At 69.8% G+C, this 227,622-nt stretch carries 213 protein-coding genes and 7 pseudogenes (2 of these 220 only partly in view); 113 read left to right on the top strand and 107 right to left on the bottom strand.

The genetic code is table 11. The features are described 5' to 3' along the window. Positions 1-105, bottom strand: the start of a protein-coding gene (locus tag GA0070624_RS25760; RefSeq protein ID WP_091345476.1) for a DinB family protein. 486 nt of this gene lie to the left of the window's left edge; only the first 105 of its 591 coding nucleotides appear in the window; the start codon lies at positions 103-105; its stop codon lies beyond the left edge, outside the window. Positions 106-297: 192 nt separating this feature from the next. Continuing rightward, a complete protein-coding gene (locus GA0070624_RS25755; RefSeq protein ID WP_091345474.1) occupies positions 298-693 on the bottom strand; it encodes a VOC family protein in 396 nt (131 codons plus the stop codon). A gap of 213 nt (positions 694-906) precedes the next feature. Between GA0070624_RS25755 and GA0070624_RS36985 the strand changes: the two genes are divergently transcribed. From GA0070624_RS36985 to GA0070624_RS25740, 3 genes and pseudogenes are all read left to right on the top strand, one after another. After that, a complete protein-coding gene (locus GA0070624_RS36985; RefSeq protein WP_091345473.1) occupies positions 907-1,137 on the top strand; it encodes a hypothetical protein in 231 nt (76 codons plus the stop codon). After that, positions 1,089-1,313 (top strand): annotated as a pseudogene (locus GA0070624_RS36025) (IS607 family transposase); the annotation flags it as partial. The gene GA0070624_RS36985 and the pseudogene GA0070624_RS36025, both read left to right, overlap by 49 nt. Continuing rightward, positions 1,228-1,626 carry a hypothetical protein gene (locus GA0070624_RS25740; RefSeq protein WP_141715166.1) on the top strand — a complete coding sequence of 133 codons (399 nt, stop codon included), beginning with the start codon at positions 1,228-1,230 and terminating at the stop codon, positions 1,624-1,626. The pseudogene GA0070624_RS36025 and the gene GA0070624_RS25740, both read left to right, overlap by 86 nt. On the opposite strand, the gene GA0070624_RS25735 is transcribed toward GA0070624_RS25740, so the two are convergent. Continuing rightward, positions 1,615-2,709: an IS630 family transposase gene (locus tag GA0070624_RS25735; protein ID WP_176731874.1), complete on the bottom strand. Its 1,095-nt coding sequence runs from the start codon at positions 2,707-2,709 to the stop codon at positions 1,615-1,617. The genes GA0070624_RS25740 and GA0070624_RS25735 overlap by 12 nt on opposite strands. 76 nt (positions 2,710-2,785) lie before the next feature. Between GA0070624_RS25735 and GA0070624_RS25730 the strand changes: the two genes are divergently transcribed. The 3 genes from GA0070624_RS25730 to GA0070624_RS25720 all read left to right on the top strand — a co-directional run bounded on the left by GA0070624_RS25730 (position 2,786) and on the right by GA0070624_RS25720 (position 4,715). Next, a complete protein-coding gene (locus GA0070624_RS25730; protein WP_091345469.1) occupies positions 2,786-2,968 on the top strand; it encodes a hypothetical protein in 183 nt (60 codons plus the stop codon). Further along, the gene (gene tnpB, locus GA0070624_RS25725) at positions 2,965-4,410 is read left to right on the top strand and encodes an IS607 family element RNA-guided endonuclease TnpB (protein ID WP_091345468.1); all 1,446 of its coding nucleotides are present in this window, start codon (positions 2,965-2,967) and stop codon (positions 4,408-4,410) included. Before GA0070624_RS25730 ends, tnpB begins: the two co-directional genes overlap by 4 nt. Before the next feature lie 77 nt (positions 4,411-4,487). Further along, positions 4,488-4,715 carry a hypothetical protein gene (locus GA0070624_RS25720; protein ID WP_091345466.1) on the top strand — a complete coding sequence of 76 codons (228 nt, stop codon included), beginning with the start codon at positions 4,488-4,490 and terminating at the stop codon, positions 4,713-4,715. Between the two features lie 356 nt (positions 4,716-5,071). On the opposite strand, the gene GA0070624_RS25715 is transcribed toward GA0070624_RS25720, so the two are convergent. After that, positions 5,072-5,833 (bottom strand): hypothetical protein, encoded by a 762-nt coding sequence (locus tag GA0070624_RS25715; protein ID WP_091345465.1) that lies wholly within the window; start codon positions 5,831-5,833, stop codon positions 5,072-5,074. Between the two features lie 201 nt (positions 5,834-6,034). Continuing rightward, positions 6,035-6,834, bottom strand: a protein-coding gene (locus GA0070624_RS25710) for an IS5 family transposase (RefSeq protein ID WP_091349789.1) whose coding sequence is annotated in 2 segments (ribosomal slippage) — positions 6,035-6,501 and positions 6,501-6,834 — 801 coding nt in all. Because the reading frame shifts where the segments join, the coding sequence is not laid out codon by codon here. A 120-nt stretch (positions 6,835-6,954) separates the two neighbouring features. On the opposite strand from GA0070624_RS25710, the gene GA0070624_RS25705 reads away from it, so the two are divergent. Next, the gene (locus tag GA0070624_RS25705) at positions 6,955-7,284 is read left to right on the top strand and encodes a hypothetical protein (protein ID WP_091345462.1); all 330 of its coding nucleotides are present in this window, start codon (positions 6,955-6,957) and stop codon (positions 7,282-7,284) included. A 134-nt stretch (positions 7,285-7,418) separates the two neighbouring features. On the opposite strand, the gene GA0070624_RS25700 is transcribed toward GA0070624_RS25705, so the two are convergent. The 4 genes from GA0070624_RS25700 to GA0070624_RS25685 form a co-directional block, all read right to left on the bottom strand. Then, positions 7,419-8,216, bottom strand: a complete 798-nt coding sequence (locus tag GA0070624_RS25700; protein ID WP_091345460.1) for a methyltransferase domain-containing protein — start codon at positions 8,214-8,216, stop codon at positions 7,419-7,421. A gap of 275 nt (positions 8,217-8,491) precedes the next feature. Continuing rightward, complete coding sequence (locus GA0070624_RS25695) at positions 8,492-9,364, bottom strand: LLM class F420-dependent oxidoreductase (protein ID WP_091345458.1); 873 nt, start codon at positions 9,362-9,364, stop codon at positions 8,492-8,494. 284 nt (positions 9,365-9,648) lie between these two features. Next, positions 9,649-10,557: an LLM class flavin-dependent oxidoreductase gene (locus GA0070624_RS25690; RefSeq protein ID WP_091345456.1), complete on the bottom strand. Its 909-nt coding sequence runs from the start codon at positions 10,555-10,557 to the stop codon at positions 9,649-9,651. Further along, positions 10,554-10,829, bottom strand: coding sequence for a hypothetical protein (locus GA0070624_RS25685; RefSeq protein ID WP_091345453.1), 276 nt, complete (start codon positions 10,827-10,829; stop codon positions 10,554-10,556). The genes GA0070624_RS25690 and GA0070624_RS25685 overlap by 4 nt, the downstream gene beginning before the upstream one ends. Before the next feature lie 483 nt (positions 10,830-11,312). Here GA0070624_RS25685 and GA0070624_RS35370 point away from each other — a divergent pair, with 483 nt between their 5' ends. Next, entirely contained in the window at positions 11,313-11,870 is a 558-nt protein-coding gene (locus GA0070624_RS35370; RefSeq protein ID WP_218105301.1) for a MarR family winged helix-turn-helix transcriptional regulator, read from the top strand. 311 nt (positions 11,871-12,181) lie between these two features. On the opposite strand, the gene GA0070624_RS25670 is transcribed toward GA0070624_RS35370, so the two are convergent. After that, a complete protein-coding gene (locus tag GA0070624_RS25670; RefSeq protein ID WP_091345451.1) occupies positions 12,182-13,135 on the bottom strand; it encodes a LysR family transcriptional regulator in 954 nt (317 codons plus the stop codon). A gap of 73 nt (positions 13,136-13,208) precedes the next feature. On the opposite strand from GA0070624_RS25670, the gene GA0070624_RS25665 reads away from it, so the two are divergent. From GA0070624_RS25665 to GA0070624_RS25645, 4 genes are all read left to right on the top strand, one after another. Beyond that, complete coding sequence (locus tag GA0070624_RS25665) at positions 13,209-14,186, top strand: DMT family transporter (protein ID WP_091345449.1); 978 nt, start codon at positions 13,209-13,211, stop codon at positions 14,184-14,186. A 109-nt stretch (positions 14,187-14,295) separates the two neighbouring features. Beyond that, positions 14,296-14,517 carry a hypothetical protein gene (locus GA0070624_RS25660; RefSeq protein WP_091345447.1) on the top strand — a complete coding sequence of 74 codons (222 nt, stop codon included), beginning with the start codon at positions 14,296-14,298 and terminating at the stop codon, positions 14,515-14,517. A gap of 801 nt (positions 14,518-15,318) precedes the next feature. After that, entirely contained in the window at positions 15,319-16,764 is a 1,446-nt protein-coding gene (locus GA0070624_RS25650) for a PKD domain-containing protein (protein WP_176731873.1), read from the top strand. A gap of 88 nt (positions 16,765-16,852) precedes the next feature. Continuing rightward, entirely contained in the window at positions 16,853-17,950 is a 1,098-nt protein-coding gene (locus GA0070624_RS25645; protein WP_091345440.1) for a PD40 domain-containing protein, read from the top strand. A 5-nt stretch (positions 17,951-17,955) separates the two neighbouring features. Here GA0070624_RS25645 and GA0070624_RS25640 read toward each other — a convergent pair whose 3' ends face one another. After that, a complete protein-coding gene (locus tag GA0070624_RS25640) occupies positions 17,956-18,666 on the bottom strand; it encodes an SGNH/GDSL hydrolase family protein (protein ID WP_091345437.1) in 711 nt (236 codons plus the stop codon). A gap of 142 nt (positions 18,667-18,808) precedes the next feature. Between GA0070624_RS25640 and GA0070624_RS25635 the strand changes: the two genes are divergently transcribed. Next, complete coding sequence (locus GA0070624_RS25635; protein WP_218105300.1) at positions 18,809-21,550, top strand: glycosyl hydrolase family 95 catalytic domain-containing protein; 2,742 nt, start codon at positions 18,809-18,811, stop codon at positions 21,548-21,550. 67 nt (positions 21,551-21,617) lie between these two features. Further along, complete coding sequence (locus GA0070624_RS35015; RefSeq protein ID WP_176731872.1) at positions 21,618-21,830, top strand: hypothetical protein; 213 nt, start codon at positions 21,618-21,620, stop codon at positions 21,828-21,830. Positions 21,831-21,838: 8 nt separating this feature from the next. Here the strand turns inward: GA0070624_RS35015 and GA0070624_RS25630 are convergent, their stop codons facing one another. Continuing rightward, positions 21,839-22,993, bottom strand: coding sequence for an ROK family transcriptional regulator (locus GA0070624_RS25630; RefSeq protein WP_091345433.1), 1,155 nt, complete (start codon positions 22,991-22,993; stop codon positions 21,839-21,841). Positions 22,994-23,121: 128 nt separating this feature from the next. Between GA0070624_RS25630 and GA0070624_RS36660 the strand changes: the two genes are divergently transcribed. Beyond that, positions 23,122-23,517, top strand: a complete 396-nt coding sequence (locus GA0070624_RS36660; protein ID WP_342672755.1) for an acetylxylan esterase — start codon at positions 23,122-23,124, stop codon at positions 23,515-23,517. Continuing rightward, positions 23,462-23,767, top strand: a complete 306-nt coding sequence (locus tag GA0070624_RS36655) for an acetylxylan esterase (RefSeq protein ID WP_342672770.1) — start codon at positions 23,462-23,464, stop codon at positions 23,765-23,767. The genes GA0070624_RS36660 and GA0070624_RS36655 overlap by 56 nt, the downstream gene beginning before the upstream one ends. Positions 23,768-23,835: 68 nt before the next feature. On the opposite strand, the gene GA0070624_RS25620 is transcribed toward GA0070624_RS36655, so the two are convergent. Then, a complete protein-coding gene (locus tag GA0070624_RS25620) occupies positions 23,836-25,929 on the bottom strand; it encodes an alpha-galactosidase (protein WP_091345431.1) in 2,094 nt (697 codons plus the stop codon). Between the two features lie 355 nt (positions 25,930-26,284). Between GA0070624_RS25620 and GA0070624_RS25615 the strand changes: the two genes are divergently transcribed. The 11 genes from GA0070624_RS25615 (at position 26,285) to GA0070624_RS25570 (ending at position 38,218) form a co-directional block, all read left to right on the top strand. Continuing rightward, positions 26,285-27,295: an ABC transporter permease gene (locus GA0070624_RS25615; RefSeq protein ID WP_091349786.1), complete on the top strand. Its 1,011-nt coding sequence runs from the start codon at positions 26,285-26,287 to the stop codon at positions 27,293-27,295. Next, positions 27,292-28,230, top strand: coding sequence for a carbohydrate ABC transporter permease (locus tag GA0070624_RS25610; protein ID WP_231929570.1), 939 nt, complete (start codon positions 27,292-27,294; stop codon positions 28,228-28,230). Before GA0070624_RS25615 ends, GA0070624_RS25610 begins: the two co-directional genes overlap by 4 nt. Positions 28,231-28,261: 31 nt before the next feature. Beyond that, a complete protein-coding gene (locus GA0070624_RS25605; protein WP_091349784.1) occupies positions 28,262-29,923 on the top strand; it encodes a type 2 periplasmic-binding domain-containing protein in 1,662 nt (553 codons plus the stop codon). A gap of 186 nt (positions 29,924-30,109) precedes the next feature. Then, positions 30,110-30,358, top strand: a complete 249-nt coding sequence (locus GA0070624_RS35365; protein ID WP_218105443.1) for a hypothetical protein — start codon at positions 30,110-30,112, stop codon at positions 30,356-30,358. Then, the gene (locus tag GA0070624_RS36980) at positions 30,273-30,782 is read left to right on the top strand and encodes a hypothetical protein (protein WP_218105299.1); all 510 of its coding nucleotides are present in this window, start codon (positions 30,273-30,275) and stop codon (positions 30,780-30,782) included. The genes GA0070624_RS35365 and GA0070624_RS36980 overlap by 86 nt, the downstream gene beginning before the upstream one ends. Beyond that, positions 30,779-31,756: an aldo/keto reductase gene (locus GA0070624_RS25595; RefSeq protein WP_091345429.1), complete on the top strand. Its 978-nt coding sequence runs from the start codon at positions 30,779-30,781 to the stop codon at positions 31,754-31,756. Before GA0070624_RS36980 ends, GA0070624_RS25595 begins: the two co-directional genes overlap by 4 nt. Next, the gene (locus GA0070624_RS25590; protein ID WP_245718983.1) at positions 31,753-32,601 is read left to right on the top strand and encodes an amidohydrolase family protein; all 849 of its coding nucleotides are present in this window, start codon (positions 31,753-31,755) and stop codon (positions 32,599-32,601) included. Before GA0070624_RS25595 ends, GA0070624_RS25590 begins: the two co-directional genes overlap by 4 nt. Positions 32,602-32,606: 5 nt before the next feature. Then, positions 32,607-33,437, top strand: coding sequence for a fumarylacetoacetate hydrolase family protein (locus tag GA0070624_RS25585; protein ID WP_425413558.1), 831 nt, complete (start codon positions 32,607-32,609; stop codon positions 33,435-33,437). Beyond that, positions 33,437-34,795, top strand: a complete 1,359-nt coding sequence (locus GA0070624_RS25580) for an enolase C-terminal domain-like protein (RefSeq protein WP_091345423.1) — start codon at positions 33,437-33,439, stop codon at positions 34,793-34,795. The genes GA0070624_RS25585 and GA0070624_RS25580 overlap by 1 nt, the downstream gene beginning before the upstream one ends. Beyond that, positions 34,788-35,543 (top strand): SDR family NAD(P)-dependent oxidoreductase, encoded by a 756-nt coding sequence (locus GA0070624_RS25575; RefSeq protein ID WP_091345421.1) that lies wholly within the window; start codon positions 34,788-34,790, stop codon positions 35,541-35,543. Before GA0070624_RS25580 ends, GA0070624_RS25575 begins: the two co-directional genes overlap by 8 nt. Before the next feature lie 713 nt (positions 35,544-36,256). Further along, positions 36,257-38,218 carry a CBM35 domain-containing protein gene (locus GA0070624_RS25570; RefSeq protein ID WP_091345418.1) on the top strand — a complete coding sequence of 654 codons (1,962 nt, stop codon included), beginning with the start codon at positions 36,257-36,259 and terminating at the stop codon, positions 38,216-38,218. Between the two features lie 131 nt (positions 38,219-38,349). On the opposite strand, the gene GA0070624_RS25565 is transcribed toward GA0070624_RS25570, so the two are convergent. From GA0070624_RS25565 to GA0070624_RS25540, 6 genes are all read right to left on the bottom strand, one after another. Continuing rightward, positions 38,350-38,754 (bottom strand): arsenate reductase ArsC, encoded by a 405-nt coding sequence (locus GA0070624_RS25565; RefSeq protein ID WP_091345416.1) that lies wholly within the window; start codon positions 38,752-38,754, stop codon positions 38,350-38,352. Further along, positions 38,751-38,939: a hypothetical protein gene (locus GA0070624_RS25560; RefSeq protein WP_091345414.1), complete on the bottom strand. Its 189-nt coding sequence runs from the start codon at positions 38,937-38,939 to the stop codon at positions 38,751-38,753. Before GA0070624_RS25560 ends, GA0070624_RS25565 begins: the two co-directional genes overlap by 4 nt. Next, the gene (locus GA0070624_RS25555) at positions 38,936-39,682 is read right to left on the bottom strand and encodes an aquaporin (RefSeq protein WP_091349782.1); all 747 of its coding nucleotides are present in this window, start codon (positions 39,680-39,682) and stop codon (positions 38,936-38,938) included. Before GA0070624_RS25555 ends, GA0070624_RS25560 begins: the two co-directional genes overlap by 4 nt. 108 nt (positions 39,683-39,790) lie before the next feature. Next, complete coding sequence (locus GA0070624_RS25550; RefSeq protein WP_091345412.1) at positions 39,791-40,492, bottom strand: arsenate reductase/protein-tyrosine-phosphatase family protein; 702 nt, start codon at positions 40,490-40,492, stop codon at positions 39,791-39,793. Between the two features lie 99 nt (positions 40,493-40,591). Beyond that, the gene (locus GA0070624_RS25545) at positions 40,592-41,266 is read right to left on the bottom strand and encodes a permease prefix domain 1-containing protein (protein WP_091345410.1); all 675 of its coding nucleotides are present in this window, start codon (positions 41,264-41,266) and stop codon (positions 40,592-40,594) included. Next, positions 41,248-41,631, bottom strand: a complete 384-nt coding sequence (locus GA0070624_RS25540) for a PadR family transcriptional regulator (protein ID WP_425413522.1) — start codon at positions 41,629-41,631, stop codon at positions 41,248-41,250. Before GA0070624_RS25540 ends, GA0070624_RS25545 begins: the two co-directional genes overlap by 19 nt. Before the next feature lie 48 nt (positions 41,632-41,679). Here GA0070624_RS25540 and GA0070624_RS25535 point away from each other — a divergent pair, with 48 nt between their 5' ends. Next, positions 41,680-43,914 (top strand): PEP/pyruvate-binding domain-containing protein, encoded by a 2,235-nt coding sequence (locus tag GA0070624_RS25535; protein WP_091343909.1) that lies wholly within the window; start codon positions 41,680-41,682, stop codon positions 43,912-43,914. Between the two features lie 95 nt (positions 43,915-44,009). On the opposite strand, the gene GA0070624_RS25530 is transcribed toward GA0070624_RS25535, so the two are convergent. Continuing rightward, on the bottom strand, positions 44,010-44,360 hold the full coding sequence (locus GA0070624_RS25530; protein WP_091349248.1) for an ArsR/SmtB family transcription factor: 351 nt from the start codon (positions 44,358-44,360) through the stop codon (positions 44,010-44,012). Positions 44,361-44,422: 62 nt separating this feature from the next. Here GA0070624_RS25530 and GA0070624_RS25525 point away from each other — a divergent pair, with 62 nt between their 5' ends. Next, the gene (locus GA0070624_RS25525) at positions 44,423-45,541 is read left to right on the top strand and encodes a flavin-containing monooxygenase (RefSeq protein WP_091343912.1); all 1,119 of its coding nucleotides are present in this window, start codon (positions 44,423-44,425) and stop codon (positions 45,539-45,541) included. A gap of 47 nt (positions 45,542-45,588) precedes the next feature. Here the strand turns inward: GA0070624_RS25525 and GA0070624_RS25520 are convergent, their stop codons facing one another. Continuing rightward, complete coding sequence (locus tag GA0070624_RS25520) at positions 45,589-45,972, bottom strand: ArsR/SmtB family transcription factor (RefSeq protein WP_091345408.1); 384 nt, start codon at positions 45,970-45,972, stop codon at positions 45,589-45,591. Positions 45,973-46,061: 89 nt separating this feature from the next. On the opposite strand from GA0070624_RS25520, the gene GA0070624_RS35010 reads away from it, so the two are divergent. From GA0070624_RS35010 to GA0070624_RS25475, 8 genes are all read left to right on the top strand, one after another. Then, a complete protein-coding gene (locus GA0070624_RS35010; RefSeq protein WP_176731871.1) occupies positions 46,062-46,211 on the top strand; it encodes a hypothetical protein in 150 nt (49 codons plus the stop codon). A 14-nt stretch (positions 46,212-46,225) separates the two neighbouring features. Beyond that, positions 46,226-46,480: a hypothetical protein gene (locus tag GA0070624_RS25515; protein ID WP_091345403.1), complete on the top strand. Its 255-nt coding sequence runs from the start codon at positions 46,226-46,228 to the stop codon at positions 46,478-46,480. After that, a complete protein-coding gene (locus GA0070624_RS25510) occupies positions 46,477-47,721 on the top strand; it encodes a M28 family metallopeptidase (RefSeq protein WP_218105298.1) in 1,245 nt (414 codons plus the stop codon). Before GA0070624_RS25515 ends, GA0070624_RS25510 begins: the two co-directional genes overlap by 4 nt. A gap of 11 nt (positions 47,722-47,732) precedes the next feature. Next, complete coding sequence (locus tag GA0070624_RS25505) at positions 47,733-48,059, top strand: ArsR/SmtB family transcription factor (RefSeq protein WP_091349775.1); 327 nt, start codon at positions 47,733-47,735, stop codon at positions 48,057-48,059. Next, entirely contained in the window at positions 48,059-48,553 is a 495-nt protein-coding gene (locus GA0070624_RS25500; protein WP_091345400.1) for a GNAT family N-acetyltransferase, read from the top strand. Before GA0070624_RS25505 ends, GA0070624_RS25500 begins: the two co-directional genes overlap by 1 nt. Positions 48,554-48,629: 76 nt before the next feature. Continuing rightward, positions 48,630-50,045 (top strand): FAD-dependent oxidoreductase, encoded by a 1,416-nt coding sequence (locus GA0070624_RS25495; RefSeq protein WP_091345397.1) that lies wholly within the window; start codon positions 48,630-48,632, stop codon positions 50,043-50,045. Then, entirely contained in the window at positions 50,045-51,322 is a 1,278-nt protein-coding gene (locus GA0070624_RS25490; RefSeq protein ID WP_091345395.1) for an MFS transporter, read from the top strand. Before GA0070624_RS25495 ends, GA0070624_RS25490 begins: the two co-directional genes overlap by 1 nt. Before the next feature lie 1,036 nt (positions 51,323-52,358). Continuing rightward, on the top strand, positions 52,359-53,438 hold the full coding sequence (locus tag GA0070624_RS25475) for an FUSC family protein (RefSeq protein WP_245718982.1): 1,080 nt from the start codon (positions 52,359-52,361) through the stop codon (positions 53,436-53,438). 328 nt (positions 53,439-53,766) lie between these two features. Here the strand turns inward: GA0070624_RS25475 and GA0070624_RS25470 are convergent, their stop codons facing one another. Next, on the bottom strand, positions 53,767-54,432 hold the full coding sequence (locus GA0070624_RS25470) for a TMEM175 family protein (RefSeq protein WP_218105297.1): 666 nt from the start codon (positions 54,430-54,432) through the stop codon (positions 53,767-53,769). A gap of 163 nt (positions 54,433-54,595) precedes the next feature. Here GA0070624_RS25470 and GA0070624_RS25465 point away from each other — a divergent pair, with 163 nt between their 5' ends. Next, the gene (locus GA0070624_RS25465) at positions 54,596-54,856 is read left to right on the top strand and encodes a hypothetical protein (RefSeq protein WP_091345385.1); all 261 of its coding nucleotides are present in this window, start codon (positions 54,596-54,598) and stop codon (positions 54,854-54,856) included. Positions 54,857-55,326: 470 nt separating this feature from the next. Here the strand turns inward: GA0070624_RS25465 and GA0070624_RS25460 are convergent, their stop codons facing one another. Next, the gene (locus tag GA0070624_RS25460; RefSeq protein WP_245718981.1) at positions 55,327-55,899 is read right to left on the bottom strand and encodes a sugar O-acetyltransferase; all 573 of its coding nucleotides are present in this window, start codon (positions 55,897-55,899) and stop codon (positions 55,327-55,329) included. A gap of 436 nt (positions 55,900-56,335) precedes the next feature. On the opposite strand from GA0070624_RS25460, the gene GA0070624_RS25455 reads away from it, so the two are divergent. Continuing rightward, positions 56,336-56,728 carry a hypothetical protein gene (locus GA0070624_RS25455; protein WP_141715165.1) on the top strand — a complete coding sequence of 131 codons (393 nt, stop codon included), beginning with the start codon at positions 56,336-56,338 and terminating at the stop codon, positions 56,726-56,728. 434 nt (positions 56,729-57,162) lie between these two features. Here the strand turns inward: GA0070624_RS25455 and GA0070624_RS36975 are convergent. The 5 genes and pseudogenes from GA0070624_RS36975 to GA0070624_RS25440 form a co-directional block, all read right to left on the bottom strand. Then, a pseudogene (locus GA0070624_RS36975) lies at positions 57,163-57,546 on the bottom strand (cytochrome P450); the annotation flags it as partial. Further along, complete coding sequence (locus tag GA0070624_RS36970; protein WP_425413521.1) at positions 57,461-57,826, bottom strand: hypothetical protein; 366 nt, start codon at positions 57,824-57,826, stop codon at positions 57,461-57,463. The pseudogene GA0070624_RS36975 and the gene GA0070624_RS36970, both read right to left, overlap by 86 nt. Positions 57,827-58,234: 408 nt before the next feature. Further along, entirely contained in the window at positions 58,235-58,591 is a 357-nt protein-coding gene (locus tag GA0070624_RS25445; RefSeq protein ID WP_091345380.1) for a VOC family protein, read from the bottom strand. Positions 58,592-58,977: 386 nt separating this feature from the next. After that, entirely contained in the window at positions 58,978-59,148 is a 171-nt protein-coding gene (locus GA0070624_RS35005) for a hypothetical protein (RefSeq protein WP_176731870.1), read from the bottom strand. 239 nt (positions 59,149-59,387) lie between these two features. After that, positions 59,388-59,819 carry a hypothetical protein gene (locus GA0070624_RS25440; RefSeq protein WP_091345378.1) on the bottom strand — a complete coding sequence of 144 codons (432 nt, stop codon included), beginning with the start codon at positions 59,817-59,819 and terminating at the stop codon, positions 59,388-59,390. A 75-nt stretch (positions 59,820-59,894) separates the two neighbouring features. Between GA0070624_RS25440 and GA0070624_RS25435 the strand changes: the two genes are divergently transcribed. Next, positions 59,895-60,434, top strand: a complete 540-nt coding sequence (locus tag GA0070624_RS25435; protein ID WP_091345376.1) for a TetR/AcrR family transcriptional regulator — start codon at positions 59,895-59,897, stop codon at positions 60,432-60,434. Positions 60,435-61,140: 706 nt separating this feature from the next. On the opposite strand, the gene GA0070624_RS25430 is transcribed toward GA0070624_RS25435, so the two are convergent. The 26 genes and pseudogenes from GA0070624_RS25430 to GA0070624_RS34990 form a co-directional block, all read right to left on the bottom strand. Further along, positions 61,141-62,286 carry an RNA polymerase sigma factor gene (locus GA0070624_RS25430; protein WP_091345373.1) on the bottom strand — a complete coding sequence of 382 codons (1,146 nt, stop codon included), beginning with the start codon at positions 62,284-62,286 and terminating at the stop codon, positions 61,141-61,143. A gap of 8 nt (positions 62,287-62,294) precedes the next feature. Next, the gene (locus GA0070624_RS25425) at positions 62,295-62,702 is read right to left on the bottom strand and encodes a YciI family protein (protein ID WP_091345371.1); all 408 of its coding nucleotides are present in this window, start codon (positions 62,700-62,702) and stop codon (positions 62,295-62,297) included. Between the two features lie 709 nt (positions 62,703-63,411). Further along, positions 63,412-66,903, bottom strand: a complete 3,492-nt coding sequence (locus tag GA0070624_RS36015; protein ID WP_245718980.1) for a peptidoglycan-binding protein — start codon at positions 66,901-66,903, stop codon at positions 63,412-63,414. A 19-nt stretch (positions 66,904-66,922) separates the two neighbouring features. Then, entirely contained in the window at positions 66,923-68,440 is a 1,518-nt protein-coding gene (locus GA0070624_RS25415; protein WP_091345369.1) for an IPT/TIG domain-containing protein, read from the bottom strand. A gap of 8 nt (positions 68,441-68,448) precedes the next feature. Beyond that, on the bottom strand, positions 68,449-70,437 hold the full coding sequence (locus tag GA0070624_RS25410) for a hypothetical protein (protein ID WP_091345367.1): 1,989 nt from the start codon (positions 70,435-70,437) through the stop codon (positions 68,449-68,451). Position 70,438: 1 nt separating this feature from the next. Beyond that, positions 70,439-72,004 carry a baseplate J/gp47 family protein gene (locus GA0070624_RS25405; protein WP_141715164.1) on the bottom strand — a complete coding sequence of 522 codons (1,566 nt, stop codon included), beginning with the start codon at positions 72,002-72,004 and terminating at the stop codon, positions 70,439-70,441. A gap of 15 nt (positions 72,005-72,019) precedes the next feature. Further along, positions 72,020-72,379 carry a GPW/gp25 family protein gene (locus GA0070624_RS35000; protein ID WP_176731869.1) on the bottom strand — a complete coding sequence of 120 codons (360 nt, stop codon included), beginning with the start codon at positions 72,377-72,379 and terminating at the stop codon, positions 72,020-72,022. Between the two features lie 11 nt (positions 72,380-72,390). Next, a complete protein-coding gene (locus GA0070624_RS34995; protein ID WP_176731868.1) occupies positions 72,391-72,867 on the bottom strand; it encodes a hypothetical protein in 477 nt (158 codons plus the stop codon). Positions 72,868-72,870: 3 nt separating this feature from the next. After that, positions 72,871-73,596, bottom strand: a complete 726-nt coding sequence (locus GA0070624_RS25395) for a phage baseplate assembly protein V (RefSeq protein ID WP_141715163.1) — start codon at positions 73,594-73,596, stop codon at positions 72,871-72,873. Beyond that, entirely contained in the window at positions 73,593-74,723 is a 1,131-nt protein-coding gene (locus tag GA0070624_RS25390) for a phage late control D family protein (RefSeq protein WP_091345358.1), read from the bottom strand. The genes GA0070624_RS25395 and GA0070624_RS25390 overlap by 4 nt, the downstream gene beginning before the upstream one ends. A 1-nt stretch (position 74,724) precedes the next feature. Next, positions 74,725-75,306, bottom strand: coding sequence for a tail protein X (locus tag GA0070624_RS35355; protein WP_218105296.1), 582 nt, complete (start codon positions 75,304-75,306; stop codon positions 74,725-74,727). Between the two features lie 5 nt (positions 75,307-75,311). After that, positions 75,312-76,031, bottom strand: a complete 720-nt coding sequence (locus GA0070624_RS25380) for a hypothetical protein (RefSeq protein ID WP_091345354.1) — start codon at positions 76,029-76,031, stop codon at positions 75,312-75,314. A 165-nt stretch (positions 76,032-76,196) separates the two neighbouring features. Next, positions 76,197-76,649 (bottom strand): hypothetical protein, encoded by a 453-nt coding sequence (locus GA0070624_RS25375; protein ID WP_091345351.1) that lies wholly within the window; start codon positions 76,647-76,649, stop codon positions 76,197-76,199. 26 nt (positions 76,650-76,675) lie between these two features. Beyond that, on the bottom strand, positions 76,676-80,812 hold the full coding sequence (locus GA0070624_RS25370) for an eCIS core domain-containing protein (protein WP_091345349.1): 4,137 nt from the start codon (positions 80,810-80,812) through the stop codon (positions 76,676-76,678). Further along, a complete protein-coding gene (locus GA0070624_RS25365; RefSeq protein WP_091345346.1) occupies positions 80,812-81,957 on the bottom strand; it encodes a hypothetical protein in 1,146 nt (381 codons plus the stop codon). Before GA0070624_RS25365 ends, GA0070624_RS25370 begins: the two co-directional genes overlap by 1 nt. After that, positions 81,954-84,104, bottom strand: coding sequence for an ATP-binding protein (locus tag GA0070624_RS25360; protein WP_091345343.1), 2,151 nt, complete (start codon positions 84,102-84,104; stop codon positions 81,954-81,956). The genes GA0070624_RS25365 and GA0070624_RS25360 overlap by 4 nt, the downstream gene beginning before the upstream one ends. Next, a complete protein-coding gene (locus GA0070624_RS25355; protein ID WP_091345341.1) occupies positions 84,101-84,940 on the bottom strand; it encodes a Pvc16 family protein in 840 nt (279 codons plus the stop codon). The genes GA0070624_RS25360 and GA0070624_RS25355 overlap by 4 nt, the downstream gene beginning before the upstream one ends. Positions 84,941-86,245: 1,305 nt before the next feature. Beyond that, positions 86,246-87,109 (bottom strand): T4 family baseplate hub assembly chaperone, encoded by an 864-nt coding sequence (locus tag GA0070624_RS25350; RefSeq protein ID WP_091345338.1) that lies wholly within the window; start codon positions 87,107-87,109, stop codon positions 86,246-86,248. Further along, positions 87,110-87,607: a phage tail protein gene (locus GA0070624_RS25345; protein ID WP_091345337.1), complete on the bottom strand. Its 498-nt coding sequence runs from the start codon at positions 87,605-87,607 to the stop codon at positions 87,110-87,112. A gap of 54 nt (positions 87,608-87,661) precedes the next feature. Further along, positions 87,662-89,605 carry a phage tail sheath family protein gene (locus tag GA0070624_RS25340; protein WP_091345334.1) on the bottom strand — a complete coding sequence of 648 codons (1,944 nt, stop codon included), beginning with the start codon at positions 89,603-89,605 and terminating at the stop codon, positions 87,662-87,664. 8 nt (positions 89,606-89,613) lie between these two features. Further along, the gene (locus GA0070624_RS25335) at positions 89,614-89,883 is read right to left on the bottom strand and encodes a hypothetical protein (RefSeq protein ID WP_091345332.1); all 270 of its coding nucleotides are present in this window, start codon (positions 89,881-89,883) and stop codon (positions 89,614-89,616) included. Between the two features lie 54 nt (positions 89,884-89,937). Next, entirely contained in the window at positions 89,938-90,300 is a 363-nt protein-coding gene (locus GA0070624_RS25330) for a response regulator (protein ID WP_141715162.1), read from the bottom strand. A 183-nt stretch (positions 90,301-90,483) separates the two neighbouring features. Further along, positions 90,484-91,155 (bottom strand): LuxR C-terminal-related transcriptional regulator, encoded by a 672-nt coding sequence (locus GA0070624_RS25325; protein WP_091345326.1) that lies wholly within the window; start codon positions 91,153-91,155, stop codon positions 90,484-90,486. A gap of 76 nt (positions 91,156-91,231) precedes the next feature. Continuing rightward, the gene (locus GA0070624_RS25320; protein ID WP_141715161.1) at positions 91,232-94,285 is read right to left on the bottom strand and encodes a hypothetical protein; all 3,054 of its coding nucleotides are present in this window, start codon (positions 94,283-94,285) and stop codon (positions 91,232-91,234) included. 374 nt (positions 94,286-94,659) lie between these two features. Beyond that, positions 94,660-94,918, bottom strand: a pseudogene (locus GA0070624_RS36010) (C40 family peptidase); the annotation flags it as partial. 464 nt (positions 94,919-95,382) lie between these two features. Beyond that, positions 95,383-95,526, bottom strand: coding sequence for a hypothetical protein (locus GA0070624_RS34990; RefSeq protein WP_176731867.1), 144 nt, complete (start codon positions 95,524-95,526; stop codon positions 95,383-95,385). Between the two features lie 364 nt (positions 95,527-95,890). Here GA0070624_RS34990 and GA0070624_RS25310 point away from each other — a divergent pair, with 364 nt between their 5' ends. Then, complete coding sequence (locus tag GA0070624_RS25310) at positions 95,891-99,421, top strand: ThuA domain-containing protein (RefSeq protein ID WP_176731866.1); 3,531 nt, start codon at positions 95,891-95,893, stop codon at positions 99,419-99,421. An 84-nt stretch (positions 99,422-99,505) separates the two neighbouring features. Next, entirely contained in the window at positions 99,506-100,813 is a 1,308-nt protein-coding gene (locus GA0070624_RS25305) for a sugar phosphate isomerase/epimerase family protein (protein ID WP_091345321.1), read from the top strand. 191 nt (positions 100,814-101,004) lie between these two features. Here GA0070624_RS25305 and GA0070624_RS34985 read toward each other — a convergent pair whose 3' ends face one another. The 3 genes from GA0070624_RS34985 to GA0070624_RS25290 all read right to left on the bottom strand — a co-directional run bounded on the left by GA0070624_RS34985 (position 101,005) and on the right by GA0070624_RS25290 (position 105,720). Then, entirely contained in the window at positions 101,005-101,181 is a 177-nt protein-coding gene (locus GA0070624_RS34985) for a hypothetical protein (RefSeq protein WP_176731865.1), read from the bottom strand. A gap of 396 nt (positions 101,182-101,577) precedes the next feature. Continuing rightward, positions 101,578-104,658, bottom strand: coding sequence for a M14 family metallopeptidase (locus GA0070624_RS25295; RefSeq protein WP_176731864.1), 3,081 nt, complete (start codon positions 104,656-104,658; stop codon positions 101,578-101,580). A 306-nt stretch (positions 104,659-104,964) separates the two neighbouring features. Further along, positions 104,965-105,720: a PIG-L deacetylase family protein gene (locus GA0070624_RS25290; RefSeq protein ID WP_091349766.1), complete on the bottom strand. Its 756-nt coding sequence runs from the start codon at positions 105,718-105,720 to the stop codon at positions 104,965-104,967. Positions 105,721-105,805: 85 nt separating this feature from the next. On the opposite strand from GA0070624_RS25290, the gene GA0070624_RS25285 reads away from it, so the two are divergent. From GA0070624_RS25285 to GA0070624_RS25270, 4 genes are all read left to right on the top strand, one after another. Then, positions 105,806-106,399: an alpha/beta hydrolase gene (locus tag GA0070624_RS25285; RefSeq protein ID WP_176731863.1), complete on the top strand. Its 594-nt coding sequence runs from the start codon at positions 105,806-105,808 to the stop codon at positions 106,397-106,399. 106 nt (positions 106,400-106,505) lie between these two features. Next, positions 106,506-107,408, top strand: a complete 903-nt coding sequence (locus GA0070624_RS25280) for an IS5 family transposase (protein WP_091345318.1) — start codon at positions 106,506-106,508, stop codon at positions 107,406-107,408. Beyond that, positions 107,390-107,740: an alpha/beta hydrolase fold domain-containing protein gene (locus GA0070624_RS36500; protein ID WP_141715160.1), complete on the top strand. Its 351-nt coding sequence runs from the start codon at positions 107,390-107,392 to the stop codon at positions 107,738-107,740. Before GA0070624_RS25280 ends, GA0070624_RS36500 begins: the two co-directional genes overlap by 19 nt. A 365-nt stretch (positions 107,741-108,105) precedes the next feature. Further along, complete coding sequence (locus GA0070624_RS25270; RefSeq protein ID WP_091345316.1) at positions 108,106-109,374, top strand: outer membrane protein assembly factor BamB family protein; 1,269 nt, start codon at positions 108,106-108,108, stop codon at positions 109,372-109,374. A gap of 238 nt (positions 109,375-109,612) precedes the next feature. On the opposite strand, the gene GA0070624_RS25265 is transcribed toward GA0070624_RS25270, so the two are convergent. From GA0070624_RS25265 to GA0070624_RS25245, 5 genes are all read right to left on the bottom strand, one after another. Continuing rightward, positions 109,613-112,906: a WD40 repeat domain-containing protein gene (locus GA0070624_RS25265; protein WP_141715159.1), complete on the bottom strand. Its 3,294-nt coding sequence runs from the start codon at positions 112,904-112,906 to the stop codon at positions 109,613-109,615. Between the two features lie 115 nt (positions 112,907-113,021). Then, on the bottom strand, positions 113,022-113,711 hold the full coding sequence (locus GA0070624_RS25260) for a hypothetical protein (protein WP_091345314.1): 690 nt from the start codon (positions 113,709-113,711) through the stop codon (positions 113,022-113,024). Further along, positions 113,708-114,046, bottom strand: a complete 339-nt coding sequence (locus GA0070624_RS25255; protein ID WP_141715158.1) for a hypothetical protein — start codon at positions 114,044-114,046, stop codon at positions 113,708-113,710. Before GA0070624_RS25255 ends, GA0070624_RS25260 begins: the two co-directional genes overlap by 4 nt. Positions 114,047-114,083: 37 nt before the next feature. Continuing rightward, complete coding sequence (locus tag GA0070624_RS35350) at positions 114,084-114,566, bottom strand: hypothetical protein (RefSeq protein WP_218105295.1); 483 nt, start codon at positions 114,564-114,566, stop codon at positions 114,084-114,086. 234 nt (positions 114,567-114,800) lie between these two features. Beyond that, positions 114,801-115,256 carry a DUF5709 domain-containing protein gene (locus GA0070624_RS25245; RefSeq protein ID WP_091345310.1) on the bottom strand — a complete coding sequence of 152 codons (456 nt, stop codon included), beginning with the start codon at positions 115,254-115,256 and terminating at the stop codon, positions 114,801-114,803. A 286-nt stretch (positions 115,257-115,542) separates the two neighbouring features. Here GA0070624_RS25245 and GA0070624_RS25240 point away from each other — a divergent pair, with 286 nt between their 5' ends. Then, positions 115,543-115,839 carry a GNAT family N-acetyltransferase gene (locus tag GA0070624_RS25240; RefSeq protein ID WP_245718979.1) on the top strand — a complete coding sequence of 99 codons (297 nt, stop codon included), beginning with the start codon at positions 115,543-115,545 and terminating at the stop codon, positions 115,837-115,839. Then, the gene (locus GA0070624_RS25235; protein ID WP_091345308.1) at positions 115,836-116,282 is read left to right on the top strand and encodes a (4Fe-4S)-binding protein; all 447 of its coding nucleotides are present in this window, start codon (positions 115,836-115,838) and stop codon (positions 116,280-116,282) included. Before GA0070624_RS25240 ends, GA0070624_RS25235 begins: the two co-directional genes overlap by 4 nt. 14 nt (positions 116,283-116,296) lie before the next feature. Here GA0070624_RS25235 and GA0070624_RS35345 read toward each other — a convergent pair whose 3' ends face one another. From GA0070624_RS35345 to GA0070624_RS25220, 4 genes are all read right to left on the bottom strand, one after another. Beyond that, a complete protein-coding gene (locus GA0070624_RS35345; protein ID WP_218105294.1) occupies positions 116,297-116,764 on the bottom strand; it encodes a zinc ribbon domain-containing protein in 468 nt (155 codons plus the stop codon). 118 nt (positions 116,765-116,882) lie between these two features. Next, positions 116,883-117,713: a hypothetical protein gene (locus GA0070624_RS35340; protein WP_218105293.1), complete on the bottom strand. Its 831-nt coding sequence runs from the start codon at positions 117,711-117,713 to the stop codon at positions 116,883-116,885. Further along, positions 117,710-118,117, bottom strand: coding sequence for a recombinase family protein (locus GA0070624_RS25225; RefSeq protein ID WP_091345306.1), 408 nt, complete (start codon positions 118,115-118,117; stop codon positions 117,710-117,712). The genes GA0070624_RS35340 and GA0070624_RS25225 overlap by 4 nt, the downstream gene beginning before the upstream one ends. A 672-nt stretch (positions 118,118-118,789) precedes the next feature. Next, entirely contained in the window at positions 118,790-119,710 is a 921-nt protein-coding gene (locus tag GA0070624_RS25220) for a MarR family winged helix-turn-helix transcriptional regulator (protein WP_245718978.1), read from the bottom strand. Positions 119,711-119,979: 269 nt separating this feature from the next. Here GA0070624_RS25220 and GA0070624_RS25215 point away from each other — a divergent pair, with 269 nt between their 5' ends. After that, a complete protein-coding gene (locus GA0070624_RS25215; protein ID WP_091345304.1) occupies positions 119,980-122,091 on the top strand; it encodes an MMPL family transporter in 2,112 nt (703 codons plus the stop codon). A 21-nt stretch (positions 122,092-122,112) separates the two neighbouring features. On the opposite strand, the gene GA0070624_RS36495 is transcribed toward GA0070624_RS25215, so the two are convergent. Beyond that, positions 122,113-122,247: a hypothetical protein gene (locus tag GA0070624_RS36495; RefSeq protein WP_281181006.1), complete on the bottom strand. Its 135-nt coding sequence runs from the start codon at positions 122,245-122,247 to the stop codon at positions 122,113-122,115. Between the two features lie 108 nt (positions 122,248-122,355). On the opposite strand from GA0070624_RS36495, the gene GA0070624_RS25210 reads away from it, so the two are divergent. The 3 genes from GA0070624_RS25210 (at position 122,356) to GA0070624_RS25190 (ending at position 124,826) form a co-directional block, all read left to right on the top strand. Further along, a complete protein-coding gene (locus GA0070624_RS25210; protein WP_091345302.1) occupies positions 122,356-123,207 on the top strand; it encodes a class I SAM-dependent methyltransferase in 852 nt (283 codons plus the stop codon). 359 nt (positions 123,208-123,566) lie between these two features. Then, positions 123,567-123,869 (top strand): DUF4193 domain-containing protein, encoded by a 303-nt coding sequence (locus GA0070624_RS25200; protein ID WP_091345298.1) that lies wholly within the window; start codon positions 123,567-123,569, stop codon positions 123,867-123,869. A gap of 360 nt (positions 123,870-124,229) precedes the next feature. Further along, a complete protein-coding gene (locus tag GA0070624_RS25190) occupies positions 124,230-124,826 on the top strand; it encodes a DUF4240 domain-containing protein (protein WP_281181005.1) in 597 nt (198 codons plus the stop codon). A gap of 60 nt (positions 124,827-124,886) precedes the next feature. Here the strand turns inward: GA0070624_RS25190 and GA0070624_RS25185 are convergent, their stop codons facing one another. The 4 genes from GA0070624_RS25185 to GA0070624_RS25170 form a co-directional block, all read right to left on the bottom strand. Beyond that, positions 124,887-125,714: a carbohydrate ABC transporter permease gene (locus GA0070624_RS25185; RefSeq protein WP_091345294.1), complete on the bottom strand. Its 828-nt coding sequence runs from the start codon at positions 125,712-125,714 to the stop codon at positions 124,887-124,889. Beyond that, entirely contained in the window at positions 125,711-126,553 is an 843-nt protein-coding gene (locus GA0070624_RS25180; protein ID WP_245718977.1) for a carbohydrate ABC transporter permease, read from the bottom strand. The genes GA0070624_RS25185 and GA0070624_RS25180 overlap by 4 nt, the downstream gene beginning before the upstream one ends. A 79-nt stretch (positions 126,554-126,632) precedes the next feature. Further along, a complete protein-coding gene (locus tag GA0070624_RS25175) occupies positions 126,633-128,021 on the bottom strand; it encodes an extracellular solute-binding protein (protein WP_091345290.1) in 1,389 nt (462 codons plus the stop codon). A gap of 41 nt (positions 128,022-128,062) precedes the next feature. Next, entirely contained in the window at positions 128,063-129,133 is a 1,071-nt protein-coding gene (locus GA0070624_RS25170) for a PfkB family carbohydrate kinase (RefSeq protein ID WP_091345287.1), read from the bottom strand. A gap of 277 nt (positions 129,134-129,410) precedes the next feature. On the opposite strand from GA0070624_RS25170, the gene GA0070624_RS25165 reads away from it, so the two are divergent. The 10 genes from GA0070624_RS25165 to GA0070624_RS25120 all read left to right on the top strand — a co-directional run bounded on the left by GA0070624_RS25165 (position 129,411) and on the right by GA0070624_RS25120 (position 140,807). Continuing rightward, positions 129,411-130,163: a DeoR/GlpR family DNA-binding transcription regulator gene (locus GA0070624_RS25165; protein WP_091345284.1), complete on the top strand. Its 753-nt coding sequence runs from the start codon at positions 129,411-129,413 to the stop codon at positions 130,161-130,163. After that, positions 130,160-131,503: a 6-phospho-beta-glucosidase gene (locus tag GA0070624_RS25160; RefSeq protein WP_091345282.1), complete on the top strand. Its 1,344-nt coding sequence runs from the start codon at positions 130,160-130,162 to the stop codon at positions 131,501-131,503. The genes GA0070624_RS25165 and GA0070624_RS25160 overlap by 4 nt, the downstream gene beginning before the upstream one ends. 25 nt (positions 131,504-131,528) lie before the next feature. Continuing rightward, positions 131,529-132,434 (top strand): TIM barrel protein, encoded by a 906-nt coding sequence (locus GA0070624_RS25155; protein WP_091345280.1) that lies wholly within the window; start codon positions 131,529-131,531, stop codon positions 132,432-132,434. 16 nt (positions 132,435-132,450) lie between these two features. Further along, positions 132,451-133,488: a 5-dehydro-2-deoxygluconokinase gene (iolC, locus tag GA0070624_RS25150; protein WP_091345278.1), complete on the top strand. Its 1,038-nt coding sequence runs from the start codon at positions 132,451-132,453 to the stop codon at positions 133,486-133,488. Further along, the gene (locus tag GA0070624_RS25145) at positions 133,485-134,384 is read left to right on the top strand and encodes a Cgl0159 family (beta/alpha)8-fold protein (protein WP_176731861.1); all 900 of its coding nucleotides are present in this window, start codon (positions 133,485-133,487) and stop codon (positions 134,382-134,384) included. The genes iolC and GA0070624_RS25145 overlap by 4 nt, the downstream gene beginning before the upstream one ends. Continuing rightward, a complete protein-coding gene (gene iolB / locus GA0070624_RS25140; RefSeq protein WP_091345275.1) occupies positions 134,381-135,298 on the top strand; it encodes a 5-deoxy-glucuronate isomerase in 918 nt (305 codons plus the stop codon). The genes GA0070624_RS25145 and iolB overlap by 4 nt, the downstream gene beginning before the upstream one ends. Beyond that, positions 135,295-137,241, top strand: coding sequence for a 3D-(3,5/4)-trihydroxycyclohexane-1,2-dione acylhydrolase (decyclizing) (iolD, locus tag GA0070624_RS25135; RefSeq protein ID WP_091345273.1), 1,947 nt, complete (start codon positions 135,295-135,297; stop codon positions 137,239-137,241). The genes iolB and iolD overlap by 4 nt, the downstream gene beginning before the upstream one ends. Continuing rightward, complete coding sequence (locus GA0070624_RS25130; RefSeq protein WP_091345270.1) at positions 137,238-138,263, top strand: Gfo/Idh/MocA family protein; 1,026 nt, start codon at positions 137,238-137,240, stop codon at positions 138,261-138,263. Before iolD ends, GA0070624_RS25130 begins: the two co-directional genes overlap by 4 nt. Positions 138,264-138,330: 67 nt before the next feature. Then, on the top strand, positions 138,331-139,833 hold the full coding sequence (locus GA0070624_RS25125) for a CoA-acylating methylmalonate-semialdehyde dehydrogenase (RefSeq protein WP_091345268.1): 1,503 nt from the start codon (positions 138,331-138,333) through the stop codon (positions 139,831-139,833). A 293-nt stretch (positions 139,834-140,126) separates the two neighbouring features. Next, positions 140,127-140,807, top strand: a complete 681-nt coding sequence (locus GA0070624_RS25120) for a hypothetical protein (protein WP_091345266.1) — start codon at positions 140,127-140,129, stop codon at positions 140,805-140,807. Positions 140,808-140,866: 59 nt separating this feature from the next. Here the strand turns inward: GA0070624_RS25120 and GA0070624_RS25115 are convergent, their stop codons facing one another. Next, positions 140,867-143,131 (bottom strand): hypothetical protein, encoded by a 2,265-nt coding sequence (locus tag GA0070624_RS25115; protein ID WP_091345264.1) that lies wholly within the window; start codon positions 143,129-143,131, stop codon positions 140,867-140,869. Positions 143,132-143,197: 66 nt separating this feature from the next. Here GA0070624_RS25115 and GA0070624_RS36000 point away from each other — a divergent pair, with 66 nt between their 5' ends. Then, positions 143,198-143,734, top strand: a complete 537-nt coding sequence (locus GA0070624_RS36000) for a hypothetical protein (RefSeq protein WP_245718976.1) — start codon at positions 143,198-143,200, stop codon at positions 143,732-143,734. Between the two features lie 312 nt (positions 143,735-144,046). Here the strand turns inward: GA0070624_RS36000 and GA0070624_RS36965 are convergent. Beyond that, positions 144,047-144,210 (bottom strand): annotated as a pseudogene (locus GA0070624_RS36965) (IS701 family transposase); the annotation flags it as partial. Between the two features lie 165 nt (positions 144,211-144,375). On the opposite strand from GA0070624_RS36965, the gene GA0070624_RS25095 reads away from it, so the two are divergent. Together GA0070624_RS25095 and GA0070624_RS25090 are read left to right on the top strand one after the other, a co-directional pair. After that, positions 144,376-145,164, top strand: coding sequence for an AraC family transcriptional regulator (locus GA0070624_RS25095; RefSeq protein ID WP_091345262.1), 789 nt, complete (start codon positions 144,376-144,378; stop codon positions 145,162-145,164). A 96-nt stretch (positions 145,165-145,260) separates the two neighbouring features. Further along, a complete protein-coding gene (locus GA0070624_RS25090) occupies positions 145,261-146,652 on the top strand; it encodes a pyridoxal phosphate-dependent decarboxylase family protein (protein ID WP_218105292.1) in 1,392 nt (463 codons plus the stop codon). Positions 146,653-146,716: 64 nt separating this feature from the next. Here the strand turns inward: GA0070624_RS25090 and GA0070624_RS25085 are convergent. Then, a pseudogene (locus GA0070624_RS25085) lies at positions 146,717-147,556 on the bottom strand (IS5 family transposase). A 278-nt stretch (positions 147,557-147,834) separates the two neighbouring features. Between GA0070624_RS25085 and GA0070624_RS25080 the strand changes: the two are divergent. Together GA0070624_RS25080 and GA0070624_RS25075 are read left to right on the top strand one after the other, a co-directional pair. Continuing rightward, the gene (locus tag GA0070624_RS25080) at positions 147,835-151,098 is read left to right on the top strand and encodes a CBM96 family carbohydrate-binding protein (RefSeq protein WP_091345258.1); all 3,264 of its coding nucleotides are present in this window, start codon (positions 147,835-147,837) and stop codon (positions 151,096-151,098) included. Between the two features lie 104 nt (positions 151,099-151,202). Further along, positions 151,203-151,409: pseudogene (locus GA0070624_RS25075) on the top strand (transposase); the annotation flags it as partial. Positions 151,410-151,563: 154 nt separating this feature from the next. Here the strand turns inward: GA0070624_RS25075 and GA0070624_RS25070 are convergent. The 4 genes from GA0070624_RS25070 to GA0070624_RS25055 all read right to left on the bottom strand — a co-directional run bounded on the left by GA0070624_RS25070 (position 151,564) and on the right by GA0070624_RS25055 (position 155,192). Beyond that, entirely contained in the window at positions 151,564-152,748 is a 1,185-nt protein-coding gene (locus GA0070624_RS25070; protein ID WP_091345256.1) for an ABC transporter permease, read from the bottom strand. Continuing rightward, complete coding sequence (locus GA0070624_RS25065) at positions 152,745-153,431, bottom strand: ABC transporter ATP-binding protein (protein ID WP_091345254.1); 687 nt, start codon at positions 153,429-153,431, stop codon at positions 152,745-152,747. The genes GA0070624_RS25070 and GA0070624_RS25065 overlap by 4 nt, the downstream gene beginning before the upstream one ends. A gap of 85 nt (positions 153,432-153,516) precedes the next feature. Next, positions 153,517-154,620: a peptidoglycan-binding protein gene (locus GA0070624_RS25060; RefSeq protein WP_091345252.1), complete on the bottom strand. Its 1,104-nt coding sequence runs from the start codon at positions 154,618-154,620 to the stop codon at positions 153,517-153,519. Then, a complete protein-coding gene (locus GA0070624_RS25055) occupies positions 154,617-155,192 on the bottom strand; it encodes a hypothetical protein (RefSeq protein WP_091345250.1) in 576 nt (191 codons plus the stop codon). Before GA0070624_RS25055 ends, GA0070624_RS25060 begins: the two co-directional genes overlap by 4 nt. A 128-nt stretch (positions 155,193-155,320) precedes the next feature. Between GA0070624_RS25055 and GA0070624_RS25050 the strand changes: the two genes are divergently transcribed. From GA0070624_RS25050 to GA0070624_RS25005, 10 genes are all read left to right on the top strand, one after another. After that, positions 155,321-156,661 (top strand): sensor histidine kinase, encoded by a 1,341-nt coding sequence (locus tag GA0070624_RS25050; RefSeq protein WP_091345247.1) that lies wholly within the window; start codon positions 155,321-155,323, stop codon positions 156,659-156,661. Then, positions 156,658-157,323, top strand: a complete 666-nt coding sequence (locus GA0070624_RS25045) for a response regulator (protein ID WP_091345245.1) — start codon at positions 156,658-156,660, stop codon at positions 157,321-157,323. Before GA0070624_RS25050 ends, GA0070624_RS25045 begins: the two co-directional genes overlap by 4 nt. Positions 157,324-157,489: 166 nt before the next feature. After that, positions 157,490-158,362 carry an FAD binding domain-containing protein gene (locus GA0070624_RS25040; RefSeq protein ID WP_091345243.1) on the top strand — a complete coding sequence of 291 codons (873 nt, stop codon included), beginning with the start codon at positions 157,490-157,492 and terminating at the stop codon, positions 158,360-158,362. Between the two features lie 2 nt (positions 158,363-158,364). After that, positions 158,365-158,913, top strand: a complete 549-nt coding sequence (locus tag GA0070624_RS25035; RefSeq protein ID WP_091345241.1) for a (2Fe-2S)-binding protein — start codon at positions 158,365-158,367, stop codon at positions 158,911-158,913. Then, positions 158,910-161,300, top strand: coding sequence for an aerobic carbon-monoxide dehydrogenase large subunit (locus GA0070624_RS25030; RefSeq protein ID WP_091345239.1), 2,391 nt, complete (start codon positions 158,910-158,912; stop codon positions 161,298-161,300). The genes GA0070624_RS25035 and GA0070624_RS25030 overlap by 4 nt, the downstream gene beginning before the upstream one ends. An 11-nt stretch (positions 161,301-161,311) precedes the next feature. Continuing rightward, entirely contained in the window at positions 161,312-162,178 is an 867-nt protein-coding gene (locus tag GA0070624_RS25025; RefSeq protein WP_091349747.1) for an XdhC family protein, read from the top strand. A gap of 8 nt (positions 162,179-162,186) precedes the next feature. After that, on the top strand, positions 162,187-162,759 hold the full coding sequence (locus GA0070624_RS25020) for a nucleotidyltransferase family protein (protein ID WP_245718975.1): 573 nt from the start codon (positions 162,187-162,189) through the stop codon (positions 162,757-162,759). Continuing rightward, positions 162,756-163,625: an AAA family ATPase gene (locus tag GA0070624_RS25015; RefSeq protein WP_091345234.1), complete on the top strand. Its 870-nt coding sequence runs from the start codon at positions 162,756-162,758 to the stop codon at positions 163,623-163,625. The genes GA0070624_RS25020 and GA0070624_RS25015 overlap by 4 nt, the downstream gene beginning before the upstream one ends. Beyond that, positions 163,622-164,404: an SRPBCC family protein gene (locus GA0070624_RS25010; RefSeq protein WP_091345230.1), complete on the top strand. Its 783-nt coding sequence runs from the start codon at positions 163,622-163,624 to the stop codon at positions 164,402-164,404. The genes GA0070624_RS25015 and GA0070624_RS25010 overlap by 4 nt, the downstream gene beginning before the upstream one ends. After that, complete coding sequence (locus tag GA0070624_RS25005; RefSeq protein ID WP_091345228.1) at positions 164,401-165,636, top strand: vWA domain-containing protein; 1,236 nt, start codon at positions 164,401-164,403, stop codon at positions 165,634-165,636. The genes GA0070624_RS25010 and GA0070624_RS25005 overlap by 4 nt, the downstream gene beginning before the upstream one ends. On the opposite strand, the gene GA0070624_RS25000 is transcribed toward GA0070624_RS25005, so the two are convergent. Then, entirely contained in the window at positions 165,561-166,517 is a 957-nt protein-coding gene (locus tag GA0070624_RS25000; RefSeq protein ID WP_091345226.1) for a LysR family transcriptional regulator, read from the bottom strand. The two genes, GA0070624_RS25005 and GA0070624_RS25000, sit on opposite strands and share 76 nt — an antisense overlap. A 180-nt stretch (positions 166,518-166,697) precedes the next feature. Between GA0070624_RS25000 and GA0070624_RS24995 the strand changes: the two genes are divergently transcribed. Beyond that, complete coding sequence (locus tag GA0070624_RS24995; RefSeq protein WP_245718974.1) at positions 166,698-167,180, top strand: VOC family protein; 483 nt, start codon at positions 166,698-166,700, stop codon at positions 167,178-167,180. On the opposite strand, the gene GA0070624_RS24990 is transcribed toward GA0070624_RS24995, so the two are convergent. From GA0070624_RS24990 to GA0070624_RS24980, 3 genes are all read right to left on the bottom strand, one after another. Continuing rightward, on the bottom strand, positions 167,140-168,231 hold the full coding sequence (locus GA0070624_RS24990; protein WP_218105291.1) for a LacI family DNA-binding transcriptional regulator: 1,092 nt from the start codon (positions 168,229-168,231) through the stop codon (positions 167,140-167,142). The two genes, GA0070624_RS24995 and GA0070624_RS24990, sit on opposite strands and share 41 nt — an antisense overlap. 133 nt (positions 168,232-168,364) lie before the next feature. Then, on the bottom strand, positions 168,365-169,357 hold the full coding sequence (locus GA0070624_RS24985) for an ROK family protein (RefSeq protein ID WP_091345224.1): 993 nt from the start codon (positions 169,355-169,357) through the stop codon (positions 168,365-168,367). Then, on the bottom strand, positions 169,354-170,955 hold the full coding sequence (locus GA0070624_RS24980) for a class I mannose-6-phosphate isomerase (RefSeq protein WP_218105290.1): 1,602 nt from the start codon (positions 170,953-170,955) through the stop codon (positions 169,354-169,356). The genes GA0070624_RS24985 and GA0070624_RS24980 overlap by 4 nt, the downstream gene beginning before the upstream one ends. Before the next feature lie 236 nt (positions 170,956-171,191). Here GA0070624_RS24980 and GA0070624_RS24975 point away from each other — a divergent pair, with 236 nt between their 5' ends. The 6 genes from GA0070624_RS24975 (at position 171,192) to GA0070624_RS24950 (ending at position 178,081) form a co-directional block, all read left to right on the top strand. Further along, the gene (locus tag GA0070624_RS24975) at positions 171,192-172,541 is read left to right on the top strand and encodes an ABC transporter substrate-binding protein (RefSeq protein WP_091345220.1); all 1,350 of its coding nucleotides are present in this window, start codon (positions 171,192-171,194) and stop codon (positions 172,539-172,541) included. Between the two features lie 80 nt (positions 172,542-172,621). After that, the gene (locus tag GA0070624_RS24970; protein WP_245718973.1) at positions 172,622-173,419 is read left to right on the top strand and encodes a carbohydrate ABC transporter permease; all 798 of its coding nucleotides are present in this window, start codon (positions 172,622-172,624) and stop codon (positions 173,417-173,419) included. Beyond that, on the top strand, positions 173,416-174,306 hold the full coding sequence (locus GA0070624_RS24965; protein WP_091345214.1) for a carbohydrate ABC transporter permease: 891 nt from the start codon (positions 173,416-173,418) through the stop codon (positions 174,304-174,306). The genes GA0070624_RS24970 and GA0070624_RS24965 overlap by 4 nt, the downstream gene beginning before the upstream one ends. 40 nt (positions 174,307-174,346) lie before the next feature. After that, positions 174,347-175,444, top strand: coding sequence for an ABC transporter ATP-binding protein (locus GA0070624_RS24960; RefSeq protein WP_091345211.1), 1,098 nt, complete (start codon positions 174,347-174,349; stop codon positions 175,442-175,444). Further along, complete coding sequence (gene ggh, locus GA0070624_RS24955; RefSeq protein ID WP_218105288.1) at positions 175,441-176,817, top strand: glucosylglycerate hydrolase; 1,377 nt, start codon at positions 175,441-175,443, stop codon at positions 176,815-176,817. Before GA0070624_RS24960 ends, ggh begins: the two co-directional genes overlap by 4 nt. A 172-nt stretch (positions 176,818-176,989) precedes the next feature. Next, complete coding sequence (locus GA0070624_RS24950) at positions 176,990-178,081, top strand: MGH1-like glycoside hydrolase domain-containing protein (protein WP_218105287.1); 1,092 nt, start codon at positions 176,990-176,992, stop codon at positions 178,079-178,081. A gap of 85 nt (positions 178,082-178,166) precedes the next feature. On the opposite strand, the gene GA0070624_RS24945 is transcribed toward GA0070624_RS24950, so the two are convergent. Then, positions 178,167-178,562 carry a hypothetical protein gene (locus tag GA0070624_RS24945; protein ID WP_091345206.1) on the bottom strand — a complete coding sequence of 132 codons (396 nt, stop codon included), beginning with the start codon at positions 178,560-178,562 and terminating at the stop codon, positions 178,167-178,169. Then, positions 178,559-178,996, bottom strand: coding sequence for an SRPBCC domain-containing protein (locus GA0070624_RS24940; RefSeq protein ID WP_091345203.1), 438 nt, complete (start codon positions 178,994-178,996; stop codon positions 178,559-178,561). The genes GA0070624_RS24945 and GA0070624_RS24940 overlap by 4 nt, the downstream gene beginning before the upstream one ends. A gap of 341 nt (positions 178,997-179,337) precedes the next feature. On the opposite strand from GA0070624_RS24940, the gene GA0070624_RS24935 reads away from it, so the two are divergent. The 4 genes from GA0070624_RS24935 to GA0070624_RS34980 all read left to right on the top strand — a co-directional run bounded on the left by GA0070624_RS24935 (position 179,338) and on the right by GA0070624_RS34980 (position 182,079). Beyond that, positions 179,338-180,225: a hypothetical protein gene (locus tag GA0070624_RS24935; protein WP_141715155.1), complete on the top strand. Its 888-nt coding sequence runs from the start codon at positions 179,338-179,340 to the stop codon at positions 180,223-180,225. 95 nt (positions 180,226-180,320) lie between these two features. Continuing rightward, complete coding sequence (locus GA0070624_RS24930; protein ID WP_091345198.1) at positions 180,321-181,019, top strand: hypothetical protein; 699 nt, start codon at positions 180,321-180,323, stop codon at positions 181,017-181,019. A gap of 519 nt (positions 181,020-181,538) precedes the next feature. Then, on the top strand, positions 181,539-181,886 hold the full coding sequence (locus GA0070624_RS36960; protein WP_091345196.1) for a 2'-5' RNA ligase family protein: 348 nt from the start codon (positions 181,539-181,541) through the stop codon (positions 181,884-181,886). A 49-nt stretch (positions 181,887-181,935) separates the two neighbouring features. Beyond that, positions 181,936-182,079: a hypothetical protein gene (locus GA0070624_RS34980; protein ID WP_176731860.1), complete on the top strand. Its 144-nt coding sequence runs from the start codon at positions 181,936-181,938 to the stop codon at positions 182,077-182,079. Positions 182,080-182,198: 119 nt separating this feature from the next. Here the strand turns inward: GA0070624_RS34980 and GA0070624_RS24920 are convergent, their stop codons facing one another. Together GA0070624_RS24920 and GA0070624_RS24915 are read right to left on the bottom strand one after the other, a co-directional pair. Next, the gene (locus GA0070624_RS24920) at positions 182,199-182,492 is read right to left on the bottom strand and encodes a hypothetical protein (protein ID WP_091345194.1); all 294 of its coding nucleotides are present in this window, start codon (positions 182,490-182,492) and stop codon (positions 182,199-182,201) included. 138 nt (positions 182,493-182,630) lie between these two features. Beyond that, the gene (locus tag GA0070624_RS24915) at positions 182,631-183,038 is read right to left on the bottom strand and encodes an MmcQ/YjbR family DNA-binding protein (RefSeq protein WP_091345192.1); all 408 of its coding nucleotides are present in this window, start codon (positions 183,036-183,038) and stop codon (positions 182,631-182,633) included. Positions 183,039-183,222: 184 nt separating this feature from the next. Between GA0070624_RS24915 and GA0070624_RS24910 the strand changes: the two genes are divergently transcribed. The 5 genes from GA0070624_RS24910 (at position 183,223) to GA0070624_RS24885 (ending at position 186,957) form a co-directional block, all read left to right on the top strand. Then, on the top strand, positions 183,223-183,771 hold the full coding sequence (locus GA0070624_RS24910; RefSeq protein ID WP_176731859.1) for a CHRD domain-containing protein: 549 nt from the start codon (positions 183,223-183,225) through the stop codon (positions 183,769-183,771). Positions 183,772-183,965: 194 nt separating this feature from the next. Next, the gene (locus GA0070624_RS24905) at positions 183,966-184,175 is read left to right on the top strand and encodes a DUF1918 domain-containing protein (RefSeq protein WP_091345188.1); all 210 of its coding nucleotides are present in this window, start codon (positions 183,966-183,968) and stop codon (positions 184,173-184,175) included. A 211-nt stretch (positions 184,176-184,386) separates the two neighbouring features. After that, positions 184,387-185,163, top strand: a complete 777-nt coding sequence (locus GA0070624_RS24900; RefSeq protein WP_091345186.1) for an arsenate reductase/protein-tyrosine-phosphatase family protein — start codon at positions 184,387-184,389, stop codon at positions 185,161-185,163. Then, entirely contained in the window at positions 185,160-185,567 is a 408-nt protein-coding gene (locus GA0070624_RS24895; protein ID WP_091345184.1) for a VOC family protein, read from the top strand. The genes GA0070624_RS24900 and GA0070624_RS24895 overlap by 4 nt, the downstream gene beginning before the upstream one ends. A gap of 679 nt (positions 185,568-186,246) precedes the next feature. Continuing rightward, a complete protein-coding gene (locus tag GA0070624_RS24885) occupies positions 186,247-186,957 on the top strand; it encodes a GNAT family N-acetyltransferase (protein ID WP_091345182.1) in 711 nt (236 codons plus the stop codon). A 212-nt stretch (positions 186,958-187,169) separates the two neighbouring features. Here the strand turns inward: GA0070624_RS24885 and GA0070624_RS24880 are convergent, their stop codons facing one another. Both GA0070624_RS24880 and GA0070624_RS24875 read right to left on the bottom strand, forming a co-directional pair. Beyond that, the gene (locus GA0070624_RS24880) at positions 187,170-187,865 is read right to left on the bottom strand and encodes a response regulator (protein ID WP_091345180.1); all 696 of its coding nucleotides are present in this window, start codon (positions 187,863-187,865) and stop codon (positions 187,170-187,172) included. After that, on the bottom strand, positions 187,862-189,106 hold the full coding sequence (locus tag GA0070624_RS24875) for a sensor histidine kinase (protein ID WP_091345178.1): 1,245 nt from the start codon (positions 189,104-189,106) through the stop codon (positions 187,862-187,864). The genes GA0070624_RS24880 and GA0070624_RS24875 overlap by 4 nt, the downstream gene beginning before the upstream one ends. 274 nt (positions 189,107-189,380) lie before the next feature. On the opposite strand from GA0070624_RS24875, the gene GA0070624_RS24870 reads away from it, so the two are divergent. From GA0070624_RS24870 to GA0070624_RS24855, 4 genes are all read left to right on the top strand, one after another. After that, a complete protein-coding gene (locus GA0070624_RS24870; RefSeq protein WP_176731858.1) occupies positions 189,381-191,531 on the top strand; it encodes an MMPL family transporter in 2,151 nt (716 codons plus the stop codon). A gap of 81 nt (positions 191,532-191,612) precedes the next feature. Further along, a complete protein-coding gene (locus GA0070624_RS24865; RefSeq protein ID WP_091345175.1) occupies positions 191,613-192,095 on the top strand; it encodes a DUF6220 domain-containing protein in 483 nt (160 codons plus the stop codon). Beyond that, positions 192,092-194,164: a multicopper oxidase family protein gene (locus tag GA0070624_RS24860; RefSeq protein WP_091345173.1), complete on the top strand. Its 2,073-nt coding sequence runs from the start codon at positions 192,092-192,094 to the stop codon at positions 194,162-194,164. Before GA0070624_RS24865 ends, GA0070624_RS24860 begins: the two co-directional genes overlap by 4 nt. Then, the gene (locus GA0070624_RS24855) at positions 194,154-194,438 is read left to right on the top strand and encodes a hypothetical protein (protein ID WP_091345171.1); all 285 of its coding nucleotides are present in this window, start codon (positions 194,154-194,156) and stop codon (positions 194,436-194,438) included. The genes GA0070624_RS24860 and GA0070624_RS24855 overlap by 11 nt, the downstream gene beginning before the upstream one ends. Positions 194,439-194,649: 211 nt before the next feature. Here the strand turns inward: GA0070624_RS24855 and GA0070624_RS24850 are convergent, their stop codons facing one another. Next, positions 194,650-195,159, bottom strand: coding sequence for an RrF2 family transcriptional regulator (locus tag GA0070624_RS24850; RefSeq protein ID WP_091345169.1), 510 nt, complete (start codon positions 195,157-195,159; stop codon positions 194,650-194,652). Between the two features lie 127 nt (positions 195,160-195,286). On the opposite strand from GA0070624_RS24850, the gene GA0070624_RS24845 reads away from it, so the two are divergent. Further along, the gene (locus tag GA0070624_RS24845) at positions 195,287-196,027 is read left to right on the top strand and encodes an SDR family oxidoreductase (protein ID WP_091345167.1); all 741 of its coding nucleotides are present in this window, start codon (positions 195,287-195,289) and stop codon (positions 196,025-196,027) included. Between the two features lie 93 nt (positions 196,028-196,120). Then, positions 196,121-196,387 (top strand): hypothetical protein, encoded by a 267-nt coding sequence (locus GA0070624_RS24840; protein ID WP_091345166.1) that lies wholly within the window; start codon positions 196,121-196,123, stop codon positions 196,385-196,387. 127 nt (positions 196,388-196,514) lie between these two features. Here the strand turns inward: GA0070624_RS24840 and GA0070624_RS24835 are convergent, their stop codons facing one another. From GA0070624_RS24835 to GA0070624_RS24820, 4 genes are all read right to left on the bottom strand, one after another. Next, a complete protein-coding gene (locus GA0070624_RS24835; RefSeq protein WP_091345164.1) occupies positions 196,515-196,754 on the bottom strand; it encodes a hypothetical protein in 240 nt (79 codons plus the stop codon). A gap of 138 nt (positions 196,755-196,892) precedes the next feature. Continuing rightward, the gene (locus tag GA0070624_RS24830; RefSeq protein WP_091345163.1) at positions 196,893-197,648 is read right to left on the bottom strand and encodes an SDR family oxidoreductase; all 756 of its coding nucleotides are present in this window, start codon (positions 197,646-197,648) and stop codon (positions 196,893-196,895) included. A 156-nt stretch (positions 197,649-197,804) separates the two neighbouring features. After that, on the bottom strand, positions 197,805-198,419 hold the full coding sequence (locus GA0070624_RS24825) for a TMEM175 family protein (protein WP_091345161.1): 615 nt from the start codon (positions 198,417-198,419) through the stop codon (positions 197,805-197,807). Then, complete coding sequence (locus tag GA0070624_RS24820) at positions 198,416-199,027, bottom strand: alpha/beta hydrolase (RefSeq protein WP_091345159.1); 612 nt, start codon at positions 199,025-199,027, stop codon at positions 198,416-198,418. The genes GA0070624_RS24825 and GA0070624_RS24820 overlap by 4 nt, the downstream gene beginning before the upstream one ends. Positions 199,028-199,245: 218 nt before the next feature. Here GA0070624_RS24820 and GA0070624_RS24815 point away from each other — a divergent pair, with 218 nt between their 5' ends. The 10 genes from GA0070624_RS24815 to GA0070624_RS24765 all read left to right on the top strand — a co-directional run bounded on the left by GA0070624_RS24815 (position 199,246) and on the right by GA0070624_RS24765 (position 211,547). Beyond that, entirely contained in the window at positions 199,246-200,139 is an 894-nt protein-coding gene (locus tag GA0070624_RS24815) for an RNA polymerase sigma-70 factor (RefSeq protein WP_245718970.1), read from the top strand. A gap of 110 nt (positions 200,140-200,249) precedes the next feature. Then, positions 200,250-202,703, top strand: a complete 2,454-nt coding sequence (locus GA0070624_RS24805; RefSeq protein WP_245718969.1) for a helix-turn-helix domain-containing protein — start codon at positions 200,250-200,252, stop codon at positions 202,701-202,703. 293 nt (positions 202,704-202,996) lie between these two features. Further along, positions 202,997-203,953, top strand: coding sequence for an alpha/beta hydrolase (locus GA0070624_RS24800; RefSeq protein ID WP_091345156.1), 957 nt, complete (start codon positions 202,997-202,999; stop codon positions 203,951-203,953). Between the two features lie 144 nt (positions 203,954-204,097). Then, positions 204,098-204,841 (top strand): alpha/beta fold hydrolase, encoded by a 744-nt coding sequence (locus tag GA0070624_RS24795; RefSeq protein WP_218105286.1) that lies wholly within the window; start codon positions 204,098-204,100, stop codon positions 204,839-204,841. 158 nt (positions 204,842-204,999) lie between these two features. Continuing rightward, positions 205,000-205,332, top strand: coding sequence for a hypothetical protein (locus tag GA0070624_RS36955; RefSeq protein ID WP_425413557.1), 333 nt, complete (start codon positions 205,000-205,002; stop codon positions 205,330-205,332). A gap of 143 nt (positions 205,333-205,475) precedes the next feature. Continuing rightward, positions 205,476-205,715 carry a hypothetical protein gene (locus GA0070624_RS34975; protein ID WP_176731857.1) on the top strand — a complete coding sequence of 80 codons (240 nt, stop codon included), beginning with the start codon at positions 205,476-205,478 and terminating at the stop codon, positions 205,713-205,715. 224 nt (positions 205,716-205,939) lie between these two features. Further along, positions 205,940-206,821, top strand: coding sequence for an alpha/beta fold hydrolase (locus tag GA0070624_RS24785; RefSeq protein ID WP_245718968.1), 882 nt, complete (start codon positions 205,940-205,942; stop codon positions 206,819-206,821). Between the two features lie 271 nt (positions 206,822-207,092). Further along, positions 207,093-207,878 (top strand): PP2C family protein-serine/threonine phosphatase, encoded by a 786-nt coding sequence (locus tag GA0070624_RS24780; RefSeq protein WP_091345148.1) that lies wholly within the window; start codon positions 207,093-207,095, stop codon positions 207,876-207,878. A 242-nt stretch (positions 207,879-208,120) separates the two neighbouring features. Further along, positions 208,121-209,773 carry an AfsR/SARP family transcriptional regulator gene (locus tag GA0070624_RS24775; RefSeq protein WP_091345146.1) on the top strand — a complete coding sequence of 551 codons (1,653 nt, stop codon included), beginning with the start codon at positions 208,121-208,123 and terminating at the stop codon, positions 209,771-209,773. 952 nt (positions 209,774-210,725) lie between these two features. Beyond that, a complete protein-coding gene (locus tag GA0070624_RS24765; RefSeq protein ID WP_176731856.1) occupies positions 210,726-211,547 on the top strand; it encodes an alpha/beta fold hydrolase in 822 nt (273 codons plus the stop codon). A 571-nt stretch (positions 211,548-212,118) separates the two neighbouring features. Here GA0070624_RS24765 and GA0070624_RS24755 read toward each other — a convergent pair. Continuing rightward, positions 212,119-213,138 carry a mechanosensitive ion channel family protein gene (locus tag GA0070624_RS24755; protein ID WP_091345138.1) on the bottom strand — a complete coding sequence of 340 codons (1,020 nt, stop codon included), beginning with the start codon at positions 213,136-213,138 and terminating at the stop codon, positions 212,119-212,121. A gap of 515 nt (positions 213,139-213,653) precedes the next feature. Here GA0070624_RS24755 and GA0070624_RS24750 point away from each other — a divergent pair. Then, positions 213,654-214,412: a metallophosphoesterase gene (locus GA0070624_RS24750; protein WP_245718967.1), complete on the top strand. Its 759-nt coding sequence runs from the start codon at positions 213,654-213,656 to the stop codon at positions 214,410-214,412. A gap of 351 nt (positions 214,413-214,763) precedes the next feature. Here the strand turns inward: GA0070624_RS24750 and GA0070624_RS36950 are convergent. From GA0070624_RS36950 to GA0070624_RS24725, 6 genes and pseudogenes are all read right to left on the bottom strand, one after another. Then, positions 214,764-214,871 (bottom strand): annotated as a pseudogene (locus GA0070624_RS36950) (alanine racemase); the annotation flags it as partial. Between the two features lie 846 nt (positions 214,872-215,717). Beyond that, complete coding sequence (locus GA0070624_RS24745) at positions 215,718-217,205, bottom strand: purine-cytosine permease family protein (RefSeq protein WP_091345137.1); 1,488 nt, start codon at positions 217,203-217,205, stop codon at positions 215,718-215,720. Positions 217,206-217,427: 222 nt separating this feature from the next. Then, positions 217,428-217,700 carry a hypothetical protein gene (locus GA0070624_RS24740; RefSeq protein ID WP_091345135.1) on the bottom strand — a complete coding sequence of 91 codons (273 nt, stop codon included), beginning with the start codon at positions 217,698-217,700 and terminating at the stop codon, positions 217,428-217,430. A gap of 113 nt (positions 217,701-217,813) precedes the next feature. Further along, positions 217,814-218,161 carry a TfoX/Sxy family protein gene (locus GA0070624_RS24735; protein WP_091345133.1) on the bottom strand — a complete coding sequence of 116 codons (348 nt, stop codon included), beginning with the start codon at positions 218,159-218,161 and terminating at the stop codon, positions 217,814-217,816. A 12-nt stretch (positions 218,162-218,173) separates the two neighbouring features. Next, positions 218,174-219,145, bottom strand: coding sequence for a TIGR03086 family metal-binding protein (locus tag GA0070624_RS24730; protein ID WP_245718966.1), 972 nt, complete (start codon positions 219,143-219,145; stop codon positions 218,174-218,176). Then, positions 219,145-219,465 (bottom strand): ArsR/SmtB family transcription factor, encoded by a 321-nt coding sequence (locus tag GA0070624_RS24725; protein WP_091349725.1) that lies wholly within the window; start codon positions 219,463-219,465, stop codon positions 219,145-219,147. Before GA0070624_RS24725 ends, GA0070624_RS24730 begins: the two co-directional genes overlap by 1 nt. Before the next feature lie 425 nt (positions 219,466-219,890). Between GA0070624_RS24725 and GA0070624_RS24720 the strand changes: the two genes are divergently transcribed. Further along, positions 219,891-220,070 carry a hypothetical protein gene (locus tag GA0070624_RS24720; protein WP_091345129.1) on the top strand — a complete coding sequence of 60 codons (180 nt, stop codon included), beginning with the start codon at positions 219,891-219,893 and terminating at the stop codon, positions 220,068-220,070. Positions 220,071-220,168: 98 nt separating this feature from the next. On the opposite strand, the gene GA0070624_RS24715 is transcribed toward GA0070624_RS24720, so the two are convergent. From GA0070624_RS24715 to GA0070624_RS24695, 5 genes are all read right to left on the bottom strand, one after another. Continuing rightward, entirely contained in the window at positions 220,169-221,107 is a 939-nt protein-coding gene (locus GA0070624_RS24715; protein ID WP_091345128.1) for an SMP-30/gluconolactonase/LRE family protein, read from the bottom strand. A 120-nt stretch (positions 221,108-221,227) separates the two neighbouring features. Next, positions 221,228-221,854: a response regulator gene (locus GA0070624_RS24710; RefSeq protein ID WP_091345126.1), complete on the bottom strand. Its 627-nt coding sequence runs from the start codon at positions 221,852-221,854 to the stop codon at positions 221,228-221,230. Continuing rightward, complete coding sequence (locus GA0070624_RS24705; RefSeq protein ID WP_091345125.1) at positions 221,851-223,131, bottom strand: sensor histidine kinase; 1,281 nt, start codon at positions 223,129-223,131, stop codon at positions 221,851-221,853. The genes GA0070624_RS24710 and GA0070624_RS24705 overlap by 4 nt, the downstream gene beginning before the upstream one ends. A 4-nt stretch (positions 223,132-223,135) precedes the next feature. Then, on the bottom strand, positions 223,136-223,591 hold the full coding sequence (locus tag GA0070624_RS24700) for an ABA4-like family protein (RefSeq protein WP_091345124.1): 456 nt from the start codon (positions 223,589-223,591) through the stop codon (positions 223,136-223,138). After that, positions 223,588-224,517, bottom strand: a complete 930-nt coding sequence (locus GA0070624_RS24695) for a hypothetical protein (protein WP_091345122.1) — start codon at positions 224,515-224,517, stop codon at positions 223,588-223,590. The genes GA0070624_RS24700 and GA0070624_RS24695 overlap by 4 nt, the downstream gene beginning before the upstream one ends. A 334-nt stretch (positions 224,518-224,851) precedes the next feature. Between GA0070624_RS24695 and GA0070624_RS24690 the strand changes: the two genes are divergently transcribed. Next, complete coding sequence (locus tag GA0070624_RS24690) at positions 224,852-226,090, top strand: esterase-like activity of phytase family protein (RefSeq protein WP_176731855.1); 1,239 nt, start codon at positions 224,852-224,854, stop codon at positions 226,088-226,090. A 48-nt stretch (positions 226,091-226,138) separates the two neighbouring features. Here GA0070624_RS24690 and GA0070624_RS24685 read toward each other — a convergent pair whose 3' ends face one another. Then, positions 226,139-227,188: a zinc-dependent alcohol dehydrogenase family protein gene (locus GA0070624_RS24685; protein ID WP_091345119.1), complete on the bottom strand. Its 1,050-nt coding sequence runs from the start codon at positions 227,186-227,188 to the stop codon at positions 226,139-226,141. Between the two features lie 32 nt (positions 227,189-227,220). Between GA0070624_RS24685 and GA0070624_RS24680 the strand changes: the two genes are divergently transcribed. Beyond that, positions 227,221-227,457 carry a hypothetical protein gene (locus GA0070624_RS24680; RefSeq protein WP_245718965.1) on the top strand — a complete coding sequence of 79 codons (237 nt, stop codon included), beginning with the start codon at positions 227,221-227,223 and terminating at the stop codon, positions 227,455-227,457. Positions 227,458-227,531: 74 nt separating this feature from the next. Here GA0070624_RS24680 and GA0070624_RS24675 read toward each other — a convergent pair whose 3' ends face one another. Beyond that, a protein-coding gene (locus tag GA0070624_RS24675) for a hypothetical protein (protein ID WP_091349721.1) crosses the window boundary here: on the bottom strand, positions 227,532-227,622 show its 3' end. Its footprint extends 1,163 nt past the window's final position; only the last 91 of its 1,254 coding nucleotides appear in the window; its start codon lies beyond the right edge, outside the window — the gene reads right to left on this strand; its stop codon occupies positions 227,532-227,534.

Here is a 227,622-nt window from a genome sequence, read left to right as displayed (position 1 = left end):
TCTGGCCTCGCGTTCACTCAGCCCCTCGAGCTTCCAGATGAGGTCATCGCGAGTCGCCTGCAGGTAGTGGTGCAGCGCCGCCTTCGGGTCTCCCAGATCAGCCATGCCCGCCAGTCTTCCTTATGCGCCGGACCATCGTGCGAGCTGTCGCCTGCAAGATCAGTGCCCGGCTGGTGGGCCGGCATCCTCATCTGCCGCATCCGCGCGCTACGTACCGTCACGCCGAGCTGGCCCGGATGCCGTCCGGACGCCGATGAGCGGACGTAGCGACCGGCTGCATGGGCAAGCCCAACGCCGTCATGGCCGCGAGCCAGCGATCTCGGCGTCGCTCCGAAGAATGCAGAACTCGTTGCCTTCCGGGTCGGCAAGCACAACCCATCCCGTTCCGTCGGCCTCGCGGCGGTCAGCCACGACGGCCGCACCGAGCTCGGTCAGCCGCGCCAGCTCGGCGTCGCGCGTGCCGTCGACAGGACGCAAGTCGAGATGGATCCTGTTCTTGACCTGCTTTACTTCCGGCACCTCGATGAAGAGCAGGCGGTGCCGCCCGTCACGGGAGTAGATCATGCATTCCTCGTGGCCGGGCTCGTTCGGATCGTCCGGGTTCTCGCTGTAGTCGAGAACGGCTTGCCACCAACGAGACAAGGCGTAGGCGTCGGCACAATCCACGGTGGTGTGGGATACGTAGGAGGTCACCACTGGATCATCGCAAGGCGAACGTAGGCGGGGGAACTCTGTACGCGACGCGAGCGCATTCTCATAGCCGCGATCCGCGCGGGCGGTGTTCGGCGCCCGGGCCGACCAGCAGGCCGGGAAGAAACGAAGCTGATTGGTACGGAGGCGGCTGGCATGATCAGGCGACCCGGACGGCGACCGGCCCGGACGCCGCGGTTACCGAAGGTGATGCCAGTGGGACTCTTCAAGCGGCGACCGTTGACTCCCGTCGGGCGGCTCATGGCCGCCGCCGGGCTCCCCACAGCGGGTGGCGAGATCCTAGTGCAGGACGTCGTCATGGACGTGGTGCAGCGTAGGAGCAGGCGGGTAACGGCAACTCTTGCCGTCGTCGAGGAGTTGCTGGTTGAGGAGGGCGAAAGGACCGGCTGGCGCGCTTCGGCGTCGAGCACCTGCAAGCCGCTCTGACCGCTACCGGCCGGGAGCTGCTGATCCTCGACCCGGAGGAGTCCACGGACGACCTGGTGAAAGACATGACTGACGTGCTCACGTCGATGTGTGTACGTCTATACGGCCAGCGGGCGGCGAAGAACCGCGCCGCCCGCGCTGTTGCCGCCGCAACGGGAAAAGAAGGCCGTGGGTAAGAAGATCAGCCCGCAGAAGAAGGCCGACCGCGCCCTGTGCCCGGTGCAGGTGGCAAACATCATGCAGTTGAAGGTGCATGAGGTTGCGGCGGCAATGCGTGCCGCTGATGTGATCGAGCAGCTCACCCCGCAGCACGCCAGGGAGTGGATGAAGGTTCCAGCCGGTGCACCGCAGTGGTTCATCGGACTGCTGGCTGAGAGTGCGGCGCGGCAGGCGCAGCGGATCGCCCGCGAGGAACGCGAAGAGCTGGAGCGGCGCCACAAGTTGGTCATCGCCGAGGAGAAGGTCACCCGCCGGCTCCTAGTGTCCTGAGTCGTTAATTCGGCCACAGTAGGTGGCGACGCTGTTGAGGATGTCGTCGGCGGTCCTGGTCCAGACGAAGGGCTTCGGGTCGGCGTTCCATGCGTCGATCCAGGCGCGGACGTCGGCTTCGAGTTCGGCGAGGCTCCGGTGGCTGGATCGGCGCAGTTTCCGGTTGGTCAGTTCGGCGAACCACCGCTCGACGAGGTTCAGCCAGGACGCCGAGGTCGGGGTGAAATGCAGGTGGAAGCGGGGATGCGCGGCCAGCCATCGCTGCACGGCCGGGGTCTTGTGGGTGGCGTAGTTGTCCAGGATCAGGTGTAGGTCCAACTCGGCGGGGGTGTTCGCGTCGATGGTCTTGAGGAAGCGCAGGAACTCCTGGTGACGGTGCTTGCGGTGGACCTGCCCGATGACCGTGCCAGTGGCGACGTCGAACGCGGCGAACAGACTCGCCACACCATGACGAACGTAGTCGTGGGTCTGTCGGGCCGGGACCGTGGGCATCATCGGCAGCATCGGCCGGGTCCGCTCCAGGGCCTGCATCTGCGACTTCTCGTCCACGCACAGCACCATCGCCTTGACCGGCGGATCCAGGTACAGGCCGACCACGTCACGGACCTTCTCCACGAACAGCGGATCCGCGGACAGCTTCCAGGTGTCCACCAGATGCGGCTTGAGCCCGAACGCCCGCCAGATCCGCGACACCGCGGTCTGCGACAACCCGGTGGCGTTGGCCATCGACCGTGTCGACCAGTGACTGTCCTGATTGGCCGGCTGCTGCTCCAGCGTACGAACAATGACCTCCTCGACCTGGTCGTCGCTGATCCGGCGAGGCGCCCCAGGCCGCGGCTCGTCGACCAGGCCCTCCAACCGGCGCGCCAGGAACCGGCTACGCCACTTGCCCACCATGTCCCGCGACACACCAAGCCGCTGCGCGACATGGGTATTGACCAGCCCATCGGCGCACAACAGGACGATCTTCGACCGCAACGCCAACGCCTGTGACGACTTACCCCGCCGCGCCCACCGGGTCAGACACGCACGCTCATCATCAGTCAGCTCGACAAGACCACGAGGACGACCAGCCACCCCCACAGCCTACTATCTGCGGCCGAATTAACGACTCACGACACTAGCGGGAGCCAGGCACTTCCGGAGCCCGGAGGAAGAGTTGATCGCCTCCGACATGGCATTTCGCGCCAGTAAGGAGCTGGTGCGTGCCCACACCGATACCTGCGGAGAGATCGACCCGGAGCTGTTGAGCGACCTGGACATCGCCGCCCTGCGATGGGCCGGTGTTGATCCGTTCAACCACTCGACGTGGGCGGTGCATCGTGGAGACTGCGGGCGGTGAAGAAGTTCGAACCGCGCCCCGGCTGGGTGGTGCAGGCGTTCCGCTTCGCGCTCGACCCAAACGCCAGTCAGCAGCAGGCGCTGCGGTCGCACTGCGGTGCGGCGCGTGCAGCCTACAACTGGGCCGTGTCGTGGGTTTCGGCATCGTGGTGGCAGCGCGGGGCGGAGGAGTCCTACGGCGTTTCGGGGCAGCATCTGACGCCGTGGCGGCCGTGGTCGCTGCCCGCGCTGCGCAAGGAGTTCAACCAGGTCAAGAAGACCGACCCGCGTTTTTGCCGCTGGTGGCAGGAGAACTCCAAGGAGGCATACAACACCGGGCTGGCAGCCGCAGCTGCCGCGTTTGACAACTACGCCAAGTCCAAGCGTGGGCAGCGCAAAGGCCAGCGTATGGGCGTTCCTCGCCGCAAGTCGAAGCACCGGGCGCGCATGTCTTGCCGGTTCACCACCGGCACCATCCGTGTCGAGGCGGACCGACGGCACATCACCCTGCCCCGGCTCGGGACGATCCGCACGCACGAGTCCACCCGCAAGCTTGAGCGCCGCGTGGATAACGGCACCGCCCGCATCCTGTCCGCCACCGTGCGGCTGGAACGTGGCCGCTGGTTCGTGTCCTTCCAGGTGGAGATCGAACGCGCCCAGCGCACTCCGAGCCGGCCCGAAGTGGCCGCCGGCGTGGACCTCGGCGTGAAGTGCCTCGCCGTGATGGCCGACTCGGCAGGTGAAGTCCGGTACGTGTCCAACCCAGCCCACTACGACCAGGCCATCAAACAGCTCAAGCGCCTGTGTCGCCGTGTCTCCCGCCGGCAGGGGCTGGACCGCCGCACCAGGCAGACGCCGTCGAAGCGGTGGCTCAAGGCCGACCTTGAGCGCAACCGCGTCCACTACCGGGTGGCGAACCTGCGCGCCGACGCGCTGCACAAGCTCACCACCACCATCACCGCCGAATACGCCACCGTGGTGGTCGAAGACCTCAACGTCGCGGGAATGCTCAAGAACCGGCGCCTGGCCCGCAAGGTCGCCGACGCCGGGTTCGGCGAGATCCGGCGGCAGATCACCTACAAGACCGGCTGGACGGGCGGGCGGACCGTGGTCGCCGACCGCTGGTACCCGTCCTCGAAGACCTGTTCGGGCTGCGGGGCGGTGAAAGCCAAGCTGCCGTTGCACGTCCGGACCTACCACTGCGACGCCTGCGGCCTCGTCCTTGACCGGGACGAGAACGCAGCCCGCAACCTCGCCGCTCTCGCAGCGGCCACTGGTACCGGAGTGGCCGGAGACCAGGACGCACAAGCGTCGAAACCCCGTGGAGCCGACCAGAAGACCCGCAACACCCGCCCCAGCCGAAAGGCCAGGGCGGGGTGGGCAGGTGGCACAAACCTGCCGCACCAGCGGCAGCAGGAAACGGGAGACCGTCATCAGGTCACCGAAGCCCTCAGGCTCCGGTGACACCGGTACGGACCTTTCCAGCCGAAAGGCTGGAATTGCTGAGAGCCGCTGAGGCTCTTTGCAACGGCTGGGAGAGCGTGGACCGGTTCTGGTCCGCTGTCGTCGCCTGGTGCGACGAGAGCGGGGTGGAGCTGGAGTCGAGTGAGTCGCTCCGCGTCGTCGAGCATCCGGGACTGCGGTCGATCATGTGGCCGTCGTGCCGGAGCCTTGCTGACGGGCGACGGGTAGGTCTCAGCAATGTGGTGCTGTACGAGAAGGCGGTTGGCGTGGCGATGGCCGGCTTCGGTCACCACCCGACGGCATGACCGGACAGGCGGCGGCGAGACGAGCACCCCGCCCCGGCGGAACCCGAAGCATCATCACCCAGAGCAGCCAATGAGCCGCATCGCCTTTCCGCGTCACCTATTCACTGCGACCGCCCGTGTCGTAGGCCGTGCTACGTGATGCACCGGCTCCACTGCCGGGGACGGCGCCGCCTGAGGAAGATGCCGGGCTGAGGCCATCCTTCGTGGCCTACCCGTCCGGCACACGGGGTGCCGGCGGTCAAACGCCAACCGGCCGATCCTGTACCTGCCGGAAGGCCATACCCAGCGGCCCGGTCCTCCGAGACAAGACATACTGCGCCGGCAGTCGTTGCATACGATGAAGACCGACTCTTGAATTAGCCGAGCCGGTGCAGGATCTTCTCGCTGAGCTGCCAGCGGTCGGTGCCCTGCCGGAATCGGATGCCGCGTGCGTCCCGAACGGTCTGGGCGAGCCGGATCCGCTGTACCTCTTCCAGCCCGTCAATCATTTCGACGGCCAGCCGCAACGCGTGGTATTGCTCGAACGCGCTGCGTGAGTCGGCGATGGCGCTCAACATCGCGTCGAAGTCTCGCAGCGCGGGCTCCGCCTGCATCATGGCCAGTGCGGTGATTCGCTCCTCGTCGGTGCCCTCGCGTAGCCAGTGCCGGACTTGATCTGGCTCGAACGAGTGCGTGGTGGCGAGGCGGCGGGCTTGGGTTACAACCGCTTCCATTGCCCGAGTGCGGTCAGGTCCGGCGCGCATCGAGTTGCGTACGGAGCGGTAGTTGGCCGCGACTGGACCGGCCGCTGCGTCTAGCAGTGAATGGGCTTCGGTGCGTAGCTGTTGTGCCAGCGCGTCGTTTCCCAGTTGCTCGGACTCCTCGGCCAGGGCGAACTTCTCCGCTGCGGCGGCGCGCAGCTTGAGTTGGGCGCCACCGAACTCCAGGCTCTCGATGCGGTTGCCCAATAGCGCCAGGACCAGCAGCACACCCCCGAACGCGAGCATCACGGCACTGCCTGTGCCGTTCTCGGTGAGGAACACCGCCGTCGTCCCGGCGCCAAACGACCCCGCTCCGAGCAGGCCCAGCAACAGGCGCAGCACGGGCGTGAACGTCGAGGCGGCGTCGGGGCGTTCCACGAGTTGCTCCGAAAGCTAGGGCGGGGTGGCTGCGCCGAGGGGGCTGACGGCGTTCCCAGTGTGGCGGCCCTCCAGTGACCGGGCAACCCTGCCCTACGGGTGCACTTCTGTCGGCGGCTGTCGATACCTAGTTCAATGGAGGAATGGGTCTATCGGATTCCGAGGTCAACCTGGATCTGCTGGAGTATCTAAGGGCGCGTCTCATTTGGTGAGGCGGCGGTAGCAGATCAGGGTGCTGGCGATGGTGGCGAAGGCTTCGAAGTGATCGCCCTTGCGGTCATAGCGGCGAACGAGGCGCCGGTAGCGCATCAGCCAGGACATGCAGGCTTCAACGACCCAGCGGTGCCGGCCCAGACGCGTGGAGGACTCGATGCCCTTACGGGCGATGCGTACCTTGATCCCCCGTCGCCGGACCTCGCGGCGCAGCTCGCGGGCGTCGTACGCCTTGTCGGCGTGCAACTTGTCTGGCCGCCACCGGCGGCGCCCGTTGGGTGTGCGGATCGCCGGGACGCTGTCGAGCATGGGCAGCAGCAGTTGGCTGTCGTGGACGTTCGCGGCGGTGACCAGCACAGCCAGGGGCAGCCCCTTCCGGTCGCAGATGACGTGGAGTTTGCTGCCTGGTTTGCCGCGGTCGACCGGGTTTGGGCCAGTCAGATCGCCCCCTTTTCCGCCCGCACACTGATCGAGTCGACCACCGCCCTCGACCAGTCGATCCGCCGGTCGGCGCCGAGCCGGTCCAGGGTCGCCTCGTGCAGCCGGAGCCAGAACCCGGCCGCGGTCCACTCGGTGAACCTGCGGTGCGCGGTGGCCCTGGTGACACCGAACGACGCCTCAGGCAGCTTCCACCAGGAACAACCCGCCTGGGTCACGTACACGATCGCGGCCAGCACCGCCCGGTCATCCACCCGCCGGCGACCACCACCCTGCCGACGAACCGGCGCGGGCGGGATCAACGGCGCCGCTATCTCCCAGAGATCATCCGGCGCCCAAGTACGGATCATGGCCCCGTCCACGGGAGCAGATCATGCCCCAGGCCAACGACCATCCAAATGAGACGCGCCCTAAGAGCCCAAGCGCAGCCGGGTACGGGGCGACGTGAAGCGGACCTCGACGGCTGGGAGATGCACGCGCACCCAGACCTGATTGAGCGGCTGGGCGATATCGCCGGCTCACCGCACGTGGTCGTCCCGTTGTACGGGGTCGCTGTGATCGTGCACAACGGCGTGGTGGCCGTTGTGGCCTTAGGCACGGACACGCTGCTGTTCCGGTTACCGCAGGCACCAGAGGGCGTGGAGGTTGAGGACCACACCGAGCCGTTGTGTAGCAAGGGCTGGCATGCCGTCTCCCCGTGGCAGTCACAGCTGCCCTCGGCCGAGGGCCTCCGTCGATTGAGAAAGCTGCTTGGGAAGGCCAGGCACTACGCCGACGAACTCAATGCAGCCGGAACCTAGCCGAATGTCCTGTCATAGCCGCTGTCCGCGCGTTGGTAGCGTCTGACGCCGTGCGCTGTCATGTGTCGAGACGAGGATGTGGGGCGGGGACCCGTTGCAGTGCCGGTGGACGATCGTACGGATTTTCGAGCGATTCAAGCAGGTTTCCGGCCCCAGGCCGAGATCATGGGCGAGGTAGCGAGATCGAGAAGCCCCGCTGCGACGTTGTCGAGATGCCGGTCGACTTCTTCGTTGGTAGCCAGGCCGGCGGCGACCAGCCGGTCGCGGATCTGCGTCACGGTGGCCTGCTCCAGCAGGGTGCAGGCAGCGCCGGTCATCGGGAAGAAGGCGTCGGCTTCGACGTCGACGAGTCCCGCGCCGCGTAACAATCGAGGCAACGCCCGCCCGTAGGACAGGTCGACACCACGCTGAGCCATCAGCGTGCGGAAGTCGCGCTTGAGTTTGTTGGCCAGCCGCTGGGCCGGACCCGACTCGTCCGGGCAGACCAGCGGCTGCATCATCGGGTCGGCCTCCTCCACCAGCAACCAGCCGCCAGGCCGCAGAGCCGAGATCATGGCGGCCAGCGCCGCGGCACGCTGTGGAACATGCACCAGGACGAGGCGCGCGTGCACCAGGACGAATCCATCCCCTGGCGGCGGCTCGACGCCGACGTTGTGGCGGCGGACCTCGTAGCCGGCGCCGGCGGCAGCGGTCATCCACGAGACGTCTATGTCGGTGGCAAGCACGTGCCCGGCCGGACCGACGCGCGCGGCGAGCCAGGAGGGCACGCTGGGGCCTCCGGCGCCGACTTCCCAACACCGCCAGCCTCCCGCGATGCCGAGCGCGTCGATGTGCCGGAACGTGGAAGGGTTGAACAGCGCCGCCAGGGCGCCAAAGCGCGTCCCCGCTTCCGCCTGCTGATTGTCGAGCAGATAACCGCTGTCATTGGCCACGTCCGCATCATCCCTCTTCCCCAGGTCAGTGCCGGCGCGGTGTCCTGCTTCACACGGAGTGCTCAGCAGTATCTGGCAGCAGTCGACCGCACTCCATGTCGCCTGGCGGCATCACCGAGGTCGGCCGGGGGCAGCGCCCTGACCTGCGGTGATGTGGGCAAACGGGTCGGCGTGACCTCCCAGAGAAGACCGAAGAGGTCAAGCAGCCGGCACAATTTGGGCCGGCCCGCCCGGAGAAGGGTGTGCGGTTGCTGGGCCTCGCTTGAACGCCGAGATCAGGCTAATTCCGCCAGTCGTGCTACGACCTGCTCGTCGGCCAGTTGCTGCGCGAACTCCACCGGGTGTCGGTCGGGCATCGTCTGCACCTCGGTCACGCCGAGCGCCGCGTACTCTGCCACCTCGGCCACGAACGCGTCGACGTCAGCCAGGGGTGGACGCATGACGAGCACTGTCTTTTCGATGCTGCCGTAGTCCCGGCCTTCGGCGGCACAATGCTCCCGCAGCACGTCGAGCTTGTGCGCAACCTCGGGCGGGCTGTTGCCGAACAGGTTGCACGCGTCGGCGTAGCGGGCCACGAGCCGCAGGGTCTTCTTCTCGCCGCTGCCACCGATCATGATCGGTGGATGCGGTCGGCTGATCGGGGCCGGCATGCTCAGCGTCTCAGCCAGCTGGTAGTACCTGCCGTCGAACCGGCCGTTGTTGTCGCTCCACATCTGCAAGCAGATCTGCAATGTTTCCTCGAGCCGTTCGAAGCGCTCCCTGACTGGCACGATCGGTACGCCCAGGCCGCGCTGCTCGCGGTCGTACCACGACGCGCCGATGCCGAGCCGGGTCCGCCCGCCGGAGAGCACGTCGAGAGTGGTGACAATCTTGGCGAGGAGGCCGGGGTAGCGGTACATCACCCCGGTGACGAGGACACCCAGTGTCATCCGTTCAGTCTTCGCGGCCACATAGCCCAGAGTCGTGTAGGCCTCGAGCATCGGCTCATCTGCCGACGTCGTGAACTCCATCTGGAAGTAGTGGTCCATGACGGTGAACGCGGAGACACCGGCCTCCTCCGAGATCCGAGCGGTTTCCGCCAGGGTCGGAGCCATCTCCGACGGGTGGGCGGGCGTGGAGAAGTTCCAGTAGTGCAGACCTAGTCTCATCGCCCATCCTTCCATTCCGTGCGCGGGCAATTGACATTGTGGCGGGTGGCTAGCTCTTGCGCCGCCCATCCCGTCCATACGAAGGAGTACGGGGCGGCCAGACAGAGGGCGAGACCAGCAGGGGCGGCAGATGGTGCAGCCAACAGGCATCGGCAGCAGCGGCCGCACCTGCGCCGCCGGCTGGACGCGGTCGAGGCGGCAGGCCGGGACACCGACGGCTGACGCCAAGCCCCCGCCGCCCGCTGCCTCGGCCGCCAGCGGTGGCCCGCGCGCCGCCGACGGCGTCAGGCCGCGCGGCGGGCGCGTTCCTCGGCGACCAGTTGCCGGGTGACCGGGACGACCTCCGCGGCGAACAGCTCGATCGCCGCCGGGTCGTCGGCGGCGAGGATGAAGGCGCTCACCCCGTGCTCCAGGGTCAGCCCGGCGAGGTCCTCCGCCCACTGCTCGGGCGGGCCGTTGAGCAGCGACCGGCCGGTCGATGCGAACTGGCCGCCGATGTTGAGCAGCCGCCGGACCTGCGCGGGCTCCCGGCCGGCCGCCGCGGCGCCCTCGTCGATGAGCGCGTTCATCTGCGTCAGGTCGGCCGGCCCGCCCTGGAGGTACTGGAGGGTGGGCAGCCAACCGTCGGCCACCCGCCCGGTGAGCCGCAGCATCCTCGGCTTGTACGCGCCGATCCAGACGTTCACGTCGTGGGCCGGGGCGGGTCCCCGCTTGGCGCCGTGGACCCGGTAGTATTCGCCGTCGACGCGTACGCCGCCGGGCTTGCCGGCGGCCCAGATCTCGCGGACGACCCGGATCGCCTCCTCCAGCGCGTCGACCGCCTGGCCGGGGCTGAGCCGACGGCCGCCCATCGCCTCGATGGCGTCCCAGAACCCGCCCGCGCCGATGCCCAGCTCGAACCGGCCGCCGCTGAGCAGGTCGAGGCTGGCCGCGCTGCGGGCCAGCACGGCCGGCTGCCGCAGTGGCAGGTTGAGGACGTTGCCGCTGAGGTGGATCCGCTCGGTGCGCGCGGCCACATAGCTCAGCAGGGTCCAGGTGTCGTGGAACCGCGGCTGATACGGGTGGTCCTGGAAGGTGACCAGGTCGAGCCCGGCCCGTTCGGCCGTTACGGCCAGGTCGACGGCGTGCCGGACGGGCTGGGCGGTGGGCGTGACGAAGGCTCCGAACAGCAGGTCGTGCCCGTAGTCGGTCATGGCGTGGTCCTCGATGCGGTGTCGGGTGTGATGAGGAAGTTGTCGCGGAACAGACCGTCCGGGTCGTACCGCTTCTTCAGCGTGCGCGACCGGGCCAGGGTGCGGGGCGGGAACGCCTCGGCGAGGCGCTCCGGCCGTAGGTCGGTCTCGAAGCTGAGATAGGTGCCGTGCAGGTAGGGGGCCAAGAGGTCGTCCCACCGCGCGTCCAGCCGGCCGCGGTGCCGCCCGAACGCGGTGACGTGGAAGTTCACCGCCCGGTGGCGCCACGCCATGGCGTCCGGGTCGACGTCGGTGACCGCGCCGCCGACCGACCGGATGTGAAAGAAGTAGACGACGCCGCCGGCCAGCAGGGCGGGCGGCGGCCTCGGCGAACGCGGGCGTGAGGTGCTCGATCAGGCCAGTGCGGGAGATCGGTTCGCCCTGCGCCTGGTGCGGGCCGTCGCTGGCGTTCGCCATCACCGAGGCGTACGAGGTGAGCACCACCGACTGGTCGTAGCCCGGGGCGATGTCGGCGACCGGCTGGAGCTGGGCCACGATCGTGGCCGGGTCGTCCGAGTCGACCATCGCCATCACGTGGGCCACCGGCGGCTGACCCAGCCGGGGCGGGCCCATGATGATCGCGCTGGTGAGGTCGCGCGGCGCGGCCTCGACCGCGGCGGCCCACTTGACCATCAGGTCGGCCGGGTCGCTCGCGTCGAGGACGAACTGGGCCCAGCCGACCGGCCCGACCTCGTCGACCTCGAACTCGAACGCGGTTGGATTCGGGCATCTCCGAGTCCGACTTCGAGATGCTCGCCGCCCTCGCCGGCGCCCCGGACCACGCCATGCGGGCCCGGACGCTCCGGGCCGAGCTCCAGTGGGAGAAGAGCCGGCTCGCCCACCAGATCCGTCGGATGGAGCAGCGGGGCCTGGTCGTCCGGGAGGCGTGCCTGGAGGACGGCCGGGCACCCACGGTCCGGCTCACCGACGCAGGCCTGGCTGGCATCCGGTCTGCCGCGCCCGCCCACGCCGCCCGGCTCCGCGAGCTGTTCTTCGACGCGCTCACCGGCCCAGGTCGACGCCCTGCACGAGGCGAGCAGGGCGGTGCTGGCCCGGCTGCACCAAACCTGCCCGGCCGAGGCGCCATGACCACCGCCCCGGGAAGCGGTTGGAGCCGCGAACCACGGCCGGCCGCTGCGGACGGGAGCAGCCGCCGGGCACTTGGGCCCGTCTTCAAAGAGTCACAACCATTGCAGGAACGCGGCGACGGCGACCGTGGCCTGGCACGAGGTCGCTGTCTTGTCGTAGCGGATGGCGGTTGCGGCACTGCTTGAGGCGGTTGAAGCAGCGCCCCACGACGTTGCGGTGCTTGTAGAGCTGCTTTTCGAAAACCGGCGGCCGGCCGCCGCGACTGCCGCGTCGGCGGCGGTAGGCCTGCTGGTCAGCGCCGGCGGCGGTCGTGGCAACGGTCAGGAGACCGCAGCCTGCACCAGCTCGACGAGCTTCTTCTCTACCACTGGGCTCCACTTTTGGAGCGCGTACGACACCGGCCACAGGTTCCGTCGTCCAGGTTGGCCGCGACCTGGAAGCCCAGGGTCGGGTACCGGTACCCGGCGTGGTGGTCGCAGTAGGTACCGCCGGGGGGTCATGTCGGCGTGTCGAGCGCAGGGTTAGTCGTCGGGTTCTGCTCTAGATTGCGGGCCTGGTCTGCCACGACGGCCAGGAAGGCCGCGAGCGCGGGGGCTGCGGGGCCGTCTCGAAGGACAGCGACCAGTCGACGTCCGAGCTTCTCCTCGGCGATGTCACGGATCGCAAGGGCTGGGTCTGCTGCGGGCAGTGTCAGCGCCGGCAGTAGCGCGACGGCTCCGGTGGTGCGCACGAGTTCGAGCTGGACGTCCGCGTCGCTGGACCGGTGCCGTACGTCGGGTTCGTAGCCGCCGATGGACCGGCAGCTTCCCACGACCATGTCGTGATGGCCGGTGCCCGCGTCGGAGGCTACCCAGACCTCTTCCCGCAGCGTGGACAATGCGATGGGTCCGCCATGCTTGGCCAGCCGATGCCCGGGTGACAGGACCAGTTTCAGTGGCTCCTCGTGCAGGAGCGTGAACCGCAGCCCTGCCGGCCGGGGGCGTGGGTGACCGTCGTACTCGTCGCTGATCACCAGGTCGACCGCTCCGAGCCGCAGTCCTGGTAACGCCTGTTCGAGTTCGAGCTCGGAGACCTCGGTGCGTACGTGCGGGTGCTCGACCATCATGCGTGCCACTGCGGGAACCAGCAGGCGACGAGCCGCTGACTGCAGACCGCCGGCGCGCACGGTGCCCCGCACCTCACCGGCCAGTGCGGCCAGGTCCGCTGACGCCGCCTCGGCTGCTGTCAGCAGGACCCGGGCGTGCTGTGCGAGCAGACGCCCGGCGTCGGTGAGCCGCACACCACGGCCGGCCTTCTCGAGCAGGCGCGCGCCTACCTCCTTCTCCAGAACGCTCAACTGCTGGGACACCGAGGAAGGGCTGTAGCCGAGAGCCAAGGCCACCGCGCCCAGGGTCCCTCGTTCCTCGAGCTCGCGGAGCAGACGGAGCCGACGAAGATCCAGCGTTACCATGCAGAAATACTAACGAATCAGGTCCACATATCGTCACTAGACCTGGAGTGTGCGGGCGCCGATGCTCTAGGACATGGGTCCCGCACTGTGCCTTCTGTCAGCCGCGTGCTTCGGCGCCATGGCGATCTTCGGGAAGCTCGCGTACGCCGCGGGCGTCTCGCCTGAAGCGCTGCTCTTGGCGCGCTTCGGCTTTGCCGCCGGCCTGCTGGCGATGCTGCTGCTCCTGCGACCGGGTCTGCGGCGCGACCCTGCGAGCCCAGACCGAAGGACGGGTCCCGCTCGAGTGACCCTGGGTCTGCTGGTGACGGCCCTCGGCCTGGGCGCCGTCGGGTACGCCACCCAGGCGTCCCTGTATTTCGCGGCCTTGGAGGTGATGGACGCCTCGCTGCTGTCCCTGGTCTTCTACACATACCCGCTGCTGGTCACCCTCACGGCTGTCCTGCTGGGCCGGGACCGCCTGACACCCGGCCGCTGCGCCGCACTGGTGGCCGCCTCCTGCGGGACGCTGCTCGTCCTCCTCGGTACCGGCGGTGTGGACTTCCACCCGCTCGGGGCGACCCTGGCGTTCGGCGCCGCTGTCACTTACACGGTCTACATCCTCGTTGCTGACACCGTCGTGCACCGGCTGCCACCGGTGATGCTGTCCGCGCTGGTGATGGCAGGGGCCGCCTTCACCCTGGGCGCACGCGCCATCGTGAGGGGCGGGGTCGACCTCAGCTTCGGGCTGCGGGGATGGTTCTGGCTCGCGTGCATCGCGGTCGTCTCCACCGTCTTGGCGATGCTGACCTTCTTCGCCGGCCTGCGGCGGACGGGCCCTTCGACTGCAGCCATCCTGTCGACGTTCGAACCGGTCGTCACCACGGCGCTGGCGGCGCTCACGCTCGACGAGATCCTCACCTCCGTGCAGATAACGGGTGGCCTGCTCGTCCTGTCGTCCGTGGCCGCCCTGCAGGTGCAACGGACACACCCCGGACACCGCGGCGCAGTGCCACACCGGGTGCCGAACCGACCCGACCTCGACAACCCGAAACAGCCGGTCTCGATCAGCTAGAAAAAGCGCCAGCAGGCATGTCCAGGCGTTCACACGCCTCCCGACCTGACGGACTTGATCACAGCACGACCAGGTCTCGATCCGATCGCCGCGACGAAAGGGAGGACCCGTGAAAGCGATCGTAGTCGAGGAGTTCGGAGGCCCCGACGTCCTTCGGGAGGTCGAGGTCAAGCAACCCGAGCCGGAACCGCATCGGGCGCTGGTGAGAGTCACTGTCTCCGGGGTCAGCTTCCTCGACGTATACCAGCGAACCGGCGCCACCCCGCTGCGGACGCCCTTCCGCGCGGGCGTCGAGGGGTCGGGACTGTCGCGGCTGTGGGAGTTGGAGTAACGGACCTCGTTCCTGGGCAGCGTGTCGGATGGCGGTCTCGGGGTCGGGGCAGCTTCTCGGAGTCCACCGTGGACGCTGAAAGGGCTGTGCCCGTGCCGGACGACATCGATGACGAGACTGCCGCCGCCTGCCTCATGCAGGGCATCACCGCGCACCACCCACCACCGACACCTACCGGCTGTGGGACATCGACACAGTCATCCGCCGTACGGTCCTGGTGACCATTCTGGCACGGCGGTCGGGCGAAGCACCGGATCGGACGCGCTCCTCGCGGTGGTCGCGACGGCCGACGACGGTGACTTCCTCGAGGAGGACGTGTACGCGGACTGGAGTGTCCCACTGCCGGAGGAGGCTCGGGAGGCGTACCTCTCAGTGACTCGCGCACTCGCCGAACTCGCGGAGTCGGCCGGCGACCCGGTGTCCGCCGCGCATCACTGGCAACGCCTCCTTGAATGCGACCCGTGGAACACGCCGGGGCCCTGGGGCTGGCGCGTGGCCTGGCGAGTCAGGGCCGTCATGGCGAGGCACGCCGCCGCTACCGGACCTGCGTCGCCCGGATGCACGAACTCGGCCTGACGGCAGAGCCGTTTCCCCGCCCCTAATTCGCCTCAAAGGCGCGCCGGCATGGTTGCTGCAGCCGTGCCGGTCACGGCTGATCAATTCGAGGGAGGCGACCATGAGCAAAAGGTGAAGGACCTTAACCGCACCCAAACGCGGATCGACAAGCTCAAAACGCGGCTTCGATCAGGACGATCTACGCCTGCGAGTCGCCTAGCACGTCCTAATCAGAAGGAGAAGATCATGCGCAAGGCCACGCTGATCGCGCTGCGATTGATCGTCCTGGCTACGGCGTCGTCGGCCCTGACGTTGGAAGCCGGTGTGGCGCGGGCGGACCCGGCGCCCCCGCCGATCACCACGCCGCCCGCGGCCAGTGCCACGCGACCACCGGCGGAGGCGATCGTCGACGTGGTTGAACCCATTGAACCGTGCAGCGACTGGTCCTTGCAGAGCACATACGGAGATACATGGCCGACAGATTCCACGTGGTGGGAGTACACCTGCAGATTCCATGGCATTAGCGAACCCGAGGCGGATGTCCGGATCGATTACTACTACTGGGACAGCACGCAGGCGAAGAGTGTGTACTACGGCCAACGGTTCCTCACGTGGGATTGGTGGTACGGCTCCGGGTTTTGCCTGTACTGGTGGAACCAGGCCACAAACCAGTGGTACGGACCGTACGGGTGCGCCGAGAGCACCACGCCTCCCACGGCCAGCCTCACCGTCAGCTGCTCGTGGCTGAGCTGTAGCTTCGACGCCAGCGCCTCGAGTGACAGCGACGGGACCATCCAGGGTTACAGCTGGGACTTCGGCGACGGCGCCACCTTCGGCAGCGACACGAGCGCAGCCACCCACACGTACCCTGCGGCCGGCACTTACACCGTGCGACTGGAGGTGATCGACGACGCCGGGGCCTTCGATAATGTCGCCCAGGCCGTTACGGTCGCCGCTCCGCCGAATGCGCCTCCGACCGCCAGCTTCACCTTGGCCTGCTCCGGATTGAGCTGCAGCTTCGACGGCGCGTCGTCGGCCGACAGCGATGGCACGATCACCACGTACGGCTGGACCTTCGGTGACGGCAGCAGTGGCAACGGTGTGAACGCCCAGCACGTCTACACCCAGTCGGGCAGCTACCCGGTGACACTGACCGTGACCGACAACGCCGACGCCACCGGCGCCGACACGCAGACTGTTACGGTCGTCGCCCCGCCGAACGCGCCCCCCACGGCCAGTTCCACCGTCAGCTGCTCCGGGCTGAGCTGTAGCTTCGACGGCGCAGGATCGGCCGACAGCGACGGCGCGATCACCACGTACCGTTGGAACTTCGGCGACGGTACCAGTGGCAACGGTGTGAGTATCGAGCACGTCTACGCGCAATTGGGCAGCTACCCGGTGACGCTGACGGTGACCGACAACGCCGGCGCCACCACCACGACAGCCAAAGCCGTCACCCTCATCGGCCTTACGGCCCGGGGTTACAAGGTCAGGGGTGTCGAGAAGGTTGACCTGTCGTGGAACGAATCTGGCGCGAGCTTCGACGTCTACCGTAACGGCGCGAAGATCGCCACCGTGGCGGGCAGCGGCTACACCGACATCATCGGTAAGTCCGGCCCGGGCAGCTACACGTACCAGGTCTGCCAGGCGACCACCGCGATCTGCTCCAACCAGGTGACGGTCACGTCTTGACGTAGTCCGTCCTCAACGCCTACGTCGAGCGGATTCGCACAGCGTAGGTGTCCCATCTCATCCCGATATCTCCGGGAAGGAGCATCCCATGCAAAAGGTGGCCCTGGTCCCGCTCGCGGCGCTGATGCTGGCCGTCACTCCGGCCAGTGCGGGCGCCAGCACTGGACCGACGAACACGAACGGGCAAGTGGCCGGGGCGTGCGATCCCGCCAAATCGCCTTGCTTCCGCCTAGAGTCGACGATCGCCTTCACCAGCACTCGCGACAACCCAACCGCCAGCCAAGCTGCTGCCATTGAGATCTACCTGATGAGCCCCGACCCTGTCACCCCGAACGTCCGGCGCTTGACGTACAACACCGACGGCGATGCCTTTCCGGCGTTGTCGCCGGACGGAAAGGAGATCGTCTTCGACAGCAACCGGAACCGTGCCGAGGGAGAGCCTGTCAACACCTCGGACCTGTTCCTCATGAACACCGACGGCACCCAGCAGACGCTGCTGACGCGGGGCAGTTCCGCCACCTGGTCGCCGGACAGCAAGAACATGGCGTTCCACGCCTCGGCGTCCGGTACCGGGACGCCGATCAGAACCGACCCGGGCTCGGCAACGACAGACAGCGATATCTTCGTGGCCAATGTGGACGATCTTCTGACGGGTGTCGAGCAGCCGAGGAACATCACGAACAGCCCGGACAAGATCGACGATGACCCGGACTGGTCACCCGATGGGCACAGCATCGCCTTCACAAGCCACGATGTGACCGACGATCCCCGCGCTTCCAATACCGCGGAGATCTACGCCCTCAACGCCGATGGGACAGGCATGCCGGAGCGCCTGACGTACAACAACGAGGAGGAGCGAGGGCCTGCCTGGTCCCCGGACGGCACGCGGATCGTGTTCAGTTGCAGGGCCGGCGGCGGCACGGCCGACTTCGAGATCTGCGTGATTCACGCGGATGGCAGCGGCCTAGTACAGCTGACCGACAACTCCGTTCCCGACTTGACGGCTACCTGGTCGGCGGATGGACAGCAGATCGTGTTCCACAGGCTCGTGGTCGGCCAGGGACTCCAGCTGTTCGTAATGACCCCGGACGGCACGGGCCAGACACAACTGAGCTTCCCTCCAGGGATCAACTTGTTCGCGAACTGGGGCGAGCTCAGGGTCCGCGACCAGGACGCCTCACAGTAGCGGCATCAAGGCGTCCATCCGGCAAGGGGACGGGATGGACGCGGGCTGGCCGTGGACATCTCCCCGGGCATGCGAGTGCCCGGGCACTGTGGCCGCGGCGCGCCACCGCCATGTCGGAGCACCGCCGTCAGCTGGGGAGTCGCATGTTCCAGCCACAGCGTCGCAAGCACCTCGTGACCGCGCTGACTTGGGTGCACGCCGTCGGGCGCGAGGCCGGCTGCGTCGCCGACGGCGTTGAGGGCCATGTCCGCCGGCACGAGCGCCGCGCCATACTCCCGCGCGAGGCTCCGCACGATCGCGATTTTCGGCTCGAGGTCGTCGCGCCAGCCGATCTGCTCCGCCCGCACCGGGAGCAGAAAGGGCTCGACGAGCACGAGTCCGACGCGGTTGGCGGCGAGCGGCTCGAGCAGCGCGTGATAGTTCGCCTCGAAGTCCGCCGCCGGGGTCGGGTCGTCGCTGTCGTAGCGTCGCCAGGTGTCGTTGACGCCGACGAGTACGCTCACCAGCGCCGGTCGCGCCGCCAGCACGTCTCGGTCCCACCTCTCGCGGAGATCGCGGCTCCGATCGCCGCTGATCCCGCGGTTGAGCAAGTGCGCCCGGCCCCCCAGGGCCTCGGCGATCCGGAGGACGTATCCGTCTCCGAGCCCGGCTGGGTCTTCACGCCGCCCGCAGTCAGTGACGCTGTCGCCGGCGAAGAGGATGGTCGGCTCGTTCATGAGATCCCTCCAATGTCGATGAGCATCGCCTGCTGCGAATTGAGCGTCGGCATGGGAACGCCGGCCCGCGAGCACGGCGCCGGAGAGTTCGATCGGGTCCGTGGACGGCTACAGGACGATTACTTGACGCTGTAAATTAATCATGTTTACTCTGTCGCGGCAAGCGCAGGACGAGATCGGGCATCTCGCCGTCGAGCACTGCGCGACAGGTCGAACATGCGGGAGCAGGAAGACCAATGGCGCTCTTGGAATCAACGGCTCGCGGAACGCGGCAGTTCATCCCCGGTCTGTCGACCGAGACCGAGGAGGCGTACTCCCTGCCGCCGCTCACCCTCGCGCTGGTGGTGTTCAAGCAGTCGTCGCGCATCGTCAACTCCATCGGCTTCTCGGGGATCAAGTGATGGCCGAGACGCTCCGCCTCGCCTGGCGGCAACCCGCACGCGAGTGGGTGCAGGCCACGCCCCTCGGCAACGGCCGCATCGGCGCGATGGTCTTTGGCGGCGCTCAGACCCGCATCCAGGTCAACGACGCGACCATCTGGTCGGGCCACCCCGACGGGCCGGCCGACGCGCTTGCCGATCTCGTTGCGGGCGGATCCGGACCCGAACGCCTCGCCGGAATCCGATCGGCGATCGACACCTCAGACCTCCGACGCGCCGAAGCCCTCCTGATGAGTTTCGAGGGTCCGTACTCCCAGGAGTTCCTGCCGTTCGTCGACCTGGAGCTCGAGACGCGCGGCGCGGCCGTCGCGAAAGGCCGGGCCGCCCGCATCCTCGACCTCGACGAGGCGCACGTGACCGAATCGCTCGAGATCGACGGCACCGGCGCCACGCGCCGCACCTTCGTCTCCGCGCCCGCCGGTTGCCTGTTCGTCGAGTACCTCGCCGACCGGCCGGTGCTCGACGTCGACATACGCCTGTCGACGCGCCTGCGCGAGGCGGGACGCGACATCGCCGCGACAGGCATCACCCTCGACGTGGTCGCGCCGATCGACGGTGCCCCCCTGCACGAAAGGGCGGTGGAGCCAGCTCATCGCTACCTCTCCCGTGAAGCCGACGGCTTCGACCACTTCGGGGCCGCCGCGCTCGCGGTGCGAAGCGACGGAACCGAGGGTTCCGCTGGCGACACCCTGCGGATCCGCGGGGCGAGCCGACTGCTGATCGCTCTTTCGACGTCGAGCAGGGCCGGACTGTGGTGGGCCGACCCTGACGGCGCTGGCTGGCGGAGCTCGTCCCGCGAGGAGATCCGGGAGCGCGCGCGCTCGAACGCGACGGCCGCCCTGCGGCAGACGGCGCACGAGCGGTTCTCGGAGCATCTCGCCGACGTGCGGGACCATGCCTCGGGGGCGCGTTTCGCGATCGGCGGTCGGCGCGCCGGCACCTGGGACCTCGAGCGCGACATCCTCCACGGCGACGACGAGGGCCTCCGGGCGACCGTGCTCGCCGAGTACGGCCGCTACCTGCTCGCAGCGTCGTCGCGCTCAGGCAACCCCGCCGCGAACCTGCAGGGGATCTGGAACGACGAGCTCAGACCGCCGTGGTCGTCCAACTACACGATCAACATCAACACGCAGATGAACTACTGGGCGGCACCAGTGGTCGGACTCGACGACTCGACCGAGCCGCTGACCGCACTCGTGCGGCGAATCGCGAGCACCGGCTCCGACGTCGCGGCCCGCCTCTACGGTGCCCGCGGCTGGGTCGCCCACCACAACAGCGACCTCTGGGGCTGGAGCCTGCCGGTCGGCATGGGTCATGGCGCCCCGAGCTGGGCGATCTGGATGATGGGCGGCGTCTGGCTCACCCACAACCTCTGGGACCGCTACGAGTTCACCGGCGACCGCAAGCTGCTCGAGCACACCGTATGGCCGCTCATGCGCGGGGCAGCGCTGTTCTGCCTCGACTGGCTCGTCGACGACCCCGCGACCGGCCGGCTGCGCACCATCCCGTCGACCTCGCCCGAGAACCTGTTCGTCGGCCCCGATGGACGGCCCGAAGCGCTCAGCGTCTCGACGACGATGGACATCGCCCTCATCCGAGCGCTGTTCGAGCGTGCCCGCTCGGCCATCGCCGTGCTCGGCCTCGACGACCCGCTCGACGTCGACCTCGCCGCCGCCCTCGAACGGCTCCCCGAACTCGAGGCCGGCCCCGACGGCCGGCTGCGCGAATGGTCGACGGATGTCGCGGACGAGGACCCGCACCATCGGCACCTGTCTCCGCTCGTCGCGCTCTACCCGCTCGATCTCATCGACCCCGTCCGCACGCCCGAGCTCGCCGAGGCGGCGCGCCGGTTCCTCGACGCCCGCGGACCTGGGGCGATGGGCTGGTCGTGGGCGTGGAAGATCGCGCTCCGAGCCCGGCTAGGCGACGCCGCCGAAGCCCGAGCACTACTGCTCGAGGCGATCACCGCATTCGACCGCGACCACCGCCGGCTCGCCCCCGTCGACGGATCCGAGTGGGGCGGGCTCCTGCCGAACCTGTTCAGCACGCACCCGCCGTTCCAGATCGACGGCAATTACGGCTTCACGGCGGCGATCGCCGAGATGCTTGTGCAGAGCCACCACGGCCGTATCCGGCTGCTGCCCGCACTGCCCGCGGAATGGCCCGGCGGCCGGGTAGTGGGGTTGCGCGCTCGCGGCGGACTCGAGGTCGACCTGGCGTGGGCCGACAACGCCGTCGACAGCGCCGTGATCCGCGACGTCCGCGGCGCCCCGCACCGGATCGTCGTCGAGCACGGCGACCGGCTGCTCGAACTCGAGCTCCCGGCACACGGCGAGGTCACGCTACGGCCCTCCGATCACCCCGCGCCGACCTGGACAACGCATCTTCGCCGACAGCGTCAGGGTCATCGACGAACCCGCCGGACTTCGCCGCCGAGCGCATGAACTCCAGCTGCAGCGGCACGGTCAACTGGTGGACCTGGGACGAGCGCCAGGCCGCCTCGTAGCAGAAGTGCCTGCCCGGCTTGCAGAAGGCCAACCCGGCATCACCGTCAAGATCTCCCAGTACGCCGTGGACGACTTCACGAAGCTCACCGCCGGCTTCGTCCCGGGCGCGGCGCCCGACGCATTCCAGAACAGACTCCTGGGCGTGGTGATCCCACAGTCACACCTCCTGGTGGGGCGGGTGGTGCCGGCGGCGACACTCCGGCCGGGGTGGAATTGACGCCGGATTCAGGAAGCGACGAGCGCCTGGATGCTTACCGTGGCCGCTCCACGTGCCCACTCCTCGAAGGGCAGCGAGCGGATGGACAACGGGCACTGGGCGGCGGCGCCGAAGGCCTGGCGTTCGAAGCCCGCGCGGATGTGTGGCTCGAACAGGTCGTAGGCGGCCAGGCCTTCGCCGGACACGACGATCCGGGCCGGTCCGACCAGGTTCGCGACCGCGGCGATGCCGCAGCCGATCGCATTTCCGGCGCGGGCGAAGACGGCGCCGACGCGCTCATCGCCGCGGCGCGCCAGGGCCACCGCTTCGTCGAAGGTGAGGTCCGGCCGGCTGGAGCGTTCCCGGGCCTGTCCGACGATGGCATCGGTGCCGGCGATGGCCTCCACGCAGCCGCGGCCGCCGCAGTGGCAGGTGGGGCCGTTCGCGTCGATGCCGATGTGGCCGATCTCGCCGGCGACGCCGTGCGAGCCGGAGACGAGCCGGCCGCCTATGACCAGGCCACAGCCGATGCCGGTGCCCACGGTGACGAGGGCGAACGACTCCGCGCCCACGCCCTCGCCGAACCAGTGTTCGGCGGTGGTCAGCGCCTTCACGTCGTTCTCGACCGTGACGGTGAGCCCGGTGAGCTTTTCCGCGCGTTCGCGCAGCGGCACGTTGTGCCAGCGCAGAAATGGCGAGTACCGGACCAGGCCGGTGGTGGGGTCCACGTCGCCGGAGACGGCGAGTCCCAGTCGGCGGGTCCGCGCCCGGTAGCCGCCGGGGCTGTCGAGCAGCTCGTCGACGAGGTGGCCGAGCTCGGTGAGGACGGCCTCGACGTCGGGGTCGGTCAGCGGCCGGTGGATCGCGGTGCGTACCTGCGCGCACAGATCGCAGACGACGCCGATCAGCTCGTCAGCGGTGATCTTCACGCCGACGAAGAACTCGCGGTCGGCCCGGACTGCCAGCGGGCTGGCCGGCCGTCCGGCACCCGGTCCCGTACGCTCGGTCGCGGCCAGTTCGTGCAGGTAGCCCATCTCGATGAGTGGCCGTGCGGCCTTGGTGACGGCGGCGGAGGACAGCCCGAGCCGGCGAGCGAGCCTGACCCGACTGATTGGTCCTTCGGTCAGCACCGCGGTGAACACGGCGGTTACCGCGGGCGCGACCATGTCCGCCTGGTGATACATGGCCCCAAACCTAGGCCTAATATTTAACTTCGTCAAGTATTTCGGCCGTCGGAAATCCTAGTCTCGGCGGCACTCATCCGCCCGTCACCGCCCTGCCTCGTCGCCCGTCTGCACCGGAAAGGCACAGCGTGGCCCTGTTCGATCCACCCCTCGCCGAGCTGCTCACGCACCGCCCGGAGCGCGTCGAGCCGCATGACTTCGACGCGTTCTGGCGGGCGACGCTGTCCGACGCGGCGCGGCACGAGCTGAAACCGGAGTTCACCGCGTACGACGCGTTGCTGCCTGGGGTGCGGGTGCAGGACGCGCGGTTCAGCGGCTACGAGGGACAGCGGGTGGCTGCCTGGTTCCTCCCCCCTGCGATAGTGGCCGGGCCGCTGCCGTGCGTCGTGCAGTTCATCGGCTACGGCGGCGGCCGGGGCCGGCCCCACGAGTGGCTGCTGTGGCCGGCGGCCGGGTACTGCCACCGAGATCACCGACGCTCACCCGTATCAGGAGCTGGCCGACTTCTGCGCGACGAACCGTGACCGGATCGAGCAGGTGTTCCGCACGCTGGCCTACTTCGACGGCGTCAACTTCGCGGCGCGAGCCACCGCACCGGCGCTCTACTCGGTGGCGTTGATGGACGACGTCTGCCCACCGTCGGCCGTGTTCGCCGCGTACAACCACTACGCGGGCCCGAAGGAGCTTCAGGTCTGGCCGTACAACAGGCATGGGGGCGGCGCGAGGTTCCAGCCGCCGATCCAGTTGCGCTGGCTGCGCGACCTGATGGCGTGACGGGTGCAGGTTCAGCGGGTCACGGCCCGCCCCGAACCTGAACCGTGGATCTGGCCTCGACCTCTGACTCAGCCCAACGGCCGCAGGTGGACGAGCGCGCTGGCGTGGTCGCCTGACGGCAGGTTCAGGGGTAGGCCGGAACGGAGCAACATCGCACCCTGGTACGTCGCCCCCGTGTCGGTGTCCCGGTACACCGCCTCGGGCCGCACCGCGGCCAGCGGCAACGGGGCGGTTGCGTGGCCGTACGGGCGGGTCGGGCACCAGGCGAGTACCACGTGCTCGTCGCCATGGGCATACTGCACCGCGGTCAGCGTGCCGTCACCGCGCAGCCGGTACGCCGTACCGTGCTGAACGACCGGCCGGATGCGCTTGTACGCGGCGATCAGCTCGACGGCCTCCTTGAGCTCGTCCTCGGTCCATGCGGTGAGGTCGCCGCCGATGCCCAGAACGCCGGCCATGGCGACGTGGAACCGGAACCGCAGCGGGGTCTCCCGGGCGGTGGCTGGGTTCGGGCTGTCGGTGACCCAGGCGCCCATGACCTGGGCCGGGTAGAGCTGGCTGAAGCCGTGCTGGATGTTGATCCGGTCGGCCGGGTCCGTGTTGTCCGACGTCCACACCTGGTCGGTACGGGAGAGGATGCCCAGGTCGGCCCGCCCTCCACCGCCGGCGCACGCCTCGATGCGCAGGCCCGGGTGGTCGGCCCGCAGCCGGTCCATGATCCGGTAGACCGCGCGCGTGTGCTCGATCCACAGCCGGTCGGGATCGTCGTGCCCGGGCCACCCGGCCTCGGTGAACGCCCGGTTGGCGTCCCACTTCAGGAAGTCGATGTCGTGTTCGGCCACCAGCCGGTCGAGCCAGGCGTGGGTCCACCCGGCCGTGTCCGGCCGGGCGAGGTTGAGTACCAGCTGGTTGCGCAGCTCGGTGCGGTCACGGTTGGTCATGTGCAGCACCCAGTCTGGGTGCGCCCGGTAGAGGTCGCTGTCCGGGTTGACCATCTCCGGTTCCACCCACAGGCCGAAGCGCATGCCGAGCCGCCGCACCTCCGCTGCGAGCGGGCGCAGCCCGTTGGGAAATCGGACCCGGTTGGGCACCCAGTCGCCGAGGCCCACGTGGTCGCCGGTGCGGGCACCGAACCAGCCGTCGTCCATCACGAACAGCTCGATGCCGAGGCTCGCGGCGCGCTCCGCCAGGGCCATCTGGCCGGCCTCGTCCACGTCGAACCCGGTCGCCTCCCACGAGTTGTAGAGCACGGGTCGCGTCTCGTTCGGGTGGGACAGCACATGCCGGCACACGTACCCGTGCCAGGCACGGCTGGCGGCCCCGAAGCCGCCCGCCGTGTAGAGGCCGGCGAACACCGGGGTGTCCAGCGCCTCGCCGGGGTCCAGCGACCAGGTCAGGCCCTCATGGCCGAAGCCGCCCGTCCAGGTCGTGCGGCCGACCGGGTCCCGGTGCAAGGTGATTCGCCAGCTGCCGCTCCAGGCCAGCGCGGTGCTCCACACCTCGCCGTGCTCCTCGCCTGCGGTGCCGTCGTCGACGGCCAGCCAGGGATTGGCGTGGTGGCTGGTCAGCCCGCGCCGGCTGGTGAAGACCGTCTCGGCCACGGCGACGTCGGTGCGTCGGAGCTGGAACTCGCTGTTCCAGCCGCCGACGAGGTGACTCACCCGGTAGTCCGTCCGGTGCGGTGCCGCCCAGGCAGCGGAGTCGCAGCGCAGCACCGTGATCGGGGTGCGGTCGTCGTGGTTCTCGAGGGTCGTCCACCGCTCGATCACGTCGCTGTCGGCGGACACCCGGTAGTGCAGGGTGAGGGCCAGCGGGTAGTGCCGGTCGTGCAGTCGGATGCGCAGGTGGCCGCCGTCGACGTCGTGGCCGGCGTACCGCCACTGGACGCCGCGGGTGCCGTCGGCGAAGCGCACGAGCAGGCTGGGCGGTCCGAAGCGGGCGCCACCCTCCACCGCCAGCTCGTCCACCGCGGCCAACGCCTCGAAACTGCTCGCTGCCGGGGAAGTGCGCTCGGCAACCTTCACCGCCTCGGCCAGCGTCAGCATCGCTCCCCAGTGGACATGTCGCAGGCTGTCGTCCTCGGCGAGCCGGATGGCGTATGCGGTGGTCGGGCCGCACAACAGCCACAGGCGGTGATCGGGGTCGAACAGCACAGGGGGCATCAAGTCCTCGGCGGTGGTGGGCGACGGGCAGATGAGTGCCGCCGAGAGTAGGACTGACGTCGGCCTAAATCAATACTTGACGAAGTTAAATATTGAGCCTACGTTTCGGCCATGTTTCCCCGGACCGCCACCGGTCCAGCCGCAACCCCGACCCCCACCGGAGTCCGCGGTGAGTCTTCAGTCGCTTGTCGATCCTTGGCCCCACCCTCGTCAACCCGGCCGCCGGCCGGCCACATCGCAATCGGCATCACCCCCACCCATCAGTAGGAGGTGTGACTGTGAGGTCACCGTCACGCAGTCCCGGCCGGCCCGGCGGCAGGCACCTCGACGCCACCGACGACCTGTGGGTGGCCTGATGACGATCACCACGCCGCGCCCGAGTCCGCCTGATGGCGCGACCCGGCCGCGGGTCCGGTCCTCCCGGCGCGGGAACGCGCCCGCGCGCCGACGTAGCCGCTGGTCCGAGGCGAAGCGGTCCTGGCGCCTGCACTGGCAGCTGTACCTGCTGGTGATCGTGCCGGTGGCGTACTTCGTCATCTTCAAGTACATCCCGATCAGCTTCGCCGTCATCGCGTTCAAGGACTACAACGTCGTCGCGGGGCCCTGGGGCGGCGACTGGGTCGGGTTCAAGAACTTCGAGCTGTTCTTCAGCAACCCGGTCTTCGGCACGCTGCTGAAGAACACCTTCATCCTGGCGTTCTACCTGGTGCTGGCGAGCTTCCCGATCCCGATCATGCTGGCCATCGCGCTGAACGAGATCGGCAACGGCTGGTTCAAGCGCACGGTGCAGATGGTCACCTACGCGCCGTACTTTATCTCCACCGTCGTGGTGGTCTCGATGACGATCCTCGTCCTGTCGCCACGGCTCGGCATCGTGAATGACGGGCTCGGGCTGTTCGGGGCCGAGCCCATCAACTTCGTCGGCGACCCGAACTACTTCCGGCACATCTATGTCTGGTCCGACGTCTGGCAGACCACGGGCTACTCGGCCGTCATCTACATGGCCGCGCTCGCCGGCATCGATCCGGCGCTGCATGAGTCGGCCAAGATCGACGGCGCCAGCCGGCTGCAGCGGATCCGGCACATCGACCTGCCGGGAATCATGCCCACCGCGGTGATCGTCCTGATCCTCGGCGTGGGGAACATGATGGCGATCGGGTTCGAGAAGGCCTACCTACTGCAGAACGATCTGAACCTGGCGCAGTCGGAGATCATCCCGACCTACGTGTACAAGACCGGCCTGATCAACGCGGACTTCAGCATGGCGACCGCCATCGGCCTGTTCAACTCGGTGGTCAACCTCTGCCTGCTGCTGCTGGTCAACTTCGCCGCCAAGCGGATCACCGGGAACGGACTATGGCGATGAGCACGCTGACGACATCGAGGCTGTCCAGGCTGCGGCGCAAGCCGGCGGCCACGCAGAAGATCCGTGAGCCGTTCGGCGACCGCGTGTTCCTGGTCGTCGTCACGCTCATGCTTGCCGTGCTGCTGGCGCTGGTGCTGCTGCCGTTGATCTACATCGTCGCCAGCTCGTTCAGCAGCGCCCCCGCAGTCAGCGCAGGCCGGGTGACGTTCTGGCCGGTCGAGTTCTCGGTGCGCGCCTACCGGGTCGCCCTGAGCAACCCGCAGGTCCTGCAGGCGTACTACAACTCGCTGATCTACGCCGTCGCCGGCACCCTGATCAGCGTCACGCTGACCGTGGCCATCGCCTACCCGTTGTCGCGCAAGGCGTTCTTCGGGCGCAACGTGCTGATGACCGCCCTGATCTTCACCATGCTGTTCTCGGGCGGCCTGATCCCGACGTACATGGTGGTCCAGGACCTCGGCATGCTGAACACCCGCTGGGCGCTGCTGATCCCCAACGCGATCGGCGTCTGGCAGGTGATCATCGCGCGCACCTTCTTCGCCCACTCGATTCCGGACGAGCTCTATGAGGCGGCGACGCTGGACGGGGCGAGCGAGCTGCGGTTCCTCAGGTCGGTGGTGCTGCCGCTGTCGAAGCCGCTGCTGGCCGTCCTCGCACTGATGTACACGATCTACCAGTGGAACTCCTACTTCGACGCCCTGATCTACCTCAAGGATCCCGATCTGTATCCCCTGCAGATCGTGCTCCGGAACATGCTCCTCACCACGGTCAGACCCGGCGCCGGGGACCTGGCGCAGCAGCTCGAACAGCAACAGCTCGCCAACGTCCTGAAGTACGCCCTCATCGTCGTCTCGAGCCTGCCCGTACTGATCATCTACCCGTTCATCGCCCGCCACTTCACCAAGGGCGTGCTGGTCGGCGCCGTCAAGGGTTAGCAGTAACTCACGATTGGAAGGGATTATGAAGATGCGCTCCGTCAGGAGAAAAGGCATTGCACTCACCATCGCCATGGCACTGGCGGTGGCGGGATGTAGCTCCGGCAACAAGGACGACGCCCCCAAGGCCGAGATGGCCGGGGATAAGGTCGTCATCGATGTGTTCTCGCCGGCCGACGCGGACACGAACCTGGACACGAACCCGGTCACGAAGAACATGAGTGACAAGTTCAAGATCCAGTTCCGATGGCAGACCACCACCTACGACGCCGGCCCAGCCAAGGAGAAGCGCCAGGTCGCGCTCGCCAGCGGCGACTACCCGGACATGTTCTTCCTGATCCCGTGGGTCGACGGGTTCACCAAGGCCGAGGTCCAGAAGCTGGGCAAGCAGGGCGCCGCGGTGCCGCTGGAGGACCTGATCAAGGAGAACGCGCCGAACATCCAGAAGGCGCTGGACTCCAACCAGACGCTCAAGGCGATGTCGACCGCGCCCGACGGGCACATCTACGCGTTGCCGCAGTGGGCCGACTGCTTCCACTGCACGTACCCGGACAAGCTGTGGATCAACAGCACCTGGCTGAAGAAGCTGAACCTGCAGATGCCGAAGACGACCGAGGAGCTGCGCGCCGTCCTGCGAGCATTCAAGACGCGGGACCCGAACGGCAACGGCAAGGCCGACGAGATCCCGATGACCACCGACACCCAGGACGGTGCCCTGATCGCGTACCTGATGGGCGCGTTCGCCTACGATCCGGTCGGCGCGAACAACGGCGTCCGGTCGCTGCTGGAACTCAACGGGGACAAGGTGGAGACGCCGGTCAACAAGCCCAACTGGCGCGAGGGTCTGAAGTACATCAACTCCCTGTACAAGGAAGGCCTGATCGACCCGGCCTCGTTCACCCAGAACGCCGAGGCGCTACAGGCGACCGGCAACAACCCCGCGGCCGTCCAGATCGGCTCCTCGCCCTTGCTGCATCCCTACATTTTCGTCTCGCCGGGCTCCAAGGACGGCCGGGACAAGCAGTACGACGCCGCGCCGCCGCTGACCGGCCCCGATGGCAAGAGCTACACCGGATACAACTACCCGACCTCGACCGGGTACACCTTCATGCTGACCAACAAGTCGAGCAACGAGGCGCGGATCGCCGCGATCAAGATGCTCGACTACATCTACACCGACGAAGGCCAGCTCCAGACGTGGGGCGGACCCGAGGGGGTCGCCTGGAAGAAGCCCGGCCCCGGCGACGTCGCGCTCGACCCGAACACCACGCCGATGTACAAGCCGTTGCCTGACGCGAGCGTCCCGAAGAACGTCCGGTGGGCGGCGCTGGCGCAGTACAACAACACCCTTGCCTTCCGCAATGCGCAGGTCGTGCCGCAGGACATCTACTCCGACACGGGGTACGAGCGGCGGCTGTTCCAGGCGACGAAGCTGTACGAGGGCCACGAGGACAAGGCGCAGGTCTTCCCGGAGGCCTCGGTCTGGGGGGACCCGAGCGTCAGCGCCGAGCTGGCGACCCTGAAGACCAACCTCGACAGCTATGTCACCCAGGGTCAGCTGGCCTTCATCACGGGGTCGAAGAACATCGACACCGACTGGGACACCTGGGTCTCGGGTCTCGACGGCGTCGGCCTGAAGCGGTACCTGGAGCTCTACCAGCAGGCCTACGACAGGTACAAGAACGGCAAGTGATACTGCGCCCAGCCGGTCGGCGCCGGCCGCAGAGCAGGCTCAGGCCGCTGCGGTCGGCGACGGCCCGCTGGGTGAGAGCACTCCTCACCCCGGTGAGGATCCCTTGAGGGGACCCGTTATGAAGCTCACTGCGCTGCCCCGCATTCGCGTGGATCTCGCCGACGCGGAGCACCTGACGTGGCGGTGATGTCCACGATCGTGCAGGCCGAGGCGTACCTGGTCGATATCGCCGTCGAGACGATCCGTACCGATGCGGTGCAGGCGTTCGTCAAGCGGGAGACGGTTTTCGTCGAGGTCCGCACGGCCGACGGCCGGCAGGGTACCGGCTACTCGTACACCACCGGGACCGGTGGCCGTGCTCGCGCTCCTGCGCGACCACCTGGTGCCCCGTCTGATCGGCCTGGACGCGGCCCGGGTCGAGGCGGTTTGGCGTGATCTCTACGCCAGCACCCGCGCCACCGCCGTCGGCGCGATCACCTCATTGGCCCTGGACGCTGTCGACACCGCACTGTGGGACCTGCGCGCCAAGGCCGCCGGCCTGCCCTGTGGGTGTTGGCCGGCGGAGCCAGGGACGCATCCGGCTCTACGACACCGAGGGCGGCTGGCTGCAGTTCAGCACCGAGGAGCTGGTCGCCGGGGCGAAGGCGTCCCAGGCGGCCGGTTGGCCGGGCGTCAAGCTGAAGGTGGGCAAGCTGCGGGCGGTAACCCGGTCCGAGATCGCCGTCGCCGACGGCCACGCTCTCGCTCCAACCGGCCCAGGGCTCGGCATCGACTGGGACCGGGACGCGATCGAGGACAGGAGAGTCGCGTGACGACGCGATTCCCACGGGTGATCCACAGTTCAGAGGAGGGCGCGTGAAGGCGACGGAACGGGTCCGGCTGGGGCGTACCGAGGTGGAGGTGACCCGGCTCGGCTTCGGACTCGCGCCGATCGGCGGGCTGTTCACACCCGTCGGCGACGAGATTGCCCGGGCCACGGTCGAGGCGGCCTGGAACCTCGGGCTGCGCTACTTCGACACCGCCCCGCTCTACGGCTGCGGCCTTTCCGAGCGCCGGGCCGGTGCGGTGCTGTCGGGCAAGCCGCGCGAGGAGTTCACGCTGTCGACCAAGGTCGGTCGGTTGCTCGTGCCGGGCGGTGCGCCGGAGCAGGAGTTCTGGGCGGAGTCGAGCGATCTCAGTCCGGTCTTCGACTTCTCGTACGACGGGGTGCTGCGCTCGCACGCGGAGAGCCTCCAGCGGCTGGGCCTGGACCGAGTCGACATCGCGCACATCCACGACCCGGACCACCATTTCGACGAGGCGGTGAGCGGGGCCTACCCGGCGCTGGCCGAGTTGCGTGCGCGGGGCGACATCGGCGCGGTCAGCGCAGGCATGAATCAGGCGGAGTTGCTGGTCGACTTCGCTCGGGCCGGCGACTTCGACTGTTTCATGCTCGCCGGGCGCTACACGCTGCTGGATCAATCCGGATCGACCGAGCTGTTGCCGCTGTGCCTGGAGAAAGGCATGTCGGTTCTCGCGGCGGGGGTGTACAACTCGGGCGTGCTCGCCGACCCGAAGCTGGGTGCCCACTACGACTACGTCCCCGCAGAGCGGAGCCTGATCGATCGGGCGCTGGCGATCCGGACGGTGTGCGAGCGGCACGGGGTGCCACTGCGAGCGGCGGCGATCCAGTTCCCGCTCGGCCATCCGGCCATCGCCGGCGTCGTGGTCGGAGCCCGGGATCCGGAGCAGATCACCGACAACATGGAAATGTTCGAATGGGAGATCCCGGGCGCGATGTGGGCCGATCTGAAGAAGGACGGGCTGCTGCCGGAGGAGGTTCCCACCCCGTGATCGTCGATGCGCACCACCACTTGTGGACCGCCGATTACCCGTGGCTCGCCGCGCCGGGCCTGGGGGCGATCCGGCGCGACTACACGGTCGCCGACCTCACGCCCCGGCTGGCCGCGGCAGGCGTCACGGCTGGCGTGCTGGTCGAGGCGGGCCGCTGCGACGCCGCCGAAACCGCCGAGTTCCTCGCCCTGGCCGCCGCCACTCCGCACATCGCGGGTGTGGTCGCTTGGGCGTCCCTCACCGATCCGGACCTGCCCGCCACCTTGGCCGGCTACCGCGACCTGCCCGGCGCAGTGAAACTCGTCGGTATCCGCGACCAGGTGCAGGGCGTCGACGACCCGGCGTTCCTAGCCCGCGCGGACGTGCGGTCGGCGCTGGCCACCATCGGCGCAGCGGGGTTGACCTATGATCTGGTGGTCCAGGTCGGGCAGTTGGCCGCCAGCGCCGCGGCGGCGCGCGCCACCCCGGGCACAATCTTCGTGCTCGACCACCTCGGCAAGCCACGCGTCGGCGCGGGAGCCGAGGGGTTCGCCGAGTGGTGCGCGGCCGTGGCGGGACTGGCCGCCTGTGACAACGTCGTGGCGAAGCTGTCCGGTCTGCTGACCGAGACCGGCCCCGGGTGGACCGTCTCCACCATCCGGCCGTACGTCGACACCGCGCTGGACCTGTTCGGTCCCGAGCGGCTCATGGTCGGCTCCGACTGGCCGGTCTGCGAGCTCGTCGCCTCGTATCCCGCTGCCCTGGAGGCGATCGGCAGCTGCCTGAGCGAGCTGTCGGCGGGCGAGCGGGCCGCCGTCGCGGCCGGCACCGCGATCCGTACCTATCGTCTGGAGGTTGGCTCTTGAAGCTCATGCGGGTTGGACCGGTGGGGGAGGAGAAGCCCGTTCTGTACGCCGACGGCCGCCACTTCGATCTGTCGTCGGTGACCGCCGATCTCGACCCGGCGTTCTTCGCCTCCGACGGGCTGCGGCGGGTAGGCGATGCGACCGGCCTGCCCGAGATCGACATCGCGGGACAGCGGATCGGGGCACCGATCGCGCGTCCCGGCGTGATCCTCTGCGTCGGCCAGAACTACGCCGCCCACGCGGCCGAGTCCGGCGCGCAACCGCCCACCACGCCGATCATCTTCTACAAGGCCCCGAACACGGTGGTCGGCCCGTTCGACGACGTGCTGATCCCGCGCGGATCTGTGAAGACCGACTGGGAGGTCGAGTTGGGCGTGGTGATCGGCCAGCGTGCCCGCTATCTGTCCTCTCCGGAGGAGGCGATGGCCCACGTCGCCGGTTTCGTGCTGTCCAACGACGTGTCGGAGCGGGACTTCCAGCTCGCGCAGTCGGGCGGGCAGTGGTCGAAGGGGAAGTCGTGCGAGACCTTCCAGCCGCTCGGGCCGTGGCTGGTGACGCCCGACGAGATCATCGACCCGCAGGCGCTGCGGCTGCGCTCCTGGGTCAACGACGACATTCGGCAGGACTCCTCCACCAAAGACATGATCTTCGACGTGGCGTACCTGGTGTGGCACCTGTCCCAGTACTCCGTTTTGGATCCGGGGGACCTCATCAACACCGGCACGCCGCAGGGTGTGGCGCTCTCGGGCCGATTCCCGTACCTGGTGCCGGGTGACGTGATGGAGGTCGAAATCGACGGTTTGGGCCGGCAGCGTTCGCTCCTCTGGAGCGCCTGATGGCCGTGATCGTCGCCGTCGACACCTTCGACGTACGGTTTCCGACGTCGCGCGAGCTGGACGGCTCCGACGCGATGAACCCCGACCCGGACTACTCGGCCGCCTACGTCGTCCTGCGCACCGACGACGGGCCCGACGGGCACGGGTTCACCTTCACCATCGGCCGCGGCAACGACATCTGCCGCGTGGCGATCGAGGCGCTCGCCCCATTCGTAGTCGGCGTCGATCCCGACGCCATCGACCTCGGCGCATTCGCCCGCACACTCACCCACGACTCGCAACTACGCTGGCTCGGACCGGAGAAGGGGTTGGTACACCTCGCGGCCGCGGCGCTCATCAACGCGATGTGGGACCTGGTTGCCAAACGCGCCGGCAAACCTGTCTGGCGCTATCTCGCCGACCTCACCCCCGAGCAGATCGTCGACCTCGTCGACTGGCGCTACCTCACCGACGCGCTCACCCCTGAGGAGGCGTTGCGGATCCTGCGGGCCGCCGAGCCGGGCCGGGCCGGGCGGATCGCAACGTTGCTGGCCCGCGGCTACCCCGCCTACACCACCTCACCGGGCTGGCTCGGGTACGACGACGAGAAGCTGGCCCGGCTGGCGAAGCAGGCCGTGGCCGACGGGTTCACCCAGATCAAGCTCAAGGTCGGCGCTGATCTGTCCGACGACGTCCACCGCTTCCGGACCGCTCGCGAGGCGGTCGGCCCGGGTGTCCGGATCGCGGTCGACGCCAACCAGCGTTGGGACGTCGACGTGGCAGTCGAGTGGATGACGGCGCTGGCCCCGTACGACCCGTGGTGGATCGAGGAGCCCACCAGCCCCGACGATGTGCTTGCCCACGCCGCGATCCGCGCCGCCCTGGCCACCGCGGCGCCCGAGGGCCGGCCGATCCGGGTCGCGACCGGTGAACACGTGCAGAACCGGATCGTGTTCAAACAGCTGCTGCAGGCGGGCGCAGTCGACTTCGTGCAGATCGACGCGTGCCGGGTCGGTGGCGTCAACGAGAACGTCGCGATCCTGCTGCTGGCCGCGAAGTACGGCGTGCCGGTGTGCCCGCACGCCGGCGGCGTCGGCCTGTGCGAACTCGTCCAACACCTGTCGATGTTCGACTTCGTGGCCGTGTCGGGAACGACCGAGAACCGGGTCCTCGAGTTCGTCGACCACCTGCACGAGCACTTCCTCGCCCCGGCGATCGTCCGCAACGGCCACTACGTCGCGCCGGCCCAGCCCGGCTTTTCGGCGGAGATGCGCCAGGACAGCATCGCCACCTACTCCTACCCCGACGGCCCGGCATGGGCGTCCCTGACGCCAACCGCACCGGGCGGATGTGAAAGAGAGAGCACTCTTGATGTTTGACGGTCTGGTGGCAGTGGTGACCGGTGGCGTCTCGGGGATCGGGCGCGCCTGTGTGGAAGCCTTCCACGCTGCCGGCGCCCGGGTGGGGGTGCTCGACCTCGATCCGACGGGAGCACTCGAGGATCCGCGCGTCCACGGGGTACGGGCCGATGTGGCTGACCGCGCCTCGCTCACCGCGGCGATGGCGTCGGTCGCGCACACGTTCGGTGGGGTGGACATCCTGGTCAACAACGCAGGGATCTCCGCCGTCGGCGAGGTCGAGGAGAACGATGACGCGCAATGGGCACGCGTCCTGGACGTGAACGTGACCGGAGTCGCCCGGACCACCGCTGTCACGCTGCCGTACCTGCGCCGATCCCGGGCGGCCGCAATCGTCAACATCTCCTCGATCGCGGCCAGCGCCGGCCTGCCGAAGCGGGCGCTGTACTCGGCATCGAAGGGCGCGGTACACGCGCTGACTCTTTCCATGGCCGCCGACCTGGTCGGCGAGGGAATCCGGGTCAACTGCGTCGCACCCGGCACGGTGGACACGCCGTGGGTGACCCGGCTGCTGGCCAACGCTGCCGATCCGCAGGCCGAGAAGCGTCAGCTTGCCGCTCGCCAGCCCACCGGCCGCCTGGTCACCGCGCAGGAGGTGGCGGAGGCTGTGGTGTATCTGGCGTCGCCGATGGCTGGGGCGGTGACGGGCACGTCTCTCGCCGTCGACGGGGGCATGTCGGGCCTGCGCCTGCCGGCGCGCGCGACCTGACCGGCGAAGGCGGGTGGGGTGACTACCACGGTGCGGGTGGAGGTCGATGGACGCGGGGGCACAGATCGACCTAAGCCGCCACCGGCGGCAGAGCCCGTCCGGCCACACTCGACGAGCGGTTCGACCACGCGGCGCGACCGACGGCGCTGGGTCCGTTCCCGGTCGTGCAGTTCGGCCTCGATGTCTGGCGCGCCAACGGAAAACGACCGGTACCCGGGACGCGGCGCGGAGACGCCCGACATCGTCCTCCGGTCCTGCTTCGACGTATGCGTCGAACTCGACAGTGACGACCAACGCTGATTGCCGTGCGCTTGGTCAGTCGGGGTCGCTGGCCAGGCCGACGATCCGCAGCGGGACGGGCAGTGCCCCGGAGCGCAGTTGGGCGGCCCGAAGCCGGCGCCGAGCGTGGGCCTTGGGAAAATCAATGCTTGACGAAGTTAATTATTGATTTTAGGTTTCCTCTATGTATCCCGAGTCCGGCGCGGGTCCGCTCGCCGCGGCCCCCAGCGGCAACGGCGGTGTTCACGGCCAAGCGTTCGGCGCCACCGCCGATTGCCCGCTGTCCATCCGCCCGCTGCCCCGCGAGGAGTGGGCTGCCGTGAGGATTCGGTCGGCCGTCGTTCCCTGACCCACCGGCGTCAATCCGGCCCCCGGCCAGCCATATCGCAACAGGCACCACCCCCGGCTTCCCCCAACCAGGAGGTGTGACTGTGATGTCACCGTTACCTACCATCGCGCAGCGTGTTGAACCCCACGCCCGACGCGAGAGCCGAGTCCGCACCGGCGTGGCAATTGCCGCCACCCTCACCTTGGCCCTCGGTGCGGGCGCCATCCCCGCGCAGGCTGTCGCACCCGGCCCGAAGACGCAGGCTGCCGTACCCGGTCCGAAGCCGAGCCCCGCGCCGGGCGGCGCGACGTCCGGTGTCACCACGAAGGACCCGTCGCCCGCCGACCGTGCGGCCGCGCAGAAGGCGGCAGCCGCGGCGGCCGCGCAGGGCGTCGCGGACCGCCCCTACATGGGGTGGAGCAGCTGGAGCCTGCAGGCCACCAAGTACCCCGGGGTCAACCCCAACGGCAACGCGAGCTTTCTGAACGAGGCCAACGTCCTCCAGCAGGTCGACGCACTCGCCACCAAGCTCAAGCCCTACGGCTACGAGTACGTCAACATCGATGCCGGCTGGTCCACCAACTACGACTGGGCGCTCAACTTCGACGGGTACGCGCGTGAGATCGCCTCGCCCGAGCGGTTCCCGCACGGCATGAAGTACGTGGCCGACGCCATCCACGCCAAGGGCCTCAAGGCCGGCATCTACCTCACCGTCGGGCTGAACAAGCCCGTGTACGGCAACGGCGCGGTGCCGATCTGGAACGCTTCGGGCTGCACCACCGCCGACATCGTCTACCCGGACCTGCGTACGACGAATGGTTGGGACGGCGCGTACAAGATCGATTTCTCGAAGCCCTGCGCCCAGAAGTACATCGACTCGCAGGCACAGCTGATCGCCGACTGGGGCTACGACTTCCTCAAGTTCGACGGCGTCGGCCCAGGCTCCTTCCGCGGCGGCGAGAACTACAACAACATCCCCGACGTCGCCGCCTGGCAGGCGGCCATCGCCAAGACCGGACGCCCGATTGAGTTTCTCCTGTCCTGGTCGCTGGACCGCAACTACGCCGCCGACTGGAAGCGGTACTCGAACGGCTGGCGGATCGACACCGATGTGGAGTGCTACTGCGACACCCTGGTCACCTGGAACAACTCCGTCAAGATCCGGTGGGACGACGTACCCGGCTGGACGCCCTGGGCCGGCCCCGGCGGCTGGAACAACCTCGACTCGCTCAACGTCGGCAACGGCGAGATGGACGGCCTCACCGAGGACGAGCGGCAAAGCTACATGACGCTGTGGGCGATCTCGGCGGCCCCGCTCTACGCCGGTGACGACCTCACCAAGCTCGATGCCTACGGCCTCTCCCTGCTCACGAACCGCGAGGTGATCGCGGTCGACCAGCAGGGCATCCCGGCCCGCCCGGTGACGCCCACCGGCTCCGCGCAGGTCTGGGGCATGAAGAACGTCGACGGCACGTACACGATCGCGCTGTTCAACATGGGCAGCTTCCCGGCACAGGTGACCGCGAACTGGAGCAGCTTCGGCTTCGGCGGCAAGGCCGCCGTGCGCGACCTGTGGCAGCACAAGGAGCTCGGCGGCTACGACGGCAGCATCTCCGCGACCCTGCCGTCGCACGGCTCCCGCCTGTTCAAGGTCACGCCCAAGGACGGAGCCGTCAAGATGGCCAGCTACGAGGCGGAGGCCAGCACGAACACCCTCGTACGCGGCGCCTCGGTCGCCGGCTGCGCCAACTGCTCCGGCGGCGCGAAGGCTGGCAACCTCTACAACGGCGGCGCACTGCGCATCAATGGCGTCACCGTGCCGAAGACCGGCACCTACCAGGTGAACATCCGCTACACCACGAACGATCCGCGCTCGGCGACCATCTCGGCCAACGGCCAGAACGCGGTCACCCTGGCCTTCCCACCGAGTGGTGGTTGGGACATCCCGGCCACGCTGACCGTAGCCATGCAACTGCATGTCGGCGCCAACACGATCGAGATCGACAGCACGACCCCCGTCTACTCACCCGACATCGACAAGATCGAGGTGCCGCTGACCGTACGGTAGACACGGCTCGTCACGGGGGCTGGAGCGGCACCGCCGCTCCAGCCCCCGTGCCATGTTGGTCTGGCTGGACGTGGATGAGTCGGGCTCGCGCTGCCCGCCGCTGGTGACCGGGGGCGGCGCGCGGGGTGGGCTCAGGCGGGGCGCAGCTCGGCGAGCAGCTTCTCCACCCGGCTGCGGATCTCGTCGCGGATCGGGCGGACGGCCTCGATGCCCTTGCCGGCGGGGTCTTCGAGCTTCCAGTCCTCGTACCGCCTGCCCGGGAACGCGGGGCAGACGTCGCCGCAGCCCATCGTGATGATGACGTCGGAGGCCTCGGCAGTGGCGTAGTCGAGGATCTTCGGCTTGTTGGCCGTGATGTCGATCCCGATCTCGCACATGGCCTCGACGGCGACGGGGTTGATCTGGTCGGCGGGCTCGGAGCCGGCGGAGCGGACCTCGACGGTGTCGCCGGCGAGGTGGCGAAGCCAGCCGGCGGCCATTTGGGAGCGGCCGGCGTTGTGGACGCAGACGAACAGGACGCTGGGCTTGGACATCAGGTGCCTTCCTTGGAGTACAGGTCGTAGGGCCCGTTCACTGGCGCCTCGGGGCGCGGCACAGGCAGGGACCGGTGGGGGTCGCTGTTGCGGTCGAGCAGCCGGTAGCGGCCGGCGGGACGCGGCGGGTTGAGCAGGTTGCGGTAAGGCTTGTCCGCTTCACCGTGCTCAGGGCCGGGGACGGTCATGGGCGGCGGTCCAGGGCCGGGTCACGCTCGTCGGAGGGAACGACGACCTGGTCGGCGGCCTGCCCGGCGTCGGGGTAGAGCGCGGCGAGCAGGCCGACGCCGACGGCCAGTCCGACCACCTGGGCGACGACGAAGCCGGGGACGGAGGCGGGGGCGATGCCGGCGAAGGTGTCGGTGAAAGCCCGGCCGATGGTCACCGCGGGGTTGGCGAACGAGGTCGACGAGGTGAACCAGTACGCCGCGCCGATGTACGCGCCGACTGCGGCGGGGGCGACCGGGGCGCGGCCGGAGCGGGCGAGAGCGAAGATCAGCAGGATCAGGCCGGTGGTGGCGACGACCTCACCGAGCCAGAGATGCCCGGCGGCCCGGTCCTTGCTCGACCAGGTCACGGCGGATAGATCGAACATCAGGTTCGTCAGCATCGACCCGCCGATCGCGCCGGCGATCTGGGCGACGACGTAGCCGCTGAGGTCCCTGGCGGTGAGACCGGTGCCGGCGCGGCGGCCGAGGAACCAGTCGGCGGCCGAGACAACGGGGTTGAAGTGGGCGCCGGAGACCGGGCCGAAGATCAGAATCAGCGCGCCGAGCGCGAGCGCGGTGGCGATCGAGTTCTCCAGCAGCTGGAGCCCGACGTCGCCGGGGGAGAGCGTGGCGGCCATGATGCCGGAGCCCACGACGGCGGCGACCAGCAGGGCCGTGCCGATGAACTCGGCCAGCAGGCGCCGCCGGAGTGCGATGGTCATCAGTCTGTTCTCTCCCATGGTGTTGTGCTGTGGCTGCGGAGCCGCTCAGGTCGGTTTACCGGCTGACGGGACGTTCAGCTGGGTATTCGCGCACGTAAGGGGTTCATGTCACTCACGGCCGTCTCCCGAACTCATGGCGGGGGTGATGACGGGGGCGACGCGGTCGACGCGGGCGGCGAGGTCGGCGAACGCGGCCTCGAACGCCGCGTCGGTGTCGACGCGGACCGGATCGGGCACCGACCAGTGCAGCCGGGGCCGGACCGGCCCGGTGAGTTCCTCGTGGGCGTTGTCGCAAACAGCGATCAGCAGGTCGTCGTCGCGTACGATGTCCGCAACGTGCGCGGTGCCGGTCGAAATCAGGTCGAGGCCGTGCCGTTGGGCAACCGCGACGGCGCGAGGATGAACCTGCCGGGCGGGCTTCGTGCCGGCCGACGCCGCCGCAGTGTGCGTGCGGTTGGACCAGAGGGCGGCGGCGAGCTGCGAGCGGGCGGAGTTGCGGGTGCACACGAACACCACCCGGCCCACCCCGGCCAGCGGCGGCGGGGTCAGCGTGGCTAGGGCCTCGGGCCGCAGCCGCAGGTAGGTGCGGCGGCGGTCGCCCTCGGACCGGCCGCGAACGACCAGGCCGGCCTCGGTGAGGACCTTGACGTGATGGGCGACCAGGTTGGTCGGCATGCCCAGGTCGTGGGCGATCTCCCCGGGGGAGGCGTCGCCCAGGGTGAGCGCGTCCACGATCGCCAGGCGCGCCGGGTCGCCGAGCGCGGCGTGGATCCGGGCGCGCCCCGAAAGAGAAGCAAGCTCAGCGTTCATTGAGTCAACTATCGCTGAGCGATATGCCGTTCGTCAAATGGGAGTACGGACAGTGCCTGGGGGTGCTTGGCGGGCTCAGCCGGCGGGTGGGTTCGACGGTCAGGAGCGCGGCGAGGTGGGGATGGCTGTGGCGTGGCGCATCGTGACCAGGCTGCAGGCGATGCGAGTGAGGCTGGCGGCGATGGCGAAGACGGCGAGTGACTGCCCCGGATTGTCTGACCGGACGTAGGCCGCGATCACCGTGATGTCCCCGGCGAGCGCGAGGGCGGCGATGGCGATGGTGGCGGCGAGTGCGTTTCGGGGGCTGGCTTCGGGTAGCCAGCGCATGAGACGTCCGGTGGTGGCGATGGTTCCGGCGGCGGTGGCGATCGCGATGATGATCAGTGGGATGGCGGGGATCGCGGCCAGCAGGGCGATGAGGCCGGTGCGCCAGGGGTGGGGCTGTAGTAGCAGGAGCCACCAGATGCCCACGAGGGGTCCGGTGGCGATGTACCAGGCGATGGTGCGTCGGGCATAGGCGGTGGCTAGTTCCCCGGCGAAGGCGTCGGCGACCGCTTGTGGGGTGCCGAACTGGGTGATCGCGGCGGTGACCGCGTCGTCTTCGGGTAGGCCGGCGGTGGTGTGGTCGCTGATGGCGTTCTCGAGCCCGTCGCGCAGCTCGGCGAGGATCTGCTCACGGCGCCGGCGCGGTCCATGCAGCCGCGCGGCGAGGTCGCTCAGGTATGCCTCCAGGCGTGCCTCGCCGGCTCGGGCGGTCAGGCGGTCGCTGGCCATGCCCGCCTACCCAAGACGGCGGTGACGGCGGTGGAGAAGTGGTCCCAGACTGCCCGCTGCTCACCGAGCGCGGCGTGGCCGGCGGGGGTGAGGTGGTAGGCACGGCGGCGGCGGCCGCCGACGGTCTGCCAGTCGCTGGCGATCAGGCCTGCGCGTTCGAGGCGGTGCAGCGCCGGGTAGACGGTGCCGGTCGGCAGGTCCAGTGCCCCGTCGCTGCTGGCTCGCAGGGCTTCGATGACGGCGTAGCCGTGCTGTGGCCCGGGTTCCAGGACCGCGAGCAGCAACGCGTCGAGATGGCCCTTGAGTAGTTCCGGTCGCATCGGCAACACCTGTGGCTCCTTCTTGCCGGTTGTGTCCCAGCGCATCTACTGTAGCGTCACAATACTTTGCAATGCTACATATGGTGGTGGGTGATGGACTCCAACCTGACGGTCGTGGACCTGGCGCAGGCGAGCCCGGTCGACCGGGCGGTCATCGGTGGGAAGGCGGCCGTGCTGGCGGACCTGACCGCGGCCGGGTTCCCGGTGCCGCCCGGCATCGTGGTCACCGCCGCAGCCCTCGACGACCCGCAGTTGGATGGACGGCTTGCGGCCGGCGTCGAGGGCTTGGGCGGGAACCGGTTCGCGGTGCGTTCGTCGGGAGCGGCCGAGGATCTACCGGATGCCTCCTACGCCGGCCTGTACGAGACGTACCTGAACGTGCCGGCCGACGGGCTGGGTGAGGCGGTGCGGCGATGCTTCGCCGCGGCCGGCAGCGAGCGGGTCACCGCCTACCACCAGCGCCACGGCGGGGCGACGGCGGCGATGGCGGTGCTAGTGCAGGTGATGGTGGACCCAGTTGCGGCCGGGGTGGCCTTCACCGCGCATCCGGTCACCGGCGACCGCGATCAGACGATAGTGGCCGCCGTCGCGGGGTTGGGGGATCCGCTGGTGTCGGGTGAGACGACCGGCGAAGAGTGGACGGTCACCGCGAGCCGCACCGCGATGACCCGGTCCGGCCCCGGCGGTGGACGGGTCCTCGCCGACGGCCAGGCCGACGCGGTCGCGGAGCTGTCGTGCCGGATCGCCGACCGGTACGACGGCCGCCCGCAGGACGTGGAGTGGGCCATCGACCGGGCGGGCCAGCTGTGGCTGCTGCAGGCCCGGCCGATGACCGCGGTGCCGGAGCCGGTGTCGTGGACGGCGCCGGGGCCGGGGTTGTGGATGCGCAACTTCCGGCTCGGGGAATGGCTCCCCGAGGCGGTCACTCCGCTGTTTGCCAGCTGGCTGCTGCCGGTGCTCGAGGACGGGTATCTCGATGGGATGTACGGCAGCGTCGGGGTGCGAGTGCCGTTCCGGTACGCGCTGGTCAACGGCTGGTACTACAACGCCACGCCGATCCCGTCATCGAAACTGTTGGCCGGCGTGCTGTGGCAGGGCCGCACTCGGGCGGTCAAGATCCTGCTCAACGCGTTGATCCGGGTCAGCTATGACCCGGATGCCGCCGACCGCGTCGTGCTGTCCGAACTGGAGCGGACCTGGCGTGAACAACAACTGCCCGGCTATCGACGCGTTGTGGCCACCGCAGAGGCGCAGGTCGACACGGCATCACCGCGGCGACTGGCCGAGCTCGTCGACGCACTCGGGCAAGAAGCCGGGATCTACCTCTGGTATCTGGCGATCGTCGGCGGGTCGGCGTGGAAGATGGAAGCCTGCCTGACTCGCTTCGTCCGCCGGCATCTCATCGACGTGCTACCCGACGATGAGGGCGGCGCGCAGGTGCTGCTGCGCGGACTCCCCGGCGCCCAGCCGGTGCCCGGCGCGCACGCCGTACAGAGCATCGATTGGTATCACCCGGTCGCCGGAGAACTAGCCACCGGCCAACCACCCCGAGCCGGCGACCGCTACCGCTCACTAGCCGAACAGCGCGTGGTTGCCGAACAACGCTGCCGAGCGGCGCTGGCCGACCGCCCGCGGCTGCTGGCTGACTTCGACCGGCTGCTAAAGGTCAACCAGCGCTACGCCGTCATCCGCGAGGAGCAGGCGCGCGAGTTCACCCTCGCCTGGCCCGTCCTGCGGGCCTGCACCGCCCGCCTCGGGCGGCACCTGGCCGACCTGGGGGCGATCGAGCAGCCCGACGACATCCACTTCTGCAACCGCGACGAAATGACCACGGCGATCGCCGGCGACCCCGGACAGCTCAGCGCCAAGGCCGCAGAGCGGCGCGCGCTCTGGCAGCGCCAACGCCGCCTGACCGCGCCGTTGACCCTCGGCCGTCCCGCGCGACTGATCGGCGACGTCATCGAACGCGCGGTGCAACAGGCCCGTGGCACCACGGAGACCGCCGAGGGCGCCATCGTCGGGCATCCCGCCTCGGCCGGCCGAGCCACCGGCGAAGTCGCCATCGTGCACGGACCGGAGGACTTCGACGGCTTCGCCGATGGTCAAGTGCTCGTCGCGAAGGCCACCGCCCCGGCATGGACGCCGTTGTTCTCGCGCGCCGCCGCAGTGGTCACCGACGGCGGCACCCTAGCCGCACACGCCTCCCTGGTGGCCCGTGAGTACGGCATCCCCGCCGTCGTCGGCACCGGCGACGCCACCCAACGACTGCGCCCCGGGCAGCTCGTAACCGTCGACGGAACAGCCGGCACCATCACACTCCACACCTAACCTGTCATGCCTGCAGGTTCGTTATGCGGGTCGGGGGACTGCGCAGCTTCCGGGTGGACGGCGCTAAAACGCCGGGTCGCCGGTGGGCGAGCTGGTCAGCAGCAGGTCGCCAGGTAAGACTGCAGCTCGGCGAGGGCGGCGAGCGCACCGCCCCGATCGGCCCGGTAGTACACGGTCTTCCCGTCGCGACGGGAGGTGACCACCCGCCCGCGTCGCAGCAGCGTCAACTGCTGCGACGCCGTGGCCTGGCTGATGCCCGTCCGCTCGGCCACCTCGCCCACCGACAGCTCAGCGCCCTGCGCGAACAGCATCATGATCCGCTGCCTGGTGGGGCTGCCCAGGGCCTTGAGGAACTCCTGCGTCTGCGGCGCCAGGCCCACCGGGACTCCGCCCGCGCGCGCGGGCGGGGATGCCCCTATGGGCTGTCCGGCTGTGGCGTCGCTCATGGCCCTACCTTCCCCCACCATCATCATATTGTCATTCAACAAAACGACGATATGATCGTCCCATGACATCCGAGCCAGTGATCATCATCGGCGGTGGCCAGTCAGGCCTCGCCGCCGCCCGAGCCGCCCTGACCGCGGGCCTGCGGCCCGTCGTCCTGGAGGCGGGCAGCGAGCCCGTCGGCTCCTGGCCCGACTACTACGACAGCCTCACCCTCTTCTCGCCTGCGCGTTACAGCGCCCTGCCCGGCATGCCCTTCGACGGCGACCCGGACCGCTACCCCCGCCGCGACGAGGTCACGGCGTACCTGCGCCGGTACGCGCAGACCGTGGACGTCGACATCCGCACCCGCAGCCGCGTCACCGCCGTGCGCCCTCGCCGCGACGGGGGATACCTCGTCCACACCGACGCCGGCGACGAGCTGGGCGCGGTCGGCGTCGTCGCCGCCAGCGGATCCTTCGGCAACCCGTACCTGCCGACACTCCCCGGCCAGGACGACTATGCCGGGGATCTCCGGCACGTCGCCCACTACCGCCAGCCGGAGGCGTACGCGGGCAAGCGAGTGGTCGTCGTTGGCGCCGGCAACTCCGCCGTCCAGGTCGCCTACGAGATCGCGGCCCACGCACGGGTCACGCTCGCCACCCGGGAACCCGTGCGCTTCCTGCCCCAACGCCTCGGCGGGCGGGACCTCCACCACTGGCTGCGGGTCACCGGCGCGGACCGCCTGCCACGCCGGGTCCTTACCCGTCTTGTCCGACACGCCACCGTGCTCGACACCGGCGTCTACCGCGACGCCCTCGCCTCCGGGCTGCTCTCCCGGCGGGACATGTTCACCGCCTTCACCCCTGACGGCGTCAGCTGGGCCGACGGCACGCCCGAGCCGGTCGACGCGGTCATCTTCGCCACCGGCTACCGCCCGGACGTTGCCTACCTCAAGCCCCTCGGCGCCCTCGACCATGGCGCGCCCCGGCAGGTGGGCGGGATCTCCACCACCCACCCGGGGCTGGTCTATCTCGGGTTGGAGTTCCAGCGATCCTTCGCTTCGAACACCCTGCGCGGCGTCGGTCGCGACGCCGCGCACGTCATGACTGCCCTCGCCGCTCATGTGTCCAGACGGCCTCGCCAGCGCCGGCAGCGGAAGGCGGACGTCGCCTCGCACTTGGGATCCGGCGCTCAACGCTGATCGCGTTTCGCGATCGGCGCTGGTAGGCACGGGGTTTGCCCGGCGGCTTACGCCTGCGACGAGGGGGCGGGCTCGACCGACAGCAGGGCGGCGAGCTGGCGCAGGATTCCCGGGCGGGCGCGGTAGTAGACCCACGTGCCCCGCCGATCGGCATCCACCAGGCCCGCTTCGCGCAGCGTCTTGAGGTGGTGCGAGATCGTCGGCCCGGTCAGGTCGAACGCCGGCGTCAGGTCGCACACGCACGCCTCCCCGCCCTCGGCGGAGGCGATCATCGACATCAACTGCAGCCGTACCGGGTCGCCGAGCGCCTTGAACGCGGGCGCGAGCACCGCGGCCGTCTCGGCCGGGACCCGGCGCTGCGCCAGCGGTGGGCAGCACGGCGCGTCGGCGTTGAGATCGATGACGGCGAGGGGTGCCTCTTGCTTTGACATGCCTCTAGGTTGACATCCCTCTAATCAACGTGCAACTCTCTGATTCGACGGGCGTCAAGACAGACGTCCGGAGGAAAAGAGGTCTCACGATGTTCGGCTTCACCCGCCGCCCTCGCACACCGCTGCCGGGTGTCCGGTTCTGCGACTCCTGCGCCCAGGTGTCCACCGCCGCCCAGCGCGCTGAGCGCCGCCTCGACCGTGCCCGCACCACCGCTTACACGCTGACCAGCCCCCGCTGAGGAGAGGAGCCAAGATGAGCCAGAACACCGCCGGCGCCGGCGGCTTCTCCGGCGACCCCGTCGCCGCGCTGCAGGTCATCGGCTCCGGCGCCTGCTGCGGCAGCCCCGCCCAAGCTGTCGGCGGGATCCTCCCGCCCGCTGGCGAGAGCGCCAGCTCCGGCGCAGACACGTGCTGCGGCACGCGGCAGGCCGCGCAGGCGGCTGACTCGTGCTGCGGCACGCAGGCCAAGGCCGACGCCATCGCCACCGGGCAGGGCTGCTGCTCATGACCGCCCCCACCGACCTCGCTGACCTGCTCAACCAGGTCAGCGCCGACCGGATGACCGCCACCATCGCCACCCTCGCCTCCGATCCTATGGCGGGGCGGCGTGTCGGCTCGGCCGGCGGGGTGGCGGCCCGCGCCTGGCTCGTCGACCAGCTCACCGCCCTCGGCGCCGACGTCCGCACTGAGGAGTTCCCGGTCCGCGCCGTGCCGCAGGTGTATGAAGCGCCGACGGTCACCTGGGGCGACCGGAGCGGCACCGCCCCGCTGGTTTTCGGGCGGCAGGTCGCAATCCACCCTGCCTCCGCTGACACGTCCGACATCCGTCGCGGCGCCCTCGGTGTCGCCGGCAGCGATGACCCGGCGGGGCGGTGGCTGGTCGTGCCGGCCGAGATGAGCCTGTTCGACGCCTACCGCGACACCCACGGCGCCGCCGGGCTACTGGTCCGCCGCCCGGTCGACGCCGAGGGCTGGCAGTTCACCATGCTCGCCGGCCCGGATCCCGGGCCGCTGCCGGTGTTGACCCTGGACCCGGACACCCACCACGCCGTCCTGGTCGCCGCAGTTGCAGGCGGCGGCTGGCTGGACGGGGCGACGCCGCTGCGGCGTGACGACGTCACCGGCACCAACATCCACGCCCAGCTCGGGCAGCCTGCCCCTGGTGGCGTCGTCCTGCTGTTGACGGCGCACTACGACGGCGTCGGCGATCACCCCGGGCTCCGCCTGCCTGGCGCTTCGGACAATGCCACCGGCGTCGCCGTGGTCCTTGAAGCCGCCCGCATTCTCACCACCGCACTGCCCGCCGGGGTGGGACTGTCTGTCACCCTGCTCGACGGGGAGGAGGTGGGCGCGCTCGGCTCCGGCCACCACGCCACCCAACTCCGCGCCGAAGGGGCCGCGCCGCTGGTCATCAACGTCGACGGCGCCGGCCGCCTCGACGGGGCGGCGGCGGTGGAGGCCGGCGGGCCCGCCCACCGCCTGCTCGCGTTGCTCGACCAGGCCGGACGGCACACCGGCGTCCCCCTGACGGCGGCACCGGTGGCGTCGGACAACCGTCGCTACGGCGGTGCCGGTTTCGCCGCGGTTGGGATCGGTGCCGGGATGGGCGGTTACCACAGCCCCGCCGACACCCCTGACAAGGTCGACCCGGCCACCCTGGCCGCGCTCGCCCGCCTCGTAGTCGCGACCGCCCACCTCACCGGGGCGGCACCTGCTAGGCTTTCATCGCCAATCGGCGATAGACGATAGAGGGAGTGGTGGTGGACGACCTCCTCGACCGGGATACCGCGCAGACCTACGCCTCGTGGTTCCGGGCCCTCGCGGACCCGAGCCGGGTGCAGATCGTGGAGTACCTGGCCCGGCACGCCCGGCCGATGAGCGTGGGGGAGATCGTCGCCGCCGTCGGCCTGGCCCAGTCCACTGTCTCCCAACACCTGAAGATCCTCACCGAGGTGCGGTTCGTGCTCGTCGAGCCGGTCGGCACCGCCCGGCACTACCGCATCAACGACGCCTGCGTCGGCTGCTTCCCGTCCGCCGCCGACGTCGTCATGGGCCGCCCGGCCCCCAGCCCGATCGGAGCCTGCTGATGGCCGACATCACCGTCCGCCCGATGACCTCGGACGACGCCGATCGTGTCCTCGCCATCTACCAGGCCGGCCTGGACGGCGGCGACGCCAGCTTCGAGACCACCGCGACCTGGGCGGCATTCGACCAGGGCAAGCTGCCTGACCACCGCCTTGTGGCCGTCGACGCGGACGACATCGTGGTCGGGTGGGTGGCGGTGTCGCCGACGTCGAGCCGTGCGGTCTACGCCGGGGTGGTCGAGCACTCCGTCTACGTCGACACCGCCGCACAGGGCCGAGGGGTGGCCCGGCTGCTGCTGGACGCGCTGATAGCCTCCACCGAGGCCGCCGGCATCTGGACCATCCAATCCGGCGTCTTCCCGGAGAACACCGCCAGTCTCACCCTGCACCAGCGGGCCGGGTTCCGCGTCATCGGCACCCGCGAGCGGGTCGGCCGGCACTACGGGCGGTGGCGCGACGTCATCCTGCTCGAGCGACGCAGCTCCGTCATCACCTGAACCCCTTCAGCTCCGCCCGCCCCAGCACAACTGCGCCTTCTTGATTCGACAGTTTTCAACACAGAGGAGTTTTCCGATGAGCGTCATGAACGAGCTGCCCGTCGTGGTGATCGGCGCCGGCCCAGTGGGTCTCGCTGCCGCCGCCCACCTGCACGAGCGTGGCCTGCCCTTCCTCGTTCTGGAGGCCGGCGACACCGCTGGCGCGGCGGTGCGGCAGTGGGGGCACGTGCGGGTGTTCTCCCCGTGGCGCTACAACGTCGACCCGGCCGCCCGCCGGCTGCTCGACGACGCCGGCTGGGTCGCCCCGGCCGAGGACGCGCTGCCCAGCGGCGCGGAGCTGGTCGCGGACTACCTCCAGCCCCTCGCGGAGCTGCCGCAGCTCAAGCCTCACCTGCGCTACGGCGCGCGGGTGGAGGCGATCAGCCGCCTCGGCCTGGACCGGCTGCGCACTGCGGGCCGCGAGCAGGCCCCGTTCCTGATCCGCCTCGTCGACGGTGACGAGCTGCTGGCCCGCGCGGTTATTGACGCCTCCGGCACCTGGGGCACTCCTAACGTGCTCGGCGCCTCGGGCCTGCCCGCCCGGGGCGAGAAGAACGTGGCCGCCTTCCTGGATCACGCGCTGCCGGACGTGCTCGGCGCGGACCGGGACCGCTTCGCCGGCCGGCACACCCTCGTCGTCGGCGCCGGCCACTCGGCGGCGAACACGCTGCTCTCCCTGGCTGAGCTGGCGGCCGCGGAGCCGGGCACGGAGGTGACCTGGGCGATCCGCTCCGCGAGTCCGGCCCGCACCTACGGCGGTGGCGACGCCGACGCGCTGCCCGCCCGCGGGGCGCTCGGCTCCCGGCTGCGCGAACACGTGGAAGCCAGCCGGATCCGGCTGCTCACCGGCTTCTCCGTGCACGCGCTCACCCCGACCGACGGCCGGGTCGCCGTGGTCGTCCGCCACGCCGACGGCACGGACGAGTCCGTCACCGTTGACCGGATCGTCGCCGCCACCGGCTTCCGCCCCGACCACTCGATCGCCGCCGAGCTGCGCCTGGACCTTGACCCGGTCATGGGCGCCACCCGGGCGCTCGCCCCGCTGATCGACCCGAACGAGCACTCCTGCGGCACCGTGCCTCCGCACGGCGTGGACGAGCTCGCACACCCGGAGGTCGGCTACTACGCCGTCGGCATGAAGAGCTACGGCCGCGCGCCCACCTTCCTCATGGCCACCGGCTACGAACAGGTCCGCTCCGTCGTCGCCGCCCTCGCCGGGGACTGGCAGGCGGCCCGCGACGTCCAGCTCGACCTGCCCGAGACCGGCGTCTGCAACAGCAACCCCGCCGACTCCACCGGCACCGACAGCTGCTGCGGACCAGCCCCGGCGGAGACGGCCGGCAAGGGCCTGGCCACCGGCATCTCCGGCGGGCTGCTGTCCGCACCGCTGAACCTCATCAGCCTCGACGTCGCACCCGCCGGCGACCAGACCGGCGGCTGCTGCGGCAGCTGATGACCACCAACCTCACCACGGTGCCCGCCGGCCGGCAGGTCGGCGGGCACCACGCCCACGGCCGGCGCATCGTCGCCGCCCTCGCCATCACCACCACCATCGGCTACGGCACCCTCTACTACGCCTACGCGGTTCTGCTCCGCCCGATCGCGGCCACCCTCGGCGCTTCCGCCGCCGCTGTCACCGGCGCACTCACCGCCTGCGTCCTCGCCGGCGCCCTCATGGCCATCCCCGTCGGACGGTGGCTCGACCACCACGGCGGATGCGCCCTGATGACCATCGGCTCCATCGCCGCGACGGTCCTGCTGATCGCCTGGTCCCAAGTCCAGACCATCTGGCAGCTCTACGCCGTCATGATCGGCATCGGCATCAGCGGCGCGATGGTCCTCTACGAGCCCGCCTTCGCCGTGATCGTCACCTGGTTCACCCCCGAGCGGCGCGCCACCGCGCTGCTCGCCGTCACCATCGTCGCCGGCTTCGCCAGCACCATCTTCATGCCGCTCACCGGCTTCCTCGACGCACACCTCGGCTGGCGCGGCACCCTGCTCGTCCTCGCCGCCATCTACGGCGTGGTGACCGTGCCCCTGCACGCCCTCACCATCCGCAAACCTCCGTCCCCGCCGGCCGCGTTCTCGGCGCCGCCGAACCGGCAGGACAACAGGCAGCGCACATCTGTCGCTCGCACCGCCATGCGCGATGCCAGGTTGTGGATCCTCGCAGGCACCTTCACGGCCCACGGCGCGGCCACCAGCACCATGACGGTCCACATCGTCGGTTACCTCGCCAGCCGGGGCCACCCGGCCACTTTCGCCGCCTCCATCGCCGGCCTGCTGGGTGTCCTGTCCGTCACCGGACGCCTTCTGCTGACCGCCGCCCGTCGTCGGCTGGCCGTGACCACCATCGTCGCCGCTGTCTTCGCCACGCAGGCCCTCGCGGTCCTCGCCATGCCCGCGCTCGCCGGGACCCCGATCGGCGCGATCATCACGGTCACCGGCTTCGGACTCGGCTTCGGCATCGCCAGCCTTGCCACCCCGGCCCTGCTCGCCGACCGCTACGGCACCACCGCCTACGCCACCATCGCCGGACGGCTCGCCGCCTGCGTCACCATCGCCAAAGCCACCGCACCGCTGGTCGCCGCCACGGTCCTCGCCAGCGAGGGTTATGACGTGCTGCTGGGAGTCGTCGCGTCCGCGTGCTTCCTTGCAGCGGGCGGCATGATGATCAAGCAGGGGAGGAGGACCCACGTCCGCGGCAGGCGGTTCGGGCAGGCTGTTTAGGGCAAGCCTTTGGAGCGGGCGAACTACATGCCTTAGCCGAGGCGAAGCCGGCCCCCGAAGGGTCGACGCCGATCCGCCAGGAGGTGTCCATTGCGAGCTGGGCGGCGAGCGTGGCGGCGATGCCGGCGACGGTCACGACCAGGCCGCCGACGTGCAGCGGTCGGTGGTCGAGGCCGGGTAGTGAGCGCATGCCGGCGAGGGCGGCGGCAGGGCCGGCGAAGCCGAGCACGAGAGCGGCGACGAACAGCAGCTTGGCCCACCAGCGCAGGGTGCCGGGCCGGTCGGCGTTGCAGAAGCCTCAGCATATCCGGTCCGGCCAGGCGCTCCACCACCAAGCCGGTGCGGCCATCGCAGTCCATGACGTCGACCAGCCTCGGTGCGACGCCACGATCTTCCAGTGACCGGAGGGCCAACGTCTCGGTGCGGTGGCCGCCGAAGCCGGGACGGTACAGCTTGAGCACCGTCCCGTCGCCGCACGCGTACACGTCCGCCTCGCGACCCGCGCCGAGCCGTGGCCCGAGCGCCCCGGCGCTCGCGATGTTCACGCGCCCGTCTCCGGCGTGGCCGGTTTGCGGGCGCGGATGCGCTCCACCGCCCAGCGCGAGAACCTGTGTCAAGGTCCGCTTGACCGCGCGGGCTCCCGTACCAGATCCATTCCGTTGATGCCGGGACCAGAGGGGCTGGGATCCAGAGAATGGAGCCCGTGGCCTCTGAACAGGAAGCACTCCAGCGCCTGCGGGGCGCCCTCGTGCGAGTTCATGAACGTGCTGTGGTGCACGACGATGACGGCCTGCACATAGCGGCCCACGAAATCAGCCAGGCGGTCTGTGAGTTGGGACATCCATGTCCCGAGGGGCCGGAATTCCGCGCCTGCCCCATATGCCAGGCCCTACCGGGCCAGCGCTGCATCAACCTGCCCGGACACACCTTGCAGGACCACTACCACCCCGAGCGGTGTCCGCAGACGTGACCCGCGCCTCCATTGCTTTTCGGAGGTGCCGTGCGTAGCCGAGATCCGGGTGTGCGGTCAGAGTTGGTGCGGCGAGAAAGCCGGGAGGCGTATGAGCGGCTTCGCACCTATCTCATCATCGCGGTCCAGGCGGGTGCAGCGGCCGGTTTGTCCTGGTTCATTGCGGACGACGTGCTGCACAATTCGCAGGCGTTGTTTGCGCCCGCCGCCTCGATCGGCACGATCGCGGCGGCCCTTGGCAATCGGATCAGGCGAGCGGCGGAACTCATCGCTGGGGTGATCGTTGGGGTGTTGGCCGGACAGTTGATCATCGAGGTCATCGGGACGGGACCTATACAAACTGGCCTGATCGTGGCGGTCGCGATCTCGTCGGCAGCCGTGATTCGTGGGGGCGGAGCCGTCATGGTGCACGCCGGAAGCACCGCCCTGCTGCTGGGAACGCTCGCTGCGGAACAATCACACCTGGCCGTGGCGCGGACCGTCAACGGGCTGATCGGAGGGGTGGCGGCCATCGCCGTTGCGCTGCTGATCCTGCCGGCCAACCCCGTGCGCGTCGTACACCGCTCTGCCGGTCCGACACTGGATATCTTCGCACGTAATCTCACGGCTGTCGCTCAGGCCTTGGAGCAGCGCGACGTTCAACAGGCCGCGGGCGCATCGCAGCGCTTGGTCGCGGTAGAGAAGGAAAGAAACAAGACGATCGAGATGGTCGCTGCGGCGGGGGAGATAGCGGTTCTCTCACCCTGGCGGTGGCGACGATTGGACATCCTGCGCCGGTACCAGCATGCCTCCGAGCACCTCCAATACGCCTACTCGAACAGCCGCGAGATGGCGCATTGGGTCGTATCGACGTTGCGGCAGCGTGAACCGGTACCGGCCAGCCTTCCAGCGTCGATCGAGCACCTCGGCCAGGCGGTTAGGCTGCTGCATCGTGATTTCCTCGCCGGGCGAGAGCCCGACCTTGCGCGCGCGCGGGCGCAACAGGCCATCGAGGAAGTCAACCAAGCCTGCGCCGAGGATGTCGAGTTCTGTGGGAAGGTCCTCGTTTCGCGGCTGCGCCTTGCCATCAGCGAAGTGCTTCAAGCATCCGGAGTGCCAAAGGCAGAGGCGAATCAGCAGGCGCGGTTGGCGCCCGACGCGAGTTGAGTAAACAATCTGTGTTGCCCTCTTGATATCTGACGGCGCGGATGCCGGGGGTGCCGCTGGCTCTGGAGCATGCGGTGGAGCCGCGTACTCCGAATCGGGCAGCTACACTCTGGGTTACGACCTCGTGACCTCCGCGCGGCTACCAAATCACCGGCAACCCGGTCGGACGTGCCATGCATAGGAAGAGCGGCTGTCAGCCGAGCGAGATGGCACCGAGAAGCCGCAACCCGCGTTGGGAATCGGTTCGTGTCGATCCTCGGACACGAACCGAATCCCAACGGGGCAAGATCGATATCTGCCCGCACCGTTTGTGTGCCTAGGACAGGCCCTACACCATCGCACGCCGTGGACGCCGCCGCGCAGCGTCGGCGAGACGCCGCACCCGCGCGACGAAGGGAATGGCCGCCCAGCACGCGTACGCCCAGTGCGTCACGAAGGCCAACGGGATGGACACCGCGAACGCGCCGGCCGCGACCGACAGGATGCGGTAGCCGTTGCCGAACAGCGAACGCGGTGTGCCCGCCCGGGCCAGTCCGTGCCGGTCCATCTCGAGCACGGCCAGCAGGAAGAAGAGGGACGCGAGCGCCTGGATCGCCGCGTAGAGGGTGAACCGTGCGGCGAATGCGCCGTCGCCGACGATGACCCTGGTGACGAACGGCGTTAACACGATCATGAGCAGCCACAGCATGTTCCAGCGGACCAGCCGGCCGGACAGCCTGGCTACGTGACCGAACGTGCGGTGGTGCAGGAACCAGTGGCCCCCGATCACCGCGAAGCTGATGAGGAATGCCACGTAGTCGTTGACGTTGCGAGCCAGATCGCGCCACAGCTCGGCGTTTGTCTGGCCGACCGGGGCGGGCAGTTCCAACGCCAACAACGTGATTGCGATGGCGATCACCGCGTCCGAGAAGAAGACCAGCCGCTCGGGGTTGACCATCTCCAGTTCGATTCGGGCCGGGACCGGTTCGGATCCCGCCTGGCGGCCGGTCTGCATCGCCGCGCCGGCCCGTGACCCCTCGGGGATGACCGTGTCGTCTTCCACCCGCATCACGGAAGTAGAACACGTGGGGTCCGCGGGGCGGGTGCCGGCATGACCGTCGCACCCGGGGACCATCCACCGGCTGGTCAACCACGGCGGGCTGCAGATCATCGTCCTGATGCAGAACGGCGGCCTTCCGGAAGCGGGCGACGCCGTGCTGACCCTCCCACCCGACCAGCTCGCCGACCCCGCGACGTACGCGGCCGCGATCACGCTGTCCGGCGGCGGTGCCCCCGGCACTGATCTGAGTGCCACCTACGCCCGGCGAGACCTTGCCGCGCGTGGCTTCGAACGGCAGAGGGCCGCTGCGGCCGCCAGCGATTTCGCCCGCTGCGAGACTTCCACGCCGCGGCCGTACGCCTCGTCCGACCGCACCTAGAGTGTTGGCGGGCCGCCTGGCCGGGTGGCGCCCTGCGAGCGGCCAACGAGACCGGACACCAGCTCGACTCCCTCGCTCGCGGCGAGGCGCCGCATCTGGTCCAAGCGGAGGTCTACCAATTCGACGAGCCAGAGGACCGGCGCCGCCACGGCATGTGTGGCCTCCGGGACACCTATCCGGTGACCTGGCCGGGAGGGTCAGTTCTGAAGCTGTTCCCCGTCGTAGCCGTGGTTCGGCCGAGCAGTATCAGCAATAGCGTCCTGCCGGGGCCGGAGAGAGTCGTATCAGGGCCCGCGGGGCTCACGCTACGGGCCGAACCGTCCCTTCTTCGCCGTTGATGTCGATGTCCCAGCGCCCGCCGAAGGGCGATTGTGCCGAGCAGTTGAATCCGGCCAAGGTTCCCGGAAAGCTCGGCATCCAAGTGCCTCCCCGCATGTGCTTAGGCGGTGGGCGAGTTGCGCTGTGGTTGCTCATCTTTGGTCGGCGGCGGATTGCAGGTCGAGCCGGCGCACGACCCGGGCCGGGTTGCCGACCGCGACGACATTTGCTGACAGATCCCGGGTGACGACCGACCCGGCACCGACCACAGTGTTCTCCCCGACGGTCACGCCGGCCAGGACGATGGCTCCGCTGCCGAGCCAGACGTTGTCGCCGATGGTGATGGGCTTCGCGGCCTCCCACTTCGCCCGGCGTGGCTCCGGCTCCAGCGGGTGGGTCGGAGTCAGTAGCTGGACGTTCGTCCCGATCTGCACGTCGTCGCCGATGATGACGGGGGCGACATCCAACGCGACAAGGCCGAAGTTCGCGAACGTACGGGCACCGATGCGGATGTGTTTGCCGTAGTCGACATACAGCGGCGGGCGGATCTCGGTGCCGCCGCCGACCGCGCCCAGCAGCTCGGTCAGCAGCCGGCGCCGCTCGTCTGGGTTACGCGCGGAGGTGGCGTTGTAGGCGTCCATGAGGTCCAGCGCGCGGAGGCTGTGCTCCGCCAACTCAGGGTCGTCGGCGATGTAGAGGTCACCGGCAAGCATCCGCTCGCGCATGGAACGACCATCCGAAGAAGCAGCGGTCATGCGCCCCAACGTACCCAAGCCCTACGCCTCGGCCGCCAGGTAGGGCCTGTGTCGAAGTCGGCGCCGGCGTCTGAGCACCAGCTGTCTGCAAGTCATCCTTGGGCCCGTCACATATAGAACTCTGGCAGGAGCCCGTGCATTGCTGCCGGATACTGGGCCATCGCTGCAGATTCGGCAGAGACTTGCTGAGATCCGGTGATGGGCTCTTCATGATCGAGTGAAATCTAAATCAATCAATTGGCCTCTGCGAAACCCGGGACACTCAGCACGCCGTCGCGGCAGTCAGGCGATGTCGATGTTTCGACAGACATCTGGACCTGTTGGGCTGCCTGGCGCCAGGATTTCGCCGTCAGCTGACAGACCCGTGCACGGCGCGGGTCGGCGAACAAGCATCGGGAGGTCGTCCATGATCAAAACAGCTCGTCGTGTCTTGCTTGGCTCGGTCGCTGTGGCGACCGCGCTCCTCACCGCCGCCGCCCCGGCGTGGGCACATGAATGCGTAAACGCGGACAAGAACCCAGCGGCGGGAGTTCAGGTGGTCATAGACGTGAACACCGGGGAGCTCGTGTGGGTATCGGACGGCTTGCAGCAGCGCATCGAACAAGGCCTGGTCGACCCCGAGACGGGCGAGGGCTTTTCGGGCTTGCTGGGGTTCGATCTCGACGGCGACGGCGCGGCCGACGTGAGCACCTACATCGTGGGACCCGACATGGAGATCCCGGAACAGGCGCAGTTCAACGGTCCGGCGTGTCACGGCATTACAAATGTGGAGGTGTTCTTCACGCAGTGCCTGTCCTGAACCGAGTCGCGAGGATGCCCCACTTGGGCATCCTCGCGATGACCTGGCGGCGTTCGCCCGAGGGTTCACTTGGTTGATTGGCGTCGACATCGAGCAGCCGGCCCAAGACCAAAGGGCTGTCGAACCAGGCCGGGCACCACCAGTCGGCCGATCCGGCCCGGTACCTGCCGAGAACTACGCGCTGGTCGGCGATGTCCTCAACTGCCTGACCTTGCGCCCGTCATGATCCTGTTTACTCGGTGCCTGCGGTGGACCAAGCCGGGCGGCACCTGTGACGCCATACTGTCGCAGGATAGGCGCGGTTACACGCCGGCGGAGGCGACGATGATCGGCGTTCATCCGGTCACCGTTCAATTCTGACTGTGGCGGGACGGCCCGCGGCCCGGGGCCTGTACGGCCGAGGTCACCGCCCTTGGTGACGCGGTGTGGCTATGTCAGCCGGTGGTGACCGGCAGCGTGGCGTAGCCGCGCAGCACCAGGCGGTCGCGGCGCTCGCCCGGGCCGGCCAGGCTCAGCCGGGGCAGCATGGTTAGCAGCAGCGGGAACGCGACCTGCGCCTCCAGTCGGGCCAGCGGTGCGCCGAGGCAGTAGTGGGCGCCGCCGCCGAACGAGACCGGCTGAATGTTCGGACGGTCCGGGTCGAATCGGTGCGGGTTGGGGTAGCGTGCCGGGTCGCGGTTGGCGGAACCGAGCAGCATAGTCAGCTCCGCGCCGCCGGCGAGCCGCAGCCCGTCACCGAGATCCAGCGGGCTGGTCGTGAACCGGGTGGTGAGCTGCACCGGAGAGTCGTACCGGAGGATCTCCTCGACGAACGCGGGTATGGTCCGGCGGGTTGGTCTGCAGCATGGACAGCACGATCGAGGCGACCCCACGGTTTTGCCGCCAGTCCGGCCAGAAGCCGTCGTACGCGGCGGCGTCCGCCACGCGCAGGCTCGGGTCGCGCAGCAGGCGGCTGGTGAGCGCGTGGGTGGTGACGAACCAGCGACCGTCGAGCGCCTGGAAGATCGGTGCGTGCGCCCGGATCACGTCGTAGACCGGGTACGGATCGAGGCGTCCCTCCGGCAGGAACAGCGACGCCAGCGCCGTCTGATATTCCATCCTTGTGCCTCCCCTGTAGACGGCGCGGTGCCTTGCATCATGCCCGGCGCCGTCCAGCGGCCGCGTTCAGCGGTCGGACGGCTGAGGGCAGCAGACCCCGTTGCACCCGCCGGGTCAGTACCAGCCGGCCGATCAGGTCCGACATGGGCGGAGAAACAGGTGCTGTTCCACGGTCGGACATTCGAGTTCCTTCGGGTGGCGCCCGGTCAGGAGGCGTCCCACTCAGGTGTCTGGCATCGGCCGACACGCACTGCACCACGGCGTCGTGGACGTGGCGGGTCGCCGGGCCTCACGCCGTCACCCGCTATCGGGCCCACCCCGGCTCACCATGACACACCGTGAGGTCGAATGGCCCACCAGTGGCCCGACGCACGCTTCTTCCGATCGGCGTGCGTCCGCGCGCCGCCGTTAGCCGTAGTACTTGACCAGGCAGAACTCGTGGTCCTCCGGGTCGGCCATGACGACGACCACACCCTCCTCGTAGTCGTGCCGCTCACCGGTGAACCGGCCACCGAGATTGATGACGGCCGTCATGGCCTCGTCGATGTCGTCGACGGAGATGTCGAGGTGAATCCGCACCTTGCCTGTTTGGGGCTCAGGCACTGGCTGGAACACCAGCCGCGGCTGCGGGTCACCTCGCTCGCCGAGGTAGACCCAGCCCTCCTGCGATGGTCCGGGCTCGCGACCGAGCAGAGCGCTCCAGAATCGGGCTACCCGCTCGGGGTCAAGGCAGTCGATCGTGACACCGGACCAGACGTTCGCCATGCGCCGATCCTGGCAGAGCCCGTCCATCGAGACTACGAGACCATCGGCCACGCTGGTTCAGGCGGCCGGGTCGTGTCTGGGGAGCGACTGGCGTCGTGCGGGTTTCGGTGGCTGGCCTCAACCACCACGTTGCAGCGCACTCTGGGCGAGCGCGTGGAACAGATCGTCCTGCAGGGGGTCGACGCGTAACCGAGCCGGCAAGCAGTTGCTGGTCAGTCTGCAGGTTATGCACGCGACCGGGCGTTGCTGCGATGGCGGGCGTAGGTTCGTGCCGTAATGCCGCTGGTCAGGCCGTAACGCTATCGATGAGATCGTCAGCCGTAATCGGAATGTGGCGATGAGCAGACGCAACTCGCCGAGGCTCACGCGGGACGGACTCGCGGACATCAGCTGCCGCGAAGGATCTGGTCCCGGTACTGCTGGAAGCCGTGCCAGCCAGCGGTCTGAGTGGGATCGCCGGTCAGGAATTCTCCGGTGGAGATGTCAAGCGCGCGGCCACCAACCGACGCGACGATCTGCGCGATAACGGCCAGAACCTCGTCGCCTCCTCCACGCACGTGCAACTGATCGGATCGACGGGATTGTCCGTTCCGATGTTCAGCTCGATGCTGCAAGTCGGGCCGACCAAGCGCCCCGCCCGATCAGCACGACGTCGGCCAGCACGGCGAGCCAGATCGAATATGACGCGAGCGCCCATGCACGACGACCCAGGCGATGATCTCGACCAGGAAGCGTGATGCGGACGCGGTCAGCGTGTCCGGAGCGGCGTTCGGCGGGCGGGGGTGGACGCCCTGCATCACGCCGCGGCCCTTGCGGTCGACCAGGCAGTCCAGCCCCGGCTGAGCACATACGCGGCCAGCAGGATGAGCGTGACCGCTCCGTCGGCGATCAGCGCCGCGCCAGCGCCGTCGGTCCCGCTGCCGAAGGACAGGGCGGCCAGGGTCAGGCCGAGCTTGTTGAGAATGGCGAGCTCCCAGATGCCGGCGTACAGCCGGGGGCGGTAGGCCAGCAGCAGGAACACGCCCGCGAAGACACCGAAGCCGAGCATGCGCCAGGTCTCGACCATCCGTGTGGCCGGTCCGGCGTCCGCGACGGCGTCCACTGCGCCTGCCACCGCGGCGACGGCGCCGGCGGCGGCGAGGACGAGGAGGGCCCGCGCGACGCGGTCACGGATCCGCGCGGAGCCGGTGCCGGTCTCGACGTGAAGGGACGGGGCACGAGCGGGCATCGACGCTACCTTTCGTCCTAACGGTGTTAGGGTTCCAGCCTAACATCGTTAGGGTATTCTGGGAGGGCGGGACGGATGGCTTCCTACGCACTAAGCCGGCTCACTCCACGAGCCCGGGAGATCGTGCAGACCGCGCGCCAGCTCCTCGAGCGGGAGGGCCCCGATGCACTGTCGATGCGCCGCCTCGCCGCCCAACTCGGGATCCGCGCCTCCTCGATCTACGAGCACCTCCGCGACAAGCAGGCACTGGAGGCGGCGCTGATCTCGGTCGGCTTTGAGGAGCAGACCGAACTGTTCGAGCAGGCCGTCCATCGATCCGACGCCCCGATCGCGGCCCTCACCGCCGCGTACCGCGACTTCGCGCGCCGCCAGCCGAACCTCTATCGGCTGATGACCGAGCGGCCCCTGCGCCGCGACCTGCTCACCCCCGGCGCCGAGGAGGCGGCCGCAAAGCCGCTCCTCGACGCCACCGGCGGTGACCGCGAACGCGCACGGGCCATCTGGGCCTTCGCGCACGGCATGGTCATCCTCGAGCTGAACCAACGCTTCCCACCCGGCGCCGATCTCGACACCACCTGGCGCAAGGGCATCGACGCGTTCCACGGCACGGGCTGAGCGCCGCCTACTCGGTGGGCAGCGCGTGGGCGACGCTCGTCCGGGACGCCCAGCCGGTTGGCAGCAGCCCACCCCGCACGCGCGATCAGCAGGCCCGCCGAAGGCGAGCGCCACGAGCAGCCCGGCCCGACCTCGACCGGCTGCTGGGTCAGGCTGTTTCTCGCTGGCCACGCCGATCTGCTCCGGGAGGCCATGCGGTGGCTGCTGGGGGTCAAGGGTCACGATCGACTGGTGGATCGATGACAACTCGCCGCCGCGCGCCCGCAGCCGACACCGCCTCCGCCGGCCCCGCTCGCACCCGCAACGCAGGGAGCACCGGCAGCACCACGGCCGATGCCGCCGGCCACGGCCACCGCCCCACATCGAGGATCTTGGTCGATCTCGATGATCAGGCGGTGGCCGCTCTACGTCACGTCCACACACCGAACCAACCAGTGGTCACTGGCAGCATCCCGACTCGGGAGTTAACTCCCCAGTCACCCCCGTTGGGCGGTATGAATGCGCACATCGCCACATCACGATGGTGGGTAAGCCTCCAACTCGTAGATGCGGGCCGAGGGATCAGTGGTCTGTCGCCTTGGTCGAGCAGATGACCTTGCGCGGACCTCCAGGTCGCAAGGCCAAGGAACGGCACGAACTCCGCCCAAGCGGTTCTCCCACCGCTACGTTCGCTCACCAAGGCTGCCGGAAGTCCGAGCGCGATCCGTCAGCGACAGCGGCGGGCGTTGAGCCGGGCGGCCTGACGCGTCAGGTGGTCGCGCTCGGCGAGGTTGGGGGCCTTTCGGGCCGCCTCGGCGTACAGCCGGGCCGCCGTCGCCAGGTCGCCGTCGCGCTCGTGGAGGTACGCCGTCACCGCTGCGTGGCGGGGCAGTGAGTCGTCCAGCGCTGCGAGCGCCGCCAGCCCGGCGCGCGGTCCGTCGGCCTCGCCGACGGCCACCGCGCGGTTGAGCCGGACGATCGGGCTGTCGGTCAGGCGCGCGAGTTCGTCGTACCACTCGACGATCTGCACCCAGTCAGTCTCCTCGGCGGTGGGTGCGTCGGCGTGCAGTGCCGCGATGGCGGCCTGGGCCTGGAACTCGCCCAGCCGGTCGCGGGCGAGGGCTGCCTGCAGGATCTCGACGCCCTCGGCGATCGACGTGGAGTCCCATCGGCGGCGGTCCTGCTCGGCGAGCGGCACCAGGCTGCCGTCCGGCGCGGTCCGGGTATGACGCCGGGCGTGATGGAGCAGCATGAGGGCGAGCAGCCCCGCCACCTCGGGGTGGTCGATCGCGGCCGCGAGCTGCCGGGTGAGCCGGATGGCCTCGGCGGCGAGGTCGACGTCGCCGGAGTAGCCCTCGTTGAAGACCAAGTAGAGGACGCGCAGCACGGTGGCGACGTCGCCGGGCTGGTCGAAGCGCACGCCGGAGACGGTGCGCTTGGCCCGGCTGATGCGCTGCGCCATGGTCGCCTCGGGTACCACGTAGGCCTGGGCGATCTGGCGGGTGGTCAGCCCGCCGACGGCGCGCAGCGTGAGCGCGACCGCGGACGACGGCGTCAGCGACGGGTGGGCGCACAGGAAATAGAGCTGGAGCGTGTCGTCCACCGCAGGCGCGGGCCCGGGCGCCGGCTCCTCGTCGACGAGCTCTTCACGCCGGCGGCGGGCGGAGTCCGCCCGGGTCGTGTCGAGGAACTTGCGCCAGGCCACGGTGGTCAGCCAGCCCTTCGGGTCCCGCGGCGGGTCGGTCGGCCAGACGCGGATCGCCTCGACCAGCGCGTCCTGCACGGCGTCCTCGGCCGCCGCGAAGTCGGCTCCGCGGCGGACGAGGATGCCGAGCACGCTCGGTGTGAGGCTCCGGAGCAGGGCCTCGTTCATCTGAGAGGTCACTCCGTGATGGTGGGCGGTTCGGTCAGGAAGGGGCGCACCTCGAGCCACTCGTGGATCGGCTTGCCGCCCGCCCCGGGGGCGGCCGACAGTTCCCCGGCCAGTTCGACGGCCCGCTCGTAGCTGTCGACGTCAATCACCATCCAACCGGCAATGAGGTCCTTGGTCTCGGCGAACGGACCGTCGGTGACCGGCGGGCGCCCCTCACCGTCGTACCGGACGAACGTCCCCTCGGGGGCGAGCGCCTGACCGTCGACGAACTCGCCGGTCCCCTCGAGCCGGGCCGCGAAGTCGTTCATGTACTGCACGTGCGCCGAGATCTCCTCCGGCGTCCACTGGTCCATGGGCACGTCGTTGACCGGAGCCGGAGCGCCGCGGTAGTGCTTGAGCAGCAAGTACTTGGCCATCGTCTTTCTCCTCGGTGCTGGTGCGACCCATCTTGGTCATGTTCACCACGGGGACGGAGCCAGTCACCAGTTCTCGACATCACCGTCCGAACTTTTCACTCTGAACTTTTCACTCTGATAGATGAGCCTGGGTGAGCCATCTCGCGGTGTCCGGGTCCGCGGCCCGGCGCGAAGAGACGGAACCAGGCGTTCAAGATCAACAGCGACCAGGCAACTGAATCAAGAGAAGGCCGCGCCTGCGTCACTCCACGTGTGGTCCTGGCGCGTCGTGGTGTGCGCGCGTCGTCGACAGCGAGCCCGCCGTGTCTCCCAACGGTAAGGAGATCGCCTTCTCCGCCACCAGCGGAGGCGGATCTGTCGCGCTCGACATCCATGTCATGGATGCGGACGGGAATGAAGAGCCGACTCGGCTCACCTACTCGCCCGGCGCGGACGCTCAACCGGCCCCGCTCGCGTCCCTAGTGACACTCATCGACCCGTCGAACCGGCGACCGACCGCCCCATCGAGAGCCAGGGAAGTTCGGCCATGAGCAGATTCATCCACCAGGACGTGCGCATGGACCTAGACGGAAACGACGGCGCGCGGCTGAGGCGTCTGGGCCATGTTCCTTTTCCACGGCGATGATTAAGGCGAGCGCGATGGCGACGGTCACCAGCCCGCGTAGCCGGCCCACGGCGTCCGGAACGAGGGCGCCGCGGGCCGGGCCGGTCAGGACAGCATTCCGCTGATCAGGGCCTGCCAGGTCAGCGGACCCACGATCCCGTCGACCGGGAAGCGGGACACGTCCGCGGCGATGGCCTGCTGGAATCCGCGTACGGCGGCCTCGGTCTGCGGGCCGAAGATGCCGTCGACGCGCAGCCCCTTGGCCGGGTCGCCGGACTGGTTGCGGAACTGGAACTCCTCCTGTACGCCGCGTACCGCGTCGCCCTTGTCGCCGCGCCGGACGGTGACGATCAGCGCGCGCCACGTCTTCGGGCCCACGACGCCGTCGACGGACAGGCGCGTCTGCTTCTGGAACGCGCGGACGGCGGCGTCGGTGGCCGGGCCGAAGATGCCGTCCACCGCCACCTGGTGCTCGCGGGCGCGCAGCAGGTATTGCAGCGTCTCGACCGGGTGGTTGCGGGCGCCCTTGCGGATCACCGGGAACGGCTGCAGGGTGCGCCGGGGTTCGCGGACCACCGACAGGAACCCGACGCCGCGGACGTTGACGCCCGGCCGTTCCAGCAGGTTGAGGTCGTCGTCGCGGGTCCGGCCGCTGGTGTCGACGATCCGGATGGCCGGTGTGGTGGTCAGCCGACCGTTCCTGAGCGCGAACGACTGGGTGACGCCGATTGAGTCACCGAGGTGGACCCACTCGCCGGTGTCCGCCGACAGCGCCTCCACCCGGTAGCTGCGCAGGCCCTGGTCGGTGGCGACGAACACGGTGACGTCGTCGTCGGCCTGCGACTTGACGAGGTGGCCGTCGAGAGCGACCGCGAGCCGGCCGTTCGCGCCGAGGGCGACGACTTGGTCAGGATTCCGGCCGGCCATGGTGCCCAGCGCCGCCTCCGGGTCGATGTTCTTGTTGGACCTGGTAACCGGCCCGGCCTCGAACTCGTCGACCCGGTCCGCGTAGATCAGCTTGTCGAACGGGTTGATCTTGACCGGACTGACGATCTGAGTGTCGAGGAAATCGAAGCCGACCGACGGGGGTTTCTTCTTCGGGTCGTACGAGACGAACGTCGTGTAGGTGCCGTCGAGCCCGCTGTCGATGTCGGCGAGTGCCCCGTCGTTGGCGACGACGTCGAAGCTGGACGACACCGACGGGTCGATAATCAGCACATTGCCGAAGATGTCGCGCGGGATGACCATCACCGAGGCCAGACCCGGCTTCACCTCGACCACCGACACCTGGCTGAACGCCGGGTGCGGCCGGACCAGCACGAACGTCTCGATCTTGGCCTCCCGGCGGAAGCTGACGCCGTCGGTGGTGACCCCGACCGCGGTGACGTAGAAGGTGTAGCGCTCGGGCACCGAGGTGCGCTCGACGGTGGCCCGGTACGTGCCGTCGCGGCGGTGGTCGGCCATCGGCAGGGTGAGCCCGGTCGGGCCGCCCGGGAAGGTGAGTCCGGCGATCTGCGCGCCTCGCTGCTTGATCAGTATCGGGGTGCTGTCCTTGCCCTGCAGTTCGTCGCGGGCATCCTGCAACGCCTGCTCGGGTACGGTCAGCGCGGCCAGCCAGTTGGTGAACGACTGCCCGGGCCGGGTGGTGGACAGGAACACGTTGGCGTCGCGTACCGGCAGGCCGCGGGCGGTGAGCCGGGCCGAGATGGTGATCGGGTCCCCGGCGTAGTAGGTGTCGCGGTCGGCCGACAGTTGCAGGCGCAGGGTGGAGTCGACGACGGTGTCGTACAGGTAGTCCTCGAACTCGAGGACATCGGAGTCCCGGCCCGCGGCGCCGATGATGACTTGCGGGTGGGTGATGACGAACGTCCACGTGCCCGCCTGACCGGGCAGGAACCCCGGGTCGACCAGGTAGGTCTGCGACCGGTTGCCGCCGCGGAACGACACCCCCGGGAACCGGCCGGCCTGCACGTCCTCCGGTGTGAGCCGCTTTTGCCCGGGGGTGATCAGTTCCAGTCGCAGCCGGTCGGGGTCTGGGGTGTTCCAGTTCAGGACGAACGCCGCCCGGGTGTCGTACGGGGTGATCACCACGTCGTGCCGCGCCTCGGGCTGAGTGAAGATGAGGAACCGCGCGGTCGGGTCGAGCGGTGAGGTGGCCCCGGTGAGCCCGGACTTGATGGTGTCGCGCAACTGTGCGGCAAGCGTGGACGCGGTCACCCCCTCCTCGTCGACGTGCCGGATCTGGCCCAGCAGGGACGCGTCGGCGAGGTCCTTGAGCAGCACGTGGTCGACGTCGGTGTGCCCCTCGATGCCGTACGCGACGGCGAACAGGCTGATCTTGCGGTCCAGGGGGGAGTTGCCGGCGGCCATGAAGTCCCGCGGGTTGCGGGTGCCGGAGTTGTGCGCGCCGTCGCTCATCAGGATCAGCCAGCGCCGGTTGTCCACCTGCGGGCTGAAGTAGCCGGGCGGGCCGAGGACCCGGTTCAGCCCGTCGCCCATCGGTGTGCTGTTGAACGGCTCCACCTGGGAGATCGCGGTCTGGGCGGCCGCCATGTTCGAGGTGATCGCCGTCATCGGCACCAGGTCGAAGGTGGACGGGTTGTTGGGGTCGGGCGCCGGGAAGCGGGCCACCCCGAACCGGCCCCGCCCGGCGGCGAAGTGGGCGAGCAGATCGAGGAAGTTGTTGGCGGCGGACTCCAGCTCGGACCAGCGGGCGTTCGGCGAGTTCGGTGGCAGGAAGGTGCCGATGGCGTCCCAGCCCATGCTGCCGGAGTCGTCGAGCAGCAGGACGACCTCCAGCTCCTGGGCCTTCGCGGTGATCTGCACCCGCTGGTTGTGCCCGGGGGAGGTGCCGGCGGTGGTGTCCGGCGGGGTGGCGGTCACGGTGACGGTCGTGGCCGCCTGCGCCGGGCCGGTGCTCGGCGGCGTGTACCGCACGACCAGGTCCTGCACGCCGCCGGGCGGCACGGTGAACGGCAGCGCGGTGCGCAGCTCCAGCGGGGCGGCCACCGGCGGGTCCACGGCGGTGACGGTCAGCGGCGCGGTGCCCCGGTTGGCCACCTGCACGCTCTGCTCGATCTTGAGGTCGGTGGAGTTCGGCCGGTTGATCAGCGAGGTGATCGGCAGCAGGGCGGGGGAGACCGCGATCCACGGCTGGGCGGTCTCGGCCACCGTGCTGGCCACCACCCAGGTGAACTCGTGGTCGACGACCGGGTCGTTGTTGTGGATGACCAGTTGCCAGGTCTCGTCGGTGTCCTGGTCGAAGCCCATCCGGATCTGCCAGACGCCGGCCGCCTCGCCGGCGGTGATCAGCTGGACGTCGCCGACGTAGTCGACCGGGTTCGGTCCCCGATACACCGCGGTCGGTGTGCCGGTGGCGATCACCGGTGGGCCCAGCCCGGTCTGCAGCGACAGCGTCGGCGCCGTGCCGGTCCCGGTCATCGCCACCCGCAGGAACATCATCTTCACGTACGAGTTGGCGATCACCGGCGGGCCGGTGATCTGGTTGATCGTGCTGGACTGCTCGGAGTTCTTGGTGACCTTGAGCGGGTCGGTGGGCGGGTTGCCGGGTGCGTGTGGATGGACCTCGAACGCCATGGCTGGCCTCCTCGTGGCGTCAACCGGTGACGGTGAAGGTGGAGCTGCTTTCCGCGGGGCCGCCCGGCGTTTCGACGGTGATCCGCAGGGTCTGCGGCGGCGACGGCACGGCCGGTACCCGAACCTTGATCTGGGTGGCCGTGGTGGACGTGATGTTCGGCGCCAGGGTGGTGCCGAACTTCACCGTCAGCGGTGCGATGTTGAAGTTCTTGCCGTTGAGAGTGATCTCGTCGCCCTGCGCGCCCTGCTTCGGCGTGAACTGCGGACCGACCGTGGCGAACGCCGGCGCCGGCACGGCCTGGGTGGCCACGAACGGGTCGTCGCTCTCGACGGTGCCCGCCTCGGTGGTCACCTTGATCGTGACGGTCCGGCTCGCGCTGCCCGCGGGTACGAGCCCGGGCGGCACCCGCGCCTTGACCTGCCGGGACGTCTGGCCGCTGAGCGACGTGGCCGCCACCGTCCCGAAGCTCACGGCGAGCCCGGCCACGTTGAAGTTGGCGCCGTGCAGGGTGACCTCGGTGCCCTGGTCACCGGTGTCCGGCTCGAACTGGGCGCCCGGCGCCGCGAAGGCCGGCGCCGGCATGACGGTGAACGCCGCGTTGGTGGCGGTACGCCCGGCCGCGTTCTCCACGCTGAGCAGCACCTGCACCGCCTCACCCTCGGTGGCGGCACCGCGCGGCACCCGGGTGGTGATCTGGGTGGCCGAGCCGACCGTGGTGCGGGTGGCCGCGACGTCACCAAAGAACACCTGGACGGCGCCGACATTGAAGTTGGTGCCGAAGATCTGCACCTCGTCGCCGGGCGCCCCCAGCTTCGGGGTGAACTGCGGGGTGACGAAGGCGGGCAGCAGAGCCATCTCGACCCGCCGCAGCCGGCGTTCCAGGTCGGAGACGGTCAGCCCGCCCTGCCGCCGGTCGGTGATCATCGCGGCGGTGATCGCCGGGTTGCCGGGCGGGCGGGCCAGCCGGGCCAGGGTGTGGAAGTTGTGGCCGGGCGGCGCCGGCGGCAGGCCGCCGCCCTCGGCGACCCGCACCACCCAGCCGGGGCGCAGGCGTACCGAAGTCTGCACGCCGACATCGAGGGAGTTGCGCAGCGCCGGGTCGCCGCCGGCGTCCACCTCGTCGAGGAACACGTCCAGGTAGACGGTGTCGATCCGCGGGTCCGGCTGGCCGTCGGCCGGCGTGGTGAGTTTGGGCAGGCCGGGCTGTCTCGAGTAGCGGACCGGCTCCGCGATCATCACCTCGATGCCGGCGACCAGGTAGCGGCCGGGCAGCGTGGACGCGCCCGCGGAGATCAGGAAGTCCTGCTCGTGGTCCGGGGCGGGCAGGGGCTGCACGGCGAAGCCACCGGCGCCGGCCGGGGCGCCGTCACCGATGTAACGGGTCACGATCTCCCGGACGGTCTGCGCGATCAGGTCGTGCATGAGATTCAGGTCGCGGTCCAGGATCGGCACGCCCTGCTCGATGTGCAGGCCGATGTATCCCAACTCCCGGCTGGCCGCGAGCAGCCGCTCCGGCGAGATCGAGTAGTCGGCCATCGCAACTCCTACGGGGTGATCAGGACCGTCCGGGTGGTCGCCGGCAGGAAGTCGGGCAGGGCGCCGGCCAGGCGGGCCATCGCGGCCCGGATCTCGTCGGGGTCGGTGACGGCCGGTTCCAGGAACACGCCGACGGTGTCCCGGGCGATCCGGTTCGCGGTGCCGCGCCGTCCGGCGCGGGCGTCGTGCAGATAGGTCTGGAAGTCCTCGAACGTGCCGCGCAGCGCCAGCTTCTGCGTCCAGCGGGCGTCCACCGTGGCGGTGCCGGCGTACCGGTTGTCGAGGGTCACGCCGTGCGCCACGCTGCGGTTCGAGCGGTACAGGACCAGCGAGCCTCCGCCGGGCAGGCCGCTCACGGCCAAACCCCGGTTCGCGTACGGGCCACCGGCGACCGTCCGCGGCGGGCTCCAGGTGTTCGTGGCCGGGTCCACGGTGGCCGCGACCAGCGTCGGGCCACCACCGGCCGTGGTGCTCCACAGCAGCTCGACGCCGCCGGACACGGCCCGCGCGTACGGGTACCGGTCGTGATAGTCGCCGTCCTCGCTCTTGGGCACGGTCCGCACCGGCGACCAGTCCGCCGCGGCCGGGTCGAGTCCCTGCTTCACCCGGTACGCGATGGTGCGCCGGGTCTGCCCGGGCGGGCCGGCCGACTCGTGCCGAGTCCGGAACAGCCACAGCCGCCCACCGGCCACCAGCACGTACGGGTCCTCGCCGACCTGCTCGTCGGGGACCGTCGCGGGCTCGGCGAGCTGCCAGTCGTCGCCGTCGTGCCGGTTGTACCGGACCCGGGCGCCCTCCTGCCAGAACAGCCACACGCCGGCGTCGTCGCCGGCCGCGGCCGGTAGCTGCCGTTCCACCGCCGGGTCGCCGAAGATCCGCGGCTGGCTCCAGCCGCCGCCGTCGCGGGTCGCGAACGAGATCCGCCAATGCGGCTGCGCGCCACCCGAGCGATCCTCATCGCCGCGGGCGGGCTCGGAAGCGTCGAGGCTCTGCCAGAACAGCCACAACCGGTCGCCGGCCCGTGCCGCGCTCGGGTGCTTGTCGATGCCGGGCCGGGTGACGACCGGCGCGCTCGGTTCCCAGCCGCCGGCGACGGTGTGCCGCTTCGCCCAGATGTCCCAGCCGTGCCGCCGGTGCGTGTGATAGACGGCCAGCAGCGAGCCGTCCCCCGGATCCACCAGCACCGGACGCCCGTCGTACGCGAAGTTGACCGACGCCAGGCTCGCCTCGCCGGGCGTACCGTCCTCGGCGCGCGCCAGCGACCACAGGTTGAGCCGTTCCGGCACGTTGGTGCGGGCGACATTGTGGACGTACTCCTTGGTGCGGCTCGGCCACCGGGTGACCCGGGTGACCGTTGCGCCCAGCGCGCCCAGCCCGCCGATGGTCTGGTAGACCCGCGGCGCGAACCGGATCTCGTTGCGCTGCGCGGCGACCGGCAGGCCGAAGTCGGTGCGCCAGCCGATCCACTCGGCCAGCAGCGGCAGCAGCGCCCCGTCCACCCGGTCCAGGTCGGTGACGTCCAGCAGGGTGCGGGCCAGGCTGTACATTCGGTCCAGCTCGCCGCCGGGCAGGTCCAGGAACCGGCGCAGCTGGCCCTTGTCCTCGTCGCCCGGCTCGGCGGTGCCCGGCGTCGGGAGCCGCAGGGCGTCGTAGCGGTGGTACAGGGCGGGCAGCATCCGGAACATCAAGCCGCCGAAGTCGTACGGCGCGAGTGCCGTCGCCGCGGCCAGGTTGCGCGGGTCCGGTTCGTAGGTCCGCGGGTCACCGGCGTACGGGAACAGCGTGTAGTAGTGGATCGTCTCCGCGCGCAGGTCACGATCCGTGGCGGCGGCCAGGCCCACGCCCTCGGCGACCAGTGTGCCGTCGTCCGGCCCGGCCGGGTGCCCGCCCTCCCGGCGCATCACCCGCACTCCCATGCCCGCCGGTGGTCCGGTCCAGGCCAGGTCGATCCGGTTGCCCCGCGGGTGGGCAACGGCGGTGATGCCGGTCAGGCGCATGTCAGCGCACCCCCGGGACGGGAACGACCCGCATCCCGTCCTGGTACTCCCGGTCGGTCGGGACGATCGGGATCTCGCTCGGCCCGAGGACGATCACACCGTCGGTCTCGACGGGGTCGGTGCCGGTGTCGCCGCGGCGGAACTCGGTGATGTTGAGGAACTGCACGCCCGGCACGTCCTGGCAGCGTTCGTAGAAGCGGCTCAGAAACACCGTCTCGTTGAAGCCGACCCGGTCGAACGCGAGCAGGTCGGCGCCGGCCTGGCGGACCCGGGCGAGGACGTCCTCGGTGACGTGGTAGCTCTCGACCGCCACCTCGGCGGTCACCCTGATCGGCACGTAGTCGACGTCGGCGATCTCGACGATCTGGCTGAGCATCCGCTTGTCCTCGAAGAACGCCCGCAGGTTCGCCTCCAGCACGTCACTGACGTGCTCACCGCGTCCGCCGCCCTCCGGCGCCACGAACAGGGTCACCTCGTTCCAGCTGGTGGCGACGGCCCGTACCTTGGCCACGCCCTTGAAGCTGAGCGCGATCGCCTCGTAGTCGGCGGCGGTGACCGCCCGCCGCATCGACCGGAACACCGCGGGCGCGTGCCGCACGGCATGCTCGATGCTCTCCCGGTCGGCGCCGCCGGCCGCACCGGCCGGGTTGGTGACGGTCGCGCCGAGCCGGGCCAGCCGGGGCGCGTCCAGGATCACGCCGATCGCGCCGGGCGGCACGTTGCCGGCCGTGCCGCCGCCGACCCGGTAGGTGGCGCTCACCCGGGCGTCGGGTGGCGGCACCGCGCCGAACCGGCCGTCGCCGAACACCACGGTCGCCCGGTCCTGGTCGTCGACGCGTACCGCGAAGTCGGGCGCGGCGGGCCCGCTGAAGGCGAGGGTGTCGCGCAGCGTCCACTTCTGTGCCGTGTCGTCGGGCAGGGTGGTGGTCACCGTGATGCCGCCGGGCAGGGCGGCGCCCGGCGGCCGCAGGATCAGCCCCGGATGCGGCAGCGGGAACCGCTGATCGGGGGATCCGTCGGAGGTGCCGAGGAACTGGCCGGTGAACAGCCGGCCCTGCTCGACCGGCACGCTGCGGAACACCTTGCGGCCGGTGCCCTCGTCGACGGCCACGGTGCCGAAGTCGATGCGCAGGTCGTTGTCGCGGGTGTACTCGAAGCGGACGCTGGGCCGGTCGCGTTCGCTGGCGGTGGCGAACGCGTCGCCCCGGCGGATCGTGACCGTCTCCGTGACGTCGGCCGGCACGGACAGGGTCAGGTCGGCCGAGGCGGGGGCGGCGGTGCCCAACTCGTAGCCGATCAGCCGCAGGTGCTCGATCACGCTGCGCCGGGTCCGGGCGGTGCCGAGGAAGCTCTCGTTGGCCACCCGGTCCTGATAGAAGCTGAGGATGTCGCCGAGGTGCGCGAACAGTTCGAGCAGCACGTTGCCGAAGTCGGCCTCGGAGGCATGGCCGCGCCACTCGGGCAGCTTCTCCGGGATCCGCTGCCGCATCGCCGCGAGCAGGCTCTCGTAGTCGCGGGCCATGTAGTCGATGACCGGCCGGCCGTCGATCCGGTTGAGCTCAGCCACGGCGATCACCTCGGGTCACCGGAACTGGACCCGGACCGCGCGGGGGGCCAGATCGCGGCGGCGCACGTATGCGACCTCCACCACCAACTCCTCCTCGTACGAGCGGACGTCCACCCCGGCCACCACCAGCTCGTCGCCCAGCCACCGGGTCAGCGCCTGCCCCACGGTGAACTCCACCGCCGCCGCCATGATCGTGTTGTTCGGGTCGAAGACCAGGTGGAACAACCCGCACCCGAACTCCGGCTGGTTCACCCGCTCGCCGGGCGTGGTGAGCAGCACCTGCACGACCCGGCCGCGCAGGTCGGCGTCGTCGTCCGGATCGGGCGTGATGGTGCCGCGCGGGGTCACCGCGAACGGGAATCCGAAGCCTGCCACGGCCGCTCCTCTCACACCGAGCAGGTGACGAAGGCCTGCCCTTGCGCCGTCACGGTGCCCTTGCCCTTGCCGCCGGGGATGCCGCAGGTGTCGAACGGATCGCCGTCGAGCAGCGCCTTGGCGCCGCCGGCGGTGAGCAGCGCGCTGCCGGCGGCCGCGCCCGGCTTGCCGTCGCCGACCCCGGTGGCCGGGGTGAACGTCAGCGTCGCCGGGTTGGGCGCCGGTGCGGGCGGCTGGTAGTTGCCGCCGCTGAGCGCCTGGTGTGCGGTTGCGCCCTCGGCGCGCAGGCTGCTGGTGCTGGTCACCACCGCGAGGGGGATGCCGTTCACGGTGACGAACTCGCTGAGCCCGCCGGTCACCGCGCCCTGGTACTGGTAGTCGCCGGTCCCGGTGTACGCGGCCGGCGGGCTGGACGTGGTCGAGCCGGTCACCTGGTGGGTGTCGGCGCCGTCGACCGGGTCGTTCTTCACGATCAGCGCTTTGCCCATGACTCACCCTTTCTCCAGAGCGATCGACTTGCCGACGATGCGGATCGGCTGGCCGGACGCGTCGATGGTCAGCGGCTTCTTCGCGGTGACGGTCACCGCGTCCTCGGTCAGCGCGATCGCGTTGCCGGTGGCGTCGGTGAGCCGGATCGCCCTGTCGCCGAGCACCACCACGTTGCCGTCCGAATCGGTGATGGTGATGCCGTCGGCGTCGAGGACGATCCGGTGGCCCTTGCCGCCCTCGCGCAGCAGCACCGCCTCGGCGCCGTCGGCGTCCTCGAACTGCACCGTGTGCCCCTTGCGCGTCTTGAACGTCTTGCGGGTGGGCACCGCCTGCGGCCCGTCGGCCTCCGTGCCGTCCGCGGCGTTGGGCTTCGGCAGCTCACTGCCCGCCGCGGGTTTGCTCCAGAACGTTCCGGACCAGATCGGGAACTCCGGGTCGCCCTCCTCGAACTCGACCCACACCCCGGCCTCCCGGTCCGGCACCAGCAGCAGGCCCTGACCGGCCGCACCGCCGTACGGGGCGCACGGGGTGGCCCAGCCCGTTACCACGTCCGGCCCGAGCACGCTGGGCACGCTGACCCGCAGCCGGCCCAGGCGCAGCGGGTCCTCGTTGTCGACCACCCGGCCGCGGTACTTGCCGAAGAACCGCCGCTCGGCGCGTTCCACCAGCGTCGCCACCATCCGCTCCAGTTCCTCGGGGACGCGCGCGGCCGCGGTTTCGCCCCTCACAGCGCACCCGCCAGCGCACTGAGCAGCCCGCCCGCATCGGCGGTGAACTGCTCGTCCCCGGACGGTCGCAGCGCGTTGCGGCGCACCTTGAACTCCTGCCGGTAGCCGTCGGCGGTGAACCGGTGGGTGACGTGGGTGACGTAGTAGACCCCGCTGTACGGCTCGCCGACCCCCTTCACGGTGACCGTGGCGTGCGGTTTGAGCACCGTGCCGTACTGGTTGGCGGCCACCTCGCCCTCCCCGGTGACGAACCAGGCCCCCCGGTCGCACAGGCCCTGGCAGAGCGCCTCCATCTCGGGCAGTCCGGTCGCCACGGTCTGGCCCACCGCCACCCGCCCCGGGTCGAGGCCGGCCTTCAGCAGCCCGTCCGGGCCGGTCGCGCCGAGCTGCTTCTCCGAGCCTTTCTCTGCGGTGGTGGCGAGCGGCTCGCCGGTGATCCGGTCGATCTGGTGCATGGTCACCTCCGCCGGGGCGAGCGCGTCCACCTCGAGCCGGAACCGGTCGACCGTGGTCTCGTCGCCGAAGTGCACCGCGAGCACCGGCTGCGGGCTGCCGGACAGCCCGGCCGGGCCGAAGTGGCCGGTGTCGCCGTCCACCCAGCACTCGAAGCCGTTTCGCAGCGCGAGCCGCTTGAGCAGTTGCAGGTCGGTCTCCCGCTGGACGATCGTGGAGACCTGCTCCTCGTGCACCACACGGGTGGCGGTGACGTGCGGCGTCAGCCCGTACGATCGGAAGATCTCAGACGCGATGTCGCTGTCACGCTTGCCGGCCCAGGCACGCAGCCGGTCCGCGCGGTCCATCAGCACGCCGGCGTCCAGGCCCCACACCTCAAGGACGCACTGCTCGGCGCCTGGCCCGAAGTCCGGCCGCAGGTGGGTAATGTAACCGGTGATCAGCTGCGGGCTGTCGCCGTCCAGCCCGGCACTGATCACCACCCGCTGCCACACCGTGAATCGCTCGTCGTCCAGGTACGCCCACGACCCGTCCGGCCGCGGCAGCAACGCCACGGTCATCCGGAACATGCCAGTGAGCTGCTCATCCAACTCCACCTCGAGCGACAGCAGGTCGTCGTAAAGGTCCGGGGCCTCGGCGCCGCCGATCTCGATGCGTAGGCTGTCGTGCGGCATGTCAACCGCCGGCCGCGACTGGCACCACGATCGGCTGGCCCACCTGGCCGGCGTCAGCCGGCGCACCGGCGGTGAACCCGGCTGCCCGGATCACCTCGATCAGCGCGGCGACGCCGACGCTCGCCCGGTGGAAGGTGATCACGACGGCCCGGTCCGGCTCGGCGACCGTGACGGTCACCTCCCGGCCGTCCACGGTGCGCGGCCGCCGGGCGAGCCGGGTGTCGTCGTCGACGAGCACGCCGTCGACACCGGCGGTGGCGGTCAGCTTGGCCAGCAAGACAGCCCAGGGCGGGTCGCCGGACACGGCCACCGGGACGCGTACGGTGCCGATGGTCTCCTGGTCGACCAGGGCGAGCGGGGACAGGAACTCCGGGTTGGCGTCGCAGATCCGCCAGAACTGCAACGGCCGCCCGTAGTACTGCCAGGCCAGCTGGTCGAGCCGGTCGCCGGCCGTCACCACATGCCGGAACGTGCCGGTGACCGGCGGCGTCACCCGGACGTCCTTGGCCAGCACCATCCGGCCGCGCGCGTCCGGCACGGTCACGTCCGGTACGTCGCGGTAACGGGACTGCCTGTCGAACACCGCCCTCACCCCGGCACCACGACGTCGGCCAGGTCGGCCACGTTGGCGAGGTTGAGCACCGACATCGCCTCGGTCATCGCCTTGGAGTACAGGTACGGCACGCTCTTGCCCTCGATGACGGTCAGGTTGACGGCGACGGTGGCGCGGATCGGGTTGAGGTCGGTGCTGAACTCGGTCTCGGTGATGTTCAGCGAGTTGATGTTCACCGGCAGCACCCGTTTGCGGCCGAAGATGAACAGCACCATCGGCGGGTTCTCACCCCTCGTGAAGCTGAACCCCTCCGGCTTGCCCAGCAGCGCGCCCAGCGCCGCGCCGAGCAGGCTCTCCTCCTTCGGGTGGACCATCAGCTCGAGGGTGGACAGCTGCGGGGCGATGCCGAACTGCTCGGTGATGGTGTCCCGTTCGTCGAGCCGGTCGGTCGCGTCCAGCCGGATGTCGAACCCGATGGTCTGCTCCTGCACCGTCACCAGCTGCTGCTTGCGCAGCTCGGACAGGTCCGAGACACCGGCGTGGAACTGGCGCAGGGTGCGTGGCGGCACCGCCGGAGCCTGGTTGGTCGCGGTGGCGGTGACGGTGGTGCCCGGCGCGGCGAACGTCAGCGACCGGTTGCGGGTCAGCTGGAGCGGGTTGAACTGGAACACCACGAACAGCGGCGGCAGGCTCAGTCCGAACTCGACGAAGGCGCCGCGCAGCACCCGCGGCTTGCCGGGGAATCCGTCGCTCATCGGCATCACCTCGCCAGTCCGGCGGCGTCGACGCGTGCAGGGCGCCGCGCGCGGCGGCGACCTTCACCGTACGAGCGGCCCGGCTGCGACTGAATAGACACAGACTCCCAGTTAGGGACCAGGACGTGCCCTGGTACCTCCTGGTCCCCGGCCGGTCCGCAGGGATCAGTCCGCGGTGTCGTGCTGCTCGATCAGGTATCCGGTGACGCCGCTGAGATAGTCGCCGGTGCGGCGGTCCAGGGCGGCGGTCACCAGCGACAGGGGGCACTCGGCGGAGCCGTCCGGCAGCCGTACCACCGGGAGCCGGTAGTAGGCGTCGTCGGTGTCGGTGAGGTCGATGTCCCAGGTCGCGCCGTTGATACCGAGGACCAGGACCAGGCCGGTGTGCCGGGCCGCGGCGTCGGTGACGGGCCGCTGGTCGAGGCGCAGCGCGTCGTCCGGGCCGGGATAGCGGTTGAGCAGGAAGGCCTCGAGCTCGTCCAGCGACGCCGGGCCGATGCCGAGCTCGTGTCCGATCAGCTCGTACAGTTCGTCGCGGGCCTCCACGTCCCGGGCCAGCCAAGACTGGAACTCCGCGTCGCTGTGCAGGCGCAGTGCGGCGAAACCGTCGTCGGCCATGGCAGCTCCTATCTACGGGTGGCTCTCTATCTGCGGGGCGGCAGGATGCGCCGGGAGAACTCGGTGCCGCCGCGGACGGTATCGCGCAGCTCGACCAGGATCCGCGCGTCGCGCAGCGCCTGCAGCAGCGGACCGCTGGCCTCGGTGTCGATCAGGATCCACTTGATGCTCCAGCCCTGGCGGACGAGGGCCGCGTCCCGCCGCACCTCGGCCAGGATCTCCTCGGACGCGTAGATCCTGCCGGTCTCGTACGCCTTCACCTCGACACCACGCCGGGACTTCACGTCGGCGATGTCCAGCCGGCGCACCTCCTTGCCAACCTCCACGGTCACCTCGGTCTCGCCCCAGCCGAGACGGGAGTGCTCGGCGGCCACCACGGCGTTGGCCTTGCGTGCCCGGGTCACGTTCGCCTGGTAGATGCTCTCCCAGGCCGGATACTCGAGGGTGCCGCCGATCAGTTCGTACATCTCCCGGCGGATCTTCTTGTGGGTGTCCGAGCCGGCCTCGTGCTGGCGGAGGCGTTCCAGCAGCTCGGCGTACCTGCGCTGCTTGGCTTTGGAGAGGCCTTCGGCGGCGACGTAGCCAACGCCCTCGCCGATCGGGCCCAGGTCCAGGGTGCGCAGGTGCCGGTCCAGGTCGACCTGGAGCTTGGCGAGTTCCGCCTCGGCCCGGTCGCGGGCGCCGGGCTCCATGGCCTTCATCCGGTCCAGCTGCGCCTCGATCAGCTTGGGTAGCTTGCGGATCTCCAGCTGGGCCTCGAACTGCGGCTTGTTGCCGGGGTCGAGGGTGTCGACGCCGACCAGGTCGCGTAGCCAGTTGAGAGCCTGCTGCACCCGGCCGGAGAAGCCCTGGTACTTCTCCATGGTGCGGACCGTCTCGGTGTGCAGCGCCACCGTGCCGGGCCGGGCGTCCGGGCCGCAGCGGATGCGGATCTCGGTGATCAGCCGGGTCGACGGGTCCACGGTGTAGTCCACGCGGACCGTGTCGCCCTTCAACGTGGGGTCGACGGTGAGTTTCTGCCGCAGGTCGGTGGGGAGCGCCCCGCGCAGCTCGGTGAGGGTGGCCCGGCGTTCCCCGATGGGCGCCGGCTCCGGCCGGGCGGTGGTGGTCTCCCGGGTGGCCGGGCCCTCCTCGCCAGCCGGCGGCTTCTCCGGGGTCGGCTTCTCCGCAGCCGTCCGCCCCTTGGCCTTGATCACGTTGGCGGCCAGGAACAGGCCGCTGTTCTGCACCGCCGAGGAGATCGCGTTCGCCCGGGCCCGGCGGGCCGCCGCGTGGGTCAGCGCCCCGGATCGCTCCTGCGCGGCGATCGACACCATCTGGTCGAGGAACTGGACGTTGCCCCAGAGCAGCCCGCCGTAGTTGATCGCCTCGTTGGCCGCGGCCACCACCTTGGACAGGGTCTGCGCCCCGCGCAGCGCCTGCGCCGCCGCCTCGATCTGGGCGGTCGTGGTGCCACCCTCCACGGTGATCGCGAACATCTTTTCGAACCGCTGCATCCGCAGGCCCGCCGCGAGCTGCCCGGCGGCGCCGAGGCCGCCGAGCACGCCGAGGACGTCGTTGACGGTCTGCGCGTCCAGGCGGAGGGTGCCCGCCTGCCAGCGGTGGATGAGCCGGGCCGCGGCCACCCCGGCGCCAACGACCGCACCGGCCACCCCGGCCGACGCCACGAACAGGCCGAGCGCGGCGAGCGTCATCACCAGGTCGTCGAGGCGTTTCTCGGCCAGGGCCCAGTCGGTCGGCTGGCTGTCCACCAGCAGCTCCGCCGGCGCGCCGGCCTCCAGGCCGAGGCCCGCGGTGCGTACGCCGATGCGGCCCCGCCCGTACGCCGCCTTGCCGCCGAACTTGGTCAGCGCCGACAGCAGCGCGCCGCTCGGGGTGTCGCCGAGCCCGATGTACGCCTCACCATCGCGGTTGGTCACGTCGCTGATCAGCCACCGGTGCTTCGTGCCGTCCCGCGCCATCGGGCCGGACGAGATGAGCAGCGGGTACTGCTCGCCGGTCACCTCGGAGATCAGCGTGGCGTTGAGGCGTACCGCCGGGGCGAGGTCGGCTCCGGCGCCCGCGGTGCGCTGCTGCTCGTGGCGTACGGCCAGGGCGATCTGGTCGTCGAGCTGCGCCAGTTCCTGCTCCCGCGCATATCCGGTCACGGTCGGATCGGTGAGTTTGGCGGTGCGGCGTTGCCGCAGCAGTTGCAGCGGCGTGCCCTCGAACCGCAGTTTCGCCTCGGCGAGCAGGCTGGCCAGGTACTCCGCCTTCTTGGCGTCGCCGGCCGCCTTCGCCAGGTCGATCTGCGCTTGCAGCTCGGCGAGCTGCGCGGCAGGCTCGTCAAGGGATTCCCGGACGTTGCGGTCCATCGGGGCGACCTCGGTGACCCGGGCCGCGACCGACGGTGGCCGTACGATCGGCCGGCCCTGCCGGTCCTCGTTGATGCCCGGCGTGGTGATCACCCGGATCAGGAAGATGCCCTCCCGCTCGAACGGGATCTCCTGCTGCACCCGCGGCCCGGCGAACAGGTCGGCGATCAGCCGCAGCGTCGCGCCCAGCGTGGTGACCAGCAGCGACACCGGCGCGAGCTCCAGGGCCAGCCGGTTCGCGGCGGCGTTCGAGAGCCGCTGCCCGGTGGTGTCGCCACCCGGGTTCGCGGCGCCGCGGGCGGCCCGCTTGGTGTCCTTCCACCAGTCGTCGAACTCGCGGGCGAACTCGTGCTTCGCGCCGCCCATGCCGGTGACGTCGGTGCCGGCGCCGGCCTTGGCGCCGGTGAACTCGGCGATCCGCTGGTCCAGGGTCTTTTCGGCGCCGGGCGGCGGCGGAGCGGTACCGACCGGGTTCGCGGCGAGCTGCTGCCGGGCGTATTTGGTGATGTCGAAGCGCTCCCATCGATAGTGGATGGTCTCGCCGACCTGAGAGATCACCTGAGCGGCGACAGAGAAGTTGCCGTTGGCCGTCCAGTCCACCTTGGAGCTGTAGGTCGGGTTCGCCTCGATCGGCACCAGCTTCGGGCCCTCGATCGACACCGGCCAGGGCGGCTCGTTCGCCGGCAGTCCGTCGCCACGGGTCTCGATCTGACTGGTGTACTGCGCGGTCCCGCTGCCGGTCTGCTTGCCGACCGCGGTCTCCTTCGCCTCGATCGACGGCACGAAGTAGACGATGTCCGCGGTGGTGACGGCGGCCAGGGCCGCGCGTACCCGGTCGGGTTCGCTGACGACGTCCTCGAAGCGGAACAGCTCGGGCTCGGCGGACTTGGCGGGTTTCTCGGGCTCGGCCGGCTTCTGGCCCTCGGCGGGGATCCGGTGGCCGACGACCGAGCCGCCGGCGGACTCCGGCATCCACGGCCCGTCCACGTCGCCCTGGAAGATGGTGATCGCGACCAGCCGCCCGCCCTGGTTGACGTAGACGCCCTGGTGGAACGCGAACCGGTGGTCCTCCTTGATCGACACGCGGTCGATCGGGGCGCCGTCGGTGTCGAAGAACGACACGTACCGCGCGGTCAGGCCGACGAACACCCGGCGACCGGGCCCGAACCGGATCCGGAACCCCTCGGCCAGCACCTGCGCGGCGTAACTCATGCTGTCGGCGAAGACCTCGAGGCGCTCCACCGGCCGGCCACCGCCGCCGCCCTTGGTCTTGGGCGCCCGCCACAGCACCGGGCGGGTGTGCCGCTGCTCGACGTGCGCCAGCTCGTGTGCGAGCAGCGGATAGCTGGCCGTGGAGGCGTCCCGTCCGAGGAAGATGTGGCTGCCCACGGTGAAGGCCGCGGCTCCGGCGGCGTCGGCCAGGGCGGCCGCCCGCAGGCCGTCGTGCACCCGTACGTGCCCGAGGCCCGCGCCGAAGCGCGGTTCGAAGAAGGCGCGGTCGGTGCTGCCCAGCGGCCGGCCCGCGCCGGCCTGCTCGGCCACCGCGGCCGGAACCCCGGCGGGCAGGTGCGGCGGTTCGGCCGGCCCGCCGATGGGGTACGCGCCCGGCGGGCTCGACAGCACCTGCCGCGCCCGTTCGTGGGCGTGCAGTTCGGGCTGGTCACCCGGCGCGGAGACGGCCCGGCTCAGGAAGTCGTTGCCGAGGCCACGGTGCTGCGCCGGAGCCCGCGCGGCGGCGGGCGGCGGCGTGGCCTGGGCGGCCGGGGTCCGTGCGGCCGGGACGGTGTGGGTGGTGGACCGGCCGGCCATCAGAACCGGAAGCCCAGTTTCAGCAGCGCCTGGTGTACCTGCTGGTCCTGGTCGGCAGCCGGGCGCAGCACCTGGTAGAGCGCCTCCCACTGGGTGGGGCCCAGGTCGAGGCGCAGCCCGCCACCGAGCTCGGGGCCGTGCCGCGGATCCGGGCCGGTCAGGTCCCAGCCGTAGCCGCCGACGAGCCGCCCGTACAGCGGCCGGAACAGCCGGAAGTCGAGGCCGCCGCCGACACCGGCCCGGACGAACGCCGCCTGATCGGTGAACGGCACGTCGAGCCGGACACCGGCCCGCAGCGCCCCGCCGGCCCACTGGAGCACCAGATCGTACCCGCCGGAGGCGAGCGCCCGCGGCCCGCCCGCACCGACCTCGCCGCCCAGTCCGAAGCTCGGACCGTGCTGGAACCGCGCCCGCCCGTACGCCAGCGCGCCGGACGTGCCCTGGAAGAAGTTCACCACCGGCGGCTCGTTGCGGTACCGCACGGTGACCGTGACCGGCTTGGTGTAGCCCTGCAACAGGTCGACGATCGCGTCGAAGTCGCCGCCCACGTCGATGCACCCGGAGCTGCCGGACAGCAGGCCGCCGTGCAGGAAGAACCCGCCGCGTTGGGTGACGTCGCCGAACGGGCCCTGCCGCAGCGCGCCCGGGGTGAGCGCGATCCGGCCGGTGCCCCAGTCCCCGGCGTGGATCCGGCGGCCCTGCACGGTCACGTCGCCGGCCCCGAACACCCCGCCGAGCTGGAGTTTCATCCGCTCGCCGAAGTCGAACCGCTCGATGCCGGCCGGCCGGAACGTGTACGTGCCCTCCGGGATCGGCCCGTAGTCCTTCACTCCGACGAACCGCTTGTCGTTCAGGTACGTGTCGGTCACCGGGTTCGCCCCGGCCGCCTTCGCGTCCTGCTCGCGCAGCACCACCGGCCGTCCCGACTGGGCGGACGTGCGGAAGACCTCGGTGCCGTCGCCGTACACGATCAGGTCGGTGCCGTCGAACTCCATGCTGATCGTGGTGTACGCCGGCTTCGCGAGGAACGAGTTCCCCAGCGCCCGGTCCCGGCTCGTCCCGGACGGCGGCGTCCGCGCCGGCACCGGCGGCGACGCCTTGCGGGTCTGGCCCGGCGACATCAGGGTGAACCGGTCGTCGCTCATCGCTGGCCACCCATCGGCTCGGTCCAAAGCCGCCCGATCTTCTCGAACTCGCGGCGGGTGCCGTCGAGGATGTGCCGCCGGTCGATTACCTGCCCGTCATCGGCCGCCAGGAACGCCGCGTTCAACACGATGTTGCGGATCGTCCCGCCGGCCACCTCGAACTCGCGGCCCAGCGCGTCGGCGTCGACGTCCGCGGCCACCGGCGCGGCCGCCGGCAGATGGGTACGCCAGATCCGCGCTCGGCTGCCCGCGTCCGGGAACGGGAACTCCACGACGAACCGCAGCCGCCGGGTGAACGCGTCGTCCAGGTTCTGCCGCAGGTTGGTGGCCAGCAGCACCACCCCGTCGTACTGCTCCATCTGCTGCAACAGGTAGCTGGTCTCGATGTTCGCGTACCGGTCGTGCGCGTCGGACACCTCGGTACGCTTGCCGAACAGCGCGTCCGCCTCGTCGAAGAACAGGATCGCGTTGCCGCCGCGGGCCTCGGCGAACACCCGGCGCAGGTTCTTCTCGGTCTCCCCGACGTACTTGCTGACCACCCCGGACAGGTCCACCCGGTAGAGGTCCAGGCCCAGGTCGGCGGCGAGCACCTCGGCGGCCATCGTCTTGCCGGTGCCGGGCGGCCCGCCCAACAGCGCGGTCACCCCGGTGCCCCGGGCGCCGAGCGTGCCGAACCCCCAGCCGCCGTAGACCCGCTGCCGGTGCCGGGCCTGCGCGCAGATGTCGCGTAGCATCCGCAGCTGCGGCTCGGGCAGCACCAGGTCGTCCCACCCGCAGGCCGGGTGGACCGCGACGGCCAGATCGGCGAGGCGGCCGGTGGAGCGCTCGCGGCAGGCCGCGTACACGTCGGCGAGCGTCAGCGCCCGCGGCTCGGCCTCGGCCAGCTGGCGCCGGTCGGCGGCCGCCGCGGCCGCCCGGATCGCGGCCGGGCCGAGCCGGAACCGTTCGGCCAGCTCACGCGCCCAGGGCTGCGGGTCGGGGGTACGGCCGGTCAGGGCGCCGGTCCACAGTGCGGTGCTGTGCGGCACGTCCGGCGGTGTCAGGGCGACCTCGTGCACGGGTACGTCACCGAAGGCCGTGCTGTCGCGCCAGGGCTCGGTGGTGGTGACGAAGGCGAGGCCGCCCATGTCGCGCAGGGCGCCCGCGAGCGCGGTGAGCAGCGGCCGACTGCCCTCGGTGGTCGTGTCCAGGCCGGCCAGGCAGAACGCGGCGCGGCACAGGCGGGCCTCACGGACGGCGACGGTGATCAGGTCGGCCGAGGCGGCGGCCGCGTCCACGGTCAGCAGGCCGAGGCCGAGCTCGGCGCTCGCCTGCCGGGCCAGGTCGCGGCGTCCGGTGTCGGGCGGCCCGTGCAGGACGAACACCAGTGCCGGGCCGGGCTCGTCGGCCGTGATCCGATGCCGTGCGGCCAGCCGGGCCAGCCCGGCAGCCGCCACCGGAGCCGCCGACCCCGAGCCGGCGGGACTCGCCAGGCTCGCCACCCCGGTCAGCCGGGCGTCGATCTCCTGCTCGGCACTGCCGAGCAGATGCCGGCAGATCCGCGGATCCATGGTCAGGAACCGGCCCAGGCCCGACGACCCGGATGGGCTGGCCGGATCCGGCACCACCCGCAGGATCCCCAGGCGCAACAACCGCGCCCCATCGTCGAACGACCGCAATCCCCGCCACCGCTGCTGTTCACCGTCATGCAGCAGCTCCAGCACGAGATCGACGCTGGGCCGCTTCCGGGTCATGTCGTCCTGCAGGTAGGCGTACAACCGGTCGTACTTGCGGCGCAGCTCCGGGGCGAGGCAGATCACCACGGCACGCAGCTCGTCGGCCGACAACCCGAACAGCCGCCCCAGCCGGGGCAGGGCCAGCGAAGCCCCGGCGGCCAGCCCGGCGCGCACCCGGGCCGCGATCACCGCGGACACCTGGTCGAGGACCTCGTCCAGCTCCGGCGTGGCCGGCTCGGGCGGGCCGCCGGTGTCCAGCAGCCACTCCACCTCGTCGCGGGTGATGTAGACGGTCCGCGCCGTCTGGCCCTGCGGCGCCAGGTCGTTGAGCAGGACCGCGGTGGCCAGCCGACGCCGGATCGTCAGGTCCAGCCGGCGCAGCTCGTCGGCCAGGTGGGCGAGGGTGTCCGGGTACCCGGCGACCGCGGTCACGGCGTCACCTCGACCACGAACGTGCGGCGGAACAGCGCGGACACGTCGACGCGTACCTCGTGGAAGCCGGCCGCCAGCCCGTCCGGCAGGGTGGCCGTGAACGTGTCGCCGTCCAGGGGCTCGCCGGTCAGCACGTGCCGGTCGCCGGCCACCACGTCGGCCCGCCACCCGGTCAGATGCTGCCCGGTGAAGGTGAGGACGGTGCCCGGCGGCCCGGCGGCGGGCGTCATCGCGGTGACCGCCGGTGGCCGCCAGGGCGCGCGCACGTCCGGCACGCCGATGCGGCGTACCCGCCGCGGCACCGGTCGGGCGCTGTCCGGCGACCGGTCCAGCTGCACGGTCGACACCTGGTAGAGCACCGACAGGCGGAAGGGCTGCGAGAACGTCGTCCAGATCCGGCTCAGCTCCTCCGGGTCGGGCGCGTACCCGGCGATCTGCACCCGCTCCCGCGCGTCCGCCAGGCCCGGCTCCAGATGCTCGGCCGGCACCGTCGGATGCTCGTGGAACACCCGCATCGCCTCGCCGAGGATCTGGTGCGCGGTCGCGTTCCCGGTCACCGGATCGTTCTGCGCATACGGCGTGACCAGGTAGAACAGGTTCAGCGACAGGGGCGCGTCGACCAGTTGCGGCGGCGTGCCGGGCCGGAGCGTCCAGTCCTGGTTCTTCAGGAACGCGTTCTCGGTGATCTTGTAAAGGAACAGGTTGATCCGGCGCGGCCCGGCGGTCTCGTCCGGTGCGAGGACGGTGACGTCGACCGCCGGGGTCAGGTTCATCTCGCCGCGCAGTAGGTTGCGCAGCGAGGCGCTGACCATCCCGATCGCGGTGGACGCGCTCATCGCGGGATCCTGCCGCGCAGCCGACCGACGTTCCGCCGCTCCCAGAACGCCGCCGGTCCGGGCCGCGGCGCGACCACGACGACGGGCACGGCAGGCGGGGCGGCGGGCGCGGGCGGCGGGGAGATCGGTTCCGGTTCGAGCGCCGGTTGCGGCTCGCTGCGATGTCCGGCCGCTTTCCGGGGTACGGGTGAGCGCGCGCGCAAGCCCGCCGGTGCGATCCCGGCGTCCTCCGGCGGCGCGCCGTCCCCGGTCGTGGAGCGGGGCGCGGGTTGCCGGAGCGGGCCAGGCTCTGGGATGCCGGTGGTCGTCTCGGCCGTCCGGCGTGCCGGTCGTGGGTCGGGCTGTGGGATGTCGATGGTCGTCTCGGCTGCCCGGCGTGCCGGTCGCGGGCCGGGAGGGGACGGCATTCGGCCTGGTCGCGTCGCTTGCGGCTGGTCGAGCGCGGTGTGTGCGGGCCACCCGTGGTGCTCTGGACCGGGCGTGACGTCGCCGACCGGCGCATGTTGATCAGAGGGTGTGGGTTCGGTCGAAGGGCTGTAGTTGTCTTGATCGGTGAGGCGTGCACGGTCGAGGCGACCTGGATCCTGTGGCGAGTCGCCGGAGGCGGCGCGGTGTGGCGGCGGAACAGGCGTGGGGGCCGCTGGACGCCTTTCGCTGTCAGGGTCTGAGTGCTGAGCGTCGACTCCCTTCCGATCTTGTGGAACTGCGTGGTCACGGTGCGGCACAGCTTCACAAGATCGCGAGGAGAAGGAGTGCGGCGGAGGGTCGGCGGCGGTTAGCGGTGGAGCGGGCGCGGCCGGGAGCGGTGGTGGTGTGACGCCGGGGACGCGTACCACCACCGGGTCGCCGGAGTGCGGCCGGGCCTGCTCGGACTGCTGGGGGCCGGCGGGTGGTACCGGCACCGGCACGGTGCCGTCCGGCCTCGTAGACCCCGAGTGGAACCTCCCGGCGGGACTTCCCGTGGTCACAGCGGGGCGCCACTCGGGCGAGGGTGGATTCGGGGTGCTCCGGGCGTACCCCGGCGGGGTTGACTCTGGTGGCTGCGGAGCGGGCGCCGAATTGCCGGGCGCGACCGGCCACGAGTCGACATCGGCCGGATCCTCGACCACCTGGACCTGCCAGGACGTGGCCTGCGTCGCCGGCGGCGCGGCCGCGCCGGTGCGCCGGTAGACGAAGCCGGCGGCGCGCGGCCCGGTGGTGAAGCTGATGCGCGCGCCGGGTTCGGGCAGACCGAGCAGTTCGCGGACGCCGCCGCGGTGCCGCACCGGCCGGGCCCCGGCGGTGAGCAGGCTGCGCAGGTAGCCGTCAGCCGGCATCGTTGAGCGCCCCGATCGCGTCGGCGAGCACGTCGATGTACCGCTGCCGCTTGTCGCGGGTCATCGCCATGATCTCGGTCTCCGACCAGTGGTAGTGGTAGGCCAGGTAGTGGATTTCCTGGTAGAGGCGGGCGCCGTCGGTGCGCAGCTCGCCGAGGAAGAACCGCTGCACGTCGAAGGGGACGGTGAACGCGCGGCCGCATTCGGTGCAGCGGGCGTCCATGGTCTGCGCGACGCTCGGCGACACCTCCCGCATGCGCTCCTCGATCTCGGCGCGGGCGCGGGCCGGCAGCGCCGCGACGGTGTCCTCGCCCGGCTGCTCGTCATCGCCGAGGCGGCGGACGCAGCGCGTGAGCAGGGCGGTGAGCGCGGCGCCCTCGTTCTCCTCGGCCAGGGTGGCGAGTTCCTCCTGGTCGGCGCCGGTGACCAGGCGGAACACCACCTCCCGGCCGTCGTGCAGGGTCATCGTGTGCCACCGGCCGGGCAGCGTCGCGGCCTGCACCGGCACGTCGGCCAGCGAGAACTCCAGCGAGACCTGCGCACCGCAGCCGGGCCACGGGCACACCAGGGTGGCCCGTACCCGGTCGCCGAACGTGGCCTGGCGCAGCTGGAGCAGCAGGTGGAGCCGGTCGGCGACCAGCAGCTTGCGGGCCACCTCCGGCGGCACCGGGCTGACCTCGCCGATGCGCCGCACGCAGCGGCTGAGCACCTCGGTGACCAGGGCCGCCGGCCGCGGATGCCGGGCCTGGGTGAGCAGCTCCTCCTCGCGGCCGGTGAGCACCGCCAGTTCGAAGTCGCGATGCAGCCGCCCGTCGGCGTCGAACCAGCCACCCGGCAGCACCCCGCCGGACAACTACGTCTCCTTGAGCTCGGGGATCGGGTCGCGGACCCACCCCTCGTTCTCCAGCTTGATCGTGGAGATCAGCACCGCGTTGCCGCCCGCGTCGAGCTGCGGCAATGCCTGGTACTCGGAGACCCAGCACCGGAACACGTGGTAGGCGAGGACCTTCTGGCCGCCCTGGTTGTAGACCTCGATGGTGATGTTCTTGCGGAACGTTGCCAGCGACATCGCCGCGTCACCCTCGAAGTTGTTCACCTTGTTCGCCCACTCCTCGAACGTGGTGTCGTGGGTGACACCGGCCTCGAGGGTGATCGGGTCGTACTTGGTCTTGCCGGGGATCTGCCGTGGCGCGCTGGAGTCGCCGCCCTCGTACCACGGGGTGACCTCGGTGGTGCGTTTCAGCGCGCTGCACTTGTTCACGGCGGCGACCGGCTGGCCGTCGATAATGATCTTGAACTTGTACCCGAGGTACGGGTCGAACCGGGTGGTGTTGACCGTGAATCGGGGCATCGGCCGCGCTCCTTCCCCTGGTCTTCGTGGCTGTCCGGCTTTGTGTCCGGCTTTTTATCCGGCGGCCAGGCCCGCTTTTTGGCTGATCTTGACGACGACGAACTCGGCCGGCTTCAGCGGCGCGAAGCCCAGCACGACGTTCACGATCCCGGCGTCGATGTCGGCCTGCGTGGTGGTCTCGGCGTCGCACTTGACGAAGAACGCCTCGGACGGCGTGGCACCCTGGAACGCGCCCTGCCGGAACAGCGACATCATGAACGCGCCCAGGTTGAGCCGCAGCTGCGACCAGAGCGTCTCGTCGTTGGGCTCGAACACCGCCCACTGGATGCCGTGGTAAACGCTGACCCGCAGCATGATCGCGGTACGCCGTACCGGCACGTACCGCCACTCCGGATCGGAGTGGACCGTACGGGCGCCGAACGCCACCACCCCGGAACCGGGGAACCGGCGGATCACGTCGACACCCCGCTGGTTCAGGTTGCCGTGGTCGACGTCGCCCAGCTCGGCGACCAGGTCGACGACGCCGTTGAGTGTCGCGCCGACCCCGGCCGGGGCCTTCCACACGCCGCGGGTGGCGTCGGTCCGGGCGTACATGCCGGCGATGAAGCCGGACGGGGGCAGCGGGATCGGCTCCCGCGACCGGCCGGTGGGATCGAGGCCCCGTACCCACGGGAAGTACAGCGCCCCGTACGAGTTGACCACGTTGATCTTGGCGCGGAACGTCGCGGCGTCGGTGGCGTCCTCGTCGTCCGGCCCGGTCTCGCCGAGGTAGAACATGTCGCGCAACGGCCGGTTGGCGCAGTACGCGGCACCCAGGTCGTACATGACGGTGCTGGCCTCGCCCGGCACGGCCAGCAGGCTGGCGTCGGTGATGGTGTCGAGCTGGGTGAACGCGGCCGCGAACGTCGCCTCGGACAGGCCCGCGGCGTCGCCGTCCTCGCCGGCCGTCGCGTCGGCCACCACGCCCGCCTTGGCGGCGTCGCCGACCTGCAACGCGTCGATGAGAGCGGGCCGCTGCACGGCCGCGCCGCCCTCGGACCGCGCGCCGCTGCCCGCATCCAGGCGCAGCTTGCCGGTCGCGTCGCCGGTGGCCGCCGGCTGGACCCGTACCGAGGAGGTGGCGTTGTTCGTGCCGGACTGCAACAGCAGCCGCGCCTGGTCGCCGCTGCCCTCCACGGTGCAGGTGAAGCCGGTGAACGCGGTGGCGCTCGTGGAGTTCCGCTTCTTGGCGAGCGCCGAGACCGCCGCTTTGATCGCGTTGGCGACCACGGCGAGATCAGTGCTGGTCGCCGCCGCGTCGGGGAGGGCGACCTGCTGGAAGCCGTCGCCGTCCAGGTTGATCTGGAAGGAGCGGTTGGTGTTCAGCGGCAGGGCCGGCCCGGGACCACTTTTGTGCTGGCCGCGCTGGGTGGCCGTGTTGCCGCTCAGGAACTGGACGTCCACCATGGCCGAGTTCTGCCGCAGCACGGCGGTGGCGAAGTTCGGCGCAGCCGGGTCGGTGCTCAGGTTGTCGAACGTCTCCAGCGGCAGCGTGTCGCGGAAGTCGCCGGGCACCACGTCCGGGTCGGCCTGGCGTCGCACGCTCACCTTGAACTCGTTGCCCGGATCGAGGGTGCCCTCCTCGATGGTCAGCAGCAGTGAGTTGCCCCAGCGGCCGCTGTTGCGTGCCGAGAACTTGACCCCGGCGACCGGGGTGGCGGCCCGGTTCTGCACGGTGACTGAGGCCACGTTCGCGTCCGGGTGGGTCACCCGGACCACGTAGCACTGCCGGCCGCCGTTGTTGAAGAACTGGAAGACGCTGTGCGCCAGGTAGCCGCCGGTGATAAACGAGCCGTACACCCGCTGGAACTCGGTCCAGTTCGTGATCCGTGTCGCCGTGGATGGACCCATCTCGGCCAGGCCGACGAACGCGGCCGTCGAGGTGCTGGCGGCCTCCACCGGGCGCACGCCGCTGGACACCTCGTCGATGTAGACGCCCGGGTAGCTCACCGTGGCCATGGTCGCTCCTACTTCTGCTCGCGGGCGGTGCGGCGTGGGGTCTGCTTCTTCGCCTCGGCCTGGTCTTCTTCCGGTCTTTCTCGGGGCTGGTCCTCGGAAATCTGCTCGACGTCGATGAGGCCGCGCTCGCGGAGGCGGTCGACCTTGGCGTTGCCGGCGATCTCGACGTCGTCCAGGTCGCCGGTGCTCCCGCCGGGGGACAGGCGTACCGAGCGGCCGCTGGTGAGTGGCACGTACAGCGGTCCCGCGACGGCCAGGCTGCGGATCCTCACCGCCATGACGTTCCCTTCCTTCCCTGGTGTCTGGGCCTTCAGGCTCTTCGGCAAGGGCCTTCAAGCCACCGGGTGGCAGGCCCGGCGCAGCGTCCGGACCAGCTCCAGCGGGGACGAGCCGGTGAACCGGTCGACGTGCGGCCGTAGTGCGTACACCAGCGCGGTGCCGCCCTGCGGCGCGACCGCCACCACCCGGATGCCCGGGTACTGGTCGAGCAGGTGCGTCGCCACGCCCGGCATCTCACCGCCAGCCGTCGCGACCACCACCACGTCCGCGCGCAGCGTCCCCGCCGCACGCAGCAACGCGGACGGTTTCGCCGCGACCCCGACCACCTCGAGGTCGGGTTCGCCGGCGACCACCTCGCTCACCGCCTCGTGCAGGTCTGCTGGTAAAGCGCCGAAGAGGACTCGTACCGAATGCACGTCGGCCTCCTTCTAGGTTTCGGCTCGCGTGATCCGGGACCCGGAACCTACAGGCGCCTCCACGCTACGGTCGCGGCTGCCGGCATTGAATGGAGCAAGGTGCTCAAGAAGGGACCAGACGTCATCCTGGTCCCTGGTACCAGCCGGGCCTGGTGCGGGCACCATCGCCGGGCCCGCGCGGTGTCACAGGGGGGCCCGGCGGGCGTGGCTGCGCAGCAGGGCGGCCGCCTCGCCGCGCCGGTGGACCCGGAGCTTCTCGAGCAGGTTGTGCACGTGATTCTTCACTGTGCGCACCTCTATGGACAGCCGGCGGGCGATCTCCTTGTTCGACAGGCCGTCGTCGATCAGGCCGAGGATCTGCCGCTCCCGCGCGGTGAGCCGGCCCGGCCCGGTGGACACTTCCAGACCGGTTCCGCGCGGGCCCACCCGCCGCATCAGCACGGCCGCCACCGGCGGTGGACACCAGATGTCTCCGCGTGCGGCGGCCTGCACTGCGGTCACCATTTGGGGGTACGGGTCGTCGCGCAGCAGGTAGCCACTGACACCGGCCTCCGCGCACGTCATGATCTCACCGTCGCTGACGGACACCGCGTACGCCACCACGCGCGCCGGGTCGGCCGCCACGACGATGTCCCGGCAGATGCCCCGGCTCTGCACCCCGGCCATGCTGAGCAGCACCACCGAGAACCGGCGGGTGTGCAGCAGCCGCACGGCGTCGTCGGCGCCGGTCGCGCCCGCCGCATACCCGATGGGGGGGTGACCGGCGAGCGCCGTGACGAGGTTGTCACGATGCAGCGCGATGTCGTCGACGATGAGGACGCCGAGGCCGTCGGAATCGAATTGATCATTCGTCATGGCGTGCCTCCAATGACGCCGATCTGCAAAGGCCCTCAAGTCAAGGAGGTAATCTCAAGACATCAGCGCTCTGCCCTCAGGGGGTGACAACTTCGCCGCCCGGGTGGTTGCCACTTGCCTTGGGCTGTTTCGGGACACCAGATGATGCCGCCGGCGAAGGGATACCCGCGCTGCTCGATTGGGCGCCGCTTGCTTGCGCTGCGGTGAGGACCGATCGGCCAATATGCCGGCCGAGGGCATGGTAGGCGTCGAACTGCTCCTGGTCGAACCATTGGTCACCGGTGCTGTCGTTCGGAAATCGTGGATGTCGGACCGCGTATGCCCGCACGTCCCATGGGGTCGTGCGGGTCAGGCCTGCACGGCCTAGGAAGAGCTTGCCGTGGGCTGGCGCCGTGGGAGGCCTGCAGTCTGGATAAGTGATGGTGGCGATTACGACGTCCGAGCTTGCGAGCCGCGCCGCGAGCGGGTCGTTGGGCTGGTCCTTGCTCGCGGCCGTGGCACTGCCCGGGGTGGCGCCTTCCGGGTCGTGGGGCGGATCGTCAAACGTGATCTCTATTCCGAGCTCCTCTCGTGCGAGTCTGATCGCGGGCCCGAGAGCGCTCGCGGGGAGGGTCGCACCACCGCTGGCGTCAAAGCAGTACACGACGTTGGGTGCGTGACGTAGCATCTCGACCAGCCCGAGGTTTTCGTAGTGCCCGCCGTCGGTGACGAGGAGCATCTGTGCGTTCCAAGGGTAGATGCCGAAGATCTCTCGGACCAGGAAGTGCAGCCGGCGCCAGCTGGGAAGCCGGGGATAGCGCCAGTGGCTGGGAACGGTGGGGGCTTGGGCTGAGCCAGGGGCATCTGCGGCGTCAGCTTCGTGTACGTCGGGCGCCGGCGGGTGCTTGTACAGAAACAGCGGATTGGGGAGCCACGTGCCTAGACGGGCGTTGGTGAGGGCGAACAGCAGGGAGAACGGTGTCGCGGCCGCACCCATCGCCGAGGCGAACGCCGCCCCCGAGATTGCCATTGCTGCCTGGGTCGTCAGGTCGAGTCGAAGCGGGTGGCGCACGGCATTTTCGAGCGCCTCGGCGTCGATCCAGCCGAGCCGTGGGCTGCCGATCCAGTCACCGGACAAGGTGTACGGCAAGACCTTGCGCCCTGGTGGGGTGACGCGCTGGCCGGAAACGTTGGCCGCGGTGAGGAAGATGACCTGGGGGAACGGGTCGTCCTCGGTCCAAGGCCGGCAGGTAGAGGACAGGCTGGTCACCTCCTCAGGCCGGTACTGCTCCGAACCCGTTTCGCCGTTCCGTCTTACCCGCCGAACTGCGAAGGCCGTTGCTAGTCGACGCTTGTAGAACGGGTGAAGACTCCAGCGGGTCTGATCGACCAGCAGTGCCAGGAACACGAAGGCGAGCGCGATCAGCCAGAAGTGCCAGCCGCCGACCGGTCCCGGCCATTCGTTCGTGCCCTTGGTGGTGCCGAGAATGACCCGAGCGAACACCAGCAGATGGGCCGCGATCAACACGGCCACGCCCAACAAGATCAGCGTCCATTGCAGAAGCACGGTCGGGACCACGGCGAGGGCGGCGCGGTTCCTACGTACCCAGCCCATCACGGAGCCCGCAAAACGGCCAACGGTCATGAAGATCCCGGCGACGGCGGCGAGGTAGCCCGCGGTTAGGACCGTGGCGGCGCCGGTGGCCGCCTGTTGTACACCGGTGTCACCGGGGGGGCCGGGAACCTTCGTGCTCCCCCAGAGCAGTACCGGAACGAGCAGGCCGAAAAGAACCATGACCAGCCCCGCGTATGCAAGGACCGTCGCTGTCGGCCGCAGCAGGCGCCGGACACATGCCGTGCGCGGCCAATTCTCGAAAACTACCCCCAACATCCAACAGACAAGGGCAGCCAAGAGGGGAACCGCGACAGCCCAGCGGACGCCAAGCGGAAGCCGGCTAGGGTGAAGCAATGCTTCCTGGAGCGCCGTGGGCGCCGCGGAATACACCTCGCCGATCCCGCGCCCAACGAGCATGACAGCTAGCAGCAGCATGAGCTGTGCGACCAGGAACCCGCGGAGCACGACCGCGAGGGCGGTGACCCACTGCCCCGCGCCGTCAGCGAGATACTTGGAATGGCGGCGGACATGGTCGAACTCTGGTGATCCCATGGCAAACACGGTCTGAGGGGTCGCCAGCGACTCCGACGAACCGCCGGCGGAGACGTTGCTACCCAGCCTACTGAGCATGCGGCAGAGCCAGCCCGCGGGCTTGACCGGCACCGACGGCTGCAATGCCAGACGCATGGCACCTGCGGCGTAGCCGCCCCCGGAAACCGCCACCAGGTAGCGAGCCTCCCTCAACCGGTCCACTTCCTGCAAGGCCTGTAGGGCGCCGAGCGTGAAGACGGCGGAGCGTATCCCACCGCCCGACACGCAGATGCCGACACCACCCCGCGTGCGAGACTCTGGCAGTCGCCAATTGGCCACCCATGCCGCACGGGATCCCATCCGACCGGACTCGTCCGGTGAGCCGCTCGGGTCCGGTCCGCAGAGCACGGTCTTGCCGGGAAGCAGGCGCGGCGGGTTGCTCTCGGTCGGCGCGTCCGGTGGCGAGGTTCGCCGAGAGAGGCTGTACACCAATCGCGAGACCGCCACCACCACAGCCGTGGCGGTAACCGGAAGCGCGAAGATCAGCAGCACTGAAGCGGCGAACATCAAGGCCTGCAGCCATTGCACACGATCAGTGAGCGCCTCGGGAGATGCCGGCGCATTGGCCAACAAGCGGTTCGCGGTCAGTTCCAACAGTCCAGCCAACACGCCGAAGGCAATCGACAGACGCGCCATGCTACGCGCGGCCGCTGTTACGAAAATCCAACTACCTAGAGAACCCGCCACAGCGACGGCGCAGACATAACTGGCAACAAACAGCAGATTCCATACCAGGATCGACGCCGGCGACCCCTCGTCGCCCGCCGCGATCAGTTCACCTACCGCTTCAGCAGACCCCGCCAGCTCAAGGGTACGAAGAATGCCAAGATCATGATTGAAGGACGCCCACGTGCCGAATGCCGCGAACCCGATTGCCCCGATCGTCGCGGCGAGGGCCAGCGACCTGCCGGAGTATGGACTGGATCGAGCAGCAGCAGGAGTCATGGACGTATGGTGAGGCGAGTTGCCAATCCAAGCAGTCATGCAAGCGACACGAAGCGTGATCAGCTCGAAGTCCTTGTGACACACAACCACATTGCAGAGCCGGTCAGATCACCTCAGCTCACCGCACCACCGCACCGTGCGTCCCGTACCTTCGGATTCTCGCAATTGATTAGCTGCAGGACCACCAGCTCGCGTGACAAGTACACCGCCCGCTGCTCCACGGTGTCGTACATGACGAGCTGACCGTCCGCTTGCCCGAGGCGCGATTCGCGCGGCTATCCCAGATCACGTGTTCGCGCCCCCGCGCGTCCCTGATCCACCGAGATGCGCCAACTCCAAGGCAGGGACAGCGGCGCCCGGTTTTGCACCGATCTGAGCAGCCCGTGCCCGAGGTACATGCCGACATGCGCGGGTCGACTGGTGCTGCCGCGGTGCTGCCGGCAATGAAAACCAAGTCCCCGGGCCGCAGGGCGGCGTAGTCGCCGACCGGTGTTCCTGCGTGAACCTGCTGGCTGGTGGTGTGAGGATGCTGATGCCGGCACCGCGGTAGGCCTGCTGCAACAGTGACGAGCAGTCGCACTGCCGGGCCGGGATTCCGGAGTGCGCGGCAGTGCAGTCCCCGCCAAAGGTATATGCACGCCGTCGTGGTGGTTCTCATCGTGGCCGCACTGATGGTCAGCGTGCACCAGCTGCTCGCCGGGGCCTCACCGACCGTGTTGCTGCCGTCCTTCGCCCGGGGCGCCGTGGCGGGCGCTCCGGCCGAGGCTACGGCGGAGCCGGCAGCGCTTGTCAGCCGGGGTAGCGCGTCGGCCAGCCGTGGCGCGCTCACGCTGACCGTCACTGGCATCGAAAACCGGGGCGGGGTCGGCCTGGTGCACCTGTCGGCAACGAACCGGGGTGGGGGCACGCTGAACGTGCCGGTGGCGAGCACTGCTGTCGTGGACGCCCAGGGGAACACCTACTCGGCAGACCCGTTCGGGGAAACTGGCGGGACGCGATCGGCGCCGGCAGCACCCAGACCGGCACCATCGGGCTGCGCAAGCCGATCGCGCTGGGCAACGGCCCGCTGCGTGCCGAGTTCAGCATGGTCTGCCGGTTCAGGCGCCCATGGCGCGGTGGCGATCCAGAACGGATCCCGCCATCGAGTACGAAGCCACCACGTCGGCGGCGATCGGCAGTGCCGACGGGAACTTGGAGTTACGGCCGAGGTCCGACCACACAGAGGTCGCCGACTTCTCCACGTAGTTCCTACTTGGGTTGCCCGATGATGAACTTTCGACTTTTCTAGCAGAAGCTGGCCCTTCCTAGAAGGAAACTTTCGTCCATCGGGCTCTTTCTTTGGCGGGAGGGCGGATATAGAGTCACGCCGAACAGGCCAAAGAGTTCCTCGCCCCGCCGAGCGGGATCCCCGGCGAGCACTGAGGCGCGGCTCGGAGCACCGAACCGCAATGAAGCGAGACGATCCCCCGTACGCCGTTTCTGCGGCCGTACCGGCGCACCGCGCCGATCACACCGACCCCCATCACACGGTTCCCGACCACACCGTTCCCGGACCGTCTCTTCGCGACGATCCGTCAGTCGGTTATGCCCCTGCGAGGAGGTTCCATGCGCAAAGCCCTCGGCCGTCGCGTCACCGCGTTCGCCGGCCTGCTAGCGCTCGTCGGCACCACGCTCGTCGGCCCGACGTCCGCGTCCGCCCCGGCGGTGGCGGCGCCCGCCCCGGCCAGCGACGGCGTCCAGTACCGGGTCCTGGTCTTCACCAAGTCCACGGACGGCGACCAGGCGCCGACCACCGCCGGCGTCGAAGCAATCAAAGAACTGGGCGAGCAGCTCCGGTTCAGCGTCCAGGCGACCGGCGACGCCCGCAAGTTCGATCTCGCGTACCTGAAGAAGTTCCGCGCGGTCGTCTTTCTCAACACCTCCGGCGATGTGCTGAACGCGGCCCAGCAGGCCGCGTTCGAGGCGTACTACAAGGCGGGTGGTGGTTTCGTCGGCATCGGCTCGGCGATCGAGGCCCAGCCCGGCTGGCAGTTCCTGTCCGATGTGCTCGGAACCCGCGCCTCTGGCCGGACCGACGTCCAGCCTGGCACCATCAAGGTCGCCGACCGGGTTCACGACGCGTCAAAGAACCTGCCGGAGTACTGGACCAGGAGCGACGCCTGGTACAACTTCCAGTCCAACGTCCGCGGCAAGAGCCACGTCCTCGCCACCGTCGTCGAGGACACCTTCGCGCAGCAGTCGTGGGGCGGGACGCTCACCGGCATCGCCGGCGGCAACATGGGTGCCGACCACCCGGTCACCTGGTGCAAGGACTGGCAGGGCGGCCGCTCGTTCTACACGGCGCTCGGCAACACCGCAGCCGGCTTCGGCGAGGCGAACCTGCGATCTCACCTGGGCGGCGCGATCAAGTGGGCGGCGGGGCAGGCCGACCCGGTCTACTCCGACTGCGGCGCGACGGTGCTCGCCAACTACCAGCAGACCGCGGTCGCGCTCCCGCCGAACACCAATGAGCCGGTCGGCTTCGACGTCCTGCCCGACGGTCGGGTCATCCAGACCGACCGCCGCGGCGGCGTCCGGCTGCACGACCCCAAGTCCAACACCACCACGATGCTGGCCCAGATCCCGGTCTACACGGCCAGCGAGGACGGCCTTTACGGGCCGGGTATCGACGACAACTTCGCGACCAATCGCTGGGTGTACCTCTACTACGCGCCGCCGACGGTCAAGGACGTGAAGCTGTCGACCGGCGAGGTGGTCACGCAGACGACGCCGACGGCGAACGCCCCGAACACGGGCAACTCTCCGGCGGTGTGGGACCCCTGGGTCGGTTACTTCCAGCTCTCCCGCTTCAAGTTCGTGGGCGCGACGGCGGACACCCCGGCGCACCTTGACGTGGCGTCCGAGCAGGAGATCATGCGTGTCCCGGTCAACCGTGGCGCCTGCTGCCACGTGGCCGGCGACATCGATTTCGACAAGCACGGCAACCTGTGGCTGGTCACGGGCGACGACACGCCGGCCGGCGGCGGCAACTCCGGCGGCTTCGGCCCGTTCAACGACCAGCTCACCGCGAGCGGGCAGTACAACGCCCCGCACGTTGACGCCCGGCGCTCCGCGCAGAACACCAACGACCTGCGCGGCAAGGTCCTGCGGATCACGGTCAAGGGCGGCGACATCGCCTCCGGCGAGGCCAACCGCTTCGGTGGGGCGTACACGGCCCCGGCGGGCAACCTGTTCCCGGTCGGCACGGAGAAGACCCGCCCGGAGATCTACGCGATGGGCTTCCGGAACCCGTTCCGGATCCAGGTCGACGAGAACGACGTCGCGTACATCACCGACTACTCGCCCGACTCCCAGACGCCGCAGAACTTCCGCGGGCCGGCGGGTACGGGCCGGGTGGAGATCGTCCGCAAGCCGGCTAACTACGGCTGGCCGTTGTGCTACAAGACCGACCTGCCCTACTACCGGTGGAACTTCAACACCTCCACTCCGCTCGACACCCCGGCGCAGGCGCACGAGTGTGACAACCCGACGCGTGGACCGCAGAACAACTCGCGTTGGAACCTCAACGGCGGACCCACCGTCGAGCCTGGCCTCGAATACGGCCCGCCGATCACCAACCCGGACATCTGGTACTCCTACACCCCCGAGAACCGGGCGGACAATCCGATCGGTACGCCGTGCCTGGCGTACTACAACGGCTCGGGCGCCACGACCTGTCCTCGCCTGTTCCCTGAGCTGGGCACGGGTGGCGTTGGCCCGCACGGCGCAGCGAAGTACCACTTCGACCCGAACAACGCGGACCCGACGAAGCTGCCGCCCTACTACGACAACACGGTCTTCTTCGGCGAGTTCACCCGGGACACGCTGCGCGAGGTCCGGCTCGACTCGCAGAACCGGATCTTCAAGATCAACAACCTGCTGGACTGCGGCGGCCTCACCCCGCAGCGGGTACCGCAGACGAGCAATCCGTTCGAGTGCGACAACCCGATGGACCTGCAGTTCGACGGGAAGGGGCACTTCTACCTCCTCGCCTACGGTGACGGCTTCTTCAACGTCAACAACGACGCCGGCCTCTACCGCTGGGACTACGTGAAGGGTCAGCGCGCCCCGATCCCGGTGCTCGCCGCCTCCCCGACCAGCGGCGCCGCGCCGCTGACCGTGCAGTTCTCCAGCGCCGGCTCGCGCGACCCCGACCCGGCCGACTCGATCCGGTTCCAGTGGGACTTCACCGGCGACGGCGCCGTCGACTCCACCGACCCGGACCCGCAGTTCACCTACACCACGCCCGGCCAGTACACGGCGAGGCTCACGGTGCTGGACTCCAGCGGCAAGTCCGCGTCCGCGAACACCACCATCACGGTGGGCAACACGGCTCCCAAGGTGACCGTCAACACTCCGGTCGAGGGCGGCCTGTTCGCCTTCGGCGACAGCATCCCGTTCTCGGTGACCGTCACCGATCCGGAGGACGGCACGATCGACTGCAGCCGGGTCGCGGTGACGTTCGTGCTCGGCCACGACACCCACGGGCATGCCGAGCAGACCGTCAACGGCTGCACCGGCGTGCTGCCGACCGACGCCAACGACGTGTCACACGGCGGCAACGTCTTCGGCGTCATCAGCGCCTCCTACACCGACCTCGGCGGTCCGGGCGGGGTTCCGGCGCTGACCACGGTGACCCAGAACAATGTCCGCCAGAAGCGCCAAGAGGTCGAGTTCGCCGCCGAAGAGTCCGGCACGAACGTCGCCACCACCAACGACCCGGCGGGCGGCAGCCAGCACCGCGGCAGCCTCGCCAGCGGCGACTGGATCGCACTCAACGGCCCGTTCAACCTGCAGAACATCAACTCGCTCACGTTCCGGGTGGCGAGCACGTCGACGCAGGTGCCGGCGGGCGGCCCGATGGCGGCCGTCGAGGTCCACCTCGACGCGGTGAACGGGCCGATCCTCACCACGGCGGCGCTCACCTCGACCGGTGACGCGGCGACCTGGCAGAGCCAGACCTTCCCGATCGTGGATCCGGGTGGCCTGCACAAGGTCTACCTCGTGTTCCGGTCGGTGTCCGGTGGCCAGACCGGCGGCAACCTGTTCAACCTCAACTGGGCCGAGTTCGGCGGACAGGGGGTGAGCGGCTCCTAGTGCACCGCGGCGGGTGCGCCGCGCCGCCACGCGGCGCACCCGCCGCCCCCGCTTCGATCGACGGTTTTCGAGAGAGGGACCACAATGGCCTTTGACAGCAGGATCAGCCGGCGGCGGCTCATGGCCGGCGCCGGTGCGGCCGCGGCCGCCGCGTTCAGCCCGCTCGGCCCGGCAGCGGTGTTCTCACCCAGCATGGCGAGCGCGGCGAGCGGGCGGCTCATCCCGGACGGCAAGCTGGGCACCATCACCTTCACCCAGCGCGACGTGCCCACCCGGGTCGGCATCGCGGCGAGCGCGGCGATGGGCGTCCCGCCGACGATGGGCTACCTGGGCGGACCGGAGTTCCCCCAGAACCCGGACGACCTCGGCCCGCTGGTGCCGCTGCCCGGCGGCTGGCTGGAGCTGTTCGAGTTCCTGGCCGGTTGCGGTTTCAAGCAGATCGAGTTCGCCGGCTACGGGCAGAATGCCGCGAACCCCGGCGGCGCCGCGCCCAACCCCGCGCCGGGTGGGGTGACCACGGCTGAGTCGCGGGCGGCGTACCTGGCGTACGCGCGCACGCTGCGCGGCTTCCTCGACGCGTACGGCCTGCAGGCGATCGGCAACCACGGGTTCATCCCGAACACCTGGTACGGCCCGAACAGCCCCGGCGGCACCATGTCCAGCCAGGACTACGACCGGCTGCAGACGGAGCTGGAGTTCGCGGCGATCCTCGGCATGCCCTACATGGGCACCGGCGGCGACCCGACGAGCGCCAACAACCGCAACATCGAGCCGTGGACGGTCGCGGGGGAGAAGTGGGAGGCGCTGAACCGGATCAGCCTCCAGTGGGGCATCCACATGTACACCCACAACCACTCGCCGGCGTACAACTTCCTCCAGGACGGCCCGCTGGTGACCGTCACCGAGGACCGCGTCAGCGGCGCGCCGATCCCGCCGACGGTGGTGCGCGCCGAGTCCGGCAAGCGGCTCATGCAGCACTACCTCGACGTCACGGACCCGGAGCTGGTCGTCATCGAGATGGACATCTACTGGGCGCACGTCGCGCAGCACCAGTGGCGGTGGCGCTACGACTACGACGGCAAGCGGGTGGAAGACATCTTCGACCCGACCGCCCAGGTGGCGAAGCAGACGATGCGCTACGCGCTGTTCCACGCCAAGGACGGCGACGCCACCGGGCAGCCGGACGGCGTGGGCGACGGCTACACGATGATCCCCTTCGGCGACCCCCGTAGCGACATCGACTTCACGTCGTTCTTCGGGAACATCGGCGCCAAGGGTTACCACAACCCCAACTACGAGCAGGATAATGCCCCGGGTGGCAGCGCCGACCCGGGCCGGTCCCTGCGCTTTGCCAAGATCAGCGCCGGCAACATGGCCACCCTCCGAGGCTGAGCCGCCGCCCCGCTCGCGCCGCCCCCGGGCGGCGCGAGCGGGGCATCTTGGGGGCGTCAGTTGTAGTTCGCCATGAACGACCCCTTACTTTTTTGGCGGTAGGTGAGCCGGACAGGGCGTCGCCGGCGCGCACGGCGGCCAGCGCCTGGTCGAATTTCTGGTGGTCGCGTGGTCGGAGACAGCGTCGCAGGTCACGTGAGTTCTGCGGGATCGGTGAGGTTCAGGCGGCGGGGCGGCCGATGTGGCAGTGTGCGGGCGTTGGTGGTGCGCAGCCCGTCGAGGGCCAGTTCGAGGTAGCGGCGCCATGCCTGCGGCTGTGCGTTCAGCAGGGGCGCTGCTGTCTGGTGGATGCCGCCGAGTAGCAGCACGACGTTCCCGTGATGTCGCTGCGGACGGCGTCTTGTTCGCGTGTCCGAGCGGCGAGTGCCTCGGCGGCGTCGCAGAGGCGGTCGATCGCGTCCCGCGCCGAGGACATCGCTGGCGCCGTCCTGTACGCGCTCACCCAGCCCGAGCACGTCGCTGTCAACGAGATCCTGATCCGACCGACTGACCAGACCCGGTGAATCCGGTGTGCGGGCCGGCCGCCCGGCCCCGGGCCAGCACCCCGGGCCTCGCCTCGGTGCACACGGCACTCCGCTGTGGTTCTACATCCTCAAGGAGGCCGAGCACCGCGGCGGCGGCGACCGGTGCGGCGCGGTTGTTCCCGGGGTTTCGACGGTCGACGGCGGCCGATGATTCTCATCGGCCGCCGTCAGCCAGTGCTCTCAGCGCAGCAGATACCCCATGGCCCTGCCCATTACCGAGTTCCGGGTGGCCATATCGCTGATCCCCTCGAAGCCAAAGCCGAAGTAGAGCGTGGCATCGGTGGCGACCACGGCGCCCTCGGGGAAGCCCGCCGCCGTCGTTCGGACGAAGTTGTTAGTGTTCGACGCACTGCCCTCCGGCGGTCCGGTTGCCGCCCAGCCGCCGAGCCCGTCCTCGAACGATGTGCTGCCCTCGCCCGTGGACACCTCGACGTCGTCGACGAACACGCCCAAGCCCTGCGTTGCCCAGTCGCTCACGTACGCAATCGAGACCTCGACCTGACGGCCGGCGAACTGCCCCAGGTCGACCCGCCACTGCTGCCAGCCGCCGGAGACACCGGAGGCGGCGTGCCATGCGCCGGTCGTACCGGTCGGGCTGCACGTGCCGTCGGCGTTGAGCGTCTGGTAATGGTCGAGGTGCGGGTGCAGGTCGCGCCAGCCGGCCGGGCACGACTGCCCGGTCTCCTGGTTGGTATGGCCGTTGAGGTCGGGCAGCGTCGTCCAGTCGTTCTGTCCGGCCGTGTGGGCCTCGACCAGCACGTGGTCCCACTCCGCCTCCGTGTTGTACGACGTCCAGAACGACAGCGTGGCACCGCCGGCCGGAACGGTGATCGTCCGGGTAAGCCGCTTGTACGAGACGTCGGCGATCTGCGAGTAGACGTAGTTGTCACCGGTGTGCGGGTCGAACGGCCCACCGGGCCGGTCGTACCTGGCCGCCGGCCAACTGCGGAACTGCGGGAAGTCGGCGACCGGAAGCAGCCCGCTCGTGGTCAGGAACGAGGCGCTGTGATCCTGGTTGGCGGCGCTGCCGGGGCCGTTGAAGCCCCAGTCGAGGCCGTTGAACGGGGTGTCAATACCGGCCACGTCGTACAGCCCACCGGCTGGGTTCGCACCGGCGTCCTCGTTGATGGCCCCGGCGCCGAACCAGTATTCGATCACGTCGTTGAGGCCGTCGCCCGAGCCGCCGAGCGCGCGGCACCGTCGCAGGATGGCCGGGTCGGAGCACATCTTGTTCTCGAACGGGTCGTAACGCTGGGTGCCGTGGCCCGGCGCGTACTGGTGACCGGCGTACTTGCCGGTGTAGAGCACGCGGCCGCCTTCGTTGAGGTAGTCACGCACCTGCAGCAATTCCTCCATCGCCAGCCGGGAGGCATTGCCCGCACCCCAGCCTGGCTCGCGCGTGATGATGTCGTTGCCCGTGTACCAGATGACCGCGTCGTAGTGGCTGAGTACGCCTAGCGCATCCGGCGCGGCACGCCCTCGAGCGTCGACGTCGTACACGTCGTACCCGATCCCGTTCGCCGCCAGGGCGTCGGTGTAGTACGACAGGAAGTGCGGGCCGGGGGCCTGGGCGGGTGAGGCGCCCGTGTAGTCCTCGGCCGCCATGACCAGCACGCGGTTTGTGCTCTCGGCGACCGCCCGGTAGGTGAACGAGTCGCTGGCGGCCCCGCCGCCCTCGAACCACACCTTCACCGTGTCGCCCGGGTTGGTGCCGGTCACCTGTCCGCGCATGACCCGGTAGTAGTTCGAGTTCCCGACTCCGTAGCGCTGGCCACTCGTCCACTCTGACGTGGGGGCGCTGTGCACCGTACCGCCGTTGATCTGGAACTTGACGGTCACGGCGCCGAGGCTGCGCTTGGCGAGCACCCGCACATCCTGCGGATCGCCGTACGAGACGTCGAAGGTGAAGTCGAACATCGCCAGGGCGCCGTTCTCCGGGTCGACCTCGGTCTGGTCGAGGTAGAACGGCTTGACCGTCGCACCGACCGCGGACACCGGGTCCGCCGGGCGGGTGGCCGAGCGGGCCAGCGAGAGGTCGAACGGGAGGGTCTTCTCGAACTCCGCCTGGATCAGCGCCTCGTCGTCGGGGAAGACAAAGCCGCAGCCGGGGCACCCCTCGTTCAGTTCCGGAGTGAAGGCGATGGTGCCGTTGGCCGTGTCGGCGTAGTCGGTCGTCTCGCCGTTGGTCACGTACAGCTCATCCGAGCTGATGCCGGGGTCGAAGCCCGGGATCGCTGGGTTGGCGTCGGTGCCGGCGAGCGCGGTGTAGATCGGGTTGTCGGCCTCGGGCGTGCCGATCTGCCAGCCCTGGGGGTAGAGGATGTACGGCCCGAAGGAGTGGAAGTTGGACTGGAACTTGGGCTTGATCCGGTCGAGCAGGCCCTGCATCGCCTGGGTCTCGGGCTCGGAGGCGGGGCTCGGCCCGCGGTAGGTCTCCCCGGCGGAGATGGACGAGGAGCCCTCCTCGTCGTACTTGAAGCGCGCGTTGAAGTTGCGGTTCGGGTCGACACCGTCGCCGACGGTGATTTGGTCGTCGTTGTTGTTGTCGCGCAGGTTCTTGCGCCACAGCCGTTCGTTGTCGAACGTGTACTGGTATCCGTCCGGGTTGGCGGAGATGACGAACCACAGCTCCGTGCTCTTCAGCAGGTCCTTGATGTCCTTGTCATTGGCCCGCCAGCGGTCGACGTACCACCTCAGCAGGCGCCGGTTGACCTCGACGCTGATCCACTCGCGGGCGTGCTGGTTCGAGCTGTACAGCACGGCCGGGCGCGAGGCGTCGGGGACCTCCTTGGCCGCTTGCGTCACCTTGAGCGCGATGAGCTCGCGTCCCTGGTATGTGTGCCCGAGCACCTCAAGCTTGACCAGCTGCGGGTTCCGGTTCGCGAGGTCGTACAGCTCGTCGCGGATGCCGCCCGGCTCGTCCCAGGACCGCCACACGTTGTATCCGCTGGCCGCCTGCTCGGCGGCGAGCTGGCGCTGGGTCTTGCCGTCCTTGTTGCGCTTGGGCGCGACGCGTAGGCCTCGGTCGCCGAGCCGGGCACGCTCGGCGTCGCTGAGGACCACGTCCAACTCGACGTCTTCCCCGACGAGCCGGGTGGCCACGACGTCGAGACCCTCCCGGACGAGCTGAGCGGCCTGCGCGGGCGCGGCCCGCACGGTGTACATGTCGAGTTCGCCCTGCGACGGCTGTGCCGCCGAGGGTGCGACGAGCCCGAAGATCATCAGGAGTAACGCTGACAGGAACACGGTGGAGCGCTTCATTGCGACCCTCCTACCCCCCGGGTGGGCATAGCCGCCCGGGGAGCGGCCATAGACGCGGGTAGTCGTCTCAGTCAGCATGCGAAAAGGCTGGACATCGATGAATCCTCCGTCCGGACGGACTCCGATGCGCCGGTAAGCTGCCGAGGGGCCGATTGGACGTCTTCTGCGCCGTGTTTCCGGGCTGTCGGACGTTGTACCTACCGAAGCACGACCGGTCATTCTAATCAGGACGGATGCGATTTCCCGCGGGCGCGGCATCAGCTCGCGGTGGCCCGACACGCTCGCCGGAGAGTGTTCTGGCAGGGCTCAGAGCCAGGGTGGTGGGCCCTCGAAGGCGAGGGCGTGCACGTCGAACAGGACCGCCGCCTCCACGCCCAGCGCCAGCCCGCCCTGGCGGGCCGCCCAGGTGAGGAACGGCCCGGGTTCGGGGCCGACCACGCCCAGGCCCTTGGTGTACTCAGCGTGCGCGGCTAGCGAGGCGATACCGCGCTGCAACGGCTCACCGGTGACGTCCACGCCGTGGGTGGGGCGCTCGGCGCCGGCGAAGCAGACGTAGCGCACGCCGCCCCAGGGTGGTAGCCCCTCGCCCACCAGTTCTGGGAAGATCCACCGGTTGCCCGCGTCGCGGGCGGCGTCCAGCGTAGCCAGCCCCACCGCCCGGTGGTCGGCCTGGTTGGTGATACCGCCCACCATGCGGACGGTGAAGGCGCCCGAGACGATGACGTCGGGCCGGTGCCGGCGGATCGCCCGCACGATGTCGCGGCGCAGGTCTGGACCGTACTCGACGACCCCGTCGCGGTGGTCGAGGAACTCCACGACGTCCACGCCGACCTCGCGGGCCCCGGCGCGCTGCTCCTCCTCGCGCAACGGCGCGGCCTGGTCCGGGTGCATGGCGTCGATTCCTGCCTCGCCCCGGGTGGCCAGCAGGTAGGTGACCCGCTTGCCCTGTGCGGTCCAGCGGGCGATCGCCGAGGCCGCGCCGTACTCGATGTCGTCAGGGTGTGCGGCCACCGCAAGGCAGCGCTGCCAGTCCTCCGGCAGTGCCGGTAGAAGCTCATCCACGGTCCACACCGTAGCCGCCTCTCCGCCGATCCGTCACCGCCGTGTCGGCAACGTTGACATCCGTCGAGCAAGCGATAATGGGCGGGTGGACCCCAGCCGGCTCCACCCGCAGGCGCGGGCGGCGATGCAAGTCCAGCAGCGTGTCCCGCTCACCCGGGCGAACCTGCCGGCGGCACGACTCAGCATGGTCCAGGCGACTCCGGCCGAGGTGGGCAGCGCACCTGCGATCCGGTCCGTGGTGACCGTCGACGCCGGCGGCGTGCCCGCCCGCCTCTACCGCGACGACGATCACGACGCGATGCCGGTGGTCCTCTATGCGCACGGCGGGGGCTGGGTGATGGGCAGCGTGGACACCCACGACGGGCTGTGTCGGCACGTGGCGGCCGCGTCCGGCTGGGCCGTGCTCTCCGTGGACTACCGGCTCGCCCCCGAGTATCCGTACCCGGCCGCGGTGGACGACATGGCGCGCGCGCTCACCTGGCTGCGCGGCCCTGGGGCGGCTCGGCACGGCCTCGACCCGGGCCGGACAGCGGTGGCCGGTGACTCCGTGGGAGGGCACCTTGCGGCGGTGACCGCTCGGCGCGCCCGGGATGCGGGGGTCCGTCTTGCGGGACAGATCCTCATCTGCCCGGTCATCGACCCCGCGGCCGACTATCCGGCCCTAGCCCGTGTTTCGTAAGGCTCTGCTAGGCGGTGAGAAGCCGGCGTGGCGGTGATCGATAAGAGAGGAGGTCTCCGGTAGATCGGTTAGCGACCAAGCAAACCGAAGACCGACCGGAGACCTCGTGCCCAGGGTAGCGGCAGCGAGGCGGCACGATCTCACCGACGCTCAGTGGGCGGGGCTGCGGCCTGTTCTGCCTGTGGAGCCGGGCCGGGGGCGTCCGCCGCGTTGGACGAAACGGCAGATCATCGACGGGATCCGGTGGCGGGTCCGGACCGGGACGCCGTGGCGGGATGTGCCGGAGGTGTATGGGCCTTGGCAGACCTTGTATCGCTGGTTCCGGCGCTGGCAGCGTGACGGCACGTGGGCGAAGGTCCTGGCAGGGTTGCAGGCCGGGGCGGACGCCGCCGGGAAGATCGACTGGACGGTGAGCGTCGATTCCACGATCAGCCGCGCCCACCAGCACGCTGCGGGTGCCCGCCGGGACGGTCACCTGCAGAAGGAGCCGCCGGGTGGTGTTGCCACCGAGCCTGCCGATCACGGGCTGGGTCGTTCCCGGGGCGGGTTCACCACCAAGACGCACCTGGCCTGCGAGCAGGGCCGTAAGACCCTCGCCGTGGTGATCACCGGTGGGCAGCGCGGAGACAGCCCGCAGTTCATCACCGTGCTGGAGCGGATCAAGGTGTACCGGGTCGGCGGCGGCCGGCCCCGGACTCGTCCCGACCTGGTCCTGGCCGACAAGGCGTACACCGGCCGCGGCAACCGCGGGTATGCCCGCCGCCGAAAGATCCGGGTCTGCATCCCGAGCAAGGCCGACCAGGACGCTCACCGTAAGGCCAAGGGATCCAAAGGCGGACGACCACCCGCCTTCAACCCGGTCGACTACCGATTGCGGCACGCCGTGGAGTGCGGCATCAACCAGCTCAAACAGCACCGCGCCATGGCCACCCGCTACGACAAACTCGCCGTCCGCTTCGAAGCCACCGTCACCGTCGCCATCATCAACCAGTGGCTCCGAGCCTTATGAAACACGGGCTAGACGAGTACGGCCTGGACCGGGAGGAGATGCGGTTCTTCTGGGATGCGTTCGCCCCACCCGGCGTGGACCGTACACAGCCGGATCTGGACCCACTGCGGGCCGACCTCACCGGCCTGCCCCCGGCCGTGGTCATCACCGCCGAGCTCGACCTGTTGTCCGCCGAGGGTGAACGGTACGCGGCCAGGCTGCTGGCGGCCGGCGTTCCCGTCACCGCAGCCCGGTACCAGGGGCTCATCCACAACTTCCCGCGGAAACTGGCCCTGTTCGACGCCGCCCATGTCGCCCTGGCCCAGTTGGCCGCCGCGCTGAGCCGTTGGTGAAAAGGTTAGGGCATGGCGGCGGGCCGACAGAACGCCGCCACTGATCGGTCAAATCCCGAGTAGAGCGCTTGTCGGATTCGTGTGACGCGGCGGGGGAGCGGCCCGGGGAATCCTCCTAGGATGTTCAGGGGGTGTGCGCTTGCCAGAAGCCGCACCATTGTTTGTCGCGCCGGTCTTGGCGAACCGGGTCCACTCGCTGCCGTCTTGTTGGCCGGCCAGGGAGGAGCGACCCCAGCTTGGGGCTTTGACCCGAGGCTTCCGATCGGCGGCTTTGGACCTGATGCCTTTCAACAGGATCCGCCGGAGCATCGCAAACAGCGGTAGGGTGTCCGGCACTTGTGCCTGGTGGGTGGTGGGGAGGCCTGGTGCGCTGGTGGAAGGTCGTCTTGCTACTGGTCGTGGTGGTAGCGCTCGTGGCTTTGGCCGGAGTGGGCGTCTACCAGTGGGTGCGGCCCGGTGAGTGGGCCAGCGCGGCAGCCGGCCCCTATCCCTCGCCGGAGTCCACGTCTCCCGGTGTCGTGGCCGAGCTGCCGGCCATTCCCTTGATCGTCGATGGGCGGCTGCGGGTCTTTGCCACCAAGCACGACGTCTGGGCCGAGCCGCTGACGGCGCCGGCCGGATCGAAGCCTTTTTGGTCGTATCACCGGTTCCCGGCGACGGTCACCGGAGTGGTGGTTGCATCGGCGCATCGTCAGCAGTCGCCGGTCGTCGCGGTCAAGTGGTCCACGGGCAGCCTGATCGGCATTGACGCCCGGACGGGCCGGGTTGCCTGGCGTCGCACGGTCGAGAAGCATTTGGGTGGCGACCACTGGATTGGCGGGCCTACCGGGGTAGCCATGCTCTACGGCGACTCTCTTCTCGGGCTGTTCACCGCCCAGAATGCGCAGGCGGAGCCGGTCATTATCAGCGCGGGTGAGCGAAGTATCGAGGCATTCCGTCCGGCAACCGGGCAATCGCTGTGGCGCATCGAGCCGTCCGGTTGCACGGGAGTGTCGTGGACTGGCAGGAGAGTCGTCGCCGTGGTGGTGGCCTGCGATCAGCCCAAGACCATCCATCTCTACGACACCGGGACCGGGCGGGAGGTCGGCACCTGGCGGCCGGGCGCGAACACGACGGCTTCCCAGAGCTCGTGGATCGTGGTCTGGCGCGTGGGCTGCCGGGTGGCTCTTTCCGAGTGCGCTGGCTTCGTCGTCAGCGACGACGGCGGTGCCTGGCTGCTCGACGGTGAGGGACACGTTGTCGCCGTATCCGATCCCGGCTGGGGGTCGGTCCTGGTCGAGCAGGCCATCGTGCGAGTTGGCGACGACCGGCGCGCGATTCGTGCCGCCTCCGTGGACGACGGCAGGGAACTTTGGCAGTGGCCTTCGTCGGAAGAGATCGTCGACCTCGCCGCAGACGAGCAGGGTGTGTACGCGATCACGCGTACTGATCAGCTTCTCCGGCTGGATCCGCGGTCCGGAAATCTGATCTCCAGCATTGCTCTGCCGCCCGGCGCGCACGATTCATTCCATGTCTACGCAAGCGGCGGCTACGTCATCGTCGACCGGTCGAACTTCGACTTCACCGACCGCAACGCAGCATGGTCCCTTCCGCGGGGCGCCCGCCCAGTGCTCCTCGTGGCCACTGGCCGCTGAACCCGCCCGAGGGTGGGCACGAACCATTGAAAGGCCGACGACGGCCGCGCCGAACAGGATGCGATTTTCCGCGATGCCGGTGCGGAGCCGCCGGCACGCGTCTACGACGTCGCGCACACCGGTGCCACGGGCCCAGAGGTCCTCACCTATTTCAAGATCCCAGCCCTGTCACCAACGTCCATGGACAGAACAACAATCGATTGCCTGTGCGGTGCCGGTTGCGGTGTGGAGCTGGTCTTCACCGGCATACCGGGCGGTACTGCAGGTCTGGTGCGTACTTTTGCCAGAGTTCCGGGCTCAGGTCATGCCCGGCGACCCGGCACGCCGCGGCGGTGGGGTCGGCAACGATGTCGAGGATTGGCTTGAGGTCGCGCAGCCGGACCAGCGTTTCGTTGGTGTAAAGGCTCTGCACGCCTCCCGCCAGTTGCGCGGTGGCCAGCAGGCCGGTGGGCGCCACGGCGAAAAGGCGATAGAACGGGCTCTCGTCGCCGCTGGCGAACACGGCCGCCTCACTCGCCTTTTCCGGGTCGGTAACGTCCCAGACGTTGATGGCACCCGTCGCGCTGAGGATCAGCGTGTGCCCCTGGAGCATGGCGTGATGTGAGTCCGCGCCGTTCGGGGGCGGCTGGGTCGTCAGCAGCTCGGGGGATGCGAGGTCCGAGATGTCCCACAGGACGCCGGGGCCGGTGCCCACGGCCACGAACATGAGCCGGCCGTCCGGCGTGAACACGATCGGCCCGGGCCCTCTGCCGCCGGTGGTGAATCGGCGCTGTGCCACCCGAACCGGGCGCGCGGGATCGCTGATGTTCCACCAGGTGGCGGTGTCCTGACCGGCGCTCTTCTCCACGTTCGCCACGGTGACCAGCGTGCGACCGTCCGGTGTGAAGGCAGTGGTGGGCAGGTCGGCGGTCATCGGTAGGCGGGCGACAAGTCGCGGATGGTCCCGGATGTCCCACAGAGACGCCGCTGTGTTGTTCTCGCTCGTCCTGGCGACGAGCAGGGTGCCGTCGGGTGACAGAGCCAGCGGGAGGAGCGCCGCATCGGCGGTTCGAGGTATCCCGGCGGTCTGGTCGATGCGGCCGTCCGGGTGGACCGACCACACACTGATGCCGCCTTTGTCGTCGGTCGAGGCGTACCGTCGGCCGTCGGCCCCGAACGCGGTCGGCCAGGCGGAGCCGGCGTGGGAGTCGGATCTGAAGGGGACGGGGGTTCCTCTGCCGTCGCGCGGGCCGACGGTCCGGATCCGTCGGGGATAGGCTACGTCGCTGACGTCCCAGACGGTGGCGGCACCGCCGGCCGCCGTGACTACCAGGCGCGCAGCATCAGCCTGGAAGACCATGCCGGTGATGTTGGCTGGGGCCATCGGCAGCGTCGCCACTGTCGGCGGCGACGTCTGGTCGGACAGCCGCCAGAAGGTCAGCGATCCGCTGGCATCGGACACCAGAGCGGTCTCGCCGTCCGGGGCGAGGTTGACGCCGGTCACCTGGTGAGCGGTCACGGCGAGCGTACGCAGGGGTCGCGGGGTGGCATCGCCGAGGCGCCAGATCTCGCTGCTCCCGTCGGCCGCGGTCACCAAATGCAGTCCGTCCGGGGTGAAGGCCACCGAGGAGACCCGCAGTCCGATCTCCTGTCGAGAGCGGAGGGTGTCGGTGCGGCGGGGCCGGCTCGGATCGCGGACGTCCCACAAGTCAGTGACGCCGTCTGTGCGACCGACTGCCAGGACGCCCCTCGATGAGAGCGCCAGGCTGTCCGCGAAGACGGGGATCGAGCCGGTGACACGCGGGCTGTCCGGGCGCGCGACGTCGGCGAGGACGACGCGCTCTCGCTCGCCGAAGACGAGTGTGCGTGAGTCCCTGGAGAATGCGAGAAGTGGTCGCAGGTCGGAGACGGTCTGCTGGGAGATGGTGGCGGCCACGGCGCCGAGCAGTCGCGGCCGGCCCCGGTCGGCGACCGACCAGAGTCTGACGGGCTGCTTCTGCGTCATGGTGGCGAGGACGCCGTTGGGAGCGTAGTGGACACGCTGCGCCGAAACGCTGGTCATGGTTACGGCGGGGCCGGGTGACGGCCGGCGATCGAGCGGTACGAGAGCGAGGCGGTCGTCGACGGCGAGCGCGATGGTCTTGCCGTCGGGGGCGAAGGCGCATCCGGTCACCTGCCCGGGCGCCTCGATCGCACGGTCGATCGTGCGCCGCGCGGTGTCCCACACCATCACCGTGCGAGGCCGTACGGTGAGGACTCTCGTGCCGTCCGCGGACCAGGCCTGTGGTCCGCCGCACGGTCGGCTGTCGGTGTCAGCGAGGGTGCCGATGTAGCGGTTGGCCAGCAGACTGCGGATCAAGGCGGCTCTCGCCCCGGAGGCGTCGAGCTGGACGGCGAGGGCCTCCAGCAGCAGGGCGCTGGTGGGGTCGGATTGCCGGATGGTATCGGCGGCCGGCAGCAGGTTGTTGGCGACCTCCCGCAGGTGCGCCGCCCGCGATTTACGCGCGTCGGCCAGCACGCCGCCGGTCAACCCGGCGGAGGCCAGCACCAGCGCGGCGATCATGGCGGCAAAGGTCGGGTTCACCCGGGTACGGCTGTGCCGCACCGCGGCGGGCAGGTCAACAGCGAACCGCACCTTGGCGTCGTGCAGCAACGGGTCCGGCAGCGCGTCACGATCGCGGGACGGTGCGAGGATCACGCGCAGCCGCTGTCGGACGGCCTCTTCGAGCTTGTTGCGGATACCGCTCACCTCGACCAGCCGGGCGTCGGGCCGCAGTTCGGCGGTCACCGCGCAGCGTCGGTCGAGGCGGCGCACCCGCAGGGCAGGCGGCGTCCGGCGGGCGAGGTCAGCCAGGCCCACCCCGAACGCGGCGCCGAGCGATCCGCCCGCCACCTCGTCGCAGGGCAGATCGTCGGTGGTGAGACGCCACACCACACACCGGCCACCGAGCGGCGGCGCGGCCGCACGCCAGGCCACGTCCAGCGCCTCGGCGAAACGCCCGTCCGCGACCAGGAACAGCATGGCCCGCGGGTCCGGGTAGAGGCCGGGTGGCCCATCCTCGAGCAGCGTCAACCGCAGGACGCCGTGTCCGCCGGTGGAGCGCCGGTCGAACAGCACAGGCATCTCCACCTCGCGACGTTTGCGCGGCCACTCGCCGGCCAACGCCCGTACGACAAGGGTGAGAAATCCGAACGCCGCCTTGTCCTGCGATTTGGCGTCGTCGGCGAGGACCGCCAGCCGGCGAGCGACGGCTGCCGCGCGGGGATCGGCGAGGGCGGAGTCGATGCCGGTCCCGGTCAGCGGCGACACCGGCAGCACGTTCGCCCGGCGCCAGTGCAGTCCGGCGCTACGCAGCCGCTCCTCGGGGTCCATCTGGTCCTCGGCGTTCGGGCTGCCACTGAGCACCGTGACGACGTCCGCGGCCGCCTGCGCCGCGGACAGGGCCGACCCGACGTTTCGAGCAGCGGGCCGCGGCAGGCGCGACTCGCCGGGCCAGCTGCCGCGGGTGGCCAGCGCCTGAGCCGCGTCACCCTCCGGCGCCAGACGTGCCATCAGATCTGCCGCGGCGGCCGGATCACCCGTCGCTTCGCGGCAGAGCTCGAACCACGTGCCGGGGCCGAACAACAGACGGCTGCACAGTTCGTACCGATCAGCGGCCGTCGCCGAGTCAGCCGGCGGCATCCTTGATCACCTGGCTCAGAGGGTCGTCTGCCGGCCGGGACGCCGCGATCTCCGCCCAGGTCGCCATTCCCGGATCGGGGGTCGCCGCGACGGACTGCGCGATCCTCGCCCGCGTCACCGGGTCGCCGGCCTCTAGGGCGGCGACGGGCAGCTCCTCGTCGACGGTCACGTCGATCCAGCCGGACGTCTCCGCCAGCCGGAGCGCGCCCACCGATCCTCCCGCGGGCTCCGGCACGAAGACCAGGAAGTAGCGCCGGTCGTCGCCGACCGTCGCGACATCGACGGGCAGGACCTCGGTGGCCGGCACTTCCCGATCCACCTGCACCAGCAGTTCAACCCCGCCGGGGCCGGACTCCCGGACGGTAAACCGCCGGCCGGCGGCGGCCCACCGGGCGACCATGCGCTCCGGCTCCTCGGAGGCGGCCAGCCTGACCGCGGCCCGGTCGAACCGGGGGAGCCGGACCCTCGCGCCCTGCACGTACGGCTCGGTCAGCGGGTTGTCGCGGGTGGCCGGAGGCTGGGCGGCGTCCTTCGGGGGCAGACGGATGCCCAACAGGGCCGCCCAGTAGCGGCGCCACAGCCCGTACCCCTCCCGGCCCCGCTCGGCCAGTGGCTTCTCGTCGACCGCACGGCCCCCAGTCAGCCCACGCCAGTACCGCTGCGGCAGCGTACTCATGTGGTGTCGCCCTCAGCCGGCGCCGACAAGGCGCGCGCCGCGCCCAGCTGCGCGAGTAGCGCCGGCGCCGATGCCCCCACGGCGATGGCGGTGACCGCGCCGGAGATCTGCGTGTGCAGGATGAGCGCGGCAGCCGCGCCCAGGACGAGCCGGGTGACGGCGACGAGCGTATCCGCGGCCGGGTCGACGTACCGGATCATCGGTGGCAGTCTGCGGCCCCGGCGGCGCGCGAGATGGCGAGCCTTCTGCCAGGCCGCAAGGTTTCCCCAGACGGCGACGACCTCGACGATGCCGCCGCCGATCATGCCCAGCGCTGCCGCAGCCGCCCAGTCCATGCCGTCACTCTCATCGATGTGAACCGAGAGCGCCACCCTATCGGAACGCCGGCGCTGACGTGGACCCGGACATGGCGGATTCTCGCGTGCGGCTGACCTCTCGCTGGCGGCGCGGGCAGGTGCTGTGGATGTGGGCGGATCTGACCGGCAGCCAGAGCAGAGCGAAGCAGCCTGGCCGGCCAGGACCACGGCGATATCCGCGATCAACGCGGCCAACGGCGGGTGCGACGTGCCCGGCGTTGGGCCATTTCGGGCACCTGTTCACGAAAGGTCCACCGTGGACAGTCACGGGTAGGGCGCACGGGCGGCTGCTCGGGCGCAGCACCTTCAGCCGGTAGTCGCCGAGCGGCTCGACCGGCGGCTCGCCGACGGTCAGCTCGGCGCCGCCGGTGGCGTCGCAGGAGATCCGTACCGCGATCTTGGTCAGCTCGCCGGTCTTCCGGTCGCGCTGCCGCGCGATGAACAGGATCTCCTCCAGCTCGGCGCCCGCGGTCGTCGGGCGCACGCGCCCGGCGATCATCTCCGTCTCCGCTGGTCCTCGGCCCCGGTAGCGCCGACGTCCTGCAGTGGCATCCCGACGGCCGGGTGGCCACGATCGAGGCCCTGGTCGTGGATGGAGAACCCGCCGTTCCCACCGAGGCAGCGCCGCATCAAGGCCCCCCGGGTCGGGTTCCCTGGCCTCGGTGGGCTGGGCTTTCACATGGCCCAGCCCATGTGCTACCTCGGCGTCACCCGGTACGTCCTGGTCCCGGGTTCACCACAGCGGCGTTTCGGACTGGTCGTAGGGCTCGTTGATCAGGTGCACGGCAGCCTCCTCGGCGCTCGCGCCGCCCCCGTCGATACCGGCGTCCCTGGCCACGGAATCCGCCTCGACGTCCTCCCCGAACCCGTCGTTGATCTCGACCAGCCGCCCGGAGCGCAGGTCACGGTCGTAGCCGCGCCTGGTCAGTTCGTCCTCGTCACCGTAGGGGGCAGGATCATCGTCGACCGTGATGTCGGGCTCCTCCTCGGCGAGCCGCTGGGCGAGCGACTCTCCCGCGTGCTGCTCCGCCTCCGTCGTCCCGAAGCGGTTGGCGCCCGCCCAGCGATCGCCCGCGGCGATCCCAACGTCCAGCGGGTCGTCCACACCGTCGACAAGCGTGTCTGAGCCGTCGAGGACGCCCTCGTCCTCGATGTCGTCGTACTGCGGAAGCTCAAAGTCGCCGCTCATGTGAACCTTTCAGGTCGGGCTGGAGGGATGGGCGTGATCGGCCAGACCGCCAGTTCGGGGACGATGGCACCCGAAGGGACGAGTGATGGCGCGACGCCGTCGACCTGCTGGCCACGGCGAAGACAGATGATATGTCACTTTTCTCCGAGCGCCCAGAAGCCTAACGCTTGGAGTGTGATGACCGGAACAGCCGCACAGGAAGTTGGCCAGGTCGGTGATGCGTGGAGGAACATGTACGCACGCTCCGGGTGCGCGCGGCGGGGCCGATCAACCCAGGAGGCGGACAGTGAGTGACGTGGACATGATCGTCATCCGGAACAATCCGGAAATGAAGAGGTACGAGGTTCTGGTCGACGGCACTCTCGCCGGCTTCGCCGACTACCGCCTCCACGGCGACCGGGTGGTGTTCACTCACACCGAGGTGGACGTCGCCTACGAGGGGCGCGGACTGGGCTCGCGGCTGGTCGGGGAGGCGCTGGACGATGTGCGACGGCAGGGCCGATTCGCCACCCCGCTCTGCTCGTTCATCGTCTCCTACATCCGCCGCCATGCCGAGTACGCCGACTTGGTCCGGCACCCGTGACCGAACCGGCCACGCACGACCCCTTCGATGACGGGAAGCGGTATTCCGGCCCGGAGATCGTGGTCAGCTACAACGCTCGCCGGTGCCGGCACGCCGGCGAGTGTGTCCGAGGTCTACCGAAGGTGTTCGACGTCGGACGACGCCCATGGATCCTGCCCGGGGCCGCACCGGCAGACGAGGTCGCGACCGTCATCAGGCGGTGCCCGACCGGGGCGTTGCAGTATCGCCCGACGACCGGTGCCGACACCGAGCAACCTGATCCGGTGACGACCGTACGAGCGGTGCCCGGTGGTCCCCTCCTCTTGCGGGGCGACTTGCGGGTGTGGACGGATCAGCCCGGCGTCGGTGGTGGGATGCGCTGCGAGACCCGGATGGCGGCCTGCGCCTGCGGCGCCACCGGGCTCGCCCCGTACTGCGACGGATCGTGTGATGTCGAGCTCTAGTCAGCTGCTTCCTACTACTTGCTCATGGTTGAGCGGTTTGGATGATTCGCTCTCCGCTCGGCTGTGGCCGGGCTGGAGTCCTGGACCGGCAGTCTGGTCCGGTGGCGATCGGTCCGGTCCTGCAGGATCTGCTTCACCGCGTGGTGTGGGGTGTGCAGGGCGATGTCGGGGTCGCCTGCTCGGTGCAGGATGTTGATCGCGGCGTTCACGTCGGCCTGCCACACCACCCCGCACCGGGTGCAGTGAAGCCGGTCCCCGCTGCGTCGGCCGAACCGGCCGCATTGGTGACAGGTTTGTGAGGTGTAGGCGGCGTTGACGGGCACGAGCGCAGAACCTCTGCGCTCCGACACGTTTGTCAGGGCCTCGGCGGTGACTCCTTTGGTCCACGCGGCGAGGCGCCGGTTGATGTTCTTAGGAAGCTTTTTGCGGCTGGTGAAGCGTTTGGTGAGGTCTTCGGCGATCACGGTGGCGGCCTTGTCCACGACCTCGTGCACGGCGGTGAAGATCTCCGTACGCACCCGCGCCTGATGTTGGGCGGCCTGCCGGTCCCGCTTGACGGACCCGAGGTTGTTTAGCGTGATCCGTTGCGCTTTCGCGTGGTCACCACGACGAGCGGCGTTGTTCGCTATCGAGCGCAGCCTCGCCCGACGCCGGTTGCGTTGCTTCAACCGGTCCGACTCTGTGGTCAGGAGCCTGCCGAGCCGAACGCCGTGGGGCTGGCCGTCGGAGTCGGTCAGGGCTTCGGTGTAGCCCCTTGTCGACGCCGATCGTCGCCTCGCCGCATGGTCGCTGTGATGAGCGCAGCTGCGACGCGTCGATCTGGTAGTGGACCTCGACTCGGCCGCCGCGCAGGATCAGGCGCAGCGTCCCGGTCGGGGCGACGGTCGTGGACAGCGGGATTTTGACCATCTTGCGGGGTTCGAGGCCGGGAATTGCCAGCCACAACCGGCCTCGCCCGTCAACGAGCGCGTTGTAGTTGTCGGCGCGTACCACGATCTGATCGTGCGTGCGGTTGTGGCCACGCTTCCAGTGCTTGCGCATCTGCCGAGACAGGAACGGATCGTCAGCCCATTGGTCGGCCTTCAGCGCGGTGAACAATCGCTTGCGCTCGGCCGGATCGCTCGTGCGTCGGATGATCGCCCGCCGGACGTCGACCTTGGCCGCCTCCAGGTTCGCGGCGATGTCGGCCATGGCGTCGCGGACGGTTTCCTTCCACGCATTCGCCAACACGGCGAACTGCACGTGCGTGCCGTCAGCCAGCCACCGATCGCGCACCTGCCGGTCCCGCAGTCCGGCCCCGACACCGTTGATCGAGCCATACCGCTGCCACACCTCGCTGCGCACCCAACCCAACCGGCGGGCCTGCTCCGCCAGGGCGGCGTACTTTCCTGGGTTCATCCGGGACGAGTAGGCGATGCGGGTGACCTTCACCGGTCATCCCCCACGGTCAGGTCCGCCCCTTTGAGTTCCTTCAAGTAGCGGCGCAGACCGTACAGGCGGCATGAGAAGGTGTGCACGATGGCCAACAAGTCCTCCACCAGTTCCTGCTGTGGGGACAGTGACTCCTGATTGGCGACGACGATCTCGCAGCCGCCACGTGCCGCCACGTGCTCCAGGAAGTCGAAGCCGAACCGGGCCAGCCTGTCCTTGTGCGCCACCACCAGCGTGCCAACCTCCCCCCGGTCGACCGCGTCCATCAACGCCAGGAACTTCTTACGGCGCCCCGACGGCAGACGACGGACCGCGATCCGACCCTCCGCCTCCCACCGGCGCACCGTACTCACCGAGCGGCCCACCCGCTTGGCGAACTCGCCGATCCGATACACGCTACCCACGACAGCCAATTGCCGACAGCTCGAGAAAGGAAAACAACCACTAGTCGCTGCTCCCCGGCGGTCACCCGGCGGCGGAGTGTGGTTCGCAGGCCGCGGCAACGATTCCCTGGCAGGGATGTTCTCGTAGACTCGCCGATTCGACGATTCCAGGTCGACGTCGACAGGGCGCCGTTGCCCATCCGCCCAAACGAGCGAGTTCGGCGTAGGGCATCGGCACGCCGGGCGACCGGTCAGGACGGTGGCAGGTCGGAACTCCTGACGTCTGAGCGGGCGCCGCACGATGTCGAGCATCTCGTCCACCGCGCCGGCCGGGTCGGTGACCGGGAACTGCACCGCGCCACCGCTTCCGGCCCGACCAGCGTGCGCTCGGGCGTGGCAGTTCTGGGGCATTGCAGGGCGAGTGCCAGGTGGCGACCGTCGGAGCGGCGCAGGTCGGCGCGGCGCAGGTCGGCGTGGTAGTCGGCCCGCCGGCGACGATCGGTTCGACCAGTGGGCGGCGTACCGGCACTCGGACGGTGTGGTGGTCTTCGTTGCGCCGAGCGCGAAGCTCGGCGACGGCCAGGGCTGACGACGCTGCCGTTCTCCTTGCAGCAGCTGGCGCGGGGGTCGACCTGGCCGCGCCGTTGCGCCTGTGACCGAGGCCCTCCCGGCCGTCGACCGGGAGGGCCTCGGTCAGTCCTGTGTACGCCGGCGCAGCTCTTGGGCCCGCTCCGTGAGCGCGGCGAGCACGCGTTGGGCCGCGGCGAGGTCGTCGTCGTCGAAGCCGGCGTAGAGGTCCGCGGTCACGGGAGCCAGCCTGGCCGTCAGCCGGGCCTGCGTGTCGGCCCCGGCGGCGGTGAGCGTCACCGTCTCGCCAGTGGTGATCAGGCCGTGCTGCTGGAGTCCTTCGACGAGCCGTGCGGCTGTGGTGGCGTTGAGGTTGAGTTGGGGCTGGTCGGCGAGGAAGGCGGCCAGCGTGTCCGGGCCGTCCCATGGCCCACGCAGCGCCACGGCGCGCATCGTCACGTACTCGGTGGGGCTGATTCCGGATCCGTCGAGGACCGCGGCCATCAGCGCGGCGAGGGCGCCCTGCGCTTCGGCGACGGCTTGACCGGTCAGCGGCGGCGGGGCGGTCGAGGGCTGAACCATCGTGGTGCTCCCTTCAGCGGTGCCCGGCGCGGCGCCGAGCAGGGTGGTGAGGGTGGCGACGAGTTCTCGGTTGCGGGCGCCGTGCGGCCCGCCGATGGGTGCGGTGAGTTCGGCCTGCAGCGCATGCACGATGCCGATGGCCTGCTGTATAACGGCCTGGCCGCGTTCGGTGAGCGAGAGCTGGAAGGCGCGTGTGTCGTCGGCGTGGTCGGTGCGGGTGATGAGGCCGGCGGCGCTGAGCGCTTTGACGAGTTTGGACACGAAGACGGGGTCAAGTCCCGCGTAGTTGGCCAGCTCGCGCTGGCTGGGCTGCCGCGCCTGGCGGTTGAGGCCGTAGAGGGAGCCGAGCAGGGAGTATTGCGCGTGGGTCAGGCCAAGCGGGCCGACGGCACGGTCCACGGCCGCCCGCCACCGGGTGGTTACCTGCCACAGTAGACGGCCCGTCGCGATGTCCGGTGAGCTCACGTCTCTCAATGTACGTGGAAACAGTGTCCATGGAAACTACGTCAGCCGAGAGGCCAAGCGGCTGTTCGGCCGGCGGGGGCCACACCACGTTGCGGCCGTCGGGCTTCGTCCTTCCGGCAGGTGGCACCTCCGCCCGAGAGCGGCCGGCGGAGGTCGACCCTTAGGGGTCTCGGACAGTGGTGCCGGTGCGTACCGCCGATGTCGGGACACGCGGGTAGGCGGGAACATAGCCTGGACCATTGGGGGAGACACGTCCAAAGCGGGGGATCATGACCAGGTCGGTCGCGAGCTTGATCACAGGACGCAAGACCAAGTACCTCATCATCGTGTTCTGGCTGGCTCTCGTCACGCTGGCTGGGCCGCTTGCCGGCAAGCTCACCAGCGTCCAGGACAACGAGGCCAAGTCCTGGCTGCCGGGAGGCGAGGAGTCGACGCACGTGCTGGACCGGCAGGCGGCGTTCGCGTCGCCCGACACGATCCCGGCCGTCGTGGTCTACCAGCGATCCGCTGGACTGACCGAGGCCGACCGGGCGAAGGTCGCGTCCGACGCGCACAGGTTCGGCCAGCTCACCGAACTCGACGGCCAGGTCGGCGGCCCGATCTTTTCGGGCGACGGCCAAGCGGCGCAGCTCATCGTCCCGCTCAACCTCGGCCCTGAGGGGTGGGACAAGGCAGGCGACATTGTCACCTCGATGAAGGAGACCGCGCAGGCTGGCGCCAGCGGGCTGTCGGTGCACGTCACCGGGCCTGCCGGCAGCGCGGCGGACTCCAGCGAGGCGTTCGCTGGCATCGACGGCAGGCTGCTGTTCGCCACGATCGGTGTGGTCGTGGTGATCCTGTTGTTCACCTACCGCAGCCCCGGACTGTGGCTGCTGCCCGTCATCTCCGCCGGCGTCGCGCTAACGGCCGCGCAGGCGGTCATTTACCTGCTGGCCAAGCACGCCGGCCTGACCGTCAACGCGCAGAGCGCCGGCATCCTGACCGTACTAGTGTTCGGTGCGGGCACGGACTACGCGCTGCTGCTCGTCGCGCGGTACCGCGAAGAGCTGCGGCGCCACACCGACCGGCATGAGGCCATGGCGGTGGCGCTGCATCGCGCCGGCCCGGCGATCGTTGCGAGCGCCGGTACCGTCGTGGTCGGCATGCTGTGCCTGATCTTCGCCGAGACCAACTCCACCAAGGGCCTCGGCCCGGTCGCCGCGATCGGCGTCCTGGTGGGGCTCGCGGTCATGCTGACCCTGCTCCCGGCCATGCTCGTGACGGTCGGCCGCTGGATCTTCTGGCCGGCGCGGCCCCGCCTCGGCTCCGCGGAGCCCACCACCACCGGGTTGTGGGCCAAGATCGGCAACCGCCTCGCCAGCCGCCCCCGCATCACCTGGGTCACCACCACCCTTGCGCTGGCCGTCATGGTGGTCGGCCTCGTCCAGCTCGACGCGACGGGGCTGACCAACAAGGAAGCCTTCCGCGGCACCCCGGACTCGATCGTGGGCGAGGAGGTGCTCGCCGGGCACTTCCCGGCCGGTGCGGGCAACCCAGTCGTCGTCATCAGCAAGGCGGAGCAGGCCGCCGCGGTGAAGGCGGCGCTCGCGTCAACCGAGGGCATCGACCCGGCATCGGTCAGCGAACCGGTCGCCAAGAATGGGTTCGCCTATATCGTGGGCACCCTCAACGCCGCGCCCGACAGCCCGGCAGCCTTCGACACCGTCGACCGGGTACGCGACCGGGTGCACGCTGTTCCCGGCGCGGACGCTCAGGTCGGCGGCAACACCGCAATCAACCTCGACCTGCAGCGGGCGGCCCGGTACGACCGCAACCTCATCATCCCGATCGTGCTCGTCGTGGTCCTCGTCATCCTGGCGTTGCTGCTGCGGGCCATCGTCGCCCCGTTGGTGCTGGTAGCGACGGTGGTGCTGTCGTTCGGCGCCGCCCTGGGCACGAGCGCGCTGGTGTTCCGGCACGTTTTCGGCTTCGGCGGAGCTGACTCGTCGTTGCCACTGTTCGTGTTCGTTTTCCTCGTCGCGCTGGGCATCGACTACAACATCTTCCTGATGACCCGCGTGCGCGAAGAAGCAGGACGATACGGGACCCGCCGCGCCGCGCGCATCGGCCTCGCCGCGACCGGTGGCGTGATCACGTCCGCCGGTCTCGTCCTCGCCGGCACCTTCGCGGTGCTGGCCACCCTCCCGCTGACCGCCTTTGCCGAGATCGGCTTCGCTGTGGCGTTCGGCGTCCTGCTCGACACGATCATCGTTCGGGCGGTCCTGGTCACCGCACTGAATCTCGACATCGGACGGCACATGTGGTGGCCCAGCCGGCTGGGCAAGATCGCTGACGTGGAGCCCGCCGAGGCGGCCCAGCCACCGAGCGAGGTCCCCGCCTGACGGAACCCGGGTGAAGAAGAGTCACGGGACGCGGGGCTGACCGGCATGGTCAGCCCCCGCGTCGAGCCGGTCGGCCGTCAGGATGATCACGCCGCCATGTTTCTCCAATCGCGCATACATGATCTTGGCCGTGCTGGTCCGGACCAGCACCGGCACCCGTTGACCAGAGCTTCATGCTCGGTGATCTGTCGGCGGCTCCGAAGGCGTCAGCTCCGGTGGGCTACATGAGTACTTGGGTGACATCCTCATCTGGCAGGTAAGCGGATGTTGCTTCGCATCCGCGTCGTCGTCCACGCAGCCTGCCTCCTGCGGACCAGTAACCAGTACAGTGCCCACGTGACATCAGAGAAGCCGGCTGTGCCGGTGATGCATGACGCCGCGTACTTCGACCAGTGGTACGCGGACATGGTCGCCTCGCCCGCCCGCGACGCCATCATTGCCCGCACCCTGGGGCTGCCGCCGGAACTGCAGGATGCCGGCACCCTCACCTGGCAGGGCGTCGCCGAGGTGACCGAGGAACTGCGCCTGCCGCAGAACGGCCTGTTGCTCGACATCGCCTGTGGGCGCGGCGGGTACGGCATCGAGGTCGCCGAACGTGCCGGCACACGCCTGGTCGGAGTGGACTTCTCCGCCGTGGCCCTGGAGCAGGCCAAGTCGATCAGCGCACGCCGGCTGCCCGCCGGCCGGTCCGAGTTCCAGATCGGGACCCTGTTCGCGACCGGGCTGCCCACGGGCGTCGCGGATGGGTTGATGTGCGTGGATGCGGTGCAGTTTGCCGAGCCACCGCTCGCCGCACTGCTCGAGTTCCGTCGACTCCTGACTTCCGGCGGCCGACTCGCCCTGACCTGTTGGGAAGCGGTCGATCCGTCGGACGAGCGGGTCCCGCCGCGCATTCATGCGGTGAACCTCCGGCGGGACCTGCCGAAGGCTGGCTTCGTCGACGTGGCGGTGCATGAGAAGCCCGAGTGGCGCCAGGCCGAGCGAGCGATGTGGGAAGAGGCGGTCGCGGCGGTTGACTCCGACGCGGCGGTGAGGTCCCTGCAGGCCGAGGGTCGGCGCTCGCTGGACACGTTCGACTCGCTGCGCCGCGTGTTCGCGACCGCCACCGCACCCTGAGCGGCGCCGGCCCCGGGCGGAGTAACGCATGATGCAACGCACTCGATTGCTCATGTGCGCACTTCTGGCCCGCCGATAGCAGGCATTGGCATCCTGGTCAGGCCAGATGCTCACAGTACCGCGAACACCGGCGGCCGAGTGAGTCGCTGAACTCCCGCAGGAGGCTCCCCAGCCGCTCGGCCTCCTCAGCGTCTGTGGGCCTGACCCGCTTTCCGAACCGCCGGCCCAGCGCCAGCATCGTGCGGTAGCCCTCGGTGTCGGTCCCAGCGCTACCCTTCCACCGCTCTCTTGAGCGCCACGACATGACCCTGCGGTCTACCGTCGTGACACCCATCAACCAAGCCGGAGAGGCCACCACGATGAGCAAGCCCATCGATTACGACGCACCGCGCCGACCCGCCGTTGAGGTTGAAGACGACAGCCTGGAGGAACTCAAGGCGCGCGGCGTGGCGTCGCAGTCAGCGAGAGTCGACCTCGACGAGGCCGAGGCTGCCGAGAACTTCGAGTTGCCCGGCGCGGACTTGTCCGGCGAGGAACTGACCGTGGCGGTCGTGCCGATGCGGCCGGACGAGTTTCGATGCGTGCGCTGCTTCTTGGTGCACCACCGCAGTCAGCTCGCCGCGCAGCCCGACGGCCGGGAGGTCTGCCAGGAGTGCTCCTGACGTCCCACTGTCAGGGCGCCAGTTCCCGCCACTCCGGGCGACCACCCAGCCATGCGTCGGCGAGGATCTCTGCCGACGCCCGACTCGGACAGGGGTGTAGCTTCGACCGGCCTGCGAGGCCGCCGGTCTGCGCCTCAACTTCCCATCGCTGGCCGTCGGTGCGGATGTAGACGTCGCGACGCCCCCGCAAACTCCGGTCCCCATTCCACCAGTGACGCTCGACTCTCACCTGCTGACCGTATAGCACCCCGTGTGAAAAGACGAACCATAATGATCTTGGGAAGGCGGCCGGCGTGATCGGAAAACCACGGATTGTGGCCGAGCGGAGGTGTGATCGAATCCGGCGGTGGACACTGAGAGGTGTTGGGAGATCATCGAGGCGGCGCGCGTCAAAGCACCGAATGGAACGATCTGGACGAGCGGCTCGAGGAAGCGCTGATAGATCAGCTGATGCGGCTGCCCTTGGCCGACATCGTCGCGTTCGAGGTTCGCTTCGACGACCTACAGGCACGCGTCCACCGCGACGACTTGTGGATGGCCGCCTTCCTCATCCACAACGGCTGCGGCGACGACTCGTTCACCGACTTCTGCGCTGGGGTCGTCGGGCTCGGCCGTGACTGGTGCAAGCGGGCCCTGGCCGACCCTGACAACCTCGCCGAGCACCCGGCCGTCCGCGGGGTCGCCGCCGGCACGGTGCACAACAGCGTCCTGCTGACCGAGGGCTTCCAGTTTGCCCCGCAGCAGGCCTACGAGCGGCTCACCGACGGCGATGACTGCGCGTACTACCGGGCCCTGGACGCCGCCGAGCAGGCGATGCGCACCGACATCCCGCCTGACTCGCCCCCGCTCCTGCCCCGGCGGCTGGAACGGCTCGCAGCGATGTTCCCGGAGCAGCACGGTTTCCTCGACCGGTTCTACCCACGGCTTACCGGAGCTCCGAGCCACCGGATCCGCTGAGCGGCCCCGGACCAGCGGTGGCCATGGCGGCGTCTGAAGTGCCACGCGGGGGCGCCGCCCTCACTCGCGGACAGCGCCCTCGATCATGCCTTGGATGAAACGGCGTTGCAGGAACAGGTAGAGGACGACCACCGGGGCCGCGACGATGACCGCGCCGGCGGCGAGCAGGGTGAACCCCGAGGTGTACTGGCCCTGGAAGAAGGCCAGTCCGAGCGGTGCGGTGCGCAGCTCGTCGCTGGTGGCCATGACCAGCGGGATCAGGAACTCGTTCCAGGTCCACATGAAGGTGAGCACGACCAGCGTGGTCACCGCTGGCCGACCGATGGGCAGCAGGATGCGCCACAGGGTCGTCCACGATCCGGCCCCGTCCAACCGGGCCGCCTCCGCCATCGCCACCGGGCTGGCCCGGAAGTAGGTACGCATCCAGAAGGTGCCGAACGCGACCGACTGGGCAACCTGGGGCAGCGCAATCGCCCAGAAGGTGTTGGTCAGGCCGAGGGTCCGCAGATCGAAGTAGAGCGGTACCACGGTGGCCTCGGCGGGCACCATGATGCCGACCAGGAACACGTAGAACAGCAAGTTCCGGCCGGGGAAGGTCATGGTGCCGAAGGCGTACCCGCTCATCACGGAGAGCAGGGTGGCGCAGGTGACCACGAAGGCCGAGACCGCGATGCTGGTGAGCATCGAGTGCCCGAATTGGCCCTGCTGCCACGCGGTGCCGAAGTTCTCCGGGTGCAGGCCCAGCAGCCCGGGACCCTGCGCGGTCCGGGCGGCGCTGTCGTCCGGACCGAGGGCCGCTGCCACGATGGTCAGCACCGGCCAGAGCGCGAACGCCGCGAACGCGGCCAGGATGAGGTAGTTGGCCGCCCGCTCACCCTTCGAGATCATTTTTCCTCCCGGTCGGCGATCCGGTTCACTCCTAGGCTGATCACGAAGATCAGCACGGTCAGCACGATGGCCACCGCGGCCGCCGAGCCGACCTGACCCTGCTCGAACGCCCGCCGATAGACCTCGTACGACGGCACGGCCGTGGAGTTGCCCGGACCACCCGAGGTGGTGACGTAGATCAGGTCAAAGGTCTTCAACGCGGCGATGATGGTCAGGGTCAGCGCGACCGCGACCTCACCCCGGACGGCGGGCAGGGTCACCGCGAAGAACTCGCGGACCGGTCCCGCCCCGTCCAGCCGAGCGGCCTCGTAGCGCTCGGCGGGGATCCGGCTCATCCCGGCCATCAACAGGACGGTGACCAGGCCGAGCTGCACCCAGGTGCCGATCAGGCCGACCGCGGGCAGGGCGAACGTGTAGTCACCCAGCCAGCCGTGGGCCAGACCGCCGAGCCCGACGGCGTGCAGCGCCGCGTTCAGCGGGCCGTCCGGGTCGTAGATCCGCCGCCAGGCGACGGCCACCACGACCATCGCGACGACCTGCGGCAGGAACACCACGGTCCGGAAGAACGGCATCCCGCGTACCCGGGCCCGGGTGAGCAGCGCGGCCAGCGGCAGGCCGAGCACGACCGGCAGCACCGCGTAGAAGCCGATGAGCACCAAGGTGTGGCCGAACGACGCCCGCAGGACGGGGTCGGTCAGCACCTCGACGTAGTTCTGGAACCCGACGAACGTGCCGAGGGTCAGGCCGTCCCACTCGTACAGCGACAGCTGCGCGGACCGGATCAGCGGATAGAGCAGAAAGGCCGCGTAGACCGCGAAGGCGGGAAGTACGTATGCCAACGGTAGCCACCGCGCCCCCCGCCGGCGCGGTGGGCGGGACGGCCCGGTGGTGGCGGCCGTCCCGTCCCGTTGTGCAATGTCAGCCGTTGCTGGCAACGAACTTCGCATTGTCGTCCTGCAGCTTCTGGAGGAACTGCTGCGGGCTGATCCGCTTGGCGATCAGGTCCTGCAGCGCCGCACCGAGGGTGTCGGCCATCGTCGGCGTGGCGTAGTCCAGGTACGGCAGCAGCCGGCCCGACTCGGTGGTGGCGCCGAAGGCGTCGAAGATGTCGCCCTGCACGCCACTCGGCTTCTGCTGCTTGGCGGTCTCCACAACCGGCATGTTGCCGGTCTTGGCGAGCTTCGTCATCGCCTCACTGCTGGTGATGAAGTTGATGTACGCGGCCGCCGCGTCCGGGTTCTTCGCCTTGCTGGTGATGGTGAACGGCAGGCCGGTACCGCCGGTCGCGGCGACCTTGCCATCCTGGCCGGGCGGCGGGGCGGAGAAGCCCACCTTGTCACCCATCGACTTGTCGAGGTCCGCGCCGAGCCAGGAGCCGGCGATGAGGAACATGCCCTGACCGGCGGCGAAGTTCTGCCACGCCTTGTCGTAGTCGGTGCCGTTCGGGCTGTTGTTGAAGTAGCCCGCGTTCACCCAGTTGACCAGTTCCTCGGCGGCCTTGGTGTTCTCCGGAGTGTTCCAGGAGGCACCGGACCCGCCGAAGCCGAGCTTGGTGACCTGGTCGGCGGGGACGAACTGGCCCTGGATGGTGCCGAACACGTGAACGGCCGGCCACTTGTCGAGGTTGCCGAGCTGCAGCGGGGCCTCGCCGTGCTGCTTGGCGGTGGCGAGCGCCGAGGTCAGGTCCGCCCACGTCTTCGGCGGCTGGAGGCCGAGCTTGGTCAGCTTCTCCTTGTTGTAGAAGATGCCGACGATCTCGCCGACCTGCGGCATGCCGTAGATGTTGCCCTCGCCGAAGGTCTTGCCGTCCGGCGTGTAGCGCGAGTACTGCAGCACGCTGTCCGGGTAGCGGTCGGCCCAGCCGTACGCCTTGGCCCACGGCTCCAGCGAGAGGAGCTGCTGGGCCTGGACGAACTTGCCCATGTCGGCGCGGCCGTTGTTGGACTGCACGACGTCGGGGGCGTCGTTGCCGGAGAGCGCCAGCCGCAGGGTGGTGCCCAGGTCGTCGAACGACCGGGAGACCCGCTTGATGGTGATGTTCGGGTACTTGGCGTGGAATGCCTCGTTGAGGGCAGTCATCTGCTCGTTCTGCCCGCCGCGGACCTCCTGGTCCCAAACGGTCAGCGTGACGTTGCCGAGCTTGGCGGCGTCCGTCTGCACGGTCCGGTTGGCGTCGTCACCAGCCGGCTTCGAGGGGCTCGACCCGGGCGCGCACGCCGCGGCACCGAACAGTCCCAGCGCGGTGACGAGCCCGACGGCGGCACGCAGCCCGGCCCGCGTTCGCGGGCGCCCTGGTGCTCGAGACATGGTTGCCTCCTTCAAAGGCGATTTGAGGGGGATTCGTACTTCTAGGCGGCGTCCAGGTCCGAGTAGCGTGCCAACGTTGCATGGGCACGCCGGACCTCGGACACCGGCCCTGCCGGAAGCAGGTCGGTTGGGAGCAGGTCGGGTAGGAAACCGTACCGGGTGGCCAGCTCACGGGCCGCCGGGTCACCGACTGTCGCACGCTCAGTAGTGGCTCGCCACCAGTCCGTAAGGTCGCCCCAGCCCGGCGCGGCCAGCGAGCCGCCGAAGTGCTGCACGGCGAGGCCGGCGCAGAGGCCGGCGAAGAGCAGTCGCTCCCGCAGCGGCCAGCCGGCGACCGTGCCGAGCACGAGCCCGGCGCCGAAGACGTCACCCGCCCCGGTGGGGTCCAGCGCGACGGTGGGCAGCGGTGGGACCCGCGCCTCCTCGCCGGTGCTGGAGTCGATCGCCATCGACCCCTCGGAGCCGAGGGTCACCACGGCCAGCGGCACCCAGTCGGCGATGGTGCGCAGCGCCGCCTCGGGGGTGTCGGCATGGGTGTACGACATCGCCTCGACCGCGTTGGGGATGAAGGCGTGGCAGGCGCCCAGTTCGTTCGCGAGCGCCGGGTTCCAAATGCCGGAGGGGTCCCAGCCGACGTCGGCGAAGACCATGGCCCCGTCGGAGCTGGCCTGTCGGGCCCAGCCGGGGAGTTCGACGTCGCCGGACGCGTCGCCCAGGCTGGCCACGACGGCGCGCGAGTGGGGCGGCTTGCTGATCAGCTCGTCCACCGCGATGGGCAGGTCGTGACCGTGGGTGACCATGCTGCGGTCGCGGTCGACGGCCATCGAGACGGTCACCGGGGTGTGCCAGTGGGTGAAGCGCCGCGATCGGGCCAGGTCCACCCCCTCCTGACCGAGGGTGCGCCAGCAGAAGTCGCCGTAGGCGTCGTCGCCGAAGCCGGCGGCCAGTCCCGTCCGCAGACCGAGTCGGGCCGCAGCCACCGCCAGGTTGGCGATGCCGCCGGGCGCCGAGCCCATGCCGGACGCCCAGACCTCGGTGCCGGCCGAGGGCGCGCTGGGCAGCCCGGTGAAGATGATGTCGAGAAAGACCGTGCCGGACGTGAACACGTCCATGGCGCCGGGGTCCTGCTGCCGCGCGGCGGCCAGTGGATCCCAGCGCGGTCGGTCAAGCGCGGACGGAGGGGTGTCGGAGCCTCCGCGTGGTGCCCTGCTCACTTCTGCTCACTTCCGGACATGTTTTGACTAGCTGGCGACGTTGCCTCGGTGCCCTGTGCATGGTGCTCCGCAGATCGCCAATAGGCAAGCCCTGTTCTGCGCGAAGTTGCGTGAAGCTGGAATTGCCTGCGCATTGTTGGTTGTTCGCTGCGCGGGGCAGTGCTAGCTTCTACCCGTGCTTCCAGTCAGTCGACACGAGCAGATCGTCCGCCGAGTCCGATCCTCGGGAGTCGTATCGGTCTCCTCGCTCGCCGCTGACCTGGGAGTCAGCGCATCAACCATCCGCCGAGACCTCCAGGTGCTCAACGCACACGGCGCGCTGCGGCGCATCCGTGGCGGCGCCGGCAGCGTGCAGGTCGAGGAGGTGCCGTTCGCCGAGGTCGCAGCGGTCGCACCGGACGAGAAGGAAGCGGTGGCGCGATGCGCCGCCGAGATGGTCTCGGACGGTGAGGTGCTGCTGCTGGACATCGGCACCACCACCGCCCGACTCGCCCGACACCTGCGCGGCCGAAGGGTCACCGTCATCACCAGCAGCCTGGCCGTCGTCGACGAACTCCGCGACGACGAAGCGGTCGAGCTGCTGGTGCTCGGCGGCATCCTCCGCCGCAACTATCTGTCCATGGTGGGCATGCTGACCGAGGACGCGCTGCGCCAACTCCGCGCGCACCGACTCTTCCTCGGCACCAGCGGCATCCGGCCGGACGGCCAGATCATGGACACGACGCTGGTCGAGGTTCCGGTCAAGAAAGCCATGATCGCAGCGGCTGAGCAGACGGTGGTCGTCGCCGACCGGGGCAAGTTCCCCGGGTCGGGGCTGCTGCCGGTCTGCGGCCCCGAAGAGGTCGATGTGATCATCACGAACGACGACGTAGATTCCGCGACCCTGGCCGTCTTCGCCCAGGCCGATACGAAGGTCATCCAAGCATGAAACTGACCATCCTGGGCGGTGGCGGCTTCCGGGTACCACTCATCTATCAGCAGCTGTTGACGCAGGAGGACGGGCCCGACGTTCGCGAGGTCGTGCTCTACGACCTGGCGCGCCACCGGCTGAACGCCGTGCACGCGGTGCTCGACCAACTGGCGGCCGGGCGGCCGGACGCGCCGAAGGTGCGCACCGCGACCGATCTGGACGAGGCGCTGGACGGCGCCGACTTCGTCTTCTCGGCGATCCGCGTGGACGGTCTCGCCGGCCGTACGGTGGACGAGCGGGTCGCGCTCGACCTCGGCATCCTCGGCCAGGAGACGACCGGGCCGGGCGGGCTCGCGTACGGGCTGCGGACCATCCCGGTCTGCCTGGACATCGCCGACCGGGTGGCGCGCCGCGCGCCGAACGCCTGGGTCATCAACTTCACCAACCCGGCCGGCATGGTCACCGAGGCGATGCGTCGCCGGCTGGGTGACCGCGTGATCGGCATCTGCGACTCGCCCATCGGGCTCGGCCTCCGCGCCGCCCGGGTGCTCGGCGTCGACCAGCATCGGGTGGCGCTGGACTACGTCGGTCTCAACCACCTCGGCTGGCTGCGTGGGCTGCGGGTGGACGGCGTGGACCGGCTGCCCGAACTGCTGGCCGACGACGCGCTGCTCAGCCAGATGGAGGAGGCCCGCCTGATGGGCCTGGAGTGGGTCCGGTCGCTGGGCGCCATCCCGAACGAGTACCTCTACTACTACTACTACAACCGGGACGCGGTCACGGCCATCAAGGACGCGGCGACCACCCGGGGCGAGTTCCTCCGCCAGCAGCAGGACCAGTTCTACGCGGAGGTCGCCGGCAAGCCCGATGCCGCCCTGGAGATCTGGACCCGCACCCGGGCCGAGCGGGAAGCCACCTACATGGCGGAGAGCCGCGACAGCAGCGGCGCCGGGGAGCGGGAGCAGGAGGACATCGCGGAAGGCGGCTACCAGAAGGTGGCCCTCGACCTCATGGCGGGCATCGCCGGGGGGCGCGCCTCGACGATGATCCTCAATGTGCGCAACGGCTCCGCCGTCCCTGGGCTGCCCGCCGACGCGGTGGTCGAGGTCCCCTGTCTGGTGGACGGCACCGGGGCCCGGCCCTTCGCGACGGAGCCGCTGCAGGGCCACATGCTCGGGCTCGTGCAGCAGGTCAAGGCGGTGGAGCAGCTGACCATCGAAGCCGCCGTCAGCGGGTCGGCCGCCCTGGCGGTCAAGGCTCTGGCGCTGCACCCGCTGGTCGACTCCGTGACCATCGCACGGCGGCTGCTCGCCGGTTACCAGGAGCGGTTGCCGGGGCTGGCGGACGTGCTGCGGTGACCGACGTCCCTGGAAGGAAGAGTCGATGACACAACCGTCCACGCTGGCCGCCCGGGTCGCCGGCGCGCCCATCTCGTGGGGCGTCTGCGAGGTGCCGGGGTGGGGCTACCAGCTCGCCCCGGAGACCGTGCTCCGGCAGATGCGGGACCTTGGTCTGGTGGCCACCGAGTTCGGCCCGGACGGGTTTCTCCCGGACGATCCGGTCGGCAAGACGGCCACCCTCACCGGGCACGATCTCACCGCCGTCGGCCAGTTCGTGCCGGTGGTGCTGCACGATCCGGACCACGACCCGGTACCCGAGGTGTCCCGGGCGATCGTCGGCCTGGTCGCCGCGCAGGCGTCCACGGTGGTGCTCGCCGCCGCGACCGGCACCGACGGCTACGACAACCGACCCGCGCTCGACGACACCGGCTGGGCCACCCTGCTGGGCAACCTCGACCGGATCGACGCGCTGGCCGCCCGGCACGGCCTGGTGGCCACGCTGCACCCGCACGTGGGCACGATGGTGGAGACCGGCGCCGAGACCGACCGGGTGCTCGCCGGCAGCCGGATCGGACTATGCCTGGACACCGGTCATCTGCTCGTCGGCGGGGGTGACCCGGTCGCCGTGGCCCGCGAGCACCCCCGTCGGATCGCGCACGTGCATCTCAAGGACGTGCGGGCCGAGTGGGCCGAGCGGGTACGCGCCGGCGAGGTCACCTACAGCGAGGCGGTGGCGCGCGGCATGTACGCGCCGCTCGGCGAGGGCGATGTCGACGTGCGGGCCATCGTCACCGCGCTGGAGCACGCCGGCTACCAGGGCTGGTACGTGCTCGAACAGGACACCGTGCTGGCCGGTCCGCCCGAGGGTGAGGCCGGTCCGGTGGCGGACGTCCGGGCCAGCATCGCCTACCTGCTCGACGTGGCCGGGTCGATCCCGGCGGGCCGCTGACGGCATGGGGGCCCCAATGACAGACGGGCGGCCGGAGCGCGAGCCGTCGACGTACGACCTGGTGGCCGTGGGCCGGTGCGGCGTGGACATCTACCCGCTGGACCACGGCGTGGGCCTGGAGGACGTCAGGCGGTTCGAGAAGTTCCTCGGCGGCAGCGCGACGAACGTGGCGGTGGCCGCCGCCCGGCACGGCCGGCACTCGGCGATCATCACCCGGACCGGGCAGGACCCCTTCGGTCGTTACGTCCGGAAGGAGCTGCGCCGGCTCGGTGTCGACGACCGGTTCGTCAGCGCGGTGTCCGGGCCGCCCACTCCGGTCACCTTCTGCGAAGTCTTCCCACCGGACGACTTCCCGCTCTACTTCTACCGTTACCCGATCGCCCCGGACCTGCTGCTCGAGGCCGACGAGCTGCCGGTCGACGCGATCCGCACGGCCCGGGTCTTCTGGGCCACCGTCACCGGCCTGTCCCAGGAGCCCTCCCGCGCCGCGCACTTCGCGGCCTGGCAGGCCCGAGGCCGTCGCTCGCACACCGTGCTGGACCTCGACTACCGGCCGATGTTCTGGCCCGACCCGGCCGAGGCCACCGATCAGGTACGCCGGGCGCTCGACCACGTCACCGTCGCCGTCGGCAACCGCGAGGAGTGCGCCGTGGCGGTCGGCGAGACCGACCCGCACCGTGCGGCGGACGCCCTGCTGGAGCGCGGCGTGGAGCTGGCGGTCGTGAAGCAGGGGCCGAAGGGCGTCCTGGCCGCGACGGCGACCGAGCGGGTCGAGGTGCCGCCGTTCCCGGTACGGGTGGTGAACGGGTTGGGGGCCGGCGACGCCTTCGGCGGGGCACTGGTCCACGGCCTGCTCAGCGGCTGGGATCTGCCTCGGATCCTGCGGTTCGCCAACGCGGCGGGCGCGATCGTGGCCGGCCGGCTGGAGTGCTCCACCGCCATGCCGACCGAGGTCGAGGTCGAGGCGGTGCTCGCCGCGGGCACCACCGACCTGGACGGCGCGGCCGGCGCCGCCACGGTCCCGGCCGGTGCCGGGAAGGAGATCCCGCAGTGACGCTGGCACCGCGGCGGTTCGAGACCGCCGAGCTGACCGAGATCCGGGTACGCGAGCCGCGGCGGATCACCGACGGCTGGCGGAGCCGGAACCGGCGCGAGCTGGTCGGCGCGGACGGGCGGCTGCTGATCGTGGCCGCGGACCACCCGGCGCGCGGCGCGCTCGGCGTCCGTGGCGACGGGCTCGCCATGGCCTCCCGGGCCGGCCTGCTGGACCGTTTGGTCGTCGCGCTGTCCCGGCCGGGCGTGGACGGGGTGCTCGGCACCCCGGACATCCTCGACGACCTGCTGCTGCTCGGCGCGCTGGAGGACAAGGTCGTCATCGGTTCGATGAACCGGGGCGGTCTGCAGGGTGCGGCCTTCGAGCTCGACGACCGGTTCACCGCCTACACGGCCGAGGAGATCGCCGCCCGGCGGCTCGACGGCGGCAAGATGCTCGTCCGCATCTGCCTGGACGATCCCGCTACCGCGGCCACCCTGGAGGCCAGCGCCCACGCGGTCACCGGGCTCGCCGGGCACGAGGTGATGGCAATGGTAGAGCCCTTCCTCTCGGTCCGCGACGGCGACCGGGTGCGCAACCTGCTCGACCCCGACTCGACCATCCGCGCCGTCCAGATCGCCACCGGGCTCGGCGCGACCAGCCGGCACACCTGGCTGAAGCTGCCGGTCGTGGCCGACCTGCCCCGGGTCATGGCCGCGACCACGCTGCCCACCCTGCTGCTCGGTGGCGACCCGACCGGCCCGGCGGACGAGACGTACGCGAGCTGGGCGGCGGCGCTCGACCTACCCAGCGTGCGGGGCCTCGTGGTGGGGCGGGCACTGCTCTACCCGCCGGACGGAGACGTGGCGGCAGCGGTGGACACTGCCGCCGCGCTGGTGCACGGAGGCGGGCGGTGACCGGAGACAACGCGCGCTGGGTCTGGCCGGACGGAAGCGCCACCGAGGGCGGCTTCCGGGTGTCGATCACCGACGCCACCCCCGGCTGGCGGCACACCAGCCTGCGGGTGGCCGAGCTGGCCCCCGGCGAGCAGGTGGCGGTCGACCTCGGCGAGACCGAGGTCGTCGTCGTGCCGCTGCGGGGCGGCTGCGTCGTGTCCGCGGTGGACGGCGGCGGCGAGCGCCACGAGGCCGAGCTCGCCGGCCGGGCGGACGTCTTTGCCGGGCCCACCGACGTGGCGTACGTCCCGCGCGGCAGTCAGCTCACCGCGCGCAACGACGGTTCGGGCCCGGCCCGGGTGGCGCTCTGCGGGGCGACGGCCACCAAGCGGGCCACCACCCCGCCGTTCCGCCACCTGGCCGCCGCCGACGTCCCCGTCGAGCTGCGCGGCGCCGGTACGGCGTCCCGGCTGGTCCGCAACTTCGGCGTGCCGGACGTCCTCGACGCCGACTCGATCATCGCCTGCGAGGTGATCACACCGGCCGGCAACTGGAGCTCCTACCCGCCGCACAAGCACGACGAGGAGCGGCCCGGGGCGGAGACCGAGCTGGAGGAGATCTACTACTTCGAACTCCGGACGGACGCCGACGGCTCCGGTGATCCGATCGCCTACCAGCGGGTCTACGGCACCGCCGAGCGTCCGCTGGACGTGCTGGCGGAGGTGCGTACCGGTGACGTGGTGCTGGTGCCGCACGGCTGGCACGGGCCGGCGATGGCCCCGCCCGGCTACGACCTCTACTACCTGAACGTGATGGCCGGCCCCGGCGCGACCCGGGCCTGGCTGATCTGCGACGACCCGGCCCACGGCTGGGTCCGGGGCACCTGGGACGGGCAGTCCGTCGATCCTCGACTGGCCAGCGGAGGCTACCGATGACGACCAGCGCCGGCACGGTTCGGCTGACCGTGGGTCAGGCCGTGGTGCGTTTCCTCGCCGTCCAGTGGACCGAGCGGGACGGTGAGCGGCACCGGCTCTTCGCCGGCTGCCTGGGCATCTTCGGGCACGGCAACGTGGCCGGACTCGGCCAGGCGCTGCTGCAGGACGAACTGGCCGACGGCCCGGACCGGCTGCCGTACGTGCTGGTCCGCAACGAGCAGGCGATGGTGCACACGGCGGTCGCGTACGCCCGGCACCGGGACCGGCTGACCACCTGGGCGTGCACCGCCTCGGTCGGCCCCGGCTCGACCAACATGCTCACCGGCGCGGCGCTGGCCACCGTGAACCGGATCCCGGTGCTGCTGCTGCCCTCCGGCACGTTCGCCACCCGGGTGGCCCGGCCGGTGCTGCAGGAGATCGAGATGCCGGAGACCGGCGACCGTACGGTCAATGACGCCTTCCGCCCGCTGTCCCGATACTTCGACCGGGTGGACCGGCCGGAGCACCTGCCGACGGCCCTGCTCGGCGCAATGCGGGTGCTCACCGACCCGGTCGAGACCGGGGCGGTCACCATCGAGCTGCCGCAGGACGTGCAGGCCGAGGCGTACGACTGGCCGGTCGAGCTGTTCGCGCCGCGCACCTGGCGGGTGCCGCGACCGCCGGCGGAGCCGGACCTCATCGAGCGGGCCGCGGCGCTGATCCGGTCGGCCCGCCGGCCGCTGGTGGTGGCTGGCGGCGGCGTGCACTACTCCGGTGCCGAGGCCGCACTGCGCGCCTTCTGCGACGCCACCGGCATCCCGGTGGCGGAGACCCAGGCCGGCAAGGGCGCGCTGCCGCACGGGCATCCGCAGTCCATGGGGGCGGTCGGTTCCACCGGCACCACGGCGGCCAACGCGCTGGCCCGCACGGCCGACCTGGTGATCGGTGTCGGCACCCGGTACAGCGACTTCACCACCGCCTCGCGCACCGCCTTCCAGGAGGCGGGGGTGCGGTTCGTCAACGTCAACATCGCCCGGTTCGACGCCGGCAAGCTCGCCGGCCTGCCGGTGGTGGCCGATGCCCGCACGGCGCTCACCGCACTGCACGAGGCGCTCGCCGGGCACGAGGTCGCACCGGAGTACCGGGCCGAGCAGGCGGAGCTGTTCCGCGCCTGGGACGCCAAGGTGGAGGCGACATACCACCCGTCGCCGGAGGTGACCGAGCGGTTGGCCGCCGGCGTACTGACCCAGGGCACCGTGCTGGGCTGCGTCAACGAGCTCTCCGATCCGCGCGACGTGGTGGTCTGCGCCGCCGGCTCGATGCCCGGCGACCTGCACAAGCTGTGGCGGGTCCGGGACCCGAAGGGCTACCACGTCGAGTACGGCTACTCCTGCATGGGCTACGAGATCCCCGGTGGCCTCGGGGTGCGGCTGGCCGACCCGGACCGGGACGTCTTCGTCCTGGTGGGCGACGGCTCGTACCTGATGATGCCGACCGAGCTGGTCACCGCCGTGCAGGAGCGGGTCAAGGTCATCGTCGTGCTGGTGCAGAACCACGGCTTCCACTCGATCGGCTCGCTCTCCGAGTCGCTCGGCTCGCAGCGCTTCGGCACCGGCTACCGCTACCGCGACGCGGCCAGCGGGCGGCTGGACGGCACCCGGCTGCCGGTGGACCTCGCGGCCAACGCGCGCAGTCTCGGCGCGACGGTGATCGAGGTGCACTCTCGGGCCGGCCTGGAGCAGGCGATCAAGGACGCCAAGGCGGCGCCCGCCGACGGCGGCCCGATCGTGATCCATGTGGAGACCGACCCGCTGGTCCACGCACCGGGCAGCGAGTCCTGGTGGGACGTCCCGGTCAGCCAGGTCAGCGATCTCGACTCAACCCGCCGGGCGTACGACGAGTACATCGAGAAGAAGGCGGCGCAGCGGGCACTGCTGACGCCGATCGAGGAGGTTGACGGATGACGGAGCGTCCGCTGCGGGTGGGTGTCATCGGTGTGGGGACCATGGGCACCGACCACGCCGACCGGCTGGCCACCCGGATCTCCGGCGCGGAGCTGGTTGCCGTCGCCGACGCCGACAGTGCGCGGGCCGCCGAGGTGGCCGCGCGCTATCCGGGCGTGCGCGCCATCGCCAATCCGCTCGACCTGATCGCCGACGACGCCGTGGAGGCCGTGCTCATCGCCTCGCCCGGCTTCGCGCACGAGGAGCAGGTCCTCGCCTGTCTCGCGCACGGCAAGTACACCCTCTGCGAGAAGCCGCTGACCATGGACAGCGCCTCCGCGCTGCGCCTGGTAGAGGTCGAGCGGGACAAGGCCGGGCGACCGCTGGTCCAGGTCGGCTTCATGCGCCGGTTCGATCCCGAGTACGCCGAGCTGCGGCGGCTCCTCGACGACGGCGAGCTCGGCCGGCTGCTGCTGGTGCACAACATCCACCGGAACAAGACCTCGCCGGCCTGGTTCCGGGACTCGGCGGCGATCGTCAACGACTCGCTCGTCCACGAGGTGGACGTCTGCCGGTGGCTGTTCGGCGCCGAGATCGAGACCGTCACGCTGCTCACGCCGACCCCGAGCGGTCGAGCCCCGGAGGGCCTGCGCGACCCGCAGGTGGCCATCTTCCAGATGGCGGGCGGCGGCGTGGCCACCACCGAGGTCTTCGTCAACTCGCAGGTCGGCTACGAGGTGCGCTGCGAGGCGGTGGCCGAGTTGGGCAGCGCCACCATCGGCCTGGGCCAGGAGATGCTGGTTCGGCGGGACAACGCCTACGGGGGCCGGATCCCGGACGACTACCGCGAGCGCTTCGCCCGCGCGTACGACATCGAGGTCCAGGAGTGGGCCCGGGCCTGCCGTCGTGGTGTGGTGGCCGGCCCGACCACCTGGGACGGCTACGCCGCCAGCGCGGTCTGCGAGGCCGGCGTGGCCTCGCTCGGCACCGGCCAGCCGGTCCGGGTCGAGCTCGCCGACCGCGCCGAGATCCTCCGGCCGTGAGGTCGGTCGGGGCCCCACCCCGACGGCCTTCTGTCCCACCCAGAAACAAAGGAGCGTGAGCGTGAGCATGAGCACCGTGCCCACCCGGATCACCCACCTGATCGGCGGCCACGACTGGACCGGTGTGCCGGAGCGGACCGGCGAGGTCTACAACCCCGCGTCGGGCGCCGTCACCGGTCAGGTCGACCTCGCCTCGGCCGAGCTCGTGGCCGAGGTGGCCGCCAAGGCGGCGACCGCCGCCCGGAGCTGGGCCGACGCCTCGCTGGCTCGCCGCACCCGGGTGCTGTTCGCCTTCCGGGAGCTGCTCAACCAGCGCAAGGAGGAGATCGCCGCGCTGATCACCGCCGAGCATGGCAAGGTGCTCGACGACGCGCTCGGCGAGGTCACCCGGGGGCTGGAGGTCGCCGAGTTCGCCTGCGGCATCCCGCACCTCCTACAGGGCGGGCACACCGAGGGCGCGTCCACGAACGTGGACGTGTACTCGATCCGGCAGGCGCTCGGCGTGGTGGCGGTGATCTCGCCGTTCAACTTCCCGGCCATGGTCCCGCTCTGGTTCGTGCCGATCGCCATCGCCTGCGGCAACGCGGTCATCCTCAAGCCCAGCGAGAAGGACCCGTCGGCGGCGGTGGCGATGGCTCGGCTGTGGACCGAGGCGGGCCTGCCGGACGGCGTGATGAACGTGGTGCACGGCGACAAGGAGGCCGTCGACGCGCTGTTGACGAGCCCGGACGTGGCGGCCGTGTCGTTCGTCGGCTCCACCCCGATCGCCCGGTACGTGTACGAGACGGCCACCGCGCACGGCAAGCGGGTCCAGGCGCTGGGCGGCGCGAAGAACCACATGCTGGTGCTGCCCGACGCCGATCTCGACCTGGTCGCCGACGCCGCGGTGAACGCCGGCTTCGGTTCGGCCGGCGAGCGGTGCATGGCGATTTCGGCCCTGGTCGCGGTGGAGCCGGTAGCCGACCAGCTGATCGCCAAGATCAAGGAGCGGATGGCCGGCCTGCGCACCGGGGACGGCACCAAGGGCTGCGACATGGGCCCGCTGGTCACCGCCGCGCACCGGGACAAGGTCGCCGGCTACGTGCAGGCCGGGGTCGAGGCCGGCGCCACCCTCGTGGTGGACGGCCGGACCGGTCCCTTCGACGGCGACGAGGGCGGCTTCTGGCTCGGCCCCACCCTCTTCGACCACGTCACCCCGGAGATGTCGATCTACCGTGAGGAGATCTTCGGTCCGGTGCTGTCGGTGGTCCGGGTGCCGTCGTACGACGCGGGACTCGACCTGATCAACGCGAACCCGTACGGCAACGGGACCGCGATCTTCACGAACGACGGCGGCGCCGCCCGGCGCTTCCAGCACGAGGTGCAGGTCGGGATGGTCGGCATCAACGTGCCCATCCCGGTCCCGGTGGCCTACTACTCGTTCGGCGGCTGGAAGCACAGCCTCTTCGGGGACACCCACGCGCACGGCATGGACGGGGTCCGGTTCTTCACCCGGGGCAAGGTGGTCACCTCCCGCTGGCTCGACCCGAGCCACGGGGGCCTGAACCTCGGCTTCCCGCAGAACGCCTGATCCACCACCGCCGGGGCGCCCCCGGCAGGTGAGCCGCTCCGGGTCCGGTGGGTTTCCCACCGGACCCGGAGCGTTTCAGGGGCCGCCCAGGCCAACTTCGACCGAAAGTCATCTGGCGTCTCTCCCTTGATCGGTCGATCAGCCGTTATTTGTACAGTCCCGGGATTCCGCTCGCAGATCACCACTGGCTTGTGTAAGGCGCGCATTCACCACGGGTAGAGCACAGCATGTGTCAACAGGTGCCACGGCGCCGAGACCTGAAGAGGAGTCCCGGCTCGCGCCGGGAACGGCTCGTGCGGGCGGGCGGACGGGGTGCCGCCGAGGACCGGCTCGTCCAACGGCTAAAGGTGCGAGAGCTGTGCGAGCGCGATATCGAGCGGGCGATCCGTGCCCGGGACCGACTGCGCGGTAACCAGGAGGAACTACGGGCATTGCGGGAGGCGGTGGCGGGCGCACGGGAGGTTACCCGCCTGTCTCCGTTGTCATGGCGGCACCGCCACGGTGTGCTCAGCCACTACGCCGGAACCGCCGAGCCGTTGGAGAGGGCGATGGGCAGCAGCGAGACACTGATCCGTCGAGCTGTCACTGTCATTGAGGACAGGGAGCCAGTCTCGGCAGCGATGATCAACGCGGTTCTCGCCCTTGCCCGGGCGGTGCGGATACTTCGGGACGAGTTTGCCGCTCGACGGGAGCCGCACAATGCGCGGGCGAAAGCCCTGCAAGCCGTTCAACATGCAGGCGCGGCATACGAGGATGAGAAGATTGGTTTCTCCGGGACCGTCGTCCTCGCCCAGGTACGCACCACGGCCAGCGACCTACTCGTCGCGTCCGGCCTCGCCCAGGCGGAAGCCAACCGGCGGGTCCGCCGCGCCTTCGGCCGGCTGCCGGATCCGTCGCAACAAGCCCGGCAAAGCAGGACTACTGGCAATAGCCTCGATCATCCGCGCCTGACGCCGGATGCGTCGGCTCGGTGAGGTTCCCCGATATCTCGGAGGGCGGGTTGGTTTAGCAGGGTAGAACCCCGTACTCGAACTCATTGTCCGGCCGGTGGGTGGGCCGGACGAGGCCCCATCGGCTTGCGGAGGCGCTCGACCAGCTCGCGCGCCGCCTCGGTGAACGGCTCGTCGGCCTCGCGGGGCCCGTGTCCCTTGATCGGTGGTGGGACGCTGTCGCTGGGTGGGGCGACCACGTCGCTGGGGTCTCGGAGGCGGCGGTCCACCGTTGCCGCCGGGCCGGTGACGGTGAGCGGCGCGTCTGGCCGGTGGGCGGAGAAGATCCATCCGCCGATGGGGTCGGTGTCGCGCCATAGGTTCAACCATCGCCAGCCGACTCGACCACCCACCTCGTGCAGCATTTCGTCGTCGATGTAGGCGGGGAAGAGCCGGGCGTAGAGCCGGCGCAGTGGTGAGGCGTAGGTGAGCAGGGCGACTCGGCCGCTGACCTGGGGCGGCAGTTGGAGGAGGGTGGCGGTGACCAGTACGGAGCCGTGGCTGTACCCGGCGATCAGGACCGCGTTGCCGCTTCCGACCAGGTAGGTGATGCGTCGTGCCAGCTCCGGCACGGCCCGTTCGGCGTAGCAGGGCGGCGCGAAGGGATGGGCGGCGCGAGGCCAGAAGGTGGCCAGGTCCCAGAGAACGCCGACGTGGCGCCGGAACCCGGCGGTCCGGTAGGCGAAGATTCCGCCGACGACCAGACCGAGTAAGGTCGCGGCGACTACGTAGCTGCCCAACCCGATGCCGAAGTTGACCAGGTCGGCCGGCACCCGTGCGTTCCGCTCGATGACGTCGCCTGGATACAGTCCCAGCAGGTCCAGTGCGGTGGTTGCCGCGCCCAGTCCGGCGAGGCAGGCGTAGACCACGGCCAGCGGTATCAGCCGTTCGGTGAACCGGGCCCGGACGATCGCCTCCCGCACCTGCCGCAGCCGGGGCGCAGCCTCCGCCGGCGGGTCAGGGAAATCGCGTGCGACGATCGCGGCCGCTGCGCGGGAGCGGCCGCGTCGGGAGATCACGGCCATCAGGCCGGCGATGACCAGTGTGATCAGCAACGCCCGGAAGAAGCCGTAGATCGACCAGGTGTATGCCCCTGGTGGGCGGGGGACCAGGTCTTCTGGGGTTGATGCGGTGCGGTCCAGGTAGTCGGCCACCCGGTGGACGAGTTCGGCGGAGAACGCCACGGCGAGACTTGCGGCCGCGGCCGCGGCCGCCAGCGCGCCCAGCCCGAGTAGCGGCGGGTGACCCGGGTGTCGGCCCCGGCGCCACAGCAGCGCGGCCGCCAGGGCGGCCAGCAGCCCGGCATGAGCGACGAACAGCCAGGTGAGGGTCGAGGCGTAGCCGGGCAGGCCACCCCCTTCGTGCCAGCGCGTGGGGGTGGCCAGGACGTGGGCGGGAACCACGATGGTGAGACCGATGGCGATCGTCCGCAGGACGCGGGCGGCACCGTCGAGCCGCTGGTTCGCGGGGGCCTGGTCGATCAGCGGGGGGGCGCAGAGCAGGGCCACACAGGTAGCCAGGACGGCCCCCGTTCCCACCGCCAACACCGTGGTGACGGCTGAGGCGCCCTGTGCGACCCGGGCGGCGAGCAGGCTGCCGTCCAGTGTCGCGAACGCCGCAGCGACGTGGATCGAGCGCAGCCGTCCCACCAGCGGCTCGGCGTCCCACTGGCCGACTGTGCTGAGCGGGTGCCCGGACAATGTGCTTTCCGGCGGGCGGAAGGCGTTGAACATGCGTCCCGGGCGCGTGCTGACCCACCAGATGAGGCCGATGGCGGCGGCCGGGACCAGCGCGAGCACCGCCAGTCGCAGCCCGGTGGGGCGTTCACCCAGCCAGGACAGCCAGCTACGACCGGACAGACAGGCCGAGGAGGACATGCACTGCCAGGCGACGAGGTCCAGCGCGACGCCGACGGCGGCAAGCACGTACAGCGCGGTCAGGGTGAGGCCCAGCACCCTGCACAGAGATCTGACCATCGCATCGGAGGCCGGGTCTCCCGGACGCATCCAGATCGCCACGTTGAGCAGCATGAACGGCAGCAGGAACACCAGCGACAGGGTCCGAACCGCAGTGCCGGAGGGCAGGTCACTCCACAGGTACGCCTCCAGGGTCACCCCGCGCGCGCCGCTGACGTGCGGGCAGTCGGGTCGTGGCCGGTAGAAGCCCGCGCTGCGATCCCCCGCGACCTGTTGTACGAACGGCCGACCCAACACCTGGTCGGCACCCGGGGCGGAGACACCGTGCACCCGCAATTCCACCACGTCATCCGGCGTCGCCGGCCCGCGCACTCCCGCTGGTCCATCTGACATCGACCCTCCGAGACATCTCGGCAGCCCCACCGCAGGTGGCGGGCCGAGGTTGGTCCCGCCACCCGCGTGGCGGACGCGTTTACCCCACCCGACCCGGTCCAACCCTGGGACGCGGGACCAGTGCCGCCCGGCACGACCACCGTGCCCGCCGACCACGCGGTCAGCGACGGGCAACCCGGCGCCTGCCTCGCCCGCGGCGCGAGTTCCCGGCCTTTCTCAAGACCCTGCGCCGCCGCTGGCCCGACCAGCGCCTCTACCTCATCGAGGCCGAGTTCGCCGGCATGCGCAGCTTCGCGCTCAACGGCACCGACCACCGCAGCCACGCCGAGCAGGACGCCGTCACCGGCGAATACATCCGCTGGAGCAACCACCGCGCCCACCGGCACCCTGCTGCAAGGCATCCGGAACGTCGCCGGCCCGGACGTCTTCGCCCTCGACGACCTCGGCAGGCTCACCCTGGCCGCACAGCACGACGACCGGACCGTCGTCACCGACGACGCAGCCGGCATGTTCGCGGTCGCCACCGGCGACGTGCTCATCGCGGGCCCGGACGCACACCTGGCCCCCACGCACTACCAGGACTGGATCCACGCGGCCCGTTGACCCGGGCACTTCGGCCCGTCAGCGGATGAAGTCCATCGGACGGCGGCCGGCACGCGGCGTTGCTGCGGCCGGCCCTGGCCGAGGCCTTGCCGTGTGTCGGCCGCCCATACGGCGTGCGTGCAGTAAACGAGTGCGCTCCCCGGGACAGCGAGAAGATGAGGTACGGGCACAGCTGCTCGGGGGCGAGTAGCTCGCCGCTGCTCCGGTTCGAAGGTCAACAGGGACGGCACATCGGCTGATGTCCTCATCTGGCCGCAAGCTGCAATTCGTCCTGAATGAGCCTGCTGCCAGCCCGAGCTGCTGCGCGGCGTCGCGGATCAGGGTCCGGCCGTCGTTGACGTGCACGCGTCGGTCGCAGCCGACGGCCAGGACGTAGCCGATCCCGCGGTGTTCCAGGTCAGCGCGCAGGCCAGGGTCGGCACCGTAATCTCGTCGCCAGTCATCCAACCGGCGGACACACCGGCGTCCGGCGCAGCGGCATGTTCTCAAACGGTTGTAGGGCTGGCTGCGGGTGGGGCGACCGGGCGCGGAGCACCTCGGGCATGCAGCGGGGCTAGCAACTCCGGCTACCGTTGACGGGCAGCGGAGCCGCGGCGCTGCGGCGCTGCCGTGATCAGGCTCCCCGCACGGACGGAGTCAGGATGCTCGACGTGGTCAAAACTCTGACGCTGGCCTTCGATGGACACCGCTTCCCTCGGCATGCCCATGAGCATTGGTCGATCGCGGTCATCGACGGCGGCGGTGGATCGTTCCGCTGTTCTGGTGCCGGCCATCGGTTCGCGTCCGGCAGCGTGACCGTCCTGCATCCTGCGGAGGCCCATGACGGTGCCGCCGGCCCAGCCGGGATCCGGTACCGGAGTCTGGCGGTGCCGGAGGCGGTGATCAAGGACGTGCTGGGGACCAGTGGAACGCCCTCGTTCGTCAACCGAGTGCTCCAAGACGACACGGCCTACACCCGCCTCAGCCGGGCCTACTGCGCTCTGACCGGCAATCACCCCGACCCCTGGGTGGACGGGGTTGTCGTCGAAGCACTCGACCAGCTGTTCGGGGCGCATGCCAGCGGCGGTCGCGGTCGAGCCTCGGACGGCCACGCGTCGGTAGTGGCGGCAGTCGGCCGGTACATGGACGAGCGCCTGGACTCGCGCATAACGCTCGCGGACCTGGCGGCCCACCTGGAACTCAGCCCCGCCGTGCTGCTTCGGCGCTTTCGGGCCGAGGCTGGCATGGCGCCGTATGAGTACGTGGTGTCGCGGCGGGTGGACGTCGCACGGGGCTTGCTCGCCCGCGGCGTTCCGATCGCCGACGTGGCGGTGCATGCCGGCTTCGCCGACCAGAGTCACCTCACGCGGCACTTTAAGCGGGTCGTCGGGATCACTCCCGGCGACTATCTACGGCGTCCAGCCGTGTCGAGATCGTTCAAGACAGGCTGACTCCGGGCCGACAGGATCAGTCAGGTTCAGCAAGCCCGGATCTGGAAGGCCCTTATGTCGGAGATTCCGCTACCCCTCCGTCTGCCCGCCGAGAGCATGCGCAAGATCGGCTATCGAGCGGTGGACGAGATCGTGCACCACTTGTCGACGTTGAGTGAACGCCCGATCGGCCGGCCGCACGACAGGGCCGAGCTGGAACGGACTCTCGACGTCGACATTCCGACCGGACCGACCGAGGCGCAGGATGTTCTCGACCACGTCGTCCGGCTCCTTTCGAGTACGATCACCCACACCGATCACCCTCGGTTCATGGCTTACGTCCCCGGCCCCTCCACCTTTGCGGGCTCGCTGGCGGACTTCCTCGCGTCGGGCTTCAACGTCCATGCGGCAGGTTGGATTCTCGGGGCTGGTCCGGCGATCGTCGAGCAGGCCACGATCGATTGGCTCCGCCGAATGTGCCGGCTTCCGGAGACCTCCGGCGGCCTGTTCCTCAGTGGCGGCACGATGGCGAACCTGGTCGCGGTCCACGCCGCCCGGGTGGACCGGAGCGCCGCGGCCGGCGGACAGGAACTCGTCGTGTACGTCACCGCGCAGACCCACGTGTCGATCCGGCGGGGCCTGCGCTTCCTTGGTTTCAACGATCGCCAGGTGTGCACGGTTCCAGTGGACGGAACCTATCGGCTCGACCCGAGCGCGTTGGACGCGGCGATCCGGCGCGACCGGCAACTCGGGCGGTGGCCCCTCTGCGTCGTGGCGACGGCTGGCACCACGAACGCCGGCACGGTCGACCCGCTGCCGGCGATCGCCGAGGTCTGCGAGCGTCGCGGCGTATGGTTGCATGTCGACGGCGCGTACGGCGCTCCCGCGATGCTCACCGAGGCGGGCCAGAAGATCCTCGCCGGCCTGGAGCTGGCCGACTCGATCGCCATCGACGCGCACAAATGGCTATTCCAGCCGTACGGGTGCGGCTGCCTCCTGGTCCGGAACGCTCGTACGCTGACAGCTGCATACAGCCTGCACGCGGAGTACCTGACAGAAAACCGCCTCGGCGACGAGCCGCTCAGCTATTACGACTACGGTCCCGAGCTCACCCGCCGCTTCCGGGCACTCAAGCTGTGGATGTCGCTACGTACGTTCGGGGCCGATGCGTTCCGCGATGCGGTCGCGCACGGCATCGCGCTCGCCGAGCGAGCCCAGGCGGTGCTGGCCGCCCGTCCGCAATGGTCGGTCACGACGCCGGCGCAGCTCGGTATCGTAACCTTCCGGCCGCACGCTTCGGGGCTGCCGCCAGCCGACGTCGACGCACTGACCCGGGACATCGCCGCGAAGACGCTGCCCGACGGGTTCGCCATGGTGTTGTCCACGGAACTCGGCGGCAGGCCGGTTCTGCGGCTGTGCACGACGCATCCCGAAACCAGCGAGGACGACGTGATCGCGGTCATCGACCGGCTAGAAGCGCTGGCCCCGGACAGTGCCGCCTGGCCGTAGGAACGAGGGTGGCGCGGTCAGTGGTGGTGAATCACCTTTCGAGGCCGCGCAGAGCCGTTGGTGATCATCGGCGGCGTGTGGGGCGGGTATCCCACCGGTATGCGATCCATGATCGCCGGATGAGGCTACGTACGGTGATGACCGTGTCTGCGAGGTCGAAGAAGGCGTCGATGACCTTCTCGGTTCGTTCGTAGCAGCGTTGTAGCCGGTTGAACGCGTTGTGCCAGCTGTTCGTTCGCTCGACGTGCCAGCGTTGACCTGCCTGGATGGGCGCCTTGTCGCCCTTGTGGGCAATCTCGCCGGTCAGGCCGCGTTCCGCCAGCAGCGTACGGGTGACCTGGGAGTCGTATCCGGCGTCGAGGTGCACGGTGATGGTCTCGGGCAGTGGTCCCAGATCGTCGAGGCGGTCGAGGGTGGGGGCCAGCAGCGGCGAGTCGTGCCGGTTCGCGCCGGCCAGGACCCGGCCGAGGGGGGACGCCGTAGCCGTCGACCATGGACGAGCGTTTCATGCCCTGCTTGCCCCGGTCGACAGGGGAACGCCCGGCGACCTCGCCGCCTCCGGGGGCCTTGGTGATACAGCCGTCCACGGCGATGTCGTCGAGGACCAGACCGACGAGGCGGTCGTAGGCGTCCAGAGCGATCTGTTTGAGCTGGGCGAACACCCCAAGCGCCACTCGTCGCGGCGGTTGCGGATCGTCGAGGCTGAGCATGTGGCATCGGCGATCGCCTCGTAGGAGCAGCCGAACCTCAGCACCTGGATCAGCTTGTCGAACACGATCCGGTCATCGACCCGCCGTCGGTGGCAGCCCAACGGATGGGTCAGCTGGTAGGTCGGCCGTTCGGGTAGCAGCGCGGCGAACTGGACCCACAGCGGCTCAATCAGCCACGCTGGTACGGCAGGCACAGAATCTCCCGTGATCACGAAGCGTCAGCAACTTCATGATCACCGGTTCTGTGCCTGCATCCGTTCAGGCGCGCCGATCAGCTCGCCATTCTGCGCGGCCTCTAAGCCCTGAACCGTTGAACCGACGATGAGCCCATTGTGAGCAAAGGGTGCCATCGTCATCCGAGCTTGTGGCAACCGCGAGGGCGGTACCCGCGGCTGAGCGCACGTGGGATGGTCTCACCGCTGTCCGTCAAGGCGCTCCGTCGCAATCCGCTCAGTGGACTCGAGGGGGATCGATGGGCAAGCGGAGCAGCCTCGGTTGGGTTGTGCGGGTACGCCTGACTGGCTTTCGTATCGTCCTGGTTGTTGCCGTCATTGCAACAGCACTGGTCTCGCCCTTCGCCAGGCCGGCAGCGGCCGCGACCTTGCCCGCTGGCTTCGCCGAAACGATATCTATTAGTGGCCTCACTAACCCCACGGCGTTCCAGTTCGCCCCGGACGGGCGGGTCTTCGTGGCCGAGAAGAGCGGAATCATCAAGGTCTTCGACACGTTGACCGACACGACGCCGACCATCTTTGCTGATCTTCGCACCCAGGTGCACAACTTCTGGGATCGGGGCTTGTTGGGGCTTGCGCTGCATCCCTCATTCGCGACCAGGCCGTACGTGTACGCCCTCTACACCCACGACGCCCCGATAGGCGGAACCGCGCCGCGGTGGGGTACGGCCGGCGCAACGTCGGACCCATGCCCGAATCCGCCAGGAGCCACCGCCGATGGGTGTGTGGTGAGCGGACGACTGTCTCGGCTGCCCGTCCAGGCCAACGGGCTGGCCGGTGCCGAGCAGGTGATGATCGAGGGCTGGTGTCAGCAGTATCCCAGTCACTCGGTCGGTAGCCTCGCTTTCGGACCGGACGGAGCCCTGTACGTGAGTGGCGGCGACGGTGCGAGCTTCAACTTCCTGGACTACGGGCAGGACGGCAATCCGCTCAATCCGTGCGGTGACCCGCCGGTTGGGGTGGGCGGTACGCAGACTCCACCCACCGCAGAGGGGGGCCGGCTCCGCAGCCAGGACCTTCGCACCCCGGGCGACCCCGTCGGACTCAACGGAACGATCCTACGGGTCGATCCCGAAACCGGTGCGGCGCTGCCCGACAACCCGCTGTTCGCGAATGCCGATGCCAACGCTCGCCGGATCATCGCCTACGGCCTGCGTAACCCCTTCCGCCTGGGGACCCGGCCGGGGACGAACGAGATCTGGATCGGCGACGTGGGCGACGGCGTCTGGGAGGAGATCGACCGGGTGCCGAACCCGACCGACGCCCGAGTGGAAAACTTTGGATGGCCGTGCTATGAAGGCCCCGGCCGGCTGACCAGCTTCGACAACCTCAACCTCAACATCTGCGAGAACCTCTACGCCGAGGCCGGCGCCGCCGCCGTTCCCTACTTCACCTACAACCACAGCAGCAAGGTGGTTCCCGGTGAGACATGCCCGACCGGCAGCTCCTCGATCGCCGGCGTGGATTTCCGGTTCTACCCCGGCGGGGGCTATCCGACCACCTACGACGGCGCTCTGTTCTTCGCCGACTACTCCCGCGACTGCATATGGGCCATGCTCAAGGGCGCAGACGGCCTGCCTGATCCAACCAGGATCCAGACGTTTGTCGCGGGCGCGGCAAGCCCCGTCTATCTCCAGACCGGTCCCGGCGGCGACCTCTTCTATGCCGACTTCTCTGGCGGAACGATCCGTCGGATCAGCTACACCGCCGGAAACCAGACGCCCACCGCGATCGCTAAAGCCACTCCAACTGGCGGAGCGGTTCCACTCACCGTCAGCTTTGACGCCACCGGATCAACTGATCCGGATCAGGGTGACACCCTAAGCTACGCCTGGGATCTCGACAGTGACGGACAATATGACGACTCCAACGCAGCGACACCAACCTATACGTATACGGAGGTGCGAAACTACTCCGTCGGCCTGAAGGTCACCGACAACCATGGGGCCTCCGACACGGACTCGCTGACGATCGCAGCCGGCAACACCCCACCTACCGCAACCATCGTGACGCCTTCCGGCAGCACAACCTGGAAGGTGGGCGACACGATAAGCTTCTCAGGTTCAGCGAGTGATCGCGAGGACGGCGCACTACCGGCTTCGGCCTTTTCCTGGTCCGTGACACTCCAACACTGCCCGTCCAACTGCCACAGCCACCCACTCCAGGATTTTCCAGGAATTGTCAGCGGTTCATTCCCTGCGCCTGACCATGATTATCCCTCTTATCTCGAGCTCAAACTCACCGTCGCTGACTCCGGCGGCCTCACTGATACGAAGACCCTTCGCCTAGACCCCCAGACCACCACCGTGGAGATGAGATCGAACCCCACCGGGCTCCGCCTTACCATGGGCGCCACCACGATGACGACTCCGTTCACCCGAACCGTCATCGCGGGCTCGAAAAACACGATCAGTGCTCCCTCTCCGCAGACGCTCGGCAGCAGCAACTATGAGTTCCAATCCTGGTCCGACAACGGGGCTCAGACCCACGACATCGTCGCCGGCACGACAGCCACCACATACACGGCGACCTACCGAGCTACCTCCAGCACGCTGACCCTCTCGGCCGAGGCCGATGCCCGGGTGCAGGAGTCGACCCCGAACACCAACTACGGTGCCTCGTTCCTTAGGGCGGACGGGGGAAGTGAGCCCGATGTGGAGAGCTACCTGCGCTTCACGGTGTCGGGAGTCAGCGGCACGATCCAGACCGCAAAATTGCGACTCTACGCGTACAGCGGAACGGTGAACGGTCCCGCCGTCTATGCCGCGAGCAACTCCTGGAGCGAAACTGCGGTCACGTGGGCGACCCGTCCCGCTCGCGCGAGCGGCGCCATCGACGACAAGACATCCATACCCGGAAATAGCTGGGTGGAGTACGACGTCAAGCCCCTCATCACCGGCAACGGGACATATAGTTTCGGACTCATTCCTCAGTCGACGGACGGCATCGACCTGTACTCGCGAGAGCACACTAACGCCACCCTCCGGCCGCAGCTCCTCATTACCTTGTCGGTTGGCACAACGACCACGACGGCAGTGCCGGTCGCAGCAGACGCACGGGTTGCCGAATCCACTCCGACCACGAACTACGGGGCTGCGACAACCCTTCGTGTCGATGGCGGCAGCGAGCCAGACGTCGAGAGTTATTTGACGTTCACCGTCAGCGGCCTGCCCGGCGTCGTCCAGACCGCCAAGCTGCGTGTCCACACCACGAGCAGCACATCGAGCGCCACCGTGAACGGACCGGCCGTGTACGGCGTCGCCGCGGCCTGGACCGAGTCCGGTATCACCTGGAACAACCGTCCCCCCCGATCCACGCCAATCCTCGACGACAAGGGATCACTCACCGCCAACTCCTGGGTCGAATACAACGTGACGAGTGTGGTGACGGGCAACGGAAGCTACTCTTTCAACCTCGCAACGACCTCCGTGGATGGAACCGACTTTTATTCGCGAGAGGCCTCCACTTTCCGGCCGGAGCTTGTCATCGTCACGGCTCAATGAAGCACATCCCGGTGATCGTGGCCCGCCTTGGAGGGGGACTGTGGATCTAAGGGTGTTCCCGGCCTGACCCGCCGGGCGTGGTGCCTGGCGAGGAAGGTGCCGTGATGACCGCGACACTGAACGATGTGACTCCACAGAAGAATAAGCCTGAGCCATCGACGCAGGAGCAGGCCGCCGCCGAACTGGTCCGGTTGGCCAGGGAGCAGGGCTTGTCGCTGACCGGTCCGGACGGGCTGCTCAAGCAGCTGACTAAGACGGTGCTCGAGACTGCGTTGAACGAGGAGATGACCCAGCACCTTGGCTATGGAAAGAAGCGGCCGGTAATCAGGGTGGAAGGGATGGCAGCTTGCCGGCCGATGTTCGGCCTCTGATTACCGTGTCCGCGCGGATCCGGACCGTCGAGTCGTCCTGCCGGGGACTGGCGGCCCGGATCCGTGCTGCCCCCATCCGGCGGGGTGCCGGCGCTCAAGCCGTCCGCAGCGCCGCGGCCGGGGAGAGACGGGCGGCCCGCAGAGCCGGGTAGACGCCCGCCAGCCCTCCGATGAGGATGGCAGCGGCCAGTCCCGCGCCGATCGCGGCAGCCGGCACGAGCGTCTGCCAGCCGCGGAAGGTGGCCATCACGTACGTGACCGCGGTGCCCAGCAACACCCCCGCCGCGCCGCCGCCCGCGCCCAGCAGCAGCGACTCGACCAGGAATTGGGCCGCGACGTGCCGCCGGGTGGCGCCCAGCGCCCGGCGCAGCCCGATCTCGCCGCGCCGCTCGAGGACCGAGATCACCAGCACGTTGGCGATGCCGATGCCGCCCACCAGCAACGCCACCGCGCCGAGACCCAGCAGCAGAACGGTGGCTCCGCCGGTGACCGCAAGCCGGGCGGTGAGCGCTTCGGAGGGCCGGCTCACGGCGACCTCCTCGGGGTGGGCCGGGTTGGCCGCCCGCCCCAGCAGGCCGGCCACCTCGTCGGTGCGCTCGGTCTGCGCCCGCACGAAGATCCGGGTCGGTTTGCCGTCGTACCCGAATTGGGCGGCCGCCACCGGCGCGCCGATCAGCGCCGATGCGTCCAGCTCGGGCGCCAGCTTGACCGGCGCCATGATGCCCACCACGGTGTACCAGCGGTGGCCGAGGTAGACCTGCGGGTGGCCGGTGACGCTGCGGATGCCCAGCGACGTGGCGGCGTAGTGGCCGAGCACCACCGCCGGATAACGGGCCAGCGCCGCGTCCAGGAAGCGGCCGTCCACCAGGGTGCCGTCCAGCGTGGCGAGCAGGGCCGGGTCGGTGACCCGCACGGACAGCCCGCCGGTCCGCCCGGGCGGTATCCGGCCGTTGCGGTAGATCCGCACGTCGAGCGTCGCGGTCGCCGCCGAGGTGAGCACCCCATCGGTACGCGCCACCGCCGTGCCCGCGGTCACCGGCAACTCGGCCTCCTCGCCGCGGATGGTCTTGCCGTTGGCCACGGTGAGCAGGTTGGTGCCAACCCGGTCGATGCGGGCGAGCACATCGGCCTGGCTGGACCGGGTGACGCCGAGCACGGCCACCATGGCCGCGATCCCGATCGCCACCCCGAGGATGGACAGCGCCGCCCGGCCGGGCCGCGACCGCAGGCCCACGGTGCTCACCGGCAGCAGGTCGGCGACGCGCAGGCGGGACCTCACGACGCACCCCCGCTGTCTCGGACCACCAGGCCGTCCCGCAACTCGATGCGGCGCCGCATCGCCGCGGCGATCCGCTCGTCGTGCGTGATCACCACGATGGTGACGCCGTCGTCGTTGAGTTCGCGCAGCAGTTCGACGATCTCGGCGCCGGTGACGGAGTCGAGGTTGCCGGTGGGCTCGTCGGCGAGCACCACGGCAGGGCGGCCGACCAGCGCGCGGGCGATCGCCACGCGCTGCCGCTCGCCGCCGGACAGGTGCGCGGCAGGGAAGTCGGCGCGGTGGGCCAGGCCGACCCGCTCGCATGCGGTGTGGGCGGCCCGCCGGCGTTCGGCGGCCGGCACGCCGCGGTAGAGCAGGCCGGTCGCCACGTTCTCCGCCGCACTCAGCCGCTCCAGCAGGAAGAACTGCTGAAAGACGACCCCGAGGAGGTGCGCACGCACGCCGGAGAGCTGCCCGTCGCGCAGCTTCTCGACCGGGTGGCCGGCGATGCGTACCGAGCCGCCGGAGGGGCGGTCCAGACCGGCGGCGAGGTTGAGCAGCGTGGTCTTGCCGGAGCCGGACGGGCCTGCCACGGCGACCAGTTCGCCGCTGTGCACGGTGAGGGTGACGCCGCGCAGCGACTCGACCGGCGGCGTGCCGGGGTAGACCTTGCGCGTGTCGATCAGCTCCAGGACGGCGGTCATGGCTGTGCCTCCTTTGCCATGCCCTCCTGGCCCTCGCCGGTGAGGCCGTTGTGCACCGCCGCTGGGTGCCGCTCGGTGCAGTCGGTCATGGCGCAGGCACCTCCACGGTCTGGCCGGCGGTGAGGCCGCGGACGATTTCCACCTGGCCAGTGCTCTCGTCGAAGCGGCCCGGTTCCACCGGGACCGCGCCCCCGCCGGCCAGGCGGACCTGGTAGCCGCCGCCAGGCCGGGCGAGCAGTGCGGCGATCGGGATCAGCAGGACGTCGCGGCGGGTGCCGGTGGTGATGGCGACGGTCACCGGCGCCTGGTCCAGGCCGGAGCCGCGGGGCAGGCGGACCGCGATGATGAGCGGGACCGTCGCCATGTCCGGGTTTGCCGGCTGCTGCGGGCCGTTGCCCGCGTCGTCGGAGGGCGCCGTCGCGACCTCGCCGACGGCGGTGACCCGACCGCGGATCGGGTCGGCGTCCGGCATTGTGACCTCGACCTGGTCGCCGGTGTGTACGGTGCTGCGCTGCGCGGTGTCCAGTTGTGCGGTCACCACCCGGCTCGTCGACGTTCCGGTGAGCACTGTCGTCCCGAGCCCGACGGTCCCGCCGACCCGGATCTGCAGCTGGGTGACGCGCAGCGGGGCGGGCAGGAAGACGATCTCGCCCTGGGTGAGCCGTCCGGTGCGCTGGTACGCCGGCCGCCCCCAGGACGCCTCCCAGCGCCGGATCGCCGCGGCCGTGGCGGCGCTGAAGTGCCGGTCCACGGTGATCCCGTGGTACGGGTCGAAGCCCATGGCGACCAGGTTGCGCTCGAGTTGGCGCACGTCGGGGCCGTCGCTCATCCCGTACCGGAAGTCGCGGTAGGCAGGGACGGTCCCCAGCAGGAGGCGGACCGGCGCGTCGGCCACCCGGTAGAGGACCGCGCCGCGGCCGATAGTGTCGCCCGAGTCGGGCGCCGCGGTCAGCACGCCCGGCGCGCCCTGATGGTCGACGATGTAGGAGCCGGCGTACCCGAGGACGCCGCCGACCTCGACGCGCTCGGTGAGCGTGCCCCGGGTGACCTCGGCGGTTCCGATGGCCACCGAGGCGGCGGGTGTCTCGGGGGCGCTCGGCTCGGAGCGGGCGGCGTAGGCGACGCCGGCGGCGAGCGGCGCGGCCACCGCGACCGCGAGCACGGTGCTGGCCCCGCGCCGGCGGCTCACTTCTTGCCTCCGCCGTTGTCCTGGATGCGGATGTCCCCGCTCCAGATGTGCCGGCAGGCTTGCGCCGCCGGGTTCATCTGCTGGGGCGGGACTCCGTTCGCCAGCGAGGTTCCGGTGAGGTCGAATTCGCCGGCGGCGTTCGGATCCGGGAACTCGGGGATGCCGTGCTCGCGGATGCACTTGGCGTACTCGGCGAGCTTGCGCAGGTTCTCGGCCGAGACCTGTTCCTTGGGGCGGAACGCCGAAGGGGGGTACCGGTCCTCGATCGACTTGCACGCCTCGATGACCTGCGGACGGTTGTGGAGGTCCGCCTTCCAGTTGTACCCGTTCTGAGGTGGGAATTGGAGGTATCCCTCCGGGGTGAGGTCCGCGTCCGGCATCCGGGTCAGGCCGTGGTCGCGCAGGCACTGGACCCACTCCTGGCCGAGGGCGAGGAGCTGCTGCCGGCTCACCGAGGCGGACGCCGACGGGCTCGACGCCCCGGAGGCAGAACGGCCGGGGTCGCATCCGGCGGCCCCGGCGCAGACCGCGAGCAGTGCGGTGAGGAACAGTGTGGACGTTGTTCTGGTCATGGCTCCACGGTGACCGCCGTAGCGATTCAACTCGTCGGACCGGAGTCGGTCCTTCGGCCGCCGCCGGTACCGCGGACGTAGCACCTGAGTCGGACGCTGCCGGCGCGTTCGCTCCCTACCATGAGGGTGTGCCCCGGTTCGTGCCGCGCCACCTCCTGACCGACGCCGCCCTGGCGCTGGTGCTGATCGTGCTGACCGTGGGGCCCGGGCTGGTGATGGGATTCGTGGCCAGAACAAACCCGGATGCCGCGAAGGAGTACGTGGACAAGACAGCTCTCCCCGGGGACCGCCTGTGGTGGGTGTTCGCCGCGCTGATCGTTTTCGGCCTGCTGATCAGACAACAACATCCCCCGCTGGCGTTGGTCCTCACCGGGGCCGGGACGTTCGGCCACCTGTTCAGCGACGCCAAGTTCCAGCTGCTCGATCTGGCGCTTCCGCTGGTGCTGTACACCGTGGCCGCGGTGGCCCGGAACCGGCGGGTCTCGTTCGCCGTGCTGGCGCTGGCCATGCTCCTGACGTACGCGGCGATGGTGGGCGGCCGGATCTATGTCGAACAGCAGGAGTTCGCCGGCAAGCAGGTCGTGCAAGAGCAGGTCGAGGGGGCGTCGGTCAAGAAAGTGGTCAAGACCGCGCCACCACCGGCTCCGGTGTTCTCGGTCGACAGACTGGTCAACGTGGGCCAGGCGGTCATGGAGCTGTGGCTGCTGCTGGTCGCGGCGTTCGCGGTCGGTGACGCGATGCGCAGCCGGCGCGCGCACCTGGCCGCGGTCGAGCAGCGGACCGCCGACCTGGCCCGGGAGGAGCGGCAACGGGCGGCGCTGGCGGTCGCGGCCGAGCGCGCCCGGATCACCCGGGGGCTGCACGACGTGGTGGCGCATGGGATTTCGGTGATGGTGGTGCAGGCGCAGGGCGCGTCCGCCGCGCTGGACCGGCATCCGGACCGTGCCGCCACCGCGCTGCAGCACGTGATCACAACCGGACGGGCCTCGCTGGCCGAGATGCGTCGGCTGCTCGCCGCCGGGCGCACCGATCCGGCCGAGGACGCGCGACTCACCCCGCTGCCGGGCCTCGGCGCGGTGCCCGCGCTGATCGATCAGTTGCGGTCCACCGGAATGCGGATAGAGCTGCACGTCGACGGGGTGCCCGCAGCGGTGCCCGCGACGGTCGATCTGTCCGCGTACCGGATCGTGCAGGAGGCCCTGACGAACACGCTGAAGCACGCGGGCCCGGGCGCCGGCGCGGTGCTGCGGCTGGCAATCGAGCCCGGACGGCTCCGGGTGGAGGTGGTCGACGACGGCACGGGCTTGGCGGACGGGGCGGACGGCCGCGGCAACGGGTTGCGCGGCATCGCCGAACGCGTCGCCATGCTGGGAGGCGAACTGGAAACCGGCCGGGCCGACGGCGGCGGGTTCCGGCTGTGCGCGACGCTGCCGCTGCAGGCGCGCGAGATGACGTCGGTACCGCGATGAGCGTACGGGTGGTGCTGGTCGACGATCAGACGCTGGTGCGCACCGGGTTCCGGCTGGTGCTGGAGGAGACCGGCGACATCGAGGTGGTCGGGGAGGCCGCCGACGGGTCGCAGGCCTTGGACGTGGTGGCCCGCAGCCGGCCCGACGTGGTCCTGATGGACGTGCGGATGCCGGGCCTGGACGGCATCGAGGCCACCCGCCGCATCCGCTTCGGCCCCCACGCGGCCCGCGTGATCATCCTGACCACCTTCGACCTGGACGAGTACGTGCTGGCCGGGCTTCGGGCCGGAGCCAGTGGCTTCCTGCTCAAGGACGCGCTCGCCGCCGATCTGATCTCCGCCGTACGTGTGGTGGCCGCCGGCGAGGCGGTGGCCGCGCCCAGCGTCACCCGCCGCCTCTTCGCGCATTACCTCGGCAAGACCCCGCCCCGGCCGCAGACGAACGCCCGGCTGGCGGCGCTGACCGAGCGCGAGCGCGAGGTGCTGACCCTGGTCGCGCGAGGGTTGTCGAACGCGGAAATCGCGGCGGCGCTCTTCGTCTCCGAGAGCACGGTCAAGACGCACCTCGGCCGGATCCTGGCGAAGCTGGGGCTGCGGGACCGGGTGCAGGCGGTCATTCTCGGCTACGAATGCGGCCTGGTAGAAATCGGCAGCGACCGATAGGCGTAGGGGGGCGCGCCAGGCCGTCAGCCCGTCGACGATGTCCCGCATGGCAGCACCATCCGCGAGCCGCGTCGGCACCGTCACCGCTGACCTAAGCGATTGCTTAGGTCGGCGTTGACTTCGGTACGCGCCGGGGTGAGATTTTGCCGGACTGCGGAGGTGCGACATGCAGGTTCCGGCACCGTTCGAGTACGAGCGAGCTACCACTGTGGATCAGGCCATCGGCTTGTTGGAACGGCTGGGCAGCACGGCGCGACTGGTCGCGGGCGGGCACAGCCTGCTGCCGATGATGAAACTGCGCCTGGCCAACTTCGACTATCTGATCGACATCAACGATCTGCACGCGGAACTGGGCTACATCCGGCCGGGGCCTGACGAGATGCGGATCGGCGCGCTCACCCGGCACCGCGAGCTGCTCGAGTCCGCCGAGCTGGCCGCTGCGTTCCCGATCTTCGCCGACGCCGAGCGGGTGATCGCCGACCCGGTCGTGCGAAACCGGGGCACGTTGGGCGGCTCGCTCTGCCAGGCGGATCCGTCCGAGGACCTGTCCGCGGTCTGCACGACCCTGGACGCGAGCTGTGTGATCCGCGGACCGGGCGGCGCCGAGCGGATTGTGTCGATGGAGGATTTCCACGTCGGGCCGTACGAGACGGCGGTCGGCGACGCTGAGATTCTGGTCGAGATCCGGCTGCCGGTGCGATCGGGCGGCGGCAGCGCGTACGAGAAGGTCGAGCGCCGGGCCGGCGACTGGGCCGTGGTCTCGGCCGGCGCGGCGGTCTGGCTCGACGGCGGCGCGATCGTGGACGCCCGGGTCGGGCTCGCCGCGGTCGGGCCGAACACCACGGGCATCCCGGAGATCTCGGCGGCGCTGCGTGGCTGTGAGCCCACCGAGAGCCTCTTCGAGCAGGCCGGGGCGATCGCGGCGCGCAGCTGCGACCCGGTCACGGACCAGCGCGGCAGCGCGGACTACAAGCGGCATCTGGCTGCCGAGTTGAGCAAACGGGCCCTGCGCCGGGCCGTCGAGCGGGCGAGGAGTTGAGCATGCAGGTCACGATGACGGTCAACGACGTCGAGGTCACTCGGGTGATCGAGGGGCGGCTGCTGCTGGTGCACTTCCTGCGGGACGTGCTCGGCCTGACCGGCACGCACTGGGGCTGCGACACGAGCAACTGCGGCACCTGCGTGGTCTGGCTGGACGGCGAGCCGGTGAAGTCGTGCACGGTACTCGCCGCGATGGCCGGCGGCCACGAGGTGCGCACGGTCGAAGGCCTGGCCAAGGGCGCCGAGCTCGACCCGATCCAGCAGGGCTTCATGCAGTGCCACGGCCTGCAGTGCGGCTTCTGCACGCCCGGGATGATGATGACCACCCGGGCGCTGCTCAACCAGAACCCGGACCCGACAGAGGCAGAGATCCGCGAAGCGATCTCGGGCCAGATCTGCCGGTGTACGGGCTATGCCACCATCGTCCGCTCGGTCCGCTGGGCCGCCGTGCACGAGGCCGCCGCCGCGGCCCGGGTACCCGAGCAGACCCAGCCAGGCGAAGCCGGCGAGAGCACGGACGCCGACCGGGCCGTCGGGAGCGTCGCATGACAACCGTGCACGAGCGCGTGGACACCTTCCACGACAACGACCAGAAGCCGATCGGGCACGGCCGGATGCTGCGCAAGGAGGACCCGCGGTTCGTCCGCGGCCGCGGCCGATACGTCGACGACGTCCAACTGCCCGGCATGCTGCACCTCGCCATTCTCCGGGCGCCGGTCGCGCACGCCCGGATCGTCGGCATCGACACCAGCGCCGCCGAGGCCTCACCAGGGGTCAAGGCGGTCGTGACCGGGGCGATGCTGGCGCAGCAGAACCTGGCCTGGATGCCGACCCTCTCCAACGACGTGCAGGCCGTGCTGGCCACCGACAAGGTGCGCTTCCAGGGCCAGGAGGTGGCGTTCGTCGTCGCCGAGGACCGGTACGCGGCGCGGGACGCACTCGAGCTGATCGACGTCGAGTACGACATCCTCGAGCCGGTCATCGACGCCCGCCGCGCGCTGGAGTCGCACGCCCCAGTGATCCGCGACGACCTCGAGGGCAAGACGAACAACCACTGCTTCGACTGGGAGACCGGCGACGAGGCGGCCACCGCGGCCGTGTTCGCCCGCGCCGACGTGGTGGTCAGCCAGGACATCGTCTATCCCCGGGTGCACCCGGCGCCGATGGAGACGTGCGGGGCGGTCGCCGATTTCGACGCGGTCGAGGGCAAGCTGCGGCTCTGGTCCACCACCCAGGCGCCGCACGCGCACCGCACCCTCTACGCCATCGTGGCGGGCATTCCCGAGCACAAGATTCAGGTGATCTCGCCGGATATCGGCGGTGGGTTCGGCAACAAGGTGCCGATCTATCCCGGGTACGTCTGCGCGATCGTCGCCTCGATCGTCACCGGCAAGCCGGTGAAGTGGATGGAGGACCGCTCGGAAAACCTCATCAGCACCGGCTTCGCCCGGGACTACATCATGCGCGGCCAGATCGCGGCGACCCGGGACGGCCGGATCCTGGCCATCCGCACCGACGTGCTCGCCGACCACGGGGCGTTCAACGGCACCGCCGCGCCGGTGAAGTATCCGGCCGGCTTCTTCGGCGTGTTCACTGGCAGCTACGACATCGAGGCCGCCTACTGCAAGATGACCGCGGTCTACACCAACAAGGCGCCCGGCGGCGTCGCGTACGCTTGCTCCTTCCGGATCACCGAGGCCGTCTACCTGGTCGAGCGGATCGTCGACTGCCTCGCCGACGAGCTGGGCATGGACCCGGCCGAGCTGCGGCTGAAGAACTTCATCAGGCCGGAGCAGTTCCCGTACACGACGAAGACCGGCTGGGTGTACGACTCCGGCAACTACGAGCCCACCATGCGGCAGGCGATGGACCTCGCCGGCTACGCCGAGTTGCGCCGCGAGCAGGAGGAGAAGCGGGGCCGGGGCGAGCTGATGGGCATTGGCATCTCGTTCTTCACGGAGGCTGTCGGCGCCGGGCCCCGCAAGGACATGGACATCCTCGGACTGGGTATGGCGGACGGCTGCGAGTTGCGCGTGCACCCGACCGGCAAGGCCGTGGTGCGGCTCAGCGTGCAGTCCCAGGGCCAGGGGCACGAGACGACCTTCGCGCAGATCGTCGCCGAGGAGATCGGGATCCCGCCGGCCGACATCGACGTGGTGCACGGCGACACCGACAACACGCCGTTCGGCCTCGGCACGTACGGCAGCCGCTCGACGCCCGTGTCGGGCGCGGCGGCGGCGCTGGTCGCCCGCAAGGTCCGCGACAAGGCCCGGATCATCGCCTCAGGCATGCTCGAGGTCTCGGTCGCCGACCTGGAGTGGGAGAAGGGCGCATTCCACGTCAAGGGCGACCCGGGCAAGTCCGTCACGATCCAGGACATCGCGCTGCGAGCGCACGGTGCGGGGGACCTGCCCGAGGGCGTCGAGGGCGGGCTGGAGGCGCAGATCTGCTACAACCCGTCGAACCTGACCTACCCGCACGGCGCGTACATCTGCGTGGTGGACGTCGATCCCGGCACCGCGCAGGTGAAGGTACGGCGGTTCATCGCGGTCGACGACTGCGGCACCCGGATCAACCCGATGATCATCGAGGGGCAGGTGCACGGCGGGCTGACCGATGGGGTCGGCATGGCGCTGATGGAGATGATCGCATTCGACGAGGACGGCAACTGCCTCGGCGCGTCGCTGATGGACTACCTGATCCCGACGGCGCTCGAGGTGCCCGACTGGGAGACCGGCTTCACCGTCACCCCGTCGCCGCACCACCCGATCGGCGCGAAGGGCGTGGGTGAGTCGGCCACGGTCGGCTCGCCGCCGGCGATCGTCAACGCGGTCGTGGACGCCCTCAAACCCTTCGGCGTACGGCATGCCGACATGCCGTTGACGCCGTCGCGGGTCTGGGACGCGATGCGCGGTCAAGCGCGGCCGCCGGTCTGAGGAGGCCCATGATGACGACGATCGCCGACCGCGCCCGCGAGTTGACCGGCTCGCGCGAGCCGTTCGTGCACGCCACTGTGGTCCGCGCGCAGGAGCCGACGTCGGCGCAGCCGGGCGACGCCGCCGTGATCCTGCCGGACGGCTCGATCGAGGGCTTCGTCGGCGGGGTGTGCGCCGAGAGCTCGGTGCGGACGGCCGCGCTCGAGACCTTGCGGGACGGCAACACGCTGCTGCTGCGGGTGCTGCCGGATGGCACGGCCACGTTCCCCGATACGCCGGGGGCGCGGGTGGTGGTCAACCCGTGCCACTCGGGGGGTGCGATCGAGATCTTCCTGCGGCCGATGTTGCCGACCCCCGTGCTGGGGATGGTCGGCAGCACGCCGATCAGCGCCGCGGTGGCGACGCTGGCGGCGTTCCTCGACTTCGAGGTCTCGGCTTCCAGCGATTACGCGGGCGCGACCGCGGTCGTGGTGGCAGGGCTCGGCAAGGGCGAGCAGGACGCGATCCGGGCCGCGCTGGACGCCGGCGTGGGCTTCATCGCGCTGGTCGCCAGCCGCAAGCGCGGCGCGGTCCTGCTCGACGAGTTGAAGCTGACCGACGCCGAACGGGCCCGCATCCACACCCCGGCCGGGCTGGACATCGGGGCGCGTACGCCCCAGGAGATTGCCCTGTCGATCATGGCTGAGGTGGTCCGGGCGGTCAGGGTCGATGGGCTGGCCCCGTCCTCCGGCGGGCCGGTGGCGCGGCCGCACCAGGCCGTCGACCCGGTGTGCGGAATGACCGTGCTGGTCGGACCGGAGACGCCGCACGCGCGGGTCGACGGGCAGGACTACTGGTTCTGCTGCCCCGGCTGCCTCGCGAGCTTCACGGCAGCGTAGCCGTGTTCGTGACCGGCCTGGTGCTCGCCGCAGGTGCGTCCGTGCGCCTCGGCGAGGCCAAGCAGTTGCTGCCGTACCGCGGGCGGACGCTGCTCGACGTGACCCTGGAGCTGGCCCGCTCGTGCGGCTTCGACCAGCTGCTCGTGGCGCTAGGCGGCGCGGCGAACCTGGTCCGCGACCGGGTGGACCTGACCGGGGTCCAGGTCGTCGAAAATCCGGATTTCAGCACCGGATGCGGGTCGTCGATCAGCACGGCGGTGAACGTCGTGGACCCGCGCGCCGACGGGCTCGTCCTGCTCCTCGGCGACCAGCCCGGCGTGCGCGCCGCCGACGTCCGGCGGGTCGCCTCGGCGGCCACCGCGCTGGGCGTTTGTCGGTACTCCGACGGGCTGGGGCATCCGCTCCGGTTCGGCCGCGAGGTCTTCCCCGAGCTGCGCGGCCTGCACGGCGACAAGGCCGTCTGGAAACTGCTGCACTCCGGCCGCTACCCAGTGACCCAGGTGCCCGCCGACGGGCCGGTGCCGATCGACGTGGACACCCGCGCGGATTACGAGCGGTTGCTGGCGGGCGAGGCGCAGTGAAAGATCCGCTGGCCGTCCAGCGCCGCCTCGACGCCGTCGACTACCTGGCCGACGACGGCATGGCGATGGCCCTGTTCCTGGCGCTGAAGCTCGGCAAGCCGCTGCTGCTCGAGGGCGAACCCGGCGTCGGCAAGACCGCGGCTGCCAAGGCCCTGGCCCGGGCGTTGGACACGATGCTGATCCGGCTGCAGTGCTACGAGGGCCTGACCGCCGGCGAGGCGCTCTACGAGTGGAATTACCAGCGACAACTGCTCGCGATCCGGCTTGCCGAGGCGCAGCACGCGAAACTCACCGACGCCGACTTGTTCACTGCCGAGTTCCTCCAGGAACGGCCGATCCTGCGGGCCGTACGCCATCAGGGGCCGGTGCCGCCGGTGCTGCTGATCGACGAGATCGACCGCGCCGACGATGAGTTCGAGGCGCTGCTGTTCGAGTTCCTCGGCGAGGCCGGCATCACGATCCCCGAGCTCGGCACGTTCGCCGCGGCCACGCCGCCGGTCGTCGTGCTCACCTCCAATCGCAGCCGGGACCTGCACGATGCGCTGCGCCGCCGCTGCCTGTACCACTGGATCGACTTCCCGGAGCCGGGCCGGGCCGCCGAGATCGTCCGCCGGGCGGTGCCGGGTGCTGCCGAGCCGCTGATCCGCACGGCAACCGAGTTCATCGGCGGCGTGCGCGACATGGAGTTGGACAAGGCGCCCGGTATGGCCGAGACCATCGACTGGGTCGCCGCGCTGTCCGTGCTCGGCGCCACCGACCTCGCCGCCGGCGACGTCGTTCGGACCATCGGCACCATCGCCAAGACCCCCGACGACCGCGCCGCCGTCGCCGCCGCGCTCGGCATGTACCAGGAGAGTCAGTCATGAAGATCACCAACGAGTTCGCGGTCAACACCCCGATCGAGCGGGCCTGGGCGGTCCTCACCGACCTCGAAGAGATCGCGCCGTGCCTGCCGGGCGCCCAGCTCATCGGCGTGGACGGCGACGTCTACCGGGGCAAGGTGAAGGTCAAGGTCGGGCCGGTCATCTCCGAGTTCGAAGGAACTGCGCAGTTCGTCGAGAAGGACGACGCGCAGTATCGAGGAGTGATCGACGCAAAGGGCCGCGACGCCCGGTCGGCGGGCAACGCGGCCGCACTGGTCGCCGCCCAGCTGCGACCAGATGGCGACCGGACACTGGTCAGCGTGGACACCGACCTGAGAATCTCGGGGAAGCTGGCGCAGTTCGGCAGCGGCATGATCAAGGAGGTGTCAGGCAGGCTGCTCGCTCAGTTCGTCGCCAACCTCGAGGCTACGCTGGCGGCCGAGGAGGCGGGCACCGCGATGCTGGCCCCCGAGCAGAGGGAAACGGCGGCGCCGGCTGCCGAGCCGGTGGGCGCCCAGGCCGTGGCCGCCGCCCGGCCCGAGGCTGAGCCCGTCACGGCCCCAGCCGCCGCGCCCGTCGCGACCACGTCTGGCACTGCGGCCGTCGAGCCCACGCCCATCGAACCATCGGCCACCACCGCCCTCGCCGAGCCCGCTGCCGAAGCTGAGGCGCTTGACCTGCTCAGCATCGCCGGCCCGTCGATAACCAAGCGGCTCGTGCCGGTGCTCGTCGGCCTGGTCGTGGTCAGCGCGGTGATCGCCTGGCGGGTAGCTAGTCGATGAGTTCCGGCGTGCTGCGCGGGATCGACCGAGCCGCGTTCGCCGTGGCTTTCGCCGACCGGCTGCGGCACGCCGGCGTCCCCGCCGGGCTGACCGACGTCAACGACTTCGTCCGGGCGCTGGCCGCCAACCCGGCCATGTCGATGTCCACGCTCTACTGGACCGCCCGGATCAGCCTGGTCCGGCGGCACGCCGATCTCGCTGCGTTCGACCGTGTCTTCGCAGCCGTCTTCGCCGGCGCGCCGCCGCTGCCACTGACCCGGTCTGCGGCCCCGCCGGGTCGCTGCGACGACGTGCACGTCCCGGTGCCCGCGGACACCGACAACGCGGGCCCGGGCGGTGGGCTGCCGTGGGCGACGCTGCCACCGTCCGTCGCCGAGGCGGACGAGTCCGAAGCCGCGATGAGGCTGCCCGAGCGGCGCCCCGCCGCTCTCGCCGGACTCGCCGATCGGCCGTTCGAGGAGCTCGACGGGGCGCAGATCGCCCTGCTCGGCGACGCCCTGCGCGCGGCCGTCGCTGGCTGGCCGACCCGGCGTACCAGGCGGCACGCCGTCAGCCCGGCCGGACGGCGGGTCGCGCTGCGGCTGACCGTCGCCCGGGCCCGCCGCACCGCATGGGAACCCGTCGAGGTGGTCCGCGAGCGGCCGGTGCGGCGACCGCGCCGGGTCGTACTGCTCTGCGACGTCAGCGAGTCGATGCGGGCGCAGGCGACGGCGTACCTGCACCTGATGCGGGCGTTCGCGCTGGTCGCCGACGCCGAGGTGTTCGCGTTCGCGACGACGCTGACCCGGCTCACGGTCGCGCTGCGACACACCTCGCCGGTCGCGGCGGTCGCGCAGGCCAGCGCGGCCGTGACCGACCGGTTCGGCGGCACCCGGATCGCCACGAACCTGCGCGCTCTCCTTGCGTCCCACCACGGTGACGCCGTTCGCGGGGCGGTGGTGGTGATCGGATCGGACGGCTGGGACAGCGACCCGCCCGGCGAACTCGCCGCCATGATGGCCCGGCTGCGTCGCCGTTCGTACCGGATCGTCTGGTTGAATCCGCGGGCCGGCGCCCCCGGCTTCGTCCCTCGGGTGGCGGGCATGGCCGCCGCGCTGCCCTACTGCGACCGGCTGCTGCCGGCCGGGACGTTCCGAGACCTGGTGGACGCCGCCCGTCAGCTCCAGAGCGTCACGTGTACCGCCGGCTTGAAATGGCCCACGCTGACCCCCGCGCCGCGCATCATCGCCTGAATCGCCCGCGGCGTCGACGCGAACCGAGAGAGCTCGGCCGCGGCCGACGGGGCGCCTGGGTTGGTGAGCACCAGCGAATGCCAGACGGCCTCGAACGTCGCGTGCGGCCCAGCCAGCAGCACGAGATGGCCCTTACGGACATCCGGCGCGACGGTGAACGACAGCGCCGGTGCGACGCCCTTGCCGCGCTTCGCCTCCCCCAGCGCGGCCGCGTGGCTTTGGAAGATCTGTTGCCGGTCGTCGGGCACGGCGAGCCGGCGCAGCATCGCCTGGACCGCGCCCAGGCCGGTGGCCGCCGACGGCCCGAGCAGCCAGGTCTGGTCGCGTAACTGCCCTGCCGACGCCCGTACACCGGCCAGCGGATGGTCCGGGCCGACAACGATCACGAGCCGGTAGTTCATCACCGGCTGGCAGGCGATCGCCTTGTCGACGACCGGCGGCTGCGGTCCGATGGCGATGTCCGCGGACCGGGTCAGCAGCAGCGTCTCGAACAAGCCCGGGTCGCGCACGCTCAACTCAACCTCGAGGTCGGCGGCGCGCTTCGCGAACAGCTCGATCAGCCCGGGAGCGGCGAGCTCGGCGAACAAACTGGACGCCGCGACCCGCAGCAGCCGGCGGCCGCGGCCCGCAGCGCTCACCTCGAGCACCGTGCGGTCCTGCAGGCCCAGCAGCTCGGCCGCGCGACTGGCCAGCCGCAGCCCACCCGGGGTGAACGCGAGCCCCGCTGCCGTTCGGGAGAGCAACTGGTCCCCGAACTCCTTGCGCAACTGCGCGATGTGCAGCGAGACGGCCGACTCGGAGACCTCGAGCTGCGCGGCGGCCCGCTTGACGGATCCCAGCCGAACGACGGCGACATATGCGCGCAGCTGCGCCGGGGTCATCGGCCTCGACCCACTTCCCCACCCCGATCGAATGATCCGGAATTCCCTCGCGATGAAGCTCGATCATCCCTGCCCAGCTGCCCCCGCCGCCAGCCCCAGTTCGCCTCGCCGGCTACCGGCAGCTCGTCCGGGCACGGTCACGTTCCGGGGGCCGAGTTGCCTTGGTGGAGTGATGGCCACATGCTGTCCAAGGGGCGCGTCCGAACGGGCGCGCCGGGCTACGAGAAGGAGCAGATGATGACGGCCCGCCCCGGCTTCCACCTCGCGATTCCGGTTGATGATCTGCTGCGGGCCCGCGCCTTCTACGGCGGCGTACTCGGGCTCGCCGAGGGGCGCTCGGCCGACGCCTGGGTGGACTGGAACTTTTACGGCCACCAGGTGGTGACCCACGTCGTGCCGGCGGCGCGGCAGGCCGACGCGGGCCGCAACCCGGTCGACGGGCACGACGTGCCGGTGCCGCACTTCGGACTCATCCTGTCGATCGACGACTTCCACGCCCTGGCGGACCGGATCCGCGCCGCCGGCGCCGAGTTCGTCATCGAGCCGTACCTTCGGTTCGCCGGCGAGCCGGGGGAGCAGTGGACGATGTTCTTCCGCGACCCGGCCGGCAACGCCATGGAGTTCAAGGCGTTCCGGGACGAGTCGCAGATCTTCGCCAACTAGGGGCGGACGCCCCAGCGGGACACCCCTTCCTCCCGTCAGCCTCGGGTCCGTAGTCGACAACGGTAGTGGGTAGCACGATCCGGCGCGGTGGAAGACCATCCTTAGAGTTGCTGGCCGCGTCGATTCTGCTCAGCAGCAGCCTGGCCGACTCTCGTCCGATGGCAGCCGGGTCGTATGACACGACGCTGAGGGACAGTCCGAGCATGTCCGCGAGTTCGAAGTCGTCGAAGCAGGACAACGCTATGTCCTGGTTAGTGCCCCTGGCTGCCCGGTATGCCCCGATGGCGTTACGGCTGTTGGCGCAGAAGAATGCGCTCGGCGAGTTTGTCAGGGCGAGGAGTTCCTGCGCTGTCCGCTCGGCCGCGGTGACGTCACGCTGCTCGCAACGAACAAACCGCTCATCGAGGTCGATCCCGGCGGCCTCCATCACCGAACGGAACCCGCGGAGACGCTCGGCGCTGTTCCACACCGCCGGGGGGCTGAGGAAGCCGATCCGCTGGTGCCCGGACGCCAGCAGGCGGGCGGTCGCCTCCTTCGCCCCGCCGTAGTCGTCGAGGAGGACACAGTCCACGGCGATGTCCGCAGGTGGACGGGCCGCCAGAACGACCGGTATGCCGTTGAGCTGTGGTGAGTCCAGGTGAGACTGGTCCCTGCCCGCCGGCACCACGATCATGCCTTCGACTCGCCACGCTGCCAGGTCACTGACGATCTGCCGCTCACGCTCCACATCGTCGCCCGTATTGCTCAGGACGACCTTCATGCCTCGTGCAGCCGCCAAGGTCTCCACCCCGAGCGCTAGTTGGGAGTAGAAGGGGTTGGCGAGGTTGGTGACGACCAGCCCGAGCATGCCGCTCGGGCGGCCGAGTCGTAGGCTGCGGGCCAGCTCATTACGCCGATAACTGAGCTCCTCTGCGGCGGCGAGCACACGCGCCCGGGTCCGTGGCGAGACCCTCGGGTCGTCGTGCAAGGCGCGCGAAACGGTCATTACGCTGACCCCGGCGTGGGCGGCGACCTCACGCATTGTGGGCGGCGAGCCCTCGGAGGCTGACATCGCATCGTCTCCTTGGATTCGATTAGTACGTGCGCTGCGGATGCGGCATGTCGTCGTTTACCCCCGGCCCGTCGTGTCTGACCTCACCGGAGGGCGGGGTGTCGGACCAGTCGCGATTTGATCGCGGTGGGGATCAGAGTGGGCGTCTGGTGGTGAGCGCTTGCGCGGGCGACGCGGTCAGGTCCAAGTCTGACAGGTCACCAGCGGCGTACCAGGCCGCTCCGAGTAGTGCCGCATCCTCGGGCTGCCGGGCCTGGGTGAGAACCAGCCGCGAGAGCACCTCCGTTTCCATTCGAAGCAGCCCCTCTTGGATCGGTCGGGCAATCAAGTCCCAGGAGGCGGCCATCGAGCCACCGACGACCAGGACGGTGGCGTGGAAGCGCGCCAACCACGGTCCGACGGTCTGTCCGAGTGCGGAGAAGGCGTCGTCCATGACTCGACGGGCGACAAGATCGCCGGCCCGGGCCTTGCCGGCGATCTCCCGGACGTCCAGGATCACGTCCGGCGCGGGCTTCGCGATATCGGCGTATCGGCTCATGATGGCCCGCCGAGAGACGGTGTCTTCCAGCGGGTGCCCGGCGAAATTCAGCAGGTGCACCCAACCCTGTGGCGGGACGTCGGGGCCATCGTCCACCAGCGAGCCCTGGGCTAGGAAGGCCGAGCCTACGCCGGTGCCGAGGGTGATACCGACGGCGCGGTCGTGTCCCCTGGCGGCACCCGCCGTCCACTCGCCGAGCGCAAAAGCATTCGCATCGTTGAGGAAGCTCACCTCCGACGGCCGCCCCGGGAGTCGCTCGATCAGGATCTTGCCGAGGTCGACGCCGTAGAGGGCATCGAACTTCGCGACGCCCTCGAAGAGCGCGATGCCGCGGGCATAGTCGAACGGGCCCGGGATTGCGATGCCCCATCGTGACCCTGGGGGGGCTTCGAGTCGGCTGGCACACCCTAGGATTCGATCGACTATCTCCTCCGCCGAGGCGTCCGCGCGGATGGGCTGGCGACACCTGGTGCCGGGTACGACGCGGCGAGCGTCGACGTCGACCAACGCGGCGGTCACGTGTGTGCCACCGATTTCCAGCACCGGCGCGGGCTGCCGCGTTCGGCGAATTTCGACGGGACCGGTCATCGGACCAGGGACTTGACTAGAAGGACGCGGGCCGAGCCCAGCCGCTGCAGGGAGTAGGCCCCCACCGCGGCTGGGACGACGAGCGTCTCCGCATAGGCCAAGCTGTGCCGATGGCCGCTGGCGGTCTCGACCAGCACGCCGTCGCCTTCCACCACGTTGAGAATGTGGAAGCGGCCGGCCGTCTCGTCAGGTGCCGGTTCGTCGCAGTCGACAACCACCCGACGTACTTCGAAGAACATTTCCGGCAACGCCCCCAGTAACTCCTCGCGCCAGCCGCGATCCTCCCGCACGATGCGCGGCGGCTGCACCAGGTCCGTCCGGACCTTGTCGCCAGTCCGCTGCGTCCCGAGGTTGTTGAAGGCGTGGTCCACATGAACCGGCCGTTGGCCGCCATCAGCGTCGCGACGCAGCCAGTCGTAGAAGCGCAGGGAGTAGAGGTACGGGGTGGCGCTGACCTCCAGCACCACGTTCCCCTCACCGCTGCCATGCGGCGTGCCCGCCGGGATGACGAAGAGTTGGTGCGGGACGGCGGGAAACGTCTGCACGTACCGTTCGATGTCGAAGGGCAGGCCGTGCCGATCGGCGTCGTGCGCCTCTCGGGAGAACGCTTCGACGTCAACACCGTCGCGCAAGCCTAGATAGACCTTGCTGCTCTCGCCGCCAACCATCATGTAGTAGGTCTCGTGCTGCGGGTACGGCCAGCCGAACACCTCGCGCATGTATTCCGGTTGAGGATGGCAGTGCACGGACAGGTTTCCACCGTCGACGGTGTCCAGATAGTCGAACCGAATGGGGAACGAGGTGCCGAAGGCGGCGTGGACCTGCTCGCCAAGCACCTGCTGCGGATGCAGGGCCACGATGAGTTGGAAGGGGACCTCGACCTGGACGCCGGGCCCGCCGATGAGCACGCCGCTCTCTGGTGCGATGAGTTCGTAACCGAGCGCTGTGTTCGGCGCCTCTCGGTTGATGCCGAGCTGGCGCTGACCCCAATGCCCACCCCAGGAGGTGGTGTTGAAGGTCGGCCGCGTGCGGAACGGCCGCTGCGCCAGGTGTGCGATCGTACGGCGCAGGGTGTGCCCGTCGACGGAGACGGGGCGGGTGGCGTCCTGAACATCGATCCAGCGATCGATGTGGGGCGCGACGGCGTCCCGGTGGCGGTCGAGCAGCGGCCAGTCGATGTAGAACAGCCGCTTCGTCGTGGGTCTCGCGTCGCCCTCCCGCTGTCCCAGGTTGCGGCCGTCGCCGGAGACGATGGCAGCCTCGGCGTAGCGCTTGGGTAAGTCGGCGTACCAGAGGACGTCGTGCTCGACGAGAGCGGCGCCTGGACCGAAGACGACGACGACGCCTTCGGACGGCGGCGGCGGCTCTGGAACCGTGTCGAAGAGGTCGGCGAGACTGCCGGTTGCCAGCCTGTCAAAGTCTGGATCCTCCGACAGCCCGGCGGAGGCCGTGCGCTCGACGATGCCGGGCCATGGTGCCAGCTGTGCGCTCAGGTCGAGGTGCTCGACGGGGGTCCCGCGTTCGACAAGCGCCTTGGACAGATTGCCCACGACGGCGGCCCAGTCCATGGTGGCCGGCCCGTCGACCGCGAGCACCATCGGTCCGGCAGGAAGTGTGGTCACCGCCCGGTCCCATCCAGATACTGCCTCGCCGCCGACGGTCCGGTACCAGGGCTGGGCGTCGTAGGGCCGGGGGTAGCAGGTTGAGCGCAAATCTTTTCCCTTCCAGCTGTTGACCGAATGTTAACGTCACCATAGCCTCCTTAAAACATGCGCGGCCTCCTTGATCCGCCAGTGCATACGCCGCCGCCACCCGCTACCCAGGAGGACCCTCAATGGCCATCCCGCGCTCGCCCGCTTCCGCCCAGTTATCCCGTCGCGACGTGCTGCGATGGGGACTCGCCCTCGGCGCCGCAGCGCCTCTGCTGTCCGCCTGCGGTGGCGTCTCCACCTCTGGCGGTGGCGGCGACGGTGCCCTGACCTTCCTCTCGACCCAGTTCACGCCGGTCGAGGAGGCGGAGCGGGTCCGCGGCATCCTGAAGGACGCCTACCCGGGGCGCGTCAGCTACGTCGTGGGCGACTCGTCACAGGCGGGTACCCAGGTGCGGTCACAGGTCTCCAGCGGCGACGTGCGGATCAACCTGCTCGGGGGGCTGCACGGCGACTTCACGCCGCTGGCCGGTGACAACCTGGAAGATCTCAGCGACCTGATGCGCGAGCTCAGCGACAAGGGCTATTCCTCGAATCTGCAGGAGCTGGCCAAGGCCGGCACGGACCGGACCTGGTACATCCCGTGGGCACAGGCGACCTATCTCCTCGCGGTGAAGAAGTCCGCGCTCGAACACCTGCCCTCGGGTGCCGACGTCAAAGCCTTGACCTATGATCAGTACCTCGACTGGGCGATTGCCGCTCGCCGGGCCAACGGCGGGAAAGCGCAGTTCGGTCTCCCCGCTGGTCCGAAGGGCCTGCTGCACCGTTTCCTCCAGGGACACCTGTACCCCTCCTACACGGGCGCGCTCGTGACGGCGTTCCGCAGTGACGACGCCGTGACGATGTGGAAATACCTCAAGGAGTTGTGGGCCAACACGACCCCCGCGAGCACCAACTTCGACTTCATGCAGGAGCCGCTCGCCGCCGGCCAGGTGACCGTCGCGTGGGACCACGCCGCGCGCCTGGTAGGCGCTCCGCAGGCGGCGCCCGACGACTGGATGATGGTGCCCGCTCCGGCCGGCCCGAAGGGGCGCGGATACATGACGGTGGTGCTAGGTCTCGGAATTCCCAAGGGCGCCCCGCACGCCGACAAGGCCAAGGACGTCATCAAGGCACTCTCCCAGCCAAAGACGCAGATTGAGCTGCTGCGGCAGAACGCCTTCTTCCCGACGGTGAAGGCCGAGATTCCCGCCGACCTTCCACCGGCGATCCGCCTCGAGGCCGACGCGGTGCGAGCTCAGCAGGAGGCGCCCAACGGGATCCTGTCCCTGCCCCCGGTCGGACTAGGAAAACGCGACGGCGAGATGTCCAAGATTTTCCGCGACGCCTTCACGGCGATCGTCCTCGAGGGTGCCGACGTTCGCAGGACGCTCGACAGTCAGGCCAAGAACATGAAGACCATTCTGGACGAGGTCAAGGTCCCCTGCTGGGCGCCGGACCCGGTAGTGCCTGGTCAGACCTGCGCCGTCGGATGATGAGCGCGACCGTAGCATCGGTACGGCGTGGGAAGCGACCGCCCACGCCGTACCTGCTCATCCTGCCGTCGGTCATCCTCATGGCCCTGCTGTTCGGCTGGCCGGTCGCGACCGGCATCATCGAGGCGTTCCGCGGGCCCGACGGTTTGACCCTCGCGAACTTTGAGCGGATGACCGGCGAGCCGAACTTCTGGGACTCGGTCCGCAACACTCTGCTGCTCATCGCCGTCGTGATACCGGTCCAGTTCGTCCTCGCCTTCGCGATGGCACTACTCCTGCAGGCCAAGCTTCGCTTCTCCGGAATCTACTTCTACGTGTGGGCGATCCCGCTAGCCGTGAGCGATCTGGCTGCCGGCTTGGTGTGGCTGGCCGTCTTTTCCGACCGCGGATACCTGAACTCCGTACTGGTCACGCTGGGCCTCGGCGACGGATTCGCGTGGCTGTCCTACCAGAACGAGTCCACAATGCTGCTGGCCGTCTTCATGGCAGAACTTTGGCGTTCCACGTCGCTGGTCCTGCTCATCGTCGTCGCCGGGCTGCAGGTCGTTCCGAAGGACTACGACGAGGCAGCACAGATCTTCGGTGCCACCTTCTGGCAGCGGCTTCGTCATGTAACCCTGCCCCTGGTCAAGCCGAGCCTGCAGGTTGCGCTGATCCTGCGGACCATCCTCGCCTTCCAGGCTTTCGCCGTCGCCCAGGCCCTGACGGGTCGCGACTTCCCGCTGCTCGTCGGCGAAACGTACGAATGGTTCGCCACGCTCCAGAACCCGGCCGTGGCCACCGCGGTGGCGCTCGTCGTCCTCGGAATGTCGCTGCTCACGTCCGTGATCTACCTTCGCGCGCTACGACAGCCTGAGGCTACGAGGGGGCTTCGATGACGGCACCGACACGTAGCGCACCGCGCGCGACCCTGGCGACGCCGGTCGACTTGCCGCCGATCGACCGGGCGCCGCTGCGCCGCCTGCATCGGCGCCGAGCGCTCCAGCACCTGGCTGCCGTGGTGATCACGCTTTTCATGGGCGTACCGATCTACCTCATCGCGCTGGCCGCATTCTCATCCCGGGAGTCGTTGAACGACTTCCCCAAGTCGTTGCTGCCCACGGATGTGTCGACGGAGACGATCAACGCATTTCTCGGCTCCGCCGGAGTGCTGCCCGCCACGCTGAACTCGCTGCTCGTCGGTTTCTTCACCGTGATGCTCTCCCTCCTCGTCGGAGCGCCCGGAGGTTATGCACTGGCGCGCTACGGCTTCCGTGGACGCGACACCTATCAGCTGTTCCTGCTGTTGACCAGGGCGTTGCCCATCGTCGTGCTGTCCATTCCGTTGGCGCAGCTGTTCCTCACCGCAGGTGTCTACGACAGCGTCTTGGCGGTCATGCTTGTCCACACCGCGCTGGCGTTGCCGACGACCATCCTCATCACCGCGAGCATCTTCGTCTCGGTGCCCCGCGATGTCGAGGAGGCCGCCCTGCTGTTTGGCTGCAGCCGGATCGGTGCCTTCCTGCGTGTCGTCATGCCGCTCGCATTGCCCGGCATCGCCGCATCCAGCATCTTCACCTTCGTGCTGTCGTGGAACGAGGTGCTGGCTGCCGCGGTGCTCACGCTGGACAACCGCACCCTGCCGGCACAGGTGCTCACGTCCTTGCGGGAGTCGCCGCTCGCCTACCGGTTCGCCGGCGGCTTCGCGCTTGTCGTTCCTGCGTTGGTGTTCATTTTCCTGATGCGCCGATACCTGCTGAACATGTGGGGATCTGCCCTGCGCTGACCACCCGATCCGGGTGCCCGCCTGAACCGATGAGGATCCGATGGCCGAAGTGAACCTCCGCAACCTCGTGAAGACATATCCCGGCGCCACCGCGCGGGCTACCGATGACATCTCCCTCGACATCGCCGACGGCGAGTTCATGGTGCTCCTCGGGCCATCCGGCTGCGGCAAGACGACACTGCTCCGGATGGTGGCTGGCCTGGAACTGCCCGATGCTGGACAGGTCGTCGTCGGTGGCCGCGACGTGACCTACCTGCCGCCGCGCGAGCGGAATCTCTCGATGGTCTTCCAGTCCTACGCTGTCTTCCCGCATCGCAGAGTCCGAGACAACATCGGGTTCGGGCTGGCGATGCGGGGAATCGCCCGGGAGGAGATCCGACGCAAGGTTGCCTGGGCGGCGGACCTGCTGCAGCTCACGCCGTATCTCGACCGGTACCCCTCGCAGCTGTCCGGCGGCCAACGCCAACGGGTCGCGGTTGCCCGCGCCATCGTGGTCGACGCCGACGTGCTGCTCATGGACGAGCCATTGTCGAACCTCGACGCTCTGCTGCGGCTGTCCTTCCGTTCCGAGCTGAAGAAGCTTGTCCAGGAGCTCGGTACGACGACGCTCTACGTGACCCACGACCAAGCCGAGGCGCTCTCACTCGGTGATCGGGTGGCGGTCATGCGGGAGGGCGTCGTGGTCCAGTGTGACGACCCCATTGCCGTCTACGACCGTCCGGCGAGCCGGTTTGTCGGCGGCTTCCTCGGCAGCCCGCCGATGAACTTCCTCATCGGCGGCGTGGACGGCGCTGATCGTGAGTCTGCCCGCGTCACCGTCGACCTCGGCGGCCAGGTCCTCCGCGGCCCCGACGCCTTGCGACCCCTCCACGGCGCCGATGTGCATCTCGGTGTGCGGGCCGAGACCATTGGCGTCTCCGACCGCGAACTGCCGGACGCGCTACGCGCCACTGTTCAGGTCTTCGAGCCCCTCGGCTCGGCAGTGCTGATCACCGCAGATCTCGCCGGGCAGCAGATCAAGGTGCAAGCGCCCAACAACTTCCGCGTTGGACCGGGGGACACCGTGTGGTTGAGCTTCAGGTCGGAGCACCTGCGCTGGTACGACTCGGAAACCCAACTATCGCTGGAGACCGTATGACAATGCTGGACGCCAGACCGGTTGCGGCGGCCCGGGCTCAAGGGCGCCTGAGCGACGGGGCGCTGACCGCACGTGCCGCCTACATCCTGCGCAACAATGACCTCGGCACCATGACAGCGGCCGCACCGCGGCTCTATCCGCACATGTGGAGCTGGGACGCGGCCTTCATCGCAATCGGCCTGGCGCAGGTCAGTGTGGATCGGGCCATCACGGAGATTGAGGCGCTCCTCGCCGCGCAGTGGCGCACGGGGATGATTCCGCACATCGTCTTTTCGCCCGACGACCCGGATTACTTCCCTGGCGCTGATCGGTGGGGTTGTGCTGCGCTCGCGGAGGCTGCGCCACGCACACCGGCGACGTCGGGCATCTGCCAGCCGCCAGTGCACGCGATCGCCGTCCAGCGGATCCTTGAGGCCGCGCGCCGAGAGGGCCCACGCGAACGCAGAGAGGCGGAGGCCTTCCTCGATCGGGCCTGGGGCCCACTCATGCGATGGCACCGTTGGCTGGTGCAGCAGCGCGACCCGGATCAGGTTGGCCGGATCACGGTGCACCATGGCTGGGAATCGGGCATGGACAACTCGCCGCGGTGGGACGGCCCCTACGCCCGTGTCGAGGTCGGCCCCGATCTGCCGCCGTACCGGCGTCGCGACACGCAGGTCGTCCAGGACATGAGCCAGCGTCCCAGCGACCGCGAGTACGACCGCTACCTATGGCTCGTCGAGCAGATGCGCCGGGCTCGCTATGATGACGCGGAAATCCGCCGCACAGTCAGCTTCGCCGTCGAAGACGTGTTTCTGAGCGCCATCCTCGCCGTAGCCTGCGACGTGCTCGCGGACCTTGGTGAGGACGCCCCGCAGCGTGCCGGCGATGTCGAAGAGCTACGTAGGTGGGCCGGCCAGTTGCGCGCTGGTGTCGCGGCTTCGGTCGATGCCGATAGCGGTCTGGCTCGCGACCGCGACATCCGTACCGGGGAGTGGCTCAACACCGAGACCATCGCCGGCTTCGCGCCGCTGTTGTGCGGCGGTTTGGACCGCCCGGCTGAGCGGCGGCTCCTCAATCTGCTCGACTCCGAGCGATGGAGTGGGCACCCGTCCTTCATCGCCGCTGTGCCGCCGTCCACGTCGCCGCAATCAGCGGACTTCCGGCCCCGCGAGTACTGGCGGGGGCCGCAGTGGCCGGTCATGGCTTGGCTCTTCGGGTGGGCGTTCGGCTATCGCGGATGGCCCGAGCGGTCGGCGCTCATGCGCGAGGAGGGTTTGCGGCTGATCGGGGACGGGAGCTTCGGGGAGTACTACAACGCGTTCACCGGCGAGCCGCTCGGCAGTTTGCAGCAGTCCTGGACCGCTGCCGTGGCGCTCGACTGGCTCTGCTGAGCTCTAGCCGGCTGGGTCGCGCGGCCGCCGCCTGAGGCGGTCGTCCGCAACCCGTACCCCCGTCGCGAATAGAAAGGCGTACCTGGTGGAAGAAGGCGCGTCCATCGACGATCTGCGAGCAGAGGCGCGACAGTTGCTCGAACGTCACTGGGACGAGGAACGTGGCTATTGCGTGCCTAATCCAACGGTCTACCCGCACCTGTGGCTGTGGGATTCCTGCTTCCACGCGATCACCTGGGCTCGCCTCGGTGACCTGCGCGCGGCGCGGGAGTTGGACGCCGTCCTGCTCGGCCAGCTCCCCGGCGGGCTCGTTCCCCACATGCGGTACGGGGGTGCGCCGCCCGATGCCTGGTTGGGACCGCTCCCGGCGACGTCCTCACTGGCGCAACCTCCCATGTTCGGCCACGCGGCGAAAGTGCTCATCGAAGAGGGCCTGCACCCGTCTCCGGAGGCGCTCGCACGAGCAAGGCGGGGTCTCAACTGGCTCTGGGACAACCGCCGGACGGACCTCGATCTCATCTACGTCGTCCATCCCTGGGAGGCCGGCAACGACCACTCTCCGCGGTGGGACGACTGGGGCGCGCCCGGCCGCACTGCGCAGGACTACGACCGGGCCCTCCGGTCAGCATGGAACAAGCAGCGGATGGAGGAGGTCAGCTACCACCCAGACGGCGCTGCGGCCTGGTCGTCGAGCTTCGTTGCGTGTCCCGCGGGGTTCAACGCCTACGTCGCGTTCAACATGGCCGAGCTCGCAGAGGTGCTCGATGACCCGGTGCTCGCCGAGCGAGCTGTACGCGTCAGCGCCGCGATGGACAATCACCTGTGGGATCCCACGCAGCAACTCTGGCGGGACCTCGCGGTTGTCGGCGGCGGCCGGTCGGTCACCGTTCCGATCAGCGACGGGGTGATGGGTGCGTTGGTCACCGCGGACCGTTCCCGCGCGATCCCGGCTCTGCAGCAACTTTTCGACCCCGATCGCTTCGAGGCCGCCTGGGGGCCGACGAACGTCGCTCGCACCCATCCGGCGTACGACCCTCACATGTACTGGCGTGGAGCTGGGTGGCCGCACCTGAACTACCTCCTGTGGCTGGCCCTGCGCAGGTGGGACCTCGCCGATGAGGCCGGACAACTTGCGGCAAGATCGCAAGACGTGGCGAGGGCCAGCGGGTGGGCCGAGTACTGGAATCCCGAGACGGCGCAGGGCCTCGGCGCCATCCCGCAATCGTGGACGGCGTTGGTCGCGACGATGACCGACATCCCATGAGCGCTGGGATCAAGCTGGCGTGAGTGGCGGACGCCGTCACGATGGCCGCCAGTATCGCGGCCTTCCTGCTCCTTGCGGGCCGCTGTCACGCTCGCGATGCGGGAGGCTCGCCGGGCTCTGGTCGGCCAGTCGAGACCAGCCAGCGCCACCGGGGCAGTTCCGCCAGGACCGAGGCGGCCACGAGGATCCACACGGTGATCGCCGCCGGCAACTGCCAAGCCAGCCAGGATGCCACCACCGCGGCCGCCATGTGCAGAAGCACCAGACCGATCGTCACGTATCCAGGCACTGGGACGACGACCTGCGCCTTGTCGCCCGGTGTCGCGAAGACCGTCGGCAGCGCGACGAGCACCACCACCGATGCCACGGCCAGCAGCACCGAATGACCGGCGAGCGCCCACGGCGTGGCCACCCAGGCCACCAGTTCGGTGGCGAAGCGCAGCGCGGAGGCCGGCCCCGGCCGGTTCGGGGATCGGTTCACGCCCGCTCCTCGTTCTCCGCCCGGCTCTTGAGCGCCTCGTTGAGCCGTTCGAAGTCCGCCACGGCGCCGTTGACGACCTTCCCGTACAGCGGCACCAGAGTCCCAGAGAACTTCTCGCTCTGCACCACCCGCGTGCCCCCGTCGCGCGGGGTGAGGACGAACAGGTGCTCCCCGTCGAAGATCCCGGGCAGGATCAGCCGGCCCAGCCAGCGCAACTCGGCCGCTTCCCGGGCCGCCAGGACGCGCGGCTTGAACGACATCGGGCGGCCGGCGACCGGGAACATGCGGAGGTTCAGGGTGCTGCCGACCCGGGCCTCACCGGCCGCCTCCCGGATGAAGGGATTCCACTGCGCATAGCGTGGAAAGTCGATCAGCACCTCCCAGACCCGCTGCGGCGTCGCGTCGATGTCCACCTGCGTCGAGATCTCGCGCATCGGTCCCCCTTCAGTAAGAACTCGATCATGGCATCAGCGGATCGGTGGGAGGACCGTGGGTTCCAGCACTCGGGAGTCGCCCGGGATCATTCCGAGCGAACGGGGTGCGGAAGAGGAACCGCTGGTCAGGGTGCCCGCCCGAACCGGCGGCTGACGACGTGGTCGCAACGGCGACCGTCAGCGGCGGTGGACGCAGCTGGCAAACTCTCATAGCCGACGTACGGATACCTAGACGCTGAGAAGCAGGACGCGAAACTGCCGAGAAGAGAGCATTCGATCTTGGCGCGGCTGGGGTGTCCGGTAGGTGACGGTGAATCGCGGCTGCGGTGTACCTTCTGCCCGTGATCACCCCCCAGGAGATGCTGCCGTCGCTGACCCATCCGGTGTTGTGCCGGCATCCGATCGACCTCCTCGGCCGCGCCCTGATGCGGGTCTCCAGCCGGCGCCTCCCGCGAAACTCCGTCAGCTGGCTGATCGGCCCGAGCGCGGGCCGCGACATCGTCGGGCATGATTGGGTGGAGCGAACGGCCACCGATCTCGGCGGCTCGCTGAGCACGGGCCCCGATCACGGGCTGCTAACCTCATTCGCCGCGCTCGCCGGCGAGGGTTTCGATCCCGCCGACGTAGACCCACGGATCGCCGACTTCTACGAGCGCGCCTCCCGGTGGCACCTGGATCTGTGGTCGGAGTGGTCCGCCGTTGCTTGGCCATTCGGCCGGATCATCACGGCCCTGCTCAGCGAACGGCTGCAGCAGGCCTGCTTGCCGATGCGACCGCTCGATGCGTCGTTTGGCATGACCAGCAAGGTGGTTCACATCCACGACGCGCACGGCGAGGTCGTCGGCTCGGCGTGGCTCCGGAACATGCGCAAGACAGGCCACGTGACCTACAGCGGCCTTTATGGCGTCAGGACCCTCCCCGGCAACGGGCAGCCCAGCGTCCGCGTCGTGTTTCCCCTGCCGCTGGGCTCGTTACAGGTCTTCCTCAAGCCCTCCGCCGGCCTGGACGGCAGCTTCCATCTGCACTCCCCGATCGGAGGGTTCGGCGCCAACGGCGCATATCTCGTGCTGGAGCGGTATGACGAAACGCTCAGCGCACGCCGTATCCCGCTGAACGAACACTTCCATCTATACGTCGACGAGGACGGCGACGTGCGGGCCGATCACAGCCTCAAGCTCTGGAACATCCCCGCAGTTCGGCTGCACTATCGGATGCGGCGCCAGGCCTGAAGAAAACGCAACGGCAGCCTCGCTCCGGCTCTCCGGTGTGGGCGGTCGACCTCGAAGGCCTTGTGGTACTTGCGTGCTCACACGATACTGCGGTCGTGTGGGTTGCCCTGTTGATCCTGCTGAGCACCTATTTTGCCCTGAATCAGGTCGGCGTAGCTGACAGCGGCGCGGCGTTGTGGGCGCCTACGGCAGCGGCATTGCTTGCCGTGTTGCTGCTCTGGCGCGCCGCGCGTAATAGCGGGACGCCGGTATCGGAGCCTGTGCGCCGTTCGAAGCTGGCACGCCGCGTCCTGGCGCTGGTCGTCCTGACCTATCTCAGCATGTCCCTGGTGGCCGGACTCGTCGGCGGTTTCGTGCCGGTGGTTCCGCCCGGTGGTTCTCCTGATCACGCCATTGCCATCAACCTGCGGCTGGGCACCATCGTAGGGTTGCCCATCAGCTTGATCCTCATCTTCGGGGTGGGACGCCTGTCTGCGACATGGTTGGCCGTCGCGAGACCTTTTCGATGGCTCGCGATGATATCCGTGATTCCGGCCCTGGTCTCATTGGCGCTGCATCCCGTTGCCGTCGCATGGTCCCGCAACCATGGCAGCACGCCTCCGCGTGACCTCGCAGAGATAGCTCCGCGGATGGTCGCCGTAACGGTCCTGATTTTCTGCGCCCTGGCTCTCGGCAATCTGAGCGGGCGAGAATCATCGAGACGGCCCGCGTCGGCGGAGAGCCCCGGTGACGGCACCGGCCTCGGTGGCGTCGACTCCGGCGAGGTCATCGCGCCGAATCGAACCACCCCTTAAATGCACCCTTCTGCCGCGAGGAGCGCGGTCTGCAGCTTGCGTGCCGGCTGCGGACTTGAACAGGGCTGGCCTGCACGGCTATTGCAGACAATGCACCCAGACAACAAGCTTGCGGGGCCAATTCCCCTGGCCCTGAAGGTCCAGGATCGCAAGCTCTACCCGCTGGCCGTATGTGCCGGGGGCAAGGCAGGTGGGTGGCGTGCCGCCGAAGGTCACGCCTTCGCGATCCGTCCATGAATCGCCAGCGACCGGTATGCTCTCGCCTTCCCGGTCGCTGCCGTCCTCGGTGAAGCCGATCGCACAGAAGGGATCTGGACAGAGGGTCTCGTTGACATGGCGGGAAATCTACGGCATGCCATGCCTACTCGGACTGATCCTTCGCCATCTTGTTGATCACCAGCCTGGACTAAGCGGCCCCACTCGCGTCGCGGACATTCAAGCGCACGCATTTGCCGCTGGTCGCGAGTTCATCGCGGGCCCAGTGCTTCCTGCGGCTACGCCAGAACCTAGGCTCGGGCCGTGATTGCGGCAATCCGGCAGAGTGCCTTAGTACTCGAGGTCCCTGAGGCGGAAGCGGCAGTGGGACACCATCGCGATGTGCTCGACGCTAGCGCTCGGCTAGGAGTCCCGGCGCATGTCACTGTCCTCTTTCCGTTCGTGCCTCCAGCTCAGATCGACACGATGGTCGTAGCTGACCTGCGGCGGATCTTCGCCAGTACCGCGGCGTTCAACTTTCGACTGGCCCGCACCGCATGGTTTGGCGATCAGGTTCTGTGGCTCGCGCCAGAGGATCCCCAACCCTTCCGGGTCCTCACCGAGCTCGTGCACACCGCTTCCGGAGTTCCCACCGTACGAGGGCCGGTTTGACGACGTCGTGCCTCACCTGACAGTGGCTGATGGCTGCGACCTGGCGGACATGCGAGCTGCAGAACAGGCCCTCGAACAGCACCTGCCGATCGAGGGACGCGCCCGGACGGTGACGCTTATGGTCCAGGCCGAGGACAGCGGCACCTGGACCAGGCATACCACCCTCTCGCTGGCGGAGCCGGGCAAGAGCTGAACGTCCTCTCTTGCCGCCGAGCGAGCGCGCTCGGCGCGGTTCAGGTCGCGTCTGCTGCGGCCTGTGCGGCTACGAGGCTGGTGAGTCGACGCGCCTGCCGCGTCACAGCAGCCGAACCTTCAGCTCAGACCGCGGTGGGCGGCCCACAGCGCGCCGGCGCGGCTGGCAGCTTTGGTGACTAGGGCCGCCAGCTCGGGCCTGTTGGGCACGGGGAACGAGACGTATGTGCCGCGGCCGCCGCCGGTCGGTCGGCCGTAGGCCTTCGCCGCGAGGCGCCCGTCCGGGAGGAGCCGGACGTTGAGTGTGGTCAGCGTGAACTCCTCACCGCGTCGAGTGTCGGTCCAGCGGAGCCTCTCCGGGATCGTGACGTTGATAGCCAGGGCGCTCACATCCAGGGCGACGTCGCTGCTCATGGACGCATGTTCTCACGCGAATCGACGCCTGCTCGGGCCGCGGAGCGTGCGGGACACGCGATCTTGCTGTGGCTGGCGCAGACGGCGGTCGAGCTTCCGCAGGTTCCGCCTGCGGCATCGGGGGAGCGCTACCGCGGCCTACTGATCGGCTCTGCTCAGATCCGGGCTCAACGAGTCGGTGCCGTCATCGAGGTCACCGACGAGTGGGTCCGGGGCACGCATGCGCCACGCGTCGGTGACGAGCTCCTTCAGACGATCGACGCTCACCTGCGTCAACCGCAGCATGACCAGGGGCAACCCGTCATACGCCGGCGTGGTGAAGAAAGCCTCGGGCTCGCCGAGGAGTAACGCCTGCTTCTCCGCTTCGTCGCCGACGTACAGCACCGCGATGTCGGTCCGGATGAGGCGCGACGTACCGGGTCTGCGCTCGGGGTAGGACCAGACGAACCCTTTGTCGGCGACCCGGAAGTCGAAGCCGTCACTGTCGATCTCGACCACGTGCGGCAGCGCCAGCGCCAGCTGACGAACATCGTCGGCATCAGCCATCAAGGTCGCTCCAGGACGCCGCTCCTTGCATCCGGACAGGCTAACCGCCGCGCCCCACCGCCCCACCGAGGACAGCGCCGCGTCGTGGACCTATCGAACGGCTGTCTCGCGGACTGAACCCGGTCCGCCACTGATGCGTGTACCCGAAGGGAGACCGCGTGTCTACAGAAGGGGGCACGATGTCATGACAGGACGGACACGGAGATTCGCGATCGCGGCCGCGGCCAGCGTCGTGGTGGCGGGCACCGCCGCGGGGAGCGCGGCCGTCGCCGATCCGGACGGCACAACCGGGAACACCCTGCACGAGCAACTCACCGGCTACAGCGAGACGCCGGTCGCGCTGTCGACGACCGGCGACGGTCAGGTCCGGGTGCAGATCGACGAAGGGCTACAGGAGATCTCGTACGAGCTGAGCTACACGGGTCTCGAGGGCACCGTCACCCAGGCGCACATCCACTTGGGCAGCCCGTCGCAGTCCGGTGGGATCAGCGTCTTCCTCTGCTCGAACCTCGGCAACGGCCCGGCGGGCACCCAGGCCTGCCCACCCGCGCCGGCCACGATCTCGGGGACCCTCCGGCCCGCCGACGTCATCGGTCCCGCCGGGCAGGGCATCGCCGCGGGAGAGTTCGCCGAGCTCATCAACGCGATCCGCGCCGGCAGCACCTACGTCAACGTCCACAGCACCAAGTACCCGGGCGGCGAGATCAGGTCCCAACTCGGACACCACCACTGACCGTGTCATCCCGAGGGGTGGTGGCCAGCGGGCGCAGCCGGCCACCACCCGCTCGTACGAGTTCGACGTTGACGGGCGCGTCCGAAGCGGCCAGCCTGGGTGAAGCGGAGCGCGGTGTCCGGCGGCTTCGGACGGGTTGCAGGAAGGCCGAGCCACCGCCAGACCGGCGACGACGGACGGCGAGGGAGGGCATCATGAAGGCCAACGTCGGCGACCGGCTCATCGTGGAGGGCACCCGGGTGGGTCAGACGCGGCGGGTCGGCGAGATCATCGCGCTACGGCATGAGGACGGCACTCCGCCGTACGTCGTGCGCTGGCTCGACGGACACGAGGGTCTGTTCTTCCCGGGATCCGATTCCCGAGTCGAAGCGGCGCCGGCCGGAGCGCCCCAGCACGGCGGGTAACGACGCGTTCGAGGTTCGCAAAGCTCTTGTCATGCCTCCCAATCAGCGACCACCGCGACGACCTGAAACCCGCCCACCATCTCCATTCGCGAACTTGATAGCGCCCTGAGGGGCCAGGCGCTGTCTGGCCAGCGGGGCCACACCACATCGGATGCGACCACCCACACCCCCTCCGAGATTCGTCAAACTGATTTGATGTATCCTCCGAGACGTGACCTCGTCGAGTCAATCCGCCCCGGCGTTCGTGCGACTGGCTGGCCACCCGCTGCGCTGGCGGCTGCTGACCGAACTCGCCGGCAGCGACCTGCGGGTCCGCGAGCTGGTTACGCTGACCGGCCAGCCGCAGAACCTGGTCTCCTATCACCTGCGGTTGCTGCGCGACGGGGGCCTGGTAACCGCCACGCGCAGCAGCTTCGACGGCCGGGACAGCTACTACCACCTGAACCTGGACCGCTGCGCCGACGCGCTGGCCAACACCGGCACCGCCCTGCACCCGGCGCTGCGTCTGCCCCCGGCACCGTCGGTGCCACAACCGGCCGCACCGGTGGCGGTGCTGTTCGTCTGCACCGGTAACAGTGCCCGCTCACCCATCGCCGAAGCCCTGCTCCGCCGGCTCAGCGCCGGCCGGGTCGAGGCGACCAGTGCGGGCACCCGTCCCAAACCACGCCTGCATCCCCACACGGCACGGGTTCTGCATGATGAGTTCGGCATCGACATCTCCCGCCAACGCCCCAGGCACCTGAGCACCCTCACCGGCTGCCGGTTCGACTACTTGATCACCTTGTGTGACAAGGCCCGCGAGGTCTGCCCCGAACTCGTCGAGCAGCCTCGACGGGTTCACTGGAGCATCCCCGATCCCGCGGCAGCCGGCGCCACCGATCAGGCCGGCTACCCGGCCTTCGCCCGCACGGCGGCCGACATCGACGCCCGAATCGGGTACCTGCTGCCGGCCCTGGCCACCAGAAAGCGTAAGGAGACTCAGCCGTGACCGCTCCCGACCAGTACACCAGCGTCCGCTACCTCGTCGACGACGTCCAGGCAGCCGTCGACTTCTACACCACCCACCTTGGCTTCACGCTCAACACCAGTGCCGCCCCCGCCTTCGCCGACGTGGTCCGTGGACCGCTGCGGCTGCTGCTGTCCGGACCGGCCAGCTCCGGTGCCCGCGCCACCCCCGCCGACGCGACCACACCCGGTCGCAACCGCATCCACCTAATCGTGGACAGTCTCGACGCCGAGATCGATCGGCTCCGCGGCGCCGGGGTGTCGTTCCGTAGCGACGCAATCTCCGGCCCCGGCGGACGCCAGATCCTGCTCGCCGACCCCGCCGGCAACCTGATCGAACTGTTTCAACCCGCCCGGCAGACCCGCCCCGCACCGGCCAAGCCCTGACAGAAACGCGGTCGAGCTGGCCGCCAACCGCAGGCGGCCGCGCTCGCGGATGACCCGGCCACCCAAGGTGGGCACGGCAACTCGCGGATCACCCGTTGCTGGCGGAGGTCGGCCGTCGTGCCGCGAGGTGGCTGCTGGTGGCCGACGCGTTGGCGGGCAACGTCGACGAGGTACTCACCGGCAGCGTCCGGTTCCTCGATTCGTGGCAGCGGGCCGGCGGTGGCTGCTCTGACGATGATCCACGGCCTACGCGACGACCACGACGCCCGGCGCGAATGGCACGCGGTCCTGAACCAGCTCGGCACCCAACCGGGGCGTGCCTACGGCGGACGCCGCCGGTTGCCGCTACCAGTCGGCGCGGACCATGGTGCTCGCCGGCGGCGACCATGCCGCCCGCGGCGCAGCCGCGCTTCGCCGATCTCGGCCTCGCCCCGATGGCCCCGCCCTGGCACTGACCAGCCGCTGGATCAACGGGACCGACGGCGACAGGGCCGGACCTGGTTGGGCTTTGGTTCGTGTTGCCCCTCGGACACCAGCTGCGCCAGGGACTCGCCGGCCCGCTGCTCCGTGGGTGGTGCCCGACCGGTTCGCCAACAGCTCCGGCACGTTCGTCCCCGGGCTTCGTCGTGGGCTGGCGAAATGGGTAGACAAGGGGATGTGACTCGGGTGAGGTGTTCGGATGGGTGACGCTGCTTTGCGCATCTCGGCCGCCCACGCGGATACCGCCGATCTCATCCCGGCCGGCGACGACTGGGCGGTCGTGTCGGGCGTGCCGTGTCAGCACATCGCGCTACCCTACCCGTGGGCCACGACCGGGCGGTTGCTCGCGTTGCCCGGTCCGCCCACTGCCGAGCCGGTGACTCAGGTGGCCGCCTGGCTGCGCGCCAGGTCACCGCAGTGGACGCTCATGGTTCGGGCCGAGGACGAGCACCAGGTCGCCGGCTTCCAGCGGTGGGACCTGATGCCCGTACTAGCCCTGCAAGGTCCGCCTCCATCGCGCCCGCGATCGATGGCCGACATTGGACCGGCCCGTGACCGCGACGAGTTCCTCGTCCCCTATGGAGCCGAACTGGCACCCTTGGTCACCGACGCCCACCTTGCCGCCGGACGGATGCATCACCTGGTCGCGCGGGTCGGCGGCGAACCAGTCGGCTGCGCGCGGGTGCGGCTCATGGCCGACACCGCGTACCTGGGTGCCATCACTGTGCTTCCCACCTGGCAGGGCACGGGACTCGGCACCGCGCTGACCATCGCCGCGGGTGAACTCGCCGCCGGGTACTCAGACCTGGTCTGGCTGCACTGCACCCCGGGTTCACGGGCCCTCTACGAACGGCTCGGGTACCGCCACGTCGACGACCATGCCCTACTCGTACCCGTACCAGGGACCTAGGAGAACCTTGCGATGCCGCGGAACGAGCCGGCGGAGGACGTCGGCCAAGTCCTCGCCCGGCTCGGCAGCAAGGGCGATCTTCTGGCCACGCACCACTTGGGCTGTAAATGGGGGAGCGGACGCTCGGTACCCACCGTCGAGGCCCTCGCTCCGTGCCGCGGTGCCCCATCATGTCGATAGCAGTGTTTAGGCCGCGCCTAGCGGGCTCATGATCATGGCCGAGGGTTGACCAACCCGGTCTGGTAGGCGATGACGACCAGCTGCGCGCGGTCGCGCGCACCCAGCTTCGCCATCGCGTGGCTGACATGGGTGCGGGCGGTGGCCGGACTGAGGAACAGCTCAGCGCCGATCTCGTCGTTGCTCAGCCCCTGTCCCACCAGGGCCAGTACTTCACGCTCGCGTTGCGTCAGCACCGCCAGCCGTTCTTCTCCGGCCTGGGTGGCAATCCGTTCCGCGGTGAACTGGGCGATGAGGCGCCGGGTGATCCGCGGCGCGAGCAACGCCTCTCCGGCGGCGACCACCCGGATGGCATGCAACAGCTCGGCCGGTCCGGCGTCCTTGAGCAGGAAGCCGCTTGCGCCGGCCTGCAGCGCCTCGAAGACGTACTCATCAGTGTCGTACGTGGTCAGGATCAGGACCCGGACCTGTTCGAGACCGCGCGTCCTGGCGATCTGGCCGGTGGCCTTGATCCCGTCCAGCTCCGGCATGCGGATGTCCATGAGTACGACGTCGGGCCGGGTGGCCCGGGCCCGCTCCACGGCCTCGGCGCCGTTGGCGGCCTCCCCTACCACCGTGATGTCGTCCTCGACGTCGAGCAGCACCTTGAACCCGGACCGCACCAGAACCTGGTCGTCGGCGAGCAGCACCTTGATCGGGGCGCTGCCCGACGACGCGGCCGCCGCGCTCATGGGTGCACGGTTCCGGCGGGAGCCAGCGGCAGCCGCGCCTTGACTTCGAACCCGCCGCACGGCCGCGGCGCGGCGGTCAGCTCTCCGCCCAGGAGCCCACAGCGCTCGCGCATTCCGACGATCCCCCGGCCCGGCCCGGCCGAGCTGCCGGTGACGGCCCGGTGTTCGGCCGGCGCGTCCGGACCCGCGGCACCATCACCCCAGGCATCCCGGCCACCCTCATCGGCCACCCGGACCTCCAAGATGTCGGTGCCGTAGTCGAGCGCGACCGTCACCCGGGTCGGGCCGACGTGGCGGATCACGTTGGTGATCGCCTCTTGCAAGATCCGGTAGGCGGTGTTGTCCACCGCGCTCGGCAATGGCGTCGTGGACGTACTCACCTCGAGCTTGATGTCGAGTCCGGCCTCGCGCGCCATCGCGGTGAGCTCGTTGACCTGGCCCAGGCCGGGTTGCGGCACTCGCCCGTTGTCCGAATCACGAAGCACCCCGAGGATCGCCCGCATCTCGTGTAACGCCTGGGCGCTCGTCTGCTCGATGGTCACCAGCGCCTCGCGCGCCCGTTCCGGCCGTTTGTCGAGCAGGTACGCGGTGACGCCGGCCTGCACGTTGATGATCGCGATGGCGTGAGCGACGGTGTCGTGGACTTCCCGAGCGATCCGGAGCCGCTCGGCGTCGACCCGCGAACGCGCTTCCTCCTCCCGGGTCCGTTCGGCCTGCCGAGCACGCTCCTGGGCTTCGGCCGCGATGACCCGCCGGGACCGGACCGACTCACCCAGGGCAGCGGCCATGACCGACGCCGCGATCCGGAAGAACACCCATCCGATGGCGGCCCTCGGCTCGATGTCGGCCGCGGCGATGAGCCAGCCGGTGGCCAGCACGGCGATGCCCACGTACGCGATCACCAGCGACCTGCGCCCGTCGCCGTACGCGGTCAGCGTGTACAGGGCGACGAAGAGCCCGATCCATCCGGGCCCGTCCGAAAAGTCGAGGCTGTAGTACACCAGGCTGGCGAGAGCGGCCGTGATGAACACCGGCACCGGCCAGCGGCGGCGCACAGCCAGCACCAGGCCGCTCACGATCAGTAGGACGTATGCCAGGTGTCCGAGGTCGGTCAGCGGCCGCGATCCCACCTCCGCGGGTTTCGCGGCGGTGGCCTGGACCTGCATCACGGCGACGAAGAGTCCGAGCAGGGCGTCCTGCGCCAGGACAGGCAGGCGGAACGGCGCCGCTCGGCGTTTCATGCCGCGATCATAGTGGCCGCGCGCGGGTGACCGGCTACGACGACGGGCGCGACCAGGTACGGGCCGCTTACGCAAATCTGCGTAGGAACAGCCATCCGCTGCCCGAGGACGCACGCAGGTCGGCGACGCGACGATCGCTTCCGTGACTCAACCAATTACAGTCCCAATGACTGATCCGGGGTCCGCGCCCGACAATCGCCAACGCTCACCCGACGCCCCGCGGCCGGGACCGCTGGGCAGACTCGGGGGCCTGGCCTTTCGCCGGCGGGGACGAGTGCTGATCGCCTGGGCCGTGGGCCTCGTCATCGCCTTCGGGCTGTCGGCGGCCTTCGGGGGCGAGTCGGCAAACGGCGCCACAGCGCCGGGCTCGGATTCCGAGCAGGCACAGCGCCTGCTGGGAGAGCGGTTCCCGGCCCAGTCCGGCGACACGGTGCGGCTGGTGGTGCGTGCGAACGACGTCACCAGCCCCGAGGTGCAACGTGGCGTCGGCGCGCTGCTCGGCGAGCTGGGACGCATGCCGCACGTGGCGTCGGTCGAGGATCCGTACGCCGCCAGGGGTTCCATCGCGCCGGACGGCCGGACGCTCGCCGCACGTGTCTATCTCGATGTCACCAACCCCAACGACATGCCGGTCGAGGACACCCAACGGCTGCTGGCCGCCGCCGACGCGGCCGAGCGCGACGGGCTGGAGATCGCACTCGGTGGGCGGGCCGTGCAACTCGCGGAGGCGACCCAGTCGGGATCCGAGCTGATCGGTCTGCTCGCCGCCGCGGTGATCCTGCTGATCATGTTCGGGTCGGTGGTGGCGGCCGGGCTGCCACTGGCCATGGCGATCGGTGGGCTGGCGGTGAGCGCCAGCCTGGTCGGCCTCGTGGCGGCGGTGGTGGATGTGCCTGACTTCGCACCCATCATCGGCATGACGCTGGGCATCGCCCTGGGCATCGACTACGCGCTGCTGCTGGTGACCCGGTTCCGCGAATGGCGGGCGGTGGGACTCGACCCCGAAGCGGCGACCGTGGCGACGCTCGACACCGCCGGCCGGGCGGTCCTCGTGGCCGGTGGCACGGTCATGGTGAGCATGTCAGGGCTGTTCGCGGTGGGCCTGTCCATCATGAACGGCACCGCCGTCGTCACCATGGTGGCGACCCTGGTCGTGATGGTCGCCGCCCTCACCCTGTTTCCCGCGTTGCTGGGCTACCTGGGGCGGCGGATCGACCGGCTCCGGGTGCCGCTGGGACGGCGTCGTGCCGCTCAGATCTCCGCCGACGGCCACCTGGTGCCGGCGGCCGGCTGGGCGCGCTGGAGCAGGCTGGTGCAGCGACACAATGTGTTCGCCATCGTGACGAGTGTCGCCCTGCTGCTGGCGCTGGCCGCGCCGTTCCTCGGCGTCCACTTCGGTCTCCCCGACGCGGGCAACGACCCCGAGGGTACGTCGAATCGGCGGGCGTACGACATGCTGGCCGAGGGATTCGGCCCCGGCGAGAACGGGCCGCTGCTCGTCGTGGCGGAGGTGTCGCCGGCCGACGGCGACGCGGCCCTCCAGCGGCTACAGGCCGAGTTCAGCCGTACGGCGGGAGTCGCAGCGGTATCGCCGCCACGGCTCAATCCTGCCGGTGATACGGCCCTGATCACCGTCGTGCCCACCGCCGGCCCGCAGGAGGCCGCCACCGAAGACCTCGTCCAGACCCTGCGCGACGACGTGATCCCGGCGGCGACCAAGGGCACCCGCACGGACGTGCACGTGGGCGGCGCAACCGCGGCGGTGATCGATCTCAACACATTGATCGCCAACCGGCTCGCGCTGCTCATCGGTGGCGTCGTCGTCGTGTCGATGCTGCTCTTGCTGGTGGCGTTCCGCAGCGTCGTCATCGCGGTCACGGCCGCCGTGATGAACCTGCTGTCGGTGGCGGCGTCGTACGGCGTGGTGGCCTTCTTCCTCGAGGGCGGCTGGGCCGGCAAGCTGGTCGGCATCGACACCGCCACCCCGATGGCCGCCTTCGTCCCGGTCATCATGTTCGCGCTGTTGTTCGGCCTCTCCATGGACTACGAGGTCTTCCTGATCAGCCGGGTGCGAGAGTCGTGGGTGCGGACCCAGGACAATGGCCGGGCCATCGTCACCGGACTGGCCAGCACCGGACGGGTGATCACCGCCGCCGCAGCCATCATGATCGTTGTCTTCGCGGCGATCGTCCCGAGTGACCAGGTCTTCATCAAGGTCTTCGGGCTGGGCATGGTCGCGGCCATCCTGGTGGACGCGACCGTCATCCGGATGCTGCTCGTGCCGGCGGTCATGCACCTGCTCGGCCGCAGCAACTGGTGGCTTCCTCGCGTCATGGAGCGGCACTTGCCCCAACTGCACGTCGAAGGAGCACCCGACACGTTCCTGCGCCCCGTCACAGACGCGGAACCCGTCCCGTCCCGATGAGGCAGGCGGCGGCTGCCGGCAACCCCTGGGCAGCCGCCGCCCGTCACCTGTCGTGATCCAACCAACCTGAAGGAGCCTATCTTGCGAAAAGTATTCGCCGGCCTTGCGGCCCTGCTCGTGCTGGTCGTCGTGGCACAGTTCTACTTCGCCGCGAGCGGCGCGTTCAGCACCGCGCCCAACGACGAGTCCTTCCGGCCGCATCGCGCGATGGGGTACGTGATCTTCCTCTTGCCGGTCCTGATGACAATCGTCGCCGCGCTGGCCCGGATGCCCGGCCGGCTCATCGGGATGACCGGTCTGATCGCTGGGCTGGCCGTTGTCCAGGTGGTGATCGCGGTGCTCGCCAGGGCGTTCAACGACACGGGCGACACCAGCACGACGGCGGGCCAGCTCGTCTTCGGCCTGCACGCGATCAACGGTCTGATCATCCTGGCAGTGGCCGGGACCGTCGCCCGGCAGGCGCGAGCGCTGCCGAGGTCCGCGGTTCCGCATCGGCGTGCCGGCGTGGACACCGACGCGGGGGCGCCCGGACCGGCAGCCGGATCGGCCCAGCCGGCGTCATGACGACCGGTCAGTTGATCATCGCGGACCACGTGGTCGCGCTGCTGAGCGTTGCCGCGTGGTTCGCGGCCGGCGCCACCGCCGCCGCCCGGCGCGCCCGGCTCGCGCTCGGCCTCCTCGCGGCGGCTGTGCTGGTGACCCTTGCCCGGGTGACGACGGTGGCGATGCTGGCCGGTCGGGGCTGGTGGTTTGTGCAGGAGAAGGTGCTGCTGGGCCTGCCCATGCTGGGAGCAGTCGGGTTGGCCTCCGTCCTGATCGCCGGCCCGCGGCTGCTCGCGGCGAGGCGCGCGCCGGAGGCCGGCATGCTCGCCGGCCGGGCGTCGGGCGACGGGATACCGGCAAGTAGCGTGGTCCTGCTGCTCACCGCCGGATACGCGGCCCTGGCCGGGCTGATGGTGACCTTCCTGGTCGGCTACCCCCTGACCTGGAGCACCGCACTGATCGCCAGCTCCGTCGTCTGCGCGGTCGCGCTGCTGACCGCGCGCGTCGCAGCGGCACCGGCCGACACCGCCGGCGGCGCCGACATCGCGCCCACCCCGGCACCGCACGGAAAGCCCGGATTTTCGCGCCGCCGGTTTATCAGCTTGGCGGGCGGAGCAGCGGTGGTGGGTACCGGCACAACCGGCGTCGGCCTGTTGTTCATGCCGGCCGAATCCGCCGCTACCGGAGGCGGTCCCGGGCGCTCGTCCAGCTCCGGGCCGCCCGTGTCAGTGGCCGACCTGCGAGGGGCCGGCGCACCGGCACCCGGCGGCACCAGGCGGCAGTACGTACTCACCGCGCAGACCGCCACCGTCCGGCTCCCGTCCGGACGTGAGATCCAGGCATGGACCTACAACGGCCAGGCACCAGGTCCGCCGATCACCGCCGAGATGGGCGATCTGATCGAGGTGACGCTACGCAACACCGACATCGACGACGGAGTGACCCTGCACTGGCACGGTTACGACGTGGCGTGCGGTGAGGACGGCGCACCGGGCGTGACACAGGACGTGGTGGCGCCCGGCGAGGAGTTCGTCTACCGGTTCCGCGCCGATCAGGTGGGAACCTACTGGTACCACACCCACCAGGCGTCTCACCGTGGGGTGCGCCGAGGGCTGTACGGGACACTCGTCGTGACGCCACGCGGACAGCGGGTGGACAAAGCCGATGCCTCCACCGCGCAGCTGGATCTGACGCTGCCCGTGCACACATTCGACGGCACTGTCCTGCTCGCCGATCAGGACAAGCGCACGGAACACACCGCACCGGCCGGTACCAAGGTGCGGTTGCGGCTGATCAACACCGACTCAGATCCACATCGATTCGCGTTGGCCGGAACGCCCTTCCGGGTGACGGCCGTCGACGGCCGGGATCTCAACCAACCCGGCGAGGTCAGCGACGCCGGGCTGCGGATGCCCGGGGGCGGACGGTACGACCTGGTCTTCGTCATGCCGGACACTCCGGTGGCGCTCGTCCTCGACAACGATCACGCCGGCGGCCTCCGGCTGCGTCCGGATGACCACGCCGGTACCGCCGGTGAGGACACGGCCGTCGAGGACACCTCCGGCTGGCCCGAGCTCGACCTGCTGCGCTACGGAACGCCGACCGCCGTGCCGTTCGATGCCGGCAGCCGCGCCGACCGGCACTTCACCATGGTTCTGGACCGTGGTGTGGCCATGCTCGACGGCCGGCCGGCGTACGCGCAGACGGTCAACGGTCGTGGTCACCCGTCGATCCCGGATCAGCTCGTCGCCGAGGGCGAGCTGGTCCGGTTCACCGTGGTCAACCGGAGCCTGGAAACACACCCCTGGCATCTGCACGGCCATCCCGTGCTGATCCTGTCCAGGAACAGCACGCCGCGGTCCGGCAGTCCGTTGTGGATGGATACATTCGATGTCCGCCCAGGCGAGGTGTGGGAGGTCGCGTTCAAGGCCACGAATCCCGGAATCTGGATGAACCATTGCCACAACCTGCCCCACGCACATCAGGGGATGATGCTGCGGCTCTGCTACGACGGTGTCACTACGCCATTCCACGGCTCGCACACCGCCCACGGGACCGGTACGGCCAGGAGTCGAAGCCATGGCCACTGACCCGCTGTTGGCTGCTCGTCGCTCGGCCCCGCCCGCCGACGACCCCACCTCGGATCTCGTTGCGCAAATGCACAACTACAGCCGCGCCGTCATCGAAGCGGAGCTGCGCAGGCTGGCCCGCAGGGCCCCGTCATTGCGTCCGAACGACCTGGACGTCATCGACGCGGCTCTGGACGAGCTCGCGGAATCCTTGTTCCTTGCCCGGCTGCGCAGCCTGCCGCAGCACACCGCACAGCTGAAGCGCCTCTTCGGCACCGCGAGGGAGGACTCGTGATGCGTTCCGATCGTCCGCTACCGCGGCCACCGAGTTGAGCACGGCAGCGCGGCGATGCCGCCGGCGCGGGCGCGCTGAGCGAGGACGGCTCTAGTTGCGCTACCCGGGACGGGTAGGTGCCCGAAGTCCGCCTCCGCGCCTCCTGGGCGGCCGCCCGCAGCCGTTCGTGCTCGCCGTCGGTCTCACGCGAGGCCGACATCGCCTCGCGCGTCTACCCCTGCTCGACAATCGCGGTATCGCCGTCGTTCGGCCCGCTGAGCCAGGTACGGATGCTGGCGAGCGCGGTAGGGCCGTAGTCCTCGTCGACACCGCGGGCGAGGTCCGCGATGGATATCGCTTGCAGGGCGGCCCGCCAGGCGGCGTCGGCGCCGGCCATAGCGCGGGCGATGGGGCACGGCCGGGTGCAGGCTTCCTGTGGGGTCGCCAGGGGGCCGCGCTGACGGATCTCGGTGCACACGAACGCGGGCTGAGCGCCGTCCACGGCTGCGACGACGTCGAGGATGGTGATCAGTTCGGGTGCCCTGGTCAGGACATATCCGCCCGCCTTGCCCTGGACGGAGGTCACTAGGCCGGCGCGGGAGAGTGCCTGCAGCTGTTTGGCCAGGTAGCTGCCGGATACGTCATGCAGTTCCGCGAGCCGGGCGGCCGGCACCGGTTCCGTCGCGGTGGTCAGCACCACGCAGCAGTGCAGTGCCCACTCGACGCCACCTGACAGCTTCATACGCCCCCCCGGCTTGACTCGGACAAAGTCTATCCGGTTATTGTCTCGGACAGAAAGTATCCGAGTTCGGGGCTGTGTCCTCGACAAATTGGCGTGCTCCGCGGCACGCCGTGGAAGGGTGAGAGCCTTGAAGCTCACAGTCATCGGCGGTACCGGACTGATCGGCTCGCAGGTGGTCCAGAAGCTGACCGCGGCCGGACACGAGGCCGTCCCCGCGTCGCCGTCGACCGGCGTCGACCTGATCACGGGAGAGGGCCTGGACCAGGCGCTGGCGGGCGCCGACGTCGTGGTCAACGTGGCGAACTCGCCGACCTTCGACGAGGCGTCCCTGGACTTCTTCCGTACGTCCATGACCAACCTGCTGGCCGCCGGGGAGCGTGCCGGCGTCCGTCACCAGGTGATCCTCTCGATCGTCGGTGTCGACCAGGTGCCCCAGCTCGACTACTACCGCGCCAAGACCCTGCAGGAAGAACTGCTCCGGCAGGGGCCCACGCCGTACTCCATCGTGCGTGCCACCCAGTTCTTTGAATTCATGAACGCGGTCTTGTCCTGGACCTCCGACGACACCACGGTTCGCCTGCCCGGTACCCGGCTACAGCCGATGGCCGCCGCGGACGTCGTCGACGCGGTCGTCGACGTCTCCACCGGCACCCCGCTGCAAGGCATCCGGAACGTCGCCGGCCCGGACGTCTTCGCCCTCGACGACCTCGGCAGGCTCACCCTGGCCGCACAGCACGACGACCGGACCGTCGTCACCGACGACGCAGCCGGCATGTTCGCGGTCGCCACCGGCGACGTGCTCATCGCGGGCCCGGACGCACACCTGGCCCCCACGCACTACCAGGACTGGATCCACGCGGCCCGCTGACCCGGGCACTTCGGCCCGTCAGCGGATGAAGTCCATCGGACGGCGGCCGGCACGCGGCGTTGCTGCGGCCGGCCCTGGCCGAGGCCTTGCTTGGTGGCCCTGGCCGTCTCAGCCGGCACCGACGACCCGCAACTGTCCGGAGTCACCGTCGGCAAGCCACTGGACCTGGCTGCGGTCGGACACCTCGACCAGCTCGTCTACGACGACACCAACGTCGTCGCGTACGCCGCCTACAACTGGGTGCTGAGCCAGCGTCAGGTGACCCTCGCACCGGGCGAGACATTCACGCTGCGGCGCCGAATCGCGGCCGCCGACAGCGGCGAGGGCGCTGACCCGTTCGCGGCGCTCGGCCAACTCTGACCGGGCCGGAGCCCGATCAGCGCGTCGCCAAGGGGTCGGCAGGCGCTTGACGGCGCGCTGACGTTGGCCGCAGGCCTTGCTCCGGCTGTTGAAGAGGTGGCTTCCCCGAGTCGGCGTGGTGCGGGTCTCAGGCACGTCCGTCCGTCGGGTGGCCGAATCGAGGGTCGCCTTCCAGCGCCTCGACCGCGCCAAGAAGGCTGCGGAGGCCGACTTCCTCGCGCTGGGCGTCAGCCGGATCGAACAGCCACTGGGTGACCGGTAGCGTGACGGCCTCCTCGGGGCGGCTCGACTCGGCCATGGCCAGTTCCGCCTCGACCTCGGCCTCGAGCTCGTGCAATGAGTCGTTGTCTCCGGTCGGAGCGCTCATCGTTCCTCCTGGTGATTTCGATGGATGTCGGCCTGGCGCGCCCGTTGTCGGCTGGCCCGTTGTCGCCTGGAGTGGGGTCGGCATGGTCAGGACGGGCGAGGGGCACGGCGGTCCTTGCGCGGCGCGTGGGCCGGTGCGCTACTTGCCGGACTTGGTCCGGCCCAGCCAGTCGGCGTACTTGATCTCCCCGAGCACCGCCTCACCGACCGGCACCAGACTCTGCTCTTCCAACTCGGATCCGTAGTAGCGCGTGTGCGGGTCGGTGACCACCTCACGCGGATCGCCCGAAGCAGCCAGGGCGTTCCGGAAGAACTCGTTCATCGGGAGCCGCTCGGGCCCGGCGACCTCGACCCGCCCGTTCAACGGCGACCCCACCGACGCCCGGACGACTGCCTGGGCCACCTCGTCGCCGGCGATGGGCTGGAAGAGCACCGGTGGCATCCGGACCGTGCCACCGTCCGCGGTGCTGTCGGCGATGCTCGGGACGAACTCGAAGAACTGCGTCGCGTGCACGATCGAGAACGGGATCGACGAGTCCTCGATCAGCTTCTCCTGCGCAACCTTCGCCCGGAAGTAGCCGTTCTCGGGCAGCCGCTCGGTCCCCACGATCGACAGCGCCACATGGTGGCCCACACCGGCCGTCGCCTCCGCCGCAAGCTGATTGCGAGTGGAGGTCTCGAAGAACTCCAGCACCGCGGTGTCCTCCCACGAGGGGGCATTCGACACGTCGATCACCACGGACGCGTCGGCCAACGCCTCGGCCAGGCCCTCGCCGGTGATGGTGTTGACGCCGGTTTTCGGTGACGCCGGCACCGCCTCGTGGCCGAGCTCGTCGAGCTTCGCCACGACCTTGGACCCGATCAGGCCAGTGCCGCCGATTACAACGATCTTCATGACGAGCCTTCCTGTTGGCCGGGGTATCAGTTGCCATCCGGTCACCAGTTAAGACCGGGAACACCCTCGGCCTGTGACACCTCCGCCGAAATGTCCCCGAAGTCGCGACACCCGGCGCCCGGGTGTCACAGGCGGGAGCGTTCTCCTGCCGTGCCCTCAGTCCGGAGTCTCGTACTGGCGGACCACCCGGGCGATGCGGCGGTCGGGGACAACCCACATGATCACGATGAGGACGAAGCACGCCAGGGCAATCCAAACTCCGACCTGCCCGCTCCGGTCGATCGTCAGGGCGCTGAGGATCCCGGCGACGTCGAACGCTATGGAGATCTTGCCCTTGCGGTCGGTGCCGACGGCCTGGCGCAGCGGCGACTCCGGTCCCTGCTGCCGGATGATCACCGTCTGGAGCACGAGGTAGGCGATGGCCGCGCTGAGCAGGTTCAGGCCGTAGATGACGACCGGGGTCTGCTCGAACCTCGATTCGGACACCCAGGTTGTCGTGAACGGGACCAGCGACAGGCAGAACAGCAGCGCCAGGTTTGCCCACAGGATACCGCCATTGACCCGCCGAACCAGGTGGAACATGTGGTGGTGGCCGTTCCAGTAGATGCCTACATAGACAAAGCTGAGGAGATACGCCAGCAGCCCGACGCCGGTCGTGTGGACGAGGTCGGAAAGATCGTGACCTTCCGGCACCCTCAGCTCCAGCACCATGATCGTGATGATGATGGCAAGCACCCCGTCACTGAATGCCTCCAGCCGACTGGTCCTCACCGCGCCGCCCTTCTCCGTTCGATACCTGGATCCCGCTTCGAACGCCCATCAGCGCCGTCTTCAGCGGACGATGGAAGCCACCAGCGCCGCGATCGCAAGGCGGAAACAACGCGCCGGGCACCTCGCGGACGCCCTTGGCGCCGGCCCGGTTCGCCATGAAGCAGTGCAGGGCGGCCGGGATGCACTCGTCGCTGAAGGCGAACCACGACGGGATCGACTTCCACGCCGGGGCGTCCGTCGGCAGCTTCGCGGTGAGGGCGGACGGCCGAGGTGCTTCCTGGGAACTTGTTCGCCAGATCGAACGCGGACTCGCCCTGGTCGGGCGCGAACGCGCAGACGTAGACGAGGCCCGCCACCTTGTCGCTTCCCGCGGCGGCGTCGGTGATCACCATGCCGCCGTATGAGTGGCCGACGAGCACCACGGGTCCGCCGACCCCGGCGATCACGTCGCTGAGGTAGGCGGCGTCGCCCGGCACGCTGCGCAGCGGGTTGGCGACCGCGACGACGTCGATGGACCGGTCCTGCAATCGCTCGACCAGCCCGGACCAGCTCGCGGATTCGGCGAAGGCGCCGTGTACGAGGACGACGGTCGGCCTCTGGTTGGTCATGGGTTCTCCTGGTGCGCTTCGGTGTCTCCACCAGCCGGGACAGCGCAGCCGCGGAATCTGTGACAGGCGTGTGGTTGCCGTCACTGCTGCAGTGACTCGCTTGTGGTTGCAGTCACTGCTGCTGCCCAGGCGTTGGGGCTTGCGGCGTGGTCGGACCACGATGGGCCTGGTAGCAGCCGCGACGTGGTCAGCGGGGGCGAGGAATGGTGAACTCTGGCGTGAATCACGAGCCGGTTGGGACGGATGATCTCGAGGAGGCCGCGGCGGTCTTCACGAGCCTGCGGCCGCGCCTGTTCGGGATCGCGTATCGCATGCTCGGCAGCGCCACCGAGGCCGAGGATCTGGTGCAGGAGGTGTGGCTGCGGTGGCAGACGTGTGACCGCGGCGCGGTGATCGACCCGGCCGCGTTCCTGGCGACGACGACGACCCGGCTGGCGATCAACGCACTCCAGTCGGCGCGGGTGCGGCGTGAGACGTACATCGGGCCGTGGCTGCCGGAACCGGTCGACACGAGCGCGGACCCGTACCTGGGGGCGGAGCGCGGGGAGGCCCTGGAGTTCGCGGCGCTGCTGCTGATGGAGAAGCTCACGCCTAACGAACGCGCCGCGTATGTCCTGCGGGAGGCGTTCGACTACCCGTACGCGCAGATCGCCGACATCCTGCAGTCGACCGAACCTGCGGTGCGCCAGCTGGTCAGCCGGGCGCGCAAACACATGACGGGGGAGAGGCGTACGCCGGCGAGCGCGGCCGCGCAGCGGCACCTCCTGACCACGTTCATAACGGCGGCCCGCTCCGGCGACATGACCGCGTTGGAGCGGCTACTAGCGGCGAACGTGACCAACATCGGCGACGGCAACGGCAGGGTGCGCGTTTCCCGCCGGCCGGTGGTGGGAGTGGTGCGCGTGGCGAAGTTCCTGACCGCGATCTCCACCTGGTTCTGGGACGGCGTCGAGGTGCGGTGGGCGAGTACGAACGGGCAGACGTCCGCCGTGCTGTGGCGCGACGGCACCTTGGACGCCATTGTCACGGTCAGCGCCTCGACCGACGGCATCAATCAGGTGCTGTGGGTGATGAACCCCGAGAAGACCGCAGCGGTGTCCGGACTGGCCTGATCCGACCGGTCAACCCGGCCTAGCTGGCGGCTGGCATCGATGATGGCGTCGCCCGGGTCGGTGGCGAACATGCCGGCCCTGTTGTCGGTGATGACGGCGCGCTGGTCACCGTGGGCGGCGAGGGTGATCTCGCCGGGATGATCCGAAAGCGTTTGGGAGGTGTGGTGGCTGGTTCTTCGTTCGGGCAGCGGTTGCGGGGGTTCCGGCAGTCGGCGGGGCTGACTATCGAGGATCTGTCCGAGGCGTCGGGGGTGAGTGGTCGGGCGATCAGTGACATGGAGCGGGGGCACAGTCGCGCGCCGCAGGAGCGGACGTTGGCGGCGTTGGCCGACGCGCTGAAGCTCAGTGATGGGGATCGTGCTGGTCTGGTCGAGTTGGCGCGCTCGGAGCGGTCGGAGAGTCGGGTCGGGCGGCCCCGAGTGGGTGAGCTGCCGCGGGGGGTCAGTGACTTTGTGGGTCGAGCACGGAGGTTGGAGTTGCTCTGCCGCCACGCACTGGCGGCGTCTGTCGGTGGTCCGACGCTGGTGGCGGTGGTGCACGGCCAGCCGGGCGTGGGGAAGACGGCGTTCGCGGTCCGGGCGGCCGAGCAGTTGCGGGAGGTGTTTCCCGACGGGCAGTTCTACCTGGACCTTCGGGGTACGGATCCGGTGCCGACGCCGGTTGGTGAGGCGTTGATGCGGCTGTTGCGGGCGCTGGACGTCAACCCCCGCAGGATCGCCAACGATGAGCAGGAGCGGGCCAGCCAGTTGCGGGCGATTCTGCGGGAGCGGCGGTGTCTGCTGGTGTTGGACAACGCGGCGGATGAGGGTCAGGTGCGGCCGTTGTTGCCGGGTCTGGGGGCCGGGATGGTGGTGGTGACCAGTCGTCGCTTGTTGGGTGGTTTGGAGGGGGTGTTGCGGATCGGGTTGGCGCCGCTGACGTCGGGGGAGTCGGCTGATCTGTTGCGGGCGATTGTGGGGGAGGCGTCGGATCGGGCGGCGGGGCAGGAGGTCGGCACGGTGGCCCAGTTGTGTGGCCACCTGCCGTTGGCGTTGCGGATCGCGGGTACGCGGTTGGCGAGTCGGCCGGGGTGGACGATGGGGCATCTGGCGGAGCGGCTGTCGGACGCGGATCGGCGGCTGGCGAACCTCTCGGTGGGGGATCTGGGGGTGGCGGCGGCGTTCGCGTTGTCGTACGCCCAGCTGTCCAACCCGGCGAAGGCGATGTTCCGGCGGCTCGCGCACGTGCCGGGGGTGGATTTCGGCGCTCCGATCGCCGCAGTGCTCGCCCAGGTTGATCTCTTCGACGCCGAGGATCAGTTGGATGAGCTGGTTGACCTGGGCCTCTTGCAGTCCGAAGGTTTCGATCGTTACCGGTTCCACGACCTGATCCGGCTTTTCGCGGCTGACCGGCTGCGCGGCGAGGAGCCGGCGGAGGCCAGGGCGGGGACCGAGCGTCGGATGGTGGATTGGTTGTTGGAGACGGCGATCATCGCGGGGCGGTGGTTCGAGCCCGGGTTCGGCGCGCCACCGGATGACTGGCAGGGTCTGGTTTCCATGGCCACACCGGAGGAGGCGCATAGCTGGCTGCAGGTCGAGGCGGACAATTGGCTGGCCGCGTTGCGGTCGGCGGCCGCCGCCGACCAGCACCAGCGGGTCGTGGACGTGGCAGAGACGATGCACTGGTACGCGGACCGAATGATCCATTGGGCACACTGGTCGGAGGTCTATTGCCTTTCCCGTGTCGCTGCCGGCCGGTTGCCTGACCGTCGGCAGGAGATCACCCACATCAACCACTATGCCTGGGCTGTCTCCACCTGTGAGCGGCGCCACGAGGAGAGCGTGGCCCTGGCGATGGAGGCCTACCGGTTTGCCGGGGAGCTCGGCGACACGAAGGAACAAGCCAACGCGTTGCACTACGCGGCCCGTGCTTGGCGGATGGGCGGCAACATCGAGAAGGCCATGGGAGCGTACTACCGCGCCCTGAACCTGGCCGACGCCGCCGGCAACCACGACGGGTACGTCCAGATTTGCGTTGGATTGGGGCAGACGTTCGTGGAGCTCGGCAGGTTCGACGAGGCGCTGAACGAGTTCCGGGGTGTGCTGCGGGAGGTCGACGCGCGACCGGTCGCGCCGGCGCCGGCGCAGGTGGCTCGGATGACGGCCCGGGTGGCGATGGCCAGGTGCCTGGCCGACGCGAAGAGCTGGCCGGAGGCGCTTGACGCGGCGACGCGGGCACTACCCCTGGCCGCCGACTACGGCCCCCGTTTCACGGGTCGGGTTCATCTGACGCTGGGCCAGGCACACTCCGCTCTCGGCGCGACCGACAAGGCCCGCGACCACCTGACCCGCGCGCTCAAGCTGCTGGAGGACGGCCGTGAGGAACGCGGGTCCGAGAAGATCCGATTCACGTCGGGCTATGCCGCACCTCCACCGTGCGCGATGACCTTGTGTGAAGTGGAGATTCCAGTGCGGGCATGGCATCGAGGCATCGCATTACATGCACGTGTGGGGGTCCACTGCGCGCTCCACCGCGCCAGGACGATCAGTTTGGCGAAGGCCGAACTGGCGGCCCTCGACGCCTGAGGGTACGGCTCTATGCCGAGGCCCGGGCGCTGTGCGCGGCTCCTGCGCGGTGGGCCTGAACCGGACTCGCGCGCCGATCCGGCCCTCGCCGCGATTGAAGCCGAGTGCTCGCAGGTCGTCCGGGACGCTGCGGACACCCCCTGCGCAGCGGTCAGGTGTGCCGGGTGATCCCGTGGTCGCGACCTACTCAGGTAAGCCAGTGACCGCGCGCACGCACTCGTTCGCCACTGCTTCTGCACTCGGCCTCCCTAGCGTTCCTGAGCACAGGGATCACCCGACTTAAGAGGTATGTCATGTCCGATGTTGTGCTCGAGCCGGTCACGCAGAAATTCGCCGAGGCCACGTCAAAGCCGCCGTTCATCTATGAGCTTTCCCCGGTCGCGGCGCGCAAGGTCCTCGACGACGTGCAGGCCGGCCCGGTCGAGGCGCCGGCGATCGACGAGCAGTGGGTGACCGTCGCAGCCACGGTCGGTGACGTGCGGGTACGGGTCGTGCGGCCGGAGGGTGTCACGGGAACGCTGCCGGTGGTGCTGTACGTGCACGGTGGCGGCTGGGTGTTGGGTAACGCCGGCACGCATGACCGGTTGGTGCGGGAGATCTCGGTGGGAGTCGGCGCGGCGGTGGTGTTCGTGGAGTACACGCCCTCCCCGGACGCGCACTACCCGGTGGCGATCGAGCAGATCTACGCGGCGGCCCGGTGGATCGTGTCCGACGGGGCGTCGTACGGCCTGGACGCGTCGCGGCTGGCGATCGCGGGGGACTCGGTGGGCGGCAACATGACCGCCGCGGTGACGATCCTGGCCAAGCAGCGCGGCGATGTCAGGTTCGTGCACCAGTCGATGTACTACCCAGTCACCGATGCCAGCCAGGACACCGACAGCTACACCGAGTTCGCGGACGGGCCGTTCCTGACGGCGAAGGGAATGGCGTGGTTTTGGGACTGCTACGCCCCGGACCGCTCGGTGCGCCCGGAGATCACGGCGTCGCCGTTGCGGGCGTCGCTGGAGGATCTTCAGGACCTGCCGCCGGCGTTTCTGATCGTGGACGAGGCCGACGTGCTGCGCGACGAGGGTGAGGCCTACGCGGCCAAGCTTCGCGCCGCCGGGGTGCCGGTCACGACGGTGCGCTACGACGGCATCTGCCACGACTTCATGATGCTGAACCCGCTGAAGGACACCCAGGCGGCCAAGGCGGCCACCGCGCAGGCGATCGCGGTGCTGCGGCAGGCCCTCGGTACCGCGAGCGCCTGAACCAGCCACCACCGGACCAACTCGAACTCCACACCTCGACGCGCGGTGCGGTTCACCAACAGGTAGGAGAGGCACATGTCACTGAGCAAGAGATTCGGGGCCTTCGGCGTCGCCGCGGCGACGCTGTTCACCGCGGCGACCGTCATGGCGGTCGGCCCCGGCGCCGCGCAGGCCACCGCCGATCGCGGCGCGAAGCCGACGGTCGTCCTGGTACACGGCGCGTTCGCCGACTCCGGTGGCTGGAGCGGGGTGACCCGCCAGCTGCTGGACGACGGCTACCCGGTCGTCGCCGCCGCTAACCCGCTGCGCGGTGTTGCGCACGACGCCGCGCAGGTCAAGGCCCTGCTGCAGTCGATCGATGGCCCGATCGTCCTGGTCGGACACTCGTACGGTGGTAGCGTCATCTCGACCGCGGCCACCGGCAACCCCAACGTCAAGGCGCTCGTCTACGTCGCCGGGCTCGCTCCCGAAAAGGGCGAAAGCGCCAACGAACTGGTGTCCATGTTCGACGGCAGCACCCTCCCGGAGGCGCTCCGACCGGTCCCGCTGCTGGACGGCAACGTAGATCTCTACATAGATCAGAAGCTGTTCCACAAGCAGTTCGGCGCGGACGTTCCGGCCCGCGAGGCCGCCCTCATGGCGGTGACGCAGCGGCCGATCATGGCGGCGGCGGGGGACGAAGGGGCGGGTGAGCCGGCCTGGCGCTCCATTCCCACCTACCACCTCATCGCTGAACGTGACGTGACCATCCCACCGGCGACGCAGCGCTTTGTGGCCGAACGCGCCAACGGGGTCATCAAGAGCGTCGACGCGTCACACGCGGTGTTCGTGTCGCAGCCGGAAACGACGGCCGCGTTCATCAAGCGGGCAGCTCGCGAGACGGCCTGACAACCATCGGTCCACCGCGCCACGCGGGGGCAGTAGGCAGCGGGGTGGCGGGAGATTCTTCCGCCACCCGCGTCGCCGTCATGCGTTGCTGAGCGGAGCGAAGGCAGCGCGCGAGTTGCAATCACTGGATTCGATCGGTGGATTGAGGCCGGAACGGCATCGACGTCATCACAGTCGCCGGCAGCGAGCTCGGCCGCGGCCGCGGCGGCGCCCGTCGCGCCGCGCAGTCTCTCGCGCTACTGGCGGCCGACCACCAACTGATCGTCTGCCACGGCAACGGCCCGCAGGTCGGCCCGCTGGCGCAGGAACCGCCACGCCCATCCATACCATCGACGCTGACACCCTCGCTGGCATGCGGTTCTCGGCCGGGTCGATGGCACCCAAGGTCGAGGCCTGCATCCGGTTCGTCCGGGCCTCCGGACACGCCGCTGCGATCGGCGCCCTCGGCGACGCGGCCGCAGTTCTCGCCGGCACAGCCGGGACCACCGTGACTCGGTCCTTGTCAACGCACAGCGATAGCCACCCACGGAAGTCGACAAATTCGTACTGCTCCGGACTGATCTCGAGGCAGCTGATCCTTGCGGTCAGCCGCTCCAGTCCGGGCAGATATCCGCCAGCTGCGCATGGAGGAAAGATGACCACACCGATGGGCGAGAACGCCCTGCACGAGCTCAAGGCCGAGGTCGAGGCGGAACTGGCCATGGCCGAGTCGAGCCACCCGGAGGAGGCCGCCGGCGTACCGGTCGCCGAATGGCTGTTCGATCCGGCGGACGCCCAGCGCGAGGAGGTCGGCCTCCGGAGTCTTCTCGGCGCGGTCGAGTCGCTGGAAGCCGACCTCCGACCTGGCCATGGCTTCGCCGACCCGAGTGTCTGAGGCACCCGCACCGGGCGTGATCCGACCGGTTCCGGTCGGACGGTCACACTCGGACGTCACTGGAACCGCACTCCGGCCTCTTAGCGTGGTGTCACCGAAGGCGGAGAGAGCTCTTCACTGGCTCTCTGTCGCATCACCCTGGGATGAAGTCGTGGCTCAGATAGCCCCACGTTGTGCCTGGCATGGGCCGCAACATCCGGGCACCGAGCGGGAACGAGGAGCACGTGGGCGACGGACTGGCGCAAGGCACACACACCGTGACGGTGTACGGGATCGATCAGCGCTTTCATGTCGCCGGCAGCGGCCCGGTGTGTGTCGTGTATCCCGGCGGTCCCGGCGTGAGCTGGGACTATCTGCGGATGCCAGAGCTCGAAGAGCACATGCAGCTGGTCTATATCGAGCCGATCGGCACCGGTCGGTCCGGACGGCTTGCCGATCCGCGTGGCTACCGCTGTGACACGTACGTGGGCTTCTTGGACGCGGTCCTGTCCCAGCTCGGCACGGATCCGGTGTTCCTACTCGGTCACGGGTACGGCGGCCTCGTCGTGCAGCGCTACGGGCTCGACCACCCGGGCCGGGTCGCCGGGCTGGTCCTGTACGCGACTTCTCCCGTGACCGACGAGCAATTCCGGCAGTCGGTTGTGGCCGGAATGTCCGCCTTCCCGGCCCGCCACCCGCGCCGCCGCATGGAGGCCACCACGGTTGTGCGGGCGTTTGAGGAAGCGCTGACCGCTACCGACGACGAGACCTTCGTCCGCGGCCTGCGGGGCGCATGGCCGGCCTACGTCGCCGACTACTGGGCGCACGAGGAAACCTTCGCGCCGCTGCGGGCCCGCCTGCGCGGCTGGGTCGCGCCCCAGCGGGGCGGGGAATCCGTGCCGTTCGACGTCCGGGCCGAGCTGGGCCGGATCGAAGCGCCGACGCTGGTCCTAGCCGGTGCCCACGACCCCCTCTTTGGCCCGCATTGGGCGGCGATGCTGCACGAGGGCGTCCCGTACTCCGGCCTGCTCGTCTTTCCGGACAGCGGCAACCTGGCACACATCGAGCAGCCCGCAGCGTTCACGGGCGCGGTGGCTGACTTCATCTACCTGGTCGGTGCGGAGTAACCGCGGCGGGCGGGTCGGTGCGTGCCGAATAGGCACGAGCCCGAGGCAGACGCGGCAGCACAGCGGCCGCGCTCCGAGGTATGGACAACGACGGTCAGCCGGGTGCCCGCGATCCGGGCACCATTGGCTAAAACAGGCGAACCCTCCGACAGTACGGGCTGGAGGTACGAGGCGGTGGACGGACAATGAATCCAACACGGGCATCCGGCAGACCCAGGCGTGACGGAGCCGTCGTGATCGAATCCCGACGAACAGCGGACCGGCGCCAGCGGTGATCATTCATCCACCGCAGCGGCCGCTGACGAGCACGGTCGCACTAGACAGCGACCGGGTAACGCTGTCCTACCGCGGGCAACTGGCGCGCGAGCGGCAGATCAGTCACACACTGCAACACGCCATCCAGCCGGCCACCAGCGTCGTCAGGGACATCGCCGGCCTGCAGGTCGCCGTGCGATGCCACGGCGCCGACCCCGCGCTGCGCATCGGCGGCGATTGGTACCTGATTCTGCCGCTGGCCAACGGAGATCTGGTCATGGCCGTCGGCGACGTCGGCGGCCACGGACTGGGCGCCATCGAGGCCATGATCAGGCTGCGGTACGCGACGGCGGCGTACGCCGCCGAGGGCCACCCACCGGCAACGATCCTGTCTCGGCTCAACACACTACTGTGCCGCGCCGACAACGAGACAACCGCGACCGCTGTCGTCGCGACATACCGGCCGAGCACGGGCCAGGTCCTCTGGGCGAGCGCCGGGCACCCCCCGCTGCTGCTGGCCGACCACCACCGCGTGACGCGCCTGCCCAACCCTCGAGGGCCGCTACTGGGGGTCTTCCCGGCACCTCCATTCACGCAGGAGTCTTGCCAGCTGCTACCTGGGCACTCGGTGCTGCTCTATACCGACGGCATGATCAAGCGGGGGACCTTCGACGACGGTATTGACCTGCTGGCCGATCGGATCACCGGCGTCGGCGGGCACCCGGAAGCGATCGTCGACCGGCTCGACTTCGACGCCGGCCGTGACGACGCCTGTGCACTAATGGCACAACGCGTAGCCTGACCGGCCGCCGATGACCGCCGACAATCTGCACAAGCTCTTCGAGCGGGACGCCACGACGGTGCGCGGGTGGATCCAACAGGGCCGCTGCAGGATCCGAGCTGGCGGCTCTCGACGCCTGAGCACACCCGCACGCAGATCGTGTTTCTGCGTTACTTCTGCCTGGTTCCGGCCTGACGCCGCTGGTTGCATATGCATAAGAGCTGGTCCGTCCCGGGACCGTGCGCGGACAGCGAAGGCCGGTCATGACTGAGTCGACATCGGCGGTACGGTTCACCATCCTGGGCCCGGTCGGAGCCCGGCGCGGTGACGCCGATCTCGAACTCGGTGGTCGTCAGCAGCGGCTGGTGCTCGCCCTGCTGCTGGCCCACGGCGGATCGGTGGTCGGCCTTTCCGACCTGGTCGACACCATCTGGAATCAGGAGCCGCCGACGAGCGCCGTCAACGTTGTCCATCGCTACATCGGCACCCTACGGAGGCTTATCGAGCCCGACCTGCCGGTGCGCGCCGTCGGTACCTACCTCATCCGGCATGCGGCGGGATACCAGCTGCGGGTCGACGAGGACTCGCTCGATCTGCTGCGCTTCCGTCGCCTGGTGGCCCAGGCCCGGCAGGCGCCCGAGCGCGGCCCGGCGGTACGGCTCTACACCGAGGCGCTGGCCCTGTCGCGCGGTTCCTGCGCGGTGGGCCTTGACCCGGACGCGCGCGCCCATCCGGCCTTCGCCGCGATTGACGCCGAGTGCTCGCAGGTCGCCCGGGATGCTGCGGATACTGCCCTGCGTAGCGGTCAGGTGCGCCTGGTGATCCCGGCGCTGCGCCAGGCGGCCGGGCAGAACCCGCTCGATGAGGCGCTACAGGCCCGCCTCGTCCTCGCGCTGGCCGCCGACGGCCGGCAGGCCGAGGCCCTGGAAACCTTCCAGGAGGTCCGCCGGCGGCTCGGCGATGAGCTCGGCATCGACCCTAGCCCCGAGCTGCTCGATGCCTACGACCGCCTGCTGCACCAGCGCACCTCGGCCGAATGGTGGGGCTGCGCGCCGCCACCGCTCGGAACAGTCGCCGCCAGCCCGCTCGCCCACTCGCCTGCCGATGGCGAGGAAGCGATCGGGCCGGTGAACCCACCGCCGACACCGGCTCAGCTGCCTCCGGACCACCCGTTCTTCGGCGGCCGGACGGACATCCTGGCCCGTGCACAGGCGCTGCTCGACGAGGACCGGCGGCACGGGCGGGCCACCGTGGCGCTGGCCATCGACGGGATGCCGGGCGTCGGCAAGACCACACTCGCGATCCGTCTGGGACACCGTCTCGCCGCTGCGTACCCGGACGGGCAGCTCTACGCCGACCTACGCGGCTTCGCCGCCCAGGATTGCGCGATGAGCCCCGTCGAGGCACTGCGTGGGTTTCTGAGCTCGCTCGGCGTACCGCAGGAGACCGCGCCGAGCGAACTGCACGCGCTGGCCGGGCTCTACCGCAGCATCCTCGCCGGGCGGCGGGTCCTGATCGTGCTCGACAACTGCCGAGACTTCGAGCAGGTGCGACACCTGCTGCCCGGCACCCCCGGCTGCCTGGCCATCGTGACCAGCCGTAACCGGCTCACCGGCCTGATCACCACCGGCGGCGCCCATCCCTTGCCGGTGGACCTGCCGCCGCCCGACGAGGCGCGGGAGTACCTGGTCCGGCGGCTGGGCGCCGAGCGGATCGCCGCAGAGCCGGCCGCGGTCGATGAGATCATCGCCAGCAGCGGGCGACTGCCGCTGGCTCTTGCCGTGGTAGCCGCTCATGCCGCGGCACTACCCGAAACACCGCTCGCAGAGATCGCCGCAGGAACTTGCGGCACCCACAGCCTCCTCGACAGCTTCGGCGGAAGCGCTGAAACCAGCCTAACGGCGGCCTTCTCCTGATCGTATCGAGCGCTCAGCCCACCGGCGGCACGCATGTTCCGGCTACTGTCACCGCACCCCGGGTACGCCGCCGGCCTCAGCGACGAGGAGGACACACCGCACGAGCGTGGCGCCGCCATCATGCACCTGTTCGACCACTACCACTCCTCGGCGTACCACGCCCATCTGAAGTTCGATTCGCAGCTTCCCGCGCCCGAGCCGCCGGCGCCCGGACCCCGGGGTGACACCGCTGCGTTTCGCCGGCCACGGCGAGGCGATGGCCTGGTTCGAGGCCGAACATCGGGTGCTCGCAGCCGTCGTCGAGCAGGCCGGGGCTCAGGGAGCGCACCAGGTCGCCCGGCACGTCGCGCGCACCATGCAGAACTTCCTGGACTTTCACCGGCGGGACGCCTGGACTGGGCGGCGACCATGCGCAGCGGACCCGACGCGGCGACGGCCGACGGCGATCCAGAGGGGCAGGCCCAGTTGCAGCGCAGCCCGGCGGGTGCCTTGTACATGCTGCGCGACCGTGACCGGGCGATGGAACACCTCCAGCACGCGCGAGACCTGGTGGAACGGCTCGAAGATCCGCAGGCGCTCGCCATGGTAGAACTCAACTCGCCGAGCGGGCAGCCGGGCCTCGGCGGGGCTCCTCGCCGGACCGTGCCCCACCGAGGTCGCCGCCGCGGCCGGGGTCTTCGACCAGGCGCATCTCACCTGCCGCTTCCGGCGCCCTCTCGGCGTCGGTCCGGCCCGCTACGCGCGGCCCGGTCCGGCGGCGCCAATGTGCGCGTGGTCCGGTGAAGCGCCCATCTGGGCCCACACCCGTGCTTAGCATCGGGAAGAGCGACCCGCGATCCGCGGTCCACGGGTGACCGGTCCGGCGGCGCTTTCCGCACGGCACACGCCGGTTCGGACGCGCCTGCCGCCGTCGTTCGCTCGCGACGAGCTCGACACACGGGGGAGCAACGGGATGAGCTTCATCACCACCAAGGACGGCACCGACATCTACTACAAGGACTGGGGTGGCGGCCCCGTCGTGACCTTCTCCCACGGCTGGCCGCTGACCGCGGACGCCTGGGACGGGCAGATGCTCTTCCTCGTCCAGAACGGGTTCCGGGTGGTCGCGCACGACCGCCGTGGTCACGGCCGGTCGAGCCAGGCCGGCAGCCGTAACGACATGGACGGGTACGCCGACGACCTGGCCGCGGTCATCGAAGCGCTCGACCTGCGCGACGCCACCCTCGTCGGCCACTCGACCGGTGGCGGCGAGGTCGCCCGGTACATCGGTCGCCACGGCACCGGGCGGGTCGCCAAGGTGGTCCTCATCTCGGCCGTACCGCCGATCATGGTGCAGAGCCCGGACAACCCGGAGGGACTGCCGATCAACGTCTTCGACGAGCTGCGCGCCAACCTGTTCGCCGACCGGTCGCAGTTCTACCAGGATCTGGCGCAGATGTTCTACGGCGCCAACCGGCCGGGCGCGAAGGTCTCGAAGGGCACCCTCGACCAGTTCTGGCTGTGGAGCATGCAGGCCGGTCTGCTGAACGCGTACGAGAGCATCAAGGCGTTCTCCGAGACGGACTTCCGTGACGATCTGGCGAAGTTCGACGTCCCGACGCTTGTGCTGCACGGCGAGGACGACCAGATCGTCCCCGTGAAGGACTCGGCGCACAAGACCGCCCAGCTGGTCGCGAACGCGCAGGAGATCTACTACCCGGGTGCACCGCACGGCATCACGTCGACCATGCAGGACCAGGTCAACAAGGACCTGCTCGCGTTCCTGCGGAGCTGACCGGACTCGTCACCAGCGTCCGGTCAGACGTACTGGGCGCCGACGACGGAGAGAAGCCGCAGCTTCTCGTCACTCTCCGTCCCGGGCCCCGACTGTCAAGCGTGTAGGCCGTGTGCAGGTGGGCGGCGATGAGCCGACTCTGCGTCGGGTGTCCTCCGCCGGACGCCGCAGCCGCGCCTGCGGGTCGGTGAACCAGCGGTAGTGCAGGCTGCGGGCCAGCCCGGTGTGCCCGGTCTCGTCGCCGAGCAGGGCGACCGCCGGCGCGGTCTGCGCCAGGGGTCTCGCCCAGGTGGTTCACGACCTGGGCCGGGGTGTCCTGGAGCCGGTCGAGGATCCGCACCATCCCCGGGTTGACGTGGTCGGCCCGTACGGCCCGGTGCGGCACGGCGTGCTGGAACAGGTGGTCCCGCCCGGACGTCAGAGCAGCCGGCCCCTCGCGTCGCGGGCGACGATGCCGATCGTCACCCGGGGTGCGTGCGGCAGGTCGACGGGCAGGGCGGGCGTGGCGCCGCACTGCTGGAGGTTACGGTTGAGATCACGTCTTCAGGTGCGGCTGTTGGGTGTGCTGGTGTTACGGGTGGTATTCGCTGCGGGTGCGGGGGAGCCATTGCGGGTGGTGATCCCGGACGAAGGTGGTCAGGCCCTCCCGCATTTCGCAGGCGAGGTTCCAAGCGCTTGGGGAGTCCGCGGCCCAGGCTCGTACCTGAACGACGACCGTTTGCGGTGTCACGTCGATCATTTGTAGTTCCCACTTGTTGTCGCTGCGGTCCCACAGCGGGTTCGCCTCCAGGAGGCGATGCGCCTCCCTGCGCAGATCCTCCATGTCGGCGGTGAAGTCCAGGTGCACGGCAACCTCGCTGCGCACCCGTGCATCGTGGCGGGTCCAGTTCTGGAACGGCCGTTCGGTGAAGTACGTGGTGGGTACGGTCAGCCGCCGCTCGTCCCACATGCGCACGACGATGTGGGTGAGGTTTACGTCCTCGACGCGGCCCCACTCGTCGTTCACCACGATCACATCGCCTTCCTGCATCAAGTGGGCGAGGGCCACCTGGGTCCCGGCCAAGACGTTGCCGAGCGTGTTACGGGCGGCGAGGCCGACGATGACGCCGAGGACTCCGGCGGAGGTCAGCAGGGATATCCCGAATGCCCGCAGCGCGTCGACTGTCGTCAGGGCCCAGCCGATCGCCAGTACGGGAACGACCGCCCCGCCAAGCCGGCGGAGCAGTCGGATCTTGAAGCGTGCCTGCCGTACCTTCGGATCCGTGCTGTACGTGGGAAGTCCCCGCAGCACAGCTGTCTCCGCGACCCGCAGCGCCTTGACCAGCAGCCCCGCAAGCGCAAGGAAGAACATCACGCGCAGCGCATTACGGGCGTGGGGCAACCAGTCGTTGGGCAAGTCGGTGTACTGCACGGTGAAGAACAGCGCGACGAGCACCAAGATGAGGATCGTCAGCCTCCGACAGGCGCGGTAGGTGGGCATCAGCAGCCAGCGGTAACGACCCCGCGCAGCAATCCCGATGACCACGCCCAGGAGCCAGCCCACGAGCGAACCGGCGGCGATGGCGGCGGCGATGACCAGCACCGTGCGCATCAATCCTCCCCCAGTCGTCGTTAGGGGGTCGGCGGTCCCACGCGCGGCGCGTAGGGTGTGCCTCGGATTTCACCCCCGCTGTCCCACAGCGGCTGATGCCACTGACGATTCGACGGTACTTTCGACTGAACCTCCCATTGGTCGTGGTCTGCGACGGGACCGTACCCGAGCCAGCCACCTGTCGCGGGCGCAGCTTGACCTCAGCATCCGGAACTCCTTGCAGCCGGACATGCCGGCAGGAGGGAGTACCCGTGACGACGCCGACTAACCGGCGTCGAGGCGCCGCTGGGCACATAGCCCGATGTGTCTGCACGGGCGGCCAAGCAGCCACAGAACCCTCGCCGGAACCTGTGGCGAGGAAGGCTTCGTCCTCGACCGACAACCCCGCTGGCGCTGTCTCGAGATCCTGTCGCGATCGGTGTCGCTTCCGACATGAATGTGAGAAAGCGTCGGCGCGGGGATCGTTAGAGCCGCTCGATACCGATTGGCCCTTTCTGTATGGTGCGACACTCGAAATGCTCGCCAGCGTGATGATCATCGCACACATCAGCGACACGCACCTGGACAACGGCGAACGGGCGCTGGCCCGCACCCGGCGAGTCATGCGATACCTTCGCAGCTGCACGGTCGACGCGATCCTCGTCAGTGGCGACCTCGCCGACCATGGGGAGATCCACGAATATGAGCAGGTCAAAGCCGAGCTCACCGCTGACGTCCCGGTCCTGATGCTGCCCGGCAATCACGACGGCCGGTCGGCTTATCGCAAGGTGCTGCTCGACGGCGGGGGCGATGCGCCGATCAATCAGCTTCACCGAGTCGGCGGTGCGCTGTTCGCCCTGTGCGACTCCAGCATCCCCGGACGCGACGATGGTCTACTCGCCGCCGAGACATTGGCATGGCTACGCGGGGTCGTTGCCACGGCTGACGCGCCGGTCTTCGTGGGCCTGCACCATCACCCAATTGCCTTGCATAACCCGCTCGTGGACGGCATCCGGCTTGTCAACGCCGACGAACTCGCCGCGATCATCGTTGATTCCCCTCAGGTGGTGGCTGTCCTCTGCGGACACGCGCACGCCGCCGCAGCCGGGACGTTCGCCGGGCGACCGCTGCTCGCCGCACCCGGCGTGGTGTCCGCGACACGCCTACCGTGGACCACTGACGAGGAGCTGACCTGGACGAACACCGCCGACCTCGACGATCCGCCCGGTGTGGCGTTCCACGTCCTGGACGACAACGGCACGCTCACCACCCACTTCCGCGTCGCCCCCGCGTAGGCGCTTTTTCGTGGGCGCTGGGGCTGGGCGACCCGGGCACTGCTGGGCACCGGTGTGCAGGTCGTCAACAGTTGTGGATGCCGGGCGGGGTGGCACTGCAACGGCGGTAGTTCGCTCAGGTCGCTGGCGAGGTATCCACAGACTTCGGATCGGGGTTGTCGAGGAGCGGAGGACTCTGGCCCGTGTAGATTCTGGGGACGCTGGTACTGCTGGTGTGTGGTACTCCAGGCCGTAGCTCACGCCCTGACCGGCGGGAACCCGCTTCACCGTGGAGAACCGACTGGCGAGCGTCATCACCGGGCGCAAGCCGAGGTCGGCCTCGTCGCCCTCGTGCGGCGAAGGGGAGAGCCCGTAGGCGGCCAGGCCAACGCGGACCAGGTCGAATCGGGCATCTGGAAGCACCTGCGTGGCGGCAGCGTTGGCCAGGTGCCGCACCTCCGGCTGGATGCCGGCCTGTTCGGCGTACTGCGGCGCGTCGCTGGCCGCCTGCCCGTCGGGCCTCCGCCGACGTGGCCCTGCTGCCCACGAACGGGTTACGGCCGCTGATCGGTCCGCCCCTGGTCATGGGGCCACGGGAGGCGGTGGCGGGCGCCGTCGCCTTGGGCGCGCGTGTCCTCGTACCAGTGCATGATGCCCACGCCGACGATCCGCTGTAGCGGTTCTTCCGGCGCCGTGGATCGGCGGCCGACGCCGAGGCGATGGCGCCGGCCGGGCTCGACGTGGTCTGCCTGCCACCGGGCCAGCGCTGGGAGTTCCCCATGAGACTGTCGTTTTTTGGTACGCGCGACCGTCGCCGGAGTCGAGAGGATCACGCCGCGGATGCGACGAATCCGGGTCCCGGGGCGCGTCGTTGCGCGGTCTGGATTGGACAGCAGGCCAGCACGTCCACGTGCGGGTCGATGCCCTGTCCCTTCGTACTTACTCCGTATGGGACTACGTCGACGGCAAGCACCTGGACCTCTGCGTCCTCGACCAACCTGCAGCGGGCCCTGGAGCACGCTGGTCGCGGCAGGAACGCGTCGGCCAGCCAGTGGCGTTCACTCCTCCGCAGGGGCGGTTGGTGCTTCGCGACCGCGCGCCGTACCACCTGTTCGTGGGCGACTAGACGGCCTGCGTGGCATTCGGTGCCATGCTGCGTGCCATGCCGCCTCCGCTCGCGCCGTTCTGGACGCCGGGCAAGCGCGGTCTCGATTGGCCGGCAACATGACCCAGGTGAGGTGCCAACTACGACATGCGGGCCACGCTCTCCCAATCATGCACCTCGGTTGACGGCGGTGACGACTTGGTCGCCGCCGTCGGCCCGGATCAACCTGCGCGCTCCTGGTTGCGGACGCGGTGCCGACCGAGCACCAGGTAGCCGATGAAGCCGATGGCGAACGAAGCAGCCACCCCAAGGTTCGCGTAGGCCCAGCCGCCCGTCTTGCCGCCGAGGCCCGATGCGGAGAGCAGGTAACCCTGCCAGGAAAGCCACGAGGCCAGGGAATTCGTCACCAGGCCCCAACCGACCGCGGTGCCGGCGACGACGAGTCCGACCGCTACCGCACCGACCGAGCCGTACCGGCCCTCGGGCCGGTAGAGGTCCGCTTCGGCGTACGCGCGCTTACGCAACGCGAGGTCCGCGAGGAAGATGCCGCACCAGCCGGCGATCGGCACGCCGAGGGTGATGAGGAAACCCTGGAAGGGGCCGATGAAGTTGCTGGCGATCCAGACGATGTAGATGGTGCCGAGGATCATCAGGACGCCGTCGATGCCCGCCGCCGCCCACCTCGGAACGCGCAGCCCGAGGGTGAGCAGTGCCAGGCCCGACGAGTAGATGTCCAGAACCGCTCCGCCGATGAGGCCGAGGATGGCGACGATCGCGAAAGGCACGAGGTACCAGGTCGGGACGAGCGCCGTCAGGGCGCCGATAGGGTCGGCGCCGATCGCGCTGTTGAGCTTCTCGTCGGAGGCGGCGAGCAGCAGGCCGAAGACCACCAGGACCACCGGCGCCACGCTCGCCCCGAACGTGGTCCACGCGACGACCCCGCGGCTCGACGCGCCGCGCGGCAGGTAGCGGGCGTAGTCGGCGCCGGAGTTGACCCAGCCGAGGCCGAAGCCGGTCATTGCGAAGATGAGGGTGCCGATGAACGCCTCGACGGACCCGCTCGGCACCGACGACACCGTTGCCCAGGAAACATGGCCGGCGGTCAACGCGATGTAGCCGACTGTCAGGACCGCGGTGGCGATGGTGATGATGCCCTGCAACCGCATGATGGCGTCGAAGCCGAGCACCCCGGCGAGCATGACAACCAGGGCCACGACGAGGAACGCGACAATTTTGGTGGTGTTGCCGCTACCCCAGCCCAGCCGGTCGAACACGGTTGCCGTCGCCAGCGTGGCGAGGGCGCAGAGCACGGTCTCCCAACCGACGAGCAGGATGTAGCTGACGGCCGCCGGCAAGGCATTGCCACGTACGCCGAACGGGGCCCGGCTGAGGACCATCGTGGGCGCCGAGCCGCGCTTGCCGGCCAGCGACACGAAGCCCACCAGCAGGAACGAGATGACGGTCCCCAGCACCCCGGCGAACGTCGCCTGCCAGAAGGAGACCCCGAAGCCGAGGAAGAAGGAGCCGTAGCTGATGCCCAGGACGGCAATGTTCGCGGCGCACCATGGCCAGAACAGGTCGCGCGGCCGGCCCTTGCGTTCATCCTCCGCGATGACGTTGATGCCATTGAGCTCGACGGGCAGTCCGGCGGGCCCGCCGACGCCAGCCCCCGGCGGTGGAGTCCCCGTGGGCCGAACCTCTGCAGTCATGGCTCCCCTTGCTCTGCGGGTGGGTGACGATTGAATCGATCGAGGAGAGGTGGATGACGGTGTGTGCTATGGCAGCTTGGCCATGACCAGTCTCCGGTAGTGGGCATGCCCGAACAAGGGCTGGGACAAGCCTGCCGAAGAAACGCCGGATCCGGCCATCCGCCTTCTCCAAGCTGCGGGTGGGGCCCCGCGACCCCGTCGGTCGCGGGGCCCAAGGCGGCGTCACCAGCTCGTGGGCTTGCCCTGCTGGAACAGCCACACGTCGAAGAAGGCACCCAGGTTCTGGCCCGATTCCCGCTCGGCCATGGCGATGAATTCGGCCGTTCCGGCGTGGCTGCAGCGGTGGCTCGCCGCCCACTTGTGCGGGATGCGGAAGAAGGCGTCGTCGCCGACCTTGCCGCGCAGCGCGTGCAGGGCCATCGCCCCCCGGTTGTACGGGACGCTGCTGAACATGTCCTCGGGGCCCGGGTCGGCGGGGACGATCTGCCAGAACACGACGACGCGGGCCGACCGTAGTTGCTGCTGCTGTTGAAGGTCTGGTTGACCGTCGCGCCGCCGGCCATCGGTGCTGCCTCACCTGGGTGCGGCGTCGCCGCCCCTTGCGACTGCTAGGTCCGTTTCTTGTGTTTGGGCGGCAGCGTCGCGACGTACGCCTGCGCCTTGTTGACCCACAGGCTCGCCTCTTCGGCGGTGAACGACGAGGGCAGGGACAGGTATCCACCCATCGGCCGCTCGGCTGGGCCGAACGGTCCCGCACCCTCAATCGCCGCAAGCTCGGCCAGGTCGTCGGCGGCGAGTTTCACGCCGACCGACGAACCGAACAGCCCGGCGAACATGTTGCCGTTGACGAACGCGCCGAGGTTGCCGAACATCGGTTTGACCTCGACGCCCGGCGCCTCGGGGACGACGGACCGGAAGAAGTCCTTGTCAGCGTCGGTGGGCTTGGGCATTTGCATGGTCGGATCCTGTCACGCAGTCGCGGGGCGACGGCCGGTGAAGGCCGCGAGCCGCTGCATCGGGTCGGCATCCATGGCCGGGGTGACCTCCTCGGCGAACGAGGAACCGCGGGCCCCGGGGACGATCTGCTCGGCGAGCTTGTGGACGTAGGCCACGACCTCGTCACTGACGACCACGGGCTTGCCGCTGCCCTGGGCCATGTCCCAGGCGTGCAACAGGAATTCCACCGGCAGGATGCTCGCCGCGAGCCTGGCCGGCATCTCGCCGCCGGGGACCGGGACGGCGCCGTCGAGACCGCGGGCCCGCCATCCCTCAATCGCCTGCGCCGCCATGGTGGCCACACGATTCTCCAGCGAACCCGTCTCGGGGTTCACGACCTCGACGCCCGCCATCGAGCCGAAGGCGACCATCGAGCCGAAGAGGTGCTCGGCGAGGTCGTGGCAGGTGAAGGCCGCACACGGTGTCTGCTTGGGCCGATCCTCAGAGGTGAGCTGGCGCAGGACCGTCTGGAGTACGGCCAGGGTGGCGTCGGCGGCGGACAGCTCGTCGAGTCGCTCGGGAGCGGCGGACCACTCGTCGGGACCGGCGTCCCCGGCGACGGCGGCCTTCTCGAGACGACCGAGGTAGTGGTTCCAGCCCTCGGCGTGCATCGCCGCCTGCTCGTCGGTCAGCCCCTCGTGGGTGAGGGTGACCTGGGTGCCGTCGGCGACCGGTTCCAACGTGATTGAGACGGTCGAGGTGTCGGGGGCGAGGTCCGGGTTACCTTCCCAACCCCAGCCGAACACGACACGCTTGCCGGGCTCGATCTCTCGGAAGGTGCCGGAAGCCACGTGGCCGGGGGTGATGGTCCAGCGGTAGTCACCGCCCACCCGCAGGTCGACGCGGGCCGACACCGTCTGCCAGCGACGCAGCCGCTCTGGCTCGGTGATGAGTGCGAATGCCTCGTCGATGTCGACGGGAAGGACGACAGTCTTGGTGAACATCAGTGGTCTCTCTCGATCCGTTGAGACTTCAGGGCGCGTGCTTCGGTGACCAACAGGTCGAGCTCGGCGGTCCAGAACCGGTCAATCTCGGCCTGCAGCTGGCGGAGTCCCTCGGGAACGACGCGGTAGATGCGCTCCCGGCCGACCTTTTCGGCCTCTACCAGGCCGACGTCCGCCAGCAACAACAGGTGCTGGGAGATCGCCGACCGGGTGATCGTGAACTCCGCCGCGATGCTGCTCACCGTGCGGGGCTGCGACGCGAGCAACTGCAGGATGCGTCGCCGGGTGGGCTCAGCGGCGGCAGACAACGCGTCGATCACCCAGAACACGTTAGCCGCGACTAACGCGTTCTGTCAAATCCTCACACCTGCCCGAACGTCCGTTTCGCCGTGAGTCGCACGGTCGGGCCGACCAACGCGTAGTGGGTCGGTAGGGCAACTTCGCCGCCCGGTCCCTCTCAACGCCGCTCAACGAGGTCGAACCGCGTCTGGCGGCATCGCTACCGCATATGACTGCCTGATTACTCGGAGCCGCCCATCGCGCGTTGTTGTCGGCGGCCTATTGCCCTCGGCCCTCGGACGTATCTGGAGATCATCGTTCCTGATCCCGATCAAGCGGAGCCGTCCCACCCGCGTCCCTATGGAGTCGACGGCGTGGCCCTCGGCACCGATGTGGAGGTCAAACCTGCGACACACGCCGCACTCGTGGCCCGGCTCAGCGGGCCAAACGGGAGCAAAGAGCTCCGATGGACCTCCCAGCGCGACTCGAGATCCAGGGGGAGGTCGGCGTCGTCATCCGTCAGGGGCGCAGCAGAAGGCCGTCGTTGGCCGTGCGGGAGGGCAGCGGTGGTGCGGTACCGCTGACCGACAAGGACCGGGGCATCAAGTGGTCGCCGCGCAACGAGCCGGGGCCGGTTGGGCACTGAGAGCCTGACCAGCCCGAGCCGGGTCGACATGCCGGCACACACGCTGCGCCGCCGTCGGCGGGGGTACGCGCCGTTCGCGCGTACCCCCGACGGTGCTCTCAGAGCGGACGGACCGCGACCACGGTGTACGGCGTGGTAGGGGTCGGTGGCGTGGTGAAGCGCGCGTTGGGCAGGTAGAGCCGGCCGAGGGCCATTGCGACGGTGGTCGGGACATCGAAGTCCTGGTCCGTGATGGTGCCGGTCACCGTGCCGGCGGTGCCGGCGGTGTTCAACTCGACCACGGCGATCTGGTTGAGCCGGTTCTGGACGACGTAGAGCGTGCGGCCCACGAGCAGCAGCCCGTCGCCGTTGGTGAAGGTGTAGCCCGGCACGTCCACGGTGGTGCTGACGCCGGTCGCCGGGTCGACGCGGAAGAGGGTGCCGGTGTTGGACTGGACGACGATCAGTGCCTCGCCGTCGGGGGTCTGCGCGATGCCGTTGAGGTTGACCCCGGTGCCGATCTGCTGGTAAGCGCCGGTGAGGGGGATCGTGGTGAAGCCGTCGGCCGGAGGCAGCGCGCCGTCCCGGCCGAGCGGCAGGCGGTACAGGACCGGCTTGTTGGAGTCGGTGAAGTACGCCGCCTCGCGGGTGAGGACGACGTCGTTGACGAACGTCGGTGCGCTGGCGAACTGGTAGCGCGCGAGGACGTCGCCCGTGCGGGTGTCGATCACCCGGGCGTCGCCGGCCGTGCCGCCGGAGACGAAGAGCCGGCCGAGCGGGTCGACCTTGAGACCGAGCGAGGGGGTGCCGGTGGCGGGGCTGAGTTGCTCGGCCTCGCCGCTGATCAGGTCGGCACGGTGGATGGCGCCGGTGGCGCGGGATCCGAAGTAGGCGTACGTGCCGGCCGCGGCGATGCCCTCGGGCTGGAATCCGTCCGGCAACGAGATGACGCTGGGCTTGGCGTGCTCATCCTGCGCCTGCGCCGGGGCTTGCGGAACGGTCGCGATGAGTGTGGCGGTCAGGGCGACGGCGAATGCGCTCCTGATACGTCGGTTCACTGTGCTCCTTCCGGTCGACAGGTCGGTTACCAGCGGATGTGGGAATCTCGGAAACCGTTGCCTGTCAAGATCAGTTGGGCCAGGATCTTCCCCACTGTACTTTCGTCACCGCCCGTGCCGTCAGACGCCGCAGGCGAACAGGGCCAGTCGTACCCGGTTCGGACTGCCGGTCTTGGTCATCAGGCTGGTGATGTGGGTCTTGACCGTGGTGACGCCGATGTGGAGCCGGTCGGCGATCTCCGTGTTGGACAGGCCCTCGGCGACCAGGTTCAGCACGTCCTGTTCGCGGGCGGTCAGTCCCTGGGTCGGCCGCGGCGTCTCGGCGCGGGCGTGCACCGCGCGCTGGACCAGGCGCCGCAGCACCTCCTGGCTGAACAGGCTGTCGCCCGCGGCGGCCCGGCGGACGCCGTCCAGCAGGTCGGCGGGCGGTGCGTCCTTGAGCAGGAATCCGCAGGCGCCGGCGGTCAGGGCCGGATAGAGGTGGTCGTCGTCGCCGAACGTGGTCAGCACCAGGACGCGGGTGGCGGGGCGGTCGGCAAGGATGCGGCTGGTTGCGGTGATCCCGTCGACGCCGGGCATGCGCAGGTCCATCACGACGACGTCGGGGATGAGCCGCGCGGCGAGGGAGATCGCGTCGCGGCCGTTGTCGGCCTCGCCGACGACCTCGATGTCGGGCTGGGCGTCGCAGAGCATGCGCAGGCCCGCGCGGATGAGGTGCTGGTCGTCGACCAGCAGGAGGCGGATCACGCCGGCTCCGGCGCGCGCGGCCCGGGCGAGACCTCGCGTTCGCGGGCCGACGAGGCCGGCGGGCCGGCGGGCGAGAGGGGAGGAGCCGTCGGCGCGGAGGCGGGCGCGGGGACCGCGGCCGGGAGGACCGTGCGAACCCGCCAACCCGCACCGGTCGGACCCGCCTCCAGTTGACCGCCGAGGACTTCGACGCGCTCGCGCATGCCGGTGATGCCGTGGCCGCCACCGGACGGCACCGCCGCCGGCACCCATCCGCGCCCGTTGTCCGAGACCTCCCAGTGCACGGCCCCGTCGACCACGGACACCGACAGCCGCGCCAGCGCCGACGTGCCGGCATGCTTGGCCACGTTGGTCAGCGCCTCCTGGGTCAGGCGCAACACCGCCAGGCCCCGAACCGCATCGAGCGAACCCACCGCCGGGTCGATGTCGGCCTCCACCATGACGCCGGCTTGGCGGGCCCGATCGACCGCCGCGCCGAGTGCCGCCGGAAGCGCCGACGGCTCGATCGCGGTCAGCGCGGCGTCCCCGGGTACCCCATCGGGGTTGCGCAGCACTGCCACCAGCCGGCGCAGATCCGCCAGGGCTGCGCTGCCCGTCCCGTGCACGTCGTCGAACACCTCGCCCACTCGCGGATCCAGGTCCGTGAGCACGTGCCGGGCCACGCCGACCCGCAGCACCATCGACGCCACGTGATGCGCGACCACATCGTGCAGCTCGCGGGCGATGGCGCTGCGTTCGTCGGCGCGCGCGGCGCGACTCTCCGACTCGCGTCGGAGCTGCTCCTCCGCCGCCCGCTCCTCGGCCTGCCGGCCGAGTTCCCGGGTGGTCCGGATGACCAGACCGAGCAGCAGCGGCACGCCGACCTCGACAATCAGCCCGAAGACGCCGGAGACGAACCGTCCGAACGGATCGCCGATCGAGTCGGTCAGGTCGACCGCGGCCAGCAGCCCGGCGGCCAGCCAGATGGTCCGCGGTCGGCGCGCCCACATGGTCAGCTCGAGCAACGCCCAGCTGGCGCCCACCTGATTGATCGTCGCGTCGTCGATGAGGCGGAAAGCGACCGCCAGCAGCGCGGCCTGCCCCACCAGGTTGACCAGGGGCCGACGGTGGAACACCAGCGCGACGGCGAACGCGAGCACCGCGAGGACCCACTGCGTGCCCGTCGGCGAGCCTTCGCCCTGGGTGCCGAAGACCAGATAGCCGACGCCGCTGAGGTCGAGCAGCACCATCCGCACGAGCGTGTCCCGCGCGTCGAACAGTCGCCCCATCCACCCCATGGCTTCAGCCTAGGCGTTGCGGTTCGACGGCAGGAGCCGCCGCCGTTCGGGCCCACCTGGTGCGGACGGCGAGGTAGGCGGCCAGGCCGAGCGGCCCGAACAGGATCGTCAGCATCAGCACCGGAGCCATGATCAGCGCCGGCACCCCCCGTTCCCGGCTGTCGAGCCACGCCCACCGTCCGACGAACAGGTCGAACGCGATCATGTGCGCCCAGGCCGCCGCCGCGCCGTCCGCGGTGCCGAGCAGGCCGCGCACGCCGTCGAGGGTCGGCGACATCACGGCCGGCAGCACCTCGCCGAACGCCGGGAGCACCAGCGTCGCGTAGAGCACCAGGCCCGGCAGCACGATCAGCGGCGACCTGATGATGCGGGCGGTCCTGGACCAGTGCGGCAGCAGGATCATCAGCGCCCAGAACGGCGCGGCCACCGCGAACGTCAGCGTGAACAGTTCCCCCGTCATGCGGCCAGCGCCACTTCCGGGTCGCGCCGGCGAGCCACGACCACGCCGGTGGCAGTCGTGGTCGCGACCACCAGGGCCGCCACGGCGGCCAGCGTGAGCGCGTCCGGACGCAGCAGCGGCTGCCCGCGCAGTGCCTGCCAGGTGAACAGCATCGTGAGTACGCCGTGGGCCCCGCCCGCGACGACCAACAGCCGCACCCGGGTGCGCTCGTCCAGCCACGTCCCGAGGAGCCGGTTCAGCAGGATCGCCAGGATCGGCAGCGCCTGCAACGCGTGCAGTCCCACGAAGTGCCCGATCCGCAGATCCCCGCCGGTGGTGCTCCAGCCGACCAGCGGCAGCCCAGGCCCGCCGTCCGGTACACCCACGCTGTGCGCCCCGGCGATCCCCTCGATGCCCGGGTCCTGCCTGGGCAGCACCATCGGTACCGCCGCCAGCATGCCCAGCAGGGACAAGCCGAGCCCCCACCCGACCGCATACGCGGCGACCCGGTCCGCGATCGGCTGACGCAGCACCACGACCCCGATGATGAAGTGCGCGGTGAACAGCACCATGATCGACGCGCCCATCACCTCCCACAGGGCGGCGTTCAGCGGGGTGGTCTCGTTGTAGTGGCTGGTCGTGCCGCGCAACACCTGCCCGACGATCACCACCATCTCCACCACCGACATCGCGACGATGACCGTGCCCGCCCACTCCGCGATCCGGCTGCGTCGGGGCAGCAGCGAGAGCATCCAGGCGAGGGTGGTGCCGTACAGCACGAAGGACACGGAGAACTTGAACGGCTTGAGCCAGATAGGCACGCCGGTGAGGACGCGCGGGTCGGCGACGATGCCGACCGCGGCGACGACGGCTAGCACCGCCATCGCCGATACGAAAACCATCAATGGGCGGTGCCAGTGTGCCGCCCGGCGCAGCGCGGTAGTCATGCCTGTAGATGCTGGTGAACCGGTCCCCGGACGGCGCCCGACCGCAGGCCCCGGTTGCGGCCAGCGGTCGGAGCGTCGCCTCCTACCCGGGTAGGAGGCGGAATACGTGGATCTGGCGGCCTGGCGGGTCGACAGTGCACGGGACGGTGATCAGGAGTGGACCGAACTTTCGTCCACGCAATGACGTCGTTGAGCGGATGGCCAGGCGCTCCGACCTGGGTCAGGCTGGATGTCGAGCCGGTCCCGTGTGGGCGTCGGGCCTCGGCAACGCGTACCCGGGACACGGGCTTGCGCATGCTCAGCAGCGGTTCAGCACCGTGCAGAGGAGCCGATGATGGCCAAGCAACTGTCCATATTCATCGCCGCCGCAGTCGCGACGGCGGTGGCGATCCCCTCCGGTGGCGCGTACGGCGACGACAATGGACGGACACAACCAACCCTGCTCGGTCGCGCCGTCCTGCCGGTCGAGACGTACGCCCCCGGTCCGCCCGCCGGGGCACTCCGGCCTCCCGGGACCGTCAACGGGATCACATTCCCGCTGCCTTCGCAGCCGGTCGAGGGGTTCTCGGCGATCGTCACCGGCCGACACCCAGGGGAATATCTCGCCATGCCGGACAACGGGTTCGGCGACAAGGCGAACTCGAAGGACTTTCTGATCCGCGCCTACTACATCCGACCGGACTTCAAGACCGCCAATGGTGGGAGCGGCGAGGTCCACGTCGATCTGAACGAGTTCATCCAGTTCCGCGACCCCGACGGTCTGATCGGCTTCCCGATTGTCAACGAGGGGACGACCGAGCGGTCGCTGACCGGCGGCGACATCGATCCCGAGTCCCTCCAGCGCGGCGCTGATGGGGACTTGTGGGTCGGCGACGAGTTCGGGCCCTGGCTCCTGCACTTCGACGCCACCGGCAAACTGCTCGACCCGCCCTTCGCGGCTCCGGGCGGCCTGCGGTCGCCCAACAACCCCCACCTCGGTGGAGCGGCGGCAACGCAGCCGAACAGCCGCGGCTTCGAGGCCATGGCGATCAGCCCGGACGGCAGGTACCTGTACCCGACGCTGGAGGGGGCCACGGTCGCCGAACTCGGTACCACGCGGCGCCACGGCTTCGAGTTCAGCGTGCGCGACGAGGCCTTCACGGGGAGAACCTGGCTGTACCAGACCGAGCAGCCCGGCTACTTCGTGTCAGACGTGGCGGCCCTCGACCGGCACCACCTCGTGGTGATCGAGCGCGACGGCGGCCTCGGGCTGAACGCGCTCTTCCGCAAGGCGTACGTCGTCGACCTCATCGATGTCGATGCCGGCGGGTCCCTCGTGAAGACGGAGGCCGTCGACCTGGCGGCCGTGCCCGACCCGGACCTGGTTTCCCTGCCCCCGGTCCACAGCGGCGACGTCGGACTCGGCAACCCGTACCGCGTGACGTGCGAGTCGATCGAGGCCATCCACCAGATCGCCGGCGACCGGTTGCTGCTCGGCTGTGACAACAACTTCCCCAACACAGGCCGCAACCCCGGCCGCGCGGACGACAGCGAGTTCATCGTCGTGAAGGTGCCCGGCCTCCGCAGCGAGTAGCACCCGACACAGGTGAGGGGCCGTCCCGGAAGATCGAGACGGCCCCGCTCACCGGGGGTGGATGAGGCACATTCCGCCGGAGGCGGGCCGGTCCATCGTGGCCAGCGCGTCGGGCACCTCGGCGAGGCCGACGGTGCGGGTGATCAGCTCGGCGGGGCGCAGTACGCCGGCGGTGACCAGCCGGAGCAGCTCCGGGTAGGCGTGCGCGGGCATGCCGTGGCTGCCCCGCAGCTCCAGTTCGAACGCGATCACGCGGTCCATCGGCAGGGCCGGGCGGCCCTGGGCGGCGGGGAGGAGTCCGACCTGCACGTGCCGTCCGCGCCGCCGCAGGCTTTCGATCGACGCGGTGCAGGTGGCGTGACTGCCCAACGCGTCGAGCGACAGGTGGGCGCCGCCGCCGGTCGCCTCCCGAACGGCCGCGGCCACCGCGTCGGGTCCGGTGAGCGCGCTGCCGTCCAGGCAGACCGTGGCCCCGCAGCTTCTGGCCAGCTCGAGCGCGCCGGGGGCGACGTCGACCGCCACCACCTGCGCGCCGCACGCCGCCGCGATCATCACCGCGGAGAGCCCCACCCCGCCGCAGCCGTGCACCGCCACCCACTCGCCCGCGGCGACCCGCCCCTGGCTGACCACGGCCCGGAACGCCGTGGCGAAGCGGCAGCCGAGCGCCGCCGCGGCCGGATGGTCCAGCTCATCGGGGAGCCGAACCAGGTTGACGTCGGCGTTCCGCACCGCCACGTACTCCGCGAACGAGCCCCAGTGGGTGAACCCGGGCTGCGTCTGCCGCTCGCAGACCTGCTGGTCGCCCGCCAGGCAGGCCGGGCACTGCCCACACGCGCAGACGAAGGGCGCGGTGACCCGGTCGCCGGGCCGCCAGCCGCGTACGCCGGCGCCGACGGCCGTGACGACGCCGGCGAACTCGTGGCCGGGGACGTGTGGCGGGCGGATGTCGGGATCGTGTCCCTGCCAACCGTGCCAGTCGCTGCGGCACAACCCGGTCGCCTCGACGCGGATGACCGCGCCCCCGGATGGCGGCACCGGATCCGCAACGTCGCGGACCTCGGGGCGGGCACCGAACTCGTCGAAGATCACGGCACGCATGCGCCGCATCCTCACACGCCACCGACCGGCCGGTGCGCCCACCCCCGCCGATCGTCGCCGCCGACGCCGACATGGCGCCGCCCAGCCACTCCGTCGAAGTCTTCAACCTGCTCGACGGCGGTCTGCGCGACGGCGGCTGGATTGGCGAGGGCCGGCCGAAGGGTGGTCACGCGCTCGCGATCCTGCCCGGGCTCACCCACTACACCATCTTCAGCTCGCCGTTGTTCGCCGCGGCAGCCCTCGCCTTCCTCGACGACGAGCAGGGCTGAACGAAGCGGAAGGCGCGCCGGGCGCGTGGCCGGGCGATGCGGGAGGTGGCCTACTCGCTCGTCATCAGGTCGGGTCAGGCGTGTCCGGCCAGGCCTCGTACGACCACCAGTCCGGGCACGGCGGCGCGGCCGAGTTCGGCGCCGGTGGCGGAATCGTGCCAGCTC

Source organism: Micromonospora rhizosphaerae, assembly GCF_900091465.1.
GTDB classification, from domain to species: Bacteria; Actinomycetota; Actinomycetes; order Mycobacteriales; family Micromonosporaceae; genus Micromonospora; species Micromonospora rhizosphaerae.
Note: the sequence above shows the minus strand (reverse complement) of the source record. Positions and strands in the feature narration are given on the sequence as shown.

Excerpts from the sequence above, each read along its gene's own strand:
- GA0070624_RS25705 (WP_091345462.1), top strand. The coding sequence starts at position 6,955 with ATGCACGCGCACCCAGACCTGATTGAGCGGCTGGGCGATATCGCCGGC.
- GA0070624_RS25695 (WP_091345458.1), bottom strand. The coding sequence starts at position 9,364 with ATGAGACTAGGTCTGCACTACTGGAACTTCTCCACGCCCGCCCACCCG.
- GA0070624_RS25690 (WP_091345456.1), bottom strand. The coding sequence starts at position 10,557 with ATGACCGACTACGGGCACGACCTGCTGTTCGGAGCCTTCGTCACGCCC.
- GA0070624_RS25685 (WP_091345453.1), bottom strand. The coding sequence starts at position 10,829 with ATGGCGTGGCGCCACCGGGCGGTGAACTTCCACGTCACCGCGTTCGGG.
- GA0070624_RS25670 (WP_091345451.1), bottom strand. The coding sequence starts at position 13,135 with ATGGTAACGCTGGATCTTCGTCGGCTCCGTCTGCTCCGCGAGCTCGAG.
- GA0070624_RS25665 (WP_091345449.1), top strand. The coding sequence starts at position 13,209 with ATGGGTCCCGCACTGTGCCTTCTGTCAGCCGCGTGCTTCGGCGCCATG.
- GA0070624_RS25650 (WP_176731873.1), top strand. The coding sequence starts at position 15,319 with ATGCGCAAGGCCACGCTGATCGCGCTGCGATTGATCGTCCTGGCTACG.
- GA0070624_RS25645 (WP_091345440.1), top strand. The coding sequence starts at position 16,853 with ATGCAAAAGGTGGCCCTGGTCCCGCTCGCGGCGCTGATGCTGGCCGTC.
- GA0070624_RS25640 (WP_091345437.1), bottom strand. The coding sequence starts at position 18,666 with ATGAACGAGCCGACCATCCTCTTCGCCGGCGACAGCGTCACTGACTGC.
- GA0070624_RS25635 (WP_218105300.1), top strand. The coding sequence starts at position 18,809 with ATGTTTACTCTGTCGCGGCAAGCGCAGGACGAGATCGGGCATCTCGCC.
- GA0070624_RS25630 (WP_091345433.1), bottom strand. The coding sequence starts at position 22,993 with ATGTATCACCAGGCGGACATGGTCGCGCCCGCGGTAACCGCCGTGTTC.
- GA0070624_RS25620 (WP_091345431.1), bottom strand. The coding sequence starts at position 25,929 with ATGCCCCCTGTGCTGTTCGACCCCGATCACCGCCTGTGGCTGTTGTGC.
- GA0070624_RS25615 (WP_091349786.1), top strand. The coding sequence starts at position 26,285 with ATGACGATCACCACGCCGCGCCCGAGTCCGCCTGATGGCGCGACCCGG.
- GA0070624_RS25610 (WP_231929570.1), top strand. The coding sequence starts at position 27,292 with ATGAGCACGCTGACGACATCGAGGCTGTCCAGGCTGCGGCGCAAGCCG.
- GA0070624_RS25605 (WP_091349784.1), top strand. The coding sequence starts at position 28,262 with ATGCGCTCCGTCAGGAGAAAAGGCATTGCACTCACCATCGCCATGGCA.
- GA0070624_RS35365 (WP_218105443.1), top strand. The coding sequence starts at position 30,110 with ATGTCCACGATCGTGCAGGCCGAGGCGTACCTGGTCGATATCGCCGTC.
- GA0070624_RS25585 (WP_425413558.1), top strand. The coding sequence starts at position 32,607 with ATGCGGGTTGGACCGGTGGGGGAGGAGAAGCCCGTTCTGTACGCCGAC.
- GA0070624_RS25580 (WP_091345423.1), top strand. The coding sequence starts at position 33,437 with ATGGCCGTGATCGTCGCCGTCGACACCTTCGACGTACGGTTTCCGACG.
- GA0070624_RS25575 (WP_091345421.1), top strand. The coding sequence starts at position 34,788 with ATGTTTGACGGTCTGGTGGCAGTGGTGACCGGTGGCGTCTCGGGGATC.
- GA0070624_RS25570 (WP_091345418.1), top strand. The coding sequence starts at position 36,257 with ATGTCACCGTTACCTACCATCGCGCAGCGTGTTGAACCCCACGCCCGA.
- GA0070624_RS25560 (WP_091345414.1), bottom strand. The coding sequence starts at position 38,939 with ATGACCGTCCCCGGCCCTGAGCACGGTGAAGCGGACAAGCCTTACCGC.
- GA0070624_RS25555 (WP_091349782.1), bottom strand. The coding sequence starts at position 39,682 with ATGACCATCGCACTCCGGCGGCGCCTGCTGGCCGAGTTCATCGGCACG.
- GA0070624_RS25550 (WP_091345412.1), bottom strand. The coding sequence starts at position 40,492 with ATGAACGCTGAGCTTGCTTCTCTTTCGGGGCGCGCCCGGATCCACGCC.
- GA0070624_RS25545 (WP_091345410.1), bottom strand. The coding sequence starts at position 41,266 with ATGGCCAGCGACCGCCTGACCGCCCGAGCCGGCGAGGCACGCCTGGAG.
- GA0070624_RS25540 (WP_425413522.1), bottom strand. The coding sequence starts at position 41,631 with ATGCGCTGGGACACAACCGGCAAGAAGGAGCCACAGGTGTTGCCGATG.
- GA0070624_RS25535 (WP_091343909.1), top strand. The coding sequence starts at position 41,680 with ATGGACTCCAACCTGACGGTCGTGGACCTGGCGCAGGCGAGCCCGGTC.
- GA0070624_RS25530 (WP_091349248.1), bottom strand. The coding sequence starts at position 44,360 with ATGAGCGACGCCACAGCCGGACAGCCCATAGGGGCATCCCCGCCCGCG.
- GA0070624_RS25525 (WP_091343912.1), top strand. The coding sequence starts at position 44,423 with ATGACATCCGAGCCAGTGATCATCATCGGCGGTGGCCAGTCAGGCCTC.
- GA0070624_RS25520 (WP_091345408.1), bottom strand. The coding sequence starts at position 45,972 with ATGTCAAAGCAAGAGGCACCCCTCGCCGTCATCGATCTCAACGCCGAC.
- GA0070624_RS35010 (WP_176731871.1), top strand. The coding sequence starts at position 46,062 with ATGTTCGGCTTCACCCGCCGCCCTCGCACACCGCTGCCGGGTGTCCGG.
- GA0070624_RS25515 (WP_091345403.1), top strand. The coding sequence starts at position 46,226 with ATGAGCCAGAACACCGCCGGCGCCGGCGGCTTCTCCGGCGACCCCGTC.
- GA0070624_RS25510 (WP_218105298.1), top strand. The coding sequence starts at position 46,477 with ATGACCGCCCCCACCGACCTCGCTGACCTGCTCAACCAGGTCAGCGCC.
- GA0070624_RS25500 (WP_091345400.1), top strand. The coding sequence starts at position 48,059 with ATGGCCGACATCACCGTCCGCCCGATGACCTCGGACGACGCCGATCGT.
- GA0070624_RS25495 (WP_091345397.1), top strand. The coding sequence starts at position 48,630 with ATGAGCGTCATGAACGAGCTGCCCGTCGTGGTGATCGGCGCCGGCCCA.
- GA0070624_RS25490 (WP_091345395.1), top strand. The coding sequence starts at position 50,045 with ATGACCACCAACCTCACCACGGTGCCCGCCGGCCGGCAGGTCGGCGGG.
- GA0070624_RS25470 (WP_218105297.1), bottom strand. The coding sequence starts at position 54,432 with ATGCAGACCGGCCGCCAGGCGGGATCCGAACCGGTCCCGGCCCGAATC.
- GA0070624_RS25465 (WP_091345385.1), top strand. The coding sequence starts at position 54,596 with ATGCAGAACGGCGGCCTTCCGGAAGCGGGCGACGCCGTGCTGACCCTC.
- GA0070624_RS25460 (WP_245718981.1), bottom strand. The coding sequence starts at position 55,899 with ATGCGCGAGCGGATGCTTGCCGGTGACCTCTACATCGCCGACGACCCT.
- GA0070624_RS25455 (WP_141715165.1), top strand. The coding sequence starts at position 56,336 with ATGATCAAAACAGCTCGTCGTGTCTTGCTTGGCTCGGTCGCTGTGGCG.
- GA0070624_RS36970 (WP_425413521.1), bottom strand. The coding sequence starts at position 57,826 with ATGGAATATCAGACGGCGCTGGCGTCGCTGTTCCTGCCGGAGGGACGC.
- GA0070624_RS25445 (WP_091345380.1), bottom strand. The coding sequence starts at position 58,591 with ATGGCGAACGTCTGGTCCGGTGTCACGATCGACTGCCTTGACCCCGAG.
- GA0070624_RS25440 (WP_091345378.1), bottom strand. The coding sequence starts at position 59,819 with ATGCCCGCTCGTGCCCCGTCCCTTCACGTCGAGACCGGCACCGGCTCC.
- GA0070624_RS25435 (WP_091345376.1), top strand. The coding sequence starts at position 59,895 with ATGGCTTCCTACGCACTAAGCCGGCTCACTCCACGAGCCCGGGAGATC.
- GA0070624_RS25430 (WP_091345373.1), bottom strand. The coding sequence starts at position 62,286 with ATGAACGAGGCCCTGCTCCGGAGCCTCACACCGAGCGTGCTCGGCATC.
- GA0070624_RS25425 (WP_091345371.1), bottom strand. The coding sequence starts at position 62,702 with ATGGCCAAGTACTTGCTGCTCAAGCACTACCGCGGCGCTCCGGCTCCG.
- GA0070624_RS36015 (WP_245718980.1), bottom strand. The coding sequence starts at position 66,903 with ATGGCGTTCGAGGTCCATCCACACGCACCCGGCAACCCGCCCACCGAC.
- GA0070624_RS25415 (WP_091345369.1), bottom strand. The coding sequence starts at position 68,440 with ATGGCCGACTACTCGATCTCGCCGGAGCGGCTGCTCGCGGCCAGCCGG.
- GA0070624_RS25410 (WP_091345367.1), bottom strand. The coding sequence starts at position 70,437 with ATGCGCCTGACCGGCATCACCGCCGTTGCCCACCCGCGGGGCAACCGG.
- GA0070624_RS34995 (WP_176731868.1), bottom strand. The coding sequence starts at position 72,867 with ATGGGCAAAGCGCTGATCGTGAAGAACGACCCGGTCGACGGCGCCGAC.
- GA0070624_RS25390 (WP_091345358.1), bottom strand. The coding sequence starts at position 74,723 with ATGCCGCACGACAGCCTACGCATCGAGATCGGCGGCGCCGAGGCCCCG.
- GA0070624_RS25380 (WP_091345354.1), bottom strand. The coding sequence starts at position 76,031 with ATGAGCGACGGATTCCCCGGCAAGCCGCGGGTGCTGCGCGGCGCCTTC.
- GA0070624_RS25375 (WP_091345351.1), bottom strand. The coding sequence starts at position 76,649 with ATGGCCGACGACGGTTTCGCCGCACTGCGCCTGCACAGCGACGCGGAG.
- GA0070624_RS25370 (WP_091345349.1), bottom strand. The coding sequence starts at position 80,812 with ATGGCCGGCCGGTCCACCACCCACACCGTCCCGGCCGCACGGACCCCG.
- GA0070624_RS25365 (WP_091345346.1), bottom strand. The coding sequence starts at position 81,957 with ATGAGCGACGACCGGTTCACCCTGATGTCGCCGGGCCAGACCCGCAAG.
- GA0070624_RS25355 (WP_091345341.1), bottom strand. The coding sequence starts at position 84,940 with ATGAGCGCGTCCACCGCGATCGGGATGGTCAGCGCCTCGCTGCGCAAC.
- GA0070624_RS25345 (WP_091345337.1), bottom strand. The coding sequence starts at position 87,607 with ATGCCCCGATTCACGGTCAACACCACCCGGTTCGACCCGTACCTCGGG.
- GA0070624_RS25340 (WP_091345334.1), bottom strand. The coding sequence starts at position 89,605 with ATGGCCACGGTGAGCTACCCGGGCGTCTACATCGACGAGGTGTCCAGC.
- GA0070624_RS25335 (WP_091345332.1), bottom strand. The coding sequence starts at position 89,883 with ATGGCGGTGAGGATCCGCAGCCTGGCCGTCGCGGGACCGCTGTACGTG.
- GA0070624_RS25325 (WP_091345326.1), bottom strand. The coding sequence starts at position 91,155 with ATGACGAATGATCAATTCGATTCCGACGGCCTCGGCGTCCTCATCGTC.
- GA0070624_RS25320 (WP_141715161.1), bottom strand. The coding sequence starts at position 94,285 with ATGACTCCTGCTGCTGCTCGATCCAGTCCATACTCCGGCAGGTCGCTG.
- GA0070624_RS25310 (WP_176731866.1), top strand. The coding sequence starts at position 95,891 with ATGCGCAAAGCCCTCGGCCGTCGCGTCACCGCGTTCGCCGGCCTGCTA.
- GA0070624_RS25305 (WP_091345321.1), top strand. The coding sequence starts at position 99,506 with ATGGCCTTTGACAGCAGGATCAGCCGGCGGCGGCTCATGGCCGGCGCC.
- GA0070624_RS25295 (WP_176731864.1), bottom strand. The coding sequence starts at position 104,658 with ATGAAGCGCTCCACCGTGTTCCTGTCAGCGTTACTCCTGATGATCTTC.
- GA0070624_RS25265 (WP_141715159.1), bottom strand. The coding sequence starts at position 112,906 with ATGGCACGTCTGGCGCCGGAGGGTGACGCGGCTCAGGCGCTGGCCACC.
- GA0070624_RS25260 (WP_091345314.1), bottom strand. The coding sequence starts at position 113,711 with ATGAGTACGCTGCCGCAGCGGTACTGGCGTGGGCTGACTGGGGGCCGT.
- GA0070624_RS25255 (WP_141715158.1), bottom strand. The coding sequence starts at position 114,046 with ATGGACTGGGCGGCTGCGGCAGCGCTGGGCATGATCGGCGGCGGCATC.
- GA0070624_RS35350 (WP_218105295.1), bottom strand. The coding sequence starts at position 114,566 with ATGATCGCCGGGCGCGTGCGCCCGACGACCGCGGGCGCCGAGCTGGAG.
- GA0070624_RS25245 (WP_091345310.1), bottom strand. The coding sequence starts at position 115,256 with ATGAGCGGCGACTTTGAGCTTCCGCAGTACGACGACATCGAGGACGAG.
- GA0070624_RS25215 (WP_091345304.1), top strand. The coding sequence starts at position 119,980 with ATGACCAGGTCGGTCGCGAGCTTGATCACAGGACGCAAGACCAAGTAC.
- GA0070624_RS25210 (WP_091345302.1), top strand. The coding sequence starts at position 122,356 with ATGTTGCTTCGCATCCGCGTCGTCGTCCACGCAGCCTGCCTCCTGCGG.
- GA0070624_RS25200 (WP_091345298.1), top strand. The coding sequence starts at position 123,567 with ATGAGCAAGCCCATCGATTACGACGCACCGCGCCGACCCGCCGTTGAG.
- GA0070624_RS25185 (WP_091345294.1), bottom strand. The coding sequence starts at position 125,714 with ATGATCTCGAAGGGTGAGCGGGCGGCCAACTACCTCATCCTGGCCGCG.
- GA0070624_RS25175 (WP_091345290.1), bottom strand. The coding sequence starts at position 128,021 with ATGTCTCGAGCACCAGGGCGCCCGCGAACGCGGGCCGGGCTGCGTGCC.
- GA0070624_RS25170 (WP_091345287.1), bottom strand. The coding sequence starts at position 129,133 with ATGGACGTGTTCACGTCCGGCACGGTCTTTCTCGACATCATCTTCACC.
- GA0070624_RS25160 (WP_091345282.1), top strand. The coding sequence starts at position 130,160 with ATGAAACTGACCATCCTGGGCGGTGGCGGCTTCCGGGTACCACTCATC.
- GA0070624_RS25155 (WP_091345280.1), top strand. The coding sequence starts at position 131,529 with ATGACACAACCGTCCACGCTGGCCGCCCGGGTCGCCGGCGCGCCCATC.
- iolC (WP_091345278.1), top strand. The coding sequence starts at position 132,451 with ATGACAGACGGGCGGCCGGAGCGCGAGCCGTCGACGTACGACCTGGTG.
- iolD (WP_091345273.1), top strand. The coding sequence starts at position 135,295 with ATGACGACCAGCGCCGGCACGGTTCGGCTGACCGTGGGTCAGGCCGTG.
- GA0070624_RS25130 (WP_091345270.1), top strand. The coding sequence starts at position 137,238 with ATGACGGAGCGTCCGCTGCGGGTGGGTGTCATCGGTGTGGGGACCATG.
- GA0070624_RS25125 (WP_091345268.1), top strand. The coding sequence starts at position 138,331 with ATGAGCACCGTGCCCACCCGGATCACCCACCTGATCGGCGGCCACGAC.
- GA0070624_RS25115 (WP_091345264.1), bottom strand. The coding sequence starts at position 143,131 with ATGTCAGATGGACCAGCGGGAGTGCGCGGGCCGGCGACGCCGGATGAC.
- GA0070624_RS25095 (WP_091345262.1), top strand. The coding sequence starts at position 144,376 with ATGCTCGACGTGGTCAAAACTCTGACGCTGGCCTTCGATGGACACCGC.
- GA0070624_RS25090 (WP_218105292.1), top strand. The coding sequence starts at position 145,261 with ATGCGCAAGATCGGCTATCGAGCGGTGGACGAGATCGTGCACCACTTG.
- GA0070624_RS25080 (WP_091345258.1), top strand. The coding sequence starts at position 147,835 with ATGGGCAAGCGGAGCAGCCTCGGTTGGGTTGTGCGGGTACGCCTGACT.
- GA0070624_RS25065 (WP_091345254.1), bottom strand. The coding sequence starts at position 153,431 with ATGACCGCCGTCCTGGAGCTGATCGACACGCGCAAGGTCTACCCCGGC.
- GA0070624_RS25055 (WP_091345250.1), bottom strand. The coding sequence starts at position 155,192 with ATGACCAGAACAACGTCCACACTGTTCCTCACCGCACTGCTCGCGGTC.
- GA0070624_RS25045 (WP_091345245.1), top strand. The coding sequence starts at position 156,658 with ATGAGCGTACGGGTGGTGCTGGTCGACGATCAGACGCTGGTGCGCACC.
- GA0070624_RS25040 (WP_091345243.1), top strand. The coding sequence starts at position 157,490 with ATGCAGGTTCCGGCACCGTTCGAGTACGAGCGAGCTACCACTGTGGAT.
- GA0070624_RS25035 (WP_091345241.1), top strand. The coding sequence starts at position 158,365 with ATGCAGGTCACGATGACGGTCAACGACGTCGAGGTCACTCGGGTGATC.
- GA0070624_RS25030 (WP_091345239.1), top strand. The coding sequence starts at position 158,910 with ATGACAACCGTGCACGAGCGCGTGGACACCTTCCACGACAACGACCAG.
- GA0070624_RS25025 (WP_091349747.1), top strand. The coding sequence starts at position 161,312 with ATGACGACGATCGCCGACCGCGCCCGCGAGTTGACCGGCTCGCGCGAG.
- GA0070624_RS25010 (WP_091345230.1), top strand. The coding sequence starts at position 163,622 with ATGAAGATCACCAACGAGTTCGCGGTCAACACCCCGATCGAGCGGGCC.
- GA0070624_RS25005 (WP_091345228.1), top strand. The coding sequence starts at position 164,401 with ATGAGTTCCGGCGTGCTGCGCGGGATCGACCGAGCCGCGTTCGCCGTG.
- GA0070624_RS25000 (WP_091345226.1), bottom strand. The coding sequence starts at position 166,517 with ATGACCCCGGCGCAGCTGCGCGCATATGTCGCCGTCGTTCGGCTGGGA.
- GA0070624_RS24995 (WP_245718974.1), top strand. The coding sequence starts at position 166,698 with ATGCTGTCCAAGGGGCGCGTCCGAACGGGCGCGCCGGGCTACGAGAAG.
- GA0070624_RS24990 (WP_218105291.1), bottom strand. The coding sequence starts at position 168,231 with ATGTCAGCCTCCGAGGGCTCGCCGCCCACAATGCGTGAGGTCGCCGCC.
- GA0070624_RS24985 (WP_091345224.1), bottom strand. The coding sequence starts at position 169,357 with ATGACCGGTCCCGTCGAAATTCGCCGAACGCGGCAGCCCGCGCCGGTG.
- GA0070624_RS24980 (WP_218105290.1), bottom strand. The coding sequence starts at position 170,955 with ATGGTGCTCGCGGTCGACGGGCCGGCCACCATGGACTGGGCCGCCGTC.
- GA0070624_RS24975 (WP_091345220.1), top strand. The coding sequence starts at position 171,192 with ATGGCCATCCCGCGCTCGCCCGCTTCCGCCCAGTTATCCCGTCGCGAC.
- GA0070624_RS24970 (WP_245718973.1), top strand. The coding sequence starts at position 172,622 with ATGGCCCTGCTGTTCGGCTGGCCGGTCGCGACCGGCATCATCGAGGCG.
- GA0070624_RS24965 (WP_091345214.1), top strand. The coding sequence starts at position 173,416 with ATGACGGCACCGACACGTAGCGCACCGCGCGCGACCCTGGCGACGCCG.
- GA0070624_RS24960 (WP_091345211.1), top strand. The coding sequence starts at position 174,347 with ATGGCCGAAGTGAACCTCCGCAACCTCGTGAAGACATATCCCGGCGCC.
- ggh (WP_218105288.1), top strand. The coding sequence starts at position 175,441 with ATGACAATGCTGGACGCCAGACCGGTTGCGGCGGCCCGGGCTCAAGGG.
- GA0070624_RS24940 (WP_091345203.1), bottom strand. The coding sequence starts at position 178,996 with ATGCGCGAGATCTCGACGCAGGTGGACATCGACGCGACGCCGCAGCGG.
- GA0070624_RS34980 (WP_176731860.1), top strand. The coding sequence starts at position 181,936 with ATGCGAGCTGCAGAACAGGCCCTCGAACAGCACCTGCCGATCGAGGGA.
- GA0070624_RS24920 (WP_091345194.1), bottom strand. The coding sequence starts at position 182,492 with ATGAGCAGCGACGTCGCCCTGGATGTGAGCGCCCTGGCTATCAACGTC.
- GA0070624_RS24915 (WP_091345192.1), bottom strand. The coding sequence starts at position 183,038 with ATGGCTGATGCCGACGATGTTCGTCAGCTGGCGCTGGCGCTGCCGCAC.
- GA0070624_RS24910 (WP_176731859.1), top strand. The coding sequence starts at position 183,223 with ATGACAGGACGGACACGGAGATTCGCGATCGCGGCCGCGGCCAGCGTC.
- GA0070624_RS24905 (WP_091345188.1), top strand. The coding sequence starts at position 183,966 with ATGAAGGCCAACGTCGGCGACCGGCTCATCGTGGAGGGCACCCGGGTG.
- GA0070624_RS24885 (WP_091345182.1), top strand. The coding sequence starts at position 186,247 with ATGGGTGACGCTGCTTTGCGCATCTCGGCCGCCCACGCGGATACCGCC.
- GA0070624_RS24880 (WP_091345180.1), bottom strand. The coding sequence starts at position 187,865 with ATGAGCGCGGCGGCCGCGTCGTCGGGCAGCGCCCCGATCAAGGTGCTG.
- GA0070624_RS24875 (WP_091345178.1), bottom strand. The coding sequence starts at position 189,106 with ATGAAACGCCGAGCGGCGCCGTTCCGCCTGCCTGTCCTGGCGCAGGAC.
- GA0070624_RS24860 (WP_091345173.1), top strand. The coding sequence starts at position 192,092 with ATGACGACCGGTCAGTTGATCATCGCGGACCACGTGGTCGCGCTGCTG.
- GA0070624_RS24855 (WP_091345171.1), top strand. The coding sequence starts at position 194,154 with ATGGCCACTGACCCGCTGTTGGCTGCTCGTCGCTCGGCCCCGCCCGCC.
- GA0070624_RS24850 (WP_091345169.1), bottom strand. The coding sequence starts at position 195,159 with ATGAAGCTGTCAGGTGGCGTCGAGTGGGCACTGCACTGCTGCGTGGTG.
- GA0070624_RS24835 (WP_091345164.1), bottom strand. The coding sequence starts at position 196,754 with ATGAGCGCTCCGACCGGAGACAACGACTCATTGCACGAGCTCGAGGCC.
- GA0070624_RS24830 (WP_091345163.1), bottom strand. The coding sequence starts at position 197,648 with ATGAAGATCGTTGTAATCGGCGGCACTGGCCTGATCGGGTCCAAGGTC.
- GA0070624_RS24820 (WP_091345159.1), bottom strand. The coding sequence starts at position 199,027 with ATGACCAACCAGAGGCCGACCGTCGTCCTCGTACACGGCGCCTTCGCC.
- GA0070624_RS24800 (WP_091345156.1), top strand. The coding sequence starts at position 202,997 with ATGTCCGATGTTGTGCTCGAGCCGGTCACGCAGAAATTCGCCGAGGCC.
- GA0070624_RS24795 (WP_218105286.1), top strand. The coding sequence starts at position 204,098 with ATGGCGGTCGGCCCCGGCGCCGCGCAGGCCACCGCCGATCGCGGCGCG.
- GA0070624_RS34975 (WP_176731857.1), top strand. The coding sequence starts at position 205,476 with ATGACCACACCGATGGGCGAGAACGCCCTGCACGAGCTCAAGGCCGAG.
- GA0070624_RS24775 (WP_091345146.1), top strand. The coding sequence starts at position 208,121 with ATGACTGAGTCGACATCGGCGGTACGGTTCACCATCCTGGGCCCGGTC.
- GA0070624_RS24765 (WP_176731856.1), top strand. The coding sequence starts at position 210,726 with ATGAGCTTCATCACCACCAAGGACGGCACCGACATCTACTACAAGGAC.
- GA0070624_RS24755 (WP_091345138.1), bottom strand. The coding sequence starts at position 213,138 with ATGCGCACGGTGCTGGTCATCGCCGCCGCCATCGCCGCCGGTTCGCTC.
- GA0070624_RS24750 (WP_245718967.1), top strand. The coding sequence starts at position 213,654 with ATGCTCGCCAGCGTGATGATCATCGCACACATCAGCGACACGCACCTG.
- GA0070624_RS24745 (WP_091345137.1), bottom strand. The coding sequence starts at position 217,205 with ATGACTGCAGAGGTTCGGCCCACGGGGACTCCACCGCCGGGGGCTGGC.
- GA0070624_RS24735 (WP_091345133.1), bottom strand. The coding sequence starts at position 218,161 with ATGCAAATGCCCAAGCCCACCGACGCTGACAAGGACTTCTTCCGGTCC.
- GA0070624_RS24730 (WP_245718966.1), bottom strand. The coding sequence starts at position 219,145 with ATGTTCACCAAGACTGTCGTCCTTCCCGTCGACATCGACGAGGCATTC.
- GA0070624_RS24720 (WP_091345129.1), top strand. The coding sequence starts at position 219,891 with ATGGACCTCCCAGCGCGACTCGAGATCCAGGGGGAGGTCGGCGTCGTC.
- GA0070624_RS24705 (WP_091345125.1), bottom strand. The coding sequence starts at position 223,131 with ATGGGGTGGATGGGGCGACTGTTCGACGCGCGGGACACGCTCGTGCGG.
- GA0070624_RS24700 (WP_091345124.1), bottom strand. The coding sequence starts at position 223,591 with ATGACGGGGGAACTGTTCACGCTGACGTTCGCGGTGGCCGCGCCGTTC.
- GA0070624_RS24695 (WP_091345122.1), bottom strand. The coding sequence starts at position 224,517 with ATGACTACCGCGCTGCGCCGGGCGGCACACTGGCACCGCCCATTGATG.
- GA0070624_RS24690 (WP_176731855.1), top strand. The coding sequence starts at position 224,852 with ATGGCCAAGCAACTGTCCATATTCATCGCCGCCGCAGTCGCGACGGCG.
- GA0070624_RS24685 (WP_091345119.1), bottom strand. The coding sequence starts at position 227,188 with ATGCGTGCCGTGATCTTCGACGAGTTCGGTGCCCGCCCCGAGGTCCGC.